This window comes from Brevundimonas albigilva (assembly GCF_023503965.1).
GTDB lineage: Bacteria > Pseudomonadota > Alphaproteobacteria > Caulobacterales > Caulobacteraceae > Brevundimonas > Brevundimonas albigilva.
The window spans coordinates 1,443,590-1,657,384 of the sequence record NZ_CP097298.1 but is presented as its reverse complement, the minus strand read 5'-3'; the positions used below and the strand labels follow the sequence as shown (position 1 = coordinate 1,657,384).

General features: G+C 69.8%; 231 protein-coding genes, 3 tRNA genes and 34 pseudogenes (2 of these 268 only partly in view). 143 read left to right on the top strand and 125 right to left on the bottom strand.

The window, feature by feature from the left end; translation table 11 throughout:
- Both MU852_RS08850 and MU852_RS08845 read right to left on the bottom strand, forming a co-directional pair.
- Positions 1-317: the 5' portion of a sensor histidine kinase gene (locus MU852_RS08850; protein WP_249749291.1), read on the bottom strand. The gene continues 643 nt to the left of window position 1, outside the view; 317 of the gene's 960 nt are visible here — the first part of the coding sequence; its start codon is at positions 315-317; its stop codon lies beyond the left edge, outside the window.
- Positions 318-403: 86 nt separating this feature from the next.
- Complete coding sequence (locus tag MU852_RS08845) at positions 404-1,348, bottom strand: DUF4167 domain-containing protein (protein WP_249749290.1); 945 nt, start codon at positions 1,346-1,348, stop codon at positions 404-406.
- 362 nt (positions 1,349-1,710) lie between these two features.
- On the opposite strand from MU852_RS08845, the gene MU852_RS08840 reads away from it, so the two are divergent.
- From MU852_RS08840 to MU852_RS08825, 4 genes are read left to right on the top strand one after another with little or no spacing between them, the layout of a single operon-like run.
- On the top strand, positions 1,711-2,565 hold the full coding sequence (locus MU852_RS08840) for an NAD-dependent epimerase/dehydratase family protein (protein WP_249749289.1): 855 nt from the start codon (positions 1,711-1,713) through the stop codon (positions 2,563-2,565).
- Positions 2,541-2,939, top strand: coding sequence for a Rossmann-fold NAD(P)-binding domain-containing protein (locus tag MU852_RS08835; RefSeq protein WP_249749288.1), 399 nt, complete (start codon positions 2,541-2,543; stop codon positions 2,937-2,939). The genes MU852_RS08840 and MU852_RS08835 overlap by 25 nt, the downstream gene beginning before the upstream one ends.
- 29 nt (positions 2,940-2,968) lie before the next feature.
- Complete coding sequence (locus MU852_RS08830) at positions 2,969-3,859, top strand: Rossmann-fold NAD(P)-binding domain-containing protein (protein WP_249749287.1); 891 nt, start codon at positions 2,969-2,971, stop codon at positions 3,857-3,859.
- Positions 3,860-3,894: 35 nt separating this feature from the next.
- Positions 3,895-4,281, top strand: coding sequence for a VOC family protein (locus tag MU852_RS08825; protein WP_249749286.1), 387 nt, complete (start codon positions 3,895-3,897; stop codon positions 4,279-4,281).
- On the opposite strand, the gene MU852_RS08820 is transcribed toward MU852_RS08825, so the two are convergent.
- Positions 4,278-4,889, bottom strand: a complete 612-nt coding sequence (locus tag MU852_RS08820) for a DUF1134 domain-containing protein (RefSeq protein ID WP_249749285.1) — start codon at positions 4,887-4,889, stop codon at positions 4,278-4,280. The two genes, MU852_RS08825 and MU852_RS08820, sit on opposite strands and share 4 nt — an antisense overlap.
- 220 nt (positions 4,890-5,109) lie before the next feature.
- Between MU852_RS08820 and MU852_RS08815 the strand changes: the two genes are divergently transcribed.
- From MU852_RS08815 to MU852_RS08805, 3 genes are all read left to right on the top strand, one after another.
- Positions 5,110-5,256 carry a hypothetical protein gene (locus MU852_RS08815; RefSeq protein WP_249749284.1) on the top strand — a complete coding sequence of 49 codons (147 nt, stop codon included), beginning with the start codon at positions 5,110-5,112 and terminating at the stop codon, positions 5,254-5,256.
- A 151-nt stretch (positions 5,257-5,407) separates the two neighbouring features.
- Positions 5,408-5,815, top strand: a complete 408-nt coding sequence (locus MU852_RS08810) for a hypothetical protein (protein ID WP_249749283.1) — start codon at positions 5,408-5,410, stop codon at positions 5,813-5,815.
- A gap of 161 nt (positions 5,816-5,976) precedes the next feature.
- Entirely contained in the window at positions 5,977-6,375 is a 399-nt protein-coding gene (locus MU852_RS08805) for a VOC family protein (RefSeq protein ID WP_249749282.1), read from the top strand.
- A gap of 138 nt (positions 6,376-6,513) precedes the next feature.
- Here MU852_RS08805 and MU852_RS08800 read toward each other — a convergent pair whose 3' ends face one another.
- Positions 6,514-6,870, bottom strand: coding sequence for a hypothetical protein (locus MU852_RS08800; protein WP_249749281.1), 357 nt, complete (start codon positions 6,868-6,870; stop codon positions 6,514-6,516).
- 499 nt (positions 6,871-7,369) lie between these two features.
- Here MU852_RS08800 and MU852_RS08795 point away from each other — a divergent pair, with 499 nt between their 5' ends.
- The 3 genes from MU852_RS08795 to MU852_RS08785 are packed head-to-tail and all read left to right on the top strand — an operon-like array spanning position 7,370 to position 8,165.
- A complete protein-coding gene (locus tag MU852_RS08795) occupies positions 7,370-7,690 on the top strand; it encodes a DMT family transporter (RefSeq protein ID WP_249749280.1) in 321 nt (106 codons plus the stop codon).
- 41 nt (positions 7,691-7,731) lie between these two features.
- A complete protein-coding gene (locus MU852_RS08790) occupies positions 7,732-7,998 on the top strand; it encodes an ACT domain-containing protein (protein WP_347342284.1) in 267 nt (88 codons plus the stop codon).
- On the top strand, positions 7,962-8,165 hold the full coding sequence (locus MU852_RS08785; RefSeq protein ID WP_249749279.1) for an ACT domain-containing protein: 204 nt from the start codon (positions 7,962-7,964) through the stop codon (positions 8,163-8,165). The genes MU852_RS08790 and MU852_RS08785 overlap by 37 nt, the downstream gene beginning before the upstream one ends.
- 62 nt (positions 8,166-8,227) lie before the next feature.
- Here MU852_RS08785 and pheT read toward each other — a convergent pair whose 3' ends face one another.
- From pheT to MU852_RS08765, 4 genes are read right to left on the bottom strand one after another with little or no spacing between them, the layout of a single operon-like run.
- Positions 8,228-10,651 (bottom strand): phenylalanine--tRNA ligase subunit beta, encoded by a 2,424-nt coding sequence (gene pheT, locus MU852_RS08780; protein WP_249749278.1) that lies wholly within the window; start codon positions 10,649-10,651, stop codon positions 8,228-8,230.
- Positions 10,648-11,037, bottom strand: coding sequence for a hypothetical protein (locus MU852_RS08775; protein ID WP_249749277.1), 390 nt, complete (start codon positions 11,035-11,037; stop codon positions 10,648-10,650). Before MU852_RS08775 ends, pheT begins: the two co-directional genes overlap by 4 nt.
- Complete coding sequence (pheS, locus tag MU852_RS08770; RefSeq protein ID WP_249749276.1) at positions 11,037-12,113, bottom strand: phenylalanine--tRNA ligase subunit alpha; 1,077 nt, start codon at positions 12,111-12,113, stop codon at positions 11,037-11,039. Before pheS ends, MU852_RS08775 begins: the two co-directional genes overlap by 1 nt.
- A 52-nt stretch (positions 12,114-12,165) precedes the next feature.
- Positions 12,166-13,152 carry a polysaccharide deacetylase family protein gene (locus tag MU852_RS08765; protein ID WP_249749275.1) on the bottom strand — a complete coding sequence of 329 codons (987 nt, stop codon included), beginning with the start codon at positions 13,150-13,152 and terminating at the stop codon, positions 12,166-12,168.
- Positions 13,153-13,309: 157 nt separating this feature from the next.
- Here MU852_RS08765 and MU852_RS08760 point away from each other — a divergent pair, with 157 nt between their 5' ends.
- The gene (locus MU852_RS08760; RefSeq protein ID WP_249749274.1) at positions 13,310-14,920 is read left to right on the top strand and encodes an ATP-binding protein; all 1,611 of its coding nucleotides are present in this window, start codon (positions 13,310-13,312) and stop codon (positions 14,918-14,920) included.
- A 126-nt stretch (positions 14,921-15,046) separates the two neighbouring features.
- Here the strand turns inward: MU852_RS08760 and rplT are convergent, their stop codons facing one another.
- The 4 genes and pseudogenes from rplT to MU852_RS08740 all read right to left on the bottom strand — a co-directional run bounded on the left by rplT (position 15,047) and on the right by MU852_RS08740 (position 17,543).
- Positions 15,047-15,400 carry a 50S ribosomal protein L20 gene (gene rplT, locus MU852_RS08755; protein WP_249749273.1) on the bottom strand — a complete coding sequence of 118 codons (354 nt, stop codon included), beginning with the start codon at positions 15,398-15,400 and terminating at the stop codon, positions 15,047-15,049.
- Positions 15,401-15,507: 107 nt separating this feature from the next.
- Positions 15,508-15,706: pseudogene (gene rpmI / locus MU852_RS08750) on the bottom strand (50S ribosomal protein L35).
- Positions 15,707-15,914: 208 nt separating this feature from the next.
- A pseudogene (gene infC, locus MU852_RS08745) lies at positions 15,915-16,433 on the bottom strand (translation initiation factor IF-3).
- 126 nt (positions 16,434-16,559) lie between these two features.
- Complete coding sequence (locus MU852_RS08740) at positions 16,560-17,543, bottom strand: glycosyltransferase family 9 protein (RefSeq protein ID WP_249749272.1); 984 nt, start codon at positions 17,541-17,543, stop codon at positions 16,560-16,562.
- A gap of 305 nt (positions 17,544-17,848) precedes the next feature.
- Between MU852_RS08740 and MU852_RS08735 the strand changes: the two genes are divergently transcribed.
- Entirely contained in the window at positions 17,849-18,451 is a 603-nt protein-coding gene (locus MU852_RS08735) for an alpha/beta fold hydrolase (RefSeq protein ID WP_249749271.1), read from the top strand.
- Here MU852_RS08735 and prmC read toward each other — a convergent pair.
- Positions 18,448-19,365, bottom strand: a complete 918-nt coding sequence (gene prmC, locus MU852_RS08730; protein WP_249749270.1) for a peptide chain release factor N(5)-glutamine methyltransferase — start codon at positions 19,363-19,365, stop codon at positions 18,448-18,450. The two genes, MU852_RS08735 and prmC, sit on opposite strands and share 4 nt — an antisense overlap.
- 77 nt (positions 19,366-19,442) lie before the next feature.
- Between prmC and MU852_RS08725 the strand changes: the two genes are divergently transcribed.
- The 5 genes from MU852_RS08725 to MU852_RS08705 all read left to right on the top strand — a co-directional run bounded on the left by MU852_RS08725 (position 19,443) and on the right by MU852_RS08705 (position 24,594).
- The gene (locus tag MU852_RS08725) at positions 19,443-20,723 is read left to right on the top strand and encodes a YihY/virulence factor BrkB family protein (protein WP_249749269.1); all 1,281 of its coding nucleotides are present in this window, start codon (positions 19,443-19,445) and stop codon (positions 20,721-20,723) included.
- 168 nt (positions 20,724-20,891) lie between these two features.
- Positions 20,892-21,320: a DUF2141 domain-containing protein gene (locus MU852_RS08720; RefSeq protein ID WP_249749268.1), complete on the top strand. Its 429-nt coding sequence runs from the start codon at positions 20,892-20,894 to the stop codon at positions 21,318-21,320.
- Between the two features lie 145 nt (positions 21,321-21,465).
- Positions 21,466-22,818, top strand: coding sequence for a carotenoid oxygenase family protein (locus tag MU852_RS08715; protein ID WP_249749267.1), 1,353 nt, complete (start codon positions 21,466-21,468; stop codon positions 22,816-22,818).
- Positions 22,819-22,884: 66 nt separating this feature from the next.
- Positions 22,885-24,027, top strand: coding sequence for an acyltransferase family protein (locus MU852_RS08710; RefSeq protein ID WP_249749266.1), 1,143 nt, complete (start codon positions 22,885-22,887; stop codon positions 24,025-24,027).
- Between the two features lie 96 nt (positions 24,028-24,123).
- Positions 24,124-24,594: a CHAP domain-containing protein gene (locus MU852_RS08705; protein WP_249749265.1), complete on the top strand. Its 471-nt coding sequence runs from the start codon at positions 24,124-24,126 to the stop codon at positions 24,592-24,594.
- Between the two features lie 3 nt (positions 24,595-24,597).
- Here the strand turns inward: MU852_RS08705 and MU852_RS08700 are convergent, their stop codons facing one another.
- From MU852_RS08700 to dnaK, 4 genes and pseudogenes are all read right to left on the bottom strand, one after another.
- The gene (locus MU852_RS08700; protein ID WP_249749264.1) at positions 24,598-25,509 is read right to left on the bottom strand and encodes a DMT family transporter; all 912 of its coding nucleotides are present in this window, start codon (positions 25,507-25,509) and stop codon (positions 24,598-24,600) included.
- Between the two features lie 10 nt (positions 25,510-25,519).
- A complete protein-coding gene (dapB, locus tag MU852_RS08695) occupies positions 25,520-26,269 on the bottom strand; it encodes a 4-hydroxy-tetrahydrodipicolinate reductase (RefSeq protein WP_249749263.1) in 750 nt (249 codons plus the stop codon).
- Positions 26,266-27,470, bottom strand: a pseudogene (gene dnaJ / locus MU852_RS08690) (molecular chaperone DnaJ). Before dnaJ ends, dapB begins: the two are co-directional and overlap by 4 nt.
- A gap of 176 nt (positions 27,471-27,646) precedes the next feature.
- Entirely contained in the window at positions 27,647-29,560 is a 1,914-nt protein-coding gene (gene dnaK / locus MU852_RS08685) for a molecular chaperone DnaK (protein WP_249749262.1), read from the bottom strand.
- A 227-nt stretch (positions 29,561-29,787) separates the two neighbouring features.
- On the opposite strand from dnaK, the gene MU852_RS08680 reads away from it, so the two are divergent.
- Positions 29,788-30,405 carry an alpha-ketoglutarate-dependent dioxygenase AlkB gene (locus MU852_RS08680; protein WP_249749261.1) on the top strand — a complete coding sequence of 206 codons (618 nt, stop codon included), beginning with the start codon at positions 29,788-29,790 and terminating at the stop codon, positions 30,403-30,405.
- 154 nt (positions 30,406-30,559) lie between these two features.
- Here MU852_RS08680 and MU852_RS08675 read toward each other — a convergent pair whose 3' ends face one another.
- A complete protein-coding gene (locus MU852_RS08675) occupies positions 30,560-31,237 on the bottom strand; it encodes a methyltransferase domain-containing protein (protein WP_430641124.1) in 678 nt (225 codons plus the stop codon).
- 213 nt (positions 31,238-31,450) lie between these two features.
- Here MU852_RS08675 and MU852_RS08670 point away from each other — a divergent pair, with 213 nt between their 5' ends.
- From MU852_RS08670 to MU852_RS08635, 8 genes are all read left to right on the top strand, one after another.
- Positions 31,451-32,245, top strand: a complete 795-nt coding sequence (locus MU852_RS08670) for a ComFC family protein (protein ID WP_249749260.1) — start codon at positions 31,451-31,453, stop codon at positions 32,243-32,245.
- 67 nt (positions 32,246-32,312) lie between these two features.
- Positions 32,313-32,570 carry a glutaredoxin 3 gene (grxC, locus tag MU852_RS08665; protein WP_249749259.1) on the top strand — a complete coding sequence of 86 codons (258 nt, stop codon included), beginning with the start codon at positions 32,313-32,315 and terminating at the stop codon, positions 32,568-32,570.
- Positions 32,571-32,573: 3 nt separating this feature from the next.
- A complete protein-coding gene (locus MU852_RS08660; RefSeq protein ID WP_249749258.1) occupies positions 32,574-33,413 on the top strand; it encodes a carbon-nitrogen hydrolase family protein in 840 nt (279 codons plus the stop codon).
- Positions 33,410-33,841, top strand: coding sequence for a DUF1178 family protein (locus MU852_RS08655; protein ID WP_249749257.1), 432 nt, complete (start codon positions 33,410-33,412; stop codon positions 33,839-33,841). Before MU852_RS08660 ends, MU852_RS08655 begins: the two co-directional genes overlap by 4 nt.
- 2 nt (positions 33,842-33,843) lie before the next feature.
- On the top strand, positions 33,844-33,987 hold the full coding sequence (locus MU852_RS08650) for a hypothetical protein (RefSeq protein ID WP_249749256.1): 144 nt from the start codon (positions 33,844-33,846) through the stop codon (positions 33,985-33,987).
- Positions 33,960-34,667: a DUF6597 domain-containing transcriptional factor gene (locus MU852_RS08645; RefSeq protein WP_347342380.1), complete on the top strand. Its 708-nt coding sequence runs from the start codon at positions 33,960-33,962 to the stop codon at positions 34,665-34,667. The genes MU852_RS08650 and MU852_RS08645 overlap by 28 nt, the downstream gene beginning before the upstream one ends.
- A gap of 30 nt (positions 34,668-34,697) precedes the next feature.
- Positions 34,698-35,156 carry a DUF6265 family protein gene (locus tag MU852_RS08640; RefSeq protein ID WP_249749254.1) on the top strand — a complete coding sequence of 153 codons (459 nt, stop codon included), beginning with the start codon at positions 34,698-34,700 and terminating at the stop codon, positions 35,154-35,156.
- Complete coding sequence (locus tag MU852_RS08635; RefSeq protein ID WP_249749253.1) at positions 35,111-35,668, top strand: GNAT family N-acetyltransferase; 558 nt, start codon at positions 35,111-35,113, stop codon at positions 35,666-35,668. The genes MU852_RS08640 and MU852_RS08635 overlap by 46 nt, the downstream gene beginning before the upstream one ends.
- Positions 35,669-35,671: 3 nt before the next feature.
- On the opposite strand, the gene MU852_RS17390 is transcribed toward MU852_RS08635, so the two are convergent.
- Positions 35,672-35,800 carry a hypothetical protein gene (locus MU852_RS17390; RefSeq protein ID WP_283843561.1) on the bottom strand — a complete coding sequence of 43 codons (129 nt, stop codon included), beginning with the start codon at positions 35,798-35,800 and terminating at the stop codon, positions 35,672-35,674.
- 328 nt (positions 35,801-36,128) lie between these two features.
- Positions 36,129-36,854, bottom strand: a complete 726-nt coding sequence (gene rph / locus MU852_RS08630) for a ribonuclease PH (RefSeq protein WP_249749252.1) — start codon at positions 36,852-36,854, stop codon at positions 36,129-36,131.
- 44 nt (positions 36,855-36,898) lie between these two features.
- Here rph and hrcA point away from each other — a divergent pair.
- The 4 genes and pseudogenes from hrcA (at position 36,899) to arfB (ending at position 39,491) form a co-directional block, all read left to right on the top strand.
- Positions 36,899-37,968 (top strand): annotated as a pseudogene (hrcA, locus tag MU852_RS08625) (heat-inducible transcriptional repressor HrcA).
- Positions 37,965-38,609 carry a nucleotide exchange factor GrpE gene (grpE, locus tag MU852_RS08620; RefSeq protein ID WP_249749251.1) on the top strand — a complete coding sequence of 215 codons (645 nt, stop codon included), beginning with the start codon at positions 37,965-37,967 and terminating at the stop codon, positions 38,607-38,609. The pseudogene hrcA and the gene grpE overlap by 4 nt, the downstream one beginning before the upstream one ends.
- 25 nt (positions 38,610-38,634) lie before the next feature.
- On the top strand, positions 38,635-39,093 hold the full coding sequence (locus MU852_RS08615; RefSeq protein WP_249749250.1) for a YaiI/YqxD family protein: 459 nt from the start codon (positions 38,635-38,637) through the stop codon (positions 39,091-39,093).
- On the top strand, positions 39,090-39,491 hold the full coding sequence (arfB, locus tag MU852_RS08610) for an alternative ribosome rescue aminoacyl-tRNA hydrolase ArfB (protein WP_249749249.1): 402 nt from the start codon (positions 39,090-39,092) through the stop codon (positions 39,489-39,491). Before MU852_RS08615 ends, arfB begins: the two co-directional genes overlap by 4 nt.
- Here the strand turns inward: arfB and nth are convergent.
- The 3 genes and pseudogenes from nth to MU852_RS17845 form a co-directional block, all read right to left on the bottom strand.
- Positions 39,488-40,177 (bottom strand): endonuclease III, encoded by a 690-nt coding sequence (gene nth, locus MU852_RS08605; protein WP_249751897.1) that lies wholly within the window; start codon positions 40,175-40,177, stop codon positions 39,488-39,490. The genes arfB and nth overlap by 4 nt on opposite strands.
- Before the next feature lie 59 nt (positions 40,178-40,236).
- A pseudogene (gene argJ, locus MU852_RS08600) lies at positions 40,237-41,648 on the bottom strand (bifunctional glutamate N-acetyltransferase/amino-acid acetyltransferase ArgJ).
- 234 nt (positions 41,649-41,882) lie between these two features.
- Positions 41,883-42,224, bottom strand: a pseudogene (locus MU852_RS17845) (peptidylprolyl isomerase); the annotation flags it as partial.
- Between the two features lie 597 nt (positions 42,225-42,821).
- Between MU852_RS17845 and secA the strand changes: the two are divergent.
- The 4 genes and pseudogenes from secA (at position 42,822) to MU852_RS08575 (ending at position 47,458) form a co-directional block, all read left to right on the top strand.
- Positions 42,822-45,670: pseudogene (gene secA, locus MU852_RS08590) on the top strand (preprotein translocase subunit SecA).
- 55 nt (positions 45,671-45,725) lie between these two features.
- Entirely contained in the window at positions 45,726-46,007 is a 282-nt protein-coding gene (locus MU852_RS08585) for a ribbon-helix-helix domain-containing protein (RefSeq protein WP_249749248.1), read from the top strand.
- Entirely contained in the window at positions 46,004-46,303 is a 300-nt protein-coding gene (locus MU852_RS08580; RefSeq protein WP_249749247.1) for a type II toxin-antitoxin system RelE/ParE family toxin, read from the top strand. The genes MU852_RS08585 and MU852_RS08580 overlap by 4 nt, the downstream gene beginning before the upstream one ends.
- Positions 46,300-47,458, top strand: a pseudogene (locus MU852_RS08575) (aminotransferase class V-fold PLP-dependent enzyme). The gene MU852_RS08580 and the pseudogene MU852_RS08575 overlap by 4 nt, the downstream one beginning before the upstream one ends.
- A 22-nt stretch (positions 47,459-47,480) precedes the next feature.
- Here the strand turns inward: MU852_RS08575 and MU852_RS08570 are convergent.
- Positions 47,481-47,657 carry a YegP family protein gene (locus tag MU852_RS08570; RefSeq protein WP_249749246.1) on the bottom strand — a complete coding sequence of 59 codons (177 nt, stop codon included), beginning with the start codon at positions 47,655-47,657 and terminating at the stop codon, positions 47,481-47,483.
- A gap of 172 nt (positions 47,658-47,829) precedes the next feature.
- Between MU852_RS08570 and MU852_RS08565 the strand changes: the two genes are divergently transcribed.
- The 3 genes from MU852_RS08565 to MU852_RS08555 all read left to right on the top strand — a co-directional run bounded on the left by MU852_RS08565 (position 47,830) and on the right by MU852_RS08555 (position 49,228).
- Positions 47,830-48,546: a glutathione S-transferase N-terminal domain-containing protein gene (locus MU852_RS08565; protein ID WP_249749245.1), complete on the top strand. Its 717-nt coding sequence runs from the start codon at positions 47,830-47,832 to the stop codon at positions 48,544-48,546.
- Between the two features lie 64 nt (positions 48,547-48,610).
- Positions 48,611-49,009: a DUF3597 domain-containing protein gene (locus MU852_RS08560; protein ID WP_249749244.1), complete on the top strand. Its 399-nt coding sequence runs from the start codon at positions 48,611-48,613 to the stop codon at positions 49,007-49,009.
- Between the two features lie 12 nt (positions 49,010-49,021).
- A complete protein-coding gene (locus tag MU852_RS08555) occupies positions 49,022-49,228 on the top strand; it encodes a KTSC domain-containing protein (protein ID WP_249749243.1) in 207 nt (68 codons plus the stop codon).
- Here MU852_RS08555 and MU852_RS17385 read toward each other — a convergent pair.
- Together MU852_RS17385 and MU852_RS08550 are read right to left on the bottom strand one after the other, a co-directional pair.
- Entirely contained in the window at positions 49,173-49,445 is a 273-nt protein-coding gene (locus tag MU852_RS17385; protein ID WP_283843557.1) for a benzoate/H(+) symporter BenE family transporter, read from the bottom strand. The genes MU852_RS08555 and MU852_RS17385 overlap by 56 nt on opposite strands.
- Positions 49,354-50,385 carry a benzoate/H(+) symporter BenE family transporter gene (locus MU852_RS08550; protein ID WP_283843838.1) on the bottom strand — a complete coding sequence of 344 codons (1,032 nt, stop codon included), beginning with the start codon at positions 50,383-50,385 and terminating at the stop codon, positions 49,354-49,356. The genes MU852_RS17385 and MU852_RS08550 overlap by 92 nt, the downstream gene beginning before the upstream one ends.
- A 74-nt stretch (positions 50,386-50,459) precedes the next feature.
- On the opposite strand from MU852_RS08550, the gene MU852_RS08545 reads away from it, so the two are divergent.
- Complete coding sequence (locus MU852_RS08545) at positions 50,460-50,864, top strand: VOC family protein (protein ID WP_249751822.1); 405 nt, start codon at positions 50,460-50,462, stop codon at positions 50,862-50,864.
- Positions 50,865-50,868: 4 nt separating this feature from the next.
- Here the strand turns inward: MU852_RS08545 and MU852_RS08540 are convergent, their stop codons facing one another.
- Together MU852_RS08540 and ald are read right to left on the bottom strand one after the other, a co-directional pair.
- On the bottom strand, positions 50,869-51,690 hold the full coding sequence (locus tag MU852_RS08540; protein WP_249751821.1) for an enoyl-ACP reductase FabI: 822 nt from the start codon (positions 51,688-51,690) through the stop codon (positions 50,869-50,871).
- A 70-nt stretch (positions 51,691-51,760) separates the two neighbouring features.
- Complete coding sequence (ald, locus tag MU852_RS08535; RefSeq protein ID WP_249751820.1) at positions 51,761-52,882, bottom strand: alanine dehydrogenase; 1,122 nt, start codon at positions 52,880-52,882, stop codon at positions 51,761-51,763.
- A gap of 148 nt (positions 52,883-53,030) precedes the next feature.
- Here ald and MU852_RS08530 point away from each other — a divergent pair, with 148 nt between their 5' ends.
- Positions 53,031-53,507 (top strand): Lrp/AsnC family transcriptional regulator, encoded by a 477-nt coding sequence (locus tag MU852_RS08530; protein ID WP_249751819.1) that lies wholly within the window; start codon positions 53,031-53,033, stop codon positions 53,505-53,507.
- A gap of 2 nt (positions 53,508-53,509) precedes the next feature.
- Here the strand turns inward: MU852_RS08530 and MU852_RS08525 are convergent, their stop codons facing one another.
- From MU852_RS08525 to nepR, 11 genes and pseudogenes are all read right to left on the bottom strand, one after another.
- Positions 53,510-54,457, bottom strand: a complete 948-nt coding sequence (locus MU852_RS08525) for a GSCFA domain-containing protein (RefSeq protein WP_249751818.1) — start codon at positions 54,455-54,457, stop codon at positions 53,510-53,512.
- Positions 54,409-54,825 (bottom strand): GSCFA domain-containing protein, encoded by a 417-nt coding sequence (locus MU852_RS08520; RefSeq protein ID WP_249751817.1) that lies wholly within the window; start codon positions 54,823-54,825, stop codon positions 54,409-54,411. The genes MU852_RS08525 and MU852_RS08520 overlap by 49 nt, the downstream gene beginning before the upstream one ends.
- Positions 54,825-55,676: a WcbI family polysaccharide biosynthesis putative acetyltransferase gene (locus MU852_RS08515; protein WP_283843861.1), complete on the bottom strand. Its 852-nt coding sequence runs from the start codon at positions 55,674-55,676 to the stop codon at positions 54,825-54,827. The genes MU852_RS08520 and MU852_RS08515 overlap by 1 nt, the downstream gene beginning before the upstream one ends.
- Positions 55,677-55,803: 127 nt before the next feature.
- A pseudogene (locus MU852_RS08510) lies at positions 55,804-57,253 on the bottom strand (NAD-dependent succinate-semialdehyde dehydrogenase).
- A 40-nt stretch (positions 57,254-57,293) separates the two neighbouring features.
- Positions 57,294-58,949: an MFS transporter gene (locus MU852_RS08505; protein WP_249751816.1), complete on the bottom strand. Its 1,656-nt coding sequence runs from the start codon at positions 58,947-58,949 to the stop codon at positions 57,294-57,296.
- Between the two features lie 120 nt (positions 58,950-59,069).
- Positions 59,070-59,207: an entericidin A/B family lipoprotein gene (locus tag MU852_RS08500; protein ID WP_249751815.1), complete on the bottom strand. Its 138-nt coding sequence runs from the start codon at positions 59,205-59,207 to the stop codon at positions 59,070-59,072.
- A gap of 90 nt (positions 59,208-59,297) precedes the next feature.
- A complete protein-coding gene (locus MU852_RS08495) occupies positions 59,298-59,435 on the bottom strand; it encodes a hypothetical protein (RefSeq protein WP_249751814.1) in 138 nt (45 codons plus the stop codon).
- On the bottom strand, positions 59,420-60,343 hold the full coding sequence (locus MU852_RS08490; RefSeq protein ID WP_249751813.1) for a sensor histidine kinase: 924 nt from the start codon (positions 60,341-60,343) through the stop codon (positions 59,420-59,422). The genes MU852_RS08495 and MU852_RS08490 overlap by 16 nt, the downstream gene beginning before the upstream one ends.
- A 68-nt stretch (positions 60,344-60,411) precedes the next feature.
- Complete coding sequence (locus MU852_RS08485; RefSeq protein ID WP_249751812.1) at positions 60,412-61,056, bottom strand: cache domain-containing protein; 645 nt, start codon at positions 61,054-61,056, stop codon at positions 60,412-60,414.
- Positions 61,057-61,059: 3 nt separating this feature from the next.
- Complete coding sequence (locus MU852_RS08480) at positions 61,060-61,671, bottom strand: sigma-70 family RNA polymerase sigma factor (protein ID WP_249751811.1); 612 nt, start codon at positions 61,669-61,671, stop codon at positions 61,060-61,062.
- A complete protein-coding gene (gene nepR / locus MU852_RS08475; protein WP_249751810.1) occupies positions 61,668-61,871 on the bottom strand; it encodes an anti-sigma T factor NepR in 204 nt (67 codons plus the stop codon). Before nepR ends, MU852_RS08480 begins: the two co-directional genes overlap by 4 nt.
- Before the next feature lie 200 nt (positions 61,872-62,071).
- Between nepR and phyR the strand changes: the two genes are divergently transcribed.
- Positions 62,072-62,866, top strand: coding sequence for an anti-anti sigma factor/receiver protein PhyR (gene phyR / locus MU852_RS08470; RefSeq protein WP_249751809.1), 795 nt, complete (start codon positions 62,072-62,074; stop codon positions 62,864-62,866).
- A gap of 66 nt (positions 62,867-62,932) precedes the next feature.
- On the opposite strand, the gene MU852_RS08465 is transcribed toward phyR, so the two are convergent.
- Positions 62,933-63,280 (bottom strand): hypothetical protein, encoded by a 348-nt coding sequence (locus MU852_RS08465; RefSeq protein WP_249751808.1) that lies wholly within the window; start codon positions 63,278-63,280, stop codon positions 62,933-62,935.
- 312 nt (positions 63,281-63,592) lie between these two features.
- Here MU852_RS08465 and MU852_RS08460 point away from each other — a divergent pair, with 312 nt between their 5' ends.
- The 7 genes and pseudogenes from MU852_RS08460 to hisS all read left to right on the top strand — a co-directional run bounded on the left by MU852_RS08460 (position 63,593) and on the right by hisS (position 68,583).
- Entirely contained in the window at positions 63,593-64,612 is a 1,020-nt protein-coding gene (locus MU852_RS08460; RefSeq protein ID WP_249751807.1) for an NADP-dependent oxidoreductase, read from the top strand.
- Positions 64,613-64,626: 14 nt separating this feature from the next.
- Positions 64,627-65,034: a hotdog family protein gene (locus MU852_RS08455; protein ID WP_249751806.1), complete on the top strand. Its 408-nt coding sequence runs from the start codon at positions 64,627-64,629 to the stop codon at positions 65,032-65,034.
- Positions 65,035-65,038: 4 nt separating this feature from the next.
- The gene (locus tag MU852_RS08450; protein ID WP_249751805.1) at positions 65,039-65,296 is read left to right on the top strand and encodes a hypothetical protein; all 258 of its coding nucleotides are present in this window, start codon (positions 65,039-65,041) and stop codon (positions 65,294-65,296) included.
- A 21-nt stretch (positions 65,297-65,317) separates the two neighbouring features.
- Positions 65,318-66,336 (top strand): annotated as a pseudogene (locus MU852_RS08445) (fumarylacetoacetate hydrolase family protein).
- Positions 66,337-66,384: 48 nt separating this feature from the next.
- On the top strand, positions 66,385-66,915 hold the full coding sequence (locus MU852_RS08440; protein WP_249751804.1) for a CcdC protein domain-containing protein: 531 nt from the start codon (positions 66,385-66,387) through the stop codon (positions 66,913-66,915).
- A gap of 47 nt (positions 66,916-66,962) precedes the next feature.
- Positions 66,963-67,047, top strand: a tRNA-Leu gene (locus MU852_RS08435).
- Between the two features lie 48 nt (positions 67,048-67,095).
- Positions 67,096-68,583: pseudogene (gene hisS, locus MU852_RS08430) on the top strand (histidine--tRNA ligase).
- 342 nt (positions 68,584-68,925) lie between these two features.
- On the opposite strand, the gene MU852_RS08425 reads toward hisS, so the two are convergent.
- Positions 68,926-71,046 (bottom strand): M13 family metallopeptidase, encoded by a 2,121-nt coding sequence (locus MU852_RS08425; protein ID WP_249751803.1) that lies wholly within the window; start codon positions 71,044-71,046, stop codon positions 68,926-68,928.
- A 153-nt stretch (positions 71,047-71,199) separates the two neighbouring features.
- Between MU852_RS08425 and MU852_RS17380 the strand changes: the two genes are divergently transcribed.
- From MU852_RS17380 to MU852_RS08395, 6 genes and pseudogenes are all read left to right on the top strand, one after another.
- Complete coding sequence (locus tag MU852_RS17380) at positions 71,200-71,826, top strand: cation:proton antiporter domain-containing protein (RefSeq protein ID WP_283843837.1); 627 nt, start codon at positions 71,200-71,202, stop codon at positions 71,824-71,826.
- A 35-nt stretch (positions 71,827-71,861) separates the two neighbouring features.
- Entirely contained in the window at positions 71,862-73,064 is a 1,203-nt protein-coding gene (locus MU852_RS17375; RefSeq protein WP_283843836.1) for a cation:proton antiporter domain-containing protein, read from the top strand.
- A 195-nt stretch (positions 73,065-73,259) separates the two neighbouring features.
- Positions 73,260-73,898: a TetR/AcrR family transcriptional regulator gene (locus MU852_RS08410; RefSeq protein ID WP_249751802.1), complete on the top strand. Its 639-nt coding sequence runs from the start codon at positions 73,260-73,262 to the stop codon at positions 73,896-73,898.
- A 238-nt stretch (positions 73,899-74,136) separates the two neighbouring features.
- Positions 74,137-74,694, top strand: a complete 558-nt coding sequence (rplU, locus tag MU852_RS08405) for a 50S ribosomal protein L21 (protein WP_249751801.1) — start codon at positions 74,137-74,139, stop codon at positions 74,692-74,694.
- A 98-nt stretch (positions 74,695-74,792) separates the two neighbouring features.
- Positions 74,793-75,076 (top strand): annotated as a pseudogene (gene rpmA / locus MU852_RS08400) (50S ribosomal protein L27).
- A gap of 164 nt (positions 75,077-75,240) precedes the next feature.
- Complete coding sequence (locus tag MU852_RS08395) at positions 75,241-75,774, top strand: GNAT family N-acetyltransferase (RefSeq protein WP_249751800.1); 534 nt, start codon at positions 75,241-75,243, stop codon at positions 75,772-75,774.
- A gap of 6 nt (positions 75,775-75,780) precedes the next feature.
- Here MU852_RS08395 and MU852_RS08390 read toward each other — a convergent pair whose 3' ends face one another.
- The 3 genes from MU852_RS08390 to MU852_RS08380 all read right to left on the bottom strand — a co-directional run bounded on the left by MU852_RS08390 (position 75,781) and on the right by MU852_RS08380 (position 76,469).
- Complete coding sequence (locus MU852_RS08390) at positions 75,781-75,936, bottom strand: hypothetical protein (protein ID WP_249751799.1); 156 nt, start codon at positions 75,934-75,936, stop codon at positions 75,781-75,783.
- A 25-nt stretch (positions 75,937-75,961) separates the two neighbouring features.
- Positions 75,962-76,150 carry a Flp family type IVb pilin gene (locus MU852_RS08385; RefSeq protein ID WP_249751798.1) on the bottom strand — a complete coding sequence of 63 codons (189 nt, stop codon included), beginning with the start codon at positions 76,148-76,150 and terminating at the stop codon, positions 75,962-75,964.
- A gap of 124 nt (positions 76,151-76,274) precedes the next feature.
- Positions 76,275-76,469, bottom strand: coding sequence for a Flp family type IVb pilin (locus MU852_RS08380; RefSeq protein ID WP_249751797.1), 195 nt, complete (start codon positions 76,467-76,469; stop codon positions 76,275-76,277).
- Between the two features lie 234 nt (positions 76,470-76,703).
- Between MU852_RS08380 and MU852_RS08375 the strand changes: the two genes are divergently transcribed.
- The 3 genes from MU852_RS08375 to MU852_RS08365 are packed head-to-tail and all read left to right on the top strand — an operon-like array spanning position 76,704 to position 78,242.
- The gene (locus MU852_RS08375; RefSeq protein ID WP_249751796.1) at positions 76,704-77,147 is read left to right on the top strand and encodes a pilus assembly protein N-terminal domain-containing protein; all 444 of its coding nucleotides are present in this window, start codon (positions 76,704-76,706) and stop codon (positions 77,145-77,147) included.
- Positions 77,148-77,151: 4 nt separating this feature from the next.
- Entirely contained in the window at positions 77,152-77,697 is a 546-nt protein-coding gene (locus MU852_RS08370) for a TadE/TadG family type IV pilus assembly protein (RefSeq protein ID WP_249751795.1), read from the top strand.
- 5 nt (positions 77,698-77,702) lie between these two features.
- A complete protein-coding gene (locus MU852_RS08365) occupies positions 77,703-78,242 on the top strand; it encodes a TadE/TadG family type IV pilus assembly protein (protein ID WP_249751794.1) in 540 nt (179 codons plus the stop codon).
- A gap of 70 nt (positions 78,243-78,312) precedes the next feature.
- On the opposite strand, the gene MU852_RS08360 is transcribed toward MU852_RS08365, so the two are convergent.
- The 4 genes from MU852_RS08360 to MU852_RS08345 are packed head-to-tail and all read right to left on the bottom strand — an operon-like array spanning position 78,313 to position 81,329.
- The gene (locus MU852_RS08360) at positions 78,313-79,383 is read right to left on the bottom strand and encodes an anthranilate synthase component I family protein (protein ID WP_430641218.1); all 1,071 of its coding nucleotides are present in this window, start codon (positions 79,381-79,383) and stop codon (positions 78,313-78,315) included.
- Positions 79,370-80,395, bottom strand: a complete 1,026-nt coding sequence (locus MU852_RS08355; RefSeq protein ID WP_347342363.1) for a tyrosine-protein phosphatase — start codon at positions 80,393-80,395, stop codon at positions 79,370-79,372. The genes MU852_RS08360 and MU852_RS08355 overlap by 14 nt, the downstream gene beginning before the upstream one ends.
- 8 nt (positions 80,396-80,403) lie before the next feature.
- Entirely contained in the window at positions 80,404-80,706 is a 303-nt protein-coding gene (locus MU852_RS08350) for a winged helix-turn-helix domain-containing protein (RefSeq protein ID WP_249751793.1), read from the bottom strand.
- Positions 80,706-81,329 carry a hypothetical protein gene (locus tag MU852_RS08345; RefSeq protein WP_249751792.1) on the bottom strand — a complete coding sequence of 208 codons (624 nt, stop codon included), beginning with the start codon at positions 81,327-81,329 and terminating at the stop codon, positions 80,706-80,708. Before MU852_RS08345 ends, MU852_RS08350 begins: the two co-directional genes overlap by 1 nt.
- A gap of 143 nt (positions 81,330-81,472) precedes the next feature.
- On the opposite strand from MU852_RS08345, the gene MU852_RS08340 reads away from it, so the two are divergent.
- Positions 81,473-82,225, top strand: a complete 753-nt coding sequence (locus MU852_RS08340) for an SAM-dependent methyltransferase (protein WP_249751791.1) — start codon at positions 81,473-81,475, stop codon at positions 82,223-82,225.
- 64 nt (positions 82,226-82,289) lie between these two features.
- On the opposite strand, the pseudogene MU852_RS08335 reads toward MU852_RS08340, so the two are convergent.
- Positions 82,290-83,732, bottom strand: a pseudogene (locus tag MU852_RS08335) (AMP nucleosidase).
- A gap of 128 nt (positions 83,733-83,860) precedes the next feature.
- On the opposite strand from MU852_RS08335, the gene MU852_RS08330 reads away from it, so the two are divergent.
- The 3 genes and pseudogenes from MU852_RS08330 to MU852_RS18215 all read left to right on the top strand — a co-directional run bounded on the left by MU852_RS08330 (position 83,861) and on the right by MU852_RS18215 (position 87,128).
- Positions 83,861-85,000: a multidrug effflux MFS transporter gene (locus tag MU852_RS08330; RefSeq protein ID WP_347342362.1), complete on the top strand. Its 1,140-nt coding sequence runs from the start codon at positions 83,861-83,863 to the stop codon at positions 84,998-85,000.
- Positions 84,991-85,116, top strand: a complete 126-nt coding sequence (locus MU852_RS17840) for a hypothetical protein (RefSeq protein ID WP_347342361.1) — start codon at positions 84,991-84,993, stop codon at positions 85,114-85,116. The genes MU852_RS08330 and MU852_RS17840 overlap by 10 nt, the downstream gene beginning before the upstream one ends.
- A 61-nt stretch (positions 85,117-85,177) precedes the next feature.
- Positions 85,178-87,128: pseudogene (locus MU852_RS18215) on the top strand (M1 family metallopeptidase).
- Positions 87,129-87,445: 317 nt separating this feature from the next.
- Here the strand turns inward: MU852_RS18215 and MU852_RS08320 are convergent.
- Positions 87,446-87,877: a DUF488 domain-containing protein gene (locus MU852_RS08320; RefSeq protein WP_249751790.1), complete on the bottom strand. Its 432-nt coding sequence runs from the start codon at positions 87,875-87,877 to the stop codon at positions 87,446-87,448.
- 115 nt (positions 87,878-87,992) lie between these two features.
- Here MU852_RS08320 and MU852_RS08315 point away from each other — a divergent pair, with 115 nt between their 5' ends.
- Both MU852_RS08315 and recQ read left to right on the top strand, forming a co-directional pair.
- Complete coding sequence (locus MU852_RS08315) at positions 87,993-88,976, top strand: complex I NDUFA9 subunit family protein (protein ID WP_249751789.1); 984 nt, start codon at positions 87,993-87,995, stop codon at positions 88,974-88,976.
- 71 nt (positions 88,977-89,047) lie between these two features.
- Positions 89,048-90,928, top strand: coding sequence for a DNA helicase RecQ (gene recQ, locus MU852_RS08310; RefSeq protein WP_249751788.1), 1,881 nt, complete (start codon positions 89,048-89,050; stop codon positions 90,926-90,928).
- Positions 90,929-91,030: 102 nt separating this feature from the next.
- On the opposite strand, the pseudogene MU852_RS08305 reads toward recQ, so the two are convergent.
- The 3 genes and pseudogenes from MU852_RS08305 to mutM all read right to left on the bottom strand — a co-directional run.
- Positions 91,031-91,819: pseudogene (locus tag MU852_RS08305) on the bottom strand (alpha/beta fold hydrolase); the annotation flags it as partial.
- A 44-nt stretch (positions 91,820-91,863) separates the two neighbouring features.
- On the bottom strand, positions 91,864-92,346 hold the full coding sequence (locus MU852_RS08300) for a hypothetical protein (RefSeq protein ID WP_249751787.1): 483 nt from the start codon (positions 92,344-92,346) through the stop codon (positions 91,864-91,866).
- A 4-nt stretch (positions 92,347-92,350) separates the two neighbouring features.
- Positions 92,351-93,211 carry a bifunctional DNA-formamidopyrimidine glycosylase/DNA-(apurinic or apyrimidinic site) lyase gene (gene mutM, locus MU852_RS08295; protein ID WP_249751786.1) on the bottom strand — a complete coding sequence of 287 codons (861 nt, stop codon included), beginning with the start codon at positions 93,209-93,211 and terminating at the stop codon, positions 92,351-92,353.
- Positions 93,212-93,356: 145 nt separating this feature from the next.
- Between mutM and MU852_RS08290 the strand changes: the two are divergent.
- The 3 genes and pseudogenes from MU852_RS08290 (at position 93,357) to MU852_RS08275 (ending at position 96,256) form a co-directional block, all read left to right on the top strand.
- Positions 93,357-95,421, top strand: a pseudogene (locus MU852_RS08290) (OPT family oligopeptide transporter).
- A 102-nt stretch (positions 95,422-95,523) separates the two neighbouring features.
- Positions 95,524-95,943 (top strand): Hsp20 family protein, encoded by a 420-nt coding sequence (locus MU852_RS08280; protein ID WP_249751784.1) that lies wholly within the window; start codon positions 95,524-95,526, stop codon positions 95,941-95,943.
- Between the two features lie 61 nt (positions 95,944-96,004).
- Positions 96,005-96,256 carry a DUF1150 family protein gene (locus MU852_RS08275; protein ID WP_249751783.1) on the top strand — a complete coding sequence of 84 codons (252 nt, stop codon included), beginning with the start codon at positions 96,005-96,007 and terminating at the stop codon, positions 96,254-96,256.
- A 21-nt stretch (positions 96,257-96,277) separates the two neighbouring features.
- Here MU852_RS08275 and ptsN read toward each other — a convergent pair whose 3' ends face one another.
- The 3 genes from ptsN to rpoN form a co-directional block, all read right to left on the bottom strand.
- On the bottom strand, positions 96,278-96,745 hold the full coding sequence (ptsN, locus tag MU852_RS08270) for a PTS IIA-like nitrogen regulatory protein PtsN (protein ID WP_249751782.1): 468 nt from the start codon (positions 96,743-96,745) through the stop codon (positions 96,278-96,280).
- Positions 96,746-96,818: 73 nt separating this feature from the next.
- Entirely contained in the window at positions 96,819-97,469 is a 651-nt protein-coding gene (hpf, locus tag MU852_RS08265) for a ribosome hibernation-promoting factor, HPF/YfiA family (RefSeq protein WP_249751781.1), read from the bottom strand.
- A 64-nt stretch (positions 97,470-97,533) separates the two neighbouring features.
- Complete coding sequence (gene rpoN, locus MU852_RS08260; RefSeq protein WP_249751780.1) at positions 97,534-99,036, bottom strand: RNA polymerase factor sigma-54; 1,503 nt, start codon at positions 99,034-99,036, stop codon at positions 97,534-97,536.
- Between the two features lie 293 nt (positions 99,037-99,329).
- Between rpoN and MU852_RS08255 the strand changes: the two genes are divergently transcribed.
- Together MU852_RS08255 and MU852_RS08250 are read left to right on the top strand one after the other, a co-directional pair.
- Positions 99,330-100,592, top strand: a complete 1,263-nt coding sequence (locus MU852_RS08255; RefSeq protein ID WP_249751779.1) for a type III PLP-dependent enzyme — start codon at positions 99,330-99,332, stop codon at positions 100,590-100,592.
- A gap of 123 nt (positions 100,593-100,715) precedes the next feature.
- Complete coding sequence (locus MU852_RS08250) at positions 100,716-101,771, top strand: 1,9-bis(guanidino)-5-aza-nonane synthase (protein ID WP_249751778.1); 1,056 nt, start codon at positions 100,716-100,718, stop codon at positions 101,769-101,771.
- 21 nt (positions 101,772-101,792) lie between these two features.
- On the opposite strand, the gene MU852_RS08245 is transcribed toward MU852_RS08250, so the two are convergent.
- Together MU852_RS08245 and MU852_RS17825 are read right to left on the bottom strand one after the other, a co-directional pair.
- A complete protein-coding gene (locus MU852_RS08245) occupies positions 101,793-102,365 on the bottom strand; it encodes a cob(I)yrinic acid a,c-diamide adenosyltransferase (RefSeq protein ID WP_249751777.1) in 573 nt (190 codons plus the stop codon).
- Positions 102,365-102,448 carry a hypothetical protein gene (locus MU852_RS17825; protein ID WP_347342378.1) on the bottom strand — a complete coding sequence of 28 codons (84 nt, stop codon included), beginning with the start codon at positions 102,446-102,448 and terminating at the stop codon, positions 102,365-102,367. Before MU852_RS17825 ends, MU852_RS08245 begins: the two co-directional genes overlap by 1 nt.
- A 280-nt stretch (positions 102,449-102,728) precedes the next feature.
- Between MU852_RS17825 and MU852_RS08235 the strand changes: the two genes are divergently transcribed.
- Entirely contained in the window at positions 102,729-103,883 is a 1,155-nt protein-coding gene (locus tag MU852_RS08235) for a hypothetical protein (RefSeq protein WP_249751776.1), read from the top strand.
- On the opposite strand, the gene MU852_RS08230 is transcribed toward MU852_RS08235, so the two are convergent.
- From MU852_RS08230 to MU852_RS08220, 3 genes are read right to left on the bottom strand one after another with little or no spacing between them, the layout of a single operon-like run.
- Positions 103,880-104,476 carry a Smr/MutS family protein gene (locus MU852_RS08230; RefSeq protein ID WP_249751775.1) on the bottom strand — a complete coding sequence of 199 codons (597 nt, stop codon included), beginning with the start codon at positions 104,474-104,476 and terminating at the stop codon, positions 103,880-103,882. The two genes, MU852_RS08235 and MU852_RS08230, sit on opposite strands and share 4 nt — an antisense overlap.
- Complete coding sequence (locus MU852_RS08225) at positions 104,473-104,709, bottom strand: helix-turn-helix domain-containing protein (RefSeq protein WP_249751774.1); 237 nt, start codon at positions 104,707-104,709, stop codon at positions 104,473-104,475. The genes MU852_RS08230 and MU852_RS08225 overlap by 4 nt, the downstream gene beginning before the upstream one ends.
- Before the next feature lie 23 nt (positions 104,710-104,732).
- Positions 104,733-105,335, bottom strand: a complete 603-nt coding sequence (locus MU852_RS08220; protein WP_249751773.1) for a DUF2975 domain-containing protein — start codon at positions 105,333-105,335, stop codon at positions 104,733-104,735.
- Between the two features lie 467 nt (positions 105,336-105,802).
- Between MU852_RS08220 and MU852_RS08215 the strand changes: the two genes are divergently transcribed.
- A complete protein-coding gene (locus tag MU852_RS08215) occupies positions 105,803-106,405 on the top strand; it encodes a non-canonical purine NTP pyrophosphatase (RefSeq protein ID WP_249751772.1) in 603 nt (200 codons plus the stop codon).
- Positions 106,398-107,558 (top strand): radical SAM family heme chaperone HemW, encoded by a 1,161-nt coding sequence (hemW, locus tag MU852_RS08210; RefSeq protein WP_249751771.1) that lies wholly within the window; start codon positions 106,398-106,400, stop codon positions 107,556-107,558. The genes MU852_RS08215 and hemW overlap by 8 nt, the downstream gene beginning before the upstream one ends.
- Positions 107,559-107,598: 40 nt before the next feature.
- On the opposite strand, the pseudogene MU852_RS08205 reads toward hemW, so the two are convergent.
- Positions 107,599-108,476: pseudogene (locus tag MU852_RS08205) on the bottom strand (GNAT family N-acetyltransferase).
- Positions 108,477-109,363: 887 nt separating this feature from the next.
- Between MU852_RS08205 and MU852_RS08200 the strand changes: the two are divergent.
- On the top strand, positions 109,364-109,861 hold the full coding sequence (locus MU852_RS08200) for a hypothetical protein (RefSeq protein WP_249751770.1): 498 nt from the start codon (positions 109,364-109,366) through the stop codon (positions 109,859-109,861).
- Positions 109,862-109,925: 64 nt separating this feature from the next.
- Here the strand turns inward: MU852_RS08200 and MU852_RS08195 are convergent, their stop codons facing one another.
- Positions 109,926-110,168, bottom strand: coding sequence for a GlsB/YeaQ/YmgE family stress response membrane protein (locus tag MU852_RS08195; protein ID WP_249751769.1), 243 nt, complete (start codon positions 110,166-110,168; stop codon positions 109,926-109,928).
- A gap of 168 nt (positions 110,169-110,336) precedes the next feature.
- Between MU852_RS08195 and MU852_RS08190 the strand changes: the two are divergent.
- Positions 110,337-110,709, top strand: a pseudogene (locus MU852_RS08190) (helix-turn-helix domain-containing protein).
- 39 nt (positions 110,710-110,748) lie between these two features.
- Positions 110,749-111,624, top strand: coding sequence for a histidinol-phosphatase (hisN, locus tag MU852_RS08185; protein ID WP_430641211.1), 876 nt, complete (start codon positions 110,749-110,751; stop codon positions 111,622-111,624).
- A gap of 100 nt (positions 111,625-111,724) precedes the next feature.
- Here hisN and MU852_RS17365 read toward each other — a convergent pair whose 3' ends face one another.
- The 4 genes from MU852_RS17365 to MU852_RS08170 form a co-directional block, all read right to left on the bottom strand.
- A complete protein-coding gene (locus tag MU852_RS17365; protein ID WP_283843832.1) occupies positions 111,725-111,949 on the bottom strand; it encodes an alpha/beta fold hydrolase in 225 nt (74 codons plus the stop codon).
- A 20-nt stretch (positions 111,950-111,969) separates the two neighbouring features.
- A complete protein-coding gene (locus tag MU852_RS08180) occupies positions 111,970-112,725 on the bottom strand; it encodes an alpha/beta hydrolase (RefSeq protein WP_283843831.1) in 756 nt (251 codons plus the stop codon).
- The gene (locus tag MU852_RS08175) at positions 112,722-113,648 is read right to left on the bottom strand and encodes a class I SAM-dependent methyltransferase (protein WP_249751768.1); all 927 of its coding nucleotides are present in this window, start codon (positions 113,646-113,648) and stop codon (positions 112,722-112,724) included. The genes MU852_RS08180 and MU852_RS08175 overlap by 4 nt, the downstream gene beginning before the upstream one ends.
- 119 nt (positions 113,649-113,767) lie before the next feature.
- Positions 113,768-114,553, bottom strand: coding sequence for a class I SAM-dependent methyltransferase (locus tag MU852_RS08170; RefSeq protein WP_249751767.1), 786 nt, complete (start codon positions 114,551-114,553; stop codon positions 113,768-113,770).
- Positions 114,554-114,806: 253 nt separating this feature from the next.
- Between MU852_RS08170 and MU852_RS08165 the strand changes: the two are divergent.
- Positions 114,807-115,305 (top strand): annotated as a pseudogene (locus MU852_RS08165) (Hsp20 family protein).
- 17 nt (positions 115,306-115,322) lie between these two features.
- Here the strand turns inward: MU852_RS08165 and MU852_RS08160 are convergent.
- The 6 genes from MU852_RS08160 to sdhC are packed head-to-tail and all read right to left on the bottom strand — an operon-like array spanning position 115,323 to position 119,547.
- Positions 115,323-115,679 carry a PilZ domain-containing protein gene (locus MU852_RS08160; RefSeq protein ID WP_249751766.1) on the bottom strand — a complete coding sequence of 119 codons (357 nt, stop codon included), beginning with the start codon at positions 115,677-115,679 and terminating at the stop codon, positions 115,323-115,325.
- Between the two features lie 44 nt (positions 115,680-115,723).
- Positions 115,724-116,044 carry a 2Fe-2S iron-sulfur cluster-binding protein gene (locus tag MU852_RS08155; RefSeq protein WP_249751765.1) on the bottom strand — a complete coding sequence of 107 codons (321 nt, stop codon included), beginning with the start codon at positions 116,042-116,044 and terminating at the stop codon, positions 115,724-115,726.
- Between the two features lie 52 nt (positions 116,045-116,096).
- Positions 116,097-116,894, bottom strand: coding sequence for a succinate dehydrogenase iron-sulfur subunit (locus MU852_RS08150; RefSeq protein ID WP_249751764.1), 798 nt, complete (start codon positions 116,892-116,894; stop codon positions 116,097-116,099).
- A 1-nt stretch (position 116,895) separates the two neighbouring features.
- Positions 116,896-118,680 (bottom strand): succinate dehydrogenase flavoprotein subunit, encoded by a 1,785-nt coding sequence (gene sdhA, locus MU852_RS08145; RefSeq protein WP_249751763.1) that lies wholly within the window; start codon positions 118,678-118,680, stop codon positions 116,896-116,898.
- Positions 118,681-118,687: 7 nt separating this feature from the next.
- A complete protein-coding gene (sdhD, locus tag MU852_RS08140) occupies positions 118,688-119,086 on the bottom strand; it encodes a succinate dehydrogenase, hydrophobic membrane anchor protein (protein ID WP_249751762.1) in 399 nt (132 codons plus the stop codon).
- Entirely contained in the window at positions 119,083-119,547 is a 465-nt protein-coding gene (gene sdhC / locus MU852_RS08135; protein WP_249751761.1) for a succinate dehydrogenase, cytochrome b556 subunit, read from the bottom strand. Before sdhC ends, sdhD begins: the two co-directional genes overlap by 4 nt.
- Before the next feature lie 204 nt (positions 119,548-119,751).
- On the opposite strand from sdhC, the gene MU852_RS08130 reads away from it, so the two are divergent.
- Entirely contained in the window at positions 119,752-120,327 is a 576-nt protein-coding gene (locus MU852_RS08130) for a hypothetical protein (RefSeq protein WP_249751760.1), read from the top strand.
- A 58-nt stretch (positions 120,328-120,385) separates the two neighbouring features.
- A complete protein-coding gene (locus tag MU852_RS08125; RefSeq protein ID WP_249751759.1) occupies positions 120,386-121,252 on the top strand; it encodes a pirin family protein in 867 nt (288 codons plus the stop codon).
- Between the two features lie 4 nt (positions 121,253-121,256).
- Here the strand turns inward: MU852_RS08125 and MU852_RS08120 are convergent, their stop codons facing one another.
- Complete coding sequence (locus tag MU852_RS08120; protein WP_249751758.1) at positions 121,257-122,384, bottom strand: aromatic ring-hydroxylating oxygenase subunit alpha; 1,128 nt, start codon at positions 122,382-122,384, stop codon at positions 121,257-121,259.
- Positions 122,385-122,493: 109 nt separating this feature from the next.
- Between MU852_RS08120 and MU852_RS08115 the strand changes: the two genes are divergently transcribed.
- The 3 genes and pseudogenes from MU852_RS08115 to MU852_RS08105 form a co-directional block, all read left to right on the top strand.
- Positions 122,494-123,441, top strand: a complete 948-nt coding sequence (locus tag MU852_RS08115) for an alpha/beta fold hydrolase (RefSeq protein ID WP_249751757.1) — start codon at positions 122,494-122,496, stop codon at positions 123,439-123,441.
- 105 nt (positions 123,442-123,546) lie between these two features.
- Entirely contained in the window at positions 123,547-125,688 is a 2,142-nt protein-coding gene (locus MU852_RS08110; protein WP_249751756.1) for a transglycosylase domain-containing protein, read from the top strand.
- Positions 125,689-125,972: 284 nt separating this feature from the next.
- Positions 125,973-126,341 (top strand): annotated as a pseudogene (locus tag MU852_RS08105) (manganese efflux pump MntP); the annotation flags it as partial.
- 94 nt (positions 126,342-126,435) lie between these two features.
- Here the strand turns inward: MU852_RS08105 and MU852_RS08100 are convergent.
- The 4 genes from MU852_RS08100 to MU852_RS17350 form a co-directional block, all read right to left on the bottom strand.
- A complete protein-coding gene (locus tag MU852_RS08100; protein WP_249751755.1) occupies positions 126,436-127,155 on the bottom strand; it encodes a M48 family metallopeptidase in 720 nt (239 codons plus the stop codon).
- Positions 127,121-128,401, bottom strand: coding sequence for a polyhydroxyalkanoate depolymerase (locus MU852_RS08095; RefSeq protein WP_249751754.1), 1,281 nt, complete (start codon positions 128,399-128,401; stop codon positions 127,121-127,123). Before MU852_RS08095 ends, MU852_RS08100 begins: the two co-directional genes overlap by 35 nt.
- A 78-nt stretch (positions 128,402-128,479) precedes the next feature.
- A complete protein-coding gene (locus MU852_RS18375; RefSeq protein WP_488225931.1) occupies positions 128,480-128,689 on the bottom strand; it encodes an SCO family protein in 210 nt (69 codons plus the stop codon).
- On the bottom strand, positions 128,686-129,099 hold the full coding sequence (locus tag MU852_RS17350; protein ID WP_283843828.1) for an SCO family protein: 414 nt from the start codon (positions 129,097-129,099) through the stop codon (positions 128,686-128,688). The genes MU852_RS18375 and MU852_RS17350 overlap by 4 nt, the downstream gene beginning before the upstream one ends.
- Positions 129,100-129,253: 154 nt before the next feature.
- On the opposite strand from MU852_RS17350, the gene MU852_RS08085 reads away from it, so the two are divergent.
- The 3 genes from MU852_RS08085 (at position 129,254) to MU852_RS08075 (ending at position 131,238) form a co-directional block, all read left to right on the top strand.
- Positions 129,254-130,039 carry a histidine kinase dimerization/phospho-acceptor domain-containing protein gene (locus MU852_RS08085; RefSeq protein ID WP_249751893.1) on the top strand — a complete coding sequence of 262 codons (786 nt, stop codon included), beginning with the start codon at positions 129,254-129,256 and terminating at the stop codon, positions 130,037-130,039.
- Positions 130,030-130,584 (top strand): ATP-binding protein, encoded by a 555-nt coding sequence (locus MU852_RS08080; protein ID WP_249751753.1) that lies wholly within the window; start codon positions 130,030-130,032, stop codon positions 130,582-130,584. Before MU852_RS08085 ends, MU852_RS08080 begins: the two co-directional genes overlap by 10 nt.
- A gap of 99 nt (positions 130,585-130,683) precedes the next feature.
- Entirely contained in the window at positions 130,684-131,238 is a 555-nt protein-coding gene (locus tag MU852_RS08075) for an ActR/PrrA/RegA family redox response regulator transcription factor (protein WP_249751752.1), read from the top strand.
- 73 nt (positions 131,239-131,311) lie between these two features.
- On the opposite strand, the pseudogene mmcB reads toward MU852_RS08075, so the two are convergent.
- From mmcB to thpR, 4 genes and pseudogenes are all read right to left on the bottom strand, one after another.
- Positions 131,312-131,757 (bottom strand): annotated as a pseudogene (mmcB, locus tag MU852_RS08070) (DNA repair putative endonuclease MmcB).
- Positions 131,758-131,800: 43 nt separating this feature from the next.
- Positions 131,801-132,328, bottom strand: coding sequence for a lipocalin family protein (locus MU852_RS08065; protein WP_249751751.1), 528 nt, complete (start codon positions 132,326-132,328; stop codon positions 131,801-131,803).
- Between the two features lie 61 nt (positions 132,329-132,389).
- On the bottom strand, positions 132,390-132,926 hold the full coding sequence (locus tag MU852_RS08060) for a GNAT family N-acetyltransferase (RefSeq protein WP_283843827.1): 537 nt from the start codon (positions 132,924-132,926) through the stop codon (positions 132,390-132,392).
- A complete protein-coding gene (thpR, locus tag MU852_RS08055; RefSeq protein WP_249751750.1) occupies positions 132,923-133,462 on the bottom strand; it encodes an RNA 2',3'-cyclic phosphodiesterase in 540 nt (179 codons plus the stop codon). Before thpR ends, MU852_RS08060 begins: the two co-directional genes overlap by 4 nt.
- A gap of 132 nt (positions 133,463-133,594) precedes the next feature.
- On the opposite strand from thpR, the gene MU852_RS08050 reads away from it, so the two are divergent.
- Positions 133,595-134,344, top strand: coding sequence for a Bax inhibitor-1/YccA family protein (locus MU852_RS08050; RefSeq protein ID WP_249751749.1), 750 nt, complete (start codon positions 133,595-133,597; stop codon positions 134,342-134,344).
- Positions 134,345-134,460: 116 nt separating this feature from the next.
- Positions 134,461-135,168: a hypothetical protein gene (locus tag MU852_RS08045; RefSeq protein WP_249751748.1), complete on the top strand. Its 708-nt coding sequence runs from the start codon at positions 134,461-134,463 to the stop codon at positions 135,166-135,168.
- 82 nt (positions 135,169-135,250) lie between these two features.
- Here MU852_RS08045 and MU852_RS08040 read toward each other — a convergent pair whose 3' ends face one another.
- Together MU852_RS08040 and MU852_RS08035 are read right to left on the bottom strand one after the other, a co-directional pair.
- Entirely contained in the window at positions 135,251-135,589 is a 339-nt protein-coding gene (locus MU852_RS08040) for a DUF2794 domain-containing protein (protein ID WP_249751747.1), read from the bottom strand.
- A gap of 321 nt (positions 135,590-135,910) precedes the next feature.
- Complete coding sequence (locus MU852_RS08035; RefSeq protein ID WP_249751746.1) at positions 135,911-137,254, bottom strand: trypsin-like peptidase domain-containing protein; 1,344 nt, start codon at positions 137,252-137,254, stop codon at positions 135,911-135,913.
- A gap of 132 nt (positions 137,255-137,386) precedes the next feature.
- Between MU852_RS08035 and MU852_RS08030 the strand changes: the two genes are divergently transcribed.
- The 4 genes from MU852_RS08030 (at position 137,387) to MU852_RS08015 (ending at position 140,339) form a co-directional block, all read left to right on the top strand.
- On the top strand, positions 137,387-137,686 hold the full coding sequence (locus MU852_RS08030; protein ID WP_249751745.1) for a DUF6356 family protein: 300 nt from the start codon (positions 137,387-137,389) through the stop codon (positions 137,684-137,686).
- Between the two features lie 139 nt (positions 137,687-137,825).
- Entirely contained in the window at positions 137,826-138,986 is a 1,161-nt protein-coding gene (rlmN, locus tag MU852_RS08025) for a dual-specificity RNA methyltransferase RlmN (RefSeq protein WP_249751744.1), read from the top strand.
- A gap of 83 nt (positions 138,987-139,069) precedes the next feature.
- On the top strand, positions 139,070-139,510 hold the full coding sequence (locus MU852_RS08020; RefSeq protein WP_249751743.1) for a DUF350 domain-containing protein: 441 nt from the start codon (positions 139,070-139,072) through the stop codon (positions 139,508-139,510).
- 4 nt (positions 139,511-139,514) lie between these two features.
- On the top strand, positions 139,515-140,339 hold the full coding sequence (locus MU852_RS08015) for a S1 family peptidase (RefSeq protein WP_249751742.1): 825 nt from the start codon (positions 139,515-139,517) through the stop codon (positions 140,337-140,339).
- A gap of 14 nt (positions 140,340-140,353) precedes the next feature.
- Here MU852_RS08015 and MU852_RS08010 read toward each other — a convergent pair whose 3' ends face one another.
- The 3 genes and pseudogenes from MU852_RS08010 to MU852_RS08000 all read right to left on the bottom strand — a co-directional run bounded on the left by MU852_RS08010 (position 140,354) and on the right by MU852_RS08000 (position 144,554).
- A complete protein-coding gene (locus MU852_RS08010; RefSeq protein ID WP_249751741.1) occupies positions 140,354-141,343 on the bottom strand; it encodes a DUF6607 family protein in 990 nt (329 codons plus the stop codon).
- Positions 141,344-141,393: 50 nt separating this feature from the next.
- Positions 141,394-143,595 (bottom strand): TonB-dependent hemoglobin/transferrin/lactoferrin family receptor, encoded by a 2,202-nt coding sequence (locus tag MU852_RS08005; RefSeq protein WP_249751740.1) that lies wholly within the window; start codon positions 143,593-143,595, stop codon positions 141,394-141,396.
- A 90-nt stretch (positions 143,596-143,685) separates the two neighbouring features.
- Positions 143,686-144,554: pseudogene (locus MU852_RS08000) on the bottom strand (isoaspartyl peptidase/L-asparaginase family protein).
- Between the two features lie 121 nt (positions 144,555-144,675).
- Between MU852_RS08000 and MU852_RS07995 the strand changes: the two are divergent.
- Entirely contained in the window at positions 144,676-145,677 is a 1,002-nt protein-coding gene (locus MU852_RS07995) for an NADPH:quinone oxidoreductase family protein (protein ID WP_249751739.1), read from the top strand.
- A gap of 18 nt (positions 145,678-145,695) precedes the next feature.
- On the opposite strand, the gene MU852_RS07990 is transcribed toward MU852_RS07995, so the two are convergent.
- From MU852_RS07990 to MU852_RS07980, 3 genes and pseudogenes are all read right to left on the bottom strand, one after another.
- Positions 145,696-146,310 (bottom strand): hypothetical protein, encoded by a 615-nt coding sequence (locus MU852_RS07990; RefSeq protein WP_249751738.1) that lies wholly within the window; start codon positions 146,308-146,310, stop codon positions 145,696-145,698.
- Positions 146,311-146,609: 299 nt separating this feature from the next.
- Positions 146,610-146,837: a hypothetical protein gene (locus MU852_RS07985; RefSeq protein ID WP_249751737.1), complete on the bottom strand. Its 228-nt coding sequence runs from the start codon at positions 146,835-146,837 to the stop codon at positions 146,610-146,612.
- A gap of 21 nt (positions 146,838-146,858) precedes the next feature.
- A pseudogene (locus MU852_RS07980) lies at positions 146,859-147,270 on the bottom strand (YkvA family protein).
- A 54-nt stretch (positions 147,271-147,324) separates the two neighbouring features.
- Here MU852_RS07980 and MU852_RS07975 point away from each other — a divergent pair.
- The 17 genes from MU852_RS07975 to MU852_RS07900 all read left to right on the top strand — a co-directional run bounded on the left by MU852_RS07975 (position 147,325) and on the right by MU852_RS07900 (position 157,367).
- Positions 147,325-148,107, top strand: a complete 783-nt coding sequence (locus tag MU852_RS07975; RefSeq protein ID WP_249751736.1) for an SDR family NAD(P)-dependent oxidoreductase — start codon at positions 147,325-147,327, stop codon at positions 148,105-148,107.
- A gap of 87 nt (positions 148,108-148,194) precedes the next feature.
- Positions 148,195-148,269, top strand: a tRNA-Gly gene (locus MU852_RS07970).
- Between the two features lie 483 nt (positions 148,270-148,752).
- Complete coding sequence (locus tag MU852_RS18210) at positions 148,753-149,091, top strand: Arm DNA-binding domain-containing protein (protein WP_430641217.1); 339 nt, start codon at positions 148,753-148,755, stop codon at positions 149,089-149,091.
- A complete protein-coding gene (locus MU852_RS07965; protein WP_249751735.1) occupies positions 148,980-149,474 on the top strand; it encodes an N-terminal phage integrase SAM-like domain-containing protein in 495 nt (164 codons plus the stop codon). The genes MU852_RS18210 and MU852_RS07965 overlap by 112 nt, the downstream gene beginning before the upstream one ends.
- 17 nt (positions 149,475-149,491) lie before the next feature.
- Positions 149,492-150,016: a site-specific integrase gene (locus MU852_RS07960; RefSeq protein ID WP_249751734.1), complete on the top strand. Its 525-nt coding sequence runs from the start codon at positions 149,492-149,494 to the stop codon at positions 150,014-150,016.
- Complete coding sequence (locus tag MU852_RS07955) at positions 150,016-150,849, top strand: hypothetical protein (RefSeq protein WP_249751733.1); 834 nt, start codon at positions 150,016-150,018, stop codon at positions 150,847-150,849. Before MU852_RS07960 ends, MU852_RS07955 begins: the two co-directional genes overlap by 1 nt.
- Positions 150,850-150,973: 124 nt before the next feature.
- Complete coding sequence (locus MU852_RS07950) at positions 150,974-151,210, top strand: helix-turn-helix transcriptional regulator (RefSeq protein ID WP_249751732.1); 237 nt, start codon at positions 150,974-150,976, stop codon at positions 151,208-151,210.
- Between the two features lie 192 nt (positions 151,211-151,402).
- Entirely contained in the window at positions 151,403-151,648 is a 246-nt protein-coding gene (locus MU852_RS07945) for a hypothetical protein (protein ID WP_249751731.1), read from the top strand.
- Positions 151,645-153,636 carry an AAA family ATPase gene (locus MU852_RS07940; protein WP_249751730.1) on the top strand — a complete coding sequence of 664 codons (1,992 nt, stop codon included), beginning with the start codon at positions 151,645-151,647 and terminating at the stop codon, positions 153,634-153,636. The genes MU852_RS07945 and MU852_RS07940 overlap by 4 nt, the downstream gene beginning before the upstream one ends.
- Before the next feature lie 148 nt (positions 153,637-153,784).
- The gene (locus tag MU852_RS07935) at positions 153,785-154,132 is read left to right on the top strand and encodes a helix-turn-helix domain-containing protein (protein WP_249751729.1); all 348 of its coding nucleotides are present in this window, start codon (positions 153,785-153,787) and stop codon (positions 154,130-154,132) included.
- Positions 154,133-154,591: 459 nt separating this feature from the next.
- A complete protein-coding gene (locus MU852_RS07930) occupies positions 154,592-155,014 on the top strand; it encodes a hypothetical protein (protein WP_249751728.1) in 423 nt (140 codons plus the stop codon).
- Entirely contained in the window at positions 155,011-155,298 is a 288-nt protein-coding gene (locus MU852_RS07925; protein ID WP_249751727.1) for a hypothetical protein, read from the top strand. Before MU852_RS07930 ends, MU852_RS07925 begins: the two co-directional genes overlap by 4 nt.
- A 240-nt stretch (positions 155,299-155,538) precedes the next feature.
- Entirely contained in the window at positions 155,539-156,084 is a 546-nt protein-coding gene (locus tag MU852_RS07920; protein ID WP_249751726.1) for a hypothetical protein, read from the top strand.
- Positions 156,081-156,329 carry a hypothetical protein gene (locus tag MU852_RS07915; RefSeq protein WP_249751725.1) on the top strand — a complete coding sequence of 83 codons (249 nt, stop codon included), beginning with the start codon at positions 156,081-156,083 and terminating at the stop codon, positions 156,327-156,329. The genes MU852_RS07920 and MU852_RS07915 overlap by 4 nt, the downstream gene beginning before the upstream one ends.
- Complete coding sequence (locus MU852_RS07910) at positions 156,326-156,475, top strand: hypothetical protein (RefSeq protein WP_249751724.1); 150 nt, start codon at positions 156,326-156,328, stop codon at positions 156,473-156,475. The genes MU852_RS07915 and MU852_RS07910 overlap by 4 nt, the downstream gene beginning before the upstream one ends.
- Positions 156,472-156,690: a hypothetical protein gene (locus MU852_RS07905; protein WP_249751723.1), complete on the top strand. Its 219-nt coding sequence runs from the start codon at positions 156,472-156,474 to the stop codon at positions 156,688-156,690. Before MU852_RS07910 ends, MU852_RS07905 begins: the two co-directional genes overlap by 4 nt.
- Entirely contained in the window at positions 156,687-157,367 is a 681-nt protein-coding gene (locus MU852_RS07900; protein WP_249751722.1) for a hypothetical protein, read from the top strand. The genes MU852_RS07905 and MU852_RS07900 overlap by 4 nt, the downstream gene beginning before the upstream one ends.
- Positions 157,368-157,452: 85 nt before the next feature.
- Here the strand turns inward: MU852_RS07900 and MU852_RS07895 are convergent, their stop codons facing one another.
- The 4 genes from MU852_RS07895 to MU852_RS07880 all read right to left on the bottom strand — a co-directional run bounded on the left by MU852_RS07895 (position 157,453) and on the right by MU852_RS07880 (position 158,450).
- Positions 157,453-157,683 (bottom strand): hypothetical protein, encoded by a 231-nt coding sequence (locus tag MU852_RS07895; RefSeq protein ID WP_249751721.1) that lies wholly within the window; start codon positions 157,681-157,683, stop codon positions 157,453-157,455.
- 10 nt (positions 157,684-157,693) lie between these two features.
- Positions 157,694-157,885: a DUF3606 domain-containing protein gene (locus tag MU852_RS07890; RefSeq protein ID WP_249751720.1), complete on the bottom strand. Its 192-nt coding sequence runs from the start codon at positions 157,883-157,885 to the stop codon at positions 157,694-157,696.
- A 72-nt stretch (positions 157,886-157,957) separates the two neighbouring features.
- A complete protein-coding gene (locus tag MU852_RS07885; RefSeq protein ID WP_249751719.1) occupies positions 157,958-158,239 on the bottom strand; it encodes a hypothetical protein in 282 nt (93 codons plus the stop codon).
- Positions 158,202-158,450 carry a hypothetical protein gene (locus tag MU852_RS07880; RefSeq protein ID WP_249751718.1) on the bottom strand — a complete coding sequence of 83 codons (249 nt, stop codon included), beginning with the start codon at positions 158,448-158,450 and terminating at the stop codon, positions 158,202-158,204. Before MU852_RS07880 ends, MU852_RS07885 begins: the two co-directional genes overlap by 38 nt.
- A 178-nt stretch (positions 158,451-158,628) precedes the next feature.
- Here MU852_RS07880 and MU852_RS18205 point away from each other — a divergent pair, with 178 nt between their 5' ends.
- The 5 genes from MU852_RS18205 to MU852_RS07865 all read left to right on the top strand — a co-directional run bounded on the left by MU852_RS18205 (position 158,629) and on the right by MU852_RS07865 (position 160,958).
- On the top strand, positions 158,629-159,102 hold the full coding sequence (locus MU852_RS18205; RefSeq protein WP_430641210.1) for a phage tail fiber protein: 474 nt from the start codon (positions 158,629-158,631) through the stop codon (positions 159,100-159,102).
- A gap of 205 nt (positions 159,103-159,307) precedes the next feature.
- Complete coding sequence (locus MU852_RS07875) at positions 159,308-160,033, top strand: hypothetical protein (protein WP_249751717.1); 726 nt, start codon at positions 159,308-159,310, stop codon at positions 160,031-160,033.
- Positions 160,030-160,344 carry an excalibur calcium-binding domain-containing protein gene (locus tag MU852_RS17820; RefSeq protein WP_347342359.1) on the top strand — a complete coding sequence of 105 codons (315 nt, stop codon included), beginning with the start codon at positions 160,030-160,032 and terminating at the stop codon, positions 160,342-160,344. The genes MU852_RS07875 and MU852_RS17820 overlap by 4 nt, the downstream gene beginning before the upstream one ends.
- A gap of 63 nt (positions 160,345-160,407) precedes the next feature.
- Positions 160,408-160,698, top strand: a complete 291-nt coding sequence (locus tag MU852_RS07870) for an SHOCT domain-containing protein (RefSeq protein ID WP_249751716.1) — start codon at positions 160,408-160,410, stop codon at positions 160,696-160,698.
- A 23-nt stretch (positions 160,699-160,721) separates the two neighbouring features.
- Entirely contained in the window at positions 160,722-160,958 is a 237-nt protein-coding gene (locus tag MU852_RS07865) for a hypothetical protein (protein ID WP_249751715.1), read from the top strand.
- Positions 160,959-161,172: 214 nt separating this feature from the next.
- On the opposite strand, the gene MU852_RS07860 is transcribed toward MU852_RS07865, so the two are convergent.
- The 8 genes and pseudogenes from MU852_RS07860 to MU852_RS07830 form a co-directional block, all read right to left on the bottom strand.
- Positions 161,173-161,499, bottom strand: a complete 327-nt coding sequence (locus tag MU852_RS07860) for a type II toxin-antitoxin system PemK/MazF family toxin (RefSeq protein ID WP_249751714.1) — start codon at positions 161,497-161,499, stop codon at positions 161,173-161,175.
- Between the two features lie 38 nt (positions 161,500-161,537).
- Positions 161,538-162,725 (bottom strand): annotated as a pseudogene (locus MU852_RS07855) (IS3 family transposase).
- A gap of 366 nt (positions 162,726-163,091) precedes the next feature.
- Positions 163,092-163,304, bottom strand: a complete 213-nt coding sequence (locus tag MU852_RS18200; protein WP_430641216.1) for a TonB family protein — start codon at positions 163,302-163,304, stop codon at positions 163,092-163,094.
- A gap of 195 nt (positions 163,305-163,499) precedes the next feature.
- On the bottom strand, positions 163,500-163,868 hold the full coding sequence (locus tag MU852_RS07850) for a hypothetical protein (RefSeq protein WP_249751713.1): 369 nt from the start codon (positions 163,866-163,868) through the stop codon (positions 163,500-163,502).
- A gap of 672 nt (positions 163,869-164,540) precedes the next feature.
- Positions 164,541-164,867 carry a hypothetical protein gene (locus tag MU852_RS07845; RefSeq protein WP_249751712.1) on the bottom strand — a complete coding sequence of 109 codons (327 nt, stop codon included), beginning with the start codon at positions 164,865-164,867 and terminating at the stop codon, positions 164,541-164,543.
- The gene (locus MU852_RS07840) at positions 164,864-165,700 is read right to left on the bottom strand and encodes a TonB family protein (RefSeq protein WP_249751711.1); all 837 of its coding nucleotides are present in this window, start codon (positions 165,698-165,700) and stop codon (positions 164,864-164,866) included. Before MU852_RS07840 ends, MU852_RS07845 begins: the two co-directional genes overlap by 4 nt.
- Before the next feature lie 36 nt (positions 165,701-165,736).
- Entirely contained in the window at positions 165,737-166,165 is a 429-nt protein-coding gene (locus MU852_RS07835; RefSeq protein ID WP_249751710.1) for a ParB N-terminal domain-containing protein, read from the bottom strand.
- A gap of 36 nt (positions 166,166-166,201) precedes the next feature.
- Complete coding sequence (locus MU852_RS07830) at positions 166,202-167,008, bottom strand: hypothetical protein (RefSeq protein ID WP_249751709.1); 807 nt, start codon at positions 167,006-167,008, stop codon at positions 166,202-166,204.
- A 286-nt stretch (positions 167,009-167,294) separates the two neighbouring features.
- Between MU852_RS07830 and MU852_RS07825 the strand changes: the two genes are divergently transcribed.
- Positions 167,295-167,441: a hypothetical protein gene (locus MU852_RS07825; RefSeq protein WP_249751708.1), complete on the top strand. Its 147-nt coding sequence runs from the start codon at positions 167,295-167,297 to the stop codon at positions 167,439-167,441.
- Positions 167,442-167,468: 27 nt separating this feature from the next.
- On the opposite strand, the gene MU852_RS07820 is transcribed toward MU852_RS07825, so the two are convergent.
- Positions 167,469-167,684: a hypothetical protein gene (locus tag MU852_RS07820; protein WP_249751707.1), complete on the bottom strand. Its 216-nt coding sequence runs from the start codon at positions 167,682-167,684 to the stop codon at positions 167,469-167,471.
- 26 nt (positions 167,685-167,710) lie between these two features.
- On the bottom strand, positions 167,711-167,983 hold the full coding sequence (locus tag MU852_RS07815) for a hypothetical protein (RefSeq protein ID WP_249751706.1): 273 nt from the start codon (positions 167,981-167,983) through the stop codon (positions 167,711-167,713).
- Positions 167,984-168,560: 577 nt separating this feature from the next.
- On the opposite strand from MU852_RS07815, the gene MU852_RS07810 reads away from it, so the two are divergent.
- Both MU852_RS07810 and MU852_RS07805 read left to right on the top strand, forming a co-directional pair.
- Positions 168,561-168,857, top strand: a complete 297-nt coding sequence (locus MU852_RS07810) for a hypothetical protein (protein ID WP_249751705.1) — start codon at positions 168,561-168,563, stop codon at positions 168,855-168,857.
- Positions 168,854-168,994 carry a hypothetical protein gene (locus MU852_RS07805; protein ID WP_249751704.1) on the top strand — a complete coding sequence of 47 codons (141 nt, stop codon included), beginning with the start codon at positions 168,854-168,856 and terminating at the stop codon, positions 168,992-168,994. Before MU852_RS07810 ends, MU852_RS07805 begins: the two co-directional genes overlap by 4 nt.
- 81 nt (positions 168,995-169,075) lie before the next feature.
- Here MU852_RS07805 and MU852_RS07800 read toward each other — a convergent pair.
- The 3 genes and pseudogenes from MU852_RS07800 to MU852_RS07790 all read right to left on the bottom strand — a co-directional run bounded on the left by MU852_RS07800 (position 169,076) and on the right by MU852_RS07790 (position 170,429).
- Positions 169,076-169,152: transfer RNA gene (locus MU852_RS07800), tRNA-Arg, on the bottom strand.
- Between the two features lie 181 nt (positions 169,153-169,333).
- A pseudogene (locus tag MU852_RS07795) lies at positions 169,334-170,040 on the bottom strand (SDR family oxidoreductase).
- A gap of 83 nt (positions 170,041-170,123) precedes the next feature.
- On the bottom strand, positions 170,124-170,429 hold the full coding sequence (locus tag MU852_RS07790) for a 4a-hydroxytetrahydrobiopterin dehydratase (RefSeq protein ID WP_249751703.1): 306 nt from the start codon (positions 170,427-170,429) through the stop codon (positions 170,124-170,126).
- A gap of 149 nt (positions 170,430-170,578) precedes the next feature.
- Here MU852_RS07790 and MU852_RS07785 point away from each other — a divergent pair, with 149 nt between their 5' ends.
- The 6 genes and pseudogenes from MU852_RS07785 to MU852_RS07760 all read left to right on the top strand — a co-directional run bounded on the left by MU852_RS07785 (position 170,579) and on the right by MU852_RS07760 (position 175,209).
- Positions 170,579-171,280 carry a Crp/Fnr family transcriptional regulator gene (locus tag MU852_RS07785; RefSeq protein WP_249751702.1) on the top strand — a complete coding sequence of 234 codons (702 nt, stop codon included), beginning with the start codon at positions 170,579-170,581 and terminating at the stop codon, positions 171,278-171,280.
- A 31-nt stretch (positions 171,281-171,311) separates the two neighbouring features.
- Positions 171,312-172,100 (top strand): class I SAM-dependent methyltransferase, encoded by a 789-nt coding sequence (locus MU852_RS07780; protein WP_249751701.1) that lies wholly within the window; start codon positions 171,312-171,314, stop codon positions 172,098-172,100.
- Positions 172,088-173,667, top strand: a pseudogene (gene ubiB / locus MU852_RS07775) (2-polyprenylphenol 6-hydroxylase). The gene MU852_RS07780 and the pseudogene ubiB overlap by 13 nt, the downstream one beginning before the upstream one ends.
- 17 nt (positions 173,668-173,684) lie before the next feature.
- Positions 173,685-173,903, top strand: coding sequence for a hypothetical protein (locus MU852_RS07770; RefSeq protein WP_249751700.1), 219 nt, complete (start codon positions 173,685-173,687; stop codon positions 173,901-173,903).
- A complete protein-coding gene (locus MU852_RS07765; protein ID WP_249751699.1) occupies positions 173,870-174,160 on the top strand; it encodes a hypothetical protein in 291 nt (96 codons plus the stop codon). The genes MU852_RS07770 and MU852_RS07765 overlap by 34 nt, the downstream gene beginning before the upstream one ends.
- A gap of 41 nt (positions 174,161-174,201) precedes the next feature.
- The gene (locus tag MU852_RS07760) at positions 174,202-175,209 is read left to right on the top strand and encodes an adenosine kinase (RefSeq protein ID WP_249751698.1); all 1,008 of its coding nucleotides are present in this window, start codon (positions 174,202-174,204) and stop codon (positions 175,207-175,209) included.
- On the opposite strand, the gene MU852_RS17340 is transcribed toward MU852_RS07760, so the two are convergent.
- From MU852_RS17340 to MU852_RS07725, 5 genes and pseudogenes are all read right to left on the bottom strand, one after another.
- The gene (locus MU852_RS17340) at positions 175,206-177,539 is read right to left on the bottom strand and encodes a bifunctional diguanylate cyclase/phosphodiesterase (RefSeq protein WP_283843820.1); all 2,334 of its coding nucleotides are present in this window, start codon (positions 177,537-177,539) and stop codon (positions 175,206-175,208) included. The genes MU852_RS07760 and MU852_RS17340 overlap by 4 nt on opposite strands.
- 97 nt (positions 177,540-177,636) lie before the next feature.
- A pseudogene (gene polA, locus MU852_RS07740) lies at positions 177,637-180,558 on the bottom strand (DNA polymerase I).
- 48 nt (positions 180,559-180,606) lie between these two features.
- On the bottom strand, positions 180,607-181,218 hold the full coding sequence (locus MU852_RS07735; protein ID WP_249751697.1) for a DUF6655 family protein: 612 nt from the start codon (positions 181,216-181,218) through the stop codon (positions 180,607-180,609).
- Positions 181,218-181,658 (bottom strand): VOC family protein, encoded by a 441-nt coding sequence (locus tag MU852_RS07730; protein WP_249751696.1) that lies wholly within the window; start codon positions 181,656-181,658, stop codon positions 181,218-181,220. Before MU852_RS07730 ends, MU852_RS07735 begins: the two co-directional genes overlap by 1 nt.
- 37 nt (positions 181,659-181,695) lie before the next feature.
- Complete coding sequence (locus MU852_RS07725; RefSeq protein WP_249751695.1) at positions 181,696-181,935, bottom strand: zinc-finger domain-containing protein; 240 nt, start codon at positions 181,933-181,935, stop codon at positions 181,696-181,698.
- Positions 181,936-182,052: 117 nt separating this feature from the next.
- Here MU852_RS07725 and MU852_RS07720 point away from each other — a divergent pair.
- A pseudogene (locus MU852_RS07720) lies at positions 182,053-183,017 on the top strand (ABC transporter ATP-binding protein).
- Positions 183,018-183,125: 108 nt separating this feature from the next.
- Positions 183,126-185,966, top strand: a complete 2,841-nt coding sequence (locus MU852_RS07715; RefSeq protein WP_249751694.1) for a M16 family metallopeptidase — start codon at positions 183,126-183,128, stop codon at positions 185,964-185,966.
- A gap of 203 nt (positions 185,967-186,169) precedes the next feature.
- Here MU852_RS07715 and yihA read toward each other — a convergent pair whose 3' ends face one another.
- The 4 genes from yihA to rpmH are packed head-to-tail and all read right to left on the bottom strand — an operon-like array spanning position 186,170 to position 189,191.
- The gene (gene yihA / locus MU852_RS07710) at positions 186,170-186,823 is read right to left on the bottom strand and encodes a ribosome biogenesis GTP-binding protein YihA/YsxC (RefSeq protein ID WP_249751693.1); all 654 of its coding nucleotides are present in this window, start codon (positions 186,821-186,823) and stop codon (positions 186,170-186,172) included.
- Positions 186,820-188,616, bottom strand: coding sequence for a membrane protein insertase YidC (yidC, locus tag MU852_RS07705; RefSeq protein ID WP_249751692.1), 1,797 nt, complete (start codon positions 188,614-188,616; stop codon positions 186,820-186,822). Before yidC ends, yihA begins: the two co-directional genes overlap by 4 nt.
- Entirely contained in the window at positions 188,613-189,026 is a 414-nt protein-coding gene (rnpA, locus tag MU852_RS07700; RefSeq protein ID WP_249751691.1) for a ribonuclease P protein component, read from the bottom strand. The genes yidC and rnpA overlap by 4 nt, the downstream gene beginning before the upstream one ends.
- A gap of 30 nt (positions 189,027-189,056) precedes the next feature.
- Positions 189,057-189,191: a 50S ribosomal protein L34 gene (gene rpmH, locus MU852_RS07695; protein ID WP_003164000.1), complete on the bottom strand. Its 135-nt coding sequence runs from the start codon at positions 189,189-189,191 to the stop codon at positions 189,057-189,059.
- Positions 189,192-189,319: 128 nt separating this feature from the next.
- Here rpmH and MU852_RS07690 point away from each other — a divergent pair, with 128 nt between their 5' ends.
- Together MU852_RS07690 and MU852_RS07685 are read left to right on the top strand one after the other, a co-directional pair.
- Positions 189,320-190,069 (top strand): TVP38/TMEM64 family protein, encoded by a 750-nt coding sequence (locus MU852_RS07690; RefSeq protein ID WP_249751690.1) that lies wholly within the window; start codon positions 189,320-189,322, stop codon positions 190,067-190,069.
- On the top strand, positions 190,066-191,538 hold the full coding sequence (locus MU852_RS07685; protein ID WP_249751689.1) for a sensor histidine kinase: 1,473 nt from the start codon (positions 190,066-190,068) through the stop codon (positions 191,536-191,538). Before MU852_RS07690 ends, MU852_RS07685 begins: the two co-directional genes overlap by 4 nt.
- Before the next feature lie 3 nt (positions 191,539-191,541).
- Here MU852_RS07685 and MU852_RS07680 read toward each other — a convergent pair whose 3' ends face one another.
- A complete protein-coding gene (locus MU852_RS07680) occupies positions 191,542-191,805 on the bottom strand; it encodes a hypothetical protein (RefSeq protein WP_249751688.1) in 264 nt (87 codons plus the stop codon).
- Positions 191,806-191,929: 124 nt separating this feature from the next.
- On the opposite strand from MU852_RS07680, the gene MU852_RS07675 reads away from it, so the two are divergent.
- Complete coding sequence (locus MU852_RS07675) at positions 191,930-192,457, top strand: hypothetical protein (protein ID WP_249751687.1); 528 nt, start codon at positions 191,930-191,932, stop codon at positions 192,455-192,457.
- Here MU852_RS07675 and MU852_RS07670 read toward each other — a convergent pair.
- The 3 genes from MU852_RS07670 to MU852_RS07660 form a co-directional block, all read right to left on the bottom strand.
- Complete coding sequence (locus tag MU852_RS07670; RefSeq protein WP_249751890.1) at positions 192,454-193,416, bottom strand: oxidoreductase; 963 nt, start codon at positions 193,414-193,416, stop codon at positions 192,454-192,456. The two genes, MU852_RS07675 and MU852_RS07670, sit on opposite strands and share 4 nt — an antisense overlap.
- A 60-nt stretch (positions 193,417-193,476) precedes the next feature.
- Entirely contained in the window at positions 193,477-194,115 is a 639-nt protein-coding gene (locus MU852_RS07665) for a glutathione S-transferase family protein (protein ID WP_249751686.1), read from the bottom strand.
- Positions 194,116-194,239: 124 nt separating this feature from the next.
- On the bottom strand, positions 194,240-195,289 hold the full coding sequence (locus MU852_RS07660) for a ribonucleotide-diphosphate reductase subunit beta (RefSeq protein WP_249751685.1): 1,050 nt from the start codon (positions 195,287-195,289) through the stop codon (positions 194,240-194,242).
- A 260-nt stretch (positions 195,290-195,549) separates the two neighbouring features.
- Here MU852_RS07660 and MU852_RS07655 point away from each other — a divergent pair.
- Positions 195,550-196,751: pseudogene (locus MU852_RS07655) on the top strand (acetyl-CoA C-acyltransferase).
- A gap of 133 nt (positions 196,752-196,884) precedes the next feature.
- Here MU852_RS07655 and MU852_RS07650 read toward each other — a convergent pair.
- From MU852_RS07650 to MU852_RS07640, 3 genes and pseudogenes are all read right to left on the bottom strand, one after another.
- Entirely contained in the window at positions 196,885-197,448 is a 564-nt protein-coding gene (locus MU852_RS07650; protein WP_249751889.1) for a demethoxyubiquinone hydroxylase family protein, read from the bottom strand.
- 111 nt (positions 197,449-197,559) lie between these two features.
- Positions 197,560-197,925, bottom strand: a pseudogene (locus MU852_RS07645) (disulfide bond formation protein B); the annotation flags it as partial.
- Between the two features lie 102 nt (positions 197,926-198,027).
- Positions 198,028-198,603 carry a YqaA family protein gene (locus tag MU852_RS07640; protein WP_249751684.1) on the bottom strand — a complete coding sequence of 192 codons (576 nt, stop codon included), beginning with the start codon at positions 198,601-198,603 and terminating at the stop codon, positions 198,028-198,030.
- A gap of 118 nt (positions 198,604-198,721) precedes the next feature.
- Here MU852_RS07640 and MU852_RS07635 point away from each other — a divergent pair, with 118 nt between their 5' ends.
- From MU852_RS07635 to MU852_RS07620, 4 genes and pseudogenes are all read left to right on the top strand, one after another.
- Entirely contained in the window at positions 198,722-199,357 is a 636-nt protein-coding gene (locus MU852_RS07635; protein WP_249751683.1) for an exopolysaccharide biosynthesis protein, read from the top strand.
- Positions 199,358-199,493: 136 nt separating this feature from the next.
- A pseudogene (gene hppD / locus MU852_RS07630) lies at positions 199,494-200,583 on the top strand (4-hydroxyphenylpyruvate dioxygenase).
- Between the two features lie 6 nt (positions 200,584-200,589).
- Positions 200,590-200,769 carry a hypothetical protein gene (locus MU852_RS07625; RefSeq protein ID WP_249751682.1) on the top strand — a complete coding sequence of 60 codons (180 nt, stop codon included), beginning with the start codon at positions 200,590-200,592 and terminating at the stop codon, positions 200,767-200,769.
- Positions 200,770-200,788: 19 nt separating this feature from the next.
- A complete protein-coding gene (locus MU852_RS07620) occupies positions 200,789-201,862 on the top strand; it encodes an isoaspartyl peptidase/L-asparaginase family protein (protein WP_249751681.1) in 1,074 nt (357 codons plus the stop codon).
- A gap of 42 nt (positions 201,863-201,904) precedes the next feature.
- Here MU852_RS07620 and MU852_RS07615 read toward each other — a convergent pair whose 3' ends face one another.
- Positions 201,905-202,702 carry a SapC family protein gene (locus MU852_RS07615; protein ID WP_249751680.1) on the bottom strand — a complete coding sequence of 266 codons (798 nt, stop codon included), beginning with the start codon at positions 202,700-202,702 and terminating at the stop codon, positions 201,905-201,907.
- 133 nt (positions 202,703-202,835) lie between these two features.
- Here MU852_RS07615 and MU852_RS07610 point away from each other — a divergent pair.
- The 12 genes and pseudogenes from MU852_RS07610 to galU all read left to right on the top strand — a co-directional run bounded on the left by MU852_RS07610 (position 202,836) and on the right by galU (position 213,302).
- Positions 202,836-203,325 (top strand): annotated as a pseudogene (locus tag MU852_RS07610) (Fur family transcriptional regulator).
- A gap of 2 nt (positions 203,326-203,327) precedes the next feature.
- Complete coding sequence (locus MU852_RS07605) at positions 203,328-204,218, top strand: alpha/beta fold hydrolase (RefSeq protein WP_249751888.1); 891 nt, start codon at positions 203,328-203,330, stop codon at positions 204,216-204,218.
- Between the two features lie 76 nt (positions 204,219-204,294).
- Positions 204,295-204,960 (top strand): nicotinate-nucleotide adenylyltransferase, encoded by a 666-nt coding sequence (locus MU852_RS07600; protein ID WP_249751679.1) that lies wholly within the window; start codon positions 204,295-204,297, stop codon positions 204,958-204,960.
- Between the two features lie 145 nt (positions 204,961-205,105).
- A complete protein-coding gene (gene rsfS, locus MU852_RS07595; RefSeq protein WP_249751678.1) occupies positions 205,106-205,531 on the top strand; it encodes a ribosome silencing factor in 426 nt (141 codons plus the stop codon).
- Between the two features lie 4 nt (positions 205,532-205,535).
- A pseudogene (gene rlmH, locus MU852_RS07590) lies at positions 205,536-206,002 on the top strand (23S rRNA (pseudouridine(1915)-N(3))-methyltransferase RlmH).
- A 1-nt stretch (position 206,003) separates the two neighbouring features.
- A complete protein-coding gene (locus tag MU852_RS17815) occupies positions 206,004-207,080 on the top strand; it encodes a murein hydrolase activator EnvC family protein (protein WP_250202005.1) in 1,077 nt (358 codons plus the stop codon).
- A gap of 69 nt (positions 207,081-207,149) precedes the next feature.
- Positions 207,150-208,383 (top strand): annotated as a pseudogene (locus MU852_RS07575) (DUF2254 domain-containing protein).
- A 108-nt stretch (positions 208,384-208,491) separates the two neighbouring features.
- Positions 208,492-209,301 carry a phosphonate ABC transporter ATP-binding protein gene (gene phnC / locus MU852_RS07570; protein WP_249751676.1) on the top strand — a complete coding sequence of 270 codons (810 nt, stop codon included), beginning with the start codon at positions 208,492-208,494 and terminating at the stop codon, positions 209,299-209,301.
- Positions 209,298-210,311 carry a phosphate/phosphite/phosphonate ABC transporter substrate-binding protein gene (phnD, locus tag MU852_RS07565; protein ID WP_249751675.1) on the top strand — a complete coding sequence of 338 codons (1,014 nt, stop codon included), beginning with the start codon at positions 209,298-209,300 and terminating at the stop codon, positions 210,309-210,311. Before phnC ends, phnD begins: the two co-directional genes overlap by 4 nt.
- Positions 210,308-211,198, top strand: a complete 891-nt coding sequence (phnE, locus tag MU852_RS07560) for a phosphonate ABC transporter, permease protein PhnE (protein ID WP_249751674.1) — start codon at positions 210,308-210,310, stop codon at positions 211,196-211,198. The genes phnD and phnE overlap by 4 nt, the downstream gene beginning before the upstream one ends.
- Before the next feature lie 77 nt (positions 211,199-211,275).
- Positions 211,276-212,343, top strand: a complete 1,068-nt coding sequence (locus MU852_RS07555; RefSeq protein WP_249751673.1) for a substrate-binding domain-containing protein — start codon at positions 211,276-211,278, stop codon at positions 212,341-212,343.
- A gap of 80 nt (positions 212,344-212,423) precedes the next feature.
- Complete coding sequence (gene galU / locus MU852_RS07550; protein WP_249751672.1) at positions 212,424-213,302, top strand: UTP--glucose-1-phosphate uridylyltransferase GalU; 879 nt, start codon at positions 212,424-212,426, stop codon at positions 213,300-213,302.
- On the opposite strand, the gene MU852_RS07545 is transcribed toward galU, so the two are convergent.
- Positions 213,299-213,685, bottom strand: a complete 387-nt coding sequence (locus MU852_RS07545) for a hypothetical protein (protein ID WP_249751671.1) — start codon at positions 213,683-213,685, stop codon at positions 213,299-213,301. The two genes, galU and MU852_RS07545, sit on opposite strands and share 4 nt — an antisense overlap.
- Before the next feature lie 86 nt (positions 213,686-213,771).
- Here MU852_RS07545 and obgE point away from each other — a divergent pair, with 86 nt between their 5' ends.
- Positions 213,772-213,795 carry the beginning of a GTPase ObgE gene (obgE, locus tag MU852_RS07540; protein ID WP_249751670.1) on the top strand. The gene runs 1,023 nt beyond the window's last position, so 24 of the gene's 1,047 nt are visible here — the first part of the coding sequence; it begins with the start codon at positions 213,772-213,774; its stop codon lies off the right edge, out of view.

Sequence of the window (213,795 nt, the reverse complement as noted above, 5' to 3'; positions counted from 1 at the left end):
GCGCGCCATCTCGCGCACGGCCTGCGTCTGCCGCGGGCTGAGCGGGTCCGAGCCGGCGTTGATCTCGAGCAGCTGGGCGAAGCCCGAAAGGGTGTGAAGCGGGCCCCGCAGGTCCCAACAGGGCCAGGAGGAAGGCGGTGCGGGCCGTCGCCTCGGCCGCCAGACGGTCGCGGTCGCGCTCGGTCGCGGCCAGGGCCTGTCAGGGCCAGGGCGATGGCCTGCGTCGGCGCGGCGTCCTCGGCCGCGTCAGCTCCGAGCGGGGCGGGACGGGGCGCCGAGCGACCGCGTCCTCGCGACAGGCTCCACAACGCTGCCATCGACGGCCTCCCTCGCGCCGGACCTCACGGAGAGAGGATTGCGCGCAAGGGTTGCGTTTCGGTGAAGACGCCAGTCGAGGTTGCGATCAGCCCTCGCTGTCGGCGACCTCGGCCTTGCGACGACGCGGCGCGCGACGGCGGGGGGCGGGCTCCTGCTCGGCGGCCGCCTCGGTCGCGACGGGCGCGCGGGTCAGGAAGCCGGGAAGGGCGGCGGGCGCGTCGTCGTCGGACGGCGCGGCGGCGGCCGGACGGCGACCGCGACGGGGCCGCTCGGCCGGGGCCTCCTCGCGCGCGGGCGAAGGCGCGTCGCCGGACGGCGCCGCGTCCGCCGAAGGGGCGGGGGCGGGCGGCTGGGCGCCCTGATCCGAAGCGGCGGCGTCGCGCGCCTCGGGCCGGCCGTCGGTCGATCCTTCGGCCTGATCGTCGGACGCGGTCTCGAAGCGGCGGTTGCGTTCCTCGCGGCGGCGTTCCCACCGTTCGCGCCGGCTTTCGCGCCGGCCGCCCTCGCCCTCGGCGCGGGGTTCGCGGTCGTCGCCGGCTTCGCGGTTCTGGTCGCGGTTCTGATCGCGATTCTGGTCCCGACCCTGGTCGCGGTCGCGGTTCTGGTCGCGCTGTTCGGCGCGGTCGGCCGCTTCCTGGGCCTGGCGCTCGGCGGCCTGCTGGGCGGCCAGGAAGGCGGCGGCCTGGGCGCCGGATTCGTCCTCGAAGTCGATGTCGAAGCCCTGGTTCGACAGTTCGCGCGCCGCGATGTCGGAGAAGGACCGCTGCGGCTGCAGCGCCCTGAGGACGCGGTAATAGTGTTCGGCGTGCTGCTGGTAGTTCTCGGCCAGGACGCGGTCGCCGGACGAGGCGGCGTCGCGCGCCAGCTGCTGATAGCGCTCGTACACGGTCTGGGCGTTGCCGCGGACCTTGATGTTCTCGGGACCTTGCGAGTCCCAGGACCGGTTGGGATTGGCGTTGTTCGCGTTGTTCGCCCCCGCCTTGTTGCGGTTGCGTCCACGCTGACGCTTCATGCCCTTGAAATCTCTCATTCGCGCTACCGTGTGCAGGGGCGGAAGGCCGGGTCGTCGAGAGCCGGGTTCCGTCCGTTTCGTCGTTCCGTCTCGCTCGGGGCCGATCCCCGATTGTCGATGTGTTCGGAATGCCGTCGTCGCCCGATGGTGCGCCGGTCCTTTGCGGGGCCGACCGTCATGTCGCCTCAAGACGCGGACAGTCGGGCGCGTGACCCGCAAGGCTGCGTTTGAGTGGGAGACAGCGATGACTTAGCGTGTGCGTCGGCGCTTTCCAAGGGGTATTCGACGGATCGCGGCCCGGCGTGCGTCAAACCGCTGCGCTTTGCCGTGCGGCCCCTGGTGCGTTAGGCAGGGCGCGATCCGGTTGAAAGGCTATTCCCATGCGTGTCCTGGTTCTTGGCGGCGACGGCTTCTGCGGCTGGCCCACGGCGCTGCATCTGTCGGCGCGCGGGTGGGACGTCACGATCGTGGACAACCTGAGCCGGCGCAACATCGACAACGAGCTGGAGGTCCAGTCCCTGACGCCGATCCGCACCATGGGCGAGCGGATCAGGGCCTGGAAGGAGGTCTCGGGCCGCGAGATCGGCTTCGTCAACATGACGGTCGGCAAGGAGTTCGACCGGCTGGTCGCCCTGATCCGCGACCTGGCGCCCGACAGCGTGTTGCATTTCGCCGAACAGCGCGCCGCGCCCTATTCGATGAAGTCGGCGCGGCACAAGCTGTACACCGTCGACAACAACATAAACGCCACCAACCACCTGCTGGCCGCCATCGTCGACAGCGGGCTGGATGTGCACCTGGCGCACCTGGGGACCATGGGGGTCTATGGCTACGGCACCGCCGGCCTGCGCATCCCCGAGGGCTATCTGAAGGTCACGGTCGACACCGACAACGGCCCGGCCGAGCAGGAAATCCTGTTCCCGCCGAACCCGGGCAGCATCTATCACATGACCAAGACGCAGGACGCCCTGCTGTTCCAGTTCTACGCCCGGAACGACGCGCTCAGGATCACCGACCTGCACCAGGGCATCGTCTGGGGCGCCCAGACCGAGGAGACCCGCAGGGACGAGCGGCTGATCAACCGGTTCGACTATGACGGCGACTACGGCACGGTGCTGAACCGGTTCCTGATGCAGGCGGCGGTCGGATACCCGCTGACGGTGCACGGGTCGGGGGGCAGACGCGGGCCTTCATCCACATCCAGGACACGGTGCGCTGCGTCGAACTGGCGCTGAAGAACCCGCCGAAGCGCGGCGAGCGGGTCAAGATCCTGAACCAGATGACCGAGAGCCGGCGGGTGCGCGACCTGGCCCGGATGGTGGCCGACATGACCGGCGCCGAGATCCGCAACGTGCCCAATCCCCGCCAGGAGGCCGACGAGAACGAGCTGGTGGTCGCCAACGACCAGTTCCGCGAACTGGGCCTGAAGCCGATCACCCTGGCGGAGGGGCTGATGCAGGACGTGACCGAGATCGCGCGCCGCTACGCCGACCGGGCCGAGATGAGCCGCATCCCGTGCGTCTCGGCCTGGAACTGCGGCCGGGCCGAGGCGCTGAAACAGGACGCGCGGCCGCAACCGCCGCAATCCGCCCACGCCCTGTCCGCCTGATCCCAAGTCCGAATTCGCCCGTGTTCGCCATGCCCGACGTCCCCTCCGCCCCGTCCCTGCTGGTTTTCGGCGGCGGCTACCTGGGCCGGGCGGCGGCGCGCGAGGCGCTGCGGCGCGGCGGGCGGGCGACGGCGACGTCTCGCGACCCCGAACGGCGCCGGGCCCTGGAGGCCGAGGGCGTCGCGGCGCTGGATCCGGCCGACGCCGGGGCGCTGAAGACGGCGCTGGAAGCGGCCACGGCGGTCCTGGTCACGGCCGCGCCCGACGCCCAAGGCTGCCCGGCCCTGCGCGCCCTGGGGCCGCTGGCGGGCGACGCCTGGCCCGACTGGATCGGCTATGTCTCCTCCACCAGCGTCTATGGCGACCGGGCCGGCGGCTGGGTGTTCGAGGGCGGGCCGCTGAACGCCGCCAGCCTGGAGGGCGCGCGCCGCGTGCGGGCCGAGCGCGACTGGCTGGACGGGGCGCGGGGCATGGGGCTGACGCTGCAGATCTTCCGCCTGCCGGGCTTCTACGGGCCGGGCCGCAGCGTGGTGGACCGCCTGCGCGACGGTTCCGCCCGGATCGTCCGGAAGCCCGGCCAGGTGTTCAATCGCATCCATGTGGACGACGTGGTCTCGGGCCTGTTCGCCTCGATGGACCGGCCCCGTCCCGGCGCGGCCTACAACCTGACCGACGACGCGCCCGCGCCGGCGGACGTGGTGATGGAGTGGGCCGCCGCCCGCATGGGCCTGCCGCGCCCGCCCGAGATCGACCTGGACGACCCGGCGGTGAGCGACGCCATGCGGCGCTTCTATCTGGACTCCAAACGGGTCTCGAACGCCCTGGCCAAGGCCGAGCTGGGCTGGAGGCCGGCCTATCCGACCTGGCGCGAGGGGCTGGGCGCGATGCTGACGCCGACGCCGGAACGATCGGCCGCCTGAACGGCTTGAGGGGGCGTCCGCCAAGGGAGCGCCCCATGATCCACCACGTCTCGTTCGGCACGCGCGACGCCCGCCGCGCCAAGGCCTTCTACGATCCCGTCCTGGCGGTCGTCGGCTGGCGCTGCATCCAGAGCAGCGACCGGGCCGTCGACTATGGCGTCAGCGACATCATGTTCAGCCTGGAGACGCCGTCCGACGGCGGCGAGGCCGCGGCCGGGAACGGCGGCCACGTCGCCTTCGCAGCGCGGGACCGCGACACGGTGGACCGGTTCCACCGCACGGCGCTGGAGAACGGCGGGACGGACGCCGGCGCGCCGGGCCTGCGGCCCGACTACGACGCCCACTACTACGGCGCCTTCGTGCGCGACCCCGACGGCAACAAGATCGAGGCGGTCACCCTGGCCGCCAAGCGTTCGGCCTAGAACGGCAGCAGGTTGCGCTGGCGGCTGTAGCTCATGGTGCCGACGTTGGCGCCCAGGCGCAGGCCCACGCCGGTGCGGATGGGGGCCAGGACGATGCCGTCCGCCTGCTGATAGTTCACGCCCAGGCCGGCGACCAGATAGGCCGACCCCTCGACCCCCGGATAGCGGCGATAGATCATGTCGGGGTGGTACAGGCCATAGACCAGGGTGAAGACCCGGCTGGCGTTGCCGCCCCAGTCCCAGCCGATCGAGGCGCCCTGCCAGAAGACTTCCTGCGAGGCGCTGAGATCCTTCATGTGCAGCGCGCCGCGGCCGTAGCGGGCGCCGACCACGACGGCGCCGGAACCCTCCTCGCCCGCGATATAGGCGGTGGGGCGGTCGCCCTGATCGGCGAAGACGCGCTCGATGGCGCCGCCCACGACCTCGGCGGCGATGCCCAGCTCGCGCGAGCCGGCCGCGACCAGTTCGTCGAAGGTGTAGGCCTGGGCGTTCTGGTCCGAACGGATCGGATAGTTGGGATCGCGCGCCGGCGCCGAGGCGCAGGCCGTCAGAGACGAGGCCCCGGCGGCGGTCGCGAGGCCGGAAAGGATCATTTGGCGGCGATGCATGGGGGACGCTCCGAGAGGCGGCGAGAGGACGGCCGGCTGGCGCGCCGGTCTTCGCTGCACCGTCCCCGACCTTTGCGGCAGCCTTGCGGCTTCAAGGTTAACCGGACCTTACGGGGGGCGGATTGGAGGGGTGGGGCGCCGACGTCGCACGAGTCTGCAACGGGTGGACAGGAGACTTGCGCCCTAAGTAGTCTTTGCCGTCAGAAACTGGAGACGAGAGATGAAAGCCGTGTTGGCTCCATTGGGCGACAAACCCCTCAAGACGGCTGCTCTGATCTTTCTCGCATTGGTAGTGGCGCGCATAGCTGGTGAGTTTGGGGCGGGTGTAATCGATGGCTTCATCGCCGAGATCACGAATGGCGTTTGATCGCTGACCCGATGTCTCAAACGGGTCGATTTCGGCCTAGGCTTCAGACCCGAAAGCGGCCCCCGCTGTCCGGGTGGAGAGCTGACCATCTTCAGCTAGGGGTGGGTAGCCGCCATTGACGGTGTCACATCTGCAAGATGGAGTACCACCGGTGAAGTTGATCGCCGCTATAGTTGTCGCAGGGCTCGTCGGCTTCGCGAATCCAGCATCAGCGTGTCGTTGGATCGGCAATCATCGCGCTCTGGTCCATTCGGCTGCTCCTCCAATGCTGCCTGCTGGGGCCATCGCTCTGGACGTGGAAATTGAGCCTGAAGATGACGACAGCCTTTACCTTAACGGGCTGACGGCGCGCGTTCGCCGCGTGGTAGCAGGCGATTTCGACCGAGCGATCGTGACGCTTAGGTTGAAGGCGCGCGGTAGCTGCGATCATCCGTTCGAAAATGGTTCGGCAGGGTTAATCGTCGGCTTCTTGATGCCGGACGAAACTTTGGCCCCTTTGCTTGTCCAGCAACAGAGCAACTACCAGCTTCAATCCAGCGGCAGGGCGGCTGCGCCTTAGTCATCGACCAAATCGATTTTCACCGAAAGGTCCGCAATGGGTCGATTTCGGTCAAAGGTTTCGGCGCTGAAAGCGGATATCGGCCATCCGTCCGGAGATCGGATGCTCCGAACTTCAGCTTATGGGTGAACAGCGGACTGGGGAATGGACGTATCGTCACAGTGGAACGACTGAAAAAGCCCGTCGTTACCCCGAAGCAGCAGCTGGAGGATCGCATGAAGGTCGCTCAGGTGTTTCTCAGTATCAACGCCAAAGACTTCGATGCTCAATCGGCTTGGTGGGCGACTTTTCTCGGACGCCGGTGGGATCGCCGCCCCATGCCGACTTGCCATGAATGGGACTTGAGAGACGGCGTGCTTTTTCAGGTGCTAGACAACAACGACAGCAGCACGACCGCCATATCGATCATGGTGACCGATCTAGACGATCAGATAGCGCGGCTGGGCCAAGCGGGTGTTGCGATCGACGAACCCGAACTTGTGCCCGGTTTCGATCAGCTTCGCTTATGCAGCTTCAAAGACCCGGAAGGCAATCCGGTCAGCCTGCTCGAAGGTCACTGAACCTCGCCAGCGGGTCGATCGCGGTCATTGCCCTACGACCCGGAACTTCGCGCCGGGGCCGCGCCGAACGTCACGACCGACCCCGCGGAACGACGCACAGCGCCCACCGCGGGCTCCACGGAGGTGGCGCAGGAACAGCTAGCCCGCGATGCTCAGGGGCAGCCATTGCAGGGCCAGGGGAATGATCAACACGAGCAGCACCAGACCGTGCAGCCAACGCCTGCCTACAAAAATACAGGCGACACAGAGGGCGATGAACAGGATGTTCTCCCAAGGCAGCGGCCAGTCGCTCCCGGGCGTCATCAGCCGATGCACGATAGGCGTCACCACCCCGACCAGCAGGACGAAAAAGGCGAACCCGCCGAAAAACAGCCGCCGACCGCTCTCGAACCGCTCACGCAGATCGGTGCTCTCGCCCTCCGGCGCCGGCAGAGCCGCCACCGACACGACGTAGATCGCCAGACACGCGACGGCGCGCACCGCCAGGGCCGCCAATGTCACCTCCTGATCCCTGATGGACCACTGGTACCACCAAAAGATCAGCCCGGATTGGAACACACGCGAGCGCCGCCAGCGGCGAAAGCCAGTCCCACCGCACGCGCGGCCCGGCCATGACAAGCAGGGCGAAGCTGTTGGCCAGATGCGCAAAGCCGAGCCCCAACAGCAGGGACACCAGACCGAACGTGAATTCGAATGCACTCATCGGCCCGAGCCCCCGCCACCGAAGCACAAGCTAAGCCTTATCGATCCCGCCAACAATGTCTGGCGCCGCCTGCCTCAACCGTGAACGGCGCCCCCGGCGTCGTCGGAAACGTCACGACCTTTCTCGGCCATTGCGCAGCGCCGAACACCGACCTCACGACCGTGCAAAAGGGTGGTTAGCGGCGGTTGACCTGCGGCCCTCGCAAAACTATGTGGCGCATCGCGAGGCCACGTCCTCCCCCTTATGGGTATAAGTCCGGGACGGCCCGGCGTCACATCAGGAGGACGCCCAATGGCTTGGGTTTACCTTATCGCTGCCGGACTTCTGGAAATTGTCTGGGCCTTTCTAATGAAGCAGTCCGATGGGTTCACTCGGCTGTGGCCGAGCATCGGAACCATCGCCTTCATGGTAGGCAGCTTCGGTTTGTTGTCGTTGGCTATGCGGACCCTGCCTCTTGGGACCGCTTATACAATCTGGACCGGTGTCGGGGCTGTGGGGGCGTTTCTTGTCGGCGTGACGATCCTGGGCGAGCAGTTGTCTATCATGCGGGTCGTTGCAGCGATCCTCATCGTAGCCGGCTTGGTCGCTATGAAGATGTCGAGCACACACTGAGCGCAGCTACTCTATCAATGCTTGCGAGGTGAGCTCTAATCATGACGAACCCTTCTGCTCAGACCGCAACCTTGAGCGACCTCGGCGCCATGCTACGCGGCATGACCCCGCGCCTAGATGCGGAGACCTATCGCTTTTGTTCGATCACAAGCGACGCCGAAGTCGCCGCGCTTTGGGGCGAGAGCCTGTCGCTGTTCAGAGAAGACGAGGGAGCAACTCTGATTCTGCGTGAAGCTGCCGCAGCGCAACACGGTCTTCCCCTTCACCCCCGATGCAGCAGATTGTGCTGGAGGTGTTCTCTGCCTTAGAGGGCGTAGGACTAACCGCAGCAGTGGCTTCGGCGCTGGCTAACGAGGGTATTGCTTGCAACATGGTCGCGGCGTTTCACCACGACCATGTGTTTGTGCTTGCCTCTTCATCGGCGAAGGCTCTCGCCGTCCTCCAGTCGTTGCAGAATAAGGCTATTGCCGTTTAACGCCGCAATGGGTCGAAGGCGGCCTTCGGGATCGCGTCCGAAAGCCGCCTTCGATCAGCGCCTCACGCCCGCAGCCTGCCGCCCTGCTTTTCGATCGCGGCGACGACCCTGGCGGTCAGGGCTTCGATCTCGGCGTCGGTCAGGGTCGCCTGGCGGGGCTGGAGGACGACTTCCAGGGCGACGGACTTGAAGCCGTCGTCCACGCCCTTGCCGCGATAGACGTCGAAGACGCGCACCTCGGCGATCAGGGCCTTGTCGGCGCCGGCGGCCGCGCGGACCAGGTCGCCTGCGGGCTTGGCGTCCTCGACCACGAAGGCGAAGTCGCGGGTCAGCGGCATCAGGGTCGCCAGGTCGGCCGGGCCGCGCGCCTTGGACCCCTTGCCGCGCGGTTCGGGGACGGTGTCCAGCACGATCTCGAAGGCCAGCATCGGGCCGTCGGCGTCCAGCGCCTTGAGCACGCGGGGATGCAGTTCGCCGAACTCGACGATCACGTTCTTGGGGCCCAGCTGCAGGCGGGCCGAACGGCCGGGGTGCCACCAGTCGCGGTTCGACCCCTGCGCCAACTGCAGCGAGGCGACCGGCGCGCCGATCTCTTCCAGCAGGGCGGTCAGGTCGCCCTTCAGGGCGAACAGCGGGTCCTCGCCCGCCCCGGCCCAATGGCGCGCGGCGTGGGGCGCGACCAGGGCGGCGACGACGGTGCGCTGATCGTTCGGCCCGTCGCCCAGATAGATCGGGCCGATCTCGAACAGGGCGGCTTCGGCGAAGCCGCGCGCGGCGTTCCTGGCCGCCGCCTGGATCAGGTTCGGCAGGGCCGAGGGCCGCATGCAGTCCAGGTCGGCCGCGATGGGGTTTTCCAGCACCAGCGTCTCATCGCCGCCGCCGAACAGGGCCGCGGTGGATTGCTTAGTGAAGGACCAGGTGACCGCCTCGGCGTAGCCCAGGGCCGCCAGGGCCCGGCGCGCGGTCCGCACGCGGGCCTGGCGCGGGTTCAGCACGCCGCCGGCGGGGCGGGCGACGGGCGGCAGGGGCGTGTCGGGCAGGCGGTCGAAGCCCTCGATGCGGGCGACCTCCTCGACCAGGTCGGCGGGGCCGTCCACGTCGCGGCGGAACGACGGCGGGGTGACGATCCAGGGCTGGGCCTGGCCTTCCGGCGCGGCCTGAACCAAAAAGCCCAACTGGCCCAGGATGGTCCCGATGCGGTCGTCGGCCAGGCTCATGCCCGTCAGCCGCTTCACATGGGCCGGATCGAAGGCGATCGGCGCCGGATTGGCGGGCGGTTCGCCGACATAGACGATCTCGGACGGCTCGCCGCCGCACAGGTCCAGGATCAGGCGGGTCGCCAGCTCCAGCCCCGGCGTGACCGAGGCCGGATCGACGCCGCGCGCAAACCGGTACTGGGCGTCGGAGTGGATGGCGTGGACGCGGCCGGTCTGGGCGATGACCAGCGGCTCGAACCAGGCGCTTTCCAGGAAGACGTCGACGGTGTCGTCGTCGCAGCCGGTGGATTCCCCGCCCATGACGCCGCCCAGGCCGATGGGACGTTCGCCCGCGGCGTCGGCGATGACGCAATCGGCGGGCTGGACGGCATAGGTCTTGCCGTCCAGGGCGATCAGATGTTCCGCCTCGCCGGTCTGGGCCGAGACCTGGCCGGCGCGGACCACGATCTCGGGCCCCGACAGCTTGGCCAGGTCATAGACGTGCAGCGGACGCGCGCGGTCGTAGGCGATCAGATTGGTGACGTCGACCAGGCGGTTGATGGGGCGCAGGCCGATGGCGGTCAGGCGCTTCTGCAGCCAGGCCGGCGACGGGCCGTTCCGGACGCCCCGGATCACGCGCCCGGCGAAGACCGGGCACATCTCGGACGCCTCGATCCGCACCGAGACGGGCGAAGGGAAGCCGCCGCGCACCACGGCGATGTCGAAATGCTTCAGCCTGCCCACGCCGGCGGCGGCCAGGTCGCGGGCGATCCCGGTCACGCCCAGCCAGTCGGGGCGGTTGGGCGTAACCTCGAAGTCGATGACGGGTTCGGCGCCGAACAGGCCGGCGACTGGGGTTCCGACCGGAATCTCGGGCGGCAGCTCCTGGATGCCGTCGCTGTCGTCGGCCAGCTCCAGCTCGGCGGCCGAGCACAGCATGCCGTTGGACACCACGCCGCGCACCGGCTTTTCCACCAGGGTCACGCCCAGGCCGGGCACATAGGCGCCGATGGGGGCGTAGATGGTCGTCAGGCCCGCGCGCGCGTTGGGCGCGCCGCAGACGATCTCCTTCATGCCGTCGACGGTCTCGACCTGGCAGACCTGAAGCCGGTCGGCGTTGGGGTGACGCTCGGCCGAGACGATCTTGGCCACGGTGAAGGGGGCCAGCTTGGCGGCGGGGTCGAGCACCTCCTCGACCTCCAGCCCGGCCATGGTCATGGCCTCGGCGATCCGGTGGACGTCCGCCTCGGTCTCGAGGTGGTCCTTGAGCCAGGAGAGGGTGAATTTCATGCGTTTCCGCCCAGCGTCTGCGGTCGGCCCAACTCGTTGATCATGGCGTCGATGAAGTTCGGATGGCCCGTGAAGCCGACCACGCCGAAGGTGCACTGTTCGAACAGGCAGTCTGCGACCGGGATTGCGCCGATCGCGCGACGTTCGTCCACGGGGCGGAACAGGATCGAGCGAATGTCGTCCACGCCGAAGCTGGTGCGGTCAAAGCGGGTGCCGGGCAGGACCAGGATCAGCGCCGGCCCTTCCAGGATGCAGTTACGGAAGGTGCGGCCGGTCAGGGTGACGCCGTCGCCGGCTTCGACCGTGGCGCGGTGCAGGTCGTGGAACGAAATCTGGATGTTTTCGAAGACCTTGGCCTTCGGGTCGAACTTCGCATTGGGAGCCATCAGGACAGTCCGCTCGCAGGGTTGGGGGCCGCGAAGGCCGAGAAGCCGTAGTGCGCCAGCCAGCGCGTGTCGGCGTCGAACATGGGGCGAAGGTCGGGCACGCCGTACTTCAGCATGGCCAGGCGATCGACGCCCATGCCGAAGGCGAAGCCCTGCCATTCGTTCGGGTCCAGGCCGCAGGCGCTCAGCACGTTCGGATGAACCATGCCGCAGCCCAGGATCTCCAGCCAGTCGTCGCCCGTGTTGAACGTCAGCTGGCCGCCCGACCGGTCGCAGCGGATGTCCATCTCGGCCGACGGCTCGGTGAAGGGGAAGTGGTGCGGCCGGAAGCGGGCCTGGACCTCGTCCAGTTCAAAGAAGCGGCCGATGAAGGTCTGAAGCGTCGTCTTTAGGTGGCCCATGTGGATGTCGCGATCGATCACCAGACCCTCGATCTGGTGGAACATCGGCGTGTGGGTGGCGTCCGAATCCTTACGGAAGGTGCGGCCCGGCGCGATGATGCGGATCGGCGGCTGCTGCGACATCATGGTGCGGACCTGCACCGGGCTGGTGTGGGTGCGCAGCACCTTGCGCTCGCCCGTCTGGGGATCGGGCTTCAGGAAGAAGGTGTCGTGCATCTCCCGCGCCGGATGCTTGGGCGGGAAGTTCAGGGCGGTGAAGTTGTGGAAGTCGTCCTCGACGTCCGGGCCTTCGGCGACGGCGAAGCCCATCTCGGCGAAGATGGCGACCATCTCGTCCATCACCTGCATGGTCGGGTGGACCCCGCCCTTGCGGCGCGGGCGGGGCGGCAGGGTCAGGTCGACCCGTTCGGCCAGCAGGCGCGCATCCAGTTCGTCGGCCTCAAGCTCGGCCTTGCGCGCGGCGATGGCGGCCGAGACCCGGTCGCGCAGGCCGTTGATGAGCGGGCCCTGTTCGCGGCGCGCGTCGGGACTGAGCGCGCCCATTCCCTTCAGCAGGCCGGAGACGGAGCCGGACTTGCCGAGGGCGGCGACGCGCACCTCCTCCACGGCGGCGACGCTTTCGGCCGAGCCGATGGCGTTGATCAGGTCGAGTTCGAGTTGGGCGAGATCGGTCATTTGCGCTGTGCCTTAGCGGGCGATCGCGCCTTCGTCACCCTTCAACGCGCGTTCAGGGCGCGGCGGCGATGGCCGCGAGATCGGCGGCGGGCGCCTTGTTGGCGGCCACGATCCAGGCCGGGGGCGCGGGCTCCCAGCGGATCGGGCGGCCCTCGGTGTGGGTCCAGCGGTGCAGCCAGGATATCCCGTTGGCGCGGACATAGGCGTCCGGGCGGGCGTAGATCGGGTCGGCCAAGGCCTCATCCAGGGTCACGAAGCGATAGCCGCGCGCCAGATAGAGGGCGTGAATCCGCGGATAGAAGGCCTGGTTCAGGCTGTTGGCGTGCAGCAGCAGAACCTGCGCCGGCTCGCGCCCGTCGGCCAGTTCGGCGCTGTAGGGTTCGAAGAAGTCCAGCACCGTGGTCATGTGCGCCACATAGGCCTCGCCGATGCGGCGCATCAGGTCGGCGTCGCCCAGCGTCTCGGCCTTGCGATAGACGTCGGCGAACATCCAGTCGTTGTTGTCGATCGTCACCGGCGCGACGTCATAGCCCCGCGCGGCCAGGCCCGCGGCGATGGCGTCATGCTTTTCCGGGGTTTCGCCGGTGAACAGGAAGGGGTGGCGGAACCAGTGCAGGCGACGCCCCCGCGCCTCCAGCACCGACCGCGCGACGGGGGCGCCGGCGTCCACGTTCGCCAGATAGGCGTCGGCGGCGATGTCGTGGATGTTGACGTGGTCGGCGGTGTGGTTGCCCAGGTCCAGACCCGCGTCCAGCCAGAGGTCGAGCGCCCGCGCCAGCGTCGAGGCGCGGGTCGGGGCGCAGACGCGCCCCTCGTTGACGAAGGCCGTGGCGTGGGTGTCCAGCGGCCGCAGCATCTCGACGAAATCCGTGGTCAGCCGCATCAGGCTGGCCGGATCGCAAAGGGCGGCGTCGGCGGCCTGATAGGGCAGGTCGTCGAAGGTGACGGCCACGCGCCGGTCCTGGGCGTCGGCCGCGCGCGCCAGGCCGAGCGCCAGGGCCAGTGCGACAAGGGCGGACAGGGCGGCGGAAATCCTCATGGCGGCACCCTAGCCCGTGGCGGGCGCGCCGCAAGGCGGGACGTGTTTGATCCGAAGGCGGATCATCTGTCGAAAACCCGCCGCGAAAGGTTCACGAACGGCAAAGCCGGCGTTAAATTTCAACGGTTAGACGGCCTTTCGAGCAGGGAGGGCCCGGATGCCGCTGATCGGTGATTTCGTCGACATGATCCCGCCTCTGGACCTGGGCACGCCCGGGGCCGAGGTGTTCGAGCGATTCCAGGCCGAGCCCAACACCCTGGCGCTGGCCGTGGTGGACGGCGACGGCCGCCCGGTCGGCCTGATCGAGCGCAACGCCTTCACCCTGCGCATGGCGGCCGAGTTCGGCCGCGCCCTGTATGCGCGCAAGCCCGCCGAGAGCCTGATGGATCGCGACCCGCCGATCGCGGACGCCTCGACCAGCGCGGAATCCTTTTTCGAGGCCTATGGCGCGGCGCAGCTGGGGGCGCTGCTCAGCGGCTTCATCGTGGTGTCGAGGGGGCGCTACGTCGGCGTGGGCACGGCGCTGCAGATCGTCCAGGCCGGGGCGGCCGTCCACCGACAGCGCGCCGAGGCCATGAGCGCCCTGGCCCGCGACCTGGCCCTGGCCGAGGCCGAGGCGGTCGCCTCCAGCCGCGCCAAGTCCGAGTTCCTGGCGGTGATGAGCCACGAGATCCGCACGCCGCTGAACGGGGTGCTGGGCGTGGCGGCGCTGATGGAGAAGAAGCTGGAGCAGGAGGAGCTGCGGCCCTATGTCCGCACCGTCATCGATTCCGGCCAGAGCCTGCTGCGGCTGCTGACCGACGCGCTGGACATGTCGCGCGCCTCGGCGGGGATGCTGACCCTGGAGGAGGAGCCGCTGGACCTGGGCGTGCTGGCCCGCGACATCGACGCCCTGTGGCGGGCGCGGGCCGAGGAAAAGAGCCTGACGCTGCGGATCGAGGCGGACCTGCCGGACGCGTCCTGGGTCATGGCCGACGGGATGCGGCTGAAGCAGCTTCTGAACAATCTGATCGGCAACGCCCTGAAATTCACCCACGAGGGCGAGGTCGTCGCCACGATCCGGCGTCGCCCCGACGCCCAGGGCCAGGCGGTCGAACTGACCGTGGACGACAGCGGCCCCGGCGTGCCGCCCGCGGCCGCGGCGACGATCTTCGAGCCGTTCAACACCGGCAAGGCCGGGCGCGAGGGCGCCGGCGCGGGCCTGGGCCTGGCCATCTGCCGCCAGATCGCCGAGCGGATGGGCGGGACGATCGGCCTTTCCACCTCGCCCCAGGGCGGGGCGCGGTTCCAGGTGACGCTGCCGCTGGCGGCCTGCGCCGCCGACGCCGCCCCGGCCGCGGCCCCGCCCGCCGAGCCCACGCCGCACGAGACGCTGCACGTCCTGGTGGTCGACGACAATGCGGCCAACCGCTTCGTGGCCGGCAAGCTGCTGGAGATGTTCGGCTGCTCGGCCGAAATGGCCGAGAACGGGGCCGAGGCGCTGGCCGCGGTGCAGGCCCGCGACTTCGACCTGGTGCTGATGGACATCAAGATGCCGGTGATGGACGGCGTCAGCGCCGCGCGCGCCATCCGCGCCCTGCCCGGACCCCAGGCGCGCCTGCCCATCCTGGCCCTGACCGCCAACGCCGACGAGCGCGACGAGGCCGATTACGTCGCCGCCGGCATGAACGGCGTGGCGCAAAAGCCGATCCAGCCCGACGCCCTGCTGAACGCCATCCGCCTGGTCCTGGCCGAGGCCGGCGACGCGCCGGTCGCCGCGGCCGCCTGAAACGAACGACGCCCGCCCCGGAGACCGGAGCGGGCGTCGGACTTTTCGCTGTACGCGCGACGCGGTCGCTCGCGGCTTGAGCCGGCGTGTCCGCCAGGCGCGCGCCGCGCGCGGCCTGGGCGAACCTTAAGCCAGGGCGGCGCGGACCTTGTCGGCGACGGCCTTGAAGCCGGTCGCGTCGGCGGCGATCGCGGCCAGGACCTTGCGGTCCAGCTCGATGCCGGCCTTGCCCAGGCCGTGGATGAACTGGCTGTAGGTGAAGCCTTCGACGCGGGCGGCCGCGTTGATGCGCTGGATCCACAGGGCGCGGAAGTTGCGCTTCTTGGTGCGGCGGTCGCGATAGGCGTATTGCCCGGCGCGGTCCACGGCGGCCTTGGCCGTGCGGATGGTGTTCTTGCGACGGCCCCGGAAGCCCTTGGCCTGTTCCAGAACCTTCTTGTGCTTGGCGTGCGAGGTTACGCCACGTTTGACGCGAGCCATGATGTCATTTCCCTTCGGGAAGCCCCTACGTTCGCTGCGCGGCAGCTCACTTCTTCAGGGGCGTCAGTTCAAATTCGATGCGGTGAGAAGAGGTCGATGCCTGCGCCTTAGGCGTAGGGCATGTAGGACTTGATCTTCTTGGCGTCGGCGTCGGCCATGACGGCGGTGCCGCGGTTCTGGCGGATGTACTTGGGAATTGTGGCTGATCAAGCGGTGACGCTTGCCCGCCACGCCGGCCTTCACCTTGCCCGACGCGGTGAATTTGAAGCGCTTCTTGGCGCCCGACTTGGTCTTCAGTTTCGGCATTTCAGTCTCCTTTTTGGAGGGGCTGCCGCCCTTCGGGCTGCTTGAGCCCGTTGGGGGGTGTCTCTCCAGAGTTTAAGAACCGCCCAGGCATGCCTGTTCGCCCGGCGGTTCGGTACGCGAAGGCGCGGCTTCTACGCGAAGGCCCGATCGAAAGCAAGACGCCCCGGCCTTTCGACCGGGGCGTCCATTGTTCGGCGGCGGATCGCGATCAGCGCGGGGCCAGGATCATGATCATCTGGCGGCCTTCCATCTTGGGCGCGAACTCGACCTTGGCCACCTCGTCGAAGTCGGCCTGGACCTTGTTCAGCAGCTTCATGCCCAGTTCGGGGTGCGCCATCTCGCGGCCGCGGAAGCGCAGGGTGACCTTGACCTTGTCGCCTTCCTCGAAGAAGCGCGTCATCGCCTTGGTCTTCACCTCGTAGTCGTGGGTGTCGATGTTGGGGCGGAGCTTGATCTCCTTCAGCTCCACGACCTTCTGACGCTTGCGCTGCTCGGCCTTCTTCTTCTGTTCCTGGAAACGGATTTGCCGTAGTCGAGGATCTTGGCCACGGGCGGGTCGGCGGTGGCGACGATCTCGACCAGATCCATGCCCGCCTCCTCGGCGGCCTCGAGGGCGGCGGAGGTCGGCATGACTCCTGCTTTTCGCCGTTCTGATCGATGAGCAGAACGCGGGGGAGCGGATTTCCTGGTTCATACGCGGCCCGTCCTTCACGGGCGGCGCTTGCATGGGACGGCGAATGGGCGTCGTTTCCTTATGTGGTCGATGAAGGCTTGCAATTCGATGAGCGGAAGCGCGCGGCTGAGCGCCGCGTTCCCCTCAAGGCCGGCAATATGGCCGCGAAAGGCCGGATTTTCAAGGCGTCGTCGGGGTGGAGGGCGCGCCGGCGACATATTGGTCGTGCAGCTGCAGCACGGCCTGGAAGACGTGATCGACGCTCAGGTCCTCGATCGGCGCGAACTGGCCGCGCGTCTCGTTGGAGGCGACGGTCGCCGTCCGGGGGCCCCACGGCCCGTACAGCCACCACTCGGTCGGGCCGAACAGGCCCAGCGTCGGCCGGCCCAGGGCGGCGGCGACGTGCATCAGGCCCGAGTCGTTGCCCACGAACAGGGTCGCCCGGTCGATGGCGGCGGCCGAGGCCAGGATGTCGCCCTTGCCGACGAAGTCGATGCCGCGAGGACCGGCCGCCTCCAGCGCCGGGGTCGCCGGGGGCCGGTCGCCGGGGCCGCCCACGGGCATGAAGCGCCAGCCGTCGAAGCGCGGCTCGGCCTTCAACCTTTCGACCAGGGCGCCCCAGCGGTCGGCGGGCCAGCTCTTGCCGGGCTGGTGGGCGATGGGGGCCAGCGCCAGGATGGGGCCGGGGCCGGACCCGCCGGCCAGCTGCGGGTCGATGACGGCGGCGGCCTCGGCGCGCGCCCGGTCGTCCAGGAAGATCTCGGGATCCAGCGGCCGGTCGGCGCCCATCAGGCGCGACACCATCTCCACCTTGCGCAGGCCGGTCTCCCAGGAGCGGTTATAGACGATGCGCCGCCTGGCCGGGACCAGATAGGCCAGGGCCGAGCCGCGGATGTCGATGACCAGGTCCCAGCGCGTGGCGACGACCTGTCTCCACAGGTCCAGCCAGTGGCCGGCCATCTTCTTCTTGTCCAGGACGATGGTGCGGACCACGCCGGGCGCCGACCGGAAGAAGGGCGCGGGCGGGCGGCCGCAGGCGACGGTGATCGCCGCCCCCGGAAGCTGGCGCGCGATCTCGCGGATCACGCCCGACGAGATGACGCAGTCGCCGATGCGGTTGGAGGTGACGAACAGGACCTGGGACGGCTGGGAGGGTGCGGACATCGCTTCTTCCGTCATCCTCGGGTCAAGCCCGAGGATCGGGGGCGCGGCGCGAAAGACGCCGGGCGGGTTCACGGCCGAAGCCGCCTGCTGCCCATCCGTGTGCGTCACGCCCGATCCTCGGGTCAAGCCCGAGGATGACGAAGGCGCGGAGTCGGGGCACAAGGGCGCCATGACCGACATCCATTACCTCTCCCGCCCCGACGGCGAAACGCTCGCCTTCAAGCGCGTCGACGGCGAGGGCCCGACCGTGGTCTGGATCGGCGGCTTCCGCTCGGACATGGAGGGGACCAAGGCCGTGGCGCTGGATGGGGCGGCGCGCGCGCGGCTGGAACTATGTCCGCTACGACCACTTCGCCCACGGCCGGTCCTCCGGCGACTGGAGGCGGGCGACGATCGGCCGCTGGCGCGAGGACGCCGTCGCCCTGGTCGACAGCCTGGAAGGGCCGGTGCTCCCGGTCGGATCGTCGATGGGCGGCTGGGTGGCCCTGCTGCTGGCCCTGGCGCGGCCGGAGCGCGTGAAGGGCCTTGTGCTTGTCAATCCGGCCCAGGACTTCACCCAGCGGCTGATGTGGCCGGGCCTGGCCGACCACGAACGTCAGGCCATCCTGCGCGAGGGCGAGACCCTGATCGTGGAGGAGGGGCTGGGCGAATACGTCCTGACGCGCCGCCTGTTCGAGGAGGCGCGCGACTGGCTGCTGCTGGACGGCGCGATCGACATCGCCGCGCCGGTCCACGTGCTGCAGGGCCGCGACGACGACGTGGTGCCGTGGCGGCATCAGGTCGAGCTGGTCGAGCGGCTGACGGGCGGCGACGTGCGGCTGGACCTGATCGCGGGCGGCGACCACCGCCTGTCGACGCCCGCCGACCTGGACCGCCTGGTCGCGGCGGTCGAGGCGATGCGCGCCTAGCCTTCCGCCTGCGGGATCGGATTGACGCGCGGATCGGGGCCGTTGGTGACGACGCGGTCGCGGTCGGCCAGGTCCTTGACCACCTTGACGTCGGCGAAGCCCGCCGCCTCGAACAGGGCCTTGACCTGCGGACCCTGGTCCCAGCCGATCTCGACGGCGAAGACGCCGCCGGGCTTGAGGATGCGCATCACCTCGGGGGCCAGGTCGCGATAGGCCTGGAGCCCGTCCGGCCCGCCGTCCAGCGCCAGGTGCGGGTCGTGGTCGCGCACCTCGGGGTCCAGGCCGGCGATGTGGTCGGTCGGGATGTAGGGCGGATTGGACACCACCAGGTCGAAGCTGTGGTCGCCGAAGCCGGCGGCCCATTCGGTGCGCAGGAAGGTCGCCCGGCCGTTCAGGTCCAGGTTGGCGGCGTTCTCGCGCGCCACCGCCAGGGCCTCCGACGAGATGTCGGACCCGACGCCGGTCGCCGCCGTGCGCTCGCTGAGCAGGGCCAGCAGGATGGCGCCCGAGCCGGTGCCCAGGTCGATGACGCTGAACGCCTCGTGCGGGGCGAAGGCCAGCAGGGCCACGTCCAGCAGGGTCTCGGTGTCCGGGCGCGGGCTGAGCACGTCGGGCGTGACGTTCAGCATGATCTTCCAGAACCCCTTCTTGCCCAGGATGCGCGACACCGGCTCGCGGCGCAGGCGGCGCTCGACCATCGCCTCATAGGCCTGGCGCTGATCGTCGGCGACGGCGCGGTAGGGGTCGGTCAGGATGTCGGTCCGGCTGGCCCCGGCGGCCGCCTCCAGCAGCAGGCGCGCGTCGATGGCCGGGCTGTCGATGCGGCCTTCCTTCAGGCGGGCCTGGGCCGCCTTCCACACGGTCAGCAGGGTCGGGGTGGCGTCGGCGGGCTTTGGGGTCAAGGGGTCGGTCATGTCCGGGTGATTGGGGTTTCGACGGGCGGATTGCAAGCGGCGCGGAACGCGGGGGCGGGCTGGCCGTTGGCCTCGCCATGGCCAAGCCGTCTCGTCCGCCCCTGTCCGCCCTGATCCGTCGCCTTTCCGCCCCGGGCGCGAAGGGAGGGGGCGGCGGCGGCCGGCTGTGGAAATTCGCCGGGGCGGCGCTGGGCGGCCTGGCGGCGGGCGCCGGCGCGGCGCACCTGCTCTACAGCCAGGGACACAAGGTCGGGGTCGAGCTGAGGGCGCCCCGGCCCGAACCCCTGCCGCCCAAGGACCCCACGCCCGAGGACTATGACGCCCAGGAGCCCGGCCGCGGCCGCATGGCCCAGCGTCCCGAGCATATTCCGCGCAAGGGCTGGGTCGACATCCTGTGGCGGACCGGCGCCGCCTATCTGGGCGACCGGGTCGGCTTCGTCGCCGGGGGCGTGACCTTCTTCACCCTGCTGTCGCTGTTCCCGCTGCTGGGGACGTTCGTGACCCTTTACGGCCTGTTCGCCGATCCGGCGGACGCCTGGGGGCGGCTGCAGTTTCTCTACGCCCTGCTGCCCGGCAGCATCGCCCAGTTCCTGGGCGGCGAGATGCAGCGGCTGGCCGAGAATTCCAACAGCCAGCTGACCTTCACCCTGATCTGGACCCTGGCCCTGTCGCTGTGGAGCGCCTCGGGCGCGGTGAAGGTGCTCTTCTACGGGCTGAACATCGCCTATCACGAGGTCGAGCGGCGCAACATCGTCCGCTACAACCTGCTGTGCCTGGGGTTCACGGTCGGCGCCATCCTGGCCGTGCTGCTTACCTCGGCCCTGGTGGTGGGCGTGCCGGTGGTGGTGCGGCTGTTCGGCCTGCAGGAGGAATGGGGCCTGTTCGCGCCGCTGCGCTGGCCGCTGCTGTTCCTGGGCTATGTCGCCGCCCTGACCCTGATCTATCGGTTCGGCCCGTGCCGGCAGAAGGCGCGCTGGCGCTGGCTGACGCCGGGCGCGATCTTCGCCGCCGTGATCAGCCTGACCATCTCCTTCCTGTTCAGCTGGTATCTGACCAACTTCGTGCGCACCGACAGCTACGGCCCGCTGGCGGCGATGATGGGCTTCCTGCTGTGGACCTGGATCTCGGTGCAGGTGATCCTGATGGGGGCCGAGCTGAACGCCGAGATCGAGCACCAGACGGCGATGGACACCACCACGGGCGCGCCCCAGCCGATCGGCGAACGCGGCGCGCGCGTGGCCGACACCGTCGGCGCCCGGCGCGGCAACCCCGCCGCCCTGGCCTTCACCCAGAAGCACGCCGAGGCCATCGCCGATCGGGTCATGGGCGCCGTGGGCCGCCGACGCTCCAAGGGCTGAGGCGGGCGTCCGTTCGCGCTTCGTGAACGGACGGGGGCGGTCGTTGGCGAAGGCGCCGCGGCCGTCGCCGCAACGGCGATGGCGGGGCGGGCGGCGTCGGGCCAGGGTCCGCCCATCGACGGCCGCCGCTCATGGGGAACGGCGCCGCCTTCGCCAAGGACGCCCGCCATGAAGACCGCCTCCCTCTTTCTCACTCCCGCCCTGGGCCTGCTGGCCGCCGGCCTGGCCAGCGCCCCGGCCCTGGCCGCCGATCTGTCCGTGACGTTCGAGCCGGGCGCCGAGACCGGCCGGATCATGGTCGCCCTGTTCGACAGCCAGGCCGCCTATGACGAGGGCCGGTCGGTGCGTCAGGCGGTCGTGGACGTGGCCGCCGGCCAGCGCACCGCCGCCTTCGACGGCCTGCCCGACGGCGACTACGCCGTGCGCGCCTTTCACGACGTCAACGGCGACGGGCGGATGACCACCAACCCCTTCGGCATGCCGACCGAGCCCTACGCCTTTTCCAACAACGCGCGCGGAAACATGGGGCCGGCCAAGTGGGATCAGGCCCGCTTCGCCGCCTCGGGCGCGACCGTCCAGACCGTCTCGATCAAGTGAGCCCGGCCATGACCCCGTCCCGCCGTTCCTTCCTGATGGGCGCCGCCGCGCTGTCGGCCGCTGTGGCCACGCCCGAGGCCGTGCGCGCCGCCGCCGCCCTAGACGCCGCCGCCGACTGGGCCCCGACTGGGCCCCCGACTGGGCCTTGGCGACCCGCGACGTGGAGGGCGACGTCGCCCGCCGCGCCCTGACCCTGGTCCACGGCCGCGTTCCCGAGGGCCTTTCGGGCGTCCTCTATCGCAACGGGCCGGCCAAGTTCCGCCGGCCGGGCGGCGCGGCGACGCACTGGTTCGACGGCGACGGCCTGATGCGCGCCTTCCGCATCCAGGACGGCCAGGCGACGCTGGAGGCCCGATTCGCCGACACGCCCAAGCGCCGCTGGGAGAGCGAGCTGGACGCGGTGGTCACCCCCGGTTTCGGCACCAAGGGCGACGCGCGCGCCCGCGTCGGCTCCAACGACGACGCCAACGCCGCCAACACCGGCGTGATGACGGCCGGCGATCAGATCTGGGCGCTGTGGGAGGGCGGATCGCCCTTGGCGATGGACGCGGCGGACCTGTCGACCGGCGCCTTCGTCACCCTGCGCGACGACCTGAAGGGGATGCCCTTCCAGGCCCATCCGCGCTACGCCCCGGACGGTTCGATCTGGAACGTGGGGGCCTCGGGCGACCGGGCGGTGATCTGGCGGCTGGACCCGGACCGCGGCCTGAGGGACGCCCAGGTCGTGCCCCTGCCGCGCGCCAGCTACATGCACGACTTCACCGCCACGGACCGGCACGTGATCCTGGTGCTTCAGCCCTGGGTGTTCGAGGGGGACGCCATGCCCTTCGTCGCGCGCCTGAACTGGCGGCCCGAGGCGGGGACGCAGGTGATGGTCCTGGACAAGGACGACCTGACCCGGCGGCGGATCTACGACCTGCCCGGCTTCTTCCATTTCCACCTGGGCGACGCCTGGGCCGAGCCGGACGGCACGATCCGCTTCGACGTGGCCGCCAGCGGCGATCCGCGGTTCGCCGTCGACGGCGCCCGGGTGCTGGTCGAGGGGCGCGGCGTCGTGCCGGGAGAGCCCGCGCGCCTGGCCCTGATCACCCTGCGCCCCGACGGCCGGGCCGAGATGACGACGACCGACGCGGTCGGCGAGTTTCCCAAGGCGGACCCGCGGCGCGCAGGCCTGAAGCGCAGCCTGACGGCGCACACCGCCGGCGAGAGCCGGGGACGGCCCCTGCCGACGGGCCTGGCGATCCAGGACTGGAACGCCGGCCGGTCCGACGCCTTCGACTTCGGCGTCCACCAGGTGGTCGAGGAGACGGTCTTCGTGCCCAAGCCCGGCGCGACGGCCGAGCGGGACGCCTGGCTGGTCGGGCCCTCGGTCAACCTGCGCCAGGGGCGCACCGAACTGCACGTGTTCGACGCCGCGCGCGTCGCCGACGGGCCGGTCGCGACCTGGGCCGCCGACCTGGCGCTGCCGGCGGGCTTCCACGGCGTCTGGGCGGGATAGGTCCGTCTGGCGCGGGAATTGCCGGGGGTTCACGGTTCGCAAAGGCTGACGTGCCAAGGTGAGACCATGACCCCCGTCCAGACGCCCGCCGACCTGAAGCCGATCACCGCGCTGCGCTTCGCCGCCGCGCTGTGGGTCGCCGTCTACGCCTTCTGGGAGAACCTGGCCGGCGTCGGCCTGCCGGGCCTGGTGGCCAAGGGCTATCTGGGGGTCGAGCTGTTCTTCGTCCTGTCCGGCTTCATCCTGAGCCACGTCTATCTGGCGCAGGCGGGCGAGAAGCGGTTTTCTTACGGCCGGTTCCTGTGGGCGCGGGTGGCGCGGGTCTATCCGCTGCACATCGCCACCCTGCTGGGGGTCGGGCTGCTGGCCGGCGCGGCGATCGTCGCGGGGATGAGCGTGGATTCCAACGTGCTCAGCTGGTCGTCGCTGCCGGCCAATCTGCTGATGGTCCACGCCTGGGGCCTGGCGCCGGCGGCGGGCTGGAACCACCCGTCGTGGTCGATCTCGGCGGAGTGGTTCGCCTATCTGTGCTTCCCGGCCTTCGCCTTCGTCTTCTGGCGCCTGCGCGACAAGCCGGTCGTGGCCGTGCTGGGCGCGGCGGCCTTCCTGGCGGTGCTGTATTTCGTGTTCGAGCAGTGGGCGGGTTTTCCGCTGACGGAAGCCACCATCCGCTGGGGCGCGCTGCGCATCGTGCCGTGCTTCGCTTTGGGGTGCGCCCTCTATCTGGTCTATCGCAAGGCGCCGCTGAAGGCGCCGGGCCTCAGCGCCGCGATCTTCCTGGCGCTGATGCTGGCCAGCGCGGCCCTGGGCCTGTGGGACGCGATCACCGTGCTGCTGGCGGGCGGGCTGATCCTGTCGCTGGCCTCGCTGCCCAACGCCCGGGCCGGATGGCTGGCGTCCCGCCCGGCCGTCTATCTGGGGGAGATCAGCTATTCGGTCTATATGGTCTGCGTGCCGTGGAAGCTGCTGGCGGTGAATCTGGCGGCCAAGGCGACCGACGCGCCGGACAAGCAGCTTCACGTTTTCGTGTGGTTGGCGATCGTGGCCCTGCTGCCGGTCGTGGCCGCCGTCTCCTATCACCTGGTCGAACACCCGGCGCGCAAGGCTCTGCGCGGCTGGGGCGAGCGTCGCAATAAGACTTCCGCAACGAATACAAAGGACGCGGATACGTCGAAAGGGCTTGCCCCCGGCGGCGAACCCGTGGCCTAGTTTCCCGACCTGAGGCAGGTCGGGATACGCCACAGCATGACGAAACGGTTCACCGCCGCCGCGGTTGCGGCGACCCTTGGATTTTTTGCGGTCGGCGTGACGCCCTCCGCGGCCAGGGCCGACGACCCCTATTGGCAGTGCGTGACCTTCGCCCGGATGTTCTCGGGCATCCAGATCTTCGGCGACGCCTGGACGTGGTGGCGCCAGGCCGCCGACAACTTCCGCACCGGCCGCCGCCCCGAAACGGGCTCGGTGCTGGTGTTCCGCCCCGAGGGCCGCATGAGCCGGGGCCACGTCGCCGTCGTCTCCGACATCCTGACCGACCGCGTGGTGCGCGTGACCCACGCCAACTGGGGCGGCAGCCGCGGCAAGGTCGAGGAGAACGTCACCGTCGTCGACGTCTCGCCGTCCAACGACTGGAGCCAGGTCAAGGTCTGGTACAATCCGATCAACGACCTGGGCACGACCGTCTATCCGACCTACGGATTTATCTACAAGGGCGCGCGCGACGCCTTCGACGCCGGCCGCCAGATCGCCAGCGCCGCGACCGGCCAGGGCCAGCAGTAGCGCTCAGACCGGCGGCGGGGTGGCCTGGACCAGGCGCTGGCGACGCCGCACGTGCTCGCGCCAGGCCGTATAGAGGCCGCTGGCGCCGATCAGGCCCGCGCCCGCCAGGGTGGCCAGGCTGGGCGGACTGGCCAGCAGCCACCAGCCGAAGCCGATCGCGCCCACGATCTGCAGATAGTCGAACGGCGCGACCACGGCGACGGGCGCGCGCTGCAGCGAGGCGGTCATGAACAGCTGGGCCAGCCCGCCGGTCACGCCCGCGCCGACCAGCAGGGCGTAGGTCGCCGGGGCGTGGACATGGCCCACGAAGGGCAGCAGCAGCGCCCCCACGGCGGAAGACGCCGCGAAGAACCAGAAGACGATGGCGGCGACGTGCTCGCTGTCGCGCAGCTGGCGCAGGGTGATGGTCACCCCGGCGGTCAGCAGCGCCGCCGTCAGGCCGAACGCCAGCCCTTCCAGCGGGACGCCCCCGGCCGCGCCGGGCCGGGTCACCACCACCACGCCGATGAAGCCGACCGCGACCGCGGCCCAGCGGCGCGGGCCGACCGGCTCCTTCAGGATCAGGAAGGACAGCAGGGTGGCGAAGACCGGCGCGGTGAAGCTCAGCGTCGTCGCGTCCGCCAGCGGCAGCAGGGTCAGGGTCTGGAACACGCACAGGATGGAGGCGATGCCCAGGGCGCTGCGCCCCACGTGCGCCCACGGCCGGCGGGTCGACAGGGCCTTCAGCCCGCCCTGGCCGGTCATGACCCAGGCCAGCACCACCGGCAGGCCGAAGAAGGCGCGGTAGAACAGCATCTCGGGCGCGACCACGCCGTCCAGCGAGGCCAGCTTCAGCAGGGCGGCCATGACGGAGAAACAGCCCGCCGCCGCGACGCGCAGCGCGATCCCCCGGCCGATGGCTTCCGACGACGACACGGCGGCCTCCTCAGGCCTGGCGGAAGCCCAGGACGTCCTGCATGTCGTAGAGGCCCGGGCGGCGCGTGCGCACCCAGGCGGCGGCGGCCACGGCGCCCTTGGCGAACAGGGACCGGTCGATGGCCGAATGGCTGAGGGTCAGGACCTCGTCCTCGGAGGCGAACATGACGGTGTGCTCGCCGATGACGCCGCCCGCGCGGATCGAGGAGAAGCCGATCTTGCCGACGGGCCGTTCGCCGGTGATCCCGTCGTAGGGCTTCAGCCGCAGGTCCGCCAGGTCCGAGAACCGGCCCTCGGCCGCCGCCTCGCCCAGCATCAAGGCGGTGCCGGACGGCGCGTCGATCTTGCGCCGGTGGTGGGCCTCGGCGACCTCGATGTCCCAGTCCTGGGCGTCCAGCCGCTGGGCCGCGTGCTGGACCAGGCCGATCAGGATGTTGACGCCCAGCGAGAAGTTGCCGCTCTTGACGATGGCGATGCGCTCGGCGGCCTGCTGCAGCGCCGCCTCCTGCTCGGGCGTGAATCCGGTGGAGCCGATCACCAGGGCGGGTCCGCCGCGTTCGGCCGCCGCCTGGGCCAGGGCCAGGGAGGCGTCGGCGGTGGAGAAGTCGATCACCACGTCGCACAGCGACAGGTCGGCCTCGTCGCCCCAGTCGATGCGGGCGGCCACGACCACGTCGTCGCGCGCGTCCAGCACCTGGGACACCGCCCGACCCATCCGGCCGCGATAGCCGGAGATGCCGGCGTGGAAGATGGCGCTCAAGCCGCGTTCTCTTTCGACCCGTCCGCATCCTGGTTGCCCAGGATGTCGGCCCAGAAGCGCTTCGCCTTTCCGGCGAAGCTGGAGTTGCGGGGGTTCTGCTCCTCGCCGAACGACAGGGCAAGCTCCTGAAGCAATTCCTTCTGGCGGGCGGTCAGGTCGGTGGGGGTCTCCACGAACAGTTCGACGACCAGGTCGCCGCGCCCGCGTCCGTTCAGGTGCGGCATGCCCTTGCCCTTGATGCGGACCGTCTTGCCGGTCTGGGCGCCGGCGGGCACGTCGACCGAGGCCTTGCAGCGGCCGTCGCAGGCCTCGGACACCAGGCAGGGGGCGTCGACCACCCCGCCCAGGGCCGCCACCGTCATCGGCACCGGCACCGTGACCAGCAGGTCCAGGTTGTCGCGCTCGAACAGTTCGTGCGGGGTGACGGACAGGAAGACGTACAGGTCGCCGCGCGGGCCGCCGCGCTGGCCGGCGTCGCCCTCGCCCGACAGGCGGATGCGCGAGCCGTCGTCCACGCCGGCGGGAATCTTCAGGTTCAGGGTGCGGGTCTTGCGCACCTGGCCGTGGCCCTGGCAGGTCGTGCAGACGTCGGCGGCGGCGATGCGCTGGCCGGCGCCGCCGCAGGACGGGCAGGTCCGTTCCATCTGGAAGAAGCCGTTGGCCTGGCGGATGCGCCCGGCGCCGCGGCAGGTGGCGCAGGTCGTGGGCTTGGCCCCCGGCTTGGCGCCCGAGCCCTCGCAGGTTTCGCAGGTGGCGGTGGCGGGGACGGAAATCTCGACCTCGGCGCCCTTGTAGGCCTGCTCCAGGGTGATCTCCAGGTCGTAGCGCAGGTCGGAGCCGCGGCGGGGGCCGCCCTGGCTGCGGCCCTGGCGGCCGCCGAACGCATCGCCGAAGGCGTCGCCGAACACCTGGGAGAAGATGTCGTTCAGGTCGTTGAAGCCGGCGCCGCCGCCCTGGCCGAACGGATTGCCGCCGCCGCCGTTCACCCCGGCATGGCCGAAGCGGTCATAGGCGGCGCGCTTCTGGTCGTCCGACAGGACCGCATAGGCCTCCGAGATTTCCTTGAACACGGCCAGCGATTCCTCGGAGCCGCCGTTGCGGTCCGGATGGTGCTGCATGGCCAGCTTGCGATAGGCGGCCTTCAGGCCGGGCGCGTCGATGGTGCGCTCGACGCCCAGAACTCGTAGTAATCACGCGCCATCGGGCGTTGGTCCTCATACTTCCCCGGTCGGCCCCGCCGTCGCGCCTCTGGCGGACGCTGGCGGGAAACGATGTCCCGGCTGACATGGGGGCCGGGACGGATGATGCAAGTTTCATGAAAAGACCCCGCCCATCGCGAGACAAGCGGGGTCCTGTCATTTCAGCGACCTGATGCGATCAGGCGCTCTTCTTGTCGTCGGCGTTGTCGGCGTCCGAGACTTCCTCGAACTCCGCATCCACCACGCCGTCGTCGGCCGGCTGGCCCTCGGCGGCGTCGCCCGCGCCCTGCTGGGCGGCGTACATGGCCTCGCCCAGCTTCATCGAGGCCTGGACCAGGGTGTTGGTCTTGGCCCGGATGTCCTCGGGATCGGTCCCGTCGCGAGCGGTCTTCAGATCGGCCAGGCCGGTCTCGATGGCCGTCTTCTCGTCGGCGCCGACCTTGTCGCCGTGTTCGGCCAGGGCCTTCTCGGTCGAGTGGATCAGGCTGTCGGCGGCGTTCTGGGCCTCGACCAGGTCCTTCCTGGCCTTGTCGGCGGCGGCGTTGGCCTCGGCTTCCTTGACCATCTTGTCGATGTCGGCGTCCGACAGGCCGCCGTTCGCCTGGATGCGGATCGACTGCTCCTTGTTGGTCGCCTTGTCCTTGGCCGAGACGTTGACGATGCCGTTGGCGTCGATGTCGAAGGCGACCTCGATCTGCGGCATGCCGCGCGGGGCCGGCGGGATGCCCATCAGGTCGAACTGACCCAGCATCTTGTTGTCGGCCGCCATCGGACGCTCGCCCTGGAAGACCCGGATCGTCACGGCCGACTGGTTGTCGTCGGCGGTCGAGAAGGTCTGGCTCTTCTTGGTCGGGATGGTGGTGTTGCGCTCGATCAGGGGCGTGAAGACGCCGCCCAGGGTCTCGATGCCCAGGGTCAGGGGCGTCACGTCCAGCAGCAGCACGTCCTTGACGTCGCCCTGCAGCACGCCGGCCTGGACCGCGGCGCCCAGGGCCACGACCTCGTCCGGGTTCACGCCCTTGTGCGGCTCCTTGCCGAAGAAGGTCTTCACCGCTTCCTGCACGGCCGGCATCCGGGTCATGCCGCCGACCAGCACCACCTCGTCGATGTCCGAGGCCTTCAGCCCGGCGTCGGCCAGGGCCTTCTTGCACGGCTCGATGGTGCGCTGGATCAGGTCGCCGACCAGGGCTTCCAGCTTGGCGCGCGTCAGCTTGATGTTCAGGTGCAGCGGACCGGACGCGTTCATGGTGATGAACGGCAGGTTGACGTCGTACTGGGCGGTCGAGGACAGCTCCTTCTTGGCCTTTTCCGCTTCCTCGCGCAGGCGCTGCAGGGCCAGCTTGTCCTGGCGCAGGTCGACGCCCTGTTCCTTCTTGAACTCGTCGGCCAGATAGTCGGCCAGGCGCACGTCGAAGTCCTCGCCGCCCAGGAAGGTGTCGCCGTTGGTCGACTTCACCTCGAAGACGCCGTCGCCGATCTCCAGGATCGAGACGTCGAACGTGCCGCCGCCCAGGTCATAGACGGCGATCTTCTGGCCGTCGTTCTTCTCCAGGCCATAGGCCAGGGCCGCCGCGGTCGGCTCGTTGATGATGCGCAGCACTTCCAGGCCGGCGATCTTGCCGGCGTCCTTGGTGGCCTGGCGCTGGCTGTCGTTGAAATAGGCCGGGACGGTGATGACGGCCTGGGTGACCTTCTCGCCCAGATAGGCCTCGGCGGCCTCCTTCATCTTGGTCAGGGTGAAGGCCGAGATCTGCTGGGGCGAATAGTCCTTGCCGTGCGAACGCACCCAGGCGTCGCCGTTCGGGCCCTTGACGATCTCGTAGGGCACCATGCCCTTGTCCTTGGCCACGATCGGATCGTCGAAGTTGCGGCCGATCAGGCGCTTGATGGCGAAGAAGGTGTTGGCGGGATTGGTCACCGCCTGGCGCTTGGCCGGCTGGCCGACCAGGGTCTCGCCGCCGTCCTGAAGGGCGACCACCGACGGGGTGGTGCGGGCGCCTTCGGCGTTCTCGATGACCTTGGGGTTCTTGCCGTCCATGACGGCCACGCACGAGTTGGTGGTGCCGAGGTCGATGCCGATGATCTTGGCCATGGGCGTTCTATTTCTCTCCGTATCGGCGGGCGATGCGGCGGCCTTCGACGAAGCGCCGCGCGTGACCGCCCCCAGTGGGTTGGCGTTGAACTTTCCGGATAGCCCCAGTTTTCTCGGGGTTTCTCCGAAGCTGGCCCCGATATGGGAAACACCCCTAGGGCCGCAAGGCCTTGATTGCGATCCGAAGGCCTTTTGCGGGGATGCGGGGCGGGCCTATGTGAAGGCGCATGATCCCGCTTCCGCCAGAAACGCCCACGGCGACCCCCGGCTTCCGGCTGTGGCGCGGCGCCCTGGCGGCGTCGGCTCAGGCGGCGCTGGTCGAGGCGGTGATGCAGGGGCTGGAGGCCGCGCCCCTCTATCGGCCCGTCACGCCGGGCGGGCGGCCGCTGTCGGTCAAGATGAGCAACTTCGGACCGCTGGGCTGGGTGTCGGACCGGGCCGGCTATCGCTACCAGCCGACCCACCCCGAGACCGGCCGACCCTGGCCGTCGATCCCGCAGGCGCTGCTGGAGCTGTGGCGGGCGACCGTGAACTGGCCCGATCCGCCCGACGCCTGCCTGGTGAACCTTTATCGCGACACGGCGAAGATGGGCCTGCACCAGGACCGGGACGAGGCGGACCTGAAGGCGCCGGTGCTGTCGGTGTCGCTGGGCGACACGGCCGTGTTCCGCATCGCCGGCGCCGACGGAAAGACCTCGACGCTGAAGCTGGAAAGCGGCGACGTCTGCGCCCTGGCCGGCCCGGCGCGGCTGGCGCGCCACGGGGTGGACCGCGTCCTGGCGGGATCGTCGCGACTGATCCCCGGCGGCGGGCGCATCAACCTGACCCTGCGCCGGGCGCGCTGATCTTGCCGTCGTTCCGGGACTGAGCGAAGCGATGAACCCGGAAGCCACGGCCGCATCCACGATCTGAACCGCATGGTGGACGGGCCGGATGACGGCCTCCTGGGTTCCGGGTTCGCCCTGCGGACGCCCCGGAAAGACGATGTCTGGGGCGATCCTAGTCCCCCGTCTGTTCCTTGACGCCCAGAGCGTCGGCCAGGCGCATCTTGGCCGAGCCGCGCGGCAGGGGCTTCTGCTGGCTCTCGTGCGGCTTCCAGCCGGCAAGATGGACGATCTCGAAGGTGGCGGGGATGCGGCCGTCGGCCTCGGCGTGGCGCTCGGCGTAGAGGGCGGCGGCGCGGCCGAGGACGGCGCGCGACAACGGCCGGATCGGGCCGGCCAGGACATTGGTCTCGCCCATCGCCCGCAGGTCGCGGACCAGGGCGGCCAGGTCGGGATAGCGCACGGTGAACCGGTCCACGTCGGACACGGGCAGGGCGAACCCCGCCCGCTGCAGCAGGGCCGCGCCGTCGAAGCCGTCGGCGAAGGGCGAGACCCGCGCCTGGGCGCCGCCGCGCTCGGCCAGTTCCGCCTCGGTCAGCACCCCGCGCAGCTCCTTCAGCGTGCCGGCCCCGAACAGCGTGCCGATGAACAGGCCGTCCGGCTTCAGGGCGCGGCGGATCTGGGCCAGGGCGCCCGGCAGGTCGTTGGCCCAGTGCAGGCTGAGCAGAGACACGATCAGGTCGGTCGAGCCGGGGTCCAGCGGCAGGGCGGCGGCGCCCGGCGCGGCGCGCTGGTCCAGGCTGGTCGGCGTCGACACGGGGCCGATGCGGCCCGCCGCGTCGCTGGCCGCCACGGCCTCGGAAAACACCCCCGGTTGCGCCGAGAGGTCGACCGCGACGGGAAAGTCGCGCAGGATCGCCTCCAGGCTGCCCGCCGCGTTCTCGGCGGCCCGCCGGTGCAGGAAGTCCGCCTCGCGAAAGCGCCGGGCCGAACGCGCCAGCCGGGCCGCGCGGCGGCGGGCGTCGAAGATCTGCGGGGGCCGGAGGCGGCCGGGGAGGGGTCGGTCATGGACGCACAGGATGGGGTCTGGCGCGCGACGTGGAAAGGGGCGAGCCGACGCGCGCGCGACCTGGGGCGGTCCGCCGCCGACCTGATCCTGCCGCCGCTGGCCCACGACAGCCGCGAGGCGACCGCCGCCGCCGGCCTGACGCCCGACGCCTGGAGCCGCATCGCCTTTCTGGAGGCGCCGGTGTGCGACGGCTGCGGCGCGGCGTTCGAATATGACGGCGGGGCGTTCGCCCAGGACCGCTGCGCCGCCTGCCTGGCCCAGCCCTACGGCTTTCACCGGGCGCGGGCGGCTTGCGTCTATGACGACGCCTCGCGCGGGCTGATCCTACGCTACAAGCACGGCGACCAGCAGCAGTTCGCGCCCCTGTTCGCCCGCTGGATCGGCCGGGCGGCCGCCGACCTGCTGGGCGAGGCCGATGTCATCGCGCCCGTGCCGCTGCACCCGTTCCGGCTGCTGTCGCGCCGCTTCAACCAGGCGGCAGAGATCGCCCGGCCGCTGGCCCGCACGGCCGGCCTCGACTATGTCCCCGACGCCCTGGTCCGCATCGTCCGCACCGACAGCCAGGGCGGCAAGAGTCGGCGCGGGCGGCGGTTGAACGTGAAGAAGGCCTTCGCCGTCACCGAGGCCGGCCGCCGTCGCATCAAGGGCCGTCGCATCCTTCTGGTCGACGACGTGTTGACCACGGGCGCGACCGGAGAGGCCTGCGCCCGCGCCCTGGTCGACGCCGGGGCCCGGGCCGTGGACCTGGCCGTGATCGCCCGGGTGAAAAACGCCCGGCAACTGATTATCTAGAAGCGGCCCCTATGTTCGCCGCGCGGCGGCTCACGACTTGAGGGCGCATAATGATTGGAGATGCCTTTTGGCCGACGTCGTCATCTACACCAAACCCGGCTGCCCCTACTGCTTCAGCGCCATGGCGCTGCTGAAGAAGAAGGGCGTCGACTACACCGAGATCGTCGCCTCGAACGATCCCGCCAAGAAGGCCGAGATGGTCGAGCGGTCGGGCGGGGCCATGACCTTCCCGCAGATCTTCATCGACGGGCGGCACGTCGGCGGGTCCGACGACATCCACGCCCTGGACCGCCAGGGCGAGTTGGACCCCCTGCTGGCGGCCTGAGCCGTGGCGGGCGCGCTCGACATCGCCCTGGTCCAGACCCGCACCCCGGCGACGGCGCAGGCGGGGCTGGATCACGTCGCGCCGCTGATCCGCGAGGCGGCGGCGGGCGGGGCGAAATTCGTCCTGACGCCCGAGGGGACCAACCTGCTGGAACAGCGCCGCGACCGCCGCGCGGCCGTCCTGTCGAGCGAGGACCAGGATGTCGCCGTCCTGGGCTTGCGTCGGCTGGCGGCCGAGCTGGGCGTCTGGCTGCTGATCGGCTCGGCGATCGTCCGCTCGGGCCGGGAGGGCGACGACCGCGCCGCCAACCGGTCCCTGCTGATCGACGACAAGGGCGCCGTCGTGGCCCGCTATGACAAGCTGCACGTCTTCGACGTCAACCTGCCCAACGGCGAGCGCTACCGCGAGAGCGCGACCGTGCGGCCCGGCGACGGGGCGGCCGTCGCCGACACGCCCTGGGGCCGGCTGGGCCTGACCATCTGCTACGACATCCGCTTTCCCCACCTGCATCGCCAGCTGGCCCAGGCGGGGGCGTCGATGATCGCCGTGCCCGCCGCCTTCACCGCCCCGACCGGCGAGGCGCACTGGGAGACCCTGCTGCGCGCCCGCGCCATCGAGACGGGCGCCTTCGTCCTGGCCCCGGCGCAAGGGGGGCTGCACGAGGACGGCCGGCGCACCTGGGGCCGCTCGACCGTCGTCGGTCCGTGGGGCGAGGTCATCGCCAAGGCGGATCACGACCAGCCTTGCGTTCTTCACGCGAAACTGGACATGGAGGCCGTGGCCAAGGCGCGCGCGGCCATTCCCTCCTTGACCCACGATCGCGATTTCGCCCCCGTCCGATGATCCGCTACGCCCTGAAGTGCGACCACGACCACGGCTTCGAGGCCTGGTTCGGCTCCTCGTCGGACTATGACGACCAGGCCGCGCGCGGGCTGGTCGAATGCCCGTTCTGCGGCTCCCATGCGGTGGAGAAGGCGATCATGGCCCCGTCGGTCGGCGGCACGAAGAAATCCGCCGCGCCCGACATGGCCGCGAAGATGCAGACCATGATGATGGAGGCCGCGCGCGAGGTCCGCGCCCATGTCGAGGCCAACTTCGACTATGTCGGCGACGCCTTCGCCCGCGAGGCCCGCGACATCCACGAGGGCCGGTCCGAGAAGCGCGAGATCTACGGCGAGGCCACGCCCGCCGAGGTCAGGAAGCTGAAGGACGACGGCGTCCCCGTCGCGCCCCTGCCGGCCCCGCCGCCGGACCCGACCAAGGTCAACTGATCATGGCCTCGGGGGAGGAGCGGTATCAGGAGTTCGGGCCGCCGCCGGCGCTCCGCCCCTTCGTCCGCACGATCTGGACCTACGCCGCGCCGGCGCCGACGCCGGTCGTCCAGCGCGCATCGCCCCCGACGGTTGCCCCGAACTGATCTTCGACATCGGCGCGCCCTATGAGGAGCAGGACGACGACGGTGAATGGCGTCTTCAGCCGTCCGCCCTCTTCGCCGGCCAGATGACCCGGCCGCTGGCGCTGCGTCCCGTCGGCGCGACCGAACTCGTCGCCATCCGCTTCGAACCGGACGGCGCGCGCGACTGGCTGGGCCTGCCGCTGCATCAGGCGACGGACCGCCGGCTTGACATGACCGGGCGTCTGCGCGGCTTCAGCGCGCCGGCGGGCGATCCGGCCGGGCAGGCGGCGGCGTTCGGGGACTGGCTGGACGCCCAGCGCCGGGCCGGCGACTGGCGCATCGACCCGCGGGTCCGCGCCGAGGTCGAGGCGGCGACCGAGGCGCGTTCAGTCCCGCCCCGCGCGCCGACCGAGCAACGCGCCCTGCAGCGCCGCTTCGCCGACCGGGTCGGCGTGTCGCCGCGCCTGCTGCGTTCCATCTTCCGCTTCCGGCGGGTGTTCGACCACGCCGCCGATCCGGCGCGGGCCGAGGGCTGGCTGGGGGCGGGGCTGGAGGCCGGCTATTTCGATCAGCCGCAGATGGCGCGCGACTTCCGCCGCTTCCTGGGCTGCACCGCCACCGACTGGGCGCGCGAACAGCACGACCTGGCGCGGGCCATCGCGTCGCAATCCTACAAGCCGGGCGTCCCGCCTTCGGCCTAGCGTCGACTTCGCAGAGAGGGAGACCCGACGATGCTGACGCTGCTGATGATCACCGCCCTGCAGGCGGACCCGCGCCCCGACCTGAGGTGGATGGCCGGCTACTGGCTGTCCTGCGAGGACGGGCGCGAGGTCTCGGAGACCTGGACCGATCCGCGCCTGGGCCTGATGGCGGGAACCTCGGTCACCGTGCGCGGCGGCCGCGTCGGCTTCGAACTGTCGCGCATCGCCCCGACGGGGCCGGCGCCGGACGCGCCCCTGGCCTATTTCGCCCAGCCGGAGGGCATGGCGGTCACCGTCTTCCCCGTCGTCGCCTCGGGGCCGAACCAGGTGACGTTCGAACAGCCCGCCCACGACTTCCCCAGGCGCATCGTCTATGAACGCGCCGGCGATATGTTGTCGGCCCGGATCGAGGGCGACATCGACGGCGAGACGAGGACGATCCGATGGCGCTTCCGGACGGCGGAACTGAACGCGCGCTGCCCGGCCTGACCGGCCTGGACTGGCGGGCCATGCGGCCCGAGGACATCGACGCGGTGGTCGAGGTCGCGCGCCTGTCCTTCCCCGACCATTTCGAGGACCGCGCCTGTTTCGAGAACCGCCTGGCGCTCTATCCGCGCGGCTGCTTCGTTCTGGCGGGAGCCGGTGCGGAGGACGGGGCGGAGCCGGCGCGGGGCTATCTGATCGCCTACCCCTGGCGGGCCGACGCGGCGCCGGCCCTGAACACGGTGATCGAGGGCCTGCCGGCCCAGGCCGAGGTTCTCTATCTGCACGACCTGGCGCTGGACCCCCGGGCGCGGGGCGGCCGGACCGGCGCGGTGATCGAGCGCCTGGCCGAACAGGCGGCCGAGGACGGCTGGCCCGCCCTCGCCCTGGTCGCCGTCAACGCCGCCTCGGGCTTCTGGGCCCGCCACGGCTTCGAGCCGCGCGATCCGCCCGGCATGGCGCAAAAGCTGGCCAGCTACGGCGAAGACGCCCGCTACATGGTGCGAACCCTGGCCTGAGCCTCAGCGGGCGCATTCCTTGGGCGCGTTTCCGTCGCGCGCCCACATCGCGCACGAGCGGTCGATCTCGGCCTGGATCATCTCGCAGGGATTGGCGGCGTTGCAGGGCGGGCGGGTCGCGGGGCTGACCATCCGGCACTGTTCGGCCAGGGCCGTGGCGGCCGCCTCGCCGATCTGGTCGCGGCACGGCTGGGCGCTCGTCGCGGGCGGCGCCGGGGTTTCCGGCGCGGTCGGAACCGGCGCGGGCGCAGGCGCGACGGGCGTGACGGGTGCGGGCGCGGGGGGCGCGCGGGGGCCGGCTCCGGCGCGGACGGGGCCGGTTGCTGCTGGCAGGCGGCCAGCGCCAGGGCCAGGGACAGGATCGGGGCGTAAACGGCGGCTTTCATGACGTCCTCGCGGTCTGTTCCAGGCAAGAACGCCGCCCGGGCCGTCCGGCTCCGCCCCGCCTGGGCCGCCGGTCTCAGCGGGCGACCGCCGCCAGCGCCGCCTTCTGCAGGGCGAACAGTTCGCCGCAGCCGCTCTCGGCCAGGGAGAACAGCCGGTCGAACTCGGCGCGCGAGAAGCCGCGCTTCTCGCCGGTGGCCTGGACCTCCACGATCTGACCGGCGCCGGTCAGGACGAAGTTGGAATCCGCCTCGGCCTGGGAGTCCTCCTCATAGTCCAGGTCCAGGACCGGAACGCCGTCGCAGACGCCGCACGACACCGCCGCCACCTGGTCCAGGATCGGGTCCGCCTTCAGCACACCCTCGTCGCGCAGATAGGTCAGCGCCGAGGCCATGGCGACCCAGGCGCCGGTGATGGCGGCCGTGCGGGTGCCGCCGTCGGCCTGGATCACGTCGCAGTCCAGCACCACCTGGCGCTCGCCCAGCGCCTTCAGGTCGACCACGGCGCGCAGGGACCGGCCGATCAGGCGCTGGATCTCCTGGGTGCGGCCCGTCTGCTTGCCCGCGGCGGCCTCGCGACGGCCGCGCGTGTGGGTGGCGCGGGGCAGCATGCCGTATTCGGCCGTGACCCAGCCCTGGCCCTTGCCGCGCATCCAGCCGGGGATGGTCTCCTCGACCGAGGCGGTGACCAGGACCCGGGTGTGGCCGAAGGCGATCAGGCACGACCCCTCGGCGTAGCGGTTGACGCCCGTTTCGATGGTGACGGCGCGCAATTGGTCGTCGGTGCGTTGCGAAGGGCGCATGGCTTGTCCTTGGAAGAGCTGGCGGCGGTGCTTATCCTGAAACCATGAGCCTGATCCACCCCTCGGCCAGCCTCGCCGCCCTGGACGAGCGCGCGCGCGACATCTTCCGTCGCATCGTCGAGTCCTATCTGGACACCGGCGAGCCGGTGGGGTCGCGCACCCTGTCGCTGGGCGGGGTGGCGCTGTCGCCCGCCTCGATCCGCAACACCATGCAGGACCTGACGCTGGCGGGCCTGCTGGCCTCGCCCCACGCCTCGGCGGGGCGGATCCCGACCCATGCGGGGCTGCGGCTGTTCGTGGACGGCCTGCTGGAGATCGGCGACCTGAGCCAGGAGGAAAGGCGCGAGATCGACGGGCGCCTGGCCGGGCGGGGTCGCAACTTCGAGGCGGCGCTGGACGAGGCCTCCAATCTTCTGTCGGGCTTGGCGGGCGGCGCGGGCGTCGTGTCCAGCCCGGTCCGCGAGTCCGGGGTCAAGCACGTGGAATTCGTGGCCCTGGGCGGCGACCAGGCGCTGGCGGTCATCGTCGCCGACGACGGCACGGTGGAGAACCGGATCATGACCCTGTCGGCGGGGGTCACCCCCTCGACCCTGGTCGAGGCGTCAACTTCCTGAACGCGCGCCTGCGGGGCCGCCCCTTCGCCGACGCCCGCCGCGAGATGGCCCGCGAGCTGGAGGCCGCCCGGGCCGAGCTGGACCAGACCGCCGCCCGTCTGGTCGAGGACGGCCTGGCCGCCTGGTCCGGCGGCCCGGACCGCGAGCGCGCCCTGATCGTGCGCGGCCGCGCCAATCTGCTGCAGGACCGGGACGGCCTGGCCGATCTGGAGCGGGTGCGGGTGCTGTTCGACGACCTGGAGCAGAAGGAGCAGCTGATCGGCCTGCTGGACGGGGTCGACGCGGCCCAGGGGGTCCGCATCTTCATCGGCGCGGAAACGCGCCTGTTTTCACTTTCGGGTTCCGCCGTGATCGCGGCGCCCTATATGAGCGGCCGGCAGCGGGTCCTGGGCGCCATCGGCGTGATCGGACCCGCGCGGTTGAACTACGCCCGTGTCATCCCGTTGGTGGACTATACCGCCCGGGTGCTGGGCCGGATGCTGGACGGGAACGACAAGTGAGCGACAAGCCCCTAAACGACGAAGACTTCACCGAGCTGGACGCCGATCAGGCCGAGGCCAACGCCGAGCACGGCCTGGACTCGCATCCGGGCGACGACCTGGCCCCGCTGGACGCCGTCATCGCCGAGCGCGACGAGTGGAAGGACCGCGCCCTGCGCGTCGCCGCCGAGATGGAGAACCTGAAGCGCCGCTCGGAGGCGCAGCAGAACGACGCCCGCGCCTTCGCCATCCAGCGCTTCGCCAAGGACCTGCTGGGCGTCGCCGACAACCTGGAGCGCGCCCTGATGGCGGCGCCCAAGGACGCCGACGGCCCCGCCGCCGGACTGGTCACAGGGCTGGAGATGACCCAGAAGTCCCTGCTTCAGGCGTTCGAGACCAACGGCCTGAAGCGCGTCGCGCCCCAGCCAGGCGACGCCTTCGACCCCCACCTGCACCAGGCCATGATGGAGCAGCCGTCCGACACGGTTCAGGGCGGCGCCGTGCTGCAGACCATGCAGCCGGGCTTCGAACTGTTCGGCCGCACGGTGCGCCCGGCCATGGTGGTGGTCGCCGCCAAGGGATCGGGCGGCGGCTCGGCGGGCGGGGGCAACCCCTATGCGGCCGCCCCGGCGTCGGGTCAGACGTTCGACGGCAAGGCCTGACGGCTCCGCCCGCCGCGCCCTGTCCATGCCCACGGTCCTCTACATCGACGCCGACGCCTGCCCGGTGAAGGAGGAGGTCTATCGCGTGGCGCGGCGCTACGGGCTGAAGACCTATGTGGTCTCCAACGGCTGGATGCAGGTCCCGCGCGAGGCGTTGATCGAGCAGGTGGTGGTCGACGCCGGCCCCGACGTCGCCGACGACTGGATCGCCGAGCGGGCGGGGCCGGGCGACGTGGTGATCACCGCCGACATCCCCCTGGCCGACCGCTGCCTGAAGGCCGGGGCCCAGGCGCTGAAGGCCAACGGCCAGCCGTTCACGCCCGATTCCATCGGCTCGGCCCTGGCCGGGCGGATGGTGGGCGAGCACCTGCGGTCGATGGGCGTGGCGACCTCGGGCCCGCCGCCCTTCTCGGCCGCCGACCGCTCGCGCTTCCTGCAGGCCCTGGACCAGGCGGTGGTCAGGGCGCGCAAGGCCGTCCGATGACGACGATCCCGGAAGAGGAACTGGAGTTCCGCTTCTACCGCGCCGGCGGGCCGGGCGGCCAGAACGTCAACAAGGTCGCGACCGCCGTGCAGATGCGCTTCGACGTCGGGAACTCGCCCAGCCTGGCGGAGGCGGTCAAGGCGCGGCTGATGAAGCTGGCGGGCAGTCGGCTGACGCTGGACGGGGTGATCGTCATCAGCGCCGTGCGGTTCCGCACCCAGGAGCGCAACCGCGCCGATGCGATGGAGCGGCTGCAGGCGATGGTCGACCAGGCCTCGGTCCGGCCGACCTATCGCGTGCCGACCCGGCCGACCAAGGCGTCCAAGGAGCGGCGGCTGAAGGCCAAGACGACGCGCGGTTCGATCAAGTCCGGCCGAGGCAAGCCGTCGCTGGACTAGGTTCGCGCCTCGCCCAGCGCCTGCAGCCCCGCGCGCGAGGGACACAGGTCGGCGATGACGCAGGCCGGGCAGTTGGGCTTTCGCGCCGTGCAGGTGTAGCGGCCGTGCAGGATCAGCCAGTGGTGCGCCTTGGGCAGCCAGTCCTCGGGCACGACGCGGAACAGCTGGGCCTCGACCTTGTCGGGGGTGGCGGCGTTGGCCAGGCCCAGCCGGTGCGAGACGCGGAAGACGTGGGTGTCGACCGCGATGGCCGCCTCGATCCCCAGCTCGTTCAGCACCACCGACGCCGTCTTGCGGCCGACGCCGGGCAGGGCCTGCAGCCCCTCGCGCGTCAGCGGAACCTCGCCGCCGTGCTGCTCCAGGACGATGCGGCTCAGCGCGATGACGTTCTTGGCCTTGTTCCGATAAAGGCCGATGGAGGCGATGTAGGGGATCAGCCCTTCCTCCCCCAGCGCCAGCATCTTCTGCGGCGTGTCGGCGACCTTGAACAGCCGGTCGGTCGCCTTGTTGACCGAGACGTCGGTGGCCTGGGCCGACAGGGCGACCGCCACCACCAGGGTGAAGGGATTGCTGAAGTTCAGCTCGGTCTTAGGATCGGGCATGACCCCGCTCAGCCGCTCGAAGATCGCCTCCACGCGGTCGGGGTCGGGCGGCCAGCCCAGCACGGGGATGGCCGCGCCGGTCATCACCGACGGACGGCGCGGCGCCGGTCCGGCCTTGCGCCTGGCGGGGGGCTTGCCGGCCACTAGCTGCGGTAGTCGCCGTTGATCTCGATGTAGCCCTTGGTCAGGTCGCAGGTCCACACCGTGGCCGAGGCGCGGCCCGAGGCGACGTCGACGGTGATGTCGATCTCGGGGTTCCTCATATAGGCGCTCATCTTCGCCTCGTCGTAGGTCGGGGACGGGGCGCCGTCGATCGCCGCCTGGTGCGGGCCGAACTTGATGGCCAGGCGGTCGCGGTCGACCGGCTCTTCGGTCTTGCCCACGGCCATGACGACGCGGCCCCAGTTGGCGTCCTCGCCGGCGATGGCGGTCTTGACCAGGGGGCTGTCGGCGATGGACTTGGCCAGCTTGCGGGCCGAGGCGGGGCTGGCGGCGCCGTCGACCGTGACCTTGACGAACTTGGTCGCGCCCTCGCCGTCGCGCACCAGCTGGTGCGCCAGGTCCAGCATGACCTTGTCCAGCGCGGCGGAGAAGCTCTTCAGCCGCCGGTCGCCCACCCGTCCGATCCGCGGCGCGCCCGAGGCGCCGGTGGCGAACAGCAGGCAGGTGTCGTTGGTCGAGGTGTCGCCGTCCACCGTCACGCTGTTGAACGTCGTGCGCACGTGCAGGCCCAAAAGGGCGCGCAGGACGTTGGGATGGATGTCGGCGTCGGTGACGATGAAGGCCAGCATGGTCGCCATGTCCGGCGCGATCATGCCCGACCCCTTGGCGATCCCGGCGATGCGGACCTTGTAGCCCTCGATCTCGCCTCGGCGTAGGAGCCCTTGGGGAAGGTGTCGGTGGTCATGATCCCCCGACCTGCGCGCGCCCACTGTTCGGTGGGCGGCACGTCGCCGTCCAGGGCGTGCTCGACCTCGGGCAGGCGGGCGACGATCTTCTTGTCGTCCAGCACCACGCCGATCACCCCGGTCGAGGCCAGCATGACGTCGCGCTGGCGGCAGCCGAAGCGTTTGGCGACCTCCGAGGCGGTGCGGCGGGCGGCGTCGGCACCGGCCTTGCCGGTGAAGGCGTTGGCGCAGCCGGCGTTGACGACCAGGGCGCGCACGTCCTTGCCGCCCTCGCTCGCGCCCAGCTGCTTCTTGCACCAGTCGACCGGCGCCGACCCGATCTTGTGGCGGGTGAAGACCCCCGCGCAGCTGGTTCCCCGCGCGAAGCGGAACACCACCAGGTCGTCGCGCTCGTGCTTGTAGAAGCCGGCGCGGGCGGCGGCGATCTCGACCCCGCCGATGGGCGGAATGGCGGGGAAGGGCACGGCCAGGGGCGAAATCTTCAGGCCCGGCTTGCCGGCCGGCGGCGGGGCGGCGGCGGGCTCGGCGGCGGCGGGCGCTCGCGTCGCCCGCTTCAGCGCCGAGGCGAAGGGGTCCAGGGCCTTTTCGAACGCCTGCTCGATCTTCTGGCTGGCCTTGGGGCCGGGCTTGCTCGGGGTCTTGGACATGTCAGGCGGCCGGGGCGGGAGGGGAGGGGGCGGGCGCGGCGGAGGGGGCGGCGCCGGCGATGCGGGCGCGGGCGCGGGCGGGGCGGCGGGCGTCAGCACCTCGACCCGGGCCTTGCCGCGCAGCTGCTCCAGCAGCTGGCGCACCCCCTCATAGGTCAGATAGCGCACGATCTGAGGACGCGCCTGCTCCAGCGTCGGCGGGTTCTCCTTGCGTCGATCCTCGATCTTCAGCACGGCCCAGCCGCCCTCGGTCTCAAACGGGCCGACCACGGCGCCGGCGGGCTTGTCGCGCAGGGCGTCGGCGTAGGCCTGGGGCAGGACGTCCAGCGTCGAATAGCCCAGGTCTCCGCCGGAGAAGCGCGTCGCCTCGTCGATGGAGCGTTCCGTGGCCACGGCCTCGAACCCGGCGCCCTGGGCCAGGACGCCGACCACCGCATCGGCCTCGGGCTTGGTGCGCGACAGGATCAGGCGCAGCCGATACTCCTCGGACGACCGCGCCAGCCGCAGCTGTTCGTTGTAGAGGCGCTGGACGTCCTGGTCGGTGACGGCGTCGTTGACCACGCTCTCGACCAGCATGTCGCCCAGGATGCGTTCGCGCGTCGCCTCCAGCCGCCGCTGCGCCAGGGGCGAGGCGTCCAGCCGGCGCCGTTCGGCCTCGCGCGCCAGCAGCTTCTGGTCGATCACCTCGTCCAGGACGCGGCGGAACAGGTCCGAGGCGGGATCCAGCGGCTCGCCCTCGCCGACCAGCCCCTGGGCCACGGCCTCGCGCCGCACGTCGGAGGCCCAGATCGTTCGGTCCTGCACCCGCGCCGGCCTGGTCGCCCTTTTCCGGCGGCGCGTCCTCGCCGCCGCGCGAACAGGCCGACAGGGCCAGCGCGGCGCTCACGGCGGCGATGGCCAGGAAGGAGAACGGTCGCCGGACTGGGATCAAGGGGGCGCTCCGTCGCTGGGGCGAGAAGGCCCTCGCGTTGACAGGGATAAGGCCGGTGCTTAAGTCCCGCCTGCGCCCAAGTCGAGGGGTTTTGATCGTCTGCGCGGCCCTTCGCGCGCGCCCGTGGCGGCGCTTTCGAGGGTCGCCGCCGGTCCGGGCCTCTCCCGCGGCGTCCGTATCGCCGCCCCCTTCAGGGATTCCAGAGCCGCTCCTTCGACGCTCGACCGCCTATCGGACCCACCATGCTCGGCTTCGCCAAGAAACTCTTCGGCTCTTCCAACGATCGCAAGGTCAAGGCCTTCCAGGACCAGGCCCAGCGCATCAATGCGCTGGAGCCCAAGTTCGCCGCCCTGTCGGACGACGAGCTGCGGATGATGACCGACGCCTTCAAGGACCGGCTGAACGGCGGCGAGAGCCTGGACAAGATCCTGCCCGAAGCCTTCGCCGTGGTGCGCGAGGCGTCCAAGCGGGTGCTGGGCCAGCGCCAGTACGACGTCCAGCTGGCCGGCGGCATGATCCTGCACGAGGGCGGCATCGCCGAGATGCGGACCGGCGAGGGCAAGACCCTGGTCGCCGTGGCCCCCGTCTATCTGAACGCCCTGACCGGCAAGGGCGTGCACGTCATCACCGTCAACGACTATCTGGCCCGGCGCGACGCCGAGACCATGGGCCGCGTCTATCGCTTCCTGGGGCTGGAGGTCGGCGTCATCGTCAACGGCCTGTCGCAGGGCCAGCGCCAGGCGGCCTACAACGCCGACGTCACCTACGGCACCAACAACGAGTTCGGCTTCGACTATCTGCGCGACAACCTGGTCTATGACCGGCGCGAGATGGTGCAGCGCCCGCACAACTTCGCCATCGTCGACGAGGTCGATTCCATCCTGATCGACGAGGCGCGCACCCCGCTGATCATCTCGGGCCCGACCGAGGACCGTTCGGACCTGTACAAGATCCTGGACGGCCTGGTGAAGGAGCTGATCAAAGACAAGTCGACCTACGACCTGGACGAGAAGCAGAAGCAGTCGCTGCTGACCGAGGAAGGCTCCGAGCGCATCGAGGAGATGCTGGAGAAGGGCGGCTATTTCGCCGCCGACACCACGGGCCTCTACGACGCCGCCAACATCAGCCTGGTCCACCACGTCAACCAGGCCCTGCGCGCCAACACCCTGTATCAGCGCGACAAGGACTACATCATCAAGGGCGGCGAGATCGTCCTGATCGACGAATTCACCGGGCGGATGATGACCGGGCGGCGCCTGTCCGAAGGCCTGCATCAGGCCATCGAGGCCAAGGAAGACGTCAAGATCCAGCCCGAGAACCAGACCCTGGCCTCGGTGACCATCCAGAACTACTTCCGCCTCTACGAAAAGCTGTCGGGCATGACCGGCACGGCCGCGACCGAGGCGCAGGAATTCCTCGACATCTACAAGATGGACGTTCTGGAGGTGCCGACCAACCGGCCGATCCAGCGCAAGGACTTCGACGACGAGGTCTATCGCACCCACGCCGAGAAGAACCAGGCCATCGCCAGGCAGATCGCCGAATGCCACCTGGCCGGACAGCCGATCCTGGTCGGCACGGTGTCGATCGAACGCTCGGAACAGCTGTCGGACCTGCTGAGCCGCTATGAATACAAGGTCGAGGTTTCGCGCACGCTGAAGCCGGAATACGCCGGCAAGGCCAAGGAGGCCGAGAAGGTCGGCGACGCCGCCTATGACATCGTCTGGGAGACCAGGCTGCGCGGCATCCCGCACAACGTGCTGAACGCGCGCCAGCACGAGCAGGAAGCCTATATCGTCGCTGACGCGGGCCTGCCCGGCGCGGTCACGATCGCCACCAACATGGCCGGCCGCGGCACCGACATCCAGCTCGGGGGCAACTCGAGATGAAGATGCAGAAGTGGCTGCTGGACCAGCGCAACCTGGCCGTCGAGGTCACGCCCGAGATGGAGGCGGCCAAGGAGGCCGAGTTCAAGGCCGAGATCGCCGTGCTGAAGGAACAGGCCCTGGCCGCCGGCGGCCTGTTCGTCCTGGGCACCGAACGCCACGAGAGCCGCCGCATCGACAACCAGCTGCGCGGCCGCACCGGCCGCCAGGGCGACCCCGGCGTGTCGAAATTCTACCTGTCCTGCGAGGACGACCTGCTGCGCATCTTCGCCGGCGACCGTCTGGACTCGATCATGAAGACGTTCGGCGTGGGCGAGGGCGAGGCCATCACCCATCCCTGGCTGAACCGCGCCATCGAGACCGCCCAGAAGCGCGTCGAGACCCGCAACTACGACATCCGCAAGAACCTGCTGAAGTACGACGACGTCGTGAACGACCAGCGCAAGGCCGTGTTCGAGCAGCGCCAGGAGTTCATGGACTCCGAGGATCTGTCGGAACTGGTCGGCGACTTCCGCCGCGACGTGGTGTCCGACCTGGTCGAACGCTACATGCCGCCCAAGGCCTATGCCGAGCAGTGGGACATCGACGGCCTGGACGAAAAGGTCCGCTCGACCCTGGGGCTGGAGCTTCCGCTGCACGACTGGGCCGCCGAGGAAGGCGTCTCCAACGAGGAGATCGAGGAGCGGCTGCTGGCCGCCGCCGACGCCCGCGCCGCCGAACGCCTGGAGCAGATCGGCGCCGACCAGACGCGCGGTCTGGAAAAGCAGTTCATGCTGCAGATGATCGACATGCAGTGGCGCGAGCACCTGGTCCACCTGGACCACCTGCGCGGCGTCATCGGCCTGCGCGGCTATGGCCAGCGCGACCCGCTGAACGAGTACAAGACCGAGGCCTTCTCGCTGTTCGAAAGCCTGCTCTATGACCTGCGCCACAACGTCACGCGCTGGCTGATGACGGTCGAGTTCCGCTTCCAGCCGCCGCCCGAACTGCCCGAGTTCCAGGAAATCCACCTGAACCCCGGCACCGGCGAGAACGAGATGGCCAATCCGGCGGCGCAGAATCCGGAAGGCGCGCTGATCGGCGACGACCGGTCCAGGCTGCCGGTCGAGATGCTGCCGGCCGGCTGGGAGATGACCGGCCGCAACTCGCCCTGCCCCTGCGGCTCGGGCCGCAAGTTCAAGCACTGCCACGGCGCGCTGATCTAGGGCGGGCTTGCGCGTCGAAAAGGCATCGCCGATCTTGACCATGAAGGAGATCGCGATGGGACGTCACGAACGCATATCGACCGATCTTCCGGACTATATGGTCAGCGAGCTTCGTTCGGCCGTGGAGTCCGGAGAGTTCGCCTCGACGGACGAGGCGGTGCGCGAGGCCCTGACCCACTGGCTGGGCGCGCGCGCCATGGGCGCCGTGACGGCCGAGGACCTGCGTGTCGCCCTTCAGCGCGAGGTCGAAGGCCCGGGGCGTGACGCCGACGCCGTGTTCGACCGGCTGGAGGCCCTGTGCGGCGACCGGATCGAGGCGAGCGAGCGCAAGGCATGAAGCTGGTCTTCTCGCAAGGCGGCGAGAGGGACCTTGAACAGATCGTCGACCACATCGCGCGGGACAATCCGCGCCGCGCCCTGAGCTTCGTCAGGGAACTCCGCGCCGCGGCGCGGGCCCTGGTCCGAAACCCCGAAGGGCGTCCCGGGGCGAACTTCGATTCCCGCATCCGCCGGTCGGTTCATCGCGGTTACAATCTCTACTCCGCCATTCTTCCGGGCGAGATTCGCATCCTGGCCGTCATCCATGGCTCACGCGCGGACGACGCCGTCCTGTTCGATCTGGTCAAACGATGAACCGCAAGTCCCTCTTCTCCCGCGCGCTGGCCCTGTCGCCCGGGCGGCTGCATTTCGCCGCGCACAGCCACCATCTGTGGCCGGACGCCAGCTTCGAGGCGCAGCAACAGGCGTGGCTGGACGCCAACCGGCACGCCGACCGCAAATGGGATCTGGTCTTCGACGCGGTGATCCCCGAGGCGCAGCGCCAGGTGGCGGCGGAACTGAACCTGCCGTCGCCCGACAGCATCGTCTTCTCCTCCAACACGCACGATCTGCTGTTGCGGGTCTTCTCGGCCTTCGAACGCGGGCCGGTGCGGATTCTGTCGACCGACGGGGAGTTCCATTCCTTCCGCCGCCAGGCGGACCGCTGGGAGGAGGCGGGCCAGGCGGTGGTGACGCGCGTGCCGCTGCAGCCGTTCGACACCTTCGCCGAACGGTTCGTCGATGCGGCGCGGGCGGGGGGCATGACTGGATCGTGGTCAGCCAGGTCTTCTTCCGCACCGGCGGCCTGTTCGACCGCATCGGCGACCTGGCGGCCCTGGCGCGGCCCCAGGGGCCGTGGGTCCTGGTCGACGGCTATCACGGCTTCATGGCCACGCCGACCGATCTGTCGGCCGTAGCCGACCGGATATTCTATGTCGCCGGCGGGTACAAATACGCCATGGCCGGGGAGGCGCCTGTTTCCTGCACGCGCCGGACGGGTTCGCGCCGCGGCCGGTCGTGACGGGCTGGTTTTCCGAGTTCGGCGACCTGTCGGGGCCGCCAGGCGGGGTGCCGTACCGCAGCGACGGCGGCCGCTTCTGGGGCGCCACCTTCGACTGTTCGGCGCTGTATCGCTTCAACGCCGCGCGACGCGCCCTGGCCGGCGCGGGCCTGGACACCGCCGCCGTCGCCGACCATGCGCGGACCCTGGCCACGATGGTCCAAGAGGCGGTCCAGGCGGGCCGGGCCGGCCCCCTGTCGGAGGCCGAAATCCTCAACCCCGTTCGGGGCGATGCGCCGCGGGCCCGCTTCCTGGCCCTGCGCCATCCCGACGCCGCGGCCTGGCGCGCCCGGCTGCTGGAGGCGGACGTGGTGGCCGACGTGCGCGACGACGTGATCCGTTTCGGCTTCGGCCTGTATCAGGACCAGGCCGACGTCCAGGGCCTGATCGCGGCCGCCCGCGCCCTGTAGGACGCAGGCGGCCGGGGCGGGGTCAGGCGGCGTCCTCGACCGGCGCGTCGCCGACGTGCTTCTTGATCGACTCGATCGCGCGCTTGGCGCCCGACTTGTCGGAATAGCCTTCGGTCGAGAAGATGACCTCGGAATTGTACTTGAAGCGGACGCGGAACTCGCCCGCCTTGTCCTGATAGACTTCGAACTTGTGAGCCATGCGGCGTCTCCGTTTGCGGCGCCCCCGATCGGGCCAAGGCCAAGCTGGCATGGGCGGCCGCGTCGTCAAACCCCGAATGCGCGCTTTCGAACACAAGGGCGCGAGCGCGCCGCCGGGCGTTGGCGGATCGGGCGCCAGCGACCACATGACCCGGGCAGATCAAGGAATCCCCATGACCGACCTTTCCGCCTTTCCGATCACCACGCGCTGGCCGGCGCGCCATCCCGATCGCCTGCAGCTCTATTCGCTGAACACGCCGAACGGGGTGAAGGTCTCCATCATGCTGGAGGAGATCGGCCTGCCCTATGAGCCGCATTTCGTCGACATCACCAAGAACGAGACGTGGGGGCCGGAATTCCTGTCGCTGAACCCGAACGGCAAGATCCCCGCTATCCTGGATCCGAACGGGCCCGACGGCCGGCCGCTGGCCCTGTTCGAATCCGGCGCCATCCTGCTCTATCTGGCCGAAAAGACGGGCCGGCTGCTGTCGACCGATCCGGCCGAACGCTATCAGACGATCCAGTGGGTCATGTTCCAGATGGCGGCCATCGGGCCGATGTTCGGCCAGCTGGGCTTCTTCCACCGCTTCGCCGGCAAGGACTATGAGGACAAGCGCCCGCGCGACCGCTATGTCGCCGAGAGCCGCCGCCTGCTGGGCGTGCTGAACGACCGTCTGGCCAATGACGCGGGAACGCCGCGCGACTGGATCATGGGCGACTATTCCATCGCCGACGTCGCCGCCCTGGGCTGGGTGCGCAACCTGGTCGGCTTCTACGAGGCGGGCGAGATCGTCGGCTTCCAGGATTTCGCGAACGTCGCGGCCTGGCTGGAGCGCGGCCTGGCCCGTCCCGCCGTCCAGCGCGGGCTGGAGATTCCGGCCCGTCCGTGAAACCGGCCTGAACCACAGCCCGTCGGTCGCGTTGTCTCGCCACATCCAACCAGGAGCGCGACCGATGGGCATCTTCTCTTCGATCTGGAACAAGATCACCGGCCACAAACCCAAGGCGGCGCCGAAGCCGGCCCCGGCTCCGACAGCGACCGGCGCGCCGCCCACGCCCAGCGCCGGGCCGGTTCCCACCGCCCAGCCGTTGCCGCCCGTCGACGTCGAGGCGGTGCTCAGCGACCTGGCGGAATCGAAGGGCGGCGGCGGCAACTGGCGCACCTCGATCGTCGACCTGCTGAAGCTGCTGGACCTGGATTCCAGCCTCGCCGCCCGCAAGGAACTGGCCGAGGAGCTGAACGTCCACGCCGGCGAGCACGGCTCGGCCGAACAGAACATCGCCCTGTCCAAGGCCGTCTGGAAGAAGCTGGCCGAGAACGGCGGCCAGGTCCCGGCCTCGCTCCGGGACTGATGGACGGGCGTCATGCCCTCCAGCGTGATCCGGCGGTTCGACTATGACCCATCGCGGCGTCGCCTGAGCGTGACCTTCACCTCGGGCGACCGCTACGACTATCAGGCGGTGCCGCCGGAGGTCGCCGACGGCCTGCGCGGCGCCGTGTCCAAGGGCCGCTTCTTCAGCGCGCGGATTCGCGATCGCTATGCGTTCGAGCGTCATCCGAAGACGGAATAGGCCGGATCCACCGCAGGGCGGCCAGCGCCGCGAAGCCGACGACCAGACCCCAGAAGGCCGCGCCGAGGTCGAACAGGGCCAGGCCCGAGCCCGTGGCGGCGAAGGTCAGGACGGCCGCCTCCCGCTCAGCCGTCTTCGCCAGCATGGTCGCCAGCGCCCCGGTCAGGGGCGCGACCAGGGCCAGGCCGGTGATGATGGCCAGAACGGCGGGCGGCATGGCGATGAACAGTCCCCAGCGGCGCGGCGAACAGGGCGACGACGACATAGAAGCCGCCATAGACGACGCCGACGATCCAGCGCCGCGCGGGGTCGGGATGGGCGTCCGGCCCGGTGCAGAGGGCGGCGGTGATGGCGGCCAGATTGACCCCGTGCGCCCCGAACGGCGCGGCGACGACGCTGGCCAGGCCGGTCGCCAGGATCAGGCGGTTGGCGGGCGGCTCGTATCCGGCGGCCCTCAGCACGACCAGCCCCGGCAGGTTCTGCGACGCCAGCGTCACCAGGAACAGCGGCAGGCCCAGGCTGACGGCGACCTTCGTGTCGAAAACGGGCATGACCGGCGACAGCGTCCCGAACAGGCCGGTTCCCGGCGGCAGGCCGATCTGGCCCCGCAGCGCCAGGACGACCACGGCGGCGCCCAGCACGGCGGGCAGGGCCCAGGCGGGCCACAGCCGCCGCGCGACGATGAAGACCGCCAGCAGGCCGACCGCCAGCGCCGTCTCGGTCGGCACGACCGCGAACAGCCTCAGCACGAAGGGCAGCAGCACCCCCGCCAGCATGGCCGAGGCGACGGACGCCGGAATGCGCTGCGCCAGCCGTCCCAGGGCGGGCAGCAGGCCGGTCAGCGCCATCAGCCCGCCGGCGACGACGAAGGCCCCCACCGCATTGGCCCAGCCCAGCCCGAGCGTGGAGGCGGCCAGCAGCGCCGCGCCCGGCGTGGACCAGGCCAGCACCACAGGCATGCGCAGCCGCCAGCTCAGCAGCGCGCCCGGCAGCCCGATTCCCAGGCACAGGGCCGTGACCATCGACACGATCTGGGCCGGCGTCGCGCCGAACGCCTGCCCGGCCTGGACCACCAGGGCCACGGTCCCGCCGAAGCCGACGACGGTCGCCACTGCGGCGGCGGAGATGCTGGAGGGCGGAAGGCGGGACGGGTTCATGGCCCCGGCTTAGGCCGGGACGCCGCGCGCCGAAAGGGGTGGAACGGCCGGCCCCGACCGGTAGTTGAACCGCCATGTTCGACCACACCGGAATCGTCGTCTCGGACCTGAAGGCCGCTCGCCGCTTCTACGACGCGGTGGCGGCCGCGCTGAAGCTGCAGACCATCAGCAACTCGCCCGAATCCTTCCTGTTCGGCCACAGCGCCGACCAGCCGATCCCCTATCTGTGGATCGGGACCACGCGGCCGTCCTACTGGGTCGAGGGCTCGCGCGCCGGGCGGAACCAGATGCACGTGGCCTTCGTCGCCGAGGACAAGGCGATGGTCGACGCCTTCCATCGGGCGGCGCTGGCGGCGGGCGGCCGCGACAACGGCGCGCCCGGCCCCCGCGAAGGGGCCGGGGACTATTACGGCGCCTTCGTGCTGGACCCGGACGGCAACAATATCGAAGCCTGCTGCCGGGGCGCGGCGGCCCGCTGAGCGATCAGCCCTCGACGTCTTCGGGCAGGCCGACGGCGTGGAAGCCGGCGTCGACGTGGACGACCTCGCCCGTGGTCGACCGGCCCAGGTCCGAGCACAGCCACAGGGCGGCGCCGGCGACGCCTTCCATCGAGGTCTCTTCCTTGATCAGCGAGAACTGCGCCGACTTGGAATGCAGGCCGCGCCCGCCCGAGATGCCGGCCAGGCTAAGAGTGCGCATCGCGCCGGCGCTGATCGCGTTGACGCGGATGTTCTTGGGCCCCAGGTCGCGGGCGATATAGCGGGTCGCCGCCTCCAGCGCCGCCTTGGCCACGCCCATGGTGTTGTAGTTCGGAATGACCCGTTCCGACCCCAGATAGGTCAGGGTGATCATCGACCCGCCGTTCGGCATCAGCCTGGCCGACCGCTTGGCCACGTCGACGAAGCTGAAGGCCGAGATGTTCATGGCCAGCAGGAAGCTGTCGCGGGTGGTGTTGTCGACGAACGAGCCCTTCAGCTCGTCCTTGTTGGCGAAGGCCACCGAGTGGACGACGAAGTCGATCGCGCCGAATTCCTTCTCCAGCTCCTCGAAGGCCTTGTCCATCGAGGCGTCGTCGGTGACGTCGGCCTGGATCAGCAGCTTGGCGCCGACGCTTTCGGCCAGCGGGCGCACGCGCCGCTCCAGGCTTTCGCCCAGGTAGGTGAAGGCCAGTTCGGCGCCCTGGGCCGCCAGCTGCGAGGCGATGCCCCAGGCGATGGAGCTGGAGTTCGCGACCCCCATGATCAGGCCCTTCTTGCCCTTCATGAGGTCGCCGGTCGGCATGTCCCAGCCTTCGGAAGCGGCCATGGTTCGTCTCCTGATGATTTGGCGGAGGGTTAGCAGGGGCCGGGCCGGACCGGAACCCTCCGCGTCGTCGTCAGCCGTGCGCCCAGACGCCGAACGGATCGGACCATTCCAGGCCCAGCGCCTGGGCCACCGCCGGATAGGTGATCTGGCCCTTCAGCACGTTCAGGCCGCGCGCCAGGTGCGGGTCCTTCTTCAGGGCGTCCAGGCCGTGGTCGGCCAGGGCCAGGCCGAACGGCAGGGTGGCGTTGTTCAGGGCCTCGGAACTGGTGCGCGGCGCCGCGCCCGGCATGTTGGCCACGCAATAGTGGACCACGCCGTCGATGACATAGGTCGGGTCCTCGTGCGTCGTCGGCCTGGAGGTCTCGAAACAGCCGCCCTGGTCGATGGCGACGTCGACCAGCACCGAGCCGGGCTTCATCTTCGCCAGATGCTCGCGCTTGACCAGCTTGGGCGCCGAGGCGCCCGGCACCAGGACGGCGCCGATGACCACGTCGGCCTTGACGATCTCCTCGTCGATCGCGCCGATCGAGGAATAGCGGGTGATGACGCGGCCGCCCGTGACCTCGTCGATATAGGCCATGCGCGGGATCGAGCGTTCCAGCACCACCACCTCGGCGCCCAGGCCCATGGCCATGCGCGCCGCGTTCAGGCCGACGACGCCGCCGCCCAGCACCAGCACCCGCGCGGGCGCCACGCCCGGCACGCCGCAGAACAGCAGGCCCATGCCGCCGTTGTGCTTCAGCAGGGTCTCGGCCGCCGAGAAGACGGCGGCGATCCGGCCGGCGACCTCGGACATCGGCGCCAGCAGCGGCAGGCCGCCGCGCGCGTCCGTCACGGTCTCATAGGCGATGGCGGCGCATTTCGACGCCAGCAGGCCCTGGGTCTGTTCGGGATCGGGCGCCAGGTGCAGGTAGGTGTAGAGGATCTGGTCCTCGCGCAGCATCTCCCACTCGACCTTCTGGGGCTCCTTGACCTTCACGATCATGTCCGAGCCCGAGAAGACGGCTGCGGCGTCGGGGGCGATGCTCGCGCCAGCCTTGCGATAGTCCTCGTCGGTGAAGCCTGCGCCGGCCCCGGCCCCCGCCTGGACCATGACCGAATGGCCGCGGGCCGCATATTCGCGCACCGCCGTCGGCGTCAGGCCGACCCGGTGTTCATTGGTCTTGATCTCGCTGGGAACGCCGACGCGCATCTGTGTCTCCTCCGGGAAAAGGGCCTTCCGCCTGTTCCCGGCGGACCGCCTCGTCGATCGCACTTATATCGCCCAGCGAAACGCAGATTCCTGTTCATTTCGCGGCGAGGGGTGCAGAAAGCGAAGAATCCGCCAGGGAAAGCCGCAGATGAAGACCGTTTCCGCCGTCGAACTGGATGCGACCGACAGAAAGATGCTCCGCCTGCTTCAGGAGGACGGCCGCATGACCAATGCGGACCTGGCCAAGCGGGTGGCCCTGTCGGAGAGCGCCTGCCTGCGCCGCCTGCGGGCCCTGGAAGGGGCGGGGGTGATCCGCCGCTACGCCGCCGTCATCAACGAGCGGGCCGTCGGCCTGCCCATCAGCGTCTTCGTCACCGTGACCCTGTCGTCGCAGTCGGAGGCGGCGCTGTCGGCGTTCGAGCAGGCCGTCGCCGCCGTGCCGGAGGTGATGGAGTGCTATCTGATGACCGGCGGGGCCGACTATCTGCTGCGGCTGGTGGTCCGCGACGTCGACGACCTGGAGCGCCTGCACGCCAAGGCCCTGACCCGGCTGCCCGGCGTCCACCGCGTCTCCTCCAGCGTGGCCATGCGCCCCGTCGTCAAGCGCGGGGCGCTGCCGGTGTGACGTCAGGCGGACAGCCAGTCGATCCATTCGGCGAACCGGTCCGGCGCGTCCGGACGGCGGCCCTGACGAAACTCGTCGGATCGCACCAGCGACAGGGCGAAGCTTCGTCGGTCCGAAAACGTACGCCGGTGGAGCGTGATCACCTCCTCGGATTCCGGCGCCCTTTGCAGGAAGAGGCGGTAGCCGTCGCGCACCTCCTTGACGGACAGGCGCAGGGCTTCTCCCTCCTCGGCCAGGACCGGGGCGTCCTGACGCCGCATGCGACTGCCTTGAAGGGCGGCTTCCAGCACGTCCTCGTCGCAGATGACGTCGCTGTGCCCGCCGGTGTCGAACACCGGCGCGGCGGCGGCTGCGGGATCGGCGCCTTCGCCCCGGATGAAGTGCCGTTCGAACACGCGCATCACATGGGCGACGCCGAGGTCCTTCACCTCCCGCAGATCCTGGGCGTAGTAGTAGCGCCCGGCCCCGCCCGGTCCGGTGATGATCTCGAACGACGGGAAATAGACCACGTCATCATGGGAATCCGCCGCGTGCTGAGCGGCGACGCGGAGCACGGACTTGCTGTACACCGTCGACTGCAGCACGTGGCGATCCTCGAAGGTCGCCTTGAGCGGCACCGGGGAGACCGTCAGGATGATGCGGACGCCGGCGTTGACCGACCGCGTCTTCGTCACGAACAGATCCAGATCGGCGATGACCTCGTCGACCTTGAAGTTGACCGGCTCGAACAGGGCCGGATCGAAGGCGCCGCCGGCCACGCCGGGGGCCGTGGGATAGACGGCGCCCGTGGCGATCGACCGCCATGCTTCCGTCAGCCCCAGGGTGAAGACCAGCACGTCGGCTTCCTCGAACACCCGCCGCACCGCGGCCAGATGTTCGGCGCGCGACGCCCGCAGCGCGTTCAGATCGGCGAAGCCCTTCGGGTCGATCTGCGGCCGAAAGGGGTCCACCAGCGGTCGTCCCGCTCCCACGCCTCGTCGAACGTCGCGTGACCGAAGGCCCGATCGAACAGCTGAACCGCCTGGCGAACCGTGTAGATGTTGCCATAGCGGGCGGAGAAGACGCCGTAGTTCGCCGCCTTGGCCTCGGCCGCCGGCAGGGACGCGGGCGCCGCTTCAGGCACGAAATAGTTGAAGCCGGAGGCCTGCAGCCGACGCGAGATGTGCTGGGCGAAGCAGCTGCCCATCGTCGCCACCTTGTCGGAGGCGGAAATCATGAACGGCGCCCTGGACATCGGGTCCATCTGGGCCGGATGCACCCAGGTGACGCCCCGGCTCCAGAAGCAGTGATCGGGAAGCGAGCTGTAGGGATTGCTCATCAGGCGGCGATCTCGCGAAGTATGGACCTGAATTGCGGCGTGTCGGCCATGGCGCAGGTCACCGGGCCGTCCGCAGCGTCCAGAGCGCGGAACTGCGCCTCCAGATAGTCGTCCAGGGTATAGAGGACGTCGCCGATCTTCCACAGCCAGCTGGGCTGCAGGCCCAGCGCCTCCGCGACGCCCGGATAGACCGGCCAGATCGGCCCCAGACTGAGGGCGTCGGGCACCATGTCCTCGAGCGGCTGGCGAAGGTCCGCCTCGGCCGCCCCCAGCCGACGCGCCACGCCGCGCGCCAGTTGGGCGATCGCCGCGATGTGCGGGTGGTTGAAGGTGTGCATGAAGAGCCTGCCCGACGCCTGGAGCGGCAGGAAGTAGTCCGTGAACGGAATGGTCGTGGCGGCGAAATCCGCGCGGCTCTCCGCCACGGCCTTGGTCCAGTATCGGTCGTATCCCAGCGCGCCCATCGTCCGTTGCGTGAAAAGGCGTCGCGCGTCGCGGGCGGTCAGGCCCCGCTTCCACGCCCAGACCCCAATGGCCGATTGATAGGGCACGCCCGCCAGGACGTTGATCCGCGTCTGGCCCGCATAGGCGATGGTCAGGTCGGGATGGAAGCCGGCGAAGTGAATGCTGGGAATAATCACGCACTTGGTTTCGTCGAATCCGTGCTCGGCCGCCATCTGCGCGCGCAGGTCGGGCGGCGCGGAGGTCACGACGATGTCGGCGTCCGCGGCTGCGGCCGCGGCGTTCGCCTTGCCCTCCTCGGAATATAGCCAGTGAAGGCCCGTCACCGTGTCCCGAGGCAGCAGCAGGTCAAGGCAGGCGGTCAGTCCCCCGGTCTGGCAGTTCGCCAGAACGAAGATCCGGCGGCCGTCTCGAACCGGGGAGGAGGGAAGTCGCTCAACGTCGTCGATCCGAGTGGTGGGGGCAGCCGCCGATTATCAGCAAAGCGACGTCGACTTCCACCCCTTCACGTCGGACCTAGCGCAACGCCAGGGTCACGGCCTTGACGTCGACGTATTCGTCGATGCCGTGGATCGAGCCTTCGCGGCCGTAGCCGGACTGCTTGACCCCGCCGAACGGGGCGACGGGGGTCGAGATCAGGCCGGTGTTGACGCCGCACATGCCGGCCTCGATGCGGCGGCCGATGCGCATGGCGCGGTCCAGGTCGCGGGTGAACAGATAGGAGGCCAGGCCGAACTCGCTGGCGTTGGCCTTGTCCAGGACCTCGTCCTCGGCATCGAAGGCGAAGACCGGGATCATGGGGCCGAAGGTCTCTTCCTCGCGGAACAGCCGGTCGTCGCCGCCCAGGGTCACGGTCGGCTGGAAGAAGCGGCCGCCCAGGGCGTGCCGTTCGCCGCCGGTCAGGACGCGGCCGCCGTCGGCCTTCACCGCCGCCACGTGCTTCTCGACCTTGTCCAGGGCCTTCTCCTCGATCAGGGGGCCGACCTTGACGCCGTCGTCGAACGCGTTTCCGACCGGAATCTTCGCGACCTCGGCGGCCAGTTTCTCGGCATAGGCCTCGGCGACCGGACGTTCGACATAGACGCGGTTGGGACAGACGCAGGTCTGGCCCGAGTTCCTGAACTTGCCCTTGATGGTCTCGGCCACGGCCAGGTCCAGGTCGGCGTCGGCGAAGACGATCAGGGGGCGCGCCGCCCAGCTCCATCGACACCCGCTTCAGGGTCGGGGCGCACTGTTCGGCCAGCATCCGGCCCACGCCGGTGGAGCCAGTGAAGGACAGCTTGCGGATGTCGGGGCTGTCGGTCAGCGCCTTGCCGATGGTCGCCGCGTCGCCGGTGACGACCGACAGGGCGCCGACGGGCAGCCCCGCCTGATAGGCCAGTTCAGCCAGGGCGATGGCGGTGAAGGGCGTCTGGCTGGCCGGCTTGACCACGGCGGTGCAGCCGGCGGCGAAGGCCGGACCCAGCTTGCGCGTCAGCATGGCGGCCGGGAAGTTCCACGGCGTGATCAGGGCGCACGGACCCACCGCCTCGCGGTAGGTCAGGATCAGATGCCCCAGCGGGCTGTCCTGGGTCTCGCCGATCAGGCGCTCGGCCTCGCCGGCGAACCATTTGATGAAGCCGTTGGCGTAGGCGACCTCGCCCTTGGCCTCCTCGAACGGCTTGCCGTTCTCCAGCGCCATCAGGGCGCCCAGCCCCTCGGCGTTCTCGTCGATCAGCGCCGCCCACTTGCGCAGGAAGGCCGCGCGCGCGTGCGGGTCGGACCGGGACCAGGCGGGAAAGGCCTCGGTCGCGGCCTGGATCGCCCGCCGGGTCTCGGCTTCGCCCAGGTCGGGCACATGACCGATCACCGCGCCGGTCGCCGGATCGTCCACGGCGATCCCGCCGCCGTTCGCCGCAATGGGCTCCCCGGCGATCAGGGCGTGCTGGCGCAAAAGGTTGAGGCCGGCGTCGCGAGGACTGGTCATGAAGGCGCTCCGATGTCTGGGTCCGAGCCCTAGAACGCGCTCAGGCCCCGATGGTGTCCAGGTCGCGCCCCTTGGTCTCGGGCATGAACAGGACGGTGACGACGACGGCGATGACGGTGAAGACGACCGAATACCACAGGCCGAAGTAGATGTTGCCCGACGCCGCCGCCAGGGCGAAGCTGGCGGCCGGCAACAGCCCGCCCACCCAGCCGGTGCCGATGTTGTAGGGCAGGCTCATGGCCGTATAGCGCACCCGCGTGGGGAACAGCTCGACCAGGGCCGCGGCCTGGGGGCCGTAAAGCGCGCAGGCGGCCGTCATGAAGACCATCAGGATCAGGAAGACCATCGGCAGGTTGATCCGCGCGGGATCGGCCCGGTCGGGATAGCCCGCCGCCGCCAGCGCGGCCTTGATGCGCGCCTCGACATCGCCGCGGGCGGCCTTCAGCTGGGCGGGCGTCAGGCGGGCGCCGTCGACGGAGGCGACCTCGGCCGCCCCCACCCGGACCAGGGCCGTGGCCCCGGCGGACGCCGCGACCGTGTCGTAGGAGACGCCGGCGTTGGTCAGTATGGTCTTGGCGATGTCGCAGGCGCTGACGAAGGCGGCCTTGCCGACCGGATCGAACTGGACCGCGCAGGTGGCGGGATCGGCCACGACCGTGACCGGCGCGCGGGCCTGCGCCTCGGCCAGGGCGGGGTTGGCCGCGCGGGTCAGGGCGTGAAAGCCGGGGAAGAAGGCGACCAGCGCCAGGATCATGCCGAACAGCATGACGGGCTTGCGCCCCACCCGGTCCGACAGCCAGCCGAAGAAGACATACAGAAAGGCCGAGGCCAGCGAGATGGCCAGGATCAGGCCGTCCACCGTCGCCACGTCCACCTTCAGCATCCGCTCCATGAAGAAGCGGGTGTAGAAATAGCCGCAGTACCAGACCGCCCCTTGCGCGAACATGACGCCGAACAGGGCGATCAGGACGAAGCGGCCGTTCTTCCAGGTCAGGAAGGCCCCGCGATAGGGCGCGCGCCGGGCGCCGCCCTCGGCCTCCATGCGGCGAAAGGCCGGGCTCTCGTTCAGCTTCAGCCGGATCCACAGCGAAATGGCCAGCAGCAGGCCCGACAGCAGGAAGGGGATCCGCCAGCCCCAGGCGTCGAACGCCTCGACGCCCACGATCAGGCGGGTGACCAGGATCACCACCAGGGCGCCGATCAGGCCCAGGGCCGCGGTGGTGTTGATCCAGCTGGTCATGAAGCCGCGGTTGCGGGGCTGGGCGTGCTCGGCGACATAGATGGCCGCGCCGCCGTATTCCCCGCCCAGGGCGAAGCCCTGCAGCACGCGCATCAGCAACAGCAGCGCCGGCGCCAACAGGCCGATCTGGCCGTAGTCGGGCAGCAGGCCGATCGCCACCGTCGCCAGGCCCATCATGGTGATGGTCACCAGGAAGGTGGTCTTTCGCCCCACCCTGTCGCCGAACCAGCCGAACACCAGGGCCCCCAGGGGCCGCACCACGAAGCCGACGCCGAAGGTCAGCAGCGCCAGGACATAGCTCGTGGCCTCTCCCACGTCGGCGTAGAAATGGCGGGCGATGACGGTGGTCAGCGAGCCGAAGATGAAGAAGTCGTACCACTCGAACGCCGTGCCGGCCGCGGAGGCCCCCACCACGGTCTTCAGGCCCGGCTCACGGGCGGCGGCGGCTTGGGCCATCTGTCCTCCGGACGCCGTCTGACGGGCGCTTCCGGGACCAAGCCTAGCCCTGGCGCGCGCATACGAAAAGGCCCCGCCGCAGGGTGCGACGGGGCCCTGAACGTCTGGCTCAGGCCAAGATCAGCAGACGCGGCCTTCGGCGCAGTTCTCGACGGCCTGACCGGCGGCCTGGGCGTCTTGGCCGACGCCGGAAACGGTGTTGCAGGCGGCCGTGGTCAGGGCGGCGGCGGCGGCGAACAGGACGAAAATCTTGCGCATTCTTTTCTCTCCGACAATCCCGGCGCAGGAATGGCCGGTTCCGTGGCAGTCAACGCCACCCAGGCTTGGCGGTTCCGCACCGTGAAGCTTTTAAGGCGCTTCTTCCGGGTGAACGGCCTCGGGCGTGGCGAACGTCATGCGCGCGATGGTTCCGCCTCCGGGCGCGGGGAGCATCTGCGCCTCTCCCCGCAGCTGTTTGGCGAAGGCGCCCATCAGGGTCCGGCCCACGCCCACGTCGTCGTCGGACGGCACGCGGGGCCGTCGTCCTCGACCTCCAGGACGCTGGTCGCGCCGTCGACGCGGAAGCGGACCTTCAGATGGCCGCCGCGCCCGGCGAAGGCGTGCTTCTGGGCGTTGGACACGGCCTCGACCAGCCACAGCGCCAGGGGGGCCAGCTTGTCCGGGTCGACATACAGGGTGTCGGCCTCGACCGAACTGACGACCATCGGCCCGCGCCCGGCTTCGCTGGCGATCAGCTGGCCGACCAGCTCGGTCAGAAAGACGCGCGCGTCGGCGTGGCGCACGTCGTCGCTCTGGTACAGGGTGCGGTAGATCAGGGCCAGGGCCGAGATCCGCTGGCGCGTGTCGCCCAGCGCCGCCTTGGCCGAGGCGTCCGCCACCGCCCGCTGCTGCATCGACAGCAGCGAGGAGATGATCTGCAGGTTGTTCTTCACCCGGTGGTGGATCTCGCGCATCAGCGCGTCCTTTTCCGCCAGGGAGTCGGTCAGCGACCGGTCGCGCACCGTGATCGCCTCGGCCATCTCGTCCAGGGTGCGGGCCATGACCCGGATTTCGGACGGGGCGTTCATGGCCTGGATCGGCCGCACCGAGAAACGCCCCTTGGCGTAGATGGCGGCGACCCGCTCCAGATAGTCCAGCCAGCGGATGAACAGCCGCTCCGACAGCAGCATCACCGCCGCGAAGGCCGTCAGCCACGCGCCCAGCGGCAGCAGCAGGGCGCCGATCGGATTGAGCCGCGCCCACGACAGCAGGCCCGGCGACGGCGCCGAGATCAGCACATAAAGGTCGCCGCCCGCCAGCGCAGCGCCGGCGTAGTCGCGGCGCTGGCCCCGGCTGTCCCGCGCCTCGAACACCGCCGCCCCGTCGTTGCGCGCCCGCTCGACCCAGCCGGCCACGTCGCCCCCGCCGGACAGCTGGAAGGCGCTGGCGTCGCTGGCGGTCAGCAGGCGGCCGGCGCCGTCGGTCAGGGCCGTTTCCGATCCCTGGGGCAGGGCGGGGTCGCGGGTGTCGTCGGCTGCAGCGTGGTCAAGGGGATGACCGCCGCCATGGCGCCGTCGAACCGGCCCATCGGCCGCTCGGCGCGGATGGCCACGATCAGCGCGGGCGGATAGTCGGAATCGACCGGGGCGCGCATGACCACCATGTCCTCGCCGGCCCGCAGGCGCTCGAACCAGCCGGACTGGCCGGCCGGGGCGACGCCGGACCGGAAACCCTCGTCGCGGCCGGACGCGCAGACGGCCTGGCCGGTCGGGCTGACGCGATAGAGGCCTTCATAGCCTTCCAAATCGTCGACCAGGGCCGAAAGACGCGGGGTGCAATAGGGGCCGAGCGCGGCGGGGCTGAGCGCGCGCAACAGCACCTGCGTGCTGTCCAGCCGCGCCTTGGTGGACGCCGACGACCGTTCCGCCGCCAACTGCAGGTTGACGCGCCGCGCCTCGGCCTGCTGGCGGAAATCGGCCTGGGTCTGGATCAGGCTCAGGATGAAGATCGGCAACAGGGCCGCCGCCATCGCCAGGCCCAGGCGAAAGCGGATGCCCTGAAGACGGTCCGGCCGCCAGCCGAACCGTCGGGCGGGAGATCGCCCCGTCGTTCTGGTTTCGGCGGGCACCCGCTAGTCCCGGGCGCCGCTCAGGCGATCCGCTTCCCCCAGGATTGTGCGCATGGCGTCGCCCGCGGCCTGGCCGTCGCGCGCGTAGCCGCCGCGTTCCAGCGTGGCCAGCAGCGCCCGGCGCGCGCGGCTGACGCGGCTCTTGACCGTGCCGACCGCGCAGCCGCAGATCTCGGCCGCCTCCTCATAGGCGAAGCCGCCCGCCCCGACCAGGATCAGGGCTTCACGCTGCTCCTCCGGCAGGGTCTTCAGCGCCTGGCGCAGTTCGTCCAGGGCGACGGGCGCCTCGGGATCGTCCACCGCCACCAGGGTCCGCTCGGCCGCTTCCTGGTCCAGCTGCGACTGGCGCCACGACCGGCGCTTTTCGGAATAGAACTGGTTGCGCAGGATCATGAAGGTCCAGGCCTTCATGTTGGTGCCCATCTGATAGCTGGCGCGCGCGTCCCAGGCCTTCATCATGGCGTCCTGCGCCAGGTCGTCGGCGGCGGTCGGATCGCCGGTCAGGGTGCGCGCGAAGGCGCGCAGGTGCGGGATCAGGGCGACGAGCTGGGTCTTGAAGGCGTTGTCGTCGCTCGACGGCGGCTTGGGCGCCGCGCCCAGACGAGAGGCGCTCATGCGCCACCCTCGCCCGAACGATTGTCCGCGCGCTTGAGGATGTCCAGGAATTCGTCGGGGACCGGCTCGTTGACGACCTCGTCGAACATGTGCCGCAGCTTGACCCCGATGGCCTGCTGTCGAAGCCGGGCCTCTTCAAGACCGGCCGTCCCCGCCTTTTCATCGACCTTGCGGTGCGGGGATTCAGAAGAATTAGTCATAGACAGAACACCGCCCACCCAACATGCAGTGCAGAAATGCAGCGTCGATAACGTCGCCCCCGGCGGGGGTTCCTGCCTTACGACCTTTTAATGCTCAAGCTTGATCGTTTCGCCGGAACCGTGACGCCTTTGGCACGTTTCGTTCCGCTGTAGCGCCTCTCCTTGGGTTGGAGGGGCCATTAGTCGGGGAATTCCGGAATATGAGCCTTCTGGCCAGACTTGCGCCGCACCTGCCCTATGTCCGCCGTTACGCTCGCGCGCTGACCGGGGATCAGGCGACCGGCGACAACTATGTCCGCGTCGCGCTGGAGGCGCTGGCCGCCGGCGAACAGCAGCTGTCGCCGGACATGACGCCGCGCGTGGCGCTGTATCACGTCTTTCACGCCATCTGGGTGTCGACCGGCGCCCAGCTGGAGGACGCCAGCGGGGTCGAGGCGCGCGACGACGCCTCGCGCCGCCTGCTGCGCATCGCGCCGCGCTCGCGCCAGGCCTTCCTGCTGACCGCGCTGGAGGGGTTCACCCCGTCCGAGGCGGCGCAGATCCTGTCGGCCGACCCGCGCGAGGTCGAACGCCTGATCGGCGAGGCCCAGTCCGACATCGACGCCGAACTGGCCACCGACGTGCTGGTGATCGAGGACGAGGCCATCATCTCGGCCGACATCCAGAGCCTGGTCAAGGAACTGGGGCACCGGGTCACCGGCGCCGCCACCACCCATGACGAAGCCATCGACGCCGTGGCCCGCCACAAGCCCGGCCTGGTGCTGGCCGACATCCAGCTGGCCGACGGTTCGTCCGGCATCGACGCGGTCAAGGACATCCTCAAGAGCATGGACGTGCCGGTGATCTTCATCACCGCCTTCCCCGAACGCCTGCTGACCGGCGAGCGGCCCGAGCCCACCTTCCTGATCACCAAGCCGTTCCAGCCCGAGACGGTGAAGGCGGCGATCAGCCAGGCGCTGTTCTTCCATCCGTCGCGCCAGAAGCAGGCGGCCTGATCCGACGGAACGGTTCATGGAAAAGGCCCCGGAGCGGCGCTCCGGGGCTTTTCTCTTGTCTGTCGATCAGTTGGAGGGTTCGGTCGGGGCGTTGACGTTGGGCGCCTCGCCGGTGGGGACCGGCTGGGCCTCGCCCGTCGGGCCGGTGGGCGCGTCCGGCGTCGGCGCGGCGGCGCCTTCGCCCTGGAAGGCCTGGGCGTCCACCGCCTGGGCCCCGTTGTTGGCGTTGGTCTGGGAGAAGCCGCCCTGGCTGACCAGCCACAGGCCCAGCAGCACCACGGCGGCGGCGCCGGCCGAGATGATCAGCAGCCACAGGATCCGCACGCCCGGTCGCCCCTGGCGCGTGTCGCGCGCGTCCACGGGATGGCCCTGGCGCGGCGCGTCCGGGGTTTGATTGGGGTCGAGTTGAGTCATTCAGGCCTCCCGCCTCTTGTCCTTGGGTCGGCTGTTGAACGCCGGTCAGGCTTGGCTGTTCCGAAAGCGGAAAAAACCTGTTCGGCGTCGGAACCGCCGTCAGCGGGCGCCGTTATCGGGATGCGGAGGCGGCGACGCCCCCGACTTGATCGGCCCCAAAACCGATCTGTCGCCTCCGCGCCTCATTCTCGATGATGCCACTCCCAAAGGCGGTCCGCACGGACCGCCTTTTCTTTTCTTGCGCACGCGTCTCGACGGCGCCCGCGCCTGCGCTAGTATGCGTCCTGAATGAAAACGCATGGGAGAGCCGGCATGGCCCGAACCAATCGTCAGTGGGTGCTGCGTCAACGGCCCAAGGGGGCCGTTCAGGACGGCGACCTGGAACTGGTCGAGAGCCCCATCCCCGACCTGAAGGAGTCCGAGGTTCTGGTCCGCACCGTCTATCTGTCGCTGGACCCGACCAACCGCACCTGGATGAACGACGCCGAAGGCTATCTGCCGCCGGTGGGCCTGGGCGACGTGATGCGCGGCCTGACCCTGGGCGTGGTCGAGGACAGCCGCTCGGAACGGTTCAAGGTCGGCGACGTGGTCATGCCGATCTCGGGCGGCTGGGCCGACTATGCCGTCGTGCCTGAGGCCGGCCTGCGCCCCGTCCACCGCGCGCCGGGCCTGCCGCTGACGGCCAATATGTCCGTGCTGGGGATGACCGGCCTGACCGCCTATTTCGGCGTCACCGACGTGCTGAAGGCCCAGGCGGGCGAGACGCTGGTGATCTCGGCGGCGGCGGGCGCCGTCGGCTCCATCGCCGGCCAGGTCGCCAAGCAGCGCGGCTGCCGCGTCATCGGCATCGCCGGCGGGCCGGAGAAGTGCGCCTGGCTGACCGACGACCTCGGCTTCGACGCCGCCATCGACTACAAGAACGAGGACGTGGGCGACGCGCTTGACCGGCTGGCCCCCGACGGGATCGACCTGAACTTCGAGAACGTCGGCGGCGACATCATGATCGCCGTCTTCAACCGCCTGAAGGTGCACGGCCGCATGGCGGTCTGCGGCCTGGTGTCCTCCTACAACGCCACGCGAATGCCGCCGGCGCCGAACTTCGGCCGGATCATCACCCACCGTCTGAACGTCCAGGGCTTCCTGGTGCTGGACTACGCCCCCCGCGCCAAGGAGATGGTCGCCGAGATGGGGCCGTGGCTGGCGGACGGGAAGATCAAGTGGAAGGTCCACGTCGACGACGGGCTGGAGGGCGCCGTCTCCTCGCTGAACCGCTTGTTCACCGGCGATCACGACGGCAAGCTGCTGGTTCGCGTCTCCGAAGAACCGGCCTGAAGGATCGACCGCCCATGAGCGACCCGCTGCTCGTCCATTTCGAGGATCTGGAGGTGGGGCAGGTCGTTCCCCTGGGCGCCTGCGCGGTCGACCAGGGCGCGCTCGACATCTTCGTCGAGCGGTTCCAGCCCGGCTGGGACGTCGCCTATGGCGCGCCGGACGCCCTGATCTATGTGCTGTGGAGCCGACTGGCCGCCGACAAGGCCGCCGGTTGGGCGCAGACCAAGGTGCTGGCCGTCGACGGCCTGCGCTATATGCGCAATCCGCCGGCGGGCGAGCTGCTGCGCGGGCGGATGACGGTGATGGGCAAGGATCCGGTGGGCGACGAGAAGGGCATCGTCATCGCCTCGCACGACCTGCTGGACGAAGGCGGCCGGCTGGTCTTCTCGGGCCTGACCCGCGCCCTGTTCTCGCGGCGCTGACGCCATGACCGACGAACTGGACGCCATGGCCCAGGAAGAGCTGGACGCCGCCTGCGCCCTGCCGTTCGCCGACATCCGCAAGGTCACGCCCTGGGGCGACAGCTTCGCCGGCTTCGCCCCCTCGGGCCGCGCGGTCGAGGTGGAGCGCCGCTATCTGTGGGCGGTCGAACCGAAGGGCGCGGTGGTGGTCGAGGTCGAGGTGCGCGACCCCGCCGCCCGCGCCGGCGCCGAGGCCCGGACCCTGCTTCTGGCCCCCGACTGATTTTCGGTCTAGGCCTTGGGCATGAAACTCGCCTCGCTCAAGCACGGCCGCGACGGCCGCCTCGTGGTCGTCTCCAGCGACCTTCACTGGTTCACCGACGCCTTCCTGATCGCGCCCACCCTGCAGGCGGCGCTGGACGACTGGGATCGCTGCGAACCGCTGCTGCGCGCCCTGGCCGAGAGCCTGGAGCACGAGGCCGTGCCGCGCGGCCGCTTCCGCGAGCACGAGGCCGCCAGCCCCCTGCCGCGCGCCTATCAGTGGGCGGACGGCTCGGCCTATGTGAACCACGTCGAGCTGGTGCGTAGGGCGCGCGGCGCCGAGATGCCCGAGAGCTTCTGGACCGACCCGCTGATGTACCAGGGCGGGTCCGACGGCTTTTTGGGCCCGCGCGACCCCATTCCGCTGGCCGACCCGGCCTGGGGCTGCGACCTGGAAGCGGAGATCGTGGTGGTCGTGGGCGACGTGGCCCAAGGCGCGACGCGGGAAGAGGCGCTGGCCGCCATCCGCCTGGTCGGCCTGGTCAACGACGTCTCGCTGCGGAACCTGATCCCGGCCGAACTGGCCAAGGGCTTCGGCTTCGTCCAGTCCAAGCCCGCCAGCGCCTTGTCGCCCGTCCTGGTCGCGCCCGACGCCCTGGGCGACCGCTGGAAGGACGGCAAGCTGCACGGCAGCTGTCGGTGCAGCTGAACGGCCGCGACTTCGGCAAGGCGGACGCCGGGGTCGACATGACCTTCGACTTCGGGACCCTGATCGCGCATCTGGCCAAGACGCGCGCCTTGAGCGCCGGCACGATCATCGGCTCGGGCACGGTGTCGAACCGCGACGCCGACGGCGGCCCCGGCCGTCCGGTCGCCGAGGGCGGCCTGGGCTATTCCTGCATCGCCGAGGTCCGCACCGTGGAGACGATCCTGCGCGGCAAGCCCGAGACGCCCTTCCTGGCCCACGGCGACACGGTGCGGATCGAGATGCTGGACGCGCGTCACCACTCGATCTTCGGCGCCATCGAACAGCGCGTGGAGCCGCTTTCGCGCGACGCCTGACGCGGCTAGTCTGGCCCCGGCCTCAAGGGGGAGGTCGGGGAAGAGATCATGTCGCCGCAACAGTGGATTCCGCTGGCCGTCATTCCGGTCGTCATCGTCCTGGTCCTGCTGCGCAACCGCAGGCGGCGCGTCCTGCGCCCGAACCTGCTGTGGGTCATGCCGGCGATCGTGGGACCGCTGATCCTGCTGGGCGTGTGGGGCTCGACCCGCGCCGTCGGGGCGTCGCCGTTCGGCCTGGACGCCTGGGCGATCCTGCTGGTCGGGGCGGTGCTGGGCGGCGTCGCCGGCTGGTGGCGCGGCAAGACCATCACCATCGAGAAGGAGCCCGACGGGTCGCTGCGGTCCCAGGCCTCGCCGCTGGGCCTGGTGCTGGTGGTGGCGCTGTTCGCCTTCCGCGGCGTGCTGCGCCCCCTGATCGAGAGCCACGCGGCCCAGTGGCATCTGAACGCCCTGGCCGTCACCGAGGCCTTCCTGGTCTTCGCCCTGGGCCTGATCGTGCTGCAGCGCGTCGAGATGTTCATCCGCGCCCGCCGCATCCTGGCCGGCCGCCCGGACGACCACGTGGAAGTCGCGGCCTAGTCGCCGCTTTACGCCGCCCGCGTCCGTGTGGCATGAGGCGGCCCAATGCGGGCGTGGTGAAATTGGTAGACGCGCCGGACTCAAAATCCGGTTCCGAAAGGAGTGTCGGTTCGACCCCGACCGCCCGCACCACCATCCTCTTCGGTTGCGACCGCGCGTGCCTTGGCTTAAGCGCGCGCCATGAGCACCGAAGGCCCCCTCCGCCCCCTCGCCCGCAATCCGCGCGGTTTCGCCGACAAGCGCGGGCGCGACCTGTCCGCCGAGCGGCGCATCGTGCGCCAGGTGTCCGAGGTCTATGAGCGCTGGGGCTTCGAGCCGCTGGAGACGCCGGCCTTCGAATACGCCGACGCCCTGGGCAAGTTCCTGCCCGACGCCGACCGGCCCAACGAGGGGGTGTTCGCGCTGCAGGACGACGCGGGGTCGGACGAGCCGGGCGACTGGATGGCGCTGCGCTACGACCACACCGCGCCCCTGGCCCGGTTCGCGGCGCAGTCGTGGGAGACCCTGCCCAAGCCCTTCCGCCGCTACGCCTACGGCCCGGTGTGGAGGAACGAGAAGCCCGGTCCCGGGCGCTTTCGCGAATTCTGGCAGTGCGACGCCGACACCGTGGGCTCGGACCGGCCCGAGGCCGACGCCGAGATCATCGCCATGGCCTGTCAGGGCCTCCAGGCCGCCGGCCTGGCGCCGGGCCAGGCCCAGATCCGCGTGTCCAACCGCAAGCTGTTCGACGGCCTGTTCGACGCCGGCGGCGTGACCGAGGCGGGCCAGCGGCTGACGGCGCTGCGCGCCATCGACAAGTTCGACCGCCTGGGCTGGGACGGCGTGGTCCAGCTGCTGGGCGAAGGCCGGCTGGACGAGTCGGGCGACTACACCCGGGGGCGAACCTGCCGCCCACGGTCAGGGCGCCGTCGAGGCCTTCCTGGCCTCGGCCAACACGCCGGGCCTGACCCGCGCCCAGACCCTGGACGCCGTGGCCCGGTCGGGCGACCTGGGCGCGGCGGGGGAGGCGGCCCTGAACGAACTGGCCGCCATCGACCGGGCCCTGAACGCCATGTCGGTCGACCCGGCGGCGGTGACCTTCGACCCGACCATCGTGCGCGGCCTGGAATACTACACCGGCGCGGTGTTCGAGGCCGAACTGCTGCTGGAGACGGCCGACGACAAGGGGCGCCCGGTCCGCTTTGGCTCGATCGGCGGGGGCGGCCGCTACGACGACCTGGTCGCCCGCTTCACCGGCCAGAGCGTGCCCGCCACCGGCTTCTCGTTCGGCGTCTCGCGCCTGGCCTCGGCCCTGCGCGCGGCCGGGCGGGCCGACGCCGACGCCGTGCGCGGCCCGGTGGTGGTCATCGTCTTCTCGGAGGACGACATGGCGCACTATTTGTCGGCCGTCGCCGAGCTGCGCGCCGCCGGGATCGCGGCCGAACTCTACCTGGGCCGGGCCGGCATGAAGGCGCAGATGAAATACGCCGACCGGCGCGGCGCCCCGGCCGCCGTCATCCTGGGCGGGGACGAGATCGCGGCCGGACAGGTGACCATCAAGGACCTGGACGCCGCCGCGCCGCCGCCGCCGGGATCGCCGACAACGAAGCCTGGAAGGCCGAACGCCCCGGCCAGGTCGTCCTGCCGCGCGCGGAACTGGTCTCCGCCATCCGCCGCATTATCGAATAAGCTTCGATAAATAATCTCGCCAAGGATGAGTTATCAGCGATAAGTCGACGAAAGTTCGATTTGCGGCGAAACCCCCGTTGACGACGGCCCCGGGATGGCGTCAATTGGTCTCACTCGAGGACGAGCGGTGCTCAAGCACGCAGTTCTTGAAGGCGTTTCGGGAGGAAACGTCGGCTCACAAGAGCCTCGGAAAGCCCGCTGCGACGTATCCCCCGCAGCGGGCTTTTTCGTGCCTGAAATCAGCAGCCTGGACCGTCGCCGCGCCTTCGTCGCACAGGACGCCGGACAGCAGAAAGGCCGGGGTCGCCCCCGGCCTTTCGCGATTCTCGAAGGAGCGTCGCCTTACCAGATGCGGACGCGATCCTCCGGCGCCAGATAGTATTTGGCGCCCGGCTCCACGTCGAAGGCGTCGTACCAGGCGTCGACGTTGCGCAGCGGGCCGATCACGCGGAACTGCGCCGGCGAGTGCGGGTCGGTCGCCACCTGCTGCTTCAGGGCCTCGTCGCGGTACTTCGACTGCCACACCTGGGCCCAGCCGTAGAAGAAGCGCTGGTCGCCGGTGGTCCCGTCCAGGACCGGCGCGGCCTGGCCGTTCAGCGACAGGTGATAGGCCTCCAAGCCCACCGCCACGCCCGAGGCGTCGCCGATGTTCTCGCCCATCGTCAGTCCGCCCTGCACGTGATAGCCGGGCAGGGGCTCGTACTGGTCGTACTGGGCGCCCAGGCGGGTGGTCAGGGCCTCGAACTTGGCCTTGTCCTCGGCGGTCCACCAGTTGCGCAGCACGCCGTCGCCGTCGGACTTGGAGCCCTGGTCGTCGAAGCCGTGGCCGATCTCGTGGCCGATCACGCCGCCGATGCCGCCGTAGTTGACCGCCGGGTCCGCGTCCGGATCGAAGAAGGGCGGCTGCAGGATGGCGGCCGGGAAGACGATCTCGTTGTTGGCCGAGTTGTAGTAGGCGTTGACCGTCTGCGGGGTCATGCCCCACTCGGACTTGTCGACCGGCTCGTCCAGGCGGGCCAGGTCATAGTTCCACTCGAACAGGCCGCGGCGCTCGGCGTTGCCGACCAGGTCGTCGGCGCGGACCTCCAGGCCGGAATAGTCGCGCCACTTGTCGGGATAGCCGATCTTGACGGTGAACTTGGTCAGCTTCTCCTGCGCCGCCGCCTTGGTCTCGGCGCCCATCCAGCTCAGGCCGTCGATGCGGTGCGACAGGGCGGTGCGTAGGTTGGCGACCAGCTGTTCCATCTTGGCCTTGGACTCGGCCGGGAAATATTCGGCCACATAGAGCCGTCCCGTGGCCTCGCCCAGGGCGTTCTCGGCGAAGGAGATGGCCCGCTTCTCACGGCTGCGCTGCTCGGGTTGGCCCGACAGGTCGCGCGAGCGGAAGGCCCATTGCGCGTCGGAAAAGCGCTTGGACAGGAAGGGCGCCATGTCGTCGGCGGTGTGGAAGGCCTCCCACGCCTGCAGCAGCTCGACCGGCGTCTCGGCGTATAGGGCCGCGATCTTGGGCATGGCCGTGTCCTGGCGCACGATCAGGCGCGGCGTCCCGCCCAGTTCGGCGGCGTCGAAATAGGTCTGCCAGTCGAAGCCGGGCGCGTCGGCGGCCAGGCGGGCGATGGTGTATTCGTTGTAGGTCTCGTCGCGGTTGCGGTTCTGGATCGGGGTCCAGTGCGCCTCGGCGATCTTGGTCTCCAGGGCCACGATGGCGGCGGCGGTCTCGGCCGGGTTCGCCCAGCCGATCATGCCCAGCATGTCGGCGACGTAGGCCTGGTACTTCTCCTTCTTGTCGGCGTAGCGCGCGTCCAGATAGTAGTCGCGGTTGGGCAGGCCGATGCCCGACTGGCCGGTCGAGACGACGTAGCGGGTCGGCTGTTTCGCGTCGATGGTGATGCCGGTGCCGAAGAAGGACCCGCCGAAGCGGCCGACCGTCTGGCCCATGTAGGCGGCCAGCTTCTCATGGCTGTCGGCGGCGCGGATGGCGCTCAGATAGGGTTGCAGCGGCTGGGCGTCCAACTGCTCGATGCGGGCCTCGTCCATGTAGGCGCGATAGGCGTCGGCGATCTTGGCCTCGTCCGATCCGGGCGCCAGGTCGGTGCGCGCCGCCAGGCCCGTGACCAGTTCCTTCATCCGGTTGTCCGACAGTTCGCGCAGCAGGGCGAACGAGCCGTAGCTGGTGCGGTCCGACGGGATGATCAGCTTGTCGATCGCCGTCCCGTTGGCGTAGCGGAAGAAGTCGTCGCCCGGCGCCACGGCGGTGTCGCGCCCGGCCAGGTCGAAGCCCCAGGTCCCGTACTTGGGCGCCTCGGTCCCCTGCCAGCCGGCGGCGGTCTCCTCGCCCGAGAACAGCGAGACGATGGTGCAGCTCTCGTCCAGGCAGGCGTGGTCGTGTCCGATGTCCTGCGCCAGGGCGGCGGCGGGCAGCAGAAGGGCGCCCGCGGCGGCCCCGATAAGCAGACGTTTCATACTTCGATCCTCGATCCCGGCCCCGATGCGGCCGGGCGGCCGGACCCTAGACCGGACAAGGGACCTGTCGCCTTAAAAAAGTTCATGAAAGCGCCCCGGCCTCTCGCCAGACGACGCGCGGCGCCCTCTGATACGCCGGGGGACGGAGGGCGGATGACCAACGGGCACGGCGGCGGCGAATACAAGGATCTGGTGGTCTTCCTGGCGGCCGCGGGCGTCATGGTGCCCCTGGTCAACCGACTGAAGATCAGCCCGATCCTGGGGTTCCTGGCGGCCGGCGTCCTGCTGGGGCCGGACGGGCTGGCGCGCTTCTCCGACGCCCTGCCATGGCTGTCGTGGGCCACGATCAGCGATCCGGGCCAGCTGGCCCAGCTGTCCGAACTGGGCGTGGCCTTCCTCCTGTTCATGATCGGGCTGGAGCTGTCGTGGGAACGGCTGCGCGCCCTGCGCCGCCTGGTCTTCGGCCTGGGGCTGATGCAGGTCGTCGCCTGCACCGTCGTGCTGGCGGCCCTGTTCATGCTGACCGGCCAGCCGCTGGCCGGGGCGGTGGTGCTGGGCATGGGCCTGGCCCTGTCGTCGACCGCCGTGGTCATGCCGGTGCTGGCCGAGCGCGGGCGGCTGAAGGGGGTGGTCGGCCGCTCGACCTTCGCCGTGCTTCTGGCCCAGGACCTGTCGGTGGCGCCGATCCTGATCACCGTCACCGTTCTGGCCGCCCTGGCGCAGAGCGCGGGCCTGGGGGAAGCGTCCTGGAACCGGCCGTCCTGGGCCGCGCCCTGCTGACGCTGGTTCCCGCCGCGATCGGCCTGGGGCTGCTGGTGCTGCTGGGCCGGATCGTGCTGCGGCCGATGTTCCGCTCGGTCGCGCGCGCCCGGCGGGCCGAGCAGGGCGGGGAGCTGTTCGTCGCCGCCAGCCTGCTGGTGGTCATCGGCGCCGGCCTGGCGGCCCAGGCCGCCGGCCTGTCGATGAGCCTGGGCGCCCTGGTCGCCGGCGTGCTGCTGGCCGAGACCGAGTTCCGGCGCGAGGTCGAGGTCTCGATCGAGCCGTTCAAGGGCCTGTTGCTGGGGGTCTTCTTCGTGGGGGTCGGCCTGGGGCTGGACCTGGACGCGGTGGCGGCCGACCCGGCGGGCGTGTTCGGCCTGGCGCTGGCCATCGTGGCGGTCAAGGCCGCGGTCGTCTTCGGCCTGGCGCGGCTGTGGGGCCTGGCCTGGCGTCCGGCGCTGGAGACGGCCCTGGTCCTGGCCCCGGCGGGAGAGTTCGCCTTCGTCGTCTTCGCCACCGGCCTGGTCGAGGGCGTGGCCTCGCCGGGGATCACGGCCGCCGTCGCCCTGTCGGCCACGATCAGCATCTTCTGCATCCCCCTTCTGGCGCTGCTGGGTCAGCGGCTGACCCGCCCGGCCGCGGGCGCGCCCCACGACCCGGGACCGGATGCGGCCGGCGCCGTCCCCGACCCCGGCGAGGGGGCGACCGTGATCGTCGGCTTCGGCCGCGTCGGGCGGCTGATCGGCGAGATGCTGCGCGAGCATGACCAGCCCTTCATCGCCGTGGACGCCGATCCGGCCACGGTGGCGGCGGGCCGCCGGGCGGGCTTCGACGTCTTCTACGGCGACGCCGGCCGGTCCGAGATGCTGCTGCGCTGCGGCGTCATGACCACCCGCGCCCTGGTCGTGACGATGGATTCCCCGGCCAAGGTGGACGAGGTCGTCCGCGTCGCCCGGCCCCTGCGCGAGGACCTGATCCTGATCGCGCGCGCCCGCGACGACCAGCACGCGGCCCGCCTCTATGCGCTGGGCGTCACCGACGCCGTGCCCGAAACCACCGAGGCCAGCCTGCAGCTGGCCGAGAACACCTTGGTCGACCTGGGGGTGCCGATGGGCCTGGTCCTGGCCTCCATCCACGAACGGCGCGACCAGTTCCGCCGCGCCTTCCAGGCCGCAACCCCGGAGTCGCGTCGCCACCGCCCCATGCGCGCGCTCAGGAACAGCCAGCTTAACCATAGGCGTCCATCGCCCACAGAATAGAGTACGTAGTTATACGAGGAGCCTTGTCCGTGACCCATTTTTGTCATGGTTCCGTGGTGGAAGCGCTGCCTCTGTATTCATCGCATCGGCGGAGACTTCAGCGCCCATCGCCCCGGATCGCGCCGATCCCCTTCAGTCAACTTCGTCTCGTCCCCCGCGGGTTCGGAGTCCTTCGTAGAGTACACGCCCCCGTTCATGACCGATTCCATCGCCGCCTCCCCCGAGCCCCGTCTGAACCGTCGCCAGGCCGCCAAGATCCGCACCCGCCAGAAGGTGCTGGAGGCCGCCCGCTCGCTCTTCGCCGAGCGCGGCTACGAGCCGGCCACGATCCGCGACATCGCCAAAGGGGCCGGAATGTCGACCGGCGCGGTCTTCGCCAACTTCCAGGACAAGGCCGAACTGTTCGAGGCGGTCCTGACCGAGGACATGACCCGTCTGGCCGAGGTGGTCGAGGCCGGGGCGCCCCAGGGCGAGCCGGTGCGCGACCGCCTGGTGTCCGCGCTCAGCGCCGGCTACCACTCGTCGCTGGACCAGCTGCCGCTGTTCCAGGCCATCGTCGCCCGGTCCTGGTTCCAGCCGCTGGCGGCCGAGATGCGGGCCCGCGCCGCCACCCGGAAGCTGCAGCTGGCCATCGGCGCCATCCTCCAGGACGCGGTCTCGCGCGGGGAGATCAGCCAGGACGCCGACCTGCGCCTGTTGGTCGAGCTGATCTGGGACGCCTATCTGTCCAACTATCGCCGCGCCGCCTACGACAACTGGGACGCCCAGGCCCTGTCGGATCATGTGGCGCGTCAGATCGACGTGATCCTGGCGGGCGCGCTGGCCGCCCGCTGACCCGACGTCGATCCCGACCTGGAAAGGCCCCGCTTCGGCGGGGCTTTTTCTTTGCGGGCGTCTTGTCGGCTCCGGCGAAGCGCTGCAGAGAGCCGTCAGGCCCGATCGTCCGAATTCGCCCCGAAAACGCGGCAAATCGCGTTGACTCCGCGACCGCCTTCCGTATATGTCGCCGCTCTTCGCCCGCGGGGGTCACCCGGCGGGCGCACTCTTTTTGCGTTTGCGCTGAGGCTTCAACATGTACGCGGTGATCAAGACCGGCGGCAAGCAGTACCGGGTCCAACCGGGCGACACCATCGTCGTCGAAAAGCTCGACGGCGACGCCGGCGCCGAGCTGAAGTTCGACAGCGTCCTGATGCTGGGCGGCGACAAGGGCGTGACCCTGGGCGCCCCGCTGATCGACGGCGCCTTCGTCGGCGCGACCCTGATCGAGACCCGCAAGGGCGAGAAGGTCAAGATCTTCAAGAAGACCCGTCGCCAGGGCTATCGCCGCACGAACGGCCATCGCCAGATGGAATCGGTCCTGCGCATCACCGGCATCGAAGGCGCCGGCGAGACCGCCAAGTGGGACGGCAAGATCGACCTGCTGACCAAGGCCGAGATCGACCTGCGCGCGCGTGGCCTGGCCACCCGCGGGGCGACCTCCTCGATCGGTTCGACCGAGACGGTCGTGACCGAGGCCGACGGCGCCGACGTCAAGGGCGCCGTGGTCGAGAGCTCGGCTCCCGCCAAAAAGGCTCCGGCCAAGAAGAAGGCTCCCGCCAAGAAGGCCGAAGCGGCCGGCGACGAAGCCTAAGACATTCACCGGCGCTTCACCGGCGCCATAGGATATAAGGAGCGTCCTCAAGTAGGCCGAACGGCCGATAGGACGCTAGGAAAGAGCGGAGCGATACGATGGCTCACAAGAAATCCGGCGGTTCGTCGCGCAACGGTCGCGACTCCGAGTCCAAGCGCCTCGGCGTGAAGAAGTTCGGCGGCGAGCGCGTGCTGGCCGGCAACATCATCGTGCGTCAGCGCGGCACCACCTTCCACCCGGGCGAGAACATCGGCATGGGCCGCGACACACCCTGTTCGCCCTGACCCCGGGCGCCGTGAAATTCACCACCAAGCGTGGCGGCCGTTGTTACGTGTCCGTGCTTGCGGCCAACGACGACGCTCAGGCCATGGCCGCCGAGTAACGCCATCTGGAAAGCCCGGATCGCGTTGCTCCACCAGCAGCCGATCCGGACCAGGGAAATTTTCCGCGGGGAGTCTGGATCACCAGGCTCCCCGTTTGCGTTTCCCCGCCTCGAAGACCGTCCGAGCCCTCCAAGGAGACGGTCCAGAGAATGAGGCGACCGCCATGTGCGTCATTGAAACCTCCCCCGTCGTCGAGACGCGGCGTCTGGTGCTGCGCGCGCCCGCGCCCCAGGACGCGCCGCGCATCGCCGCCCTGGCCAACGACATCGACATCGCCCGCATGACCAAGCGGATGCCGCATCCCTTCCATGTGAAGCACGCCGAGGATTTCGTCGTGCAGGTCGCCGCCCAGGACCCCGCGCGCGCCAGCACCTTCGTCATCGAGCATGAGGACCACGGTGCCGTCGGCGTGATCGGCCTGTTCGAGGGCGATGACCGCGTGCCCGAGACCGGCTACTGGATCGGCCGCGAATTCTGGGGCCGGGGCTTCGCCACCGAGGCCCTGGAGGGCGCCCTGGTCTGGGCCAGCCGCAAGTGGCGCCGTCGCGCGCTGGTCGCCGGCCACTTCGCCGACAATCCGGCGTCGGGGCGGGTGCTGGAAAAGGCGGGCTTCCTCTACACCGGCGAGACACGTCGCGCCTTCAGCCTGGCGCGCCGGGCCGATGCGGACACCCGCATGATGGTGTGGATGGCCTGACCGCCGTCAGGGCGCGCCCGAGGGCGGGCCGCCCGGCTCGTCCTGTTCGCCGTCCGCGTCGCGATCGACCCGGCCGCGACCGCGGCCCTCGATCCCCATCGACAGGGCGAACAGGGCGCCGGCGAAGACCATGGCCAGGATGATCAGCAGGATCAGGTTCATGGGATCGCAACGCCCCAGGCGCCGATCAGTTCGAGGTCACGTCCGGCGGGGTCGCCATCTGGCCGCCCATCCGGGTGAAGGCCTCTTTCATCTCGGGGCCGAAGGCGCTGAGGCAGACGATCAGGGCGGCGCCCATCAGGCCGACCAGAAGGCCGTATTCTATGGCGGTCGCGCCGGACTGGTCGCGGCGGAAACGTCGGATAAGCGCGGTCATGCCGGCTCGCCTCCTCGGGCGCGAAGCCCGTGCGGGTCGATCGGCCGAAGGGCCGGTCCCGTGAATTGAAGAAGGCCGGGACGAAACGCCCCGGCCTCCTCCGACTTGACGTCGATCGTCAGGATCAGCCGCCGGTGATGTCGTTACCCGAGGCGTTGCCCATCGAGTCGCCGATGCCTTCGAAGGCTTCCTTCATCTGCGGACCGAAGGCGGTCAGGCAGGTGATGATGGCGACGGCCATCAGGGCGGCGATCAGGCCGTATTCGATGGCGGTGGCGCCGGACTCGTCCTTGACGAAACGCGAAACGAACTTGGTCATGGTAATCCCTTTTTGATTTGATCTGCGAGCAACTGGCGGGGGAGCCGGCAGCCCGCTTGACCCCCAAAACGCAGGATCAAAATGCCCGACAGCCGTTAAAGTGAGGTCACGGCGTTTGGTTACCCCCTGATTCACCACGAAAAATATGCATGACGGCCCGAAATCCTTTGTTGAGGATTGCGGCGCATCCTCGCGGACGTCCCGCGCGTGCGCGCCTTATTCATCAGGGTCGCCATGTCCCGCCTTCCCGTCCTGTTGAGCGCGCTCGCGCTGATCGCCGTCCCGGCCGTCGCCCCCGGCGTCGCCCTGGCCCAGACCAACACCCTGAGCATCGAGATCGACCGCGCCTCGCGGGTCCAGCTGCCGGGCGCGGCCGCCTCGGTCATCGTCGGCAATCCGCAGATCGCCGACGTGTCGGTGGTGGACGCCAACACCCTGTTCATCACCGGCAAGGGTTACGGCGTGACCGAGGTGATCGCCGTGGACGCCATCGGCCGCACCCTGTTCCAGCGCGAGGTCGTCGTCACCGGCGGTTCGACCGGCTCGGTGCGCGTCTGGCGCGGCGGCCAGGCGACCGAGATGGCCTGCGCCGCCTCCTGCGCCCCCAGCGTCCGCGCCGTCGGCGACACCGGGGCGGTCGGTGCGCCCTCGGCGCCCGCCGCGACCGCGACGCCCTGACCGGATGCGCCTGTCCGTCGCCAATCTGCGCCGTCTCCAGCGCCGCCGCCGGTCGCGCGACGGCTCGGCGGCGGTCGAATTCGCGATGATCGCCCTGCCGTTCTTCATGATGCTGTTCGCCATCTTCGAGCTGGCGACGGTCATCACCCTGGATTCGGTGCTGGAGAACGCCACCATCCAGACGGGCCGCCTGGTCCGCACCGGCCAGGCCGAATCCCAGGGCTTCGACGGGGTGAAGTTCAAACAGGCCCTGTGCCAGCGGATGAACGTCTTCCGCCCCGACTGCCTCAATCGCGCGCGCGTCGACGTGCGGGTGGTCGACAACTTCGCCAATCCGATCCCGCCGGTCGAGCAGCCGACCGGACCGGACGACCCCTATAACGGCGGCGAACCGGGCGAACTGATGCTGGTCACCGTCTGGTACCGCCAGCCGGTCCTGACGCCCTTCCTCTCCAAGGGCACCTCGGGCTCGGGCCGCGAGACGGTGCTGACCGCCACCACCGCCTTCCGCAACGAACCCTGGGGCACGCCGGCCCCGCTGGCGGGATGAGGCCGATGATCCGGACCTTCCTTCGCCGGCTGCGGCACGACACCCGCGGCGTCTCGGCCGTGGAGTTCGCCATCCTGGCCCCGACCATCATCATGATCTATTTCGGCCTCGTGGAGTTCGCCCAGGGCTACATGGCCCAGAAGCGCACCACCCACGTCGCCTCCATGGTGGCCGATCTGACGGCCCAGAACGCGACCCTGAACACCAGCCAGATCACCAACATCTTCGGCATCGGCGACAAGATCATGCGTCCCTTCTCGGACGCCGACCTCAGCCAGCGCGTCACCAGCCTGAGCCGCACCGGCAATACGGTGAAGGTCGTCTGGAGCCGCGCCACCGGCGACCTGACGCCCCTGGCCAAGAACAGCGTCTATGAGGTGCCGTCGCTCGATCTGATCCCGAACGGGGAGGGGCTGGTCGTCGCGGAATCGGCGTTCGAATACACCTCGCCGGTCGATTTCGTCCTGCCCCAGCCGGTGACGTTCAAGCACGTCTCGTACCTGCGCCCGCGCAACACCGACCAGGTCGAGTGCAGCAACTGCTAGAGCCTGATCCGTTGAGAGGGAATCGGTTCGCGATCCCTCAATGCGGTGGATCAGGCTCCAAGCATGAGCTCTAGCCGGCTAGCGCCTGCCGGATCGCGGCGATCTTGGCGTCGGTCTCGGCCAGTTCGGCGGCGGGATCGCTGTCGGCCACGATCCCGGCGCCGGCCAGGGTGCGGAAGCGCCAGCCGCCGTCCCCGTCCATCTCGAACGCGGCCGTGCGGATCAGGACCGAGGCCGTCAGACCGCCGTCCTCCTCGATCAGGAACAGCGATCCGCACCAGGGTCCGCGCGGCGGCTCGTGGGCGGCGATCACCTTCATCGCCTGGTGTTTGGGCGCGCCCGTGATCGAGCCGGGCGGAAAGGTCGCCTCCAGCAGATCCGCCGGTCCGACCCCCGCCGCCGCCCGCGCCGTGACCGTCGACACCAGGTGATGCACGGTCGGATGGCGCTCGATCGCGAACAGGGCCTCGACCCGGACCGAACCGGGTTGCGAGACGCGCGCCAGGTCATTCCTCATCAGGTCGACGATCATCAGGTTCTCGGCCCGGTCCTTGGCGCTGGCCAGAAGGTCGGCGGCGCGGGCGGCGTCCTCGGCCGGGTCGGCGGCGCGGGGGCGGGTGCCCTTGATCGGCCGGGCCTCGATCCGGCCCGTCGCGGCCTGAAAGGCCAGGAACAGTTCGGGCGAGTTGGACACCAGCGCCCGCGCGCCGATCCGCCAATAGGCGCCGAACGGCGAGGCCCGGCCCTGCTGCAGGCGCAGGAAGGCGTCGAACGGATCGGCGCCCGGCCTCAGCCGCCCGCCCCAGGCGCGCGCCACATTGGCCTGGAACAGTTCGCCCGCCGCGATGCGCGCCACCACGTCCGCGACGGCGGCGCGATAGGCGTCGTCGCCGGCCTCGGCCGCGAAGGTCTCGGCCGGGGCGGCGGGGGCGGCGGGCGTCGCCGCGCGCGCCAGCCAGCCGGCGGCCCGGCGCGCGGCGGCCTCGGCCTGGGCGGTCGTGCGCCCGCGCCCGATGGCGCGGACCGTCCGCGTCTGGTGGTCGAAGCTCAGCATCGCCGGATAGCGGGCCAGCATCAGGTCGGGCCAGATCGGCGCCCGGGGTCCCGTCGCCGGCCGCGCCCCGGCGTCATAGGCGGCCAGCCCGACCGTGCCGGGTCCGAACGCCGGATCGCGCAGGGCGGCGAAGGCGGCGGTCGCCTCGACGGCCCCCGCATGAACCCGGTCCGGCCCGGTCGCCACGTGCGACCAGCGCCCGCCCGGCCCGCCGTCCGACAGCAGGACCAGGGCGCCGTCGCCCCCGCCCAGGCCCGCGGCGACCCGCACAGGATCCGTCCACGGACGATCCAGGACGACGACCGTCTCGCCCGTCGCGCTCACGCCGACAGCCGCGCCTCGATCCGCGCGCGTAGGGGGCGTCCACGCCCACGGCCTGTTCCAGATAGGCGTCGACCGTGCCGTGCCGCGCCTCGATCTCGGCGAAGGCGGCTTCCAGATAGGCCGCCTCCACCCCCAGGAAGGCGACCACCGCCGCGTCGGAGGCGACCCGCCCGGTCATCCTTTCCAACTGCCGCGCGATAGCCGGCGCCCGGCCCGCCAGGTCCACCGCCGTATTGGTCAGCAGATAGTCCTCCACCATGTCGTCGCGGCCGACGCCCAGCAGCCGATGAGTCAGGGCGGCCAGGAAGCCGGTGCGGTCCTTGCCCGCCGCGCAGTGGATCAGCACCGCCCCGTCCGTCTCGGCCAGGGCGCGGAAATAGCGGGCGAAGACGTCCAGATAGGCCGGGTCGAACGGCAGGCGGCGATAGGTCTGGTCCATGAACCGTCGCCCGCTGTCGGCGGTCAGGTCCGCGCTCTTCAGGAAGGCGATGTGCGGGGCCTCGGCCCCGTCGTCCAGGCCCCCCTCGATCACCGCGGCGGCGAACCCCGCGTGCCGGCGCGAGGGTTGGTCGCGGCGTTCGCCGGGCCGGCGCAGGTCGACCACCGCCCCGATCCCCAGCGCCTTCAGCCGCTCCAGGTCCGCCTCGCTGGCCCGCCCGTGATGGGCCGAACGCAACAGGCGGCCGGGACGAAGGCGTCGCCCGGCCGCCGTGGCGTAGTCGCCGAAGTCGCGGAAGTTGTCGATGGCGTCGAAACGCAGGATGCGCGGGCTCATGCCCCCTTCTAGCGCGCGGGCAGCAGCCCCGCCATCGCGTCCAGATAGGCCACGAAGGCGGTGCGGCCGTCGTCGGTCAGCCGCGCCGTGGTCAGGGGCTTGCGGCCGCTGAAGGTCTTTTCGACGGCGACGAACCCCGCCTCTTCCAGCTTGCGCAGATGGACCGACAGATTGCCGTCGGTGGTCTGAAGCCGCGCCTTTAGGGTGGCGAAATCCGCCGCCTCGGCGCCCGACAGATAGGCCATGATCCCCAGGCGGATGCGGCCGTGGATCACCTCGTCGATGCGGCCGATGTCGAAATCGTCCGCCATCAGACGACCTCCGACGGTTCCTGCCGCATCAGGATCAGCCCGGGGATCAGGGCGACGGCCGCCAGCACGACGGTGAAGGCCAGATAGATCGCCGGCGTATCCGCGAACCAGGCCACGGCCACCGCTCCGGCGTAGGACAGCAGGGCCGTCATCGTCATCCAGCGGGTCCGCGTCATGGCCGCGCCGACCATCCAGGCCGAGCCGTAGGCGACCAGAACGATCGTCGGCATCGCCATCATCCACCGCCAGTCGCCCGATTTCACCGCCAGGGCGACCAGGCCCAGCCAGGTGACGAAGATGCCATAGCCGACCCCGCTCCAGGCCGCGCCGACCGCAGTGTTGCCCGAGGAGTTGTAGCCCGGCCTGCCCTTCATCCGTCCGATCAGAACCGTCAACACGCCTGCGAAGACGACGCCCGCGCCGATCCACAGCCACAACTGCGCCCAGGGACTGACGCTCACGACGCCAGACTGAAGGGCCCATTGGCCCAGATTGGCGGCGCCGAAGATCACGGCGGCGGCGACCAGCACCGGCCCGGCCAGCAGGGGCGCGTGCCGCCCCTCGTGGGCCAGGGCCCGCATATAGGCGATGTCGTCTTGAATGGTCTGCGTGTCGCGCGTCATGGCGTCCTCCCGTTGAAAGTCGGGATACCATGCATCAAGAACTTTATGTTGTAAAGTGCTCTGTTGCCCTTTGAACCAAACGGGATCGACAAGCCTGCCGCGACCGTATTGTCTCGCGTCGTCCACACAGCGCCCGGTGTCCCATGTCCGTGAATTTCCAGCGTGTCGCCTATGCGACGCTTCCGGTCTGCAACGCCCTGGGGATGGCGGATGTGGAGGCGGCCGTGTCGCGCACGGGCCTGGCGCCTGGCGCCCGCGCGCTGGACCTCGGCTGCGCCCACGCCGGCGTGGCCATCCAGCTGGCTCGGCGCTTCGCCCTCGACTTCGACGCAGTGGACGCCGACGGCGCCATGATCGAATTGGCGCGCGAGCGGATTGACCAGGCTGGGGTCGGCGATCACGTGACGCTCCACCACGCCTGGTCCGGCGCCTTTCTGGCGGACCAGTCGCCCTATCAGCTGATCGTCGCCATAGGCGTGATCGAGCCGGTCGGAGCGGGTGTGCGCGAACCCGCCGCGATGATGGCGGGCCTGAGTCGTCGTCTGACGCCTGGCGGCTGGCTGCTGTGGGGCGACCTGGTGTGGAAGGGCGAGCCGCCGGCGCCCTTGCGCCAGGTGATCGAGGCCAACAATCTCTACGCCGACCATACGGGCTGGCAGGCGGCCGCGCGCGACGCCGGGCTGGAGGTCGTTTCGGCCGGCCTGTCCGATGACGCGACCTGGGCGCGTTATCTGGCGGCGATGGACGCGGCCGTGCGCGACTGGACCGCCGCCAACCCCGACCGGCCCGAGACGCCCGCCATCGCCGCACGCGGCGACCAGGTCAGGAGCCTGTTCGCCTTCGGCCGCGATTATCTCGACTTCGGTCTCTACCTGCTGCGCCGCCCCGAAAGCTGAAGACGCCCCTGAACAGGCGGGCATCGCCGAAATCCCTCGCTCAAGCAGCAACCGTCAGCGGCCTTCACCGGAACGGCGGCTCGTCGAAGGCGCGCAGCTTGCGCGAATGCAGGCGCGGGCCTTCGCGCCGCATCAGGTCCACCGCCTGGATGCCGATCTGCAGGTGTTCGGAGATCGAGCCCTCGTAGAAGCGGTTGGCCTGGCCCGGCAGCTTGATCTCGCCGTGCAGCGGCTTGTCCGACGCACAGCAGCGTCCCGTAGGGCACCCGGAACCGATACCCCTGGGCGGCGATGGTGGCGCTTTCCATGTCGATGGCGACGGCCCGGCTCTGGTTGAAGCGCAGCGCCGACTTGGAATAGCGCAGCTCCCAGTTCCGGTCGTCGGTGGTGACGACCGTGCCGGTGCGCAGGCGCAGCTTGACCTCGTCGCCGGGCATGCCGCTGACCGACTTGGTGGCGTCGTACAGGGCGCGCTGCACCTCGGCGATCGACGGGATCGGGATGTCGGGCGGCAGCACCGCGTCCAGCACATGGTCGTCGCGCAGATAGGCGTGGGCCAGCACGTAGTCGCCGATGGTCTGGCTGGCGCGCAGGCCCCCGCAGTGGCCGATCATCAGCCAGACGTGCGGGCGGGTGACCGCCAGGTGGTCGGTGATGGTCTTGGCGTTCGACGGCCCGACCCCGATGTTGACCAGGGTGACGCCCTTATGCCCCGGCGCGGTCAGGTGGTAGGCCGGCATCTGGTGCTTCTTCCAGGCCGTGTCGCTGATCGCCTCTTCCGGGTTGGGCGTGTCCTTGGTGATGACCACGCCGCCGGCGCACGACAGGGTTTCGTACGGGCTGTCGGGCCGCTTCAGCTGCTCGATGGCCCAGCGCACGAACTCGTCGACATAGCGGTTGTAGTTGGTGAACAGCACATAGGACTGGACGTCGTCCACCGGCGTGCCGGTGTAGTGGCGCAGCCGGGCCAGCGAGAAGTCGGTGCGCAGGCCGTCGAAGTGCGACAGGGGGAAGTCGCCGGCCATGTCGAACAGGCCGTCGGCGATCTCGTCGCCGATATGGGCCAGGTCCGTGGTCGGGAACCAGCGCGCCAGGGCCGCGGTCATCGACCGGTCCAGCGCCACGTCCAGACCGTCGGTCACATAGGGGAAGGGGATTTCCTGGTTCGACACCCCGACCTCGAACGTCGCGCCGTATTCCTGCTCCAGCAGGCCCAGCTGTTCGGTCAGATAGGGGCGGAACAGTCCGGCCGGGTGACGGTGGTGGAATAGCGGCCCTGTTTCGACAGCCGGGCGTAGGCGCGCGGCTCCAGGTCCTGGGGCCGGTCGCCGTCCCAGCGGATGCGAAGTTCGGGATAGGCGAACACCCCTTCGGCGCGCCGGACCGGATCGGGCCGGGCGCCGGTCTCGACGAAGTCCCGCACGGCGTCGCGCAGGTTGGTCACGGATCGGGTGTAGAGGGTTTCGAGGCGGTCCAGCGCCGCCTGGGCTGTCATCTTGTCTGTCATGACTTCCTCTAGCCGAGCTTGGCGTCCTTGGCGAGGCGATCCCCGTTCAAGCTCGATTTCGCTGCATTGCAGCAATTTATGACACGCGCATGGTTGCGGCCGGGGCGGTCATGGCGCATCTGGCCCGGATGACCACTTCCGCCGCGTCAACGCCCGCCCAGAAGCCCGGCTTCGTCGAATTCGTCTGCCTGGTCGCGGCCCTGATGGCGATGAACGCCCTGGCCATCGATTCCATGCTGCCGGCCCTGCCGCACATCGGCCAGGACCTGGCCGTCCAGTCGGCCAACGGCGTGCAATGGGTCGTCACCGCCTATCTGCTGGGCTTCGGCGCCGCCCAGCTGATCTACGGCCCCCTGGCCGACCGGTTCGGCCGCAAGCCGATCCTGATGGCGGGCGTGGGCGTCTATGTGCTGTTCAGCCTGCTGGCGACCCTGGCGCCGACCTTCGACGCCCTGATCGCGGCCCGCATCGGCCAGGGCCTGGGCAGCGCGGCGACGCGGGTGCTGGTCGTCTCCATCGTGCGCGACCGCTACAGCGGCCGCGACATGGCGCGGGTCATGTCGCTCAGCTTCCTGGTCTTCCTGGGCGTGCCCATCCTGGCCCCGTCCGTCGGCGCCCTGATCATGCAGTTCGGCCCGTGGCGCTGGATCTTCGGCGTGCTGATGGTCTTCGGCCTGTCGGTCATGCTGTGGGCCCTGCTGCGCCTGCCCGAAACCCTGCACCCCGAATATCGCCAGCCCATCCGCCTGCCGCGCATCGTCGCCGGCTTCCGCGAGGCCCTGACCAACCGCGTGTCCCTGGGCTACACCCTGGCCATGGGCGCCCTGATGGGCGGGCTGTTCGGCTTCATCAACTCGGCCGAGCAGATCTTCTCCCAGGTCTTCCACGCCCCGTCCGTTTTTCCCCTGGTGTTCGCCGCCATCGCCGGCGGCATCGCCGTGGCCTCGCTGCTGAACGCCCGGCTGGTCGGGCGGCTGGGCTCGCGGCTGATCTCGCACACGGCGCTGATCGCCTTCATCGTCATCGCGGCCATCCACGCGGGCGTGGCGCTGGCGGGCGTGGAGTCGATCTGGACCTTCGGCGTGCTGCAGGCCCTGACCATGTTCTGCTTCGGCCTGATGGCGGGCAATTTCGGTTCGATGGCGATGGAGCCGATGGGCCATATCGCCGGCACCGCCTCGTCCGCGCAGGGGTTCCTGTCGACCATCCTGGGCTCCCTGGCGGGCTTCGCGGTGGCCAGCAGTTCAACGGGACCACCGTGCCGATGATGGTCGGCCTGACGGTCTATGGCCTTCTGGCGCTGGCCATGGTGCTGTTCGCCGAGAAGGGCCGCCTGTTCCGCGCCCACCACCTGCCGTCGGCCAAGGTCGCCGCCGAGGCTTGATCTTTTCGCCGTTTCCGCGCGTTCTCCGGGCCGTCGTCATGGTCAGCCCCGGAAAGCCTCGATGAAGCGCAAAGCCTTCGGTCTCGTCTCCGCCCTCGCCCTCGCCGCCGCCCTGGGGGTCAGCGCCTGTTCCACCCCGACCGGAGGCGCCGCCATGACGCCGCCCGCCATCGCCCCCGCGCCCGGCCCGGAGGCCGTGGACAGCCACACCTACGCCCGGCCCGAGATCGCCCGCGTCGTCGACGTGGCGCTGGACCTGACCGCCGACTTCAACGCCAAGACGCTGTCGGGCACGGCCACCCTGGACATCCTGGCCGTCCCCGGCGCCAACGAGGTGATTCTGGACATCCGCAACCTGGACATCCAGGACGTGCGCGACGCGGCCGGCCAGCCGCTGCGCTTCGTCGTCGGCGACGACGACGCCATCAAGGGCCAGCCCCTGACGGTCTATTTCCCGGCCTTCGCCGCCGACGAGCGTCGCAAGATCACCATCCGCTATTCCACCCGGCCGGACGCGGCGGCGCTGCAGTGGCTCACCCCCGCCCAGACCGCCGGCGGCGACAAGCCCTATCTGTTCAGCCAGGGCCAGGCGATCCTGACCCGCACCTGGGTGCCGACCCAGGACAGCCCCGGCATCCGCCAGACCTATTCGGCCCGCATCGTCGCGCCCGAGGACCTGACCGTGGTCATGAGCGCCGACCACCTGACGCCGCAGGGCGAGCCGGCCGGAAACGGCATGAAGGCGTGGCGCTTCCGCATGGACAATCCGATCCCGCCCTATCTGATCGCCATCGGCGTGGGCGACCTGGCCTTCGCCCCGTTCGACGCGCGCACCGGCGTCTGGACCGAGCCAGCCGCCTGCGCGCCGCGGCCTGGGAGCTGGAGCCCACCGCCCAGATGGTGGACGCCGCCGAGAAGCTCTACGGCCCCTATCGCTGGGGCCGCTACGACCTTTGGTCCTACCGCCCAGCTTCCCGTTCGGCGGCATGGAGAACCCCAAGCTGACCTTCGCCACCCCGACCATCATCGCCGGCGACCGCTCGCTGGTGTCGCTGGTGGCGCACGAACTGGCGCACTCCTGGTCGGGCAACCTGGTCACCAACGCCACCTGGAACGACTTCTGGCTGAACGAGGGCTTCACCACCTATTTCGAGAACCGCATCATGGAGTCGCTCTACGGCCATGACCGCGCGGTCCAGGAACAGGTGCTCAGCTGGGACGGGCTGCAGGACGAGCTGAAGACCCTGCCCGCCGCCGACACCCGGCTGCACCTGGACCTGAAGGGCCGCGATCCCGACGACGGCATGAACACCATCGCCTACGACAAGGGCTCGGCCTTCCTGCGCACCATCGAGCGCATCGCGGGCCGCGAGCGGTTCGACGCCTGGCTGCGCGGCTATTTCGACCGCAACGCCTATCGGCCGATGACCACGGCCATGTTCCTGGACGACATCCGCGCCAATCTGGTCAAGGGCGACGCCGCGCTGGAGGCCGAACTTCAGCTGGACGCCTGGGTCTATCAGCCCGGCCTGCCCTCCAACGCCGTCGCCCCGGTCTCGCACGCCTTCGAACCGGTGGACGCCGCCGCCCTGGCCTTCTTCCGCGACAAGGGTCCGGCTTCGGCCATCCCCTGGGCGGACTGGAACACCCAGCAGCGCCAGCGCTTCCTGGGCTGGCGGCCCGAGGGTCTGCGCGCAAACGCCGACTGGCTGACGCCGGCCCAGCTGGCCGACCTGGAATCGACCCTGAACCTGGCGAACGAGGGCAACAGCGAACTGACCTTCGCCTGGCTGCAGATCGCCCTGGCCCACCGCTATCAGCCCGCGGTCGCCACGGCCGAGAAGTTCCTGACCAGCCAGGGCCGGCGCAAGTTCGTCTATCCGCTGTTCCAGACCCTGTGGGCCGAGGGCGACTGGGGCCGCCCCATCGCGCGCCGCATCTACGCCGAGGCGCGGCCGCTGTACCACCCGGTCACCTCGGGCTCGGTCGACGACCTGGTCGGCCGGCCCTGACGCCCGACGAGGAGGGGTGAGGCGCGGCCCTCATCCCTTCCTTCCGTCAGTCCGGGCGAAACGGCCCTCCGCCCGGAACGGCGAAAGGGGGCGTCGCCATCCTATTTCCGAGCCTGAAGGGCTGGAACATCAGCGCTCTAGGCGGCCCGCGGGGCCTTCGGCCTAACACGCCCCAAAACCGTGCGATCCTTCCCGACCACGCCCGCGCCTGATCATCCGATCGAGCCCCAGGGTGACGAAAGGGGAGGAGCCGACCGACGCCGATTTCACACGATTCACACTATTCAGACGGTCTTTTTCCGCCCAGGGGTCCGAAATCACAGATTGACGATCCGCGCCCCGTCCTCGTGCGCCAGCCGCTCGGCCAGGACCGCGCGGTGGCATCCGGCGGGGTCGGCCTCGAAGCACAGCAGGGCGACGCGCCTCTCGGCCGCCAGGGCCTTCAGCCGGGCGTAGTCCATCTGGGCCTGCGGCTCGGCCATGTGGTCGGCGAAGATGGCGCGCATCTCCGCCACATGGCCCTTGCGCGCCGCGTCGCGCCCGGCCTTGGGCGTGCCCAGGCCGCGCAGATGGACATAGTCGACGCCCTGGGCCTTCAGGCTCTCGCCCAGCAGGGTCTTGGAAAAGCCGGCCCGGCGAGAGGCGGCGATGGCCCGCACGTCGACCAGGACCTCGACCCCGGCCGCCTTCAGACGGTCGATGACCTGGGCCTGGGTCGCGCCTTCGTAACCGATGGTGAACAGTTGCATCGGCCACAGATGGGCGTCAGCGCCCCGATCGCCAGCTTGGCCGCCAACGCCCGCGTTGCGGCGCGGCGCCCTATCGTCTATCCCGCCGACACTGATTTCGACTGGAGCTTTTCCCATGGCTGACCTGGCGCCTGGCGTGGTGACCCTTTTCGGAGGATCGGGCTTCATCGGGTCGCAGGCCGTGCGCGCCCTGGCCCGTCGCGGCTGGCGCATCCGCGTGGCCGTGCGCAACCCGGTCCTGGCCATCGAGGTCCAGCCGTTGGGCGACCCCGGCCAGATCCAGTTCATGCGCTGCGACGTGACCAACCCCGACGACGTGGCCCGCGCGCTGCGGGGGTCGGACGCCCTGGTCAACCTGGTCGGCGTCCTTCACGACGGCGGCAAGCGCCGCGGCTTCCAGGCCGTCCACGTCGAGGCGGCCCGCACCATCGCCCAGGCGGCCCGCGCCGCCGGCGTGCGCCGCGTGGTCCAGATCTCGGCCATCGGCGCCGACCTGGACAGCCCCTCGGCCTACGCCCGGTCCAAGGCCCAGGCGGAACAGGAAATCCGCGCCGTCCATCCGGACGCGGTGATCCTGCGCCCGTCGCTGGTCTTCGGCGCCGGCGACGGCTTCCTCAACCGCTTCGCTTCGATGGCGACCTTCAGCCCCGTCCTGCCGCTGATCGGCGGGGGCGAGACGAAGTTCCAGCCCGTCTATGTCGGCGACGTGGCCGAGGCGATCGCCCGCGCGGTTGTCCAGGGCGCGGCTGCGGGCCAGACCTACGAACTGGGCGGACCCTCGGTCTGGACCTTCCGCGAGGTGCTGGAGCTGGTGAAGCGCGAGACCGGGCGCGACCGCCTGCTGGCCCCCGTGCCCTTCGTCGTCGCCCGCCCGCTGGGCGCCGCGCTGGAGATGGTCGGCCTGTTCGGCCTGACCCCGCCCTTGACCCGCGACCAGGTGCTGATGCTGGAAGTCGACAACGTCGTCGCGCCGGGCGCCGCGACCCTGGCCGACCTGGGCGTGGTCCATCCGACGGGGATGGAGGCCATCGCCCCCTCCTATCTGTGGCGCTACCGCACCGGCGGCCAGTTCGCCCAGCTTCCCGCGCTCGACGCCTGAGCGCTTGCCCGGGCTGACGATCGGGTCGGCCGATCGCTTGCCTGCCGGAACAAATCGTGCACAACTCAAGGATGCTCGCCGCGCAGTCCCGACCTGCCCTGACAGAGACGCCCGGCCTCGACCAGGCCCGCGCCCTGCTGTCCCGCGTCTGGGGCCACGGCGACTTCCGCGGCCTGCAGGGCCAGGTGGTCGGCCAGATCCTGTCCGGCGGCGACGTGCTGGCCGTCCTGCCCACCGGCGGCGGCAAGAGCGTCTGCTACCAGATCCCCGCCATCCTGCGTCCCGGCCTGGGCCTGGTCGTCTCGCCGCTGATCGCCCTGATGACCGACCAGGTCGAGGCGCTGAAGCAGCAGGGCGTGGCCGCCGCGCGGCTCGATTCCGGCGTCTCTCTGGATGACCGCTCGGCCATCTGGCGCGCCGCCCGGGCCGGGGAGCTGGACCTGCTCTACGTCTCGCCGGAAGGGCTGGCGGCCGGCGCCATGCTGGACCGGCTGGCCGAGCTGCCGCTCAGCCTGATCGCCATCGACGAGGCCCACTGCGTCAGCCAGTGGGGCCACGACTTCCGCCCCGACTATCGCAATCTGGGCCTTCTGGCCGAGCGCTTCCCCGGCGTGCCCCGGATCGCCGTCACCGCCACCGCCGACGCCCGCACCCGCGACGACATCCTGCGCTCGCTGCGGCTGGAGGGCGCCCAGGTCTTCGTCGACAGCTTCGCCCGCCCGAACCTGCAGCTGTCGGCCGAGCGCAAGGAGAATGCGTCCCGCGCCAAGACCGACGCCCGCGTCATCGAGATGGTGCGCGAGCGGCGCGGCAAGTCCGGCGTGGTCTATTGCGGCAGCCGCGACGGCTGCGACCGCGTGGCCCAGGCCCTGCGCGACGCCGGGACCAACGCCATCGCCTATCACGCGGGCATGGACACCCGGGAGCGCGACCGCCGGCTGGAGCGCTTCCTGGCCGAGGACGGGGCGGTCATGGTCGCCACCATCGCCTTCGGCATGGGGGTCGACAAGGCCGACGTCCGCTTCGTCATCCACGCCGATCCGCCGGGCAGCCTTGAGGCCTATTGGCAGGAGATCGGCCGCGCCGGGCGCGACGGCGAACCGGCCGAGGGGATCACCCTGTACGGCCCGTCCGACATCGCCTGGTCGCTGCGCCGCCTCGACGGCCGCCCGATGGCCGAGGAGGTCAAGCAGGTGCAGGTGCGCAAGGTGCGCCAGCTGTTCGCCATGCTGGACGGGGCGGTCTGCCGGCCCCAGGCGGTGCGCCGCTACTTCGGCGAACAGGACGCGGCGCCCTGCGGCGTCTGCGACGTCTGTTCCGATCCGCCCCAGCTCTATGACGCGACCGTGCCCGCCCAGAAGGCCCTGGCGGCGGTCCAGCGGCTGGGCGGACGCTTCGGCCGGGGGCGGGTTATCGACCATCTGACCGGCCGCACCAAGGACGTCCAGCCGTGGGAGCAGCAGCTGTCCACCTGGGGCGTCGGCCGGGAGATCTCGCTGAACTCGTGGCGCGAGATCGTCGACCACCTGCTGTTCGAGGGCCTGCTGGTCGAGGATCCCAACGACGGCAAGCCGCTGGTCGGCCTGGGCGATCCCGACGCCGTCCGCGCGGTCTACAAGGCCGAACGCCAGGTCGAGGTTCGCCGCGCGCCGCTCCGCGCCGACGCGGCGCCGCGCCGACGCGACCGCTCCGGCGAAGGCCGCAACGCCGCCCTGGAGACGATGGACGCCGACGTCCGCGCCCGCTTCGAGGCCCTGCGCGCCTGGCGCCGCGACCGCGCGTCCGAACAGCACGTGCCGCCCTATGTCATCTTCCAGGACAAGACCCTGCTGGAGATCGCCCACGCCGAACCCGGCGACCTGTCGGCGCTGGCCGCCGTCTCGGGCGTCGGCCAATCCAAGCTGGACCGCTACGGCAAGGGCGTGCTGGAGGCGCTGAGAGGTCTGGCCTAGCCCAGGAACCGGCGCACCGCGGCCAGGAAGCGGTCCGGCTCGATCGATCATCACCTGGTGCTCGGCCCCCTCGATCCGCTCGAACCGGGCGGGCTGGCGCAGGGTGGCGAAGCCGTGGCGATATAGCCCCTCCAGCCGGTTGCGGGGGTTGCGGCTGTCGGCGCTCCAGCCATAGGCGACCGTGACCGGGGCGGTGATGTCGCGCAGGCGCAGGCGCAGGTCCACCGTCAGCGCCTCGTAAAGGCCCTGGGCCAGCACCCGCCGGTCGCCGCCCTGCAGGCCCAGACCGTTGAACACCATGTCGCCCGCCAGCCCCAGGTCGCCGCCCAGGGCCGACACCTGGCCCGCCAGCGCCTTGTCCCCGAACAGCATCAGGGCCTGGTAGCCCAGGCGCGCCAGCGGCTCGACCTGGCCCGGCGTGGCGCGGGAATCCACCAGGGCCGGAAAGAAGGGCGAGGAATCCACCACCATCACCCGCCCCACGCCCTCGACCATGTCGGCGGCGACCCTCAGGGCGATCTGCCCGCCCAGCGAGTGGCCGATCAGGGCGGGCCGGCGCAGGCCCTGCGTCTGGATATAGCGGCGGATCTCGTTGGCGGCCGGTCCGGACAGGCCGCCGCCCGCATTGGCGCAGATGTCGGTCTGGCCGAAGCCGCGCAGCGTCACCAGGTGCACGCGATAGCGGTCGTCGAGCCGGTCCGCCGTCGACCGCCACGCCGCCCCGGTCGAGCCGAGGCCGGGAATGAAGATCACGTCCGGCCCGCGTCCGCGCGTCTCGACGATGATCCGATCCGAATGGAACGGCGGGGTGCGGCTCGGGGCCTGGGCGTCGGCGCCGTCGGGGGCGACGATGGCGATGAACAGGCACAGGGCGGCGAGAAGGCGAAGCATGGCGGCGACCTAACGTCGGATCGGGGCCATTGGTTGACCCCGGTTCACCGTCGCGTCCGCAGATAGGCCAGCGTCAGGCCGAAGCGCGCCAGTTCCGACAGGACCAGACAGGCCAGCAGGGCGTTGGCGATCAGAACCAGCAGGTTGGCCGGCGTGGTCCAGCGCAGCAGGGGCCGCAGGACGGGATCTCCGATCAGGCCCAGGACGAACAGGGTCGCCGCCACCGCCGACAGAAGCCCGATCAGCGCCATCAGCGAGACGTGGCTGGCGGTCAGGGCCGCCCGGCGCTCGGCCGCGCCCTCGCGCTCGCGTCCGCAGGGCGCCAGGCGCGCGACCAGGGTCAGGACGCCTTCCCCGACCGCGATGAGCGCCAGCCCCAGCACGAACAGCCCGCCCATGTCGGCGGCGAAGCCCTGGCCCTTCAGGTCGCCCGCCGCGACGTGCGAGACCAGCCGCCAGCCATAGAGGCCCCACACGCCCACGGTGACGATGATGGCGATCCACAGGTGACGTTCGCGCAGGCTCATGGCCTCACCGTCTCTGGCAACTGGGGCAGTAGAAGGTCGAGCGCCCGCCCTGGACGATGCGGCGCACGACGCCGGTGCAGCCCTCGCCCCGGCACGGCTGGCCCTCGCGGCCGTACACGTCGAAGCGGTGCTGGAAATAGCCCTGTCCGCCCTCGGCGTTGGCGAAGTCGCGCAGGGTCGAGCCGCCGGCCGCGATGGCGTCGTCCAGCACCGCGCGGACCTGCGTCGCCAGCCGCTCCAGCCGGGGCCGCGACACGGCGCCGGCGGCGACCAGCGGCGAGATGCGCGCCCGAAACAGAGCCTCGCAGACATAGATGTTGCCCAGCCCGGCGACGATGCGCTGATCCAGCAGCGAGACCTTGATGGTCTGCTTCTTGCCGGCGAAGGCCTCGGCCAGATGGGCGCCGGAGAAGCCGTCGCCCAGCGGCTCCGGCCCCAGGCCCGCGAACCACGGATGGGTCTCGACCTCGGCCGTGGGGATCAGGCCCATGAAGCCGAAGCGGCGCGCGTCGGCGAAGCCGATGCGGGTGCGGCCGTCGCGTTCGGCGCAGGCGCTGAAATGCTCGTGCTTGCCGGCGATGGGGGCGGGTTCCTCGAACTCGCCCAACTGGCGGCCATCCAGGGTGAAGCGGCCGGTCATGCCCAGGTGGGTGATCCACGTCTCCCCGGTCGACAGGGGCGCCAGCAGATATTTGGCGCGGCGGTCGATCCGCTCGACCCGGGCGCCCTCCAGCCGTTCCACGAAGCGCTCGGGGAAGGGGAACCGAAGATCGGGGCGGTTGATCCGCACATGCGTCAACCGCGCGCCCTCCAGCACCGGCGTCAGGCCGCGTCTGACGGTTTCGACCTCGGGAAGTTCGGGCATGGCCCGTCCTAGCCCGCCCGACGGGTCCGATCCAGCGGCGCGGCGGGCCGGCTGGCCTCGCGCGCCGACGGGCCTGGGCCGATCAGCCTCTAGGCGCCTGCGACATTATGCGCTTACGGTCGCTGCGAACCGTGGGGACTTTCCGATGACTGATGCAAACGCCGCGGCCGCGAAAGGCGGCAAGCGGCTCGAACTCACCCTCCGCGCCGTGGTGCTGGGGTGCCTGCTGGCGGTGATCTTCACCGCCGCCAACACCTATCTGGGCCTGCTGGTGGGCCTGACCTTCGCCTCGGCCATTCCGGCGGCGGTGATCTCGATGGCAATCCTGCGGGCGTTCCGCACCTCGACCATCTGGGAGAACATGACCGTCCAGACCGTCGCCTCGGTCGGCGGGGCCATGAGCTCCATCATCTTCGTCCTGCCGGGCCTGGTGATGATCGGCTGGTGGCTGTCCTTCCCCTTCTGGCAGTCGGTGCTGATCTGCATCTTGGGCGGGGTTCTGGGCGTGACCTTCTCCATCCCGCTGCGCCGGGCCCTGGTGGTCAACGGCGGCCTGCCCTATCCAGAGGGCGTCGCCGCCGCCGAGGTGCTGAAGGTCGGCTCGCGCGGCGCCGAACAGAGCGAAAGCGCGGTGCGCGAGAACAAGTCGGGCCTGTGGGTCGTGGTGGCCGGGGCCGTCGCCTCGGCCGGCTATGCGCTGCTGGTGGGAGGCCGCGTCTTCGCCGGCGAGGCCGCGCGCTTCTTCAAGCTGCCTGCGGCCCTGGGCGGCGGGGCCACGGGCATGGGCTTCGGCATGCAGTTCGCCCTGCTGGGCGCCGGCCACCTGATCGGCCTGACCGTCGGACTGGCGCAGCTGTTCGGCCTGGTGCTGGCCTGGGCGATCGCCGTGCCGATCCTGACCAGCCCGGACACGGTCGCCTGGCTGACGGCGCACGGCGTCCCGTCGATCGCCTCGACCCTGCCGGCGGGCGTGTCCGCCGAGGAGCTGGCCGGGACGGTGTGGAGCCGCGAGGTGCGCTTCATGGGGGCCGGCGTGATCGGCGTCGCCGCCATCTGGACCCTGCTGAAGCTGGCCGGGCCGCTGGTCGGGGGCCTGACCTCGGCCCTGGCCGCCAACGCCCGCCGCTCGCACGGCGAGACGCTGGAGCGGACCGAGATGGACCTGCCGATCAAGCTGGTGGGCGGACTTTCCCTGGTCTGCCTGATCGGCATCGCCGGCCTGCTGGCCTGGTTCGCCCAGAGCGCGCCGGCCCTGGCCGGATCGACCGTCCTGCTGGTCGGCGGCGGCTTGGTCTATGTGGTGCTGATCGGTTTCGCCGTGGCGGCCATCTGCGGCTACATGGCCGGCCTGATCGGTTCGTCCAACAGCCCCGTCTCGGGCGTCGGCATCCTGGCCATCGTCATCGCCTCGGTGCTGATGCTGGGGGTGATGGCCGTCGCGGGGGTGCCGGCCGATCCGTCGATCATCGCCTTCGCCCTGATCGTGACCGCCGTGGTCTTCGCCGTGGCCGTCATCGCCAACGACAACCTGCAGGACCTGAAGACCGGCCAGCTGGTCGAGGCCACGCCGTGGCGTCAGCAGGTCGCGCTGATCGTCGGCGTCGGCGCGGGGGCGCTGGTCATCCCCTTCATCCTGAACCTGCTGAACCAGGCCTTCGGTTTCGAGGGCGGCCCGCCCGCCATCGTCGAGGGGGCCCAGACCCTGGCGGCGCCCCAGGCGACGCTGATCTCGGCCCTGGCGCGCGGCGTCATCGGCGGCGATGCGACCTGCGCTGGGACCTGATCGGCCTGGGCGCGGTGATCGGCGTGGTCATCATCGTGCTGGACGCGGTGCTGGAACGGGCCACCAAGGGACGGGTCAAGCTGCCGCCTCTGGCCGTCGGCATCGGCTTCTATCTGCCGGCCGCCGTGACCACCATGCTGGTGATCGGCGCCGTGTGCGGCTGGCTGTACGAGCGGGCCACGGCCTCCACCACCTACGCCCCGTCGCGCGGCGCATGGGGGTGCTGCTGGCGTCCGGCCTGATCGTGGGCGAGAGCCTGTTCGGCGTCCTGACCGCGGGCGTCATCGTCGCCACGCGCGACGACGCGCCCTTCGCCATGATCCCCGCGGGAACCGCATGGCCGGCTATGGCGGCGGGCATCGTCGGCTTCGCGGCGCTCACCTTCGGCCTGTACCGCTGGACCCAGGGGCGGGCCGCAAAGGTCTGACGACGGTTGATCGGGGGCTGCGGCCCCCATCTTCCCTTCGCCGGACGTCTCGCCGATCGCGGGGGACGAGGACCGGCGCCGGTCGCTTTGACGAGGACCAGAATGACGACGCGCACCATCCTGTTCGACAGCCCCTTCCTGCTGGGCTTCGACCATACCCGGACCCTGATCGACCGGGCGGCCAAGGCGGCGGCCGAGAGCTATCCGCCCTACAACGTCGAACAGATCGGCGACGCCGGGGTGCGCATCACCCTGGCGGTGGCCGGCTTCTCTCCCGAGGATCTGAACGTGACGCTGGAAGGCCGCCAGCTGACGGTCGCCGGCAAGCGCGACGACGCCGCCAAGGGCGAACAGGCCTTTCTGCACCGGGGCATCGCGGCGCGCGGCTTCGTGCGCAGCTTCGTCCTGGCCGACGGGCTGGAGGTGGCCGGCGCGCGTCTGGAGCACGGTCTGCTGCACGTCGACCTGACCCGTCCGGAGGCCGAGCGCGTGGCCCGGCGCATTCCCATCACCGCCGGCTGACAGGGCGACGGATGAACCGCTCGGCTCGCCGGGCATTGGTATCGAGTAAGGAGGCGGTCCTATGACGCCGATGAAGTTGAGCAAGGAAGATTTCGCCGATCTGGGCGCGCCGGATCTGGTCTATGTGCGCCAGGTCAAGGCGGCCGACCTGTTGGCCGATGCGGCCGACGCGCGGGATCTGGATCTGGACAGCGACCAGACGCTTTACGCCGTGCACAGCGCGGACGGGGAACGTCTGGCGGTCATGCTGGATCGCGACACCGCCTTCGCCGCCGCCGTGGCGCACGAGCTGGCGCCGGTGTCCGTTCACTGAACCGAGAGGCCGCCGCGCAGCTCAGGCGGCCGTGGCGGGAATGTCGTCGCGCACGAACAGGGCGCGCACCGCATCGGGCGTGCGGGCCTGGCGCAGCTGCTCGCGCAGCTCGGCCGACCGCAGGGCCCGCGACACCGCCGCCAGGGCGCGCAGATGCTCGGCGCCGTCCTTGGGCGGGGCGAACAGGGCGAACATCAGGTCCACGGGCCGATCGTCGACCGCCTCGAACGCCACGGGCGCGTCCAGACGCACGAACACGCCCGTGACCCGCTCCAGGCCCTGAAGCCGCGCGTGGGGCACGGCCACGCCGGCGCCCAGGCCGGTCGAACCCAGGGCCTCGCGCTCCAGCAGGGCGTCGAACACCCGGCCTTCCTGCATGCCCAGAACCTGGGCCGCCGCCTCGGCGACGGCGTGCAGCGCCTGGCGCTTGGACGAGGTTCCGCCACGCAGCACCACGCCCTCGGGCGCGAGCAAATCACCGATGTCCATGGACTTCCGACTCTAAAGGCGACAGGCGGGGCGTCGCGGGCGCCCGTTTAGAGAAACCCGCGACGAAGTCAAACTAGGCCGTTCCGGCCTGGCCGTTGGACTTGGCGGTCCGTTCCGGGTCGATCCAGCCCACATTGCCGTCCGGGCGACGATAGACGACGGACAGGCCGCCGTGCGCGGCGTTGCGGAACAGCACGACCGGATAGCCGGTCATGTCCAGCTCCAGCACCGCGCGGCCCACCGTGATGGTGCGGATCTCTGACTGGGTCTCGGCGATGACCATGCCCACCGGCGGCGGGCCGTCGTCCTCGCCCGCCGAGCCGAAGGCGTCGTCGTCGACGCTGTCGGGATCGCGCAGCACGATGCTGCGGGCCACCTCGCGGGCGGCGTCCTCGGTCTTTTCGGGCGACAGGCCCTTGGGGCCGATGTGATGGTCCTTGAGCCGACGCTTGTAGCGCCGCACGCGGGTCTCCAGCCGCTCCAGCGCCTCGGTGAAGGCCGAATGGGCGTCGCCGCCGAAGCCGGTCGTCACCAGGGTCTGGCCCGAGGCCAGCCGCACCCAACAGTCCACTTTGAAGTTGTGGCCGTCCTTGGAGACCACGACTTCGGCGTCATCGCCGCCGCGGGCGAAGTACTTGCCGACTCCGTCTTCGAGTTCCTGGGAGATGCGCGAGCCTAACGCTTCGCCGACATCCACTTGCTTGCCGCTGACTTGGACTTGCATGGCGATAGAACGCTACCGACCGGATTTGGTGTCAATCCGGATCACCGATTTGTGGTGACGCTTGTCAGGCCGTCCGCATCAGCCGGCGACGCTGGACCGAGGACGGAATCCTGAGCGCTTCCCGATACTTGGCGACCGTCCGACGGGCGATGTCGATGCCGGCCTCCTTCAGGATCTCGACGATGCGGTCGTCGGACAAAACGTCGCCGTCGGCGCCCTCGGCGTCGATCATGGCCTTGATCCGGTGACGGACGGCCTCGGCGGAATGCGAGGCGGCCCCGTCGGTCGACTGGATGGCGGCGGTGAAGAAGAATTTCAGCTCGAACACCCCGCGCGGCGTCGACAGGTATTTGTTCGAGGTGACGCGGCTGACGGTCGATTCGTGCATGCCGATGGCGTCCGCCACCGTCTTCAGGTTCAGGGGGCGCAGGAACTCCACGCCGAAGGCCAGGAAGGCGTCCTGCTGGCGCACGATCTCGGACGTCACCTTCAATATGGTCTTGGCCCGCTGATCCAGCGACTTGACCAGCCAGTTCGCCTGGGCCGCGCAGTCGGCCACATAGCTCTTTTCGGTCTCCGACCGGGCGCCGGTCTGGACCACGGCGTGATAGCGCTTGTCGACCAGCAGGCGGGGCAGGGTGTCGGCGTTCAGCTCCACCTTCCAGCCGCCGGCCGGATCGGGCCGGACGTGGACGTCGGGGATGACCGTCTGGGCCGGCTCGCCGCCGAAGCCGGCGCCGGGGCGCGGCGTCAGCCCCTTCAGTTCGGCGATCATCTCGGCCAGATCCTCGGCGTCGACGCCGCACACCTGTCGCAGGCCCGCCAGGTCGCGCCGCGCCAGCAGGTCCAGATTGTCCAGCAGGGCCGCCATGGCCGGGTCGAAGCGGTTGCGCTCGATCAGCTGCAGCTTCAGGCATTCGGGCACCGAGCGCGCCATGACGCCCGTGGGCTCGAAGCCCTGGCAGACAGCCAGCACCGCCTCGATCCGCTCCAGCGGCACGCCCAGGCGGTCGGCGAACTCGGCCAGTTCGCCGCGCAGGTATCCGCCCTCGTCGGTGGCGTCGATCAGCGTCAGGGCCACGCCGTGGTCGGCGACGCCGAAGCCGGCGGACGAGGCCTGGGCCTGAAGGTGCTCCCACAGGGTCGGCTCGTGGGCGTCGGGCCGTTCGCCGTCGCCTTCGAACGTCGATCCGCCCTTGCCCGCGCCGGACCAGTCCGAAAGCCCCGGCTGGGCCTCGTCGGTCATCCGGTCGCTGGTGCGTTCGCCGGGCGCGGCGTCGCCGTAAACGTCGTCGGCGCCGGCGTCCAGGGCGCTGGCCGCCTCGTGGCCGACGCCGTCGCCAAAGGCCATCTCGCCGTCGTTGGAGGCGGTCCGCTCGGGCTCGGGCGCGTCGGGGCCGTCGCCTTCGGGCTCCTCGCGCTGCAGCAGCGGATTGCGCTCCAGCTCCGCCTCGACGTAATCCTCGAGCTCGAGGTTGGACAGCTGCAGCAGCTTGATCGCCTGCTGCAGCTGGGGCGTGATGACCAGCCCCTGCCCCTGCCTGACCTCCAGCCTCTGACCGATCACGTCCGATGTTCCCGCCGGGCGCGGAAGTGGCCCGGAACTTGCTGGAGCAGTATGTCGCCGGAACGGTTAACGCCCCCAAACGCGCGGCGTCCCTTCAAGGCGGCGCCCGGCGCGCCGTCGCGCGGCCGAGACCCAGGCTGCCGCAGGCGGCCGGATCGTCGCCGCCATTAAAAAACCGCTTTACATGACAGCGCGATACCCCCATATCGCGCCTTCCGGCGGACCCCGTAGGTCTTACCGTTACGCGCTGCTAACGCCGGTCTGGGTTAACAATCAACAGGGGGTTACGTGAATTGCGCACGTACCAACTTCCCCTGGACCTGGTCCGTGAGCGGCCTCCTGAGCGTCCCGTCGCCCTCGTGCGGCCGCGCTCGGTTTCCGTAGCGGCGCGCTGGTTCCAGGATAATCTCAAGGCCGACGTCTTCTACGCCGTGAAGGCGAATCCGTCGCGCTGGGTCGTCGAAACGCTGGTCGAAGCCGGCGTGCGCGGCTTCGACGTGGCCTCGCTGGCCGAGATCGAGCTGGTCCGCTCGGTCACGACCGACGCGCGCCTGGCCTTCATGCACCCGGTCAAGAGCCGGGCGGCCATCACCAAGGCCTATTTCGATCACGGCGTCCGCACCTTCTCGCTGGACTGCGTGGAGGAGCTGAACAAGATCCTCGACGCCACCGGCGGCGCGAACGACCTGAACCTGATCGTGCGCATGGCGGTCTCGGCCGACGGCGCGGCCTATACGCTGTCGGGCAAGTTCGGCGTGTCGTCGGACCAGGCCCCGGCGCTGCTGCTGGCGACCCGCCAGGCGGTGAAGGACGGCCTGATGGGCGTCAGCTTTCACGTCGGTTCGCAGTGCATGCGCCCGACGGCCTATCAGGCGGCGATGGCCCAGGTCGGCCGTTCGATCAGCCGCGCGGGCGTGATCGTCGACATCGTCGATGTCGGCGGCGGCTTCCCGTCGGTCTATCCGGGCATGGTCCCGCCGGACATGAGCGAATACGCCGACGCCATCCATCGCGGCTTTAACGAGATGCCGGTGTCGGAAACGACCGAGCTGTGGTGCGAGCCCGGCCGGGCGCTGGTGGCCGAGTCGTCCTCGGTGCTGGCCCGCGTCGATCTGCGCAAGGGCGACGCCCTGTACCTGAACGACGGCTCCTACGGTTCGCTGTTCGACGCGACCCACTCGCGCTGGCCCTTCCCGACCAAGCTGGTCCGGGACGGCGACAGCGCCGGCGAGTTGAAGGCGTTCCAGTTCTACGGCCCGACCTGCGATTCCATCGACCACATGCCGGGCCCGTTCTGGCTGCCGGCCGACATCCGCGAAGGCGACTACATCGAGATCGGCATGCTGGGCGCCTATGGCGTGGCCATGACGACGGGCTTCAACGGCTATGGCGAACATGACGTCGCCGCGGTCGAGGACGCCCCGATGGCCTCGCTCTACGGCCTGGCGCCGCGCTCCATCCCGACCGTGCGCACCACGGCGGAAGAGACCGCCCGCAAGGTCGTGCGGTTGTCACGTCCGAAGGGTAAGGCCGGTCAGCGCAAGCGCCGGAAGTAACCTCGCATTGCGTCACCCTCGGGAACTGTTCCGGGGGTGACGGTCTATCAGGACCGTCGGTCGCTCCGTCCCGACGGTCCCGTTGTTTCCGACGGGCGCTCAAATCAAAGGGAAACCTCCGAAATGAACGCTCCCGTTCAATCGAACACCAAGGCCCAGCTGCTGCAGAACGTGGTCGAGCACGTCGACATCACCAGCTTCGACGCGCGCCCGATCATCGACTCGATGCGCAAGATGTCCTTCTCGTCGCGCGACACCGCCCGCGCCGCCGACATCTTCAACATGGCGCTGGAAGACCAGGACTGCTCGCCGTGGCTTATCCTGGCCGGCTCGACCTCGGCCGGCGGCTGCATGCACGTGTACCGCGACATGGTGAAATTCGGCATGATCGACGCCGTGGTCGCCACCGGCGCCTCGATCGTCGACATGGATTTCTTCGAAGCCCTGGGCTTCAAGCACTACCAGGCCGCCGGCGAGGTGGACGACAACGTCCTGCGCGACAACTACATCGACCGGATCTACGACACCTACATCGACGAGGAAGAGCTCCAGGCCTGCGACCACACGATTCTTGAGATCGCCAATCGTCTGGAGCCGCGCGGCTATTCCAGCCGCGAGTTCATCTGGGAGATGGGCAAGTGGCTGTCCGAGGGCAACGCCAAAAAGGAAGGCAGCCTGATCCAGACCGCCTATGAGCAGGGCGTGCCGATCTTCTGCCCGGCCTTCGTGGACTCGTCCGCCGGTTTCGGCCTGGTCAAGCACCAGAAGGAGCGGGCCGCCGCCGGCCAGCCCTATATGATGCTGGACGCCATCGCCGACTTCCGCGAACTGACCGACATCAAGATCGCGGCGGGCGTCACCGGCCTGTTCATGGTCGGCGGCGGCGTGCCCAAGAACTTCGCCCAGGACACCGTCGTCTGCGCCGAGATCCTGGGGATCGAGGCCGAGATGCACCGCTATGCGGTCCAGATCACCGTCGCCGACGTGCGCGACGGCGCCTGCTCGTCCTCGACGCTGAAGGAAGCCGCGTCCTGGGGCAAGGTGCAGACCACCCACGAGCAGATGGTGTTCGCCGAGGCGACCACGGTCGTGCCGCTGATCGGCTCGGACGCCTATCACCGCGCCGCCTGGAAGAACCGGACGCCGCGCCGCTGGCAGAAGCTGTTCGAAAAGGCCTGATCGGGGTCTGGGGAGCGGCGCCTAGCGCGTCGCTCCCGGTTTCCACTTCACGTCGCCGGCCCCGTTGGCGTTGGCCCGGCGGGCGGCGACGAACAGGTGGTCGGACAGGCGGTTCAGGTATTTGACGGCCTCGACGTTGATCGGCGCGCCGGTCTCGACCAGGGCCACGGCCTCGCGCTCGGCGCGGCGGCAGACGGTGCGCGCCAGATGCAGATGCGCCGACAGGGGCGCCCCGCCCGGCAGGATGAAGCTGTCCAGCGGCTTCAGGCTTTCGTTCATCCAGTCGATCTCTGATTCCAGGCGGGCGACCTGGCTCTCGACGATGCGCAGCGCCTCCCACGTCGGGGGCGGGTCCAGCGGCGTGGCCAGGTCGGCGCCCAGGTCGAACAGTTCGTTCTGGATGCGCGCCAGCATGGCGTCGATGCGGTCGTTCTGGCCGCTGTTCAGCCGGGCCACGCCGATCACCGCGTTCAGTTCGTCCACGGCGCCATAGGCGGCGACGCGCGCATCGGTCTTGGACACGCTGGCGCCCGACGCCAGGCGCGTCGCGCCCTGGTCGCCGGTCCGTGTGTAGATCTTGTTCAGGACCACCATCAGCCGCGGCTCGTCGCTTTCCAGACCATGCCGGCGACCAGCACCAGCACCGCCGCCGCCTGGAGCCCGACCCGCAACCGCATCAGCCGGTTGGAATGCGACCGGGCTAGGCGCCGCCCCGGAACAGGGAATAGAGCCCCAGGCCCAGGGTGACGCTGACCGCTCCCACGGCGACCAGCACGAGAATGTCGAACAGATGCATGGCCCTGTCATAATCCCAGCCCCGCTCCGACGCCAGCGGGACCCGAAAGGGCGCCCCCTGGCGGCTGCCGGCCCCGACAGCGAAGGGCGTTTCGGCGACCCCTGTTCGTTTTCCCAAGCAAGCTAAGCCCTTGGTCATGATTGCCGTGCACCATGGCCGCCATGACCGACCGCGCCGTCCGCAGCCTTGAACATCTCCGCGGCTCCGCCTCCACGGCGCGCGTGCTGAACCTGCTTCGCGTCTGGGAAGAGAACGGCGACAGCCGCTCGGACGGCGCCGTGCGCAACCCCGAGTGGGCGGCGCGGCCGATCTTCAGGACCCCGGCGCTGAACCGCGCCCTGATCATCAAGCATCGGTTGCGGCGCAACGAGTTCGATCTGTTCACGGGTCGGCGTCAGGTGGCCACCAAGGTGGTCATCCCGATCGAGGACGACGACCTGAAGACCGGCGGCCGCTACGTCTTCGTCAACCAGATCGGTTTCGAACGGGCGATGATGGAGGCCTTCGGCGTCCAGCCGACCCACCCGGACATCGAGACGCTGCGCCTGATCGACCGCCTGCCGTCGCTGGACCCCTTCCTGTTGCGCGAACAGCTGCGGCGCGGCGGGCTGGACCCGGCGCCCTGCTATTTCTCGATCAGCGATGCGGACCTGCAGCGGATGACCGCCTTCGTCCGCAGCGAGATCGAGCCTCTGGTGACGCTGAGCCTGGGGGGCGACGATTCGGCCGACTCTCGCGATTCGGCCGCGCGGATGGCGGCCAAGATCCTGTCGAACACGCCGGGCAACCAGCTGGACGCCCTGCGCCTGACCCTGCGCCTGGCGCCCGAGCAGTACGAGGAGGGGGTCTTCTGCTGGAAGGGCTTCCTCTATTACAAATGGACGCTGGCGGCGCTGCTGACCGACGTGGCGGCGGTGGCCGAGGCGGTCCGCACCATCCGCCCGGTGGGCAAGGTCGACGCCCAGGCCAAGGAATACATCGCCCGCGGGCGCGACGTCCTGCGCGGGCGCATCATCAAGACCTGCGACGAGGTCAGCCGCACTCTGCGCGTCTATGACGACGCCTACGCCAAGCTGACCCAGGAGGGGCGGCCGATCGCCTTCCGCGACTTCCTGCTGGACGCGCCGTCCATGTTCTCGCGCTTGGGCGACCAGCTGGGCGCGGTCCAGCACATCGTCAGCTACTGGCGCTTCCGCTTCGGCCCCGGCGCCCCGGCGGTGAACGTCGAGGAGCTGATGGACATCTTCATGGACTTCGAGACCGGCCTGCTGGGCCGGGGCGAGACCGCCGACATGGCGGGGCGGGTCGCCGCCTAGGTCCTGCGGCGCAGGGTCACGTAGAAGGCGCCGTTTCCGCCGTGACGCGGATGGGCGACGCTATAGCCGGACACCACGGCCCGAAGCGCGGGCGCGTGCATCCAGTCGGCGAACGCCGCGCGGATGACGCCGCCGCCCAGACGCCCCTGGCCGGTGATGACCAGGACGGCCCGCATCCCGCGCGCCTGGCACGAGATCAGGAAGGCTCGAAGCTGGTCCTCGGCCTCGAACCGGCCGAAGCCGTGCAGGTCGATGCGCGCCTCGATCGGGTCGCGTTCGCGGGTCAGGCGCCGCTTGCGGCTGGGCTCCACGTCCTCGGGGGCGGACGGCGTCCGCGGCGCGGCGCGGGGCGTCCCGGTCGAGACGGCGGCGGGGGGCGCGGGCGTCCGCTTGGCCGCGGGCCGGCTGGCCGGACGCTCCTGCAGGGCGGCCAGGACCTGGGCCATGACGTCGACATGGGCCGCGTCGGCGCGGACGCGCGCGGCCTTTCGCTTTCGCGGCGGGGTGACGGTGCCGCTGACGCGCCCCCAGATGCGGCGGTCCTCGGGCGTCAGGCCGTTCTCGTCGCGCGGATCCGTCGGCGGCCGCTTCATTCGGCGTCGTCGGCGAAGGCCTCGGGCGGGCCGGGCTCATGCGCCAGCAGGTCGCCCGGCTGGCACTCCAGTTCGCGGCACAGGGCGTCCAGGGTGGAAAAGCGGACCGCGCGCGCCTTGCCGGTCTTCAGGATCGACAGATTGGCCACCGTCACCCCGACGCGGTCGGCGAGCTCGGTCAGCGACATGCGGCGTTCGACGAGGACGCGATCGAGCTGGACGCGGATGGCCATGGGGAAACCTTAGGGGAAACGGCTCAGATCGTCAGTTCGGATTCGCGCCTCAGGCGCGCGCCTTCGCGGAACACCTCGGCCAGGACGAAGACGATCAGGACGGAAAACACCGGGGTCAGAAGCTCGCCGATCCCCTGCGGCTCCATCACGCCGGGCGCCAGGCGGGCGGCCACGAAGCCCTGGGCCAGCCACACGCCGCCGGTCACGACCGCCAGGGTCAGGCCGATCTGGCGCAGGCGGCGCACGTTGTGGGGATGAAAGGGGTCGCCGACGGTCAGGGTGCGGAAGATGCGGCGCAGGCTGCGCAGGATCAGCATGAAGCCGCCGAAATAGGCCGTCACGGCGCCCAGGCCGAACAGCAGCAGCATTCGCGTCAACGGCAGCTGGCGTCCCCCCGAATCCCCGCTGACGGTGACGTTGAGGTTGTCCAGCGGAATGAAGACGGCCGCGATCAGCAGCAGCAGCAGCACGCCGGTGATCAGGGCCAGAAGCACATAGGCCACGTCCAGGGCGACCTTCAGGACGCTGGAGACCGAGCCGGGGCCCAGGCCGCGCACGGACGCCAGGAAGCGGGAGCCGGGGGCTCCGTCGGGCTTCGACGTCGATCGCAACCTCGGCAGGCGCATGGAGGGTCGGCCTTTCAGGCCGGATATTGGGGCCGCATGGCCGTGCGGGGTCCGGCGAACCCGCGCACGGCTCTATACATCGCGGTCTTCATCGAGATCGTCAAAGCTCTCTTGATCGAAACTGAGGGACGGCTCAGGACGGATCAGAAGGCCTGGATCAGGATGGCGACCAGGGCGGTCGGCAGGGCGGCGATCATGACCGTGTTGACGAAAGCGGCGCCGACCTTGTCCAGCCACATCGAGGTGTTCATCGTATGCATCGTGTTTCTCCGTTGATCCTGAAGGGACGATTTTCGCCCCGTTGATTGTATTTCCGCACGATGTTTCCGGCTTGTCGGAAAATCCGGAACGTTGCGGCCCCGTTCCTGATGTTCACAACATAGGCCGTGCCCAGCGGGAAAGCACGTTACATATCGTTTAACGATATTAAACTTTGGCAATGGACTGTTTCAGGGGCGTGATCGTCGATGACTCTCAAGCTTATCAAGGGGATGCGGCTCGTCGCCGCCACCCATAACCCCGGCAAGGCGCGCGAGATCGAGGCGCTGCTGGATGGAGATTACCGGATCGTCACCGCCGGCGCGCTGAACCTGCCCGAACCGGACGAGACCGAGACCACCTTCGTCGGCAACGCCATGCTGAAGGCGCGCCACGCGGCCCAGCTGTCGGGCGAGGTGTCTCTGGCCGATGATTCCGGCGTGTCGGTCGCCGCGCTGGACGGCGCGCCGGGCATCTTCTCCGCCCGCTGGGCCGGGCCGTCCAAGGATTTCGCCCTGGCCATGAAGAAGGTCGAGGACCGGCTGGACGAGATCGGCTCCAGCGACCGTCGCGCCTGGTTCACCTCGGCCCTGGCCGTCGCCTGGCCCGACGGCCCGTGCGTCGTCGTCGAGGGGGTGGTTCACGGCGAACTGACCTTCCCGCCGCGCGGCGATCGCGGCTTCGGCTACGATCCCATCTTCATCCCCGAGGGCCAGGCCCTGACCTATGGCGAGCTGGACCCGGCCGTGAAGGAGGCCGACAGCCACCGCACGCGCGCCTTCATGAAGCTGAAGGCCGCGCTGATTGACTGATCCCTTCGACCCGGGGACGGACGTCGGCCTCTATGTCCACTGGCCCTACTGTTCGCGCATCTGCCCCCACTGCGACTTCAACGTGGTGCGCGACCGGGGGCGGGGCCAGGAGCAGACGGCGCTGGCCGCGGCCATCCTGGCCGACCTGGAGGCGCAGGCGGCCCTGGCGGGGCCGCGCCGCCTGGCGTCCATCTTCTTCGGGGGCGGCACGCCGTCGCTGATGGACCCGGCCGCCGTCGCGGCGATCGTCGAGCGCGCCCGGACCCTGTTCCCCCCACGCGGCGCCGTGGAGATCACCCTGGAGGCCAATCCGACCGACGCCGAGGCCGACCGGTTCGCCGCCCTGGCCCAGGCGGGCGTCAACCGGCTGTCGATGGGGGTCCAGGCGCTGGACGACGCCGCCCTGTCGTTCCTGGGGCGCAACCATTCGGCGGCCGAGGCCCTGCGCGCCGTGGACCTGGCTGGACGGCTGTTCCCGCGCCTGTCGATCGATCTGATCTACGCCCGCCCCGGCCAGACCGTCGACGCATGGGAGGCGGAGCTTCGGTCCGCCCTGGACCTGGGGTTCGAGCACGTCTCGCCCTATCAACTGACCATAGAGGCCGAGACCGCCTTCGGCCGGGCCGTTCGGCGCGGGACCCTGACGCCCCCCGACGAGGACCGGGCCGTCGCCCTTTACGAAGCCACCCAGTCGGCGCTTCAGGCGGCCGGGCTGGACGCCTACGAGGTCTCCAACCACGCGCGCGGGCCCGGGGCGCGCTCGGCCCACAATCTGCACGTCTGGCGCGGCGGCGACTATCTGGGCCTGGGGCCGGGGGCGCATGGGCGGCTGACGCTGGACGGCGCACGCACCGCGACCGTCGCCCATCGCCGCATCGGCGACTATGTCGCTGGCGTCCATGCCGGCTCGCCCTGGTCCGAGGCCGACCGCCTGTCGCCCCGGGACGCGGCCGAGGAACGGCTGCTGCTGGGCCTCCGGACGGTGGAGGGCGTCCCAGCGGGGACCCTGGGGGCGCTTGGCCTGTCGACGACCGCGGAGCCGGTCGCGAGCCTGATCTCGGACGGCTTTCTCGCCCTGACCGCCGGCCGCCTGGCCGCCACGGCCCAAGGCCGCCCCGTCCTGGACGGCGTCCTGAAGGCCCTGCTGACCTAGCCCTTCCTGAGGCCCAGCATCCCCAGCCAGCCGCCGCTGGTCAGCAGCGCCACGTCCAGCAGCGCCAGGGGCAGGGGGTGGAGGCGGGGGCGGCGATGAAGCGGGGCGTCCAGCGCGGGGCGAACTTGGCCTTGTAGCTGCGCAGGCCCTGGAAGCCGTAGAGGGCGCCGCCCTCCTCGAACACCAGGGCGCCGACGCGGGCGAAAACGGGCGCCAGGCGACGGTCTTCCAGCCCCGCCAGCGGGGCCATGCCCAGGTCGAAGCGGGCGATCCCCTCGGCCTTGGCCCACTGGATGCAGCGCGTGAACAGATAGTCCATCACCCCGTGCGGGGCCTCGGGGCTGTGCCGCATCAGGTCCACCGCCGCCTCGCCGGGCGTGACCAGAAGGTTGGCGAAGGCGACGATGCGCCCCCCTCGCGGATCACCGCCAGCGGCGTCAGGTCCAGATAGCCGATGTCGAACCGCCCCATGGAGAAGGCCTTTTCCTCTCCGTTGTGAAGCGAAAGCCAGGCCTCGGACACCGCGCGCAGCTCCGCCTCCAGCGGGCGGGCCGATCCGGGCGGCAGCACCTCGAAACTGCCCCCCTCGCGCTCGGCGCGGTTCAGGGCCGTGCGCAGGTTCTGCTTGCTCTTGCCCTCGATGGAGAAGGTCGCGGCGTCCACCACGGCCGTCTCCCCGACCTTGCGCACCGCCAGCCCCATGGTGGCCAGTTCGCCCAGCATGGCCTCGCCGACCGAATAGAAGACCGGCGCGCCGCCGTAGCTGTCGGCCATCTCGGCGAAAGCCCACAACAGGTCCTGGCGTTCCTCCGGCGCGCCGGCGGGTTCGCCCATTACGATCCAGCGTCGCCCGCGCACCCTATACGCCAGGAAGCTGCGGCCCGACGGGCTGAACAGCAGGGCCTTGTCGCCCAGCATGGCCAGCCAGGCCTCGGGCGTCGCCTCGCCGGCGGCCTCCAGCGCGGTGCGGGCGCGGGCGATCTCTTCAGGGCCGGCGGGGCCGTGCTCGTGCGCGCCGGGCGAGCTCAGCAGCGACCGCCCCGCCACCACGAGCGTCAGAACCGCCAGCGCCAGGCCCGCGCGCAGGAAGCCCGACGCCTGGCGATCGCCGATGAAGCGCCACCACAGCTCGTCGGAATAGGCCACGTCGCGATAGGCGAAGAAGCCCAGCCACAGCATGGCCCCCACCACGGCGATCAGCAGCAGCAGCCAGCTGGGCCTCAGGGGCTCGCTGAGCCGCGAGCGCCGGATGAAGGCGGACCGGCACGGGGCCAAGAGGGCCGCGACCAGGATCAGGTCGATCGATTCCGCCCAGTCCAGCCCCTTCAGCACCGAGAACACCGCCCCCACCCCCAGCACCGCCAGCGCCGCCCAATAGGCGCCGCGCCGCCGCCGCCACAGGCCGGCCGACAGCAGCATCAGCAGAAAGCCCGCGATGGAGGCGACCAGGTGCGACAGGTCGATCAGCAGGGGCGAGACGACCCCCGTCAGCTGACGAAGGCGACCGTCGAGCTCGGGCGTCACCGCCGAAGCCAGCATCAGCGCGCCGGCGGCGAAGGCCACCACGGCGAACAGCTGCGGGGTCAGCTCATAGCCCAAGCCGAGCAGGCGGCGCAGCAGCCTAAGGGCGTGGTCAGGGCGGCGCGGCAAGCCGATCTCCGATGATTCGTTGGCGGCGCCCCAGCATAGACCAAGAATCGGCCAACTGGGGCGGGCGCGGGGTCATTTCGGGGCGGCTGAAACAATATGAAATATGGCGGATTACCTCTGTGCGGGCGTCGGGCCCGCGTCACCGGGGTAATCCCATGAACTTCAAGACCGCTCTTCTCGCCGGCGCCGTGGGCGCCGTCCTGACCGCCGCGCCGGCCCTGGCGCAAGAGGCGGCCGCGCCCGCCCAGGAAACCGCCGCCCCCGCGCAGCAAAGCCTGCAGCTCACGCCCGGCGCCACGGTTCGCGGCCCGGACGGCGCGCTGGGCCAGCTGGAAGGCGTGCAAGCCAACGCCGAGGGCGGCCAGGAACTGACCGTGCGCGGCGCCGACGGCCAGCTTCGCGCCGTGCCCCTGGGCGGCATCCGCCAGGAAGGCGCCGATGTGGTGGTGGCCTACACCAAGGCCGAATATGACGCCGCCGCGCCGATCGCCGGCGCCGCCCCTGCGCCGGCCGCGACCCCGGCGCCGTCCAGCGACCCGGCGGCCGATCCGACCACCGCGGATCCGTCCTCGACCATGACGGACCCGGCCGATCCGGCGACGACCGCCGATCCGATGGCCCCGCCCACCGACTCGACCCAGCCTCAGGGCTGAGGGTCCGGGCATGAAGAAAGGGGCGGCTCGACGAGCCGCCCCTTTTTCGCATCCGCCGAGCCGATCAGGCGCGACGCTTGATCAGTCCCAGCAGGAACAGCAGGATCACGGCGCCGATGGTGGCGACGATGGTCGAACCGATCCAGCCGCCCCAGGCGAAGCCCAGCGCGTTGGCGATGAAGCCGCCGATCAGGGCGCCGACGACGCCGACGATCAGATTGGTCAGCAGGCCGTGGTTGCGGCCCATGATTTGTTCGGCGAGCCAACCGGCGATGATGCCGATGATGATCCAGGCGATAATACCCATGCTCAGTATCCTTCCTTCCAAAAGCCAAGCTGTCAGCTAAATGCACGTCGCGCCGACGGGTTGCCTGGGGCGTGGCATTCCCCTGGAGCGCGACCCCGGCACGCCCCTTGCCGCCCGCAAGGCGAGCCGTCCCGATGCGGGACGACGGGCAGACGAGGGAGCCGGTTCATGGCCGCCGACATCGACCTTCACCTGGGGCCGCCTGCGCCGGCGCCGGCGCCTGCTGGGCCTGACCCAGCAGCAGCTGGCGCTGCAGGTGGGCATCCGCTTCCAGCAGATCCAGAAGTACGAGTGCGGCGCCAACCGCATCTCGGCCGCCCGCCTGTGGCAGCTGGCCGAGGCGCTGGAGACGCCGGTGGCCTATTTCTACGAAGGCCTGGCGGAAGCGCTGGAGGCCCCCGCGCCCGCCCGGGCGGAGGTGTTCTCGCGCCGCGAGACGCTGGACCTGATCCAGGCCTTCTACCAGCTGGACGAAACGCCGCGCCGTCGCCTGCTGGACCTGGCCAAGTCCCTGCACGTCGAGGGCCCGCCCGCCCGCTGAGCGGTTCCGCCCGGCCCGGTCATGCTCTATGAGGCCGGCATGACCGAATTCGAAGCCTTCGCCGTCGACCTGGCCCGGGACGCGGCGCGCGTGACCCTGCCGCTGTTCCGTTCCGACATCGGCCACGACGACAAGGGCGGGGCCGGCGGCTTCGACCCCGTGACCGAGGCGGACCGCCAGGCCGAGGCCGTCATCCGCCGGCGCATCGCCGAACGCTATCCCGACCACGGGGTGATCGGCGAGGAATACGGCGCGGACCGCCCCGACGCCGAACACGTCTGGGTGCTGGACCCCGTCGACGGCACCCGCGCCTTCATCGCCGGCCTGCCGCTGTGGACCACCCTGATCGCCCTGAGGACGGCGGGGACGCCGACCGTCGGGGTGATCGCCCAGCCCTATCTGGACGAGATCTTCGTCGGCGGACCGTCCGGCGCGCGGCTGCTGCGCGGCGAGACCGAGACGCCGCTGGCCGTGCGGGCCTGCGAGCGGCTGAACGACGCCGTCATCGCCACGACGGACCCCGACATCTTCACCGGCTCGGAACTGGGCGCCTGGACCCAGGTCCGGGCCGCCGCCCGCCTGGCGCGGCTGGGCTGCGACGCCTACGCCTACGCCATGCTGGCCGCCGGGCGCATCGACCTGGTGGCCGAGGCCGGGCTGAAGCCCTGGGACTGGTCGGCCCTGGTCCCGGTGATCCGCGCCGCCGGCGGCGCGGTGGTCAACTGGCGCGGCCAGGCCCCGGACGACGGCGGCCAGATCCTGGCGGTGGGGCGACGCCCGCCTGATCGACCAGGCCCTGGTGACGCTGCGGCGCGCGGCGCTGTAGGGCGTCATCGAAAAAGACAGTGTGAACCGTGTGAATCGTATGAAATCGCGCGGCGCCTCCTGCAGGACGGATCCAGCCGCGCATCATAGGCGATGTTCGGACCGCGGTTGGTCGAAAGCGCCGGACGCCCTGCAAGCGATTGATTTTGCAGGGGCGTGCGCGCCGAATTAGGCGCGCAAGCCGCCGGACCTAGGCGCCCGTCGTCTCCAGCACCGGGGCCACCGTGTCGGCCAGGGCGTCGAACTCCTGCAGGAAGACGCCGCGCATCTCGTCCGCCTCCATGATGATCTCGTGGCGCGCGCCGGGGATTTCGACATAGCGGCCGCGCTCCAGCCGCTTGGCGGCCCATCGGCTGGTCTGTTTCCAGACCAGTTCGTCGCGGTCGGCCTGGACCACGGTGACGGGGATCTTCACCGCCTTCAGGGCCTTGGGCTTCAGCGCCGTTCGCCCGCGTCGATGGCGAAGGCCAGCCAGCCATAGGTGGGGGCCCCGACGGCCAGGTGAGGGCAGGCGAACAGCTGCTGGCGCCACAGGTCGTAGCGGGCCGCGTCCGACGTCAGGGTGTTGCCCTCGAAGTCATGGTCGAAGGGGTCGTCGACGTCGTCCAGCACATAGTCGCCGGCCTTGCCGTGACGGATGTTCCAGCGCAGGGCCAGCTTGACCGACCACATCGAGCGCTTGCCCGTCTTGACCCGCAGCATGGGGCTGGACAGCAGGGCGGCGGCGAACCGGTCCTCGCCGGCCTCCAGCGTCAGCAGGTTCAGGCAGGCGCCCATCGAATGGCCGACCATGATCCAGGGCTGGGGCATCCGCGCCTGATAGGTCTCCAGCAGCCGGCCGTAGTCGTCCAGGAACTCCTCGACCGCGCGGGCGTGGCCCTTCAGCCGGTCGGGCAGCAGGCGCGCCGACAGCCCCTGGCCGCGCCAGTCGTGGGCCAGGACGCACCAGCCGCGCGCCAGCAGATTGCCGATGAATTCGTAGTATTTCTCGATCGGCTCGGTGCGGCCGGCGCTGAGCACCACGGTGCCGCGCGGGGTCTTGGCCACCATCGGCGACGGCGTCCACAGCGCCGCGCGCAGGCGCATGCCGCCCGCGCCCCGGAACCAGTCGCCGTCTCCGCCGGGCGGCGGGGCGGCGCCGGGCACGCCCATCAGCGGGGCATGGGCGGCGAAGGTCTGGGCGCGGTTCACACGGGCTTCCTGAATTTCAAGGTCATGCGGTCGCTCTCGCCGATCTCTTCATACGGCGCGCGGTCGAAGGCGGGGTCCGCGGGCTCTCCGCGCGGCGCGGTCAGCCGCATCGGCGGCAGGGTGTCGACGCCGAACGGATGGTCCTTAGTGTCCTTGTCGTTGGCGTTGATCTCGGAGGCGGCGACGAAGACGAAGCCGGCCTCGGCGGCCAGCTGGCGGACGAACGCCTCCTGGACGTATCCGTTCGCGGCGACCGGGTCCTGGTCCTCTTCCGGGCCGAGCCGGTGCTGCTCGACGCCCAGGACGCCGCCGGGCTTCAGCGCGGCGTAGGCGTCGGCGAAGGCCTTTTCCGCGATCCCGGCGGCCATCCAGCCGTGCAGGGTGCGCATGAACAGGGCCATGTCCGCCGTGCCGGGATCGGCCGCCGGCCCGCTGGCCGCGCCGAAGGTGGAGAAGCGAGGTTCGCCGTAAAGCCGCCTGTCGGACGAGAAGCGGGCGCGGAAGGCCGCGTTCAGCGCCGCCTGGGCCGGGTCGGCCGTCGGTCCCTCGGGAAACAGGGCCGCGACATAGGCGCCGGCGCCCTTGTTCAGATAGGGGGCCAGGATTTCCGTGTACCAGCCGCTGCCCGGCCAGAATTCGAGCACCGTCATGCGCGGCTGCAGGCCGAAGAAGCGCAGCGTCTCCATCGGGTGGCGGAAGGCGTCGCGGGCCTTGTCCTGGGGCGTGCGCCAGGCGCCGGCGACGGCCCATTCCAGCGATCCCTCGGGCGGGCCCTGCGGCCCGGCGGGCGGCGCGGCCGTCTTCTCCTCGCCGCGACCGCAGCCCGACAGCGACGCGCCCAGGCCCGCCAGCGCCAGTCCGGTCGCGCCGGCCAGCAACGTCCGGCGCGACACGCGGTCCTGGTTCGCTGCAAAATCGGCCATCAAACATCCCTGCGGAGCATCGCCCCGGCGCCCGACCGACTTCGGCGGCGACGGGGGCGATGACGGGCTTACTCAGGTTCGCCGCCGGGGTCAAAGGCCCCGGGGCCCGCCGGGGCGGACTATTCCGGCTTGCGGAATCTCAGGGTCATGCGGTCGCTCTCGCCGATGGCGTCGAAGGCGGCGCGCTGGTCGGGGGTCAGGGCGCGCCCCTGATCGTCCGCGGACCGACGGACCGGCGGCAGCGTCCAGACGCCGAACGGATGGTCGCGATCGTCGGCGGGGTTGGCGTTCAGCTCGCTGCGGGCCTCCAGCACGAAGCCGGCGTCCTGGGCGGCCTTGATGACATAGCTTTCGGGAACGTAGCCGGTGGGGGCGACGTCGGCGACGTTCAGGCCGTCGACGCTGCGGTGCTGTTCCACCGCCAGGACGCCGCCGGGCTTCAGCGCCTGGAAGAAGGCGGCCAGATAGGGCTCGGTGCGGCCGCCGCGCGACCAGTTGTGGAAGGCGCGCGCCACCAGGATGAAGTCGGCGCTTCCCGGCGCGACCCCCATGCTCTCCAGCGGCCGGTTGACCGGCACATAGCGCCCGCCCGTGGCGGCGGCGTAGGGCTCCAGGATATGGCGCCACCAGCTGGCGCCGCCGGGCTCGATCTCGACCACCGTCATGCCCGGCGTCAGGCCCCAGAAGGTCAGGGCCTCGTAGGGGTGACGCCACCGGTCGCGCGCGCGGTCGGCCTCGGGCCGGGTCGTGGAGGCCACGGCCGCCTGGAGCGCGGCGTCTTCCTGGAGCTGGGGGATCGCCGTGGACAGGGCCGAGCGCGGCAGGGTCGGGGTCTGCTGGGCCTGGGCCAGGCCGGGAGCGGCGCAGGCCGCGAGCGCGGCGGCGGCGAGAAGGGCGTGACGCATGGCGAGTTCTCCCGAGGATTCCCTTCTCCATAGCAGCCCGCGTCCGGCGACCAAGCCCGCTTCGACGGGGCAGACGAAATGACGCGCGGACGTCTTGACGGGCGAAGGGCGCATCCCATCTGAACCCACGAGAACGCCGACGCCGGGTTCTCCAGACCCGCCGGGGCCGATTTCGGGCCGGCAGGACTGATCTCCATCCGTCCGGGCCAAACCGCCGGGCGGCTCAACCTTGCTGATCCTCAGGAGGATGCTGATGCGTACCTATGATTTCACCCCGCTGTACCGTTCGGCCGTCGGCTTCGACCGTCTGGCCAATCTGCTGGAAAGCGCCGCGCGCACCAGCCAGGACACGGGCTATCCGCCCTACAACATCGAGACCACGGGCGAGAACGCCTATCGCATCGAGATCGCCGTCGCCGGCTTCACGCCCGACGAGCTGAACATCGAGGTGAAGGAGAACCTGCTCACCGTCACCGGCCGCAAGACCGCCAACGACGCTTCTCTGGATGGGGGCGCCGCAGAAGACCTATCTGCACCGCGGCCTGGCCGAACGCGACTTCGAGCGTCGGTTTCAGCTGGCCGACTATGTCGTCGTGACCGAGGCGAACCTGGTCAACGGCCTGCTGTCGATCGCCCTGAAGCGCGAACTGCCCGAAGCGCTGAAGCCCCGCCGCATCGAGATCGGCGCCGGCACGCCGCTGATCGAGGGCCAGGTCCAGGGCAAGGCGGAGAAGGCGGCCAAGGCCGCCTGATCGGCCCGATCCCGTGACTAACGGCCGCCCGCGCGGAGCCAGGCTTCGCGCGCGGCGGTCATCCGGGCCGGCGTCAGCCCCCTCAGCGGGGTTGGCCCGGCCTGTTTGATTCCAGCTTCCTGGCCCTTCTGCCAGACGACGACGCCCGGATAGGCCAGCCCCTCGGCCACGTCGATGACCACGACGTCGCGCGGCAGGGCGGCGCCGCGGTCGAGCCGAAGCCGGAAACCGGCCGCGGACTGGTCCACGATCAGACAGGCGGTCTCGACGCCCGAGGCGACGACCACCCCGCGCGCGTTGGCCGCCCGACGGGGCTCCTGGCGGCGGTCGGCCGGGTCCGGGGCGCGACCGAATTTCGAACCGAACAAGCTCACGGAGCGGTCAACGCGCCAGAAGCCGGATGGCGCCGCGCGTCACGTCAGTGCTGGTTTTCGGGCAGGCGCACGACCAGGCCGTCCAGGGCGTCGGAGACGCGGATCTGGCACGACAGGCGGCTGTTGGGCTCGACCTCCTCGGCGAAGTCCAGCATGGATTCCTCCATGGCGCTGGGCGACCCCGTGGCCTCGCGCCAGGCCTCGTCGACATAGACGTGGCAGGTGGCGCAGGCGCAGGCCCCGCCGCAATCGGCGTCTATGCCCGGCACATTGTTGCGGATCGCGCCTTCCATGACCGAAAGGCCCGGCTTGACGTCGACGACGTGCTCGGTCCCGTCATGCTCGATATAGGTGATCTTGGGCATGGGGCGCTCTTAGACGAGGGCGCGGCGGAGGCAAGCCTCCGCCGCACGATCCTCAGGCCGCCTGCTTCTTGCGGCCGGGGGCGATCATCAGCTTCTTGGTCTCGGCGATGGCCTTGGCCGGGTTCAGGCCCTTGGGGCAGACCTGGGCGCAGTTCATGATCGTGTGGCAGCGATACAGCTTGAACGGGTCTTCCAGGTCGTCCAGGCGCTTCTGGGTGGCGTCGTCGCGGCTGTCGGAGATCCAGCGGTAGGACTGCAGCAGGGCGGCCGGGCCGAGGTATTCTTCCTGGTTCCACCAGTAGCTGGGGCACGAGGTCGAGCAGCAGGCGCACAGGATGCATTCGTACAGGCCGTCCAGCTTCTCGCGGTCGGCGGGCGACTGCAGCCGCTCCTTCTCCGGATCCGGCTCGTCGGACTGGAGGTAGGGCTGGATGGAATCGTACTGGGCGTAGAACAGGCTGAGGTCCGTCACCAGGTCCTTGACCACCGGCTGGTGGGGCAGGGGGGCGATGGTGATGTTGGACGACTGGCATTCGTCCCAGCCCTTGGTGCAGGCCAGGGTGTTGCGCCCGTCGATGTTCATCGAGCACGAGCCGCAGATGCCCTCGCGGCACGAGCGGCGGAACGACAGGGTGGGGTCGATGGTGTTCTTGATGTGGATCAGGGCGTCCAGCAGCATCGGGCCGTGGTCGCCGGTCGGCACCTCATAGACATCCCAGCGCGGGTCGGCGTCGACCTCGGGGTCGTAGCGATAGACCTTGTAGGTCTTGACGTCCTTCGATCCCGGCGCGGCCTTGAAGACCTTGCCCGTCGTCGGCTTGGAGCCCTTGGGGAGAGTGAGCTGGACCATCTTAGTAAACCCGCGCCTTGGGCTCGATGTACGAGACTTCGTCGGACATGGTGTAGTTGTGCACCGGACGGTAATCGATCTGGACGCCTTCGCCCGGCCGCTTCCAGGCCAGGGTATGCTTCATCCAGTTCACGTCGTCGCGGTCCGGATAGTCCTCGCGGGCGTGGGCGCCGCGCGATTCCGTGCGGTTCAGGCCGCCCTCGATCGTGACCAGGGCCTGGGCGATCAGGTTGTCGTATTCCAGGGTCTCGACCAGGTCGGTGTTCCAGATCAGGCCGCGATCGACAGTCTTGATGTCGGCGCCGGCGGCGTCGATGGCGCGCAGCTTGTCGACGCCCTGCTGCAGGGTCTCGCCGGTGCGGAACACCGCCGCGTCGGCCTGCATGGCGCGCTGCATCGACAGGCGCAGCTCGGCGGTCGGGGTCGAGCCGTTCGCGTTCCTGAAGCGGTCCAGGCGGGCCAGGTGAGCGTCGATCTGGGCCTTGGGCGCGGCGGGCACGGCCGAGGCCTTGTCCACCACCTCGCCGCAGCGCAGGCCGACGGCGCGGCCGAACACCACCAGATCGGTCAGCGAGTTGGAGCCCAGGCGGTTGGCGCCGTGCACCGAGACGCAGGCGGCCTCGCCCACGGCCATCAGGCCCGGAACCACGCTGTCGGGGTTGCCGTCGCGCAGGGTCAGCACCTCGCCGTGATAGTTCGTCGGGATGCCGCCCATGTTGTAGTGGACGGTCGGCAGGACCGGGATCGGCTCCTTGGTCACGTCGACGCCGGCGAAGATCTTGGCGCTTTCGGAGATGCCCGGCAGGCGCTGGTGCAGGATCTTGGGATCCAGGTGGTCCAGGTGCAGGAAGATGTGGTCCTTGTTCGGGCCCACGCCGCGGCCTTCGCGGATCTCGATGGTCATGGAGCGCGAAACCATGTCGCGCGGGGCCAGGTCCTTCACGGTCGGCGCATAGCGCTCCATGAAGCGCTCGCCTTCCGAGTTGGTCAGGTATCCGCCCTCGCCGCGCGCGCCCTCGGTGATCAGGCAGCCGGCGCCGTAGATGCCGGTCGGGTGGAACTGGACGAACTCCATGTCCTGCAGCGGCAGGCCGGCGCGCAGCACCATGGCGTTGCCGTCGCCGGTGCAGGTGTGGGCGCTGGTGGCCGAGAAATAGGCGCGGCCGTAGCCGCCGGTCGCCAGCACCACCATCTTGGCGCGGAACTGGTGCAGCTGGCCGGTGTCGAGCTGAAGCGCGGTGACGCCGGTGCAGGCGCCGTCCTGCATGATCAGGTCCAGCGCGAAATATTCGATGAAGAACTTCACCTCGCGGCGCACCGACTGGCCGTAGAGGGTGTGCAGGATGGCGTGGCCGGTGCGGTCGGCGGCGGCGCAGGTGCGCTGCACCGGGCCTTCGCCGAAGTTGCGGGTCATGCCGCCGAAGGCGCGCTGATAGATCTTGCCCTCGTCCGTGCGGGAGAAGGGCACGCCCCAGTGCTCCAGCTCATAGACGGCCTTGGGGGCGTTCCTGACCAGATATTCGATGGCGTCCTGGTCGCCCAGCCAGTCCGACCCCTTGACGGTGTCGTACATGTGCCACTGCCAGCTGTCCTCGCCCATGTTGCCGAGGCTGGCCGAGATGCCGCCCTGGGCGGCCACGGTGTGGGAGCGGGTGGGGAAGACCTTGGTCACGCAGGCGACCTTCAGCCCCTGCTGGGCGGCGCCCAGGGCGGCGCGCAGGCCCGAACCGCCGGCGCCGACGACGACGACGTCGTATTCGTGATCGATAAGCTCGTAAGCAGCCATGACGGGATCAGACTCCGGCCGGCAGCGGGGCCGAGCCCAGCGCCAGACGCACGATGAAGAAGACGCTGGCGGCCGCCAGCGCGAAGAAGAGGATGTTCACCACGACCAGCAGCAGGGCCTTGTTGCCCGGCCGGTGGATGTAGTCCTCGACGATGACCTTCCAGGCCAGGGCGCCGAACCCGCAGAAGGCCACGGCGGCGAGGACCGCCAGGGCGGCGTTCAGCCCGTTGCCGAACCAGGCGGCGACGGCGCCGTAGTCGGCGCCGGCCAGGGTGACGGCGCTGGAGGCGACCCACAGGCCGAGCGGCATCAGGGCCGCCAGCAGCAGCTTCTCGATGGTCCATTCGCCGGCGCCGTGGCGCTCGGAAATCTTGACGCGGTTCCTGAACTTAGCCGGGCTGCTCACAGCGAGACCCTCCCCGTGGCGAACAAGGCGATCCAGAACAGCACCGCCAGCGGGATCGGCCCCCAGACGGCGATGGCGGACAGGAGGTTGGCCGGCTTGATCGTCAGGGCCGCGCCCGTGTCGTTGATCAGGTGGCGAGCGCCGTTGAGGATGAAGGAGAACAGCACCACCGTCAGGCCGAAGCCGATGAACAGGCCCAGCGGCGATCCGGCGAAGGCCAGCGCCCCGGCGTAGGCGTCCGGTCCGGCGGCGGCCGCGGCCAGCCAGGCCAGGGCGATCAGGGCCGCGACCGTCATCGCGCCGATGGTCACGCGGAACAGGATCGACGCGGCCATGGTGATGTGCCAGCGCCAGACGCTGATGTGAGGGGACAGGGGTCGAACGTGACCGTTCGGCTGGGTGACGAAACGGCCGGTCTGGTCGTCGCGCGCATCCCCCGACGTCGGGTTGGGATGAGTCATGCGAATCGTTCTCAAAAGCGAATGAATTCAATCGCCGTGTGCGGTTGCGAAGGCTTTAGTGACCCGCGCGCGGCGGTGTCAACAAACGGCTTCAACAAGTGTTGCGGAGACGGCCGTCGCGAGGCCGGGACGTCGTCGATCACGTTTGCGCGCATCCGCCGGCGGGGGTTGCGGCCGGCGGGGCGGCTTTGGCAGGGTAAGCCCATGATCTGGTTCGCCTTCGCCCCCGCCCTCGCCGCCGGCCTGACCCTCCAGACCCCCTACGGCGCCCTGGACGCGACGCCGGAAACCTATCAGCCGCCGGTGGTGCGGCCGTTCGAGCCGCCCTCCGACTTTGGTCGCGAACAGGCCCAGGGCGATTCCGGCGACGCCGCCCATCGCCGCGCCCTGACCCAGCCGGTCGTGGTCGGCGCCTATGTCGGCAGCTACGAGACCAGCCCCAGCGACGCCGAGACCGCCTATGACCAGGGCGTGGCCCAGGCCGAGATCACCATGGACAGCCGCGCCGGACCGCTGGACGGACGCTGGCGGGTGCTGGACGCCGAGGGGCGGCCGCTGATGTCGCTGGCCCTGACCGACCTGGGCGGCGGGCGCCGGATCGAGGGGCCTGGCGGCGGCTGGATCCGCGCGTCGGCAGGGACGACGGCGGCGTGGCCGGGCCGGCGCGGACCGACGGCGCGACCACGGTGGTTCCGGTCGGGACGGGCGCGCTGCGCCTGCACGCGTCGGACAAGGGCTGGACCGGGGTCCTGGTCCAGGGCGGCCAACGCCGGCCCGTGACGGTGGCGCGCCCGGGCTGACGCTCGCCACGGCCGATCCGCCACCCTATATGTGACGAATGACACACCCTGCGCCCCGCCCCGTCGTCCGCCTGCATCGGGCCCAGCGCGACGACATCGGCGACCTGACGACACGTCGGCCCGTGCCGGGGCCGGGGCTGGAGCAGGTCGATCCCTTCCTGTTCCTGAACCATCACGGACCGCAGACCTATCCGCCGAACAACCGCGGCCTGCCGTTCGGGCCGCATCCGCATCGCGGGTTCGAGACCGTCACCTTCATCCTGGACGGCGAGCTGGCCCACACCGATTCCGGCGGCGGGGAGAGCATCATCAAGGCGGGCGGGATCCAGTGGATGACCGCCGGATCGGGCCTGATCCACGCCGAACTGTCGCCGGCCGCCTTCAAGCGCGACGGCGGGCCGATGGAGATCCTGCAGCTGTGGGTCAACCTGCCGTCGCGGCTGAAGATGACGCGGCCCAACTACGTGGGCCTGCAGGCCGCCGACATCCCGACCTTCGTGACCGACGCCGGCGTGACGGTCGAGCCGATCTCTGGCCGATGGCAGGGACGGACCGCGCCGATCCAGTCTTTGATCGACGTGAACCTGGCGGTGGTTCGCCTGCCGGCCGGGTCGCGCTTCGTCGAGCCGGTGGCGGCCGACCGCAACGTCTTTCTCTATGTGGTCAAGGGCCAGGTCGAGGTGGCCGGGACGGCGGTTCCGCAATGGACCCTGGCGGCGCTGGGCGACGGGGCGGCGGTGGAGATGACGGCGGCGTCGGACGCGGTCGTCCTGCTGGGCCACGCCCGGCCGATCGGCGAACCGGTCTTCGCCCACGGCCCCTTCGTGATGAACACCCGCGAGGAGATCGTCGCCGCGATCCAGGACTATCAGGCCGGAAAGTTCGGCCCGCCGCCGGCCGTATAGGGCCTCAGCTCTTCCAGCGCAGGGTGGTCGGCTGGATCGGATTGACGAAGGCCCGGTCCTCGGCCCGGCTGCGGGTCCATTCGCGCTTCAGCTGCTGGTACCACTTGGCCTGCCTGTCGGCGTCGTCGATCCAGATCAGGGCCGGGTCGTAGCGCAGGCCCTCGTTCTGCAGGTTCACCATGCCGCCGTCCTGCTTCAGGAAGGCGACCACCCCCATCCGCAGGAAGGGCTTGGCCAGCCCGAACACCCAGTGATCGGACCAGAAGATCTGGGTGATGCGGGTCCGGGTCTCGGTGATCGGGGTCAGGCAGGTCAGGGCCAGGACCTGCCTTTCGCCGACCTGGATATGCTCCCAGCGATAGCCCGGCAGGCGGAAGGTGATCTCGGTCGCCGGGGCGCCGCCCAGGATCTTGTACAGGCGGCTGTTCGACGACGGGGCGTGGCGCGTCATGGCCCAGCCGTGCTCGACCGGGGCGAAGGCCTTGGCCTTCTCGTGCATCGAATGCTCGGACCGCCACCACCATTGCTGGTGGACGTAGGGGCCGTGGGCCGGGTCCATCAGGCCGACGACGGCGTGGTCGATATGGCTGTCGAAATCCATCGCCTCGACCAGGCGGACGGGGCCGACCGCGCCGGGGAAGACCGGCGGTTCGTGGTCCGGCGCCATCGGATTGCGGGCGTCCGAGGCCATCCAGACGAAGACCAGGCCCTGCTGCTCGCGCACCGGATAGGACCGGACGCGGATGCGGTCGGTGTCGAAAGCCTGGTCCTCGACCAGGGACGGGATGGCCGCGCAGACGCCGTCGGGGCGGAAACGCCAGCCGTGGTAGGGGCATTCGACCGTCTCGCCCTCGCCGGGCTTGTCCACCAGCCGCCCGGCCGACAGGGGCGCGGCGCGGTGCGGGCAGATGTCGCGCATCGCATAGACCTGGCCCGCGCGGGTGCGGCCGACCAGCACCGGCTCGCCCATGATCTCATGGCGTTTCAGCGAGGCGGGGGCGACGTCGCGGGCCAGGGCGACGAAATACCAGGCGTCGGTGACGAACCCCTTGCCGAAGGGGGCCGGCCCGGTCCGGGCGGGGGCGGCCTGGGCCTTGGGCGACTGGACGGGATCGGCGGCGTCGGTCTTCATGGGGCCTGTCTAACAGAGGGATGCGGGATCTGTCGCGCGCCTGATGTAAAGAGCTTTACACAACAAAGCAGATGCGCCATCGTGGCCGCGTCCTAGAGGGAGACACACCATGATCCGCGCCGCCGTTATCGCCGCCGTGATGCTGGCCGCCGCGCCCGCCGCCGTTCTGGCCCAGGATGCGGCCGCCGCCCCCGGCCATCGGCACGCCGACTTCGCCTCGGACCGGATCCACGTCCGGGTGGACGGCGACATGGACGGGCGCGACATCATCCTGATCCCGGGTCTCAGCTCCTCGCCCGAGATATGGCAGGAGACGGTGGATCATCTGACGGCCCAGGACGGGGTGGGCTGGCGCGTCCACCGCATCCACGTCCAGGGCTTCGCCGGGGCGCCGGCCGAGGGCAACGCCCAGACGGGGGACGCGCCCGGCCTGGTCGCCGCCCCGGTCGCCGAGGAGATCGCCCGCTATATCCGCGAGACCCATCTGTCGCGTCCCGCCGTGGTCGGCCATTCGATGGGCGGGACCATCGGCCTGATGCTGGCCGCGCGCCACCCGGACCTGGTCGGCCGGCTGATGGTCGTGGACATGATCCCCTTCATGGGCGCCATGTTCGGCCCGCCCGGAACCACGGCCGAAGGCGTGGCCCCCGTCGCCGACCGGATCTGGGCGGCCCAGGCCAACAGCCCGCGCGAGGCCTATGTCGCCCAGGCGACCGCGGCCATCACCGGCATGATCAACACCGAATCCCGCCGCGAAGAGGCGCTGGAGGACATGCGGACCAGCGACCAGAAGGTCTCGGCCGCCGCCTATCGCGAACTGGTCACCACCGACCTGCGCCCCGAACTGTCGAACATCACCGCCCCGACCGAGGTGCTCTACGTCAAGTTCAACGATCCGCGCATGACGCCCCAGATCACCGACGCCATCTACCAGGCGTCCTACGCCGACCTGCGGGGGGCGACGCTGAAGCGGATCGACGACAGCGCCCACTTCATCATGTTCGACCAGCCCCGGGCCTTCCAGGACGAACTGGACGCCTTTCTTTCGGCCGAATAGCGCCTCACGCTCGCGTGATGTCGGCGGGGCCGTTTCGGCGGCGGTTCATACGGGATACATACCCGTGGAGCTAAATCCGCCTGAGCGCGGCATCTGAGGGTGAAAATGGCGGGTCAAGAACGGGGCGAGGGCAGGCCCAGGCGCTCGGCGCTCCAGCGTCTGGTCTATTGGGGCGCGGTGCTGGCGGTCTGGGGGCTGATCTTCCTGGTCGTCTTCTTCGCCGTGTTCGCGCGCGGCCTGCCGGACACCTCCAGCCTGTACCAGGTCGACCGCCAGCCCTCGATCACCTATCTGGACCGCAACGGGGCGCTGATCGCCACGCGGGGCACGCAGATGGCGCCGCCGGCGGACCTGGACGCCCTGCCGGACTATGTGCCGGCGGCCTTCATCGCCATCGAGGACCGGCGCTTCTATCACCACCCCGGTTTCGACCCCATCGGCATGATGCGGGCGGCGGCGGCCAACATGCGCGCGGGCCGGGTGGTGCAGGGCGGCTCGACCCTGACGCAGCAGCTGGCCAAGAACCTGTTCCTGACGCCCGACCAGAACATGCGCCGCAAGGTGCAGGAGCTGATGCTGGCGGTCTGGCTGGAGATGAAATTCTCCAAGAAGGAGATCCTGGCCCTGTATCTGAACCGGGTCTATTTCGGCGCCGGCGCCTATGGCATCGAGGCGGCGTCGCAGCGTTATTTCGACAAGCCGGCCAGCGACCTGACCATCGGCGAGGCCGCGCTGCTGGCGGGCCTTCTGAAGGCGCCGTCGCGCTATTCGCCCCTGTCCGAGAGCGAGCGGGCGGCCACGCGCGCCACCGTCGTGCTGAACGAGATGGAAGAGGCCGGCGTCATCACCGCGGCCCAGCGCGAACAGGCCGTGACCCAGCCGGTCATCGTCTCGCGCACCCTGGCGACCCAGCACGCCCAGTATTTCATCGACTGGCTGGACAAGTCGATCCGCGGCCTGGTCGGCGAACCGACCGAGGACATGATCGTCGAGACCACCCTGGACCTGACCCTGCAGACCGCCGCCGAACGCTCGGTGCGGCGCATCCTGGAGCGGGACGAGGGACGGGGCGTCGAGCAGGCGGCCCTGGTGGCGCTGGACGGCGACGGCCGGGTGCGCGCCATGATCGGCGGCGCCTCCTACGCCGACAGCCAGTTCAACCGCGCGGTGGACGCGCGCCGCCAGGCCGGCTCGGCCTGGAAGCCGTTCGTCTATCTGGCGGCGCTGGAGGCGGGCTACACGCCCCAGACGCCGGTGGTGGACGAGCCGATCACCATCGGGAACTGGTCGCCGCGCAACTATTCGGGGACCTTCTCGGGCCCCATGACCCTGGCCCAGGCCGTGGCCCAGTCGACCAACACGGTGGCGGCCTCGGTCGCCGACCAGATCGGCCGCGACAGCGTGGCCCGCGCCGCCCGCCGCCTGGGCATCGAGAGCCGCATCGGCCTGGAGCCCGCCATGGCCCTGGGCGCGGTCGAGGTCTCGCCGCTGGAGATGGCCGGCGCCTATGACGCCTTCGCCAACGGCGGCCGCCGGGTCGAACCCTATGGCGTCAGCCGCATCCGCACGCCGCAGGGGCGGGTCATCTACCAGCGCTCCAACCCCGAGACGGGCCAGGCCATCAACAATCCGCCGCTCTATTATCTGAACGAGATGCTGCGCGGGGTGATCACCTCGGGCAGCGGGCGCGGCGCGGCCATCGCCGGGCGCGACCTGGCGGGCAAGACGGGCACCACCTCGGACTACAAGGACGCCTGGTTCGTCGGCTACACCGGCGGTTTCGTCGCCGCCGTCTGGGTCGGCAAGGACGACAACACCGCGATGCGCGGCGTGACCGGCGGATCGTCGCCCGCCGCCATCTGGAAGGGCTTCATGGAGGCGGCCCTGCCGCGCCTGAACGCCCCGCGCATCCCCGACGGCCCCGCCATGCCCGAGGGGTGGCGCGCGCCCGACCCGGTCGGCGACCTGCTGTCCAACGTGGGCGACGGCCAGCCGGTAGAGCCGGTCGATCCCGGCCAGGGCGATCCCTACGCCCGCAACCGGCGCAGACCCCGCCGCAACCGGGCGCCGGCCAGCCCCGATCGTGCGCCCGACCTCGCCCCAGCCCGCCCAGCCGCGCGAGCCGGAACAGCAGGTCGACGGCCGCCTGCCGCCCGAACGCCGGCAGGAGCCGCTGTTCTACTGACGGCCGTCGCCTTGCATCGAAGGCGCGGCGGCTGTAGAGCGCCCGCTCCTGTTGGGGAGTAGCTTCCGGCGTTCGAAGCCGGGGTCGCGTCAACACATTCGCCGCCGCCCCTTCCGGCGTCGGCGTGGCGCGACCAGCGGAACGTCGCTTCCGCCTAGCGAGACCAGCGCATCCCGCGGCCGCGCCGGCCGGTGCGGGGGCGTTGCGTCTCGTGTCCGGCGGAGTGAGTTCATGACCCCCGGCGCCATCGCGGTCCTGTCGCTCAGCATGTCCACCGACGCCTTCGCCGCGGCGGTCGGTCGCGGGGCCTCGCATCGGCCGGCCCTGGGCCAGGCCCTGCGCGCGGGTGTTCGGCGTCATCGAGGCCATCACCCCGATCATCGGCTGGAGCCTGGGCCTGCTCGCGGCCGGGCTGATCCAGCAGATCGACCACTGGATCGCCTTCGCCCTGCTGGCCGTCGTCGGCGCCCACATGATCAGGGAAGGCCTGTCCAGGCCGGACGCCGGGGACGGGGAGGCGGCGCCGTCCCGTCGCGGCGGCTTTCTGGCCCTGGTCGCCACCGCCGTCGGCACCAGCATCGACGCCGCCGCCGTGGGCGTGGGCCTGGCCTTCATCGGCGTGAACATCTGGATCGTCGCCGCCTCGATCGGCTTCACCACCTTCGTGCTGACGACGACGGGAATGCTGATCGGCAAGGCGGTCGGCGTGCGCTTCGGCAAGGGGGCGGAACTGTTGGGCGGACTGGCCCTGATCGGCGTCGGCGTGCTGATCCTGGCCGACCACCTGGGCTGGATCGGGGGCTGGCTTCCTAGCGCCCCACGGCGTGCAGCGCCGCGCCGTGGTCGCGCAGCCAGCGGCGCAACGGCCGGTGGTCGCCGATCAGGCGCTCCACCACCGCCCAATAGGCCGGGCTGTGGTCGGCGTGGACCAGGTGGCCGACCTCGTGCGCGGCCAGATAGTCGATCACCGGCGGCGGGGCCATCACCACCCGCCAGGAATAGCGGATGGTGCGGTTTTGCGGGCTGCACGATCCCCAACGCGAGCGGGTGTCGGCGATCGAAACCCTGACCGGCCGCTGGCCCAGCGTGCGCAGGTGATGCTCGGTCCGTTCCACCAGGACGTCGCGGGCCAGCCGCTTCAGCAGGTTCTCGACGCGCCGGGCGTAGGCCTCGCCCTCGCCGCCCGAGCGGATGACCGTCCCGTCCTCGACCAGGCGCGCGGCGCCCGCGCCGGGGGTCGCCTCCAGCCGGACGGGACGGCCCTTCAGCGAGATCACCTGGCCGGGCTGGAGCGGCCGCCCCCGGGGCGCGCCGCCAGACGTTCGGAAATCCACACGCCCTTGGACCGCGCGAAAGGCGACGGCCTGGGCCAGGCCGCGTTCGCTGGGCGCGATCACCACCGCCTCGCCCGCGCGCGCGTCGATCCGCACCGACAGCCGCCGGGCGCGCGGATTGACCGACAGTCTCAGGACGGGGCCGGGACCGCCCCGCTCGTCAAGCGGCAGACGCTGGCCGTCGCGATACGCCACTGAGCGCCTCGTTGCTGGCGATGAAGTCGCGCACGCGGGGATAGATCTCGTCGCGGAAGCGGCGGCCGTTGAACACGCCGTAGTGGCCGACCCGGGGCTGGACGTACAGCTGGCGGCGATCGTCCGGGACGTTGGGGCACAGGCCGTGGGCGGCCTGGGTCTGGCCGACGCCGGAGATGTCGTCCTTTTCCCCCTCCACCGTCATCAGGCCGATGTCGGCGATCCGGGTCAGGTCCACCTTGCGCCCGCGATGCTCCAGCAGGCCGCGCGGCAGCAGGTGCTGCTGGAAGACGATGTCGATGGTCTGGAGGTAGAATTCCTCGGTCAGGTCCAGCACCGACAGGTACTCGTCGTAGAATTCCTCGTGCTTCTCGACCCCGTCGCCGTCGCCGTCGATCAGGCTGTTGAAATAGTCCCAGTGGGCGTCGCGGTGGCGTTCCTCGTTCATCGACATGAAGCTGTAGAGCTGGACGAAGCCCGGATAGACGCGACGGCCGAAGCCCGGATAGGGCCAGGGCACGGTGTGGATCATGTTGGACCGGAACCAGGTGAAGGGCTTTTCCTCGGCCAGCTGGTTGGTGACGGTCGGCGACAGGCGCGCGTCGATCGGCGAGCCCATGAAGGTCATGGAGGCGGGGCGGTTGGGGTCGGCGTCCTCGGCCATGATCGCCGCCGCCGCCAAGACCGGCGGCCCCGGCTGGCAGACGCCGACGACGTGCGGGCGCCCGCCGATCTCGGCCAGCATCATGCGGACGTGGTCGATGTAGTCGAAGAAGTCGAACCGGCCTTCCAGCACCGGGACCTGGCGGGCGTTGACCCAGTCGGTGACATAGACGTCGTGGTCCTGCAGGAAGGCCTCGACCGTGCCGCGCAGCAGGGTGGCGTAATGGCCCGACAGCGGGGCCACGATCAGCACCGCCGGACCCGAGGCGGGCTTTCCGGCGCGCTTCAGGTCGCCGATGTTGCGCGCGAAGCGGACCAGGCGGCACCAGGGGCTCTGCCAGATCACCTGTTCGACGGTCCGCACCGGCTTGCCGTCGATGTCGATCGTCGCGAGCCGCCAGTCGGGCTTGCCGTAGCGGCGGGTGACGCTTTCGAACAGTTCGGCCGAGGCGTAGGCCGTGCGGCCGATGGCCGTGTCGGCGGCCGGGTTGAACGGCGAGTTCCAGAAGCGGCGCGCCGCCTGGGCGCCGATGCGCCAGGGCAGGGCGGACTGATAGGCGAGTTCGTGAAGGGCGTAGAGCATGGACATCCCGGCGGCGACGGCCGCTTTTGCAGCGCAGCATAGAACGCGCGGCCCTGCAAAAGGATTATGGGCGCCGGTTCAGCCGCGCGCCATGGCGTCCTGGATGATCTTCGTCGACTTGTCCGGCCCCAGCCCATAGGCGACGGCGGTGCGGAACTTCCCGTCCGGCCCCATCAGATAGACGGTCAGGCTGTGGTTCATCGTATAGCCGTCGCCCTCTCCGACCTTTTCGTAATAGGCGCGGTAGGCCTTGGCCGCCTGGGCGACCTGCTCCGGCGAGCCCGTCAGGCCGATGGTTCCCCGGGGAAGCCGTCAGAGGACAGATAGTCCTTCAACGCCTGGGGCGTGTCGCGCTGGGGGTCGATGCTGATGAAGACGATCTGCAGGTCGTCGGCCTGGGCGCCCAGCCGCTGCTGCACCGCCGCCAGCTCGGCCAGGGTGGTGGGGCAGAATTCGGGGCAGTAGGTGAAGCCGAAGAAGACCAGGCTCCACTTGCCGTCCAGCATCGTCTGGTCGACCGGCCGCCCGTCCTGGTCGACCAGGTGGAATTCGCCGCCCACCAGCGGCTGGCCGGTGGAGGTCGCCTCTCCGGCGCCGGCCCCCTCGCGCCCCGTGACGACCACCATGGTGACCAGCGCCAGGACGGCGGCGAAGACGATGCAGGCGCCTGCGAACAGCAGGACGGAACGACGCGGCATGACGACCTCTCACGCTGGGGACGGGTCCGGTCTATAGAGGGGGCGTGACCTCGACAGAAGCCCGCATCGCGCCGCAGGCGCCGCCCGCCGACATGCTGCAGGGCTGGCGCGACGCCCCGCGCCGGGGGCGGGATTCTCGCTGCGCACCTTGATCGTGCTGCGCTGGCTGACGATCCTGGGCCAGAGTTCGGCGATCCTGACGGCCTATGTCGCCCTGCACTTTCCGCTGCCCTTGTGGCCCTGCCTGACGGTCATCGCCGTCAGCGCGGCGGTCAATCTGGGCGCGATGGCGCGGGTGCGGCGGCTGGAAGCCAGCCTGCCGGACGGGCGGCTGACGGCGCTGCACCTGGGGTTCGACATCTTCCAGCTGGGGGTGCTGCTGGGCCTGACGGGGGGGCTGGAGAACCCGTTCTGCCTGCTGCTGGTCGCGCCGGTGACCATCGCCGCGGCGGCGCTGCCGGCGCGCCAGGCGCTGCTTTTGGGACTGCTGGCCCTGCTGGCGGTGGCGATCCTGTTCTTCTGGTCCGAGCCCTTGCCGTGGCGGCCCTATGAGCATTTCGCCCTGCCGACCCTGTACCGCTTCGGCATGGCGCTGGCCCTGGTGACGGGGGTGGTGTTCACCGCCGGCTACGCCTGGCGGGTGGCGGCCGACGCCGAGAAGCTGGAGCTGGCCCTGGCCACGACCCAGGACGTGCTGCAGCGCGAGCAGCGGCTGGCGGCGCTGGGCGGGCTGGCGGCGGCGGCGGCGCACGAGCTGGGCACGCCGCTGGCCACCATCCAGGTCGTGGCCAAGGAGATGCAGCGCGCCGCGCCCCCCGGCGGCGACCTGGCCGAGGACGCCGACCTGATCCTGCAGCAGGCCGAGCGCTGTCGCGCATCCTGGCCCAGCTGTCGCGCGAGCCCGAGGGCGACGACGCCCTCTATGCCGACGTGGCGCTGAAGGCCCTGCTGGAAGAGGTGGTGGAGCCGCACCGGGGCTTCGACCTGGCGTTCGAGGTCAATGTCCGCACCCCGCCGGGCCAGCCCGCGCCGCGCGTGCGCCGGATGCCCGAGGTGGTGCACGGCCTGTCCACCCTGGTCGAGAACGCCGCCGACTTCGCCCGCTCGACCGTGCGGGTCCAGGCCCTGGTCGACGCCGGCTGGATCGAGATCGAGATCCTGGACGACGGACCGGGCTTTCCCGGCGACATCCTGCCTCGGCTGGGCGAGCCCTATGTGACCAGCCGCCCCCAGGGCAAGGCGCGGCGCGCCCTGGCCGCCCAGATCGCCGACGCCGCCCGCCGCCGCGCCCCGGCCGCGCCGCAGATCGCCCCCAGCCAGGGCGGCATGGGCCTGGGCTTCTTCATCGCCCGCACCCTGCTGGAGCGGACCGGGGGCCAGGTCAGCGTCGGGCAGGGCCTGCCCCAGTCCGAGCACAAGGGCGCGCCGCGCGGCGCCCGCGTGGCCGTGCGCTGGGCGCGGCCGGCGCTGGAAGTGGCGGACTGAGCGGCCGCCGCGTCTTGGGTCGAAGCGTCGCAGGGGGAACCCCGGTCTTGACCCGCGCGCTTCGGGCCCCGACTTGATGCGGCAGGAGAACCTTCGAGAATGTCCGACCTAGAGACGCGCATCGCCGCCCTGCCCGACAAGTCCCTGCTGCTGCTGGACGACGACCAGGCCCTGCGCACCCGCATGGGCCGCGCCCTGGAGGCGCGCGGCTTCCAGGTCACCACGGCGGATTCGGTCGCGGCGGCCACGGCGGCGCTGAGGGACCACGCCCCCGCCTTCGCGGTGCTGGACATGCGGCTGGAGGACGGCAACGGCCTGAAGGTGGTCGAGGCCGTGCGCGACCGCCGCGCCGACGCCCGCATTGTCATGCTGACCGGCTACGGCGCCATCGCCACGGCGGTCGCGGCGGTCAAGGCCGGGGCGGTCGACTATCTGTCCAAGCCCGCCGACGCCGACGACGTGGTCAAGGCCCTGCTGGCCGCCGGCGACGCGCCCGAGCCGCCCGAGAACCCGATGAGCGCCGACCGCGTGCGCTGGGAGCACATCCAGCGGGTCTATGAGCTGTGCGACCACAACGTCTCGGAAACCGCGCGCCGCCTGGGCATGCACCGCCGCACCCTGCAACGGATCCTGGCTAAGCGCGCGCCAAGGTGAATTCGGGAGCGCGGACCTCTGGTCCGCAGGCCCGCGTTTCGTCGCGGACCGGAGGTCCGCGCTCTCCTGCCCCTCAGTCCCGCATCGTCCGCAGCGCGCCCAGGCGAGCGAAGGCCAGGGTCAGGGCCTTGCGGCGGGCGGGGGCCAGGGGGAGGCGGGGGCGTCCCTGACCACGGCCCCGCCGAAGGCGTCGGCGACGATCAGTCCTGGTTCATCCGGCAGGACGGCTTGCGGGAACTCCGGGGCCACGGCGAAGTAGAAGGCGTCGCAGAAGGGGGCGTATTCGGGCCACTTGCGGTCGACCCGATAGTCGTCGATCCCGGACTTCACCTCGCAGATGACGATGTCGCCCTTGCGCCCCACGGCCATGACGTCGGCGCGGCGACCGTTGGGCAGGCACACCTCCAGCAGCGGCGCATAGCCCATGTCCATCAGCAGCCGCGCCGCCCCGCGCGTGACCGACAGGGTGGTCTCGGGACGGCTGAAGACCAGCTCCAGATGAACGGCGGCGGCGGGCATCCGCCCTTATGTTCCGCCTCCGTTCCGCCCGCAAGCGGCGCCGTCAGCCGCCGGTGGAGATGACCCGGCTCATGTCCATGCCCAGGGCGCGGGCGCGGGCCAGAAGCCGCTGGCGTTCGGCCGGGCTGGCGCTGGGACTGCGCCGCCAGATCCACCAGTCCGACTTGTCCGGCAGGGCCAGGATCGCCCAGCCGTAGTCCGGGTCGTGGTCCCACACCCAATAGTTCTGCCCCGCAAGGCCGCCGAAGCTGAGCAGGCCGGTCAGGGTGAAGCGGAACTTGGCGTTCGTCTCGGCATCGGTGACGCGGGCGTTGGCGCGCAGGGTCTCGACCTGGCCGTCCGCGCGTCGGGTGCAGGTCACCGTCAGGCCATAGCGGCCCGGCGCATCCTGGGGCGTGAAGTCGATCTGGGCCCGGCTGCAGTCCTTCTGCACATTGTTGTGGCTGCGTTCGATCTCGAACCAGCGGCCGTCGAAGCGGTCCATGTCGACCGCCCGGGCCTGGGCCTGGGCGGCGGCGGGCGCGAGCAGGATCACAGCGGCGATCGGGGCGATCGGGGCGGCGCGCATCATCGGGCGTATCCTCGTTCCGTTCAGGTCCGATACGCGGCGTCCAGGCGTTCGGTTGCCCCCGTCAGCGCGTCCGCGCGCGCCATTCGTCGCGCGTCTGGCCCCAGACGCCCACCGGCAGGGCGTCGAACGGCGGCGGCAGGCGGCCCGGTCCGCGATACCGCGAGCCCAGCCGCTCGGCCAGGCGGATGGAGGCGGCGTTGTCGGCGTCGATGGTGTGGATCGCCTCGTCCCAGCCCAGCACGTCGAAGGCGTAGTCCAGGCTGGCGACGGCGGCTTCGCGCGCATAGCCCTTGCCGGCGGCGTCGGGGTGCAGGCTCCAGCCCACTTCCGGCCCCGGCCAGCCCTCGGGCCGCCACGGCCCGATCCGCCCGACCCATTGGCCCGACGCCTTTTCGATAACCGAGAAGAAGCTGATCCCCGTCAGGCTCCAGGCGCCGGCGACGGTCATCAGGATGCGCCAGGTCTCGGGCGGCGTCTTGGGGCCGCCGATGAAGCGGGTCGTCTCGGCGTCGGCCTGGAACTGGGCCCAGCGGGGAAAGTCCGCCATCGTCGGCGGGCGCAGGATCAGGCGTTCGGTCTCGATCACGGGTCCGGTCACAGCAGATACTCCCGCTCCAGCTGATAATGGCTGCCCGCATCGGTCAGGACGCTGGAATACAGGCCGAAGCGGTCGATGCGGATCGGCGGCGAATGCAGCAGGTTGTGGCCGGTGATCCAGGCCCCGACGCGGGCCGGGTCGGTCTGGGGCTTCAGATAGGCCAGGGTGACGTGCGGGCGGTATTCGCGCGCCTCCGCGGCGATCCCGGCGCGCGCCGCCGCCGCCCGGCAGCGCCCGGCCAGGACCGACAGGGCCTGGTTGGGCGTCTCGACCCCGGCCCAGATCGTGTGGCTGCGGTGGGCGTCGCCGAAGGCCCCCACGCCCTTCAGCGCGATCTGGAACGGCGCGCCCCCGACGCGAGACAGCTCCGAGGCCAGGTCGTCGGCGCGGCGTTCGTCCATCTCGCCGTGGAAGGCCAGGGTGACGTGCAGCGCCTCCGGCAGCCGCCAGCGCGCGCCGGGCAGGCCGGACTGGCGCCGCTGCAGCGTCTCGGCGACATCCTCGGGGATCGACAGGGCGGTGAACAGGCGCAGCATGCGACGGTTGGTAGCGGCCGGAACGCCCGGCTCCAAGTCCGGTTTTCCTTGCAGGGACGCCCCCGCGTCCCGATATTCGCGACATACGACCGGGGAAAGCCTTCCCCGGCCTATGGGAGAAAGTTCGTCGCCATGAGCGATTTCAACAACGGCTACGCCCGCCCGCTGCCGCAGACGGCCGACATGTCCGTCGACGCCGGCCTGCGGTCCTTCATGCTGGGCGTCTATAACAAGCTGGCGCTGGGCCTGCTGGTCGCGGCGGCCCTCGCCTATGTCACCGGCAATGTGCCGGCGGTGCAGCAGATGCTGTTCGCCGTCGGCCCCGACGGCCGCATCGGCCTGACGGTGCTGGGCATGATCGTCCAGTTCTCGCCGCTGGTGATGCTGTTCGGCTCGATGTTCTTCATGAAGAACCCGACGGCGCGCGGCGTGAACATGCTGTACTGGGCCGTGGTCGCCACCATCGGCGCGGGCCTGGGCATCCTGTTCCTGCGCTATACGGGCGGCAGCCTGGTCTCGACCTTCCTGGTCACGGCGGCGGCCTTCGGCGGCCTGTCGCTGGTGGGCTACACCACCAAGAAGGACCTGTCGGGCATGGGCACCTTCCTGATCATGGGCGTGATCGGCCTGATCCTGGCCTCGATCGTCAACATGTTCCTGCAGTCGGGGATGTTCTACCTGATCATCAGCGGCCTGGGCGTGCTGATCTTCTCGGGCCTGATCGCCTATGACACCCAGCGGCTGAAGATGACCTACTACGCCCTGGGCGGCGACCAGAACGCGATGGGCGTGGCCACCGGCTTCGGCGCGCTGAGCCTGTTCATCAACTTCATCAACCTGTTCCAGTTCCTGCTGGCCTTCATGGGCGGCAACCGGAACTGACGACGGGCGACAGTCGGATGTGGAAAGGGCCCCTTGGGGCCCTTTCTTTTTGCCCGCAGACTTGCTCCGCGCGTCGCTTCGGGGTTGTGTGCGGGCGTCGTGTTTCGGAGTCTTGCATGCGCCGCCTGCTCGTCCCCCTGCTCGCCGCGGCGGCCCTGGCGTCGCCCGTGTCCGCCCGGCAGCAGGCCCCCGAGCCGGTGAGCGTCTGGTCCATCGACGAGACCGCGCGTCTGGGGCAGGCGATCTGGCGCCAGGACGTCGCCGCCGCGCGCGCAACCGACGCCCTTCTGGCGCAGTCCGGCGGCCAGCCTCCCGACGGTCTGATCGGTTGGGTCGTGGTCGAGGAAGGCGACGGTCAGCGGGTTCGGTTCCTCAAGGGCTCGCGCGAGGCGCCCCAGGCGTTCAAGGACGTCGTGGTGGACGCCCGCTTGCAGGCCGGCGCCGTGACGGACGCCGCCGATCCGGCGTTGACGTCCGACGAAGCCGCGCGTTTCCAGGCCCGGACCGCCGCCGCCGACGCCTTCGGCCCCCTGCGTTGCGCCGCCCGCTACAACGCCGTGGTCCTGCCGGACCCGGACGGGGAGGGCTGGCTGGTCTGGCTGCTGGCGGCGACCACGGACGCTGACGTCGTGCCGATGGGCGGCCACTACCGCTTTCACGTCAGCGCCGACGGCCGCGCCGTCGAACGTAGAGAGCAGCTGTCGGGCGGCTGCCTGAACATGGACAGGCGGCAGGCGACCCAAGGGGGCGGATGGTCGGTCTCGTCACGAACCTGGTCGTCGCGCCTCAGCCGCTGGAGGTGCACGTTTTCCTGTCCCTGCTGAACAGGACGACGATCTACGCCATGGCGGGCGACAAATGTGGGCCGTCGAGGGCGCACGCATCCGCGAGGTGAAGACCCCCGCGCTAGTCCACCACCTGGAACCGGCGGCCGTCGAAGACGCGCAGGGCCTGTGCCAGGTCGCGGCCGCGGCGCAAGACCTGGCCGCCGTCGCCGATGACGGCCCACTGGCCCTGACGGGTCTGCAGGGCGGGGCGTTTCTCGATGCGGTAGGCCGGGGCGTCGCCCGAGCGGCGGAAGACGGCGAACTCGGCGAAGTCCTTGTGGCCGACGACGGAATAATCGCGCCATTCGCCCTGGGCCACCATCCGCCCATAGACCCGCAGGATCAGGTCCAGTTCGCGCCGGTCGAAGAAGACCGGGCCGGGCAGGGGCGGGGCGGCGACGGCGGGGTCCTGGCTCATGGCTTCAACTTAGGCCGATGCGGCCCCGGCGCCAGTCTCCCGGGCGCGCGTCTGGCGGGCGCGCGCCAGGGTTTTCGCGCACGACACGAAAAGGCCCCCTTTCGGTCCTTCGCCCGCCCGTTTGGAGAGCGACACATCGATCATCGGCTCGTCGGAGTTCGGAAGCGTCCGGATCCTGAACAGCCCCCAGCCCCCTGGATGTTTCCATCAAAGGGCTCCGGCGGCCGATGCTTCCTCCAAGCGAGCGCCCGTCCTGCCGAACCCCTCCCCCTCCCCGGCAAGGCGGGCGTTTCGCTGTCCGGGGCCCGGTTCGGTCCCGATCTAGGGGGTCAGGGTCAGGGCCACGCTCTCGCCGCCCCGCGTCGCCGAAATCTCGATCGTCTCGCCCGCCGCCCGCAGGGCCTCGCCCGCCGCGCGCGCGTCCGCGACCGGCGCGCCGCCGACGGCGGTGATCAGGTCGCCGGCGGCCAGTTCGGCCTGGGCGGCGGGCGAGCCGGCCTCGACCGTGGTGACCTGGGCGCCGCCGTCGGCGTCGCGCAGGGTCGCGCCATAGGCCACGACGCGGTCGGCGCCGACGACGACGGGCGCGGCCTCGGGCGTTTCCACCCGCAGGGCCGTGGTCGCCTCGTGGCCGCCGCGCAGATAGACCAGGTTGAGGCTCGAGTCCGGCGCGGCGATGCCGACGGTGGCGTTGATCGATCCGGCGTTGGCCACCGGCCGGCCCTGGATGCGGGTGACGACGTCGTCGCGTCGCAGGCCGGCGCGCTCGGCCGGGGAGCCGGGGGCCACGTCCGCCACGATGGCCCCGCGCACGATGCGCAGCTCCATCTCGCGCGCGCGTTCGGCGGTCAGGGAGGCGAAGAGGGCCCCGGTCTGGCCGCGCTTGACCTCGCCGTTCTTCCTCAGCTGCTCGGCGACATAGAGCATGATGCGCGACGGCACGGCGAAGGCGATGCCGTCGTTGCCGCCGCCGAAGCCGCCCGACAGGATGGAGGTGTTGATGCCGATCAGCCGCCCCCGGCTGTCCAGCAGCGGCCCGCCGGAGTTGCCCGAATTCACCGCCGCGTCGGTCTGGATGTAGTCCTCGACCGCGTCGCCCAGGCCCGAGCGGTTCAGGCCCGAGATCACCCCCATCGTCAGCGTCTGGTCCAGGCCCAGCGGATAGCCGACCGCGAAGGCCAGGTCGCCGGTCCGCAGGGTGTCGGAATCGACCGTCTGGACCTGCGACAGGTTCAGCGGCCGGCCGTCCGGCACGATCTTCAGCACGGCGATGTCGGTGGCCTTGTCGGCGCCGACCAGCACCGCGTCGAACAGCCGGCCGTCGGTCAGGTCGACGGTGAATTTGCGACCGCCCTCGACCACGTGGTTGTTGGTGATCAGCACCCCTTCGGCCGCGTCGACGATGACGCCCGAGCCCGAGGCGAACGGCTTGGGGTCGTCGGCGTCCGAGGTCGGCCCGCGCGACTGGCCCAGGGTTGTGACCTGCACCACGGCCGGCAGGGAATCGTCCAGGCCGGGGGCGAAGCTGAACACCCCGCGCCGCGCGTCATAGGGCAGATAGCTGGGGCCGGGCTGGGCTTGGGCCGGCGCCGCCTGGATCAGGACGACCCCCGCCAGGACGGACGACAGGCCGGTGGACAGCAGGGCCTTGAGGCGAGGCGACATGGACGTTCCCTTGTTCGAACCGCGACCCTAGCGCGGGAAGTCCCGCATGACGATGGGGCGCGGCGCGTTTGCGGGCTTGCCTCCATCGGCCATCGACGCGACCATGGCGCGACCCATCCGGAGGCCGCCTGCATGACCCAGATCCTGCCCGACCGCGACCGCCCGGGGTCCACGCCGTTCGACCGGCTGTTCCGCGATCACCCGCGCGAGGTGGGCGAGAGCTATCTGGAGCATTTCGCCGCCTCGGCCGGCTTCGGGTTCAGGCTCCTGGGCCTGGCCGGCGCCGCCTTCGCCCACGCCCTGGTCCCCGGCGTGCACAAGGCGACCGTCTCCACGGCCATCCGCGGCATGGCCCGCGACATGGGCGGCCGCGCCGAAGAGGCGCGCGAAACCCGGATGCGCGACGCGGGCGTCTGGGACGTGGGGCTGTAGGAGGGCTTAGGGCTTAGGGCTTAGGGCTTAGGACTTAGGGCTTGGGGGAGCGTCCTAAGCCCTACCCCTCGCCCCCGGCCATGCAATCGCCGGGATCCGTGCTATATAGGGCGGCTCAACCTCACGCAGGATCGCCGCCTTGAGCATCACGCTCGACCTTTCGCGCGTCTCGAACGCCCCCGCCGCACCGGCGCCCGTCAACCTCAGCGGCCTGACGCGCGAGGGACTGCGCCAGGCCCTGATCGACGCCGGCGTCTGCCCGCCGGAGAAGGCCAGGATGCGCGCCAGCCAGGTGTGGGGCTGGATCCACCACTACGGCGTCACCGACTTTGCGGCGATGAGCAACGTCGCCAAGGAGATGCAGGCCAAACTGGCCGAGCACTTCACCCTGGCCCGCCCCGAGGTGGTCGAGCGCCAGGTGTCCAAGGACGGCACCCGCAAGTGGCTGATCCGCACCGCGCCGGGCATCGAGATCGAGACCGTCTATATCCCCGACGTGGGCCGCGCCGGCGCCCTGTGCGTGTCGTCCCAGGTCGGCTGCACCCTGAACTGCACCTTCTGCCACACCGGCACCCAGAAGCTGGTGCGCAACCTGACCGCCGCCGAGATCGTGGCCCAGGTCCAGGTGGCCCGCGACGACCTGGAGGAATGGCCGTCGCCCAAGGAAGACCGCCGCCTGTCCAACATCGTCTTCATGGGCATGGGCGAGCCGCTCTACAATCTGGACCATGTGTCGGACGCCATCGACATCATCAGCGACAACGAGGGCATCGCCCTGTCGCGCCGCCGGATCACGGTCTCGACCTCGGGCGTCGTGCCCCAGCTCCAGGCCCTGGGCGACCGCACGGCGGCCATGCTGGCCATCAGCCTGCACGCCACCAACGACGCCCTGCGTGACGTGCTGGTGCCGCTGAACAAGAAGTATCCGCTGGACCAGCTGATGGCCGCCATCCGCGCCTATCCCGGCCTGTCGAACGCGCGCCGGGTGACGTTCGAATACGTCATGCTGAAGGGCGTCAACGACAGCCCCGAGGAGGCGCGCGCCCTGCTCAAGCTGATCGAGGGCATCCCGGCCAAGGTCAACCTGATCCCCTTCAACCCTTGGCCCGGCACCGACTATCAGTGCTCGGACTGGAAGACGATCGAACGCTTCGCCGCCATCCTGAACAAGGCCGGCTACGCCAGCCCCATCCGCACCCCCCGCGGCCGCGACATCCTGGCCGCCTGCGGCCAGCTGAAGAGCGAGAGCGAAAAGATCCGGGCGTCGGCGCTGAGGAAGGCCGAGCAGGCGGCGGCGTAGGGCGTCGACTGTAATCTTTCGTCACCAGGTGTGGCCGCCCAGCGCTTGCGGATTGGGGCGTCAATGGGGCAAGGCGTCGGGGTATGGATCCGTCCCTGTCCAACGTCCTGACCAGCGCCGAGGTGCAGGCCTTCGCCTCCGGATTCCCGGTCATGGTGATGCACCTGGTGGTGACCCTGCTGCTGCTGGCGGCGGGGGCGACGGTCTATGCGCTGATGACGCCGTGGAAGGAGGTCGCGCTGATCCGCGACGGCAATCCGGCGGCCGCCCTGGCCTTCGCGGGCGTGCTGCTGGGCCTGGCCATTCCGCTGGCGGTCAGCCTGTCGGTCTCGACCTCGGTGCGCGACATCGCCATCTGGGGGGTGGCGACCCTGGTGCTGCAGCTGCTGTGCTTCCGCGTGGTGGACCTGCTGCTGACGGGCCTGCCGCAGCGCATCAAGGACGGGCAGATGTCGGCCGCCATCGTGCTGGTCGGGGCCAAGCTGGCGACGGCGGTGGTGCTGTCGGCCGCCCTGACGGGCTGACGCCATGCAATTTCCCCGTCTGCCGGACTGGACCATCTACGCCGCGGTGGTCGGGGTGCTGCTGGCGGTGTCGCTGAGCCGGCGCGAGAACGCCGACGCCCCGCCGGCCCCGCCCGAGGACGGGGAGGGCGCGCTTCTGGGACCCATCACCCCCTTCGACGCCACGGTCACGGTCGATGCGCCGGACACGCCGTTCAAGCCGACGGCCGGCACGGCCTTCTCCATCGCCGGGCGGGGCCGCTGGGTCACGGCGCGCCATGTGGTCGAGGGCTGTCGGCGTCCGGCGCTGGTGATCGGCGGGGGGCGCGCGGTCGCCGCCGACGTGCGCCTGGCGCCGCGCGCGGACGTGGCGCTGCTGCTGACCGACGGCGGCCCGACGGCCCTGCCGGTCGCCGCCGAGGCGCCGCTGAGGAAGGGGCAGCGCGCCTATCATCCGGGCTTTCCACAGGGGCGGCCGGGCGAGGTCGCCACGCGCCTGCTGGGCCGCGAGACGCTGAAGGTCTCGGGCCGCGACGCCCACGACGAGCCGGTCCTGGCCTGGGCCGAGGTAGGCCGCACCAACGGGCTGGAGGGCACGCTGTCGGGCCTGTCGGGCGCCCCGGCGCTGGATTCGCGCGGGCGGGTGATCGGCGTCACCCTGGCCGAGGCGCCGCGCCGGGGCCGGATCTACACCACCGCCCCGGAATCGTTCGGGCCCGCCATTCGCGGGGAACAGCGGGCCGACGAGGCCGCCAAGGGCCAGTCCATCACCGTGGACGACTACGGCCAGGTCTCGGACCGCCTGCGCCGCGACCTGCGCGTGGCCCAGGTGGTGTGCCTGGCCGTCTGAGCCCCGTCTGAGGCTCAGCGCGCGGCCGTCGCCTCCAGGATGACGGCGCGGCCCCGGGCGATGGCGTCGCCCTCGGCGATCTCGCCGTCGGCCATCTGCTGGGCCAGGTCCATCAGGGGCGCGCCGGTGACCGCGCCGGTCTCGCCCTCTTCGGCCAGGCGCACGCCGCCGTCGCGCGCGATCACGGCGTCCCACTGGTCGCGGATCGCCGCCCAATAGGCCTTGGTCGCGGCCCAGTAGTCGTCGCCCGGCTTGGGCGAATAGGCGCTGGAGCGGTCGTAGGTGTTGATGACGTCTTCCTGGACGATGGCGATCGGCTCGCCGCCGTCCCGGCCCGACATCTTCATGTTGTCCTGGATGTGCACCCAGCCGTCGGGCTTCAGGATGTGGCGGTTGGTCCCCAGGTAGCGGTCATAGACGGGGTTGCGCACCGCGTCGCGCCGCGCCAGCGGCCGCCAGGTCGCGTCCGAGGTCCAGGCGGCCAGGCCGTTGTCGTAGGTCCAGCGGCCGACCCCGCCATAGCGGGGCGAATCGTCGGTCTGCCACACGGTCTGGGACCAGGCGCCTTGGCGCTGGTCGGCGGGAACGGGGGTCAGGGTCCACTGGTTCGGCCCGGCGTAGGTCAGGACGGCCTCGGGCTGGTAGGCCCAGTCCTGGCGCCAGTGCTTGACCACGATGGACTGGCCGTCGTGCTCCATCACCAGGATGTGCTGCAGGCTGATGCGGTCGCCCTGGTCATGGACCACACGCACGATCTCGCTGCCGCCCGACAGCTTTTCCTCCAGCGGGTCGTAGTCGGCGCGGAAGCTGACGTTCTCGCGCATGTCGAAGTGGACGCGGTACTGGCCGGCCTGGGCCAGGATCGACTGGCGGTCGCGCTCGAAGGCGCCGGCGGGCGCGGCGGGAGGCGCCGCAGCCTGGGCCGGAGCCGGGGAGGCCGACTGGGCCAGGGCGGCCGGCGCGACGCCGGTCAGCAGGGCGGCGGCGATGAGGATGGCGCGCATGGGCGGGGTTTTCCGGGTCTTGGGGGCGGGATGGGACGGCAACTGGGACATCACAGGCGCAGGCTCAGCGACACGCCGAAGTTCCGGCCCGGCTGGGTGTAGGCGTCCCTGACGGTCGAGGTCGCCGACAGGCCCTGGATGTCGCTCCACCAGGCGTACTTTTCGTCGAAGACGTTGAACACCCCTGCGCGCAGCGTGGCCCGCTCTGTCACGTTCCAGTAGGCGGTCAGGTCCAGCAGGGTGAAGCTGTCGCCCAGATAGCAGGCGGCGGCGCACGGCAGGTTGTAGGTCGCCTGATCCTTCTTGCCCGACCAGGTCACGACGGCCGAACCGCCCCAGACGCCCGACGGCGCGGCGTAGTTCAGGCCGGCCACCAGCTTGACCGGATCGACGCTGGGCAGGTCGGTGCGTGCGCCGTCGGTGCGCTGGTCGCCTTCGGCGTAGGCGGCCGAGACGATCAGGCCCAGGCCGTTGTCCCAGTCGATGTCGCCGCGCGCCTCCAGGCCGCGGATCTCCACCTCGGTCAGGTTGACGTACTGGTAGATCAGCGGATCGACGCCGGGCACGCCCGAGCCCGACACCACCACCTGTTCGATGAAGTTGTCGTAGTTGCTGGCGAAGGCGGTCGCCTGCAGCCGGGCCACGCCGCCGAAGGCCGCGATGTCGCGGAACCGGACCCCGCCCTCGAAGCTGTCGCTGGTCTCGGGTTCCAGGTCGGGGTTGGGGATGGACTCATAGCCGAAGACCGGATTGGCGAAATAGTTGTTCACCTGCATCGGCGACGGCGCCCGGAAGCCCTCGGCGTAGTTGGCGAAGACGCCGAAGCGCGGGTGCGGCCAATAGACCACCCCCAGCTTGGGCGAGATGTGGTCGTCGCTCTGACCCTCCGCCGCGGCCGGAAACAGGGCGTCGGGCTGCGGGTCGAGGTCGTACCAGTCGTACCGCACCGACGGAATGATGCTCAGCGCGCCGTCCAGCAACGCGATCTCGTCCTGAACGAACAGGCCGGCCAGCTGGTATTCGGTCTTGGGGAAGGGGCGGGCGGGGAAGGGCTCGCCCACCGGAGGCGTCACGCCGTCGCGCAGGCCCTCCTGGGTCGTCAGGGACCAGTCGCCGCCGAAGGTCACGCGGTGGCGCGCGGCCTCGGAGCCGAAGGTTTTCGCCCCCTGGCCCGCCACGCCGTAAACCGTGTTGTCGAAGGTGACGTCCCGTTCGCGGTCGGCCAGGGTCGCGCGATCCTCGTAGGTGACCTGCCGCGTCGTCGCATCCTGCCAGTAGGCCGAGATCGAGCCGTCATCCAGGCCGGCGATGTCGGTGAAGCGCCAGTCCAGGCTGACCCGGTCGCGCTGGGTCTCGTCATGGGCCGTCACCGCCAGGGTCGTCGCCGACAGGCTGCTCAGCGCCTCGCCGTCCATCTCGGAATCCAGGTGGTCGTAGGTCAGGCGCAGAGTGTGGCGGGGCGAGGCCTCCCACACCAGCTTGCCCAGGACGGCGTTGGAGCCGAAATCCTGCGGATTGGGCTGGGTGCGGGCCGCGCCCACGCCGCCGACCTCGCCCTGGTTTTCGGTCTCCTGGCTGTCGCGGCGGGTGTAGGCCAGCAGGCCCGACAGCGAGCCGCTGCGACCGGCCAGCGCCAGGCCCTCGGTCCAGCCCTCGTCGGCCGAGTTGTAGGCGACGCGGCCCTGCGCGCCGAAGGCCTGGCCGTCAGTCAGGAAATCGACCGGATCCTTGGTGGTGAAGGCCACCGCGCCGGCGACGCCGTCCGAGCCGTAGAGGGCCGAGGCCGGGCCGCGCAGGATTTCGACCGACTTGACCAGGTCCAGGTCGTTGTAGCCGCCGCGTCCCACCGCCTGGGCGCCGAAGGAGAAGCCGCCGGGCAGGCGGACGCCGTCGTTGACGATCAGCACCCGGTCGCCGCCCATGCCCCGGATGGTGAAGCCGGCGTTTCCGTCGCGGCCGGCGCCCGACAGCGCCAGGCTGAAGCGGGCCGGGCTGGTCGGGACGCTGACGCCGGGCTCGTAGCGGATCAGGTCCTTGATGTCGGTCGCCAGCATCGCCTGGATCTGGGCGTCGGTGATGACGCTGACGGTCGCCGGCGTGTCGCCGGCCCGGCGCTCGGACCGGGTGGCCAGGACCACGACGGGATCCAGCTGGGCGGCCGTCTGGTCCGCCGTCTCGGCGCGCCCCGGCTGGGCGATCAGGGTCGAGGCCAGGCCGGCGACGGCGGTGGAGAGAAGAAGACGGCTACGCATGGTGAAAGCCCCGCTGAAAACAATAGCGGCGCTTTAATGCGAACGATTATCATAATCAACCGCAATGACGATGCGGGATTGGCCGGGGGCTCAGCGGCCGAAAACCTCCACCTCGATCTCGCCGGCCGGGGTCAGCCAGGCGCGCTTCATGCCCTGGCTGTTGAAGGGGGCGGCGATGTTTCCCTGGGCGTCCAGGGCGATCAGGCCCCGTCGCCGCCCACCGCGCCGATGTCGTCGATCACGGCCTGGGTCGCCTGGGCCAGGGTCTGGCCCGTTCCGACGCGCCAGCCGACCTGGGCCGTTGCGGCCACGCGGATGAAATATTCGCCCTGGCCGGTGCCGCTGGCGGCCACGCGCGCGTCGGCCCAGGTTCCCGCCGCGGGCAGGGGGGTGTCGCCCACCCGTCCCGGCATCTTGCCGAAGACGCCGGCGGTGGAGGTCGCCGCCGCCAGCCGCCCCTGCGCGTCCAGCACGCAGCAGCCGACCGTGCCGTGGCTCAGGGTTCCGGGCGGATGATTGTCCTCGCCTTGGCCGGCGTGGGTGAACCAGGCGGCCTCGTCGGCGATCGGCTCCAGCCCCTGGTCGTGGGCGAACAGGGCCGCGCCCTCGCCCGCCAGCATGACGTGCGGCGTCCGCTCCATCACCGCGCGGGCGGCCAGGACCGGATTGCGGAAGCCCTGCAGGGCCGCCACCGCCCCGGCCCGCCGCGTCGCTCCGTCCATGATTGACGCGTCCAGCTCATAGGCGCCGGCCAGGTTGGGCGAAGCGCCCTTGCCCGCGACATAGAGGCCCGAATCCTCCAGCAGGACGACCGCGGCCGTCGCCACGTCCAGGGCGCTGTCGCCCGCCTCCAGCCGCGCCTTCATGACCTCGACCACCTGGCGCATGTGCGCGACCTCGGCGTCGTAGTTGCGTTCGCGCCGGGCGCCGGCGCCGCCGTGGAGGATGAGGGCGGTCATGTCGTGGTCCTGAGCCTGTTCTCGTCGCCTCTTTCAATCGGGCGTGGCGCTGTTTAGCGTCGCCATGAAGGCCGCGCCATGGCGCGGGACAACAGCGGCCTCGAATGGCCCAGGAGGAATGATGCGCGCCGTTCTCTCAAAGGCCCCCGGCGGTCCCGACACCCTGGTCGTGGAGGACATCCTCGATCCGACGCCCAAGGCCGGCGAGGTGGTGATCGAGGTCAAGGCGGTGGGGATCAACTATCCCGACACCCTGATCATCGAGGACAAATACCAGTTCAAGCCGCCGCGTCCCTTCGCCCCGGGGGCCGAGGTCGCCGGCGTGGTCGAGGCGGTGGGCGAGGGCGTCAAGGGCGTGTTCAAGGGCGACCGCGTCATCGCCGTGCCCGGCTGGGGCGGGCTGGTCGAGCGGCTGGCGGTTCCGGCCGCGACCCTGACGCCGATCCCGGAGGGCATGAGCTTTGAGGAAGCCGCGGCCCTGATCATGACCTACGGCACCAGCTATTACGCGCTGAAGGACCGGGCGAAGCTGCAGCCGGGCGAGACCCTGCTGGTGCTGGGCGCGGCCGGCGGCGTCGGGGCCGCGGCGGTGGAGCTGGGCAAGGCGATGGGCGCGCGCGTGGTCGCCGCCGCCTCGACCAACGACAAGGTGGAGTTCGCCCTGGACCTGGGGGCCGACAACGGCCTGATCTATCCCTCCGGCCCGATGGACAAGGCCGCCCAGAAGGAGCTGTCGGGCGAGTTCAAGCTGGCCGCCGGCCGCGACGGCGCCGACGTGGTCTATGACGCGGTCGGCGGCGACTACGCCGAACCCGCGCTTCGGGCCATGGACTGGAACGGCCGCTATCTGGTCGTCGGCTTCCCGGCCGGCATCCCGTCCCTGCCGCTGAACCTGACCCTGCTGAAGTCCGTGTCGGTGATCGGCGTCTTCTGGGGCGCGGCGGTGATGCGCGATCCCAAGGCCCACGCCGCCAACATGGCCGAGCTGATGCGGATGTACGCCGACGGCAAGATCCGTCCGCGCGTGTCCCGGACCTTCCCCCTGGAAAAGGCCGCCGACGCCATCAAGGCCCTGGGCGACCGCCAGGCGCTCGGCAAGATCGTGGTGACGATCGAGGACTGACGTATGCGAGGTCGATATTCAGCGACGTGGTTGCTTGCGAGCAGGTTTTCGTGTCGGAGGTTTTCTGACAGCTGCCGCCGCTTGGCCAACGACGTCGGCGATTGCGCCGCTATCAAGCACCCCTCGGGTCAACCCTATGGCGGCACCGGCCGCCGCGCCGGCGGCGGGGCCTACGAACGGGATTGGCAAAGCGATTAATGCGCCGACAGCGGCGCCAGCCGCGGCGTCTTTGGTGATTTCGTGTCGCGCAACAGCCTTTCCAAGTTCACCGGCTTCGCGCGCGATCCCAGCAGCGGCTTTCCCTGCGGCATGGCGAGCAATCTTCCAATCATCCTCATCGACCTTGCCGTCTCCGTTCAAATCGCCGACGGCGTAGTATGCGGCGACGCCGAGTTCGCCAGAGGCTCTCGCCGTGGCGTCAGCAGCCTTTTTCACGGCATCCACTGCAATGACCATTCCATGGCCTGCAACGGCTGCGGCCGCGCGCGTTTGGTCGCTGCCGGACTGGAGTGAACTTTTAACTTTGTCCAAGACCTGGGGCCCGATCCTCCTTGCTTTGCCGGCCGGCGCCGTCTCTGTCACCAGTACGGCTGGCGTATTGGTGTCGTCGGATGCTTTGGATCTTTTGGTCATGACAGCCCCCTGAGTTCTACTTCGACGACGTATGCGAACGCGTCAAGTCGGAAGGCGAGGTCTGCCACCAAGGCTCGAGAAGCAACCGATACAATCGAATGTTGAGAAAAGCCTCGATGCTCTTCGCCGCCAACATGGCTGAACTGATGCGGATGTAAGCCGACGGCAAGATCCGTCCGCGCGTGTCCCGGACCTTCCCCCTGGACAAGGCCGCCGACGCCATCAAGGCCTGGGCGAACGCCAGGCCCTGGGCAAGATCGTGGTGACGATCAACGACTGACGGGGTCCGCGCGCCGATCTCAGGGCGCGCAGCGGAAGGCTTCGCGCGGAACGCCCGAGACGGTCGACAGCCGCTCGGCCGGCAGCTTGATCGTCAGGCCCGACCGCTCCAGCGGAAGGTCGTAGATCGCGCCCAGCAGCCCGGCCATCGGACAGCCCGTGACGCGCGCGCCCAGGGCGTCCAGGCCCACGGCCAGACCCTCGCCCATGCTGCCGGTGACGCTGAGACCGCCGGGCGCGCCGGGCAACTGAATAATCGGTAAGCCTGGCTATTCGCCTCGGCGATCCCTGAGCCGCTTCACGGCCGCCTCGGCCTGGTCGCGGTGGCGGCGCTTGATGTTGGCGCCCAGGGTGGCCAGCAGGGCCGTGATGACCGCCGACCGCGTCGTCGGTGAAGCCGATGCCGGCGAAGAGGTCCGGGATGGCGTCGATAGGCATGACGAAATAGGCCAGGCCGGCGAAGATCATGCCCTTGGCCGCCATCGGCGTCTGCGGATCGCGCGCGGCGTACCAGGCCGCCAGCGCCTGGTCGGCGAAGGGGATGCGCGCGGCGGTGCGGGTGATCTTGGGCCAGAAGCCGCGCTTCACCCGCGTCTCGTTGACGCGCACCACCGCCGGGACCAGGGCCTTTTCGGGGTCCAGGACGTCGTCGGGCGAGATCGGTTTGGCTTTGCCGGGCATGGCCGCTAAATCCTCGATCGAAACTCAGGTTCACCAGATATAGGGAATGGACGCATGAAACTCGACAGCCGCATCGCCGCCGTCGTCACCGGGGGCGCCTCGGGCCTGGGCGAGGGCACGGCCCGCGCCATCGCCGCCACCGGCGCCAAGGTCGCCCTGTTCGACCTGAACGCCGAGAAGGGCGAGGCCATCGCGGCCGAGATCGGCGGCGTCTTCTGCCAGGTGGACGTCACCGACGACGCCTCGGTCGCCTCAGCCTTCGAAAAGGCCCGCGCCGCCCACGGCCAGGAGCGGCTGACCGTCAACTGCGCCGGGATCGCCACCGGCATGAAGACCGTCTCGCGCAAGAAGGACACCGGCGAGATCAAGGCCCACGACATGGCCCAGTTCGAACGCACCGTGCGGGTCAACCTGTTCGGCACCTTCCGCGTCCTGTCGCAGTCGGCGGCGGGCATGGTGACGCTGGAGCCTATGGCCGACGGCGAGCGCGGCCTGATCGTCAACACGGCCTCGGTCGCGGCCCAGGACGGCCAGATCGGCCAGGCGGCCTATTCGGCGTCCAAGGGCGGGGTTTACGCCATGACCCTGCCGATCGCGCGCGACCTGGCCCAGGAAGGGGTGCGCTGCAACACCATCCTGCCCGGCATCATGTGGACGCCGATGATGGCGGGCATGGACCAGAAGATCCAGGACGCCCTGGCCGCCGCCATCCCCTTCCCCAGCCGCCTGGGCACGCCGGCCGACTATGCGTCGCTGGTGCTGGAGCTGGCGCGCAACGTCTATATCAACGGCGAATGCATCCGCCTGGACGGGGCCATCAGATTGGCGCCGCGGTAAAAAGCAAAAAACCCTCTTGCGAAGGAGCGGGGCGCTCCGCTATACGCCCCCTCCTCGACGGGGAGCGCACATCGCTCCCAACGGAGTGCGGGCGTAGCTCAGGGGTAGAGCATCACCTTGCCAAGGTGAGGGTCGGGCGTTCGAATCGCCTCGCCCGCTCCAGTCGAAGCAAGAAAATCAGGCGCCTGTCGATTCGGCAGGCGCCGATTTTTTCCGGACCCTTCCTCATCACGCGGTCATCGAACCAGGCGGCCGGTCGGCGGCGCCTTGCGGCGGGTCGCGCCATCGCCGTCCGTCCCGCGCATGCTCGGGGCGAGCCGCACCCCCGCGGGCGCCGGATGTCCGGGACAGCCGCGACGTCGCCGCCGAGGACGGCGTTCACAATCTTGAATGGAAGTGGCGCACCCGAGAGGATTCGAACCTCTGACCCCTGCCTTCGGAGGGCTATCAAGCCAGACCCGCCACGACAGGGTTTCAGGGCTAAAATTCAGTCGTGGCGGCGATTTGCACTTTCGGATCGTGCTATCGTGTTCTACAGGTGTTCACGGGTGTCACCTTCGCGGTGATGACCATGTGATGACCACGGGCTCACCGCGGTCGGCAGGTGGAAGGTGAAATGGCGGATGAAATGGACGATCGGCACGCATTACCAAGCGTGTCGTGGACGCCGCCAAGCCGGGGGTCGAGCGCTTCACTGTCTGGGACAGCGATCTGAAGGGGTTCGGCCTTCGCGTCTCGCCCCACGGCACGAAGACGTACGTGGCCCGATACCGGGTCGGGGGAGGCCGGAGCGGCACACTGCGCCAGCTCGTTATCGGGCGGCATGGTGCAATCACCGCCGACGAAGCCAGAGACGAGGCGCGCGCAAGGTCTTGGCTTCGGCCACTAGGGGCGCCGACCCGCAAGCCGACCGGGCGAAGGTCCGCGCCGACATCACCGTTTCGGAACTGTGCGACCTGTATCTGGAGCAGGGCGTGGCGATGAAGAAACCGTCCACCTTGGCCACGGACAAGGGACGAATCGAACGCCACATCAAGCCCATCCTCGGTAACAAGCGGGTCAACGTCGTCACACTGCCTGACGTCGAGCGGTGGATGCAGGACGTCGCATCCGGCCGGACAGCATCGAAGATCAAGCCGTCAATGGCGCAGGTTAAAGCCGGGCAGGTCCCCAAGGACGCCGAGCGCCGGCGCCTGAAAGATCCAATGGCCAAAGGCGGAAAGGGGACCGCGACGCGGACCGCTGGTCTGCTGGGCGGGATTTTCGAGTTTGCAGTCAAGCGGAAGATGCGACCAGATAATCCCGTGCGCGGCCTTAAGCGCTACCGCGACCGTAAGATGGAACGCTTCCTGTCGCCGACGGGCTGACGGCCCTCGGCGAAGCCATGGCGGCGTCGGATGCGGCCGGCGGCAATCGGTCCGCCACCCGCATTTTGCGACTGCTGGCCCTGACTGGCGCCAGGCGCGGCGAGATCGAACAGCTTAAGTGGTCTGAGGTTGATTCCGACTTCGGGTGCCTGCGTCTCGAGGACAGCAAGACAGGCCAGAAAATCGTGCCCGTCGGTCGAGTTGCACTGGAGGTCATAGAGGCCGTGCCGAAGGTGAAGGATAGCCCATATGTGTTCCCCTCCGCGACGGACCCGCTGAAGCCATTCGGTCAGTTGCAGAAGACGTGGCGCGTCGTGCGCAAGGCGGCCGGTCTGGAAGACGTACGAATCCACGACCTGCGCCACTCATTCGCCAGTAGTGGGGTCGCATCTGGGCAAGGCTTGGTCGTCCTGGGTAAGCTGCTAGGCCATGCAGACGTGAAGACCACTGCTCGCTACGCGCACTTGGCCGACGATCCGGTGCGGGCGGCGGCAGATAGTATCGCCGAATCGATCGACGCTGCGATGGGGCCGAGAGCCTGATGGCCCCACGTAAGCCAAGGCCGCCAGCGCAAAATCCTCAGATTTCTCTGATCGAGGCCATCAGCGCAGTGGCCTACGGTCAACCCGTCTCGGCTGAAGCGTACCGCCAACGTTGCCGCGCTCATCCTCGCTATTCAGCGTGGCAGGCGCGGATGGCATGCGGGCCATTTGATGCACGATCTATCGCAGCGCGTGCCGCGAAAGCTGCCATCTTCGAACAGCACGTAATTTTCGGGATGCTGCGGAAGGAGCACTTCGAGACGGAGCAGTGGCAAGCCGCGTATCGGCTGATCTACGAGCTATTGCTCAGCGGAGAGGTGCGCGCGACAGGCTCCCCGAACTTCGCTGCCGATCGAATTTTTCAGGCTTCTGGTCGAGCCGACATTCCGCGCGGATATTGGGCCGTTTACCGCGCCTGGGCTCATTTCTCCTGGCACGACATGGGCGTCGCATGCGGCATTACCGCCGATAATATCGGCCAGACCGAACCGGATCTGAAACACTGGGCTCGGGTGGAACTCGGAAAGGATGACGGGTCGGTCCTATTTGGCTGGAGAGACGTCTGCCTCAACCGGTCTGATTTCATAAAGTCCACGCGAGCCCGTGGCTTGGAAGTCAGCGCGGGGACGCTTCGAACGGACGGAGCAGGGGAGGCTAATCTTGCTGAGGGGAACAAAAAACGAGACCGAGCCGTCCAGTTGGTCGCTCAAGGTTATGCGCGGTCTTGGTGGTCTCTGTGTCAACAAATTGCTCAGGAATTCAGCATCACGGACGAGGGAGCCGAGGCGGTATTGAACCCTATCAAGGCCAACCTCGTAGCGGAAATGTCCTAACCGGCGTCACGCCGGTCCCCCTAAGCGGCGTGACGCCGGTTCCTGAACCACCCCGCTATGGCGGGTCAGGTCTGTTCCTAGACGCCCACCCCGGACTTCACCGGGAGCGTCCGGGACACGACAGATGCTCGCGACACAGTCCACGCTACGGCCCGCCGCGGTTCCGGCAACGGACCGGTTTATCGATGATGTGGAGGCGGCCGAAATGCTCGGCCTCAGCCGCAGTTATCTGCGGCAGCTCCGCCTTCGCGGTGGCGGATGCCGCTTCAGCCGCTTCGGCCGCGCCGTCCGCTACCGGGTCGGCGACCTGCTCGCCTGGGCCAACGACAACTCCGCCTCCTCCACGAGCGAGGCGGCGTGATCATGGGAAGGTTCAACCAGGCCCCGCCCACGAAAAACCCCGGCGGCCGTGCAGGGCTCACCGGGGTTTGCAGGAGATCAACTGACGAGGAAGATCGGCAGCAATCCTACTCCCGGCCGCTCTGCCCTGCAAGGGCGATGCTCCGCTCGATCGTGAGCGACGAAGGCCATTTCCAGGGCTGGGAGGTGGTCCGTGGCTGATGATCCTCGCATCATTAACCTCGCCGCCGTGCGCACCGCCCGGACCGCACCGCCAACCCATACCTTCAGCTCCGAGGAAGAGGCCGCCGCTGCTGTCCGCGCCGCGTTGGACACGCTCGCCGCGGCGTGCACCACGATCAACCTCTTCACGCCGTTCACGACCGTCGACGACTGGGCGGGGCTCATCAGCGACGGCTTCCGCAATCGCATGGCGAGCCGAATTGGGGGCGCTGCATGAACGCCGCGCTGGATCTCCGCACCGTCGCTCACGCTCTTGGCGGCAAGATCGAGGGTGATCATGTGCGCGCGGCGGGGCCGGGACACTCGCAGCGCGACGACAGCCTCATTGTCTGGCTTGATCCCGACAGCCCGGAGGGCTTCCGAACCGACAGCAAGGCGGAGGACGACTGGCGGCTATGTCGAGAGTACGTGCGCGCCAAGCTTGGGCTAAGCTCCTGGACACCCAAGCCCGGCGCCATCGAGCGCATGTCCGAACGGGCTGCCCGAAGCCCGAAGCCTTACTCCGACCTTGGGTTGACGGGCGCTGGGTACACGCTTGCCGCCACCTACGACTACCGCAGTGATGACGGCGATCTGCTCTATCAGGTCCTCCGATACGAGCACGCCAGCAAGCCCAAGACCTTCCGCCAGCGCCGGCCAGATGGCCGCGGCGGATGGTTCAACGACGCGGGTGAGCGTCGTGTCCTCTACCGCGCCGCTGACCGCAACAAAGTGGCTCACAGCACCATCTGGATCACCGAAGGCGAGAAGGATGCCGATCGGCTCGCTGGCCTGAACCTGACGGCCACGACGGCGGCCAGCGGAAAATGGACCGAGGACATGGCCCGGCAGCTCGCCGGTTATGACTGCCTCATCCTGGAGGACAATGACGAGCCCGGCCGTAAGAAGGCGGCGAGGCTCGCTAAACAGCTCTCAGCCTATGCTGCCTCTGCCAGGATCATTCGCATCCCCGGCCTTGCCGAAGGTGAGGACGTCTCGGACTGGCTAGACGCTGGCGGCCCTGTCGATCAGCTACGCGCCTGGGCCTCTTCACCGCCGCCACTCGCCACGCGAGGCGATCATCCCGCGCCGAGTTGGGCGGTGCCGTTCAAGTGGATCGACCCTGCCGCTATCCCCCTCCGCGCTTGGCTGTACGGCCGGCACTACATCCGCCAGTTCGTCTCTACCACCTTCTCTCCGGGTGGCGTAGGCAAGTCCTCCCTCGTGTTGGCCGAGGCCATGGCGATGGCCAGCGGCAAGCCCCTGCTCGGCATCAAGCCGGTCGAGAAGCGGGTGCGCGTCGCCTACTGGAACGGGGAGGACCCTTTCGAGGAGACCATGCGCCGGGCCATGGCGCTGGCGCTGCACTACGGCCTCACGCCAGATGATCTGGAGGGTTGGCTATTCCTCGGCTCAGGCCGGGACGCAGGCATCACCATCGCGAAGAGCGACGCCAGCGGCGCGCTGATCATTGAGCCGAACGTCGAGAAGGTCGTCTCGGAGATCCAGACCCACAAGATCGACGTGGTCGTGATCGACCCCTTCGTCTCCTCCCACAAGGTGGCGGAGAACGACAACGGCGCCATCGACACGGTCGCCAAGGAATGGGGCCGCATCGCTGGCAAGACAAACACCGCCGTTGAGCTGGTCCACCATACCCGCAAGACCAACGGCGCTGAGATCACGGTCGAGGACGGGCGTGGGGCAGGTTCCCTCCTAGCCGCCGCTCGCTCCGGTCGCGTCCTCAACCCCATGTCGAAAGACGAGGCTGAACGCGCAGGCCTGGAGACGCCTTACCCTTACTTCCGGGTCGAGGACGGCAAAGCCAACATGTCGCCGCGCTCCCCCGACGGAGCCGTCTGGTATCGAATGATTGGCGTGGACCTCGGTAACGGCGTCGGCATAAAGCCCAGCGACAACGTTGGTGTGGTCACCGCATGGAAGTGGCCCGACCCCTTCGATGGTGTCTCAGCCGCCGATCTGCTGGCCGTGCAGCGGCACATCGACGGTGGTCACTGGCGTGAGAACGTCCAGGCCAAGGAGTGGGTCGGCTATCCCGTGGCCGAGGTGCTGGAACTCGATCTCGACGAGAAGACGGCACGCGAGAAGGCGAAGGGGCTGCTGAAGACCTGGTTCAAATCAGGTGCCCTGGTGGTCGTTGACGCCCTCGATGAGCATCGGAAGTCACGCAAAACGGTCGGCGTCGGAAGGTGGGTGGAGCTATGATTTGCGCCACCTGCGCCACCTTGCGCCACCACCATTTCCATGGTGTCGCAGATCGCCCTTTGCGCCACTGCGCCACCTGCGCCACCACCTTTATAGGTGGAGCGCAGTGGTGGTGGCGCAAATACGGGGTCTGCGGGAGGTCCGTCCAGTGACCGGCCTGCGCTCCACCTCTGAGCCGTCATCGCTCGCCCTAGTCCGCACCCTGCGGCGGGACCGGGCCGCCCTGACCGGTGACCAGATCGACGGCCGCCTTGTTGAGATCGAGCATTCCCTCCAGCGCAGCCTGTCTGTCGACGACGTCGCCCGTCTGGCCGGGGAGAAGCCCGACACCATCCACAAGGCGATCCGTCGAGGACAGCTCCCGGCTTCCAGGTCAGCCGGCAGCAACACGTGGCGCCTCGAACAGGCCGACGTCGACATCTGGGTCAGCCGCCCGCGTCGCCGCCGGCAGCCGCCCGAAACCCAATCTCAGTCCGATCTAGTCCGGTCGCATTGAGCCCGGGCGAGTCCAGTCGCAGAATTCCCAACACCACCACGAGGACCGACATGGCCGTCACCGATATCCTGAAACGCGATCCCGTCGCCGCCGCCCGCAAAGCCCATGAAGCCGCCCAGCGCGGCCTGGCAACGCCAAGGCCAAGCGCGACGCCGCAGTCGCCGAGGTCTTGTCCGCCGAGCGCGCCCAGACGGCGGCCGCCACGGCCGATGGTGAGGCCGCCGACGGCGTCTTGGAGAGCGCCACCCGCCGGCTCCGGGATGCGCGTGACCTGGTCGATGCGTTCGATCGTCGGGTGACCCCGGCCGCGGAAGCCGCCCTGGCCGATGCGGAGCGGCCATCGCCGACGCGGAGAGGCACGTCCAGTACGCCGCTGCTGAAGCCCAGGCCAAGGCGGCCCGCGCCAAGCTGGCCAAAGAATATCCCGACCTCCAGCGTCGGTACGTCGAGCTGCTGGACTTGGTCACCGCCGCCGACGCCGCGGTCGACGCCGCCAACAGCAACCTCCCGGCCGACGCGTCCCCGCTGCCCACGGTCGAGGCTCCGCTGCGGGACCATCCCGCCCAGCCCCGGCGCATCGTCTCCGACACGATCCAAGGCATCTGGCATCACCAGGGCGGTGCGCGGGTGATCGATCCGTCCAGGATCGTGAACGGCAAGTACCAGCACCGCAGCTCGGGCGCGGTCCATCACCTCACGGCGGATCACTGCAAACTCGTCGACAAGCGGGTCGTCGTCTCGGTCCCGGCCACTCCCGCCGCCATCGGTCCGCGCCTTGCGTCTACCCCGCTTCCTCCCCTCAAGCTGGAGGCCCCGAAGCCGCCGCCGGAGAAGACCGAGTATCTCTCCCCCGAGACGGCCGGGCGCTCGGAGGCGGCATGACCCCGGCCCGCCGCACTGCCGAGCTGATGGCCGAACAGAGCGTGGGCATCACGCCCCGATCTGACGCGGGAGAACGCCGCGCCCACATCATGCAGCACCCATTGGCTCAGGGACGCTTCTCTCTCGCCCTGTCCCTCGCGGCGCACCGCCCCGTGACGATCGAGGCCGCGCTTCTCGTCCTCCGACACGCACCCCCCGCCATGACCGTGGGCGAAGCCGAAGCATGGGCGTCCCGCCTCGTCATGCCCGACAGCGACAGCCTGGGGGTGTCTCGTGGGCACTGATCTCCCCGGCATGATCGTCGCGGGTCCTTCCCCGGCGTCGCAACGTATACGGGCAGCTTGGGCATGTTCTTCCTCCAGCTATGACCCCGAAATCCGGTTGCCGGTTGCCAGTTGCCCTTCTGGGGCTTCACCCGCTCACGGATGGATCGGCCCGAAGCCCCGTCCTCTCTGCGTCGGACGCGCGGACCGGAGGGGCCTGAGGGCCGCCGACAGGTTTCCGGTTGCCCGAGGTTGCCGCTGATGAGCGTGACCCTCGCTTCACGGCCCGCGTTCGCAAAGATGCACGGCGTCAGCAAGGCGGCTGTCCAGAAGTGGGAGGCGCGCGGCGCCGTCGTGGTCGTCGATGGCAAGATCAGCGTCGAGGCCTCCGATCGGCTCTTGATGCACGCCGGCCTGGGTCGCTTCTCGGATCGGCCCAGGAAGGCCCGCTCAGCGCCTGTGACCCAGAGGTCCGTCCCGTCTGGCCAGATCAGCCGAGGCCCGGACGACACCGAGACGGGAATTCCGCCCGAGGTGCTGATGCCGCTCGCGGTCAATCTGCTGGTGACCTACTTCAACCGCATCTGCGCCTTTGCGGCACTCTCCGCATGGGAGCACGGTGCATCGCTGGAGACGGCGAAGCAGGCCGACGCGACGTTCCGCACCCTCGCCATGGGGGTGGTGACCGAGATGCTCACTGAGATCGACGTCGGCCGGCCGGATGGATTCGTCTGGGAAGACCAGCCGATCTGGGATCTCGACCGGATGGCCAAGATCGACTGGTCGGCGGTGGAGGGGGCGGAATGACGGTTGTCGGCCTCTCCAACATCGCTGCCCGTCTGGGCGTCTCCCCCAGAACCGCCAAGCGCCTCGCCAAGACCGGAGACCTCTCGACCCGACTTGTCGATCGTCGCCGGATCGCGTCCCGCCAGGTCATCGAAAACTTCCGGCTGGATCGGGAAGCGCTCTCCTCGTGGGAGGGCGAGGGCGGCGCCCTGCGTTGCCAGATGCCCGACCAACCATTCCCCCACCACCAAAGGAGCCCGCAATGACCGGCCCGACCACCCCGAAGCCTCAGCTTCGCTATAGCCTGGCGCAGGCCATGGCCGCGAGTACGCGCCAGTCCAGCCCCGCCAAGACGAAGTACAGCCTCGCCGAAGCCATGCGCCGAATGATCGGATCGGAGGACAGCAAGTGACCCGCCGTCTCAGACTTTTCCTGGGCGTGCTGGCGTGTCTAGTTGCCTTCCCGGTCGTGGCTCACGCCGACCCAGTTTCGGCGTATATCGTCACCACGGTCCTCGGCTTCTCTGGCACGGCCGCCGCCGTGGCGACCTTCGTCGTGAATGCCGTGCTCTACTCGGCTGGGTCGTTCTCCGAGGATCGCGCCTTCGAGCCGGAGGACGATCAATGACCGCGGCCTTGGTCTATTTGGCCCCGACGTCTGTAAGCCTGCTGACCGATGGGGCGATGATCACCCCGGATGGTTCGACCGTCGCCTTGAAACAGAAGGTACAGATCGCGGCGCACCAGTCGGCAGCCTTCGTCGCCCGCGGCCCAGACATGTTCTCCGCCCTAGTCGCCGTGGCCATGGCGCAGGTGCAGGGTGGTTTCGAGGACTTGGTCGCCAGCTTTGCAGGCCGAGTTGTTTCGGCCCACCAGCACATGATGACGGCTATGCGCGGTGGCGCCGCGGTCCCCGGCGACCCAGGCAAGGTCGACGCGATTTTGGTCGGCGTAGGGTCGGATGGCCGGGCCGCCGCCTACGTCGTCAGCAGCTATCCCGACGCGGGTCACCCGGCCTGGGCGCTAAGGCCCATCAAGGGGCCGGCAGCCTCCAGTGGGGCTGTGATGCGTTTCGCGCCCGAACTGGTCCAGCCTGCCCTGACATTCGCATCGCCCATGCCTGATGCTGTGGAAGCCGACCTCAAGACCTTCGGTCTCAAGCTGTGGGGCGGGACGCCTGACGTGAAGGCGCATAGCCTGGCCGTGATGCGCGCCCAGCGGAAGACCGGGCTTGTCGGCGGCTTCTGCCAGATGACGACCATCACCAAGGATGCGGTCACCACCTCCATCGTGGAGCGGTGGTAACCGTCGAGCCCCAGGCTCCGCTATCTACCGAGGCCCGCTCACTTCGGAGGGCGGGTTTTACTGCAGCATAGGGGACGGCGTGCAGCTACTCGGACTGTGGCTCGACGAAGTCCTTCGTTGTGTAGGCATCGCGGGTCGGCGGCGTTGTGCCGGTTGCGACCTGTTCCGGCGATGAACCCAGCTGCGGCGCCGGCCCCTTGGCTCCGAGATGCGACCAAGAAAATACGGCTAGGCCGATGAAGGCGACCACAGCCACCAGGATGGGGATCAGTAGGGCGATACGCTTGGGCGTCCTCAAGCCTTGGGGGGTGCTCATGATGCCTCTCCTAGGCGGGTCCAGACTTGCGGCTAAGATACTTCTCGATATCCTCGGCCTGATTGCCGACGGCGTCGACGGCGGCGCGGAGTTGATCGGCCGTGACGCCGAAGCGCTTGGACCAGTCCTGGACCTCATAGTCCTCGGACAGGCTGACGCGTTGGCGATCGGGGTTGCCAGTTTGGGATTTGTCGTCGCTCATCAACTTCTCCTCTCTGAGGGTGAACGTCCTCGGCGGCCCTTAGGGTTCCCGGCTAGATCGTCCCGCGCTCCATCAGCGCGCTACGATCACCGGGTCCTGCAGCGAGGCGGTGACCTCGCGTGCAAACGCGTCTTCAGCCTCGTCCAGGTCGGCGATGTAGCGCGGCTGCGGCGGCCGGTAGGTCGACAGCTTGAACGTGATCTTACCTCGCTGGCGTTCGGCCAGGTCTTCGATCGCTCCAGGCGGACGCCGGCCTTTGATGCAATGAGGGTCTTCTTCTGCGCCATGCTTTTCCGCCTCTTTCTGAGGGGCGGATTCAGCGCCGATCCATGGGTTTCGTTCCGGCGGCGTCACCCTGAGGCCTCCTGATCAGCTTCATCAGCCCGCACCCGAGGGCTGCGAAGCCTGCCGCCACGAGCGTGGCCATGCCGAAGAAGCGCCACACCAGGGCGCTGCACTTGCCCATGTGGTAGCAGTTCAGCGACGCCATGGTCGCGAGGATCGGGAGAAGGCCCAGCCCGATCACCATCACGAAGAGGGCGACGATCCAGCAGTACGCCCTCATGGCAGATCTCCAGCGCTCGATTCAGCACCGCCCGTTGCAGGGCCTTCGCCTCGTCCCACGGCGCGCTCATCCAGGTCTCGACCTCCCTCGCGCTCTGTCAGGATTGCCGGCATGATCCCGGGGCGGATGCTGCGGACGAGCTGGCCGGGTTCGGTCGCCAGGAAGCCGAACAGGTCGCATGTCTCCGGGCCCGTCTTATCTTGCGGACGAAGGGTTGGTCGCGGACGTCGATGCGGAAGAAGGCCGGGGACCCGGCTTCTCACCATCCAGCCTGAATCACATGGCCCCGCCTTCCCCAGCCCCTTTTTCGCTGAACTGCGGTCTTTGCACCGGGAGGCTGGCCGCCACCTACGGCGCCATCTCGCGCAACACCTCGATCGCCAACTCGGCGGAGGTGGATTTCGGGGCGGCGGCCGGCAGCGAGACCGTCTCGCACTTCGCCATCTTCGACGCGGCCTCGGGCGGCAACATGCTGGGTTCCAACGCCCTGGCGTCGTCTCAGACGGTCGTCGCCGGCTCTGGTGAAGTTCGCCGTCGGCGCGCTGACGATCACCGTCGGCTGAGCGGTAGGACGGCCCGGCCTCAGGGTGGGGCCAACGCCGGGCCGTCCCGCGTCCCTCTCTCCCACGATTGGCACGCGCTGAGACCATGACACAGCGGCGTGCGGCCGCAACCCCGAAGGGGCACGGCTTGACGGCGTCGACAGCTTTTGGTTTTGGCCTTCATCGCTCTGACAAACGCGACCGGGATTAGGTAGTCATATCCCTGAGCGGCCTAGACACTCGTCCGACTTGTGCTAGGACACGCGAACGCCGCGACGGGGGTTGCGGTGCTTCTGTCCCTGGGGAGGGGATTCTATGAGGTTTGTGATCGCGCCGGCGCTTTGCGCCGCGCTTGCCATATCCGCTTGCGCCACCAGCTACACCGTCAAGCCGGTCGCCGACGCCAACCAGTCGATCCGTTATGTCCAAGGCCAGGCGACCACATTTGCGGAAGGCCGCAATGGGTCTGTCCAAGTCACCCCGCTCGGCGTCAACGAGAAGGGCCGCCTGGTCTTCGGTGTCGCTGCCTTCAACAACGCGAAAGAGCCGACGAACTTCGGCGTCGAGAACATGATTGCAGCGGCGGGCGGCGAGCCGCTCCGGATCTTCACCCATGCTGAGCTCGAGCGAATGGCGAAGAACGATGCAACGATCGCGCTAGTGGCCGCCGCTCTCGCCGGCGCTGCTACTGCATACGCAGCGTCCCAAGGCCCGACCTACACCAGCACCTATTCGACGCCGCGCGGCGTGTATCGATACCAAGCGACCGACCATGTTGCACAGGCGGCCCTGGCTGGCGCGGCGGTCGCCGGAACCGCTCTCACGATGAAAGAGATCAACGATAACCTGGACGGCACATTGATGGCTCTGCAGGGCCAGGTTCTACAGACGACGACGATCGATCCGGAAAGCTCTTTCGGCGGACAGGTGATCACTGACCGGGTGGCGATTCCTTCCGAAGGTTCGCTTGATGCGCTACTCACGGTAACCTGGAACGACGACGTCTATCAGTTTCGTTGGGACGTTTCGAAAGTCCAATGAACCGCTGGACCGTAGTCGGCGCCGTCGCCGCGCTCGCCATTCCCGCAGCAGTAGTGGCGCACCCAGGCGGCCTGAACTCCGAGGGCTGCCACAACGATCGGAAGAATGGCGGCTATCACTGCCATCGAGGCAGTGGCGGCTCGCCCTCGACATCTCGGCCCCAAGCGCTGCGATCGCAGCCGCCAGCCGGTCGAGCCTATGCCAACTGTTCGGAAGCGCGCGCTGCTGGAGCCGCCCCAGTGCGAAGAGGCGATCCCGGTTATGGCCGCCATTTGGACCGTGACGGCGACGGCATCGGATGCGAGCGCTAGACACTCGCCCCGGCTGTGCTAGGCAGCTACGTCAACAGCGGCGGGGCCGGGAGGGGGACGCGGTTGGAGATCCTAATCATCGTCGTATTCATCGGCCTCATCCCGGCAATAGTCGCCAAGAACAAGGGCCACGGACCGTTCGTCCTCTGGTGGCTCTACGGTGCCGCGATCTTCATCGTCGCGATCGTCCATTCGATCATGCTCAAGCCCCAGGGCGAGGCGGCGCGACGTCTTACCGCTCCGCCACCGGGGTTCAGCCATGCCGACGAGATCGCCAAGTTGGCCGATTTGAAGGAAAAGGGCGTCCTGACCGAGGCGGAGTTTCAGGCGAAGAAGGCTCAGTTGTTGAGCTAACGGGGAGACAACCAATGGCTGGAATGATCCAGATCATCACCTACATGCTGGCCTTCTATTTCGTATTGAAAGGCATTGAGATCCTGCAGATCGGACTGGCCTCCAGCCGCTCCAACAGGAAGGGCATCATCACCCTGGGAGCCTTAACGCTCGTTGCCTGCGTGATAGCCGCGATCGGCTTCGTGGCGGCTCAGGACGAACAGGCTATGGGCCTATCCTCCTCAATGAGCAGCCTTACAGGGCTGGGGTCGCCTTACTAAGGTGCCGCCAGAACGACCAACGGCGGCTTCATGAGGGCCGCCTTTTTTTGGTCTACGGGTTGCGAAATGAAAAGGGCCCCGCCGAAGCGAGGCCCTTCCTGACACCATGGCGGTTTGCGATCACCAACACATAGTGGCCAGCCGAAGCTGGACTTAAATGCCGGTGCGACCGGCGACAGGCCAAACGTAATACGCCCGACCCCTAACCACAACCTTAAAGGCCGAGCCCCGCCCTCACGCAGGCCTGCACACGACCGAAAGTGTCGTCGTCCAGAACGCGGACGTCGTACACTCGTTGCCCGCCTTCCTTGTGGGAGAAAAGCAGACGAAGTCGATGGAACGCAACCGTCAGGACGATGTCCGCTTTCACCCACATGCGAGGCGATGCGTAAGGGGCCGGCAGCGGCGGATCCAGAACGATCTCCAGATGATGGTCGTGCATCTGGCGGGGAGGCGTCGTGGACAGCGGAACGATGGTGCAGAGCTGCTTGCGATCCCGCAGTTGCGGCGACAGAACGATGCAGGGGCGCCGCTTTACCATCTCAGGCTCTCTGAAGCCCTTGACGTGACCCCCGTTTCTCATCCAGCCATAACGAGAGTCCTAGGTTGATCTGAGCTGTGATCGGCTGGGTTGGCAAGAGGCCGGTCTGCGCAGCCATCAACCAGCGCAGCAGGCCGGCCGATGTGTCCGGTGAGCGCTTCTGCATAAGCCTGCGGCGTCAGCCACCCGAGCTTCGAGTGCGGACGCTGCTCGTTGTAATCGCGTCGCCACGCCTCCAGCACGGCGCGAGCGTGCGGCAGCGAGCGGAACAGCGTCTCGTTCAGCAGCTCGTCACGCAGCCGCCCGTTGAAGCTTTCGTTGAAGCCGTTCTGCTGGGGCTTGCCCGGCGCGATGTAGTGCCAGCCGACGCCGGTGTCGTCGGCCCAGGCCAGGACCGCGTTCGAGGTGTACTCCGTGCCGTTGTCGCTGACGATGGTGTCGGGCCGCCCTCGCTGCCGGATGACGGCGTCCAACTCCCGCACGACCCGCGCGCCCGACAGCGAGGTGTCGGCCACCAGCGCCAGGCACTCGCGCGTACAGTTATCGATCACCGTCAGGATGCGGAAGCGCCGCCCGTCCGTCAGCTGGTCTGCGACGAAGTCCAGCGACCAGCGCTGGTTGGCGCCAGCGGCAGGTCCAGCGGTCGCCGCGTGCCCATCGCTCGCTTCCGGCCGCCGCGCCGGCGCACCGTCAGTTGCTCGTCGCGATAGATCCGCTGGACCCGTTTCCTGTTGACCGCATGGCCCTCGCGCCGCAGCAGCACGTGCAGGCGACGATAGCCGAACCGTCGACGTTCCTGGGCCAGGGCCTTCAGCCGGTCGCGCAGAGCGCCGTCGTCCGGGCGCGTCGCCTGATAGCGCACGCTCGTCCGATCGACGCCCAGAACACGGCACGCCCGCCTTTCGCTCATCTCGTAGGCGGCCTGCAGATGGCCAGCCGCCTCGCGATAGCCGGCGGGCGTCACCACTTTTTCCCAGCAGGTCCTTCAGGGCCACGTTGTCCAGCATCGCGTCCGCCAGCATCCGCTTCAGCCGGGCGTTCTCATCCTCGAGCGCCTTGAGCCGCCGAGCCTCCGACACGTCGAGCCCGCCAAACTTGGCCTTCCATTTGTAAAAGGTCGCCGAGCTGACCCCGTGGCGTCGGCACACCTCCGCCGTCGCTACACCGGCCTCCTGCTCCCGCAGGATCCTGATGATCTGCTCTTCCGTGAACCTCGATCGCTTCATTCTGTCCGTCCTTCGTTGGGCGGACTCTAGCTATTCCTGGAGGAGTTTCAGGGGGTCACGTCACCCTCATTGAGATCGACGCGAACGATTGTGCCGGGCTGAGGGTGAGCGATGACGGTCATAGCTAACCACTAGACGTGATTCGCGCACGCCGCGATCCCTCCCCCTCCCAGAACTAAAGACGCCTCGGCCCTCGTCAGACGGCCGCGCCCACATCATGCCGCACACGCCGAGCCCGCCCAGGACCAGCAGGAAACCGCCCACGGTGGACGCGTCGAAGAGGTATCGGCGACCAGAGAACCGAAGAGACCAACGACAGCGACGCCCAGCGCCACCAGCATCAGTGCGTCGCGTGTCATGCGCCCCTCAGCCGTCCGGTCCGAGCCGAACGGTTGTGCGAAACGTCCCGACTTTTGAACCGGGATCCTTCGGCACCACCCGTCCGCGAGCCACAGCTTCTATAGCCATGCGTCCGTACCCCTGGCCCGGCTCACTCTCTTCCACGACGGTGCAGCCGCTGACCCTCCCGTCTGGCAAGGCAGCGCACTCAACGACCGCGTAACCTGCAGCCGACTGCATCGACGCCGTCGAAGCGCATCCTCCCATGGCGATTAAGCCAGCCAGTACGATCCGCTGCATTGTCCCTCCCCAGAACTAAAGACGGGTGTCAGCGGCGCCTGTGGCACTAATCCCAAGGCGCCTGAAGTCTCCCGCCCATACTCACCGCGATCGAACGGGAGCGCGTGCTTCTCTCAGTAGCCCACCGCTACTCGCTCACCATAGCTTGCCCTGGGCGGCATCGTACATGTCTCGCATCGCGTTGAAGTCAATCTGGTTCTCACGAATCCCCTGCTGGGCTTCACGATGATTATAGGATCCGGAATTGCGGGCTGGGGTTTCAGCCGCTGCGGCTTGGACTCTGCTTCGCATCGTCTCCGAGACCCACCCCGCTCCACTTCGGGTAAAGTCGTTGGTGTGGGTATAGGATCGGACGTCTTGGCCGGCCGCCTGATTTAGTCCCGCCGTGAACGCGCCCAACATCCCCAACAGCCCGGGCTGATCCGCCTGCATCATCTGCGTGGTAAGGGTGTAGCTGCAGCGGAAGGTCCGCCTTGCCCGCGCCGAACAGCTCAGGTCGGTCACCGACTGCCGAAGCTTCATAATGTCGCCGACCATCGGGTGATGGATGGCGAGCTCGCCCGGAGCACCGGTGAGCCGGAACTCCTGATTGTAGCGTGTGTATATTCGACGCCCAGGTCGCGGATTGCAGCCGCAGTCGGGGCGCCGTTTGCCGATACGAGGGTCGCCGTGGGGGCGAAACAGAGGCACCCTGGGCCGATGGCGCTGCGGATGCCAAAGCCGCGCGTTCCTTGGCAGCCCGCTCCGCCGCTGCCTGCTCTGCCAGCACCTGAGTATAGGGCCGCCCCTGCATACCAGCTTCCACCTCGCTCCGGGTCGGCAGCGAGGTTGTGGCGACGTGCACTCTAGCGGCTCCGGCAAGGTCGTTGCCGGGCAGCGCGGTCGGAACGGGTGCCGGCTCAGGCCGCCGAACCTGCGCGGCCTCTCCGCGAAGCAGCTCCAAGCGACCGTTTGGCCCCATGCAGTGGAGGCCTCTCTCCATACCGCCCTCGCCTTGGCGCCCAACGAAGACCGATCGGCACTGGGTGTACCCGGGTGGTCCCTCGACCAAATCCCCGGAGCTTGTGTCAGGACCGCCAAAAGCGCTGCTACAGTAGACATGAGCCCCCTCTTCCCAACCCGAACTTTGATCGATCGAGGTTCTCTCGGCAAATAGATTCGCCGAAACGAGGCGTTTCAGTTCACGGTGTTGGTGGAGTTCGCATTGGTCGCCAGCGCCATGATCGCATTTGCGGAAAAAGCGCCAAGGCTCGCCTCCAGAGCGACCGGGTCAATCTGGGGCAAGGTACGCGCTGCTGCTTCTGCGAATGACGCGTTGAACAGTTCCACGACCTCCAGATCGGTCAGGGCGCCGAAATCTACCCCGCGCTCGCGCATCTTTCGTTCAATCACGGTGCCCGTGGTGCGCAGTACCTCTCCGAGCGGGCCTTGGAGCCGGTCGTAGAACGCCTCCAGATCCTCGACTGTGGGACCGTCATCATCCGCGCGGCTTCTCACCTTCACGGGCGCCCGAGTTCGAAAGGAACAGTCACGGTGAACCGGCTATCGGGCGGCAGTCGGTCAACATACTGCGGAGCGAGCCTCGCCCGGCCGACCACTGCTAGTGCTGCCCGGCCGAATCCTACTCCAGAGGGGTTCTCGCTCAAGACGCGGCAGTTTGTCGAAGAGCCGTTTGCGCGAGCTTCGCAGCTAAGGGTCGCCGAGCCCGTCACATCGCGCTCCCTGGCATGGGCAGGGAAGTCATCGGCAGTCACCTGCGGCCGACGTGCCCATTGGACGCCGTCTTCAGACGTCGTCGGTTCGGGCGGCGTCACCTCTGCGAAAGGGTTCTCAGGGATGTGAGCCAAGCGCTGCCGCTCACGTTCTGCGGCATCGTGTGCCCGGCGGACGGATGTGATGCAGCGGCGGAGTCCGGAGGCAGCGCCAGCGCTGCCGTCCAAGCTCAGGCTGTCAACGAGTTGCTCGCCATTGAAGACCTTGAAACTCCTCGCTGCCGCGAAGTCGTCGACAAACGTGGCCGGCATTCGCATCGTTAAGCCGCGTCGGTAGCCTTCGCTGATATACCCTCGGGCACCTCCGCCCGTGTACGCCTGGTCATCAAGAACGACCTCGACATCTGGGTATCGCTGATCATCAACGGTGGTCCAGTTCGCATTGTTGATCAGCACCGTGCTGGAGCCGTCGAGTTCGAGGGTGACGTACAGCTCGGTCGCCCCGGCGCCCTCGAAGTCGAGGCTTGTTACGCAGCGCTCTTCGAACCGATCTATCGCCCAGTCTCCCGCATCGGGCCAGTCGGCCTGAGCGGCCAGCATCAGCAGCAGAGCAAAGCTCACCATGTCGTCCTCCCCCTCTGTCAGTTCAACAGGCGGTGGTTAGAACGTCAACCTGACGATCGCGCCCGGCTGCCTTCGAAGGCTGATCTCCGCCAGCTTCGCACGCTGTTCTTCGGCTGGGGTGCGGGCCAGTTCGTCCAGCACCACGCCCTTGTCCAGTTCGGTCCCGGCGACCTCGGCTAGGACATCTGGGGCGATCTTCTTGCCGCGCTGTATGTCCCGCTCGACAGCCCTCTTGGACTGTCCAAGGGTCTCAGCGGCGTGCGATGCATACGACCTATCGCCAAGTTGGCGATTGCCGCCACGGCCCGGCTCGGAGACAACGTTCTTGCGGACGAGGATTTCCTCCCGCCGCACATGGTGGTCGGCGCGCTGGGCATCCGTCAGTTCGGCGCGGGCGAAGTTCTCATCGATCTCCCACAGGGCGGCGTCGTCGGCGTCGCCGTCCATGACGATGCAATCGATCATGTCGTCAGTCGCAGGTCGCAGGTCGCAGGTCGCAGGTCAGAACAGCGTCTTGATAGTCCGATCGACGCCCGTAATCAGGTCGTCCACGTCCTCCGCGGTCGGCTCCGAGCCTTTGTTGTGCGTGCACTTCACCCGTAGCTCGTTGAGGTGCTGCAGCCGGCGCCAGTCGGGCGTGCCCAACACCTCTGCGTCCTTGAGCACTTGGATAAAATCACCCAGCGTCGGGCGGGTCTTCACCTTCACATCGTGGCTCGCCACGACCTCTTGTAGGTGCCGTTCCAGCACAATCCCGGCGACCACACCGGCGGGTCGAAGGAAGTTATTTTTCAGCAGCTCCCGGGCGCCAGCCAACTCGCTGTCGAGGATGTCGGCGTGAACGAGCTGTCGAATATCGAACAGAGAAGACTTGAACCGCGCCTGGCACGCTTTCAGGATGGAAATCTGGGCACTGAACCTTGGAACCGCAGCGCTTGGACTAACTATGACGTTGTCATAACCACGGGTAACTTGGAGGCCTTGGTAGAAGTCATCAATCACATAGTTGGCCGCCGTCAACTCCCTGCGAGCAGATTTCGGCTTCTCATAGTGGCTTTTGAAGTCTGCCAGCCTATCGGGCAGCAGTTGCTTTATTACTGCCAGAGCCTCTGAATACCAGGACTGGTAGCCCTCCTTAAAATCTGGTAACGATCCTATGAAGGAGACCGCTTGCTCGCCTAAGGTTTTCTTTAGTTGAGCATCTACCGCTTTACTATCGATAGACCGCTGCATCGCGATCATTAATCTCTCGGCGCGGCTAATCAGCGACTTGAGGTCGGCCTCGTATCGATTGAGGTTCGTCACCACGGAAACACCCTTCAAGCAGAAGCCGAATCGCTGCCGGACGGCTTCAGGGTACCATCGTTCTGGGAATCCTTGCCTTGCCGCAAGGTCTATTCGATGCGGCCCAATCGCGCGCCGGTGGCGAATGCCTCGGGATGGCGGGAACATGCTGCCCGACGAGGGCTGACGCCACACCCATCGTCACCGGGCAGATGTTCACGCTGGTGGGGCCGATGGGCGCTACAACTACATCGCCACCGAGCCCGTCACGGCGGACGGGAACGGGAAGGCCACGCTACGGTTCGCGCCCATGCTGCGCCGCCCGCCTGCCGATGGCGACCAGGTCCTGATCGCTGCCCCGGAGATCGAGGGCTTCGCCACGCCGGCGGGCTCGGGATGGTCCATGGACACCGCCCGCCATGTCGGCCTGGCCTTCACCGTGGAGGAGCGGAACTGAGGGTGTGCGCAAAAGTGCGCAGACCCCTCAGCCAAGATTGCGCGGTGCGAAATCAAGGTGCTTGGATACCAGCTCAACGCTGAGGATCGCATCGGCGGCCGATGCCTGATCGGGGTCCTTCTTGTACACAAAGGCGCGCTCGATCACGGTGTAGGGTCCGTGCTTCCCGTACCAGAAGGTGTCCCCCTTCACCGGTAGCTCGTGGACTGTCTCAAACTCCCCGATGAACTCATGGCCGGTCAAGTGATTGCCTGAGACTACGCGAACGATCACTGAAACGCCCCCGCGCCTTTGAACGACGCCACCGCATCGCCTGGGCGCCATTGGGTGATAATCACAGGTCCGACCTTGCCGTCGTCCAGCGTCAGCATCACGCGCTGCGCATCGAAAGCCTCGCGCCAGACGTGCCAGTGATCGGCCTCTAGCCCTCCATCGCTGTCGAGAAGTTGGCCGCTTCGATAGACTTGGAGCATGTAGCGGACGGGGTGATCCTGATCGCTGAAGGTGATCCGGCCGTGACCCTTATAGGCGCCCTCACGCATTCAGCTTCTCCTCCATGATCGCCCGAATCGCAGCGGGACGCGTCAAGGTAGCATCGTTCTCGGAAATCCACCGGTCGAGGGCTGCGAGCATCTCTGGAGGAAGCCGGAGACCTATCTGGGTCGCATCGACGCGAGGTCGCCCGCGAGATTTTCTCGTATCAGGTATTGCGTCGTTCATAATTAACCGATACGAGAAAAGGCAGGCCGGAGCAAGGGTGCAACCTCGCTCACGGCCCTAACCGCAACCTCGACCGTAGGAGGATCGAGATCATGGCTTCGCACGCCAATAGCATAGCTGCGCCCCGCAGTTCACCCCCTCGCTCGGGGACCTTCGCGACCTGTTCTGCTTCGCTGACTCAGCTCGGCTGATAATCCAGAGCACCGCGTCGGATGACGCCCTAGACGCAATCTGCGACCAACTCCTGCACCGTCTGATCCGTGAGCCGGTCGGCAGCGTTCGCGATTTGCTCGTGAAGCTCTGGCTGCTGGAAACGGCCGGCGAGCGGGATTGGGATTACGAGTATTGTTCGCGGCATGTCCTGGGCCAAGTCGCGGCCTACGTGCGGAGGCGGTGGAAATGACCGCCGCCGCCTTCCACCTGATCGAGCATCCAGCCGCCTCTCGCCATCGCCTGAGGCAGCGCCTGGCCAAACTGATAGATCGCCTCATCGTCACGCTCGATGAACTTGATAGCGACCCGGATCTTGAGGACGGCGCGGACAACGAGCCCAGCCTTTCGTTCACCGGCTACGTCAACCAGGACGTGGCGATCCGCACTGAACCGACCGGCGGCCTTGAGTGGCTGGACCTTGAAGATGCATGCGAGGACGAAGGCGCCGAGCACGACGGACGCGAGCCGGAGGGCTTCGAATGATCCCCGACAAGCTGACGCCGGAGCAGGAAGCGGCGCTCGATGAGCTGTTCCACCAGTGCGACCTCATCAGCGTCCGGCCGCTGCCGTGTGAGATCGACTGGGTTCTTGCAGCGGTGTCCAATCGTGCACCGTCTTGATCGCACGGTGCCGGTGGTGACCATGTGATGACCAGATCGGCGGCGGGGCTCGCAGATAAAGGCCTAACCCTTTGGAAAGAATGGCGCACCCGAGAGGATTCGAACCTCTGACCCCTGCCTTCGGAGGGCAGTACTCTATCCAGCTGAGCTACGGGTGCGTGCACGGCGGTGACGCCGGAAGACGCCGCTTACAGCAAGGCGCGGGCGGCCTCAATCCCGAATAAGCGACAGGCGCGCCTTCACGGCCTCAAGCAGCGCAAGCGCGGTAAGCTAGGCGTCGCAGCCTCAAGCAGCGCGAAGCGCGGTAGGCCAACAAAGAAGCAATAGGTCGCGCGCGACCTATTGCGCCGTCATGCCGCCGTCGATCTTGAACTCGGCGCCGGTGACGAACTTCGATTCGTCGGAGGCCAGGTACAGGACGCAGTAGGCCACGTCGTCCGGTTCGCCGATCGCTTCAGCGGGATGCCGCGCGACAGGCGCTCGTGGGCCTTGGCCTCGTCGCCGCCGGCCATGGCGACGAAGGGGTCCAGGATCGGCGTCCTGATGAAGACCGGGTGGACCGAGTTGCAGCGCACGTTCCAGTCGGCCTTGGCGGCCTCCAGCGCCAGGGTCTTGGTGTACATCCACACCCCGGCCTTGGTGGCGTTGTAGGCGCCCATGCCCGGCGCGGCGGCCAGGCCGGCGATCGAGGAGATGTTGACGATCGAGGCGGGCGCGGCGGCGCGCAGATGCGGCATGGCGTGCTTGGCGCCCAGCATGACCGAGCGCAGGTTGATCTCGTACTGGCGTTGCCAGTTCTCGACCGTATCCTGCTCGACGAAGGCCAGGGGGCCGCCGACGCCGGCGTTGTTGATCAGGACCGACAGGCCGCCCAGGTCGGCGACGGCGGCGGCGATCACCCGTTCCCAATCCGCCTCGCTCGCCACGTCGTGGGCGTAGGCGAAGGCGGCGCCGGGGATTGCGGCGTTGAGGCGCGCGGCCAGGTCGGCGGCGCGGTCGCCCTCGATGTCGGTCACGGCCACGGTCGCGCCCTCGCGGGCCAGCATGAAGGCCATCGCCTGGCCCAGGCCGCCCGCGGCGCCGGTGATCAGGGCGGTCTTGCCGGCGACCCGGCCGGGACGGGGCGCGCTCATGCGCCGGCTCCCATCGCTTCGGCGACCTGGTCGATGAAGCGGGCCATCTCGACGTCGCGCCGGGTCACGCCGTCCGCGTCATGGGTGGTCAGCAGCACGTCGACGCGATTGTAGACGTTCGACCATTCCGGGTGATGGTCCATCTTGTCGGCCAGCAGGGCCACGCGCGTCATGAAGCCGAAGGCGGCGTTGAAGTCGGCGAAGACCAGCCGGCGGACGAGCGCCTCCCGAGGACCGTCATCGGCGCGCCAGGCGGGCAGGGCGGCCAGGGCTTCGGCAAGGTCAAGACGGGCGTCGGTCATGCGCGTTTCCTCATTTTGTCCCTGGCGTAGGGCGCCCGCGGACGCCTCGCAAGCGCCACGACATCGCCCCGCAAAGGTCCCGGAACGCCCCGCCAAGCTTCGGCGTTCATCCCCAAGCGCCGCCATATGGAACCCAGGAAGGACGCCGCATGACCAATCTCTGGCTCGCCGCCCTTTCGGCCTCCGACCGCGCGCGCCTTGCGCCGGTCCTGGAGACGCGCGCCTTCGACCACGGCCAGGTGCTGTTCCGCGAGGGGCAGGACGTGGACGCCGTGTGGTTCCCCACCACGGGCGTGATCTCCCTGATGACGCTGCTGGACGACGACAAGCGGGTGGAGACGGCCGTGATCGGGCGCGAGGGGGTGGTCGGCGTGACCTGCGGCCCCTTGAACGCCCGGGCCGCCAGCCAGGCCGTGGCGCTTCTGCCGGGCGAGGCCGCCTGCTGTTCGGCCGACGCCTTCTCGGCCGCCATGGACGACAGCGAAAGCCTGAGGCTGGCGCTGGCGCGCTTCACCGAGGCGCTGATGGCCCAGGTGCAGCAGGTCGCGGCCTGCAACGCCCGCCACGCCCTGGACGAACGGCTGGCGCGCTGGCTGCTGTCGCTTCACGACCGGGCCGGAGAAGCGCGTTTCGAACTGACCCAGGCCGACATCGCGGGAATGCTGGGCGTGCGCCGCGCCACGGTCTCGGAGGTGGGCGGCAGCCTGGAGGATCGGGGCCTGATCGAGCGCGGGCGCGGCTGGGTGCGGGTGTTGGACCGGAACGGGCTGAAGGCGGCCGCCTGCGGCTGCTACGGCCAGATGCGCGCGGTGATGGACGAACTGGACCTGCGGACGCCAAAGGCGGCGTGACGGCGGACGTGCGAGCCGCTACATCCACGCCATGACCGACGCAGCCCCGAACCGCCCCCATTCGTCGGGCGACAGCTCCTCCTTCGGCTTTCGCGACGTGGACGCGCGCGAGAAGGTGAAGATGGTGCGCGGGGTGTTCGATTCCGTGGCCTCCAACTACGACCTGATGAACGACCTGATGAGCGCGGGCGTGCACCGGCTGTGGAAGGACGCGGCGGCGGCCAAGCTGAACCCGCGTCCGGGCGAGACCATCCTGGACGTGGCGGGCGGCACCGGCGACATGGCCCGGCGCTATTCGAAAATGGCGCGCGCGGCGCAGGCCAGGCGCGGCGGGGCGGACGCCTCGGTCATCGTGATGGACTACAACGCCGAGATGATCCTGGCGGGCGTCCACAAGGGCGGCGAGCCCGAGATGAGCTGGTCGGTGGGCGACGCGATGGCCCTGCCGCTGCCGGACGCCTCGGTCGACGCCTATTCGATCAGTTTCGGCATCCGCAACGTGGCCCATATCGATAAGGCCCTGGCCGAGGCGCGACGGGTGCTGAAGCCGGGCGGGCGTTTCCTGTGCCTGGAGTTCTCGCGTCCCACGACCGGGCCGATCCGGCGCGCCTATGACGCCTGGTCCTTCCACGCCATCCCGCGCATCGGCCAGTGGGTCGCCAAGGATCGCGACAGCTATCAGTATCTGGTCGAGAGCATCCGCCGTTTTCCCGACCAGGCGGCGTTCAAGGCCCTGGTCGAGGACGCGGGGTTCAGCCGCGTGTCGGTGACCAATCTGTCGGGCGGGGTCGCGGCCATCCATCACGGGTGGGCGATCTGAGCAGCCCCGTCTATCGCACGCCGCCGCCCGCACCCGTCGCCGAGCCGGTGCGCCATCCGGTCGGCGCCTTCCTGCGCCTGCTGGCCTGGCTGTGGGTGCTGGCGCGCCACGACGCCCTGGTCCCGCGCGAGGTCACGCCGCTGCTGCCGGCCTGGACGCGGCCGTTCGCCCGCTTCGTGCAGATGTTTTCCGGTCGGGCGGGCCGCGAGGGGCGACCCGGCCAGCGGCTGGGCAAGGCGTTCGAGCACCTGGGGCCGGTGGCGATCAAGCTGGGCCAGGTGCTGGCCACCCGCGCCGACATCTTCGGCCTGCAGTTCGCCCGCGACCTGGGCCGGCTGAAGGACGCCCTGCCGCCGTTTCCGCTGGCCGAGGCGCGCCGCGAGATCGAGCGCTCGCTGGGCCGGCCGGCGGAGGCCCTGTTCACCGACCTGGGCGAGCCGGTGGCGGCGGCGTCCCTGGCCCAGGCGCATCCCGCCTGGCTGGCCGACGGGCGCAAGGTGGCGGTCAAGGTGCTGCGCCCCGGCGTCGAACGGCGCGTGGCCGACGGGCTGGATTCCATGCGTCTGGCCGCGCGGCTGGTGTGGCGGCTGGTTCCCCTGGCCCGGCGGCTGGAGCCGTCCGCCTTCGTCGAGACGATCGCCCGCTCGCTGGACCTGGAGCTGGACATGCGGCTGGAGGCGGCCGCCGCCAGCGAGATGGCCGAGGTCATGGCCAAGGACGGCTACATGTCCGCGCCCGCCGTGATCTGGGACGGGGTGGGCCGGCGGGTTCTGACGCTGGAGTGGGCGCAAGGCACGCCGATGACCGATCCGGCGCTGGCGGAGCTGCCGGGGCTGGACGTCGATCTGCTGGCCGACAACGCGTGCGCGCCTTCCTGGTGCAGGCGCTGGACCACGGGGCGTTCCACGCCGACCTGCACGAGGGCAATCTGTTCGCCAGCGCCCCGGCGCATCTGACGGCCATCGACTTCGGCATCGTCGGACGGCTGGGGCCGGCCGAGCGGCGCTATCTGGCGGAAATCCTGTGGGGCTTCATCAGTCGCGACTACGACCGGATCGCCCGCGTCCATTTCGAGGCCGGATACGTGCCGCCGCATCATTCGGTCGAGACCTTCGCCCAGGCGCTGCGGGCGGTGGGCGAGCCGGTCATCGGCCGCGCCGCCAGCCAGGTGTCGATGGGCCGGCTGCTGGGCCAGCTGTTCGAGATCACCGCCCTGTTCGACATGCGGCTGCGGCCCGAACTGATCCTGCTGCAGAAGACGATGGTGTCGGTCGAAGGGGTGGCGCGCCGGCTTCAGCCCGACCACGACCTGTGGAAGGCCGCCCAGCCGGTGGTGGAACGCTGGATCCGCCGCGAGCTGGGGCCCCAGGCCCAGGCGCGCGACGCCCTGAACGAGGTCCTGGCCGCCGCCCGCGCCCTGTCGCGCCTGGTGCAGGAGCCGCCCCGTCCGACGACGGTGGTCATGGAAAAGCCGGGAACTCCCGCTTGGCTGACGGCTTGCGTCACCGTGGCGGTCGTCGCCGCGCTCGCGGCGCTGGGGCTTTCGCTCTGGCCGCTCGTGTCCTGACTGCCTGGAGCTTTCCGATGAAGACCGCCCTCAAGACCCTGGCGCTGGCCGCCGCGCTTCTGGCGCCCGCGCCCGTTCTGGCCCAGGCCGCCGCCGGCTCCGTGCCCAACAGTTTCGACGCCCCCGCGGCCCAGGCGACGCCCGCTCCGCAGCGTCCGGGGCAAGCCCCGTCCAGGCCCCGGCCGCCGCCGCGCCCGCCGATGTGGCCGAGGCCGAGGCCGCCCTGCGCGGCGTGATCGTCGCGATCCAGGGGCCGGGGCCCGACTATTCGGCGTTCACCCAGAACCTGGCCGCGCAAATCCGCCAGCAGGCGGATCAAGTGACGCCGCTGATCAAGAGCTTCGGCGCGCTTCGGACCATCGAACACGTGCGGCCCGAGGGCCAGGCCCAGCTGTTCCGCGTCACCTTCGACAACCAGGCGACCGAGTGGATCATCGGCTTCGGCGACGACGGCAAGATCGCCGCCCTGCTGTTCCGTCCCGCCGAGGCCTAGTTTGGGGTGACGCCGGGCCCCGCGTCGGCTAAGGCCCCGGCATGACCGATATCCGATACGACGTCTGCGCCGTCGGCAACGCCATTGTCGACGTGCTCAGCCCCTGCGACGAAGCCTTCCTGAAGGCCCAGGACCTGGCCCCCAACTCCATGCAGCTGGTCGATGCGGCCCGCAGCGCCGCCCTGTACGACGCCATGGCGCCGGGGGTGGAGGCGTCGGGCGGATCGGCCGGCAACACCGTCGCGGGCGTCGGCTCGTTCGGCGGCCGCGCGGCCTATATCGGCAAGGTGGCCGACGACACCTTGGGCCAGGTCTTCACCCACGACATCCGCGCCGCCGGGGTGCATTTCGACACGCCCGCGCTGAAGGGCGGCGCCGCCGAAGGCTTCGGCACCGGCCGGTGCCTGGTCAACGTGCTGGCCGACGGCCAGCGGACCATGGCGACCTTCCTGGGCGCCGCCAACCAGCTGTTCGCCGACGACATCGACGAGGCCCTGATCGCCGACAGCGCCATCGTCTATCTGGAAGGCTATCTGTTCGACCCGGCCCCGGCCCGCGCCGCCTTCGAGCGCGCCGCCGCCGCCGCGCACCGGGCCGGACGCAAGGTGGCCATCACCCTGTCGGACACCTTCGTGGTCGCCCGCTGGCGGGCCGAGCTGCTGGACTTCATTGAACAGTCGGCCGACATCGTCCTGGCCAACGAGGCCGAGCTGGGCGCCCTGTTCGAGACCGACGACTTCGACGCCGCCGCCGACAAGCTGGCCGCTCTCGTCGAGATCGCCGCCGTGACGCGCGGCGCCGAGGGCTCGGTGATCCTGCGCGGCGACGAACGGGTGGCGGTCCCCGCCTATCCGGTCGACAAGGTGGTCGACACCACCGGCGCCGGCGACCAGTACGCGGCCGGCTTCCTGCTGGGCCTGGCGCGGGGCCGTCCGCTGGCCGAGGCGGGCGCCCTGGGCTCGCTGGCCGCCGCCGAGGTCATCGCCCACTGGGGTCCGCGCCCGATGACCAGGCTGTCGGACCTGGCGGCGGAGAAGGGGCTGCTCTAGCCGAACCGTATGCCGGGCAGGACGCGGGGCAAGGCGACCCGCCCCGGCCTGCCGAAGAAGAAGCCTTGGGCGTTGGCGCAGCCTTCCTCCAGGACCAGGCGACGCTGGGCCTCGGTCTCGACGCCCTCCGCGACGATGGGAAGGTCCAGGCTGCGGCCGATGCCGACGATCGCGCGCACGATCGATCGGGCCGCGGCGTCGTCCTCCATGCTGGCGATGAAGCTGCGATCGATCTTGATCTTGTCGAACGGGAAGCTCTGCAGATTGCTGAGCGACGAATAGCCCGTGCCGAAGTCGTCCATGACCACGCTGACGCCCAGCGCCTTGATCCGGTGCAGGGTGGCGACGGTGCTCGCGCGCTCCTTCAGCAGGGCGCTTTCGGTGATCTCCAGCTCCAGCCGGCTTGGGTCCAGGCCGCTTTCGGACAGGGCCGACGCCACCAGATCGGCCAGCGTGGCGACCTGGAACTGCACCGGCGAGACATTGACCGCCACCTGAAGATGATCGGGCCACCGCGCCGCTTCGCGGCAGGCCTCGCGCAGGACCCACTCCCCGATGGTTATGATCGCCCCCGTCTCCTCGGCGATCGGGATGAAGTCGTCCGGCCCCACCGCGCCGCGCTCGGGGTGGTCCCAGCGCAGCAGCGCCTCGTAGCCGGACAGCTCGCCGTCGGCGGTGCGGACCAGGGGCTGGTAGTCCAGGCGCAGCTGACGGCGCAGGATGGCGTGACGCAGATCGGTTTCCAGCTGTCGTCGCAGACGCGCCTCCTCGTCCATCCGCGCATCGAAGAAGGCGGCCTGGCCGCGTCCCGAGGTCTTGGCGCGATACAGGGCGATGTCGGCCGCATGACGCAGGGCTTCGGCGTCGCGGCCGTCCGTGGGGTGGACGGCGACGCCGACGCTGACGCCGACGGCGGTCGGGTCCAGGGCCGGATCCATCTCGGTGCGGAAGGCCGCCAGGATGCGATCGGCCAGGGCCTGCGCGGCCTGGGGCTGATCCGCGCCGACCTGCAACACCACGAACTCGTCGCCGCCCAGACGCGCGACCGTGTCGCTGGCGCGCACGCACCGCCTCAGGATGTCGGCCACGGACTTCAGCACCCGGTCGCCCTCGGCGTGGCCGAAGATGTCGTTGACCGCCTTGAACCGGTCCAGGTCCAGCGCCAGGACCGCCAGCGCTTCCTCGGTCCGCGCCGCACGGGTCAGGGCGTGCTCCAGCCGCTCCTGGAACAGGGTGCGGTTGGGCAGGTCGGTCAGGCCGTCGTGACGGGCCAGGTGTTCGATGCGGCGCTGGGCCGCCTTGGTCTCGGTCAGGTCGCGGACCGCCAGGACCTGCGACGGGCGTCCGCGATACTCGATCAGGTGCGACGCCACCTCGAAGATGCGATCGGCGTCGTCCTGGCGCAGGGCCGCTTCCACGGGCTTTTCGCGCGCGCTCGCCATCGGCAGGCCGTCGGCGGCCGCCAGAACCTTGTCGGCGCCGACGCCGATCAGGCGCGAGGGGTCCCGCCCGACCAGCTCCGCGAAGCGATCGTTGGTCTCCACGATCACGCCGTCGCGCAGGATGGCCAGCCCCTCCAGCGTGGCCTGGGCCAGGCCGCGCAGGTCGGTCAGGTGCCGGTCGATCAGCGTCGCCGTCACCGTCAGGGCGATCAGGACGGCGGCGGCGCCCACGGTCGCGCCGATCAGCCACGACCGGGCGCCGCCCGAGGCGACGAAGGGCAGGGCGGGGTCGGGGATCAGCACGGTCGCGTCCATCGCCGTGAAATGGAGCGTGCACACGGACAGGACGGCGCACGCCGAGCCGATCGCGACGCCGCGCCAGCCCGGAAAGCGCGCAAAGCCGAGGAAGGCCGCGGCGAACAGGGCCAGGGCGATGAGCCCGCCCGCGGCGATCGGCCCCGTCTCGTATCGGATGTGCGCGGCCACGCGCATGGCGGCCATGCCGGTGAAGTGCATCGCGGCCACTGCCGTGACCGCGACGACCGCCGCGCCCAGGCAACGGATCGGCCGCAGATCGCCGAGCACTCTGAGCGCCAGCCAGAAACCGGCCACGGCCATGCTGGCGGAAAGGGTGGTCAGAAACGGGTCGTAGTCGATGGCGACGCCGCCGTCGTAGGCCAGCATGGCGACGAAATGGGTCGCCCAGACGCCGACGCCGCCGGCCAGTCCGCCAATCGCCAGCCATCCGGCGCGCCGCTGGGGCCCGCACTCGCGTGCGTGGGCCAGCGCCAGGAAGAAGGCCAGGCTTCCGACGGCCCAGATCGCCGCCGCCATCAGGACGGTCAGGCGGTCATGTTGAACCCAGACGCATTCGATGACGCGAAACATGACGATCCCCCGATCTTCGACGCCATGTTGGCACCGCAGGGTTGCGGGATCATGAATCCAGAGGTTGTTCTCGCGCGACGCGCCCGGCGTCGGCGCCTCAGTGCGCCTCGTCCCAGTTGGCGGCGGCGCGGGCTTCGACGTCCAGCGGGACGCTCAGGGCGACGGCGGGTTCGGCGGCGGTCTCCATGACGCGCTTGATCACGGCGATGGCGGCCTCGGCCTCGGCTTCGGGGGCTTCGAAGACCAGTTCGTCGTGGACCTGCAGCAACATGCGGGTGGACAGGCCCGCGTCCGTCAGGGCGCCCGGCATGCGGATCATGGCGCGGCGGATGATGTCGGCGGCGGCGCCCTGGATCGGGGCGTTGATGGCCGCGCGCTCGCCGAACTGGCGCTCGGCCCCGGACTTGGAGTGGATGGCCGGGATGTGGATGCGGCGGCCGAAGACGGTGGAGACGAAGCCCGCCTGTCGCACCTCGGCCTTGGTCCGGTCCATGTAGCCGCGGATGCCGGGGAAGCGCTCGAAATAGGTCTTGATGTAGGCCCCCGCCTCGCCCTGGTCGATGCCCAGCTGGGCGGCCAGGCCGAAGGCCGAGATGCCGTAGACGATGCCGAAGTTGATCGCCTTGGCGCGGCGACGGGTCTCGGACGGCATGCCCTCGACGGGGACGCCGAACATCTCCGAAGCCGTGGCCGCGTGGATGTCCAGCCCGGCCTTGAAGGCGCGCTTCAGCTCGGGGATGTCGCCGATGTGGGCCAGGAGGCGCAGCTCGATCTGGCTGTAGTCGGCGCTGATCAGCACATGGCCGGGCGCGGCGATGAAGGCCTGGCGGATCTCGCGGCCGGTCTCGGTGCGGATCGGGATGTTCTGCAGGTTGGGATCGGAACTGGCCAGCCGGCCGGTCGAGGCGGCCGCCAGCTGGTGGTGGAGGTGTGGACCCGGTCGGTGGCGGGATCGGCCGCGGCGGTCAGGGCGTCGGTGTAGGTGCCCTTCAGCTTGGACAGCTGGCGCCAGTCCAGGATGGCGCGGGGCAGGTCGTGGGTGAGGGCCAGCTCCTCCAGCACGCTGGCGTCGGTGCCCCATTGGCCGCTGGCGGTCTTCTTGCCGCCGGGCAGGTTCAACTCTCCGAACAGGATTTCGCCGATCTGGCGGGGCGAGCCGACGTTGAAGGGGCGGCCGGCGATCTCGTGCGCCTGCTGCTCCAGCTCGGCCATGCGCAGGCCGAACTCCGAGGACAGCCGCTTCAGCCGGTCGGGATCGACACGCACGCCGGCCAGCTCCATGTCGGCCAGGACGGTCGGCATCGGCCGTTCCAGCGTCTCATAGACGGTGGACAGGCCCTCGCGGGCCAGGCGGGGCTTCAGGATGCGCCACAGGCGCAGCGTCACGTCGGCGTCCTCGGCCGCATATTGCGTCGCGGGGGCCAGCTGCACGTGCTTGAACGACTTCTGGCTCTTGCCCGTCCCGGCCACCGACTTGAAGGCGATCGGCTCGTGGCCCAGGTGCAGGCGCGCCAGCTCGTCCATGCCGTGGCCGTGCAGGCCGCCCTCCAGCACATACGACAGCAGCAGGGTGTCGTCGTAGGGGGCGACGCGGATGCCGCGCCGGGCGAAGACGGCGACGTCGTACTTGGCGTTCTGCAGCACCTTGAGGACCGACGGATCCTCCAGCAGGGTCTTCAACTTGGCCAGGGTTGTCGGCTTGTCCAGCTGGGTCAGCGGTTCGCGCGTGTCGGCCTCGCCGCCGAAGTCCAGCCCGCCGGCGTTCGCCGCCGGCTCGTGCTCGTGGGTCAGGGGAATGTAGCAGGCGTCGTTCGGCCCCAGCGCCAGCGACACGCCGCACAGGCCCGCATGGGTGGCCGACAGGGCGTCGGTCTCGGTGTCCAGGCCGACGACGCCGGCCTCGCGCGCGTTCGATCCAGCGGTCCAGCGCCTCCTCGGTCTGCACGCATTCATAGGCGTCCAGGTCGAAGACGTGCGGCTCGGACGGCGCGGCGACCTCCTTGGGCGCATAGCGCGGGCTGGCGACCGGGGCCGACAGGTTGGGCGCGCGCTTGGGCGCGAAGGCGGAGGTCTCGGTCGCCTCGGCCTTGCCGTCCCCGACGCGCCGGGCCAGCGAGCGGAACTCCATCTTGTCGAGGAATTCGGACAGGGTCTGCGGGTCCGGATCCTTGACCGCGAAGTCGTCGACGGCCTCGGGCGCCGGGGCGTCGCAGGTCAGGCGCACCAGTTCGCGCGACAGGCGGATCTGGTCGGCGAAGTCGATCAGGGTCTGGCGGCGCTTGGGCTGTTTGATCTCGCCGGCGCGGGCCAGCAGCGTGTCCAGGTCGCCGTATTCGTCCAGCAGCTGGGCGGCCGTCTTGGGGCCGATGCCGGGGGCGCCGGGGACGTTGTCGACGCTGTCGCCGATCAGGGCCTGCAGGTCGACCATCTTCTCCGGGCCGACGCCGAACTTCTCGAACACCTCCGGCTCGGCCAGGCGGCGGTCCTTCATCGGATCCCACATGACCACGCCGCGCCCGATCAGCTGCATCAGGTCCTTGTCTGAACTGACGATCACCGCCTCGCCGCCCGCGTCGCGCGCCTTGCAGGCGTAGGTGGCGATCAGGTCGTCGGCCTCGTAGCCCGGCAGTTCGACGCAGTGGACGCCGAAGGCCGCGGTCGCCTCGCGCACCAGCGGGAACTGCGGGATCAGGTCCTCGGGCGGCGGCGGGCGGTGGGCCTTGTACTGGTCGTACAGGGTGTTGCGGAACGTCTTCTCGGAATGGTCGAAGATGGCCACCAGGTGCGTCGGGCCGTCGGCGCCCTTCATGTCCTTCAGGAGCTTCCACAGCATGTTGCAGTAGCCCTGGACCGCCCCGACCGGCAGGCCGTCGGACTTGCGCGTCAGGGGCGGCAGGGCGTGGTAGGCGCGAAAGATGTAGGCCGAGGCGTCGATCATCCACAGCCGCAGGGCGGGCCCGTCCTGGGTCAGCTCCCGGTCCTGTTCAATGGCGGGCGGCGTGTCGGCGGCGTCGGTCATGGCCGGAACATAGGGCGGCGAAGCCCCCGCGTCAGCCGGGAAACCGGATCAGAATTCGGTCCAGCTGGAGCCGGGGTCGCGCTGGCCCGGCTGGGCCTGCTGCTGGCCCCAGGTGACCATCATCATCGCCTTGTGGCTGCGGATCCTATAGCTGCCGATCATCGGCAGGACGGCGCCCAGCGGCGCGCCGGTCTTGGCCTCGTAGAGGAAGCCCGAGAACTCGGCCACGCCGACCCGGTCGCGGTGGCTGTAGATCGACAGTTCGGGCAGGGAGACCACGTTGAAGGTCTCGTTGATCGGCACCCGCATCTCCGGGATGCCGAAGACGCGGCGCATCTGCTCCAGCGACAGGGCGCCGGCGCGGATCTCGAACACGGCGTCGGCGGCGTCCTTGCTCGGGGCCAGGCGGAAGCCGGCGTCGGACAGGGCGGCGCGGATGGCGCTGATCGCATAGCGCGCGCCCTCGCCCTGGAAGTAGGATTCGTCGACATAGACCGCCGAGCCGGCGGGAAGCGGCAGGCTGAGGCCCTCCACCGCCCGGTCGGCGGCGCGGGCCAGCAGCAGCTGCTCGGTCGCCGTGCGGCCGGGATTGGTCTCGGTGGTCGAGGCGCAGGCCGAGAGCGTCAGTCCGGCCGCCAGCAGGGCCGCCGCCCGCCGCATCACCAGGTCCCGGTGTTGGGCATGGAGGCCCAGGGCTCGGCCGGCGGCAGGGGGTCGCCCTCCTGCAGCAGTTCGATCGAAATGCCGTCGGGCGAGCGGACGAAGGCCATGTTGCCGTCGCGCGGCGGGCGGTTGACGGTCACGCCGCCGTCCATCAGCCGCTGGCAGGCGGCGTAGATGTCGTCGACCTTGTAGGCCAGGTGGCCGAAGTTGCGGCCGCCCTGATAGTCTTCCGGGTCCCAGTTGAAGGTCAGCTCGACCTCGGGGCAGCGCTCCGCCTTCGACTGCTCCAGGTTCTTGGGCGCGGCCAGGAAGACCAGGGTGAAGCGCCCCGCCTCGTTGTCCATGCGCCGGACCTCCTGCAGGCCCAGCAGGTCGCAGTAGAAACGCAGCGAGGCGTCGAGGTCCTTCACGCGGACCATGGTGTGCAGGTAGCGCATCGGCGGGCTCCTGGGAGGAAGGGCGGTCGGCGGGCCGTCAGTGGGCCTCGGGCGCGCGGGCGGCCGGGCTCAGATATTCGTTCTCGTCGTGCGGATGGGCCGACAGGACGAAGCGGCGGTCGCAGTAGCCGCATTCCACGAAATCGTCCTCGCCCATGTCCATATAGACCAGCGGATGGCCCAGCGCGCCGCCGCCGCCGTCGCAGGCCACGCGCTTGGTCGAGACCACGATCTCTTCGGGCGGCGGGATGATCGCATCGGGGTGGCGGGGCGGCATTTCGGGCTCGTCTCTTGGCGGGAGGGCGTCGCGCGCATACCTATGCGGCCCGCCCGGCGGCGTCAAACCGCCGCACGACCTGATTTTCCCGACCGAAGCGCGCCGATGACCGATCCCGTGACCCTGCCCGACAACGCCATCGAGGTGCGGGGCCTGAAGAAGACCTACGCCGGCTCCAAGAAGGCGGCGCCCAAGACTGCGCTGCGCGGCGTCGACCTGGTCATTCCGCGCGGGTCGATGTTCGGCCTGCTGGGCCCCAACGGCGCGGGCAAGTCGACCCTGATCAACATCCTGGCCGGGGTGGTCAAGAAATCGGAGGGCTCGGTCAGGATCTGGGGCCGCGACATCGACAAGGAGCCGCGCGACGCCGCCGCCGCCATCGGCGTGGTGCCGCAGGAGATCGTCGCCGACGTCTTCTTCACCCCGCGCGAGTCGCTGGAGGTGCAGGCCGGCTTCTACGGCGTGCCGGCCAACGAACGGCGCTCGGACGAACTGCTGGCGGCGCTGGGCCTGTCGGACAAGGCCAACGCCTATGTGCGGGCGCTGTCGGGCGGGATGAAGCGCCGGCTGATGGTGGCCAAGGCCCTGGTCCATAATCCGCCGATCCTGATCCTGGACGAGCCGACCGCCGGGGTGGACGTCGAGCTGCGCCGCCAGCTGTGGGACTACGTCCGGCGCATCAACGCCGAGGGCGTGACCATCGTCCTGACCACCCACTATCTGGAAGAGGCGCAGGAGCTCTGCGACACAATCGCCATCGTCAACCGGGGCGAGGTCGTGGCCTGCGAGCCGACGCCGCAGCTGCTGCGACGTCTGGACAGCCGAAACGTGGTGGTGACGCCCGAGACGCCGCAGGCGACCCCGCCGGTCCTGCCCGGCTTCGAGGTGACGGCCCGGCCGAACGGCGCGTTCGCCGTGGCCTACAAGAAGGGCCAGTCGTCGGTCGAACAGGTCATCGCCGCCGTGCGCCAGGCGGGCGTGACCATCGCCGACATCTCGACCGAGGACCCGGACCTGGAGGACGTCTTCCTGGGGCCTTGACCTATGGCGACGCGTCCCAGGTCGATCCGACCCGGGACTGAGCGTCCGCCCGCGCGGCGAAGATGAAACTTTCGTCATGAAAGCCTGTCCCCGTTGTGACGCGTCGTCCGGCGTCTAAGGTCGATCCCTCGCAAACCGAGGAATTGCCCATGCGCCGTGTCGCCCCCTTCGTCGCCGCCGCCGCCCTGATGGCGGTGGTCGCGCCGATCGCCCTTGTTTCCGCGCCGGTCCCCGCCGTCGCCCAGGCCGCCATCCAGGCCGCGCCGGTGTCCGAACTGGTCGCCGAGGTGGACATCCCCTATACCAAGTTCACCCTGGACAACGGTCTGACCGTGCTGGTGCACGAGGACCACAAGGCGCCCGTGGTGGCGGTGTCGGTCTGGTACAACGTCGGCTCCAAGGACGAACCGGCGGGCAAGACCGGCTTCGCCCACCTGTTCGAGCACCTGATGTTCGGCGGGTCGGAGAATGCGCCGGGCAGCTATTTCACGCCGATGCGCAACATGGGCGCGACGGACATGAACGGCACCACCTGGTTCGACCGCACCAACTATTTCGAGACGGTCCCGACCCCGGCGCTGGAACAGGCGATGTTCATGGAAAGCGACCGCATGGGCTACATGCTGGGCGCCATCAGCCAGGAGACGCTCGATCTCCAGCGCGGCGTGGTCCAGAACGAAAAGCGCCAGGGCGACAACCAGCCGTTCGGCCTCAATGAATACAAGGTGCTGGAGGCCCTGTTCCCGGAAGGCCATCCGTATCGCCACTCGACCATCGGCTCGATGGCCGACCTGGACGCGGCGTCGATGGAGACGGTGCGCGACTGGTTCCGCTCCAACTACGGGCCGAACAACGCCGTGCTGGTCCTGGCCGGCGACATCACGCCCGAGAAGGCGCGTGAGCTGACCCAGAAATACTTCGGCCCGATTCCGCGCGGCCCGGTGAACAACCCGGCCCAGGCGCCGGTCCCGACCCTGGCCGCGCCGATCCACGAGACGACCCACGACCGCGTGGCCAACGCCCAGGTCTCGATCAACTGGGCCGTGCCCGGAATGCTGGATCCCGACAGCGTGCCGCTGAGCGTCGGCGCCTCGGTGCTGGGCGGCCTGGCCAGCTCGCGCCTGGACAACGAACTGGTGCGCGGCGAGCAGACCGCCGTTTCCGTCAGCGCCTCGAACGGCGCCTTCCACCGCGTGGGCATGTTCGACATCACCCTGAACGTGAAGCCCGGCGAAGACCCCGCCGCCGTCGAGGCGCGGGCCCGCGAGATCCTGAACGGCCTGATCGCCGACGGCCCGACGGCCGAGGAGGTCGAACGGGTCAAGACCCAGTACGTCTCGCGCACCGTGCAGGGCCTGGAACAGGTCGGCGGCTTCGGCGGCAAGGCCGTGGCCCTGGCCGAGGGCCAGCTCTATGCGGGCGATCCCGAGCACTACAAGAAGGAGCTGCAGGCCTATGCGGCGGTGACGCCGGCCCAGGTCCAGGCGGCCATGCAGAAGTGGCTGACCCGTCCGGCCTACACCCTGACCACCCTGCCGGGCGAACGCGAAGCCTATCAGGAGGCGGCGGAAGCGCCGTCGGGCGCCAACCACACCCCCGCCCCGCCGATCGAGCGCGTGGCGCGGATGGCCAAGCCCGAGATCGGCGCCGTGTCCAACGTCGACTTCCCGGCGGTGGAGCGCACCCGCCTGTCGAACGGCATGGAGGTCGTTTACGCCCATCGCGACGCCGTGCCGGCCACCAAGATCGCGGTCGACTTCGACGCGGGCCTGGCGGCGGACGACGCCGGCAAGCTGGGCGTCCAGACCCTGATGATGGACCTGATGGACGAAGGGGCGGCTGGCCGTAACGCCACGCAGCTGGCCGAGGCGGAGGAAACCCTGGGCGCCGGCATCTCGACCGGCTCCTCGATGGACCGGTCGGTGGTGTCGCTGAGCGCCGTCACCCCGAACCTGGCGTCGTCGGTCGCCCTGCTGGCCGACGTGGTGCGGCGTCCGACCTTCGACGCGGCGGAACTGGAGCGGCTGCGCGCCACGCGCCTGGCCTCCATCGCCGCCGAGCGCACCAGCCCCGCCGCCTTGGCCAACCGGGCCCTGCCCGCGCTGATCTACGGCGCCGACAGCCCCTATGGCCGGCCCTTCAGCGGCAACGGCGACGAGGCCTCGGTCAAGGCCATCACCCGCGCCGACATCCAGAACGCCTATGCGCAATGGATCCGCCCGGACAACGCCAAGATCTTCGTGGTTTCGGACCTGCCGCTCAACGAGATCAAGCCGCTGCTGGAAGCGAACTTCGGCCAGTGGACGCCGCCCGCCTCGGTCAAGCCCGTCAAGGACTTCTCGGCCCCGATCCCGGCCGCGACGCCCAAGATCGTGCTGATCGACCGGCCCCAGTCGCCCCAGTCCTACATCCTGGGCGGCGAGGTTCTGAACGCCTCGGGCACGGACGACCTGCTGGTGCTGAACGCGGCCAACAACGTGCTGGGCAACGACTTCCTGTCGCGCATCAACTCGGACCTGCGCGAGACCAAGGGCTGGTCCTACGGGGTCAACGCCTCGGTCGCCGGCTTCGAGCACCGCGTGCCCTATCTGGTCACCGCCCCGGTCCAGGCCGACCAGACCGGCCCGGCCATCGCCGCCCTGAACGCCCAGTTCAACGACTTCCTGAGCGGCGGCAAGGGCGTGACCTCCGCCGAACTGGAACGGACCGTCAACGGCAACACCCGCCGTCTGGCCGGCAGCTACGAGACCTCGGGCGCCGTCCTGGGGGCGCTGCGGACCAACGACATGCTGGGCCGCCCGGACGACTATCCCGAAACCGTGGCGGCGCGCACCAACGCCTTGACGGCGGATCAGATGGACGCCGCGGCCAAGGCCGCGATCGACCCGTCGCGCTTCGTCTGGGTGGTCGTGGGCGACGCCTCGGTGGTCAAGCCGCAGCTGGACGCCCTGGGCCTGCCGGTCGAGGTGCGCTCCGCCTCGGGCGACTGAGGCCGGCGTCCCGCCGAAACGACGAAGGCCCGGAGCGCGCGCTCCGGGCCTTTTTCTTCGTCGTCGAGCGTCCCAACCTCGTCATCCTCGGCTTGACCCGAGGATCGGATGTGGAGCGAGATCGTGCGCCGCACCAAGGCGCAATGCGGCGGAACACCCGGCCCTCGGGTCAAGCCCGAGGGTGACGGTGGCGGGATGGAAAATCAGTCGATCGTCGCGCCGGTCGTGCGCATGATCTCGGCGCGCAGCTCGGGCAGGCCGACGCCCTTTTCGGAAGAGGTCAGGGCCACGACGGGGAAGGCGGCCGGGCGCTTGGAGACGGCCTTCAGGGTGGCCGCCTGCATCTTCTCGCCCTCGCCCTTCTTCAGCTTGTCGGCCTTGGTCAGGACGATCTGATAGCTGACCGCGGCCAGGTCCAGCGCGTCCAGCGCCTCGGCGTCCACCGACTTCAGGCCGTGCCGGGCGTCGATCAGCAGATAGACGCGCTTCAGCGTCACCCGCCCGCGCAGATAGTCGCGGCCCAGGTCCTGGAACTTCTTCGTCGTCGACTTGGACGCCTTGGCCCAGCCGTAGCCGGGCAGGTCGACCAGGCGCAGCCGGCCGTCCAGGTCGAAGAAGTTGACCTCGCGCGTGCGGCCCGGCTCGTTGGAGGCGCGGGCCAGCTTGTGCATGCCGACCAGGCCGTTGATCAGGCTGGACTTGCCGACGTTGGAACGCCCGGCGAAGGCGATCTCGGGCAGGTCGGGATCGGGCAGCTGCTCGATCTTGGCCGCGCCCATGACGAAGGTCGCCGGCCGCGCGAACAGCACCCGCGCGGCCTCGATCTCCTCGGGCGTGAACTCGGTTTCCTCGATCACGCCGGGGACTTCTTGAACCGGCCGATGAAGCTGTCGATCGGGTTCTCGGCCTTGTAGCGGTGCATGATGACGTACTGCTGCAGGATGGTCAGGATGTTCGACCACGCCCAGTACACCAGCAGGCCCGCCGCGAAGGGCGCCATGATGAAGGTGAAGACCAGCGGCATGAACTGGAAGATCTGGCGCTGCATCGGATCGGTGGCCGGCGGGTTCATCGCCGTCTGCAGCCACATGGTCAGGCCGTAGGCGATGGCCAGAAGCCCGATGTGCAGCGGTCCGCCCAGCAGGCCGCCCAGGACCGGCAGGGTCGACGGATCCCACGGGATCAGGCCGAACAGGTTCCAGATGGTCGAGGGGTCGCGCGCCGACAGGTCGTGGATGAAGCCCAGGAACGGCTGGTGGCGCATCTCGATGGTGACGGTCAGCACCTTGTACAGGGCGTAGAAGACCGGAATCTGGAGCAGCAACGGCAGGCAGCCGGCGACCGGATTGATCTTCTCCTTCTGGTACAGGCCCATCATCTCCTGCTGCTGCTTCTGCGGGTCGTCCTTATGCTTCTTGCGGATCTCCTCCATCTTGGGCTGGAGGTTGCGCATCTTGGACATCGAGGCGTAGGCGTTGTTCGCCAGCGGGAACATGACCAGCTTGACGATCACGGTCAGCGCCAGGATGGCGACGCCGAAGCTGCCGACCACCGCATAGACGTTTTCCAGGATCCAGAAGATCGGACGCGTCAGGAACCAGAACATGCCCCAGTCGATCGCATAGACGAAGCGCGGCAGGCCCAGGCTTTCCTCATAGGACTTCAGCACCTCGGCGCGCTTGACGCCGGCGAACAGGCGCTGGGTCTCGGTGGTGGTCGCGCCCGGCTGGATGGTGCGGCTGGCGCCCAGCAGGTTGGCTTCCAGCTGTTGGCCGCCGTTCGCGTCGCGCACGCGGAATTCGGTCTGCACCGCCTCGTTCTGCTGGGGCAGCAGGGCCGCCAGCCAGTATTTGTCGGTGATGCCCAGCCAGCCGCCGGTCGAGGCGTTCTCGATGCGCGGCTCCTTGAGCCAGTCCTTGTATTTCTTCTGCTCGGTCCGGTACTCGCCCGGCTTGCCGAAGGCGCCGATGGCGCCCTCGTGGACGATGTGGGACGACCCCGCCGCCGGCGGCACGCCCTGGCGCTGGACGCTGCCGTAGGGGGCGATGGTGATGGGCTGCGTCCCCAGGTTCTGCACCGTGTCCTTCAGGGTGAAGACGTACTTGTCGTCCACCGACACCATGCGGGTGAAGCGCAGCCCCTGGCCGTTGTCCCAGGTCAGGGTGATCGGCGTGGTCGGCGTCAGGGTCGAGCCGGCGGTCAGGCGCCACGGCGTGTTGGGGCCCGGCACGCCGCCGGGGATGTTGGCGCCGGCCCAGCCGAACTGGGCGAAATAGGCGTGCTCCATGCCCTGCGGGCGGAACAGTTCGACCGGCGCGGGATCGTCCTGGACCTCGCGGTAGTCGGTCAGGAACAGGTCGTCGATGCGCGCGCCCTGCAGCGACAGCGAGCCCCTGAGCGTGCCCGACTGGATCGGCACGCGCGCGGCCGTTCCCAGCGCCTGGGTCCGGTCGGTGACGAAGACCGGGCCCTGCGGGCTCAGCGCCGTATTGGCGGCGTTCTCGGCCGTCTGCGACTGTTCGGCTTGGGCCGACTGCTGGGCCGCGCGGCGCTCGGCCTGCGGACGCAGCACGGTGAACCAGTAGATCCCGAGGATCAGGACCGAGCACACGATGAAGATGATCGTGTTGCGCGAGTTCTCGTTTTTCATGGGGTTCGGTCGTCCTGGCCGGAAGAGGCGCGAGGGTGGGAAGGCCGGTCGGCCCGCTCTGTCTTGGGGGTCGCGAGCCTTGTAAGCGTCGATTTCACGTCGTCAAGCAAACGGTCCCAGGGACGGTCCGCCGTGCCCATGCGGGCGATGAAGACATAGTCGCTGCCGGGACGGCCGTGCTGGGCGATCATCAGGCGGGCCGCCTGGCGCAGGCGGCGCTTGGCCCGGTTGCGGACCACGGCCCCGCCGACCTTGCGCGTCGCGGTGAAGCCCAGGCCGATGTGCGCCGAGCCGTCGCCGCGATCCAGGCGCTGGATCACCACCGCGCCGCGGGCCTCGGAAACGCCTTTGGCGGCCGCCAGGAACTGGGGCCGCCGCAACAGACGCTTGATCTGTAAAGGGTCGCTCATGCGTCCTTGGCTTTCGGACGCGAGAGCCGCTTACGCCGTCAGGCGCTTGCGGCCCTTGGCGCGACGGCGCGCAACAATCTTCTGGCCGTTCTTGGTGGCCATCCGGCTGCGGAAGCCGTGACGGCGCTTGCGCACGAGTCGCGACGGCTGATAGGTCCGCTTCACGGTCGGCTCCTGACTCTAAAAGGTTGGGGCGACGGGGCAAAAGGCGTCCGCCGCAGGAAGGGCGGGCGTATAAGTCGAGCAGACGCGCGAGTCAACGGCGCGGCGGGCTTTTCAGGGATGCGGACCGCATGGCGCAACGAACGGCGAAGGAATGGGCGCTCCGGCTTTCGCCGCTGGCCGCCATCGCCGGCGTGGTGGTGCTGTTCTTCGCCCTGGGCTGGAACCGCTATCTGTCGATGGACCTGATCCGCGAGCATGGGCTGAACCTCCAGGCCTATGCGCGCCAGCACTGGTGGATCGCCCTGGTCGCCTTCGTCGCCGTCTATGCGCTGGCCACCGCCTCGACCATTCCCGGGCCGGTGTTCCTGACCCTGCTGGGCGGGATGATGTTCGGGCCGGTCGTGGGCATGCTGGCCCAGGCGACGGGGGCGACGATCGGCTCGGTCGTCATCTACGGCGTCTATCGCACCTCAATCGGCGGCTGGCTGCGCGCCAAGTTCGAGGCGGACGCCGGCTTCATGGATCGGCTGGCCAAGGGCATCGACCGCAACGCCTTCACCACCCTGTTGACCCTGCGACTGATCCCCAGCGTGCCCTTCGTCCTGATCAACGCCACGGCGGGGATGATGGCGGTGCCGCTCAGGCCCTATGTGATCGCGACCTTCCTGGGCCTGTTGCCGTCGACCTTCATCTACACCTGGATCGGGTCGCGGCTGGGCGGGCTGATCCGGGCGGGGGTCCGGCCAGACCTGGAGGTGCTGCTGCGCCAGTTCTTCTGGCCGTTGATGGGGGTGGTCTTCCTGTCCCTGCTGCTGCCGCTGGGCATCAAGCTGGTCCAGGTGGCGCGGCGGCGCCGTCAGGGAGCGGCCCCGGCATGAGCGCCCTGTTCGACCGCATCGCCGCGCGGCTGAAACTGTCGCCCGAGGCGGCCGAGACCTGGCGCGAGCGCCTGCGCCCCCGCGCGCCCGACGGCCTGTCGTCGCGACTGCTGCTGCTGACGGTCGCCTTCACCCTGGCGGTCGAGGCGCTGATCATGGCCCCCAACCTGGCCGCCTTCCACGAGCGCTGGCTGCGCGACCGGCTGCAGGCCGCCGAACTGGCCTCCGTCGGGGTCGAGGCGCTGCCCTATAGCGCGGTCGAGGACGACACGGCGGCCGAACTGATGCGGATCGGCGGGGTCCAGGCCGTGGCCCTGACCGAGCAGGGGGTGCGACGGCTGCTGCTGCAGGCGCCCAACCTGCCGCGCGCGCCCGAACTGATCGACCTGCGCCGCGAGAACATGGGCTCGCGCCTGCTGGACCCCTGGCGCACCCTGTTCGGCCACCCCGACCGGTCGCTGCGCGTCCAGGCCAAGCCGCGCTATCGGTCGGGCGACTTCATCGAGATCGTGACCCCGGCCCAGCCGCTTAAACTGGAACTGAGGGCCTTCCTGCTGAACAGCCTGCTGGTGTCGCTGCTGATCTCGGTCACGGCGGGGGCCCTGCTCTATGGCGGCCTGGCCCTGCTGGTGCTGCGCCCGCTGCGGCGCGTGACCCGGTCGATGGAGCGGTTCGCCGCCGATCCCGAGAGCGATCCCGAGACCCCGTCAGACCGCCACGACGAGATCGGCCGGGTCGAACGCGAACTGGCCCGGATGCAGGACGAGGTGCGCCAGTCCCTGCGCTCGCGCGCGCGCCTGGTGGCCCTGGGCGAGGCGGTGGCCAAGATCAATCACGACCTCAGAAACATGCTGACCTCGGCCCAGATGGCCTCGGAGCGGCTGGCCGCCTCGCCCGATCCGGCGGTGACCAAGGCCCTGCCGCGGCTGGAGCGGGCGCTGGGCCGCGCCGCCGCCCTGTCGCGCAACGTGCTGGAGTACGGCAAGAGCGAGGAGCCCGCGCCGCAGAAGACCCGCGTGGTCCTGACCCAGGCCCTGACCCTGGCGGCCGAGGACGCCGGCCTGGACCCCGACGGCGTGCGCCTGGTCAAGCAGGTGCCGGCCCGTTTCGCCGTGGAGGCCGATCCCGACCAGCTGTATCGGATCCTGGTCAATCTGATGCGCAACGCCCGCCAGGCGATCGAGGCCGATCCCGCCCGCCCGCCCGAGCGACGCGGCAAGGGGGCGATCACCGTCAGCGCCTTCGCCGAGAACGGGGTCTGCGTCGTCCGCATCGCCGACGACGGCCCGGGCATCCCCCCGCGCCTGGCCGCACGCCTGTTCGAGCCCTTTGTCAGCTCCAAACAGTCGGAAGGCACAGGCCTGGGCCTGACCATCTCGCGCGAGCTGGCGGCCCTGCACGGCGGCGACCTGCGGCTGGTGGAGGCGGCCGAGGGCGGGGCGGCGTTCGAGCTGCGCCTGCCCGCCTAGGCCCTATTCCAGCCCGTCCTCGCTGACGACGAAGTCGCGGTTCTCGGCCCGGGCGCGGGCGGCCAGCTCCTCCTGAACCAGGTGCCAGCGGCGCAGGCGTTCGTAGTCGATGGCGTGTTCGGGCGAGGCGTCCAGCCAGTCGCGGAAGTCCGCCAGCTGGATTCGCGCGTTCGGCGCCGACAGATCGGGCAGGGCCGGCACATTGGGCAGGCGGCGCGCCACCGAGGGCGGGATCGGGAAGTCCCCGGACGAGGTGCTCAGGATCATGGCTGCGCCGGCGGCTGAAGGAACGCCCGACCATGCCCGATCATCGGGCCTTGGCCAACCTTTTCCGGCCTTGCGCATTTCAAGCTTGAGTGTTCCAGTCTGAAGCCCTTCGGGAGAGCGAGCGATGAAAGCGTCCGTTGCCTTGACCCTGGCCTTGGCCGCCGCGCTGAGCGTCGCCGGCGTCGCGTCCGCCCTCGAACAGGGGCAGGACGGGGGGAGGCCGGGACGCCCGCCCCCCGCCTCGACGGCCTATCGCGCGCCCGACGGCTATCGCGACCAGCGCGCCCTTCCCGACGCCCACGATCCGGCCGCGCGCGAGGCGCTGCTGCAGGCGCGCGGAGAAGCCTATCGCCGGGCCCCCGACAGTCAGCAGACCGAGGCCGAACTGGCCGCCACGCGCGCCCTGAACGCCGAGATCGTGGCCCAGAACGACCTGGCCGCCAAACAGGAAGAGGCGGACCGCCTGGCCCACGACGCCGCCCTGGCCCGCTATCAGATCGAGGTGCGCCAGACCGAGGAGCGCGCCCATGCCGAGGCCGAGGCGGCCCGCGCCGCCCAGGACCAGTACGACCGCGACTACGCCGCCTGGATGGAGCGGGTCAAAGCCTGTCAGTCGGGCGTCCGCGCCGCCTGCGCCGTTCCCAATCCCTAGAGCGGCTGTTCGCCCCGACGCTGCGCGCTCAGAAGCCCGGCCTCCAGCACCTCCATCACCGCGATCGCCTGCGCCGGCGGAACCGGATTGGGCGCGCGGCCGCGCAGGGCCAGGGCGATCTGGTCGTAGTAGCGGCGATAGTCGCCTGAGGCGTCGTCCGTGGGCGTGCGCGCGCCCGTCAGGCCGTCGACCAGGGTCCCGGGGCGCGGATCCAGGCCCCAGCCGTCGCCCCCGGCGCGGCCGTGCGCCTTCAGCTGGTCCTCCTGCACGTCCAGGCCCGACTTGATCCAGGCGGCGCGGTCGCCCTGGACGGAAAAGCGCAGGTCCGGCGCCGGGCTGGTCATGTCGGCGTGGAGGATGGCCCGGAAATCCTCGTAGCGCAGCACGGCGTGGGCGTAGTCCGTCGCCTGCCCGCCCTGGCGCAGGATCGCCAGGTCCGCCGTGATCGCCAGCGGCCGGCCGAACAGGACCAGCGCCTGGTCGATCAGGTGCGGGCCCAGGTCGTACCAGATCCCCCGCGCGGGCGTGTCCGCCTCGCGCCAGCGGTCGCGCACCTGCGGGCGGAAGCGATCGAAATGGCTCTCGAACCGGAGGATGCGCCCCAGGCGCCCTGCGGCGATCAGGGCCTGAAGCGTCAGGAAGTCGGCGTCCCAGCGGCGGTTGTGAAAGACCGACAGCAGCAGGCCGCGCGCCTGGGCCAGGTCGGCCAGGCCCCGCGCCTCGGCCACGGTCAGGGTGAAGGGCTTGTCGACGACCACGGCGCGGCCGGCCTCCAGCGCCTGGCGGGCCATCGGCGCGTGAAGCGCATTGGGCGCGGCGATCACGACCAGGCCGACCTCGGGATCGGCCAGGGCGGCGTCCAGGTCGGCGACCGCCTTCGCATCCGGCCAGTCGGCTTTCACGGCCTCGCCCTGGCTGGACACGACGGCGTCCAGCCGCAGGCCTTCGGCCGCCGCGATCAGCGGGGCGTGGAAGGTCTTTCCGGCATAGCCGTAGCCGACCAGGGCGACGCCGACGCTTCACGCGCCGGCCTTCATCTCGGCGATCAGGGCGTCGTCGATCTCTCTCGCGCGGACGGCGGCCGGACGGGCCATCAGCCGGGCGGCGTAGGCCTGGAAGGCGGGGCGCTCGGGCAGGGTCTTGAACATCAGGCCCCAGGCGACCTGGCTGCCGACATAGACGTCGGCGGCGGTGAACTGGTCGCCCAGCAGCCAGGGCCCGCCCTGTTCCACGGCGTATTCCAGGGCGTCGACCGTCTGGTCGAACGAGCCGTAGCCGACCGTGGCCGACTTGTCGGACGGGGCCAGCAGGCCCAGCGACTTGGCGGTGACCGCCGCCTCCACCGGCCCGGCGGCGAAGAACATCCAGCGATAGTAGAGGCCGCGCTTCGAGTCATCGACCGCCGGCGCCAGCTTCGCCTCGGGAAAGGCGTCGGCCAGCCAGGCGCAGATGGCCGCGCCCTCGGTCACCGTCACGCCGCCGTGGACGACGGCCGGCACCTTGCCCATCGGATTGATCGCCAGATAGTCGGCCGACTTCATCGTCGTGCCATAGTCCAGCACCTCGGTCCGGTACGGCCGGCCGACCTCCTCCAGCATCCAGCGGACGATGCGCCCGCGCGACATGGGGTTGGTGTAGAAGACGATCTCGTCGGTCATGGCGTATCTCCCTCGCCGAGGAAGATACGCCATGACTTTCCTTTGGCCTACCGCGCTTCGCGCTGCTTGAGGCCGCTTTACCTTCGGCCTACCGCGCTTCGCGCTGCTTGAGGCCTGGCCGTCGTCAGCCCGCGACCAGGCTCATGTCGCGACGGGCCATCATGCGGTCGAACTCGGTCCAGACGCCGTCGGCGCCGTGCCAGTTCCCCTGCGTCGCCGCCTTGGAATATTCGGTGGCGCGGGCCTCGAAGAAGTTGGCGTGTTCGACGCCGCTGAGCAGCGACTGCAGCCAGGGCAGGGGGTTTTCCTTCACCCCATAGACTTCCGGCAGCTTCAGCTGGCGCAGGCGCCAGTCGGCGATGAAGCGGATGTACTGCTTGATGTCGTCGGGCGTCATGCCGTCGACCGCGCCCATTTCGAAGGCCAGGTCGATGAACTTGTCCTCCATCTTCACCACCGTCTGGCAGCAGTCGACGATGTCGTCGGCCACCGCCTTGGTCACCGCGCCCGTCTCCTTGTTGAAGGCGTGGTACAGCTTGATGATGCCCTCGCAGTGCAGGCTCTCGTCGCGCACCGACCAGGACACGATCTGGCCCATGCCCTTCATCTTATTCAGGCGCGGGAAGTTCATCAGCATGGCGAAGCTGGCGAACAGCTGGACGCCTTCGGAGAAGCCGCCGAACATGGCCAGGGTCCGGCAGATGTCGGCGTCGCTGTCGACCCCGAACTGGCCCATGTAGTCGTGCTTGTCCCGCATGGCCTCGTATTCCATGAAGGCGCCGAACTCGCTCTCGGGCATGCCGATGGTTTCCAGCAGCAGGGCGTAGGCCGCGATATGGATGGTCTCCATATTGCCGAAGGCGGCCAGCATCATCTTCACCTCGGTCGGTTTGAAGACCCGGCCGTAGCGTTCCATGTAGTTGTCCTGCACCTCGATGTCCGCCTGGGTGAAGAAGCGGAAGATCTGGGTCAGCAGGTTGCGTTCGTTGTCGTTCAGGGTCGAGGCCCAGTCCTTGACGTCCTCGCCCAGCGGCACCTCTTCCGGCATCCAGTGGACCTGCTGCTGCTTCTTCCACATGTCGAACGCCCACGGATAGCGGAAGGGCTTGTAGGCGGCGGAGGGCGTCAGCAGGCCGGGCGCGTCGGCGCGGATGATCGGGGTGACGGCGTTCATCGGGCGAGGACCTTTGGCGGGAGAGCGAATCCGAACAGGCGTTCACCATGCGACTCGTCGCTTCCGGCGCCAAGGGCAATTTCCCCTATTTAGCGATCACATTTTGCTAGACCGCTATATCTGGTGTTCTGTGGCAAGTTCCTTGGGGACGGGGCTGGGGACGATTTCCCGGGCTTGCCTTGACGCGGGGAGAGGCGCCTAAAGTTCCGCCGAAACAAGGACGCGGCACGCCGTCGCGCCGACCCGGAAGGAAACCACCCATGCGCGAAGCCGTCATCGTCTCCACCGCCCGCACCCCGATCGGCCGCGCCTATCGCGGGGCCTTCAACGACACCCAGGCGCAGGCGCTGGGCGCCCATGCGGTGCGCCACGCCGTCCAGCGCGCCGGCGTCGACCCGGCCGAGATCGAGGACGTGGTCATGGGCGCCGCCCTGCAGCAGGGCTCGACCGGCACCAACGTGGCGCGCCAGATCGCCCTGGCCGCGGGCCTGCCGTCGTCGGTTCCGGGCATGAGCCTGGACCGCCAGTGCGCCTCGGGCCTGATGGGGATCGCCACGGCGGCCAAGCAGGTGATCTTCGACCAGCAGAAGATGGCCGTCGGCGGGGGCTGGAGTCGATCTCCCTGGTCCAGAACCCGCACATGAACCTGCACCGCTTCAAGGACGAGGACCTGCTGAAGCTGTCGCCGCACATCTACATGTCGATGCTGGAGACGGCCGAGGTGGTGGCGCGCCGCTACGGCATCGACCGCGACCGCCAGGACGAGTATGCGCTGCAGTCCCAGCAGCGGACGGCTCAGGCCCAGGCCGAGGGGCGGCTGGACGCCGAGATCGTTCCCATGACCACGACCATGCTGGTCACGGACAAGGCGACGGGCGAGACTTCGTCGAAGGAGATCACCCTGTCCAAGGACGAGGGCAACCGGCCCGATACGACGCTGGAAGGCCTGAAGGCGCTGAAGCCCGTCTTCGGCGGCGGCGAGGAGATCCAGCAGGGCGAATACATCACCGCCGGCAACGCCAGCCAGCTGTCGGACGGCGCCTCGGCCTGCGTGATCATGGAGGCCGGCGAGGCGGTGAAGCGCAACCTCCAGCCGCTGGGCGCCTATCGCGGCATGGCGGTGGCCGGCTGCGAGCCGGACGAGATGGGCATCGGCCCGGTCTATGCTGTGCCCAAGCTGCTGAAGCGTCACGGCCTGACGGTGGACGACATCGGCATCTGGGAGCTGAACGAGGCCTTTGCGGTGCAGGTGCTGTATTGCCGCGACACCCTGGGCATTCCCAACGACCGGCTGAACGTCTCGGGCGGCGCCATCTCGATCGGCCACCCCTACGGCATGTCGGGCGCGCGGATGACCGGCCATGTGCTGATCGAGGGCAAGCGGCGCGGCGCGAAATACGGCGTCGTCACCATGTGCGTCGGCGGCGGCATGGGCGCGGCGGGGCTGTTCGAGATCTATTGAGGGGCCTTACCCCTCCGTCATCCTCGGGCTCGACCCGAGGATCGGATGCGGGTCAGGCTGTGCGCCTGAGGCGGACGCAGAGCGGCGGAAAAGCCGGCCCTCGGGTCGAGCCCGAGGGTGACGGCGATGGGGATCACACCTTCTCGCTGACCTTGATCGCCACCCTGCAGCCCGCCTTGATCACGCCGCTGAGCAGGCGATAGGCCGGCGCCTCGCGGCTGCCGTGTTCGATCGCGTGGTCGTGGTGGGCCAGCTCCTCGTCGCGGAACTGCTTCAGCTCGGCGGCCAGGGCCGGGTCGCGGTCGCCGATCTCGGCGATCTGGTCGGCGTAATGCTGCTCGATCACGCTTTCGACCGCCTCGGTGCAGGCATGGGCCGCCTTCTCGCCGATCAGGGCGGTGCCGGCGCCCAGCGCCGAGGCCGCCAGCCGCCAGACCGGCGTCATCGCCGTGGGCCGCACCTTGCGTTCGTTCAGCAGCCTTTCGAACCGGGCCAGGTGGACCGCCTCCTGGTCCTGCATCTCGGCCAGGTCGTGGGTGATCGCCTCGCGGCCCTTCCTCGCCTCGAACACCGCGCGCTGGGCGCGGTAGATCAGGACGGCGGCGTATTCCCCGGCGTGGTCGACGCGCAGGATCTCGTCCATCCGGGCCTTGTCGGCGCCCTGGCCGGGGCGGGGCAGCGGGATGCGGTCGCTCATGGTCAGGCCTTTTCGATGCGGGGCGCGGGCGTCCTTGGGACGCTTGGCGGCCAGCAGGCTGAACGTCGCAAGCGCCAGGGAGATCAGGACGTTCCATCCGGCCATCGACAGGCCCAGCCAGCTCCAGGCCACGTCGCCGCATGACGGCAGGGGGCCGGCGGGCGCGGTTCCGGCCGCCAGGGCCGCCAGGGCGTCGACATCCACCGACGCGCCGCCCATGCAGGTCGCGGGCAGGGCCCACCAGCCCTGCTCGCCGCCCAGGTGGAACAGGGCCGTGATCGCGCCGGTGGCGAAGACGGCGGCCAGCAGGAAGGCGGCGATGCGCGGCGTGCCCCGTCGGCCGCCGCTGAACAGGGTCCAGCCCGTGGCCAGCACGGCGATGGCCACCGCGCCCCAATAGACCTCGCGCTGCTTGAGACAGAGATTGCACGGCGCCAGTCCGCCGAACCGCTCGAAGGCGTGGGCGGCGCCCAGCATGGCCAGCGACGCCGCAAGCGCAAAGGCGGTCCACCAGCGGGTCAGAGGCGATAGGCGGCTCTCATCGATCGGGTTCTAGACCGGCGCGCGGTCCGCGTCGACTTACAGAAGCTTCACGACGACGACGGTGCCGACCAGGACGGCCAGGCCGATCCCCGTCCACAACGCCAACCGCTTTTCGACCTGGGCCAGCATGGCGGGGCCCCACCGCTTCAGGACCCAGGCCTCCAGGAAGAACCGGCCCCCGCGGGTGACGACAGAGGCGGCCACGAAGGCCGGGAAGCTGAAGGCCGCCAGGCCGGAGGCGATGGTCACCAGCTTGTAGGGAATGGGGGTCAGCCCCTTGATCAGGATGACCCACAGGCCCCAGTCGTCGAACCAGGCGCGGAACTGCGCCAGTCCGTCCGAATGGCCCAGCAGGCGCATCAGCATCAGCCCGACGTCGGTCAGGAAGAAGCCGATGGCGTAGCCCAGCATCCCGCCCGCCACCGAGGCCGCCGTGCAGACGGCCGCATAGACATAGGCCCGGTCCGGCCGGGCCAGGATCATCGGCGCCAGCATGACGTCGGGCGGGATCGGAAAGACCGAACTTTCGGCGAAGGACACCAGGGCCAGGGCGGGCGTGGCGTGGCGGCTGCGCGCCAGGGCGAAGACGCGGTCGTAGAGCTTGCGAAGCATGAAATCCCTGGGAAATCCCTGGCGGCGTCCGCATCGGCGCCGCCCTTGCGGCAACCGATAGCAGGGCTGCGACATTGCGTCATCCGACGCCGGAACGCGGCGTCGCTACATCCCCGCCATGACCGACGCCCGGACGCCCGAACAGAAAGACGACGTCAGCCACAACGTCACGCGCCTGCTTCGCCGCCTGGCCGACGACGGCGGCGACCGGGGCCTGACGCTGCACGAAATCCGCGACCGGATGGACGAGCGCGCCTATGGGCTGCTGATCCTGCTGCTGTCCATTCCCTGCCTGGTTCCGGGTCTCTACGGGGTGCCGCAGGTGGTCGGGGTGATCATCATCCTGGTTGCCGCCCAGCTGCTGGTCGGGCGCGAGGAGCCCTGGCTGCCGCGCTGTATGCTGGATTTGCGGGCCAGGGGGTCGTGGCTGAAGGCGATGGCCGACTTCGCGGAATCGAAGCTGTCCTGGATCGACCGGCTGTCGCGGCCGCGCCTGACCCGCTTCGCCGACGGGCCGGGCGAGAAGCTGGCGGCGGTCTTCATGATCCTGGCCACCCTGACCATCGTCCTGCCGATGACCAACACCATCCCCTCGATCGCCCTGGCCCTGCTGTCGGTCGGCCTGATCCAGCGGGACGGCCTGTTCGTCATCGCCGGGGCGGCGGTCGCCACGGCCTGGCTAACGCTGCTGGGCGCGCTGGCGGCCGGTCTCCTGCTGGGCGCCGAGTGGGCGACCCGGCTTCTGCCGGGGTGAGGGCGCACGCCGTCATCAACTCCCCGTGGCTTCGCCTTGGCGTTCGGGCGTTCGGCGACTAGGTTCCGGCCCAATCGGCGGCCCCGGCTGGGTAAGTCCGCCCCAACGACATGGCAGGAGACGCATCATGCACGACATGCCCCCCAACGATGCAGCGAAGCAGCTGGACCAGGACAACCCCCTCGGCGTCGACGGTTTCGAGTTCGTCGAGTTCACCGGCCCCGAGCCCGAGGCCATGATCTCGCGGCTGGAGACCATGGGCTTCACCCAGACGCACGTGAACCCGAAGACCGACGTGGTGCGCCTGAAGCAGGGCGACATCTCCTTCCTGGTGCACCGTTCGCCCAAGGGCCAGGCCGCGGACTTCGCCACGGATCACGGCCCGTCGGCCAATGGCATGGCCTTCCGCACCACCGACGCCAAGGCCGCCTACGAAGGCGCGCTGGCGCGGGGCGCCGTGGCGGCCCAGGGCGCGAACGGCGGGGCGCTGGGCGACCACCCCTATATCCTGCAGGGCATCGGCGGCAGCCTGCTCTATGTCATCGACCAGTATGGCGACGCCGGCTCCCTGTATGACGCCTGGGACGAGATCGAGGGCTGGGAAGAGGCCGAGCGCAAGAACTCGGTCGGCCTGGAGATCCTGGACCACCTGACCCACAACGTGCGGCGGGGCCAGATGCGGACCTGGTCCGGCTTCTACAACTCGATCTTCAACTTCGAGGAGCAGAAGTATTTCGACATCAAGGGCAAGGCGACCGGGCTGTTCTCCCAGGCCATGATCGCGCCCGACCGCGCCATCCGCATCCCGCTGAACGAGAGCCAGGACGAGAACTCCCAGATCGAGGAGTTCATCCGCCGCTACAACGGCGAGGGCATCCAGCACATCGCCCTGACGACCGAGAACATCTTCGAGACGGTCGAGGCCATGCGCGAACGCGGCGTCGCCTTCCAGGACACGATCGAGACCTATTTCGAACTGATCGACAAGCGCCTGCCTAACCACGGCGAGGACGTGGAGCGGATGCGCAAGAACCGCATCCTGATCGACGGCTCGGACGAGGAAGGCCTGCTGCTGCAGATCTTCACCGAGGACACCTTCGGCCCGATCTTCTTCGATCATCCAGCGGAAGGGCAACGAGGGCTTCGGCAACGGCAACTTCCAGGCCCTGTTCGATTCGATCGAGCTGGACCAGATCCGGCGCGGCGTCATCAAGGTCGACGCCTAGGTGAGGATGCGGCCGCCGCACTGGCTTCCCTGGCTCGGCCCGCTGCTGGCGGCCGGGGCCGGGGCGCTGGCGGGCGAATACTGGCTGGGCGGCGGCTTCTGGGTCGTGCTGATCGCCGCCTTGGTCTGCGGTTTCGCCCCGATCGTCGCCTATCGCATCTGGAAGCGGATGCATCACCGGTCCTGACGGATCGAGGGGGAACGTCATGAAGTTCGTCGCGCTGGCCGCCGCCCTGTCGCTGATGGCCGCCTCGGCCGCCGCCGCCCAGCCGGCCGGGGACGCCCCGCGCTGGTCGCTGGCCATCCACGGCGGGGCGGGCGTGATCGAGCGGTCCAGCCTGACCCCGGAACAGGACGCGGCCTATCGCGCGGCCCTCCAGAAGGCGCTGGAGGCCGGGTCGGCCGTGCTCGAATCCGGCGGGGCGGCGCTGGACGCCGTGCAGGCGGCGATCCAGGTCATGGAGGACGATCCGCTGTTCAACGCGGGGCGCGGCGCCGTCTTCACCGCCGCGGGGCGCAACGAGCTGGACGCCGCCGTGATGAACGGCCCCGACCTGACCGCCGGCGCCGTGGCGGGCCTGACCACCACCCGCCATCCCATCGCCGCCGCCCGCGCGGTGATGGAGCGCTCGCCCCACGTCATGCTGATCGGCGCCGGCGCGGACGCCTTCGCCGCCTCGCAGGGCCTGGAGCAGGTCGAGCCGGCGTGGTTCTTCACCCAGCGTCGATGGGACCAGCTGATCCGGGCGCTGACGGAGCAGGGCGCGGCCCTGCCGCCCCTGCCGCCGGCCGGCGCGCCCGGCTCGCCGATCGGCGGCCTGGCCTCCACGCAGCCCGCGCCGCCGCTGGACGAGAAGAAGTTCGGCACGGTCGGGGCCGTCGCGCTGGACGCCCAAGGACGGCTCGCGGCCGGAACCTCGACCGGGGGCATGACGGCCAAGCGCTGGGGCCGGGTCGGCGACGTGCCGATCATCGGCGCCGGCACCTACGCCTCGAACGCCGACGGCTGCGCGGTCTCGGCGACGGGCTCGGGCGAATATTTCATCCGCTCCACCGTGGCGCGCGACATCTGCCGCCGCACCGCCGAGGGCGCCTCCGTCCAGGCCGCCGCCGAGGCCGAGATCGCCGAGGTGGCCGCCATCGGCGGCGACGGGGGCGTCATCGTCATGGGCCGGGACGGCGCGGTCGCCTTCGCCCTGAACACCTCGGGCATGTATCGCGGGCAGGCCGGCGCCGGGCGCCCGGCCCGCGTCGCCATCTACGCCGACGAAGGGCGCTGAAACGAAAAACGCCCCGCCGATCCTCGGCGGGGCGTCGGATCGTCAGGCCGTCGACGCTCGGGCGTTGGCGGCGACCGGGGGCGCGGCACGCAGCAGGGTCATGGCGATCAGGCGATCCCAGCCCAGCAGCGACACCAGGTGGGCGTAGATCTGGCCCAGGGCGCCGTTGTCGCGCAGCTCCACCAGCTTTTCGGCCGGCAGGGCCTTCAGCTTGTCTTCCGACACCGCATAATATTCCGCGAGCTTCTGGGGCGCGCCGGCCGTGCCGTCCGGGTTGCGCGGCGTGAAGCTGGCCTCGCGCACCTCCAGCAGGTCCAGGTCCTCCATCAGCTTGACGAAGGATTCGGTGCGCACCCGCTCCTGTTCGAAGCTGTTGCAGAACTCCATCGCCATCTTGACGTAGTCGCTGGGCTGGCCGTCGACGAACAGCGGGTTCAGGCCGCCCTCGACCACGATGTCGGCGCCGCGGTCGACGCAAAGGATCAGGCGCTGGTTGGACTTGTCGTCGGCGAAGACGAACGGATAGCGGCGCACGAAGGCGGGGATGTAGGCGTCGGGGCGGAAATCGCCCTCGGGCGACACGAACAGGTTCTCGCCGTTGCGCAGGCCCATGACGGCGGCGGGCTGCTTCTGGGCGCCCATGAAGATGACCGGATAGGACAGGGCGGCGGCGGCGAACTCGGTCACCGTCAGCGGGACGAAGTTGGTCTGACCCACGAAGGCGTAGGGCTTTTCGGCGGCGTTGACGCCCAGGGTCTGGTGCTGGGCCGGATCCAGCGGCTCCGGCTGCTTGTAGAAGAGGACGGCGCCTTCGAGCGGCGATTGGAGGGTGTCGGTCATGGAAGCCCGGACGCTTGAGAGGGGAAAGAGGCGCGCCTTCTAGCCCAGGCCCGCCCTGTCGGCAAACCGTCGCGCGTCATGATCGGCCGCGGTTCATGTTGCGGCGGGGGCGGCCAGCCATTAGCTGTGGCGCATGGGTTCCGCCTGCGACCACGACCACGACCTGTCCGGCCTCCACGGCGGCGCCCTGGCGCGCGCGCTGCAGGCGGCCGAACGCCGCGCGGCCGAGAGCGGGGAGCGGATGACCGCCCCGCGCCGCCGCGTGCTGGCTGCTGCTGGAGGCGGGGGAGCCGGTGAAGGCCTACGACCTGATCGCCCGCTTCGGCGAGGACGGCCAGGCCGCCAAGCCCCCCACCGTCTATCGCGCGCTGGAGTTCCTGGAGAAACTGGGGCTGGCCCACCGGATCGCCTCGATCAGCGCCTATGTCGCCTGCGCCGAGCACGACGGCGGGTCCGCCCACGCCGCGGCCTTCCTGATCTGCGACTGCTGCGGCGCCACGCGCGAGATCAGCGGGCCGGACCAGGGCGTCATCGACGCGGCGGCGGCCGACGCCGGCTACGCCATCGCCCGCACCACGATCGAGGCGCACGGCCGCTGCGGCGCCTGCCGCGAGGCCGGGTGATCGTGGACGCGGCGCTGCTGACCCCGCCGCGCCGCCTGTCCGTCCCAGTGGCTAACCGCTGGGGCGCGGGGACGATGGCGGTGATGGACTACGGCGACCCGGCCCGGCCGGTGGACCTGGTCTTCTCGCACGCCAACGGTTTCAACGCCGCCACCTATCGCAGCCTGCTGTCGCCGCTGTCGGCCTCGCTCAGGATCTGGGCGCCGGACCTGCGGGGTCACGGGCGCTCCACCCTGCCCACCTTCGCCCGGCCCAAGACCAGCTGGCTGGATCACCGCGACGACCTGCTGGCGTTGCTGGCGGCCATCGACGGCCCCCCGGTGGTGCTGGCGGGTCATTCGATGGGCGGGACCGCGTCGCTCCTGGCCGCCGCCGAACGGCCCGAGCGGGTCTCGAGCCTGGTCCTGTTCGACCCGGTGATCTGGCGGCGCTCGGCGGTTCTCGCCTTCCAGCTTCCGTTCGCGCACCGCTTCGCCTCGCGCATCCCGATCGCGGCCGCCACCCTGCGCCGTCGCGCCGCGTTCGACAGCCGCGAGCAGGCCATGACCGCCTATCGCGGACGCGGAGCCTTCAAGGGCTGGCCCGACATGGTGCTGGCCGACTATCTGAGCGACGGCCTGGCCGAGACGCCGGACGGCTTCGTCCTGGCCGCCGCCCCGGCGTGGGAGGCGGCCAACTACGCGGCCCAGGCGCACGACCCCTGGCGGGCCCTGCGGCGCTATCGCGGCCCGGTGCGCATCCTGAAGGCCCAGCACGGCGCGCTGACGCACGTGCCCGCCCATCCCCGCGGCCTGCCGCACGTCACGGTCGAGACGGTGGCCGGCGGCGGCCATCTGTTCCCCATGACCCACGCCGACGTCGCCCGCGACGCCCTGTTCGAGGCGGCGGTCTGACGGGGAGAAATCGGTATGCGGATCGTTCGGGGGCGTGGTAAGGGCGCCGCTGAGCATAACCCCGTCCGAGACGCCGTTGTCCTTCTTTCACGCCGGTTCCGCGCCCCAAGGCGGCGGTCCCCGCCCCGGGGGGCTGCGCGACGGCCTGATCCTGGCGCCGGGGATGAAGGTCGGTCTGTTCGGCGGCTCGTTCAATCCCGCCCATGACGGCCACGCCCATGTGGCCGAGACGGCGATGCGGCGGCTGGGCCTGGACCGGGTCGTCTGGCTGGTGTCGCCCCAGAATCCGCTGAAGCCCGTCCGCGACAGCGCGCCGCTGGCCGCGCGCATGGCCTCGGCCCGGCGCCAGGCCCAGGGGCCGGCCATGATCGTTTCGGATTTCGAGAGCCGCATCGGGGTGCGCTGGACCGTCGACACCCTGCGCGCCCTGGTCGCGCGCCATCCGGGGGTCCGCTTCGTCTGGCTGATGGGGTCGGACAATCTGGCCGACTTCCACCGCTGGCGGGGCTGGACCGACATCATGCGCCTGATGCCGGTGGCGGTGATCGCCCGGCCGGGATCGCTGCTGGACAGCCGCACCGCCCCGGCCGCGGCCCGCTTCTCCCGCTTCCGCGTCCCGGCCGAGCAGGCGGGCCTGCTGCCCAGCCTGGAAGCCCCGGCCTGGACCTATCTGACGGCGCCCCTGAACGCCCGTTCCTCCAGCGCCATCCGCGCGGCGCGGGCGGGCGTCGTCCCGTCCTGACGCGGCCTTGATCGGATGGCCGGTTCACGATCCGGCCCATCCGTGCTAGAGGACCGCTTTAAGTCAACGCTCCCGGAGCCCTCCGCTGACCCCCTCGCCCGCGTACGATACGCAAGACGCCGCCGTCTCCAACACGGCGCACGAGATGGACCCCATCGAACCCCTCCATTCCGAAGACGGCTTCGACACCGACGGTCCCGTCGGCGAATCCGCCCCGCGCCCGATCGGCGCCACCCCGCTGGAAGAGGCGCTGCTGGCCCGCCTGGACGACGACAAGGCCCAGGAGATCGTCCTGATCGACCTGAAGGGCAAGAGCGCCATGGCCGACACCATGATCGTCGCCTCGGGCCGGTCTCACCGCCACGTCGGCGCCATCGCCGACCACCTGCTGCGCACCCTGAAGGAACAGGGCCTGGGCCGCGCCAAGGTCGAGGGCCTGCCGCACTGCGACTGGGTTCTGATCGACGCCGGCGACGTGATCGTGCACCTGTTCCGCCCGGAAGTGCGCACCTTCTACAACATCGAGAAGATCTGGGCGGTCGATTCCGCCCACCGCACCGCGCGCGACTGATGTCGTGAAGCTGGGCGTCGTCGCCATCGGCCGGCCCGGTCGGGGCCCGGAAGCGGTCCTGGCCGAAGACTACGCCCGGCGCGCCACCCTGGCCGGGCGCGCCCTGGGCCTGGGTCCGCTGGACCTCGTCGATCTGGAACCGAAGAAGCCCGGCAAGGCGCCCGAGGCCGAACTGATCCTGGCCGCGGCCGAAGGGGCGCATCTGATCGCTTGCGACGAGCGGGGCCGCACCTATTCGTCGCGCGCGTTCGCCGAACATCTGGCCCGCTTGCGCGACCAGGGCGAGCGGCGCGTGGTCTTCGCCATCGGCGGGGCCGACGGGCTGGACGACAGCGTGCGCGCGGCGGCGGCCTCGACCCTGGCCTTCGGCCCCCAGACCTGGCCCCACGCCCTGGCGCGCGCCATGCTGACCGAACAGCTGTACCGGGCCGTGACCATCCTCCTGCCGGATCGCCCTATCATCGCGATTGAGATGCGCCGCGCCCTGGTTCCCGCCCTGCTGCTGACGGCCCTGGCCGTCGCCCCCGCCGCCTCGGGCCGCCCGGCGCCGGAGAGCGAACTGGCCCGTCTCCAGGCCGAGTTCCGCGACGAGACCGCCCGCGCGCGCCGCCTGCGGGCCGACGCCGACGCGGCGCGCGACGAACTGGCCCGGCTGGAGCGCCGCCTGGCCTCGCTGCGCGCCGAGGCGGCGACCGGCGACGGGCGCGTGGAGGTCCAACGCGCGCGCCTGGCCCAGCTCAGCCGCCAGGAGGCGACGCTGGTGGCGGACATGGCGCGCGAGCGCGGCGCCCAGACCCGCCTGCTCAGCGCCCTGCAGATGATGAGCCGACGGCCGCCGCCGCCTTTGCTGGTGCCGGCCGACAAGGCGGTCGACACGGTGCGCGCCGCCATCCTGCTCAAGGCCATGACGCCCGACCTCCAGGCCAAGGCCGCCACGCTGAAGGCGCGCCAGGACGAGATCATGCGCGTGCGCCGCCTGGCGGTGCTGTCGTCCGAACAACTGTTGACCAGCGAGAGCGAGCAAGGCGACCTGCGCGGCGAAATCCAGTCGCTCAGCGACCGCAAGAGCGCGCTCAGCGCGGTGCTGGGCGCCGAGGCCCGCGCCGCCGAACGCGCAGCGGGCGTGCTGGAACGGCGGATCCGCGAGCTGGGCGGCGCCGTGCCGGCGACCGTGGCCGCGGCCCCGGAGACCGCGCCGCTTCCCGCCGGGCGGGGCCGGCTGACGCCGCCGGTCAGGACCGGCCCGACCCAGACCTATGGCGACGGGACCAGCGGCTGGCGCTGGCGCGCCGACCGGGCCGTCGTCGCCGCCCCGGCCGAGGCCAAGGTCGCCTACGCCGGGCCGCTCAGCGGCTGGGGCCAGGTGGTGATCCTGGACCTGGGGCCGGGCTGGCGCGCGGTGATCGCGGGGCTGGAGACGCTGGACGTCCAGGCCGACGCCCGCGTCGCCGACGGCCAGGCGCTGGGCCGCACCGGACCGGACGGCGACGTCTATTTCGAGCTTCGCCGCGACGAACGTCCCATCGACCCGGCGCCGTGGCTGCGTTGAGCCCGACCCGGCGCTGACGGGACCGCCGCAACCGTCACGGCTCAGCTTCGTTGAGGGGGCGGAGGATTCATGAACCGCTGGCTTTTCTTCTGGCGTCGCTTTCGGCGCCAACTGTGGGTGCGGGCGTCGGCCTACGCCGGCCTGGGCGTGGCGGCCTCCCTGCTGGCGGTGTTCCTGGCGCCGTGGGTGCCCAAGGACATGGCCGAGCGCCTGGGCGGACCGTCGGTCGAGTCGATCCTGACCATCCTGGCCTCCAGCCTGCTGAGCGTGGCGACCTTCTCGGTGGGGGCGATGGTGACGGCCTATACGTCTGTGTCCAGCGCGGCCAGCCCGCGCGTGGCCGCCCTGGTCACCAGCGACGGCGAGACGCAGAAGTCGCTGGCCACCTTCGTCGGGGTGTTTCTACGCCATCGTGTCGGTGACGGCGATCAATGCGCATTATTACGGCCAGGGCGGGCGCGCGATCCTGTTCCTGTTCAGCCTGGCGGTGGTCGTGCTGGTGGCCTTTCGCCTGCTGGCGTGGATCAACCGCCTGTCCAGCCTGGCGCGGGTCGGACACATGATCGACCTGGTGGAGGCCCAGGCGCGCCAGGCGCTGGATCAGCGCCGCGACACGCCGTGGCTGGGCGGGCGGCGTGGGCGGCTGGAGACGGGCGTGGACGTGACCGCCGTCTCGACGGGCTATGTTCAGAACGTCGATCCGGACCGCCTCCAGGGCGTGGCCGAACAGCACGATTGCCAGGTCGAGGTCGTGGCGGCGCCGGGCGCCTTCGTGCGGCGGGGCGAGGTCCTGGCGCGGGTCGACCTGCCCCGCTGCGACGAGGCGGCGCAGGGGGACTTCCGCTCGGCCTTCGCCGTCGGCGATTCCCGATCCTACGACCAGGATCCCCGCTTCGGCCTGATCGTGCTGGGCGAGATCGCGGCCAAGGCGCTGTCCCCCGGGGTCAACGATCCGGGCACGGCGATCCAGGTCGTCGGCGCCGGCGTGCGGCTGCTGGAAGGCTGGGCGACCCATGCGCGGCCGGACGCGCCCCGATGCGATCGCCTGCTGGCGCCGTCGATCCAGGAGGCGGACCTGCTGGACGACGTCTTCGGGCCGATCGCGCGTTTCGGCTCGGGCGACGTGGCGGTGGCCATGCGCCTGCGAAAGGGCCTTCTGTCGCTGTCGACGCTGGACGCCCTGGCGACCCCGGCGCGGGCGATGGCGGACGAGGCGCTGGAGCGCGCCCGGGCCGCCCTGCCGATCCCCGCCGATGTCGCCCGCGTCGCCGCGATCGGACGCCAGGACCCACGCTCGGCCTGAGCCGGACACGAGACTGGACGAAATCGTCCTGTCCATGCGATTAAGACTTGCCCACACGCCACATCCGCGTATTGCGGCGCCCTTCGCCACAGCCTCTCCAGCGAGTTCATGAGTTCATCCGCAGCCGCCGCCGCTCCCGGGCTTGTCTCGGCGCGCGACGTGTCGAAGACCTTCGGATCGCGAAAGGCGCTGGACGGCGTCTCGGTCGAGGTCGCCTCGGGCGAGATGGTCGCCCTGATCGGACCGTCGGGTTCGGGCAAGTCCACCCTGTTGCGCTCGATCACCGGCCTGCAGTCGATCGATCCCGGCAAGGGCACGATCTCGGTCTTCGGCGAGACGGTGCAGAAGGACGGCAGGGTCACCGGCGCGGTGCGCAAGGCGCGCGGCAAGCTGGGCATGATCTTCCAGCAGTTCAATCTGGTCGGGCGTCTGAGCCTGTTCTCCAACGTCATGCTGGGCGCCCTGGGGCGGCTGCCGGCCTGGCAGGGGCTGCTGGGCGCCTGGCCCAAGGCCGACAAGGACAAGGCGATGGCGGCCCTGCACCGCGTCGGCGTTTCCGACTACGCCGCCCAGAGGGCCAACACCCTGTCCGGCGGCCAGCAGCAGCGTGGCGCCATCGCCCGCGCCATCGTCCAGGGCGCCAAGGCCATTCTGGCCGACGAGCCCGTGGCCTCGCTGGACCCGGTCTCGGCGCGCAAGGTCATGGAGCTGCTGGTCGAGCTGAACCAGCGCGACGGCCTGGGCGTGATCGTCACCCTGCACCAGGTCGACTACGCCATCCGCTACTGCGACCGGGTGATCGCCCTGCAGGGCGGCAAGGTCGTCTATGACGGCCCCTCCACCGCGCTGGACCAGGCGCGCCTGATCGAAATCTACGGTCCCGAATTCGAGGACGCCTTCTGGGAGACCAAGGCATGAGCCAGCCTCGCACCCTGTCCCGCCGCCTGTTCGCGGCCGTCGGCGCCGCCGCGGCGCTGATGGGCCTGGCCTCCTGCGGAGGCGGCGACGAGAAGAAGGCGGCCGGCGCGACGCCGTCCGAACTGACCTTCTCCATCCTGTCGGCCGAGGGCCAGGCCTCGTCCGGCCCGCTGTGGCAGCCGCTGCTGGACGACATGTCCAAGGCGATCGGCGTGCCGGTGAAGCCGTTCTTCGCGGGCAATTACAACGTCCTGATCGAGGCCATGCGCTTCAACCAGACCCAGGTGGGCTGGCTGTCGGCCAAGCCGCTGCTGGAGGCCGTGGACCGCTCCAACGCCGAGGTGATCGCCCGCATCGTCGATCCGGAAGGGCGCGACAGCTACACCTCCACCCTGATCGTGCGGAAGGGCTCGGGCATCACCCTGGACGACGTCCTGGCGTGCGGTAAGCGCTACAGCTTCGGCATCGGCGACGCCCAGTCGACCTCGGGCACCCTGGCCCCGCTGACCTTCCTGTTCAATCCGCGCGGCATCGTGCCGGCCCAGTGCTTCTCGACCGTGCGGTCGGCGAACCATCAGGCCAACGCCTTCGCCGTGGCCACCGGCGTGGTGGACGTGGCGACCTCCAACTCGGTCAACACCATCTTCATGAGGCGCGAGAATCCGCGCCTGGCGGATCAGATCGAGGAGATCTGGCAGTCGCCGCCCATCCCGGAATCGGGCATCGCTATCCGCGAGGACCTGGACCCGGCGCTGAAGGAAAAGATCCGCAGCTTCTTCCTGACCTACGGCCAGGGCGACGGCCCCGAGGCCGAGCGCCAGCGCCAGGTTCTGGCGGGTCTGAACTATTCGATGTTCCGCGCCGCCGACGACAGCTACCTGGACCCGGTGCGCGAGATGGTGGCCGACCAGAAGCTGGGCGAAGCCCGCGCCAAGAACGACCAGGCCGGCGTCGCCGCCGCCGAGCGCGAACTGGCCGCGCTGCGCGCCAAGCGCGAGGTCCAGCCTTGACCGACGCGCGCGTGGACATGGCGGTCAAGGGCGGCGTGAGCCCGACGGCCATCCCCAATCCGCCCAAGCGCTCGGCCTCGGCCCTGGCCTTCGACGTCCTGCTATGGGGCGGCCTGGCGATCGTGCTGATCGCCAGCTTCGGCAAGGTCGACATGCAGAATTTCGGTCGGCTGTTCTCGGGCTCCGAGAACATCTCGACCTACGGCGCCGAACTGCTGCAGCCCGACTGGGGCGCCATCTTCCCGCCCGGCGACTTCTGGACCTCCTTCAAGGCGATCTTCACCCAGCCGACGGCCAGCCTGGCCGGTCAGATGTGGCTGACGGTGCAGATCGCCCTGTGGGGCACCTTCCTGGCCGTCTTCCTGGCCCTGCCGCTCAGCCTGATGGCTTCGCGCAACATCGCGCCCGGCTGGATGGTCTTCATCGTGCGCCGGGTCATGGACCTGCTGCGCTCGATCCCCGACCTGGTCATCGCCACCCTGTTCATCGTCGCGGTGGGCCTGGGCCCGCTGGCCGGCGTGCTGGCCCTGGCGCTGAACACCGGCGGGGTTCTGGCCAAGCTGTTCTCGGAAGCCGTGGAATCGATCGACAAGGGGCCGGTCGAGGGCGTGCGCGCCACCGGGGCGGGCCAGCTGCACGAGATCGTCTGGGGCGTCTTCCCGCAGGTCGCGCCGCTGTGGACCTCGTTCGCCCTGTACCGCTTCGAATCGAACAGCCGCGCGGCCACCGTGCTGGGCCTGATCGGCGCGGGCGGCATCGGCCAGACCCTGTTCGAGAGCATCCAGGCCTTCGACTACAGCCGCGTCGCCGCCATCGCCATCGTGATCGTCGTCGCCGTGACCCTGATCGACACCCTGTCCCAGGTCATGCGCAAGCGCCTGCTCTGACCCGTCGGGCGCAAGCGCAAAACCTTCACAATCCTCTGCTCTAAGCGTCGCGAACACGACGCTCAGGGAGAGCCTTGATGATCCGGACTCTGAAACTCGCCGCCTCGGCGGCCGCCCTGCTGGCTCTGGCGGCCTGCGGGGACAATGGCGCCGGCGCCGGCGGCGGAGCCCGCGCGGGTATCTGGGCGGCCGGCTCCTCGACGGTCTTCCCCTTCTCGACCCGCGTGGCCGAGACCTTCGCGCGCAGTTCGGGCGGCGCCGCGCCGCGAGTCGAAAGCCTGGGCACCGGCGGCGGCATCCAGGCCTTCTGCCAGGGCGTCGGCCCGACCACGCCCGACATCGCCAACGCCTCGCGCCCGATGAAGGCGTCCGAGTTCGACATGTGCCAGAAGAACGGCGTCACCGAGATCGTCGAGCTGAAGATCGGCTTCGACGGCATCGTCATCGCCACGGCGCGCAGCGGCAACAGCTTCAACTTCGAACTGAACGACCTCTACGAAGGCCTGGCCAAGGAAGTGCCCGGCCCGAACGGCGCCTTCGTGACCAATCCGGCCAAGACCTGGAACCAGGTCAACCCCGGCCTGCCGAACCAGCGCATCCAGGTCTATGGCCCGCCGCCCACCTCGGGCACGCGCGACGCCTTCCTGGAGCTGGGCATGACGCCGGGCGCCAAGCTGGTGCCGGCGGCGGCCGCCCTGGAAGAGAGCGACAAGGACCGCTTCGAAGCCATCGCCCACACCCTGCGCGAGGACGGCGCCTGGATCGACTCGGGCGAGAACGACAACGCCATCGTCCAGACCCTGACCCGCACGCCGGGGTCGCTGGGCGTGTTCGGCTATTCCTTCCTCGAGCAGAACCTGGACACGGTGAAGGCCGAGACCATCGACGGCGTCGAGCCGAACGCCGACACCATCGCCGACGGCTCCTATCCGCTGTCGCGCAGCCTCTACATCTATGTGAAGAAGGCCCATGTCGGCGTGACGCCGGGCCTGGCGCAGTTCGTTCAGGAATTCCTGTCCGAGGGCGCCGCTGGTCGCGGCGGCTATCTGCAGGATCGCGGCCTTATCCCGCTGCCGGAAGCCGACCTGGTCGCCCAGCGCGCCGCCGCCCAGGCCATGACCCCGATGCAGCGCCCGGCCAGCTGACGGGAACCGATGGCCGTTCCGCCCCTTCTTTCGCCGGTCCGCACCGGCTAGAAGGGGCGGGACAGCTGTCAGGATCATACATGACTTCCACTCCCGCGCGCCTGCGCAAGGCCGTGCTGCCCGTCGCGGGCCTCGGCACCCGTGTCCTTCCGGGCACCAAGACCACGCCCAAGGAACTGCTGAACGTCGTCGACCGGCCCATCCTCTCCTACATCGTGGAAGAGGCGCGCGAGGCCGGCATCGAGCACATCGTCTTCGTCACCGGACGCTCCAAGGGCGCCATCGAGGACTATTTCGACCACCAGATCGAGCTCGAGGCCCAGCTGGAGGCCAAGGGCAAGACCGACATCCTGGCCATGATGAACGCCGAACTGGCGACCGCCGGGGAAATGAGCTTCACCCGCCAGATGCAGCCCAAGGGCCTGGGCCACGCGGTCTGGTGCGCCCGCGACATCATCGGCCGCGAACCCTTCGCCGTCATCCTGCCGGACGTGATCGTGGATTCCCAGCCCGGCGCCTTGAAGCAGCTGGCCCAGGTCTATGCGGAAACCGGCGGCAACATCATCGGCGTGGAGTCGGTGCCCGAGGACCAGACCCACAAATACGGCATCGTCGATCCGGTCAGCCGCGACGGCGCCCGCATCGTCATGAAGGGCATGGTGGAAAAGCCCGCCGCAGGCACGGCGCCGTCAAACCTGTCGATCTCGGGCCGCTACATCCTGCAGCCGGAAATCTTCGACCTGCTGGCGACCCAGGAAAAGGGCGCGGGCGGCGAGATCCAGCTGACCGACGCCATGGCCCGGCTGATGGCCGACCAGAGCTTCACCGCCGTGGAATACGAAGGCGTCACCCACGACTGCGGCGACAAGATCGGCCTGCTGCGCGCCAATGTCGCCCTGGCCCTGAAGCGCCCCGATCTGGGCGAGGCCGCGCGGGCGGCGATTTCGGCGCTGCTCTAGACGACCACGCTGACGCGTCGCGGCGGCGGGGCCGCCTGGTCGCGGGCGCGCAGCGCGTCCAGCCCGACGATCGGCGGCGCGACGGCGCCGGCCGCCGCATAGGCCCCCAGCGCCGCCTTCATCTCATAGGCCAGCATCGCCGCCATCGCCGGATTGGCCGCGCCGCTGGTCTGGAGGATGCGCAGATGGGCGGCCAGCTGTTCCAGATGGCGCTTGGCGGCCTCGGTCGCGACGGTCTCGCCCGCTTCGGCGCGGCGCGGCCGTTCAGTCTGGGCGCTTTCGGTCTGGGCGCGTTCGGGCCGCAGGGGCCAGTCGCGCGCGACGGCCGGCTTCGTCGTCTCGACGAACGGACGGGCCAGGGCGGGCGAGGCCAAAGGTTTCATGAGCGTTAACGCTCGGCTGCTTTGGTTAACCGGGTCTTAACGACGCACGCCTCGCCCTCGCCGCCGTCTTTTGGCATAAGCCGCCGATGAAGTTCCTAGACCAGGCCAAG

What these genes read in the sequence shown, in the direction of transcription:
- MU852_RS08845 (WP_249749290.1), bottom strand. Translation starts at nt 1,348, where the DNA reads ATGAGAGATTTCAAGGGCATGAAGCGTCAGCGTGGACGCAACCGCAAC.
- MU852_RS08385 (WP_249751798.1), bottom strand. Translation starts at nt 76,150, where the DNA reads ATGACCGCGCTTATCCGACGTTTCCGCCGCGACCAGTCCGGCGCGACC.
- MU852_RS08315 (WP_249751789.1), top strand. Translation starts at nt 87,993, where the DNA reads ATGGCTGACCTGGCGCCTGGCGTGGTGACCCTTTTCGGAGGATCGGGC.
- MU852_RS08175 (WP_249751768.1), bottom strand. Translation starts at nt 113,648, where the DNA reads ATGGCCGATTTTGCAGCGAACCAGGACCGCGTGTCGCGCCGGACGTTG.
- MU852_RS08455 (WP_249751806.1), top strand. Translation starts at nt 64,627, where the DNA reads ATGAGCGACCCGCTGCTCGTCCATTTCGAGGATCTGGAGGTGGGGCAG.
- rsfS (WP_249751678.1), top strand. Translation starts at nt 205,106, where the DNA reads ATGGACCCCATCGAACCCCTCCATTCCGAAGACGGCTTCGACACCGAC.
- MU852_RS08275 (WP_249751783.1), top strand. Translation starts at nt 96,005, where the DNA reads ATGACGCCGATGAAGTTGAGCAAGGAAGATTTCGCCGATCTGGGCGCG.
- MU852_RS08375 (WP_249751796.1), top strand. Translation starts at nt 76,704, where the DNA reads ATGTCCCGCCTTCCCGTCCTGTTGAGCGCGCTCGCGCTGATCGCCGTC.
- MU852_RS08640 (WP_249749254.1), top strand. Translation starts at nt 34,698, where the DNA reads ATGCTGACGCTGCTGATGATCACCGCCCTGCAGGCGGACCCGCGCCCC.
- MU852_RS07725 (WP_249751695.1), bottom strand. Translation starts at nt 181,935, where the DNA reads ATGCCGCCCCGCCACCCCGATGCGATCATCCCGCCGCCCGAAGAGATC.
- MU852_RS17340 (WP_283843820.1), bottom strand. Translation starts at nt 177,539, where the DNA reads ATGTTTCGCGTCATCGAATGCGTCTGGGTTCAACATGACCGCCTGACC.
- MU852_RS08570 (WP_249749246.1), bottom strand. Translation starts at nt 47,657, where the DNA reads ATGGCTCACAAGTTCGAAGTCTATCAGGACAAGGCGGGCGAGTTCCGC.
- MU852_RS07665 (WP_249751686.1), bottom strand. Translation starts at nt 194,115, where the DNA reads ATGACCGACGAGATCGTCTTCTACACCAACCCCATGTCGCGCGGGCGC.
- MU852_RS07690 (WP_249751690.1), top strand. Translation starts at nt 189,320, where the DNA reads ATGGCGCAACGAACGGCGAAGGAATGGGCGCTCCGGCTTTCGCCGCTG.
- MU852_RS17380 (WP_283843837.1), top strand. Translation starts at nt 71,200, where the DNA reads ATGACCAACGGGCACGGCGGCGGCGAATACAAGGATCTGGTGGTCTTC.
- MU852_RS07785 (WP_249751702.1), top strand. Translation starts at nt 170,579, where the DNA reads ATGACCAATCTCTGGCTCGCCGCCCTTTCGGCCTCCGACCGCGCGCGC.
- MU852_RS08380 (WP_249751797.1), bottom strand. Translation starts at nt 76,469, where the DNA reads ATGACCAAGTTCGTTTCGCGTTTCGTCAAGGACGAGTCCGGCGCCACC.
- MU852_RS07735 (WP_249751697.1), bottom strand. Translation starts at nt 181,218, where the DNA reads ATGCGGCGGGCGGCGGCCCTGCTGGCGGCCGGACTGACGCTCTCGGCC.
- MU852_RS17350 (WP_283843828.1), bottom strand. Translation starts at nt 129,099, where the DNA reads ATGCCGCGTCGTTCCGTCCTGCTGTTCGCAGGCGCCTGCATCGTCTTC.
- MU852_RS08650 (WP_249749256.1), top strand. Translation starts at nt 33,844, where the DNA reads ATGGCCTCGGGGGAGGAGCGGTATCAGGAGTTCGGGCCGCCGCCGGCG.
- MU852_RS08045 (WP_249751748.1), top strand. Translation starts at nt 134,461, where the DNA reads ATGCGCCGCCTGCTCGTCCCCCTGCTCGCCGCGGCGGCCCTGGCGTCG.
- MU852_RS08280 (WP_249751784.1), top strand. Translation starts at nt 95,524, where the DNA reads ATGACGACGCGCACCATCCTGTTCGACAGCCCCTTCCTGCTGGGCTTC.
- MU852_RS07860 (WP_249751714.1), bottom strand. Translation starts at nt 161,499, where the DNA reads ATGGTAAAGCGGCGCCCCTGCATCGTTCTGTCGCCGCAACTGCGGGAT.
- MU852_RS08585 (WP_249749248.1), top strand. Translation starts at nt 45,726, where the DNA reads ATGGGACGTCACGAACGCATATCGACCGATCTTCCGGACTATATGGTC.
- MU852_RS07640 (WP_249751684.1), bottom strand. Translation starts at nt 198,603, where the DNA reads ATGCTTCGCAAGCTCTACGACCGCGTCTTCGCCCTGGCGCGCAGCCGC.
- MU852_RS07835 (WP_249751710.1), bottom strand. Translation starts at nt 166,165, where the DNA reads ATGATCGATTGCATCGTCATGGACGGCGACGCCGACGACGCCGCCCTG.
- MU852_RS08065 (WP_249751751.1), bottom strand. Translation starts at nt 132,328, where the DNA reads ATGATGCGCGCCGCCCCGATCGCCCCGATCGCCGCTGTGATCCTGCTC.
- MU852_RS17820 (WP_347342359.1), top strand. Translation starts at nt 160,030, where the DNA reads ATGAACCGCTGGACCGTAGTCGGCGCCGTCGCCGCGCTCGCCATTCCC.
- MU852_RS08615 (WP_249749250.1), top strand. Translation starts at nt 38,635, where the DNA reads ATGCCCACGGTCCTCTACATCGACGCCGACGCCTGCCCGGTGAAGGAG.
- MU852_RS08550 (WP_283843838.1), bottom strand. Translation starts at nt 50,385, where the DNA reads ATGAACCCGTCCCGCCTTCCGCCCTCCAGCATCTCCGCCGCCGCAGTG.
- MU852_RS08225 (WP_249751774.1), bottom strand. Translation starts at nt 104,709, where the DNA reads ATGGCCATCCGCGTCCAGCTCGATCGCGTCCTCGTCGAACGCCGCATG.
- MU852_RS08170 (WP_249751767.1), bottom strand. Translation starts at nt 114,553, where the DNA reads ATGCGTCACGCCCTTCTCGCCGCCGCCGCGCTCGCGGCCTGCGCCGCT.
- MU852_RS08040 (WP_249751747.1), bottom strand. Translation starts at nt 135,589, where the DNA reads ATGAGCCAGGACCCCGCCGTCGCCGCCCCGCCCCTGCCCGGCCCGGTC.
- MU852_RS08125 (WP_249751759.1), top strand. Translation starts at nt 120,386, where the DNA reads ATGACACACCCTGCGCCCCGCCCCGTCGTCCGCCTGCATCGGGCCCAG.
- MU852_RS08545 (WP_249751822.1), top strand. Translation starts at nt 50,460, where the DNA reads ATGTTCGACCACACCGGAATCGTCGTCTCGGACCTGAAGGCCGCTCGC.
- MU852_RS08725 (WP_249749269.1), top strand. Translation starts at nt 19,443, where the DNA reads ATGGCCAAGCCGTCTCGTCCGCCCCTGTCCGCCCTGATCCGTCGCCTT.
- recQ (WP_249751788.1), top strand. Translation starts at nt 89,048, where the DNA reads ATGCTCGCCGCGCAGTCCCGACCTGCCCTGACAGAGACGCCCGGCCTC.
- MU852_RS08155 (WP_249751765.1), bottom strand. Translation starts at nt 116,044, where the DNA reads ATGCCCAAGATCACCTATATCGAGCATGACGGGACCGAGCACGTCGTC.
- MU852_RS08115 (WP_249751757.1), top strand. Translation starts at nt 122,494, where the DNA reads ATGATCCGCGCCGCCGTTATCGCCGCCGTGATGCTGGCCGCCGCGCCC.
- ptsN (WP_249751782.1), bottom strand. Translation starts at nt 96,745, where the DNA reads ATGGACATCGGTGATTTGCTCGCGCCCGAGGGCGTGGTGCTGCGTGGC.
- MU852_RS08365 (WP_249751794.1), top strand. Translation starts at nt 77,703, where the DNA reads ATGATCCGGACCTTCCTTCGCCGGCTGCGGCACGACACCCGCGGCGTC.
- MU852_RS08635 (WP_249749253.1), top strand. Translation starts at nt 35,111, where the DNA reads ATGGCGCTTCCGGACGGCGGAACTGAACGCGCGCTGCCCGGCCTGACC.
- mutM (WP_249751786.1), bottom strand. Translation starts at nt 93,211, where the DNA reads ATGCCCGAACTTCCCGAGGTCGAAACCGTCAGACGCGGCCTGACGCCG.
- hisN (WP_430641211.1), top strand. Translation starts at nt 110,749, where the DNA reads ATGACCGAATTCGAAGCCTTCGCCGTCGACCTGGCCCGGGACGCGGCG.
- MU852_RS08760 (WP_249749274.1), top strand. Translation starts at nt 13,310, where the DNA reads ATGCCGCTGATCGGTGATTTCGTCGACATGATCCCGCCTCTGGACCTG.
- MU852_RS07840 (WP_249751711.1), bottom strand. Translation starts at nt 165,700, where the DNA reads ATGGTGAGCTTTGCTCTGCTGCTGATGCTGGCCGCTCAGGCCGACTGG.
- MU852_RS07910 (WP_249751724.1), top strand. Translation starts at nt 156,326, where the DNA reads ATGACCGGCCCGACCACCCCGAAGCCTCAGCTTCGCTATAGCCTGGCG.
- MU852_RS08355 (WP_347342363.1), bottom strand. Translation starts at nt 80,395, where the DNA reads ATGAGCCCGCGCATCCTGCGTTTCGACGCCATCGACAACTTCCGCGAC.
- MU852_RS08825 (WP_249749286.1), top strand. Translation starts at nt 3,895, where the DNA reads ATGATCCACCACGTCTCGTTCGGCACGCGCGACGCCCGCCGCGCCAAG.
- MU852_RS08830 (WP_249749287.1), top strand. Translation starts at nt 2,969, where the DNA reads ATGCCCGACGTCCCCTCCGCCCCGTCCCTGCTGGTTTTCGGCGGCGGC.
- arfB (WP_249749249.1), top strand. Translation starts at nt 39,090, where the DNA reads ATGACGACGATCCCGGAAGAGGAACTGGAGTTCCGCTTCTACCGCGCC.
- MU852_RS08150 (WP_249751764.1), bottom strand. Translation starts at nt 116,894, where the DNA reads ATGGTCCAGCTCACTCTCCCCAAGGGCTCCAAGCCGACGACGGGCAAG.
- MU852_RS07950 (WP_249751732.1), top strand. Translation starts at nt 150,974, where the DNA reads ATGCTCGCGACACAGTCCACGCTACGGCCCGCCGCGGTTCCGGCAACG.
- MU852_RS07680 (WP_249751688.1), bottom strand. Translation starts at nt 191,805, where the DNA reads ATGATCCTGAGCACCTCGTCCGGGGACTTCCCGATCCCGCCCTCGGTG.
- MU852_RS08815 (WP_249749284.1), top strand. Translation starts at nt 5,110, where the DNA reads ATGAAAGCCGTGTTGGCTCCATTGGGCGACAAACCCCTCAAGACGGCT.
- MU852_RS08520 (WP_249751817.1), bottom strand. Translation starts at nt 54,825, where the DNA reads ATGAGCAATCCCTACAGCTCGCTTCCCGATCACTGCTTCTGGAGCCGG.
- rplU (WP_249751801.1), top strand. Translation starts at nt 74,137, where the DNA reads ATGTACGCGGTGATCAAGACCGGCGGCAAGCAGTACCGGGTCCAACCG.
- MU852_RS07915 (WP_249751725.1), top strand. Translation starts at nt 156,081, where the DNA reads ATGACGGTTGTCGGCCTCTCCAACATCGCTGCCCGTCTGGGCGTCTCC.
- MU852_RS08350 (WP_249751793.1), bottom strand. Translation starts at nt 80,706, where the DNA reads ATGGCGGACGATTTCGACATCGGCCGCATCGACGAGGTGATCCACGGC.
- MU852_RS07805 (WP_249751704.1), top strand. Translation starts at nt 168,854, where the DNA reads ATGATCCCCGACAAGCTGACGCCGGAGCAGGAAGCGGCGCTCGATGAG.
- MU852_RS08565 (WP_249749245.1), top strand. Translation starts at nt 47,830, where the DNA reads ATGACCGACCTTTCCGCCTTTCCGATCACCACGCGCTGGCCGGCGCGC.
- MU852_RS08235 (WP_249751776.1), top strand. Translation starts at nt 102,729, where the DNA reads ATGACCGACCGCGCCGTCCGCAGCCTTGAACATCTCCGCGGCTCCGCC.
- MU852_RS08250 (WP_249751778.1), top strand. Translation starts at nt 100,716, where the DNA reads ATGAACGCTCCCGTTCAATCGAACACCAAGGCCCAGCTGCTGCAGAAC.
- MU852_RS08555 (WP_249749243.1), top strand. Translation starts at nt 49,022, where the DNA reads ATGCCCTCCAGCGTGATCCGGCGGTTCGACTATGACCCATCGCGGCGT.
- MU852_RS07955 (WP_249751733.1), top strand. Translation starts at nt 150,016, where the DNA reads ATGGCCCCACGTAAGCCAAGGCCGCCAGCGCAAAATCCTCAGATTTCT.
- phnC (WP_249751676.1), top strand. Translation starts at nt 208,492, where the DNA reads ATGAGTTCATCCGCAGCCGCCGCCGCTCCCGGGCTTGTCTCGGCGCGC.
- MU852_RS17385 (WP_283843557.1), bottom strand. Translation starts at nt 49,445, where the DNA reads ATGCCGCCCGCCGTTCTGGCCATCATCACCGGCCTGGCCCTGGTCGCG.
- MU852_RS07730 (WP_249751696.1), bottom strand. Translation starts at nt 181,658, where the DNA reads ATGCGCTACCTGCACACCATGGTCCGCGTGAAGGACCTCGACGCCTCG.
- MU852_RS08735 (WP_249749271.1), top strand. Translation starts at nt 17,849, where the DNA reads ATGGGGCGGCGCGCGCGCGGCTGGAACTATGTCCGCTACGACCACTTC.
- MU852_RS07865 (WP_249751715.1), top strand. Translation starts at nt 160,722, where the DNA reads ATGATCCAGATCATCACCTACATGCTGGCCTTCTATTTCGTATTGAAA.
- pheS (WP_249749276.1), bottom strand. Translation starts at nt 12,113, where the DNA reads ATGACCGATCTCGCCCAACTCGAACTCGACCTGATCAACGCCATCGGC.
- MU852_RS07995 (WP_249751739.1), top strand. Translation starts at nt 144,676, where the DNA reads ATGCGCGCCGTTCTCTCAAAGGCCCCCGGCGGTCCCGACACCCTGGTC.
- MU852_RS07810 (WP_249751705.1), top strand. Translation starts at nt 168,561, where the DNA reads ATGACCGCCGCCGCCTTCCACCTGATCGAGCATCCAGCCGCCTCTCGC.
- MU852_RS07990 (WP_249751738.1), bottom strand. Translation starts at nt 146,310, where the DNA reads ATGACCAAAAGATCCAAAGCATCCGACGACACCAATACGCCAGCCGTA.
- MU852_RS07890 (WP_249751720.1), bottom strand. Translation starts at nt 157,885, where the DNA reads ATGAGCGACGACAAATCCCAAACTGGCAACCCCGATCGCCAACGCGTC.
- MU852_RS07545 (WP_249751671.1), bottom strand. Translation starts at nt 213,685, where the DNA reads ATGAAACCTTTGGCCTCGCCCGCCCTGGCCCGTCCGTTCGTCGAGACG.
- MU852_RS07760 (WP_249751698.1), top strand. Translation starts at nt 174,202, where the DNA reads ATGACCGATATCCGATACGACGTCTGCGCCGTCGGCAACGCCATTGTC.
- MU852_RS08530 (WP_249751819.1), top strand. Translation starts at nt 53,031, where the DNA reads ATGAAGACCGTTTCCGCCGTCGAACTGGATGCGACCGACAGAAAGATG.
- MU852_RS07790 (WP_249751703.1), bottom strand. Translation starts at nt 170,429, where the DNA reads ATGACCGACGCCCGTCTTGACCTTGCCGAAGCCCTGGCCGCCCTGCCC.
- MU852_RS08200 (WP_249751770.1), top strand. Translation starts at nt 109,364, where the DNA reads ATGAACTTCAAGACCGCTCTTCTCGCCGGCGCCGTGGGCGCCGTCCTG.
- MU852_RS08775 (WP_249749277.1), bottom strand. Translation starts at nt 11,037, where the DNA reads ATGGCTCCCAATGCGAAGTTCGACCCGAAGGCCAAGGTCTTCGAAAAC.
- MU852_RS08030 (WP_249751745.1), top strand. Translation starts at nt 137,387, where the DNA reads ATGACCCAGATCCTGCCCGACCGCGACCGCCCGGGGTCCACGCCGTTC.
- MU852_RS07975 (WP_249751736.1), top strand. Translation starts at nt 147,325, where the DNA reads ATGAAACTCGACAGCCGCATCGCCGCCGTCGTCACCGGGGGCGCCTCG.
- rplT (WP_249749273.1), bottom strand. Translation starts at nt 15,400, where the DNA reads ATGGCTCGCGTCAAACGTGGCGTAACCTCGCACGCCAAGCACAAGAAG.
- MU852_RS08245 (WP_249751777.1), bottom strand. Translation starts at nt 102,365, where the DNA reads ATGGTGGTCCTGAACAAGATCTACACACGGACCGGCGACCAGGGCGCG.
- MU852_RS08215 (WP_249751772.1), top strand. Translation starts at nt 105,803, where the DNA reads ATGACTCTCAAGCTTATCAAGGGGATGCGGCTCGTCGCCGCCACCCAT.
- phnD (WP_249751675.1), top strand. Translation starts at nt 209,298, where the DNA reads ATGAGCCAGCCTCGCACCCTGTCCCGCCGCCTGTTCGCGGCCGTCGGC.
- MU852_RS18200 (WP_430641216.1), bottom strand. Translation starts at nt 163,304, where the DNA reads ATGCAGTCGGCTGCAGGTTACGCGGTCGTTGAGTGCGCTGCCTTGCCA.
- MU852_RS08390 (WP_249751799.1), bottom strand. Translation starts at nt 75,936, where the DNA reads ATGAACCTGATCCTGCTGATCATCCTGGCCATGGTCTTCGCCGGCGCC.
- MU852_RS08560 (WP_249749244.1), top strand. Translation starts at nt 48,611, where the DNA reads ATGGGCATCTTCTCTTCGATCTGGAACAAGATCACCGGCCACAAACCC.
- MU852_RS08440 (WP_249751804.1), top strand. Translation starts at nt 66,385, where the DNA reads ATGTCGCCGCAACAGTGGATTCCGCTGGCCGTCATTCCGGTCGTCATC.
- MU852_RS08020 (WP_249751743.1), top strand. Translation starts at nt 139,070, where the DNA reads ATGGATCCGTCCCTGTCCAACGTCCTGACCAGCGCCGAGGTGCAGGCC.
- MU852_RS07940 (WP_249751730.1), top strand. Translation starts at nt 151,645, where the DNA reads ATGAACGCCGCGCTGGATCTCCGCACCGTCGCTCACGCTCTTGGCGGC.
- rnpA (WP_249751691.1), bottom strand. Translation starts at nt 189,026, where the DNA reads ATGAGCGACCCTTTACAGATCAAGCGTCTGTTGCGGCGGCCCCAGTTC.
- MU852_RS07685 (WP_249751689.1), top strand. Translation starts at nt 190,066, where the DNA reads ATGAGCGCCCTGTTCGACCGCATCGCCGCGCGGCTGAAACTGTCGCCC.
- MU852_RS08450 (WP_249751805.1), top strand. Translation starts at nt 65,039, where the DNA reads ATGACCGACGAACTGGACGCCATGGCCCAGGAAGAGCTGGACGCCGCC.
- MU852_RS07620 (WP_249751681.1), top strand. Translation starts at nt 200,789, where the DNA reads ATGAAGTTCGTCGCGCTGGCCGCCGCCCTGTCGCTGATGGCCGCCTCG.
- MU852_RS08330 (WP_347342362.1), top strand. Translation starts at nt 83,861, where the DNA reads ATGACCACTTCCGCCGCGTCAACGCCCGCCCAGAAGCCCGGCTTCGTC.
- MU852_RS07900 (WP_249751722.1), top strand. Translation starts at nt 156,687, where the DNA reads ATGACCGCGGCCTTGGTCTATTTGGCCCCGACGTCTGTAAGCCTGCTG.
- MU852_RS08195 (WP_249751769.1), bottom strand. Translation starts at nt 110,168, where the DNA reads ATGGGTATTATCGCCTGGATCATCATCGGCATCATCGCCGGTTGGCTC.
- MU852_RS07960 (WP_249751734.1), top strand. Translation starts at nt 149,492, where the DNA reads ATGGCGGCGTCGGATGCGGCCGGCGGCAATCGGTCCGCCACCCGCATT.
- MU852_RS08230 (WP_249751775.1), bottom strand. Translation starts at nt 104,476, where the DNA reads ATGAAGCGGCCGCCGACGGATCCGCGCGACGAGAACGGCCTGACGCCC.
- hpf (WP_249751781.1), bottom strand. Translation starts at nt 97,469, where the DNA reads ATGCAAGTCCAAGTCAGCGGCAAGCAAGTGGATGTCGGCGAAGCGTTA.
- MU852_RS07880 (WP_249751718.1), bottom strand. Translation starts at nt 158,450, where the DNA reads ATGAGGGCGTACTGCTGGATCGTCGCCCTCTTCGTGATGGTGATCGGG.
- MU852_RS08050 (WP_249751749.1), top strand. Translation starts at nt 133,595, where the DNA reads ATGAGCGATTTCAACAACGGCTACGCCCGCCCGCTGCCGCAGACGGCC.
- MU852_RS08370 (WP_249751795.1), top strand. Translation starts at nt 77,152, where the DNA reads ATGCGCCTGTCCGTCGCCAATCTGCGCCGTCTCCAGCGCCGCCGCCGG.
- MU852_RS08765 (WP_249749275.1), bottom strand. Translation starts at nt 13,152, where the DNA reads ATGAGGATTTCCGCCGCCCTGTCCGCCCTTGTCGCACTGGCCCTGGCG.
- MU852_RS08840 (WP_249749289.1), top strand. Translation starts at nt 1,711, where the DNA reads ATGCGTGTCCTGGTTCTTGGCGGCGACGGCTTCTGCGGCTGGCCCACG.
- MU852_RS08075 (WP_249751752.1), top strand. Translation starts at nt 130,684, where the DNA reads ATGTCCGACCTAGAGACGCGCATCGCCGCCCTGCCCGACAAGTCCCTG.
- MU852_RS07770 (WP_249751700.1), top strand. Translation starts at nt 173,685, where the DNA reads ATGAAGACCGCCCTCAAGACCCTGGCGCTGGCCGCCGCGCTTCTGGCG.
- MU852_RS17390 (WP_283843561.1), bottom strand. Translation starts at nt 35,800, where the DNA reads ATGGTCAGCCCCGCGACCCGCCCGCCCTGCAACGCCGCCAATCCCTGC.
- MU852_RS08015 (WP_249751742.1), top strand. Translation starts at nt 139,515, where the DNA reads ATGCAATTTCCCCGTCTGCCGGACTGGACCATCTACGCCGCGGTGGTC.
- MU852_RS07625 (WP_249751682.1), top strand. Translation starts at nt 200,590, where the DNA reads ATGCGGCCGCCGCACTGGCTTCCCTGGCTCGGCCCGCTGCTGGCGGCC.
- nepR (WP_249751810.1), bottom strand. Translation starts at nt 61,871, where the DNA reads ATGACTAATTCTTCTGAATCCCCGCACCGCAAGGTCGATGAAAAGGCG.
- MU852_RS08010 (WP_249751741.1), bottom strand. Translation starts at nt 141,343, where the DNA reads ATGCGCGCCATCCTCATCGCCGCCGCCCTGCTGACCGGCGTCGCGCCG.
- MU852_RS08345 (WP_249751792.1), bottom strand. Translation starts at nt 81,329, where the DNA reads ATGACGCGCGACACGCAGACCATTCAAGACGACATCGCCTATATGCGG.
- MU852_RS08820 (WP_249749285.1), bottom strand. Translation starts at nt 4,889, where the DNA reads ATGCATCGCCGCCAAATGATCCTTTCCGGCCTCGCGACCGCCGCCGGG.
- MU852_RS08005 (WP_249751740.1), bottom strand. Translation starts at nt 143,595, where the DNA reads ATGCGTAGCCGTCTTCTTCTCTCCACCGCCGTCGCCGGCCTGGCCTCG.
- MU852_RS07925 (WP_249751727.1), top strand. Translation starts at nt 155,011, where the DNA reads ATGACCCCGGCCCGCCGCACTGCCGAGCTGATGGCCGAACAGAGCGTG.
- MU852_RS08670 (WP_249749260.1), top strand. Translation starts at nt 31,451, where the DNA reads ATGGACGCACAGGATGGGGTCTGGCGCGCGACGTGGAAAGGGGCGAGC.
- MU852_RS07675 (WP_249751687.1), top strand. Translation starts at nt 191,930, where the DNA reads ATGAAAGCGTCCGTTGCCTTGACCCTGGCCTTGGCCGCCGCGCTGAGC.
- MU852_RS07825 (WP_249751708.1), top strand. Translation starts at nt 167,295, where the DNA reads ATGCTGCGCCGCCCGCCTGCCGATGGCGACCAGGTCCTGATCGCTGCC.
- nth (WP_249751897.1), bottom strand. Translation starts at nt 40,177, where the DNA reads ATGACCGGCGCGGCCATCCCCGTGCTGGGCTGGCCGCCCGACCCCGAC.
- MU852_RS07555 (WP_249751673.1), top strand. Translation starts at nt 211,276, where the DNA reads ATGATCCGGACTCTGAAACTCGCCGCCTCGGCGGCCGCCCTGCTGGCT.
- MU852_RS18205 (WP_430641210.1), top strand. Translation starts at nt 158,629, where the DNA reads ATGTCTCCGGGCCCGTCTTATCTTGCGGACGAAGGGTTGGTCGCGGAC.
- MU852_RS08130 (WP_249751760.1), top strand. Translation starts at nt 119,752, where the DNA reads ATGATCTGGTTCGCCTTCGCCCCCGCCCTCGCCGCCGGCCTGACCCTC.
- MU852_RS08220 (WP_249751773.1), bottom strand. Translation starts at nt 105,335, where the DNA reads ATGCGCCTGCCGAGGTTGCGATCGACGTCGAAGCCCGACGGAGCCCCC.
- yidC (WP_249751692.1), bottom strand. Translation starts at nt 188,616, where the DNA reads ATGAAAAACGAGAACTCGCGCAACACGATCATCTTCATCGTGTGCTCG.
- prmC (WP_249749270.1), bottom strand. Translation starts at nt 19,365, where the DNA reads ATGACCGACCCCTTGACCCCAAAGCCCGCCGACGCCACCCCGACCCTG.
- MU852_RS08120 (WP_249751758.1), bottom strand. Translation starts at nt 122,384, where the DNA reads ATGAAGACCGACGCCGCCGATCCCGTCCAGTCGCCCAAGGCCCAGGCC.
- MU852_RS08035 (WP_249751746.1), bottom strand. Translation starts at nt 137,254, where the DNA reads ATGTCGCCTCGCCTCAAGGCCCTGCTGTCCACCGGCCTGTCGTCCGTC.
- MU852_RS08300 (WP_249751787.1), bottom strand. Translation starts at nt 92,346, where the DNA reads ATGAGCCTGCGCGAACGTCACCTGTGGATCGCCATCATCGTCACCGTG.
- MU852_RS08785 (WP_249749279.1), top strand. Translation starts at nt 7,962, where the DNA reads ATGCAGCAGATTGTGCTGGAGGTGTTCTCTGCCTTAGAGGGCGTAGGA.
- MU852_RS08720 (WP_249749268.1), top strand. Translation starts at nt 20,892, where the DNA reads ATGAAGACCGCCTCCCTCTTTCTCACTCCCGCCCTGGGCCTGCTGGCC.
- MU852_RS08410 (WP_249751802.1), top strand. Translation starts at nt 73,260, where the DNA reads ATGACCGATTCCATCGCCGCCTCCCCCGAGCCCCGTCTGAACCGTCGC.
- phyR (WP_249751809.1), top strand. Translation starts at nt 62,072, where the DNA reads ATGAGCCTTCTGGCCAGACTTGCGCCGCACCTGCCCTATGTCCGCCGT.
- pheT (WP_249749278.1), bottom strand. Translation starts at nt 10,651, where the DNA reads ATGAAATTCACCCTCTCCTGGCTCAAGGACCACCTCGAGACCGAGGCG.
- MU852_RS07815 (WP_249751706.1), bottom strand. Translation starts at nt 167,983, where the DNA reads ATGCGTGAGGGCGCCTATAAGGGTCACGGCCGGATCACCTTCAGCGAT.
- MU852_RS07920 (WP_249751726.1), top strand. Translation starts at nt 155,539, where the DNA reads ATGAGCGTGACCCTCGCTTCACGGCCCGCGTTCGCAAAGATGCACGGC.
- MU852_RS07615 (WP_249751680.1), bottom strand. Translation starts at nt 202,702, where the DNA reads ATGACCGACACCCTCCAATCGCCGCTCGAAGGCGCCGTCCTCTTCTAC.
- MU852_RS08680 (WP_249749261.1), top strand. Translation starts at nt 29,788, where the DNA reads ATGATCCCGCTTCCGCCAGAAACGCCCACGGCGACCCCCGGCTTCCGG.
- MU852_RS07715 (WP_249751694.1), top strand. Translation starts at nt 183,126, where the DNA reads ATGCGCCGTGTCGCCCCCTTCGTCGCCGCCGCCGCCCTGATGGCGGTG.
- MU852_RS08480 (WP_249751811.1), bottom strand. Translation starts at nt 61,671, where the DNA reads ATGAGCGCCTCTCGTCTGGGCGCGGCGCCCAAGCCGCCGTCGAGCGAC.
- MU852_RS08505 (WP_249751816.1), bottom strand. Translation starts at nt 58,949, where the DNA reads ATGGCCCAAGCCGCCGCCGCCCGTGAGCCGGGCCTGAAGACCGTGGTG.
- MU852_RS08580 (WP_249749247.1), top strand. Translation starts at nt 46,004, where the DNA reads ATGAAGCTGGTCTTCTCGCAAGGCGGCGAGAGGGACCTTGAACAGATC.
- MU852_RS08320 (WP_249751790.1), bottom strand. Translation starts at nt 87,877, where the DNA reads ATGCAACTGTTCACCATCGGTTACGAAGGCGCGACCCAGGCCCAGGTC.
- MU852_RS08340 (WP_249751791.1), top strand. Translation starts at nt 81,473, where the DNA reads ATGTCCGTGAATTTCCAGCGTGTCGCCTATGCGACGCTTCCGGTCTGC.
- MU852_RS17815 (WP_250202005.1), top strand. Translation starts at nt 206,004, where the DNA reads ATGCGCCGCGCCCTGGTTCCCGCCCTGCTGCTGACGGCCCTGGCCGTC.
- MU852_RS07780 (WP_249751701.1), top strand. Translation starts at nt 171,312, where the DNA reads ATGACCGACGCAGCCCCGAACCGCCCCCATTCGTCGGGCGACAGCTCC.
- MU852_RS08425 (WP_249751803.1), bottom strand. Translation starts at nt 71,046, where the DNA reads ATGAAACGTCTGCTTATCGGGGCCGCCGCGGGCGCCCTTCTGCTGCCC.
- MU852_RS08500 (WP_249751815.1), bottom strand. Translation starts at nt 59,207, where the DNA reads ATGCGCAAGATTTTCGTCCTGTTCGCCGCCGCCGCCGCCCTGACCACG.
- MU852_RS17825 (WP_347342378.1), bottom strand. Translation starts at nt 102,448, where the DNA reads ATGCGGTTGCGGGTCGGGCTCCAGGCGGCGGCGGTGCTGGTGCTGGTC.
- MU852_RS08460 (WP_249751807.1), top strand. Translation starts at nt 63,593, where the DNA reads ATGGCCCGAACCAATCGTCAGTGGGTGCTGCGTCAACGGCCCAAGGGG.
- ald (WP_249751820.1), bottom strand. Translation starts at nt 52,882, where the DNA reads ATGCGCGTCGGCGTTCCCAGCGAGATCAAGACCAATGAACACCGGGTC.
- MU852_RS08740 (WP_249749272.1), bottom strand. Translation starts at nt 17,543, where the DNA reads ATGTCCGCACCCTCCCAGCCGTCCCAGGTCCTGTTCGTCACCTCCAAC.
- MU852_RS08395 (WP_249751800.1), top strand. Translation starts at nt 75,241, where the DNA reads ATGTGCGTCATTGAAACCTCCCCCGTCGTCGAGACGCGGCGTCTGGTG.
- MU852_RS07650 (WP_249751889.1), bottom strand. Translation starts at nt 197,448, where the DNA reads ATGAGCGACCGCATCCCGCTGCCCCGCCCCGGCCAGGGCGCCGACAAG.
- MU852_RS08095 (WP_249751754.1), bottom strand. Translation starts at nt 128,401, where the DNA reads ATGCTCTACGCCCTTCACGAACTCGCCTATCAGTCCGCCCTGCCCTGG.
- MU852_RS08790 (WP_347342284.1), top strand. Translation starts at nt 7,732, where the DNA reads ATGACGAACCCTTCTGCTCAGACCGCAACCTTGAGCGACCTCGGCGCC.
- MU852_RS08710 (WP_249749266.1), top strand. Translation starts at nt 22,885, where the DNA reads ATGACCCCCGTCCAGACGCCCGCCGACCTGAAGCCGATCACCGCGCTG.
- galU (WP_249751672.1), top strand. Translation starts at nt 212,424, where the DNA reads ATGACTTCCACTCCCGCGCGCCTGCGCAAGGCCGTGCTGCCCGTCGCG.
- MU852_RS08655 (WP_249749257.1), top strand. Translation starts at nt 33,410, where the DNA reads ATGATCCGCTACGCCCTGAAGTGCGACCACGACCACGGCTTCGAGGCC.
- sdhA (WP_249751763.1), bottom strand. Translation starts at nt 118,680, where the DNA reads ATGGCTGCTTACGAGCTTATCGATCACGAATACGACGTCGTCGTCGTC.
- MU852_RS07635 (WP_249751683.1), top strand. Translation starts at nt 198,722, where the DNA reads ATGACCGACGCCCGGACGCCCGAACAGAAAGACGACGTCAGCCACAAC.
- MU852_RS08540 (WP_249751821.1), bottom strand. Translation starts at nt 51,690, where the DNA reads ATGGCCGCTTCCGAAGGCTGGGACATGCCGACCGGCGACCTCATGAAG.
- MU852_RS07875 (WP_249751717.1), top strand. Translation starts at nt 159,308, where the DNA reads ATGAGGTTTGTGATCGCGCCGGCGCTTTGCGCCGCGCTTGCCATATCC.
- rph (WP_249749252.1), bottom strand. Translation starts at nt 36,854, where the DNA reads ATGCGCCCTTCGCAACGCACCGACGACCAATTGCGCGCCGTCACCATC.
- dnaK (WP_249749262.1), bottom strand. Translation starts at nt 29,560, where the DNA reads ATGGCCAAGATCATCGGCATCGACCTCGGCACCACCAACTCGTGCGTG.
- sdhC (WP_249751761.1), bottom strand. Translation starts at nt 119,547, where the DNA reads ATGACTCATCCCAACCCGACGTCGGGGGATGCGCGCGACGACCAGACC.
- MU852_RS08465 (WP_249751808.1), bottom strand. Translation starts at nt 63,280, where the DNA reads ATGACTCAACTCGACCCCAATCAAACCCCGGACGCGCCGCGCCAGGGC.
- thpR (WP_249751750.1), bottom strand. Translation starts at nt 133,462, where the DNA reads ATGCTGCGCCTGTTCACCGCCCTGTCGATCCCCGAGGATGTCGCCGAG.
- MU852_RS07660 (WP_249751685.1), bottom strand. Translation starts at nt 195,289, where the DNA reads ATGAACGCCGTCACCCCGATCATCCGCGCCGACGCGCCCGGCCTGCTG.
- MU852_RS08795 (WP_249749280.1), top strand. Translation starts at nt 7,370, where the DNA reads ATGGCTTGGGTTTACCTTATCGCTGCCGGACTTCTGGAAATTGTCTGG.
- MU852_RS07895 (WP_249751721.1), bottom strand. Translation starts at nt 157,683, where the DNA reads ATGAGCACCCCCCAAGGCTTGAGGACGCCCAAGCGTATCGCCCTACTG.
- MU852_RS08110 (WP_249751756.1), top strand. Translation starts at nt 123,547, where the DNA reads ATGGCGGGTCAAGAACGGGGCGAGGGCAGGCCCAGGCGCTCGGCGCTC.